The organism is Microbacterium sp. FW305-3-2-15-F-LB2, from assembly GCF_058787255.1.
Genome location: NZ_JBYSZO010000001.1, coordinates 3371981 through 3587840 on the forward strand (window position 1 = coordinate 3371981; position 215860 = coordinate 3587840).

209 protein-coding genes and 1 pseudogene (1 of these 210 only partly in view) are annotated in these 215860 nt (G+C 69.2%); 72 read left to right on the forward strand and 138 right to left on the reverse strand.

From position 1 onward, the window contains the following. Nucleotides 1–434 carry the 3' portion of a TetR/AcrR family transcriptional regulator gene (locus tag AC3WLZ_RS16235; protein ID WP_412925957.1) on the forward strand. 190 nt of this gene lie to the left of the window's left edge, so the window shows 434 of its 624 coding nt (coding positions 191–624); its start codon lies beyond the left edge, outside the window; it ends in the stop codon at nt 432–434. Between the two features lie 36 nt (nt 435–470). Here AC3WLZ_RS16235 and AC3WLZ_RS16240 read toward each other — a convergent pair whose 3' ends face one another. The 8 genes from AC3WLZ_RS16240 to pcaH form a co-directional block, all read right to left on the reverse strand. Beyond that, nucleotides 471–1523, reverse strand: a complete 1053-nt coding sequence (locus AC3WLZ_RS16240; RefSeq protein WP_492470770.1) for a Fic family protein — start codon at nt 1521–1523, stop codon at nt 471–473. Between the two features lie 114 nt (nt 1524–1637). Next, on the reverse strand, nt 1638–3113 hold the full coding sequence (locus tag AC3WLZ_RS16245) for a C-glycoside deglycosidase beta subunit domain-containing protein (protein WP_492470771.1): 1476 nt from the start codon (nt 3111–3113) through the stop codon (nt 1638–1640). 8 nt (nt 3114–3121) lie between these two features. Further along, nucleotides 3122–4423, reverse strand: a complete 1302-nt coding sequence (locus AC3WLZ_RS16250; protein ID WP_492470772.1) for a C-glycoside deglycosidase beta subunit domain-containing protein — start codon at nt 4421–4423, stop codon at nt 3122–3124. An 82-nt stretch (nt 4424–4505) separates the two neighbouring features. Further along, nucleotides 4506–4910 (reverse strand): 4-carboxymuconolactone decarboxylase, encoded by a 405-nt coding sequence (pcaC, locus tag AC3WLZ_RS16255; RefSeq protein WP_492470773.1) that lies wholly within the window; start codon nt 4908–4910, stop codon nt 4506–4508. Continuing rightward, entirely contained in the window at nt 4907–5671 is a 765-nt protein-coding gene (locus AC3WLZ_RS16260; protein WP_492470774.1) for an alpha/beta fold hydrolase, read from the reverse strand. The genes pcaC and AC3WLZ_RS16260 overlap by 4 nt, the downstream gene beginning before the upstream one ends. Further along, nucleotides 5668–6993, reverse strand: coding sequence for a lyase family protein (locus AC3WLZ_RS16265; protein ID WP_492470775.1), 1326 nt, complete (start codon nt 6991–6993; stop codon nt 5668–5670). The genes AC3WLZ_RS16260 and AC3WLZ_RS16265 overlap by 4 nt, the downstream gene beginning before the upstream one ends. Beyond that, on the reverse strand, nt 6983–7540 hold the full coding sequence (gene pcaG / locus AC3WLZ_RS16270; RefSeq protein ID WP_412925964.1) for a protocatechuate 3,4-dioxygenase subunit alpha: 558 nt from the start codon (nt 7538–7540) through the stop codon (nt 6983–6985). The genes AC3WLZ_RS16265 and pcaG overlap by 11 nt, the downstream gene beginning before the upstream one ends. After that, entirely contained in the window at nt 7537–8349 is an 813-nt protein-coding gene (gene pcaH, locus AC3WLZ_RS16275; protein WP_492470776.1) for a protocatechuate 3,4-dioxygenase subunit beta, read from the reverse strand. The genes pcaG and pcaH overlap by 4 nt, the downstream gene beginning before the upstream one ends. A gap of 91 nt (nt 8350–8440) precedes the next feature. Between pcaH and AC3WLZ_RS16280 the strand changes: the two genes are divergently transcribed. Then, a complete protein-coding gene (locus AC3WLZ_RS16280; protein WP_492470777.1) occupies nt 8441–9193 on the forward strand; it encodes an IclR family transcriptional regulator in 753 nt (250 codons plus the stop codon). A 117-nt stretch (nt 9194–9310) separates the two neighbouring features. Continuing rightward, nucleotides 9311–10489, forward strand: a complete 1179-nt coding sequence (locus AC3WLZ_RS16285; RefSeq protein ID WP_492470778.1) for a 4-hydroxybenzoate 3-monooxygenase — start codon at nt 9311–9313, stop codon at nt 10487–10489. Nucleotides 10490–10492: 3 nt separating this feature from the next. Here AC3WLZ_RS16285 and AC3WLZ_RS16290 read toward each other — a convergent pair whose 3' ends face one another. From AC3WLZ_RS16290 to AC3WLZ_RS16305, 4 genes are all read right to left on the reverse strand, one after another. Further along, nucleotides 10493–11962, reverse strand: coding sequence for an amino acid permease (locus AC3WLZ_RS16290; RefSeq protein ID WP_412926185.1), 1470 nt, complete (start codon nt 11960–11962; stop codon nt 10493–10495). Nucleotides 11963–12047: 85 nt separating this feature from the next. Further along, nucleotides 12048–13046, reverse strand: a complete 999-nt coding sequence (locus AC3WLZ_RS16295; RefSeq protein WP_492470779.1) for a magnesium and cobalt transport protein CorA — start codon at nt 13044–13046, stop codon at nt 12048–12050. Nucleotides 13047–13116: 70 nt separating this feature from the next. Further along, entirely contained in the window at nt 13117–13983 is an 867-nt protein-coding gene (locus AC3WLZ_RS16300) for an EamA family transporter (protein ID WP_492470780.1), read from the reverse strand. A gap of 4 nt (nt 13984–13987) precedes the next feature. After that, on the reverse strand, nt 13988–15256 hold the full coding sequence (locus AC3WLZ_RS16305; RefSeq protein WP_412925970.1) for a serine hydrolase domain-containing protein: 1269 nt from the start codon (nt 15254–15256) through the stop codon (nt 13988–13990). Nucleotides 15257–15440: 184 nt separating this feature from the next. On the opposite strand from AC3WLZ_RS16305, the gene AC3WLZ_RS16310 reads away from it, so the two are divergent. After that, nucleotides 15441–16094, forward strand: a complete 654-nt coding sequence (locus AC3WLZ_RS16310) for a biliverdin-producing heme oxygenase (RefSeq protein ID WP_412925971.1) — start codon at nt 15441–15443, stop codon at nt 16092–16094. 8 nt (nt 16095–16102) lie between these two features. Here AC3WLZ_RS16310 and AC3WLZ_RS16315 read toward each other — a convergent pair whose 3' ends face one another. The 4 genes from AC3WLZ_RS16315 to AC3WLZ_RS16330 form a co-directional block, all read right to left on the reverse strand. Continuing rightward, nucleotides 16103–17476, reverse strand: a complete 1374-nt coding sequence (locus AC3WLZ_RS16315) for an ATP-dependent DNA helicase (RefSeq protein ID WP_412925972.1) — start codon at nt 17474–17476, stop codon at nt 16103–16105. A 78-nt stretch (nt 17477–17554) separates the two neighbouring features. Further along, on the reverse strand, nt 17555–18673 hold the full coding sequence (locus tag AC3WLZ_RS16320) for a serine hydrolase domain-containing protein (protein ID WP_492470781.1): 1119 nt from the start codon (nt 18671–18673) through the stop codon (nt 17555–17557). Nucleotides 18674–18782: 109 nt separating this feature from the next. Further along, nucleotides 18783–20363 carry a chitinase gene (locus tag AC3WLZ_RS16325; protein ID WP_492470782.1) on the reverse strand — a complete coding sequence of 527 codons (1581 nt, stop codon included), beginning with the start codon at nt 20361–20363 and terminating at the stop codon, nt 18783–18785. Continuing rightward, nucleotides 20360–22705: a glycosyltransferase family 2 protein gene (locus AC3WLZ_RS16330; protein WP_492470783.1), complete on the reverse strand. Its 2346-nt coding sequence runs from the start codon at nt 22703–22705 to the stop codon at nt 20360–20362. The genes AC3WLZ_RS16325 and AC3WLZ_RS16330 overlap by 4 nt, the downstream gene beginning before the upstream one ends. Nucleotides 22706–22966: 261 nt before the next feature. Here AC3WLZ_RS16330 and AC3WLZ_RS16335 point away from each other — a divergent pair, with 261 nt between their 5' ends. After that, a complete protein-coding gene (locus tag AC3WLZ_RS16335; protein ID WP_492470784.1) occupies nt 22967–23554 on the forward strand; it encodes a TetR/AcrR family transcriptional regulator in 588 nt (195 codons plus the stop codon). A 38-nt stretch (nt 23555–23592) separates the two neighbouring features. Here AC3WLZ_RS16335 and AC3WLZ_RS16340 read toward each other — a convergent pair whose 3' ends face one another. Continuing rightward, nucleotides 23593–24063: a helix-turn-helix domain-containing protein gene (locus AC3WLZ_RS16340; protein WP_492470785.1), complete on the reverse strand. Its 471-nt coding sequence runs from the start codon at nt 24061–24063 to the stop codon at nt 23593–23595. A 50-nt stretch (nt 24064–24113) separates the two neighbouring features. On the opposite strand from AC3WLZ_RS16340, the gene AC3WLZ_RS16345 reads away from it, so the two are divergent. Continuing rightward, a complete protein-coding gene (locus AC3WLZ_RS16345; protein WP_492470786.1) occupies nt 24114–24950 on the forward strand; it encodes an NAD(P)/FAD-dependent oxidoreductase in 837 nt (278 codons plus the stop codon). 36 nt (nt 24951–24986) lie between these two features. On the opposite strand, the gene AC3WLZ_RS16350 is transcribed toward AC3WLZ_RS16345, so the two are convergent. Continuing rightward, on the reverse strand, nt 24987–25841 hold the full coding sequence (locus AC3WLZ_RS16350) for a helix-turn-helix domain-containing protein (RefSeq protein ID WP_492470787.1): 855 nt from the start codon (nt 25839–25841) through the stop codon (nt 24987–24989). 101 nt (nt 25842–25942) lie between these two features. Between AC3WLZ_RS16350 and AC3WLZ_RS16355 the strand changes: the two genes are divergently transcribed. Next, on the forward strand, nt 25943–26623 hold the full coding sequence (locus tag AC3WLZ_RS16355; protein WP_492470788.1) for an SDR family NAD(P)-dependent oxidoreductase: 681 nt from the start codon (nt 25943–25945) through the stop codon (nt 26621–26623). A gap of 70 nt (nt 26624–26693) precedes the next feature. Further along, nucleotides 26694–27776, forward strand: a complete 1083-nt coding sequence (locus tag AC3WLZ_RS16360) for a hypothetical protein (RefSeq protein ID WP_492470789.1) — start codon at nt 26694–26696, stop codon at nt 27774–27776. A 12-nt stretch (nt 27777–27788) separates the two neighbouring features. On the opposite strand, the gene AC3WLZ_RS16365 is transcribed toward AC3WLZ_RS16360, so the two are convergent. The 3 genes from AC3WLZ_RS16365 to AC3WLZ_RS16375 all read right to left on the reverse strand — a co-directional run bounded on the left by AC3WLZ_RS16365 (nt 27789) and on the right by AC3WLZ_RS16375 (nt 31290). Continuing rightward, on the reverse strand, nt 27789–29786 hold the full coding sequence (locus AC3WLZ_RS16365) for a bifunctional copper resistance protein CopD/cytochrome c oxidase assembly protein (RefSeq protein ID WP_492470790.1): 1998 nt from the start codon (nt 29784–29786) through the stop codon (nt 27789–27791). A 78-nt stretch (nt 29787–29864) separates the two neighbouring features. Next, entirely contained in the window at nt 29865–30152 is a 288-nt protein-coding gene (locus AC3WLZ_RS16370; protein ID WP_022878194.1) for an HU family DNA-binding protein, read from the reverse strand. Between the two features lie 208 nt (nt 30153–30360). Continuing rightward, a complete protein-coding gene (locus tag AC3WLZ_RS16375) occupies nt 30361–31290 on the reverse strand; it encodes a hypothetical protein (protein WP_492470791.1) in 930 nt (309 codons plus the stop codon). A gap of 460 nt (nt 31291–31750) precedes the next feature. Here AC3WLZ_RS16375 and AC3WLZ_RS16380 point away from each other — a divergent pair, with 460 nt between their 5' ends. Next, on the forward strand, nt 31751–33628 hold the full coding sequence (locus tag AC3WLZ_RS16380; protein WP_492470792.1) for an ETX/MTX2 family pore-forming toxin: 1878 nt from the start codon (nt 31751–31753) through the stop codon (nt 33626–33628). 67 nt (nt 33629–33695) lie between these two features. Here the strand turns inward: AC3WLZ_RS16380 and rpsN are convergent, their stop codons facing one another. The 17 genes from rpsN to AC3WLZ_RS16465 all read right to left on the reverse strand — a co-directional run bounded on the left by rpsN (nt 33696) and on the right by AC3WLZ_RS16465 (nt 49612). Next, nucleotides 33696–34001, reverse strand: coding sequence for a 30S ribosomal protein S14 (gene rpsN / locus AC3WLZ_RS16385; protein WP_412925984.1), 306 nt, complete (start codon nt 33999–34001; stop codon nt 33696–33698). Between the two features lie 2 nt (nt 34002–34003). Further along, nucleotides 34004–34174: a 50S ribosomal protein L33 gene (rpmG, locus tag AC3WLZ_RS16390; protein WP_013584775.1), complete on the reverse strand. Its 171-nt coding sequence runs from the start codon at nt 34172–34174 to the stop codon at nt 34004–34006. Next, a complete protein-coding gene (gene rpmB, locus AC3WLZ_RS16395) occupies nt 34174–34410 on the reverse strand; it encodes a 50S ribosomal protein L28 (protein ID WP_013584774.1) in 237 nt (78 codons plus the stop codon). Before rpmB ends, rpmG begins: the two co-directional genes overlap by 1 nt. A 139-nt stretch (nt 34411–34549) precedes the next feature. Then, a complete protein-coding gene (locus AC3WLZ_RS16400; protein WP_492470793.1) occupies nt 34550–35251 on the reverse strand; it encodes a DNA-3-methyladenine glycosylase in 702 nt (233 codons plus the stop codon). Beyond that, complete coding sequence (locus AC3WLZ_RS16405) at nt 35248–36654, reverse strand: hypothetical protein (RefSeq protein ID WP_492470794.1); 1407 nt, start codon at nt 36652–36654, stop codon at nt 35248–35250. Before AC3WLZ_RS16405 ends, AC3WLZ_RS16400 begins: the two co-directional genes overlap by 4 nt. Beyond that, complete coding sequence (locus AC3WLZ_RS16410; protein ID WP_492470795.1) at nt 36644–37501, reverse strand: TIGR03943 family putative permease subunit; 858 nt, start codon at nt 37499–37501, stop codon at nt 36644–36646. The genes AC3WLZ_RS16405 and AC3WLZ_RS16410 overlap by 11 nt, the downstream gene beginning before the upstream one ends. Then, nucleotides 37494–38528, reverse strand: a complete 1035-nt coding sequence (locus tag AC3WLZ_RS16415; RefSeq protein WP_412925988.1) for a permease — start codon at nt 38526–38528, stop codon at nt 37494–37496. Before AC3WLZ_RS16415 ends, AC3WLZ_RS16410 begins: the two co-directional genes overlap by 8 nt. After that, on the reverse strand, nt 38509–38922 hold the full coding sequence (locus AC3WLZ_RS16420; RefSeq protein WP_412925989.1) for a Fur family transcriptional regulator: 414 nt from the start codon (nt 38920–38922) through the stop codon (nt 38509–38511). Before AC3WLZ_RS16420 ends, AC3WLZ_RS16415 begins: the two co-directional genes overlap by 20 nt. A gap of 49 nt (nt 38923–38971) precedes the next feature. After that, nucleotides 38972–39832 (reverse strand): metal ABC transporter permease, encoded by an 861-nt coding sequence (locus tag AC3WLZ_RS16425; RefSeq protein ID WP_492470796.1) that lies wholly within the window; start codon nt 39830–39832, stop codon nt 38972–38974. Further along, on the reverse strand, nt 39829–40641 hold the full coding sequence (locus AC3WLZ_RS16430) for a metal ABC transporter ATP-binding protein (protein WP_492470797.1): 813 nt from the start codon (nt 40639–40641) through the stop codon (nt 39829–39831). The genes AC3WLZ_RS16425 and AC3WLZ_RS16430 overlap by 4 nt, the downstream gene beginning before the upstream one ends. Then, nucleotides 40638–41636 (reverse strand): metal ABC transporter solute-binding protein, Zn/Mn family, encoded by a 999-nt coding sequence (locus tag AC3WLZ_RS16435; protein ID WP_492470798.1) that lies wholly within the window; start codon nt 41634–41636, stop codon nt 40638–40640. Before AC3WLZ_RS16435 ends, AC3WLZ_RS16430 begins: the two co-directional genes overlap by 4 nt. Nucleotides 41637–41711: 75 nt before the next feature. Beyond that, the gene (locus AC3WLZ_RS16440) at nt 41712–44291 is read right to left on the reverse strand and encodes a family 78 glycoside hydrolase catalytic domain (protein ID WP_492470799.1); all 2580 of its coding nucleotides are present in this window, start codon (nt 44289–44291) and stop codon (nt 41712–41714) included. Further along, nucleotides 44288–45328, reverse strand: coding sequence for an NAD(P)-dependent alcohol dehydrogenase (locus tag AC3WLZ_RS16445; protein ID WP_492470800.1), 1041 nt, complete (start codon nt 45326–45328; stop codon nt 44288–44290). Before AC3WLZ_RS16445 ends, AC3WLZ_RS16440 begins: the two co-directional genes overlap by 4 nt. Continuing rightward, nucleotides 45325–46218: a carbohydrate ABC transporter permease gene (locus AC3WLZ_RS16450; protein WP_492470801.1), complete on the reverse strand. Its 894-nt coding sequence runs from the start codon at nt 46216–46218 to the stop codon at nt 45325–45327. The genes AC3WLZ_RS16445 and AC3WLZ_RS16450 overlap by 4 nt, the downstream gene beginning before the upstream one ends. Nucleotides 46219–46224: 6 nt before the next feature. Beyond that, entirely contained in the window at nt 46225–47109 is an 885-nt protein-coding gene (locus AC3WLZ_RS16455; protein WP_412925996.1) for a carbohydrate ABC transporter permease, read from the reverse strand. 64 nt (nt 47110–47173) lie between these two features. Then, the gene (locus tag AC3WLZ_RS16460) at nt 47174–48469 is read right to left on the reverse strand and encodes an ABC transporter substrate-binding protein (RefSeq protein WP_492470802.1); all 1296 of its coding nucleotides are present in this window, start codon (nt 48467–48469) and stop codon (nt 47174–47176) included. A 93-nt stretch (nt 48470–48562) separates the two neighbouring features. Continuing rightward, nucleotides 48563–49612: a LacI family DNA-binding transcriptional regulator gene (locus AC3WLZ_RS16465; RefSeq protein ID WP_492470803.1), complete on the reverse strand. Its 1050-nt coding sequence runs from the start codon at nt 49610–49612 to the stop codon at nt 48563–48565. A 136-nt stretch (nt 49613–49748) separates the two neighbouring features. On the opposite strand from AC3WLZ_RS16465, the gene AC3WLZ_RS16470 reads away from it, so the two are divergent. Next, nucleotides 49749–51191: an MFS transporter gene (locus tag AC3WLZ_RS16470; RefSeq protein WP_492470804.1), complete on the forward strand. Its 1443-nt coding sequence runs from the start codon at nt 49749–49751 to the stop codon at nt 51189–51191. 116 nt (nt 51192–51307) lie between these two features. Here AC3WLZ_RS16470 and AC3WLZ_RS16475 read toward each other — a convergent pair whose 3' ends face one another. Both AC3WLZ_RS16475 and AC3WLZ_RS16480 read right to left on the reverse strand, forming a co-directional pair. Further along, nucleotides 51308–51967, reverse strand: coding sequence for a hypothetical protein (locus AC3WLZ_RS16475; protein ID WP_492470805.1), 660 nt, complete (start codon nt 51965–51967; stop codon nt 51308–51310). A 320-nt stretch (nt 51968–52287) separates the two neighbouring features. Further along, nucleotides 52288–53775: a CE1 family esterase gene (locus AC3WLZ_RS16480; RefSeq protein ID WP_492470806.1), complete on the reverse strand. Its 1488-nt coding sequence runs from the start codon at nt 53773–53775 to the stop codon at nt 52288–52290. 355 nt (nt 53776–54130) lie between these two features. Here AC3WLZ_RS16480 and AC3WLZ_RS16485 point away from each other — a divergent pair, with 355 nt between their 5' ends. Beyond that, nucleotides 54131–55354, forward strand: coding sequence for an MFS transporter (locus tag AC3WLZ_RS16485; protein ID WP_412926002.1), 1224 nt, complete (start codon nt 54131–54133; stop codon nt 55352–55354). A 26-nt stretch (nt 55355–55380) separates the two neighbouring features. After that, complete coding sequence (gene gtfA / locus AC3WLZ_RS16490; RefSeq protein ID WP_492470807.1) at nt 55381–56847, forward strand: sucrose phosphorylase; 1467 nt, start codon at nt 55381–55383, stop codon at nt 56845–56847. 17 nt (nt 56848–56864) lie between these two features. Here gtfA and AC3WLZ_RS16495 read toward each other — a convergent pair whose 3' ends face one another. From AC3WLZ_RS16495 to AC3WLZ_RS16535, 9 genes are all read right to left on the reverse strand, one after another. Beyond that, nucleotides 56865–57953 (reverse strand): helix-turn-helix domain-containing protein, encoded by a 1089-nt coding sequence (locus AC3WLZ_RS16495; RefSeq protein WP_412926004.1) that lies wholly within the window; start codon nt 57951–57953, stop codon nt 56865–56867. A gap of 152 nt (nt 57954–58105) precedes the next feature. After that, the gene (locus AC3WLZ_RS16500) at nt 58106–58939 is read right to left on the reverse strand and encodes an alpha/beta hydrolase (RefSeq protein ID WP_412926005.1); all 834 of its coding nucleotides are present in this window, start codon (nt 58937–58939) and stop codon (nt 58106–58108) included. A gap of 43 nt (nt 58940–58982) precedes the next feature. Next, nucleotides 58983–59999 carry an alpha/beta hydrolase gene (locus tag AC3WLZ_RS16505; RefSeq protein ID WP_492470808.1) on the reverse strand — a complete coding sequence of 339 codons (1017 nt, stop codon included), beginning with the start codon at nt 59997–59999 and terminating at the stop codon, nt 58983–58985. 5 nt (nt 60000–60004) lie between these two features. After that, a complete protein-coding gene (locus AC3WLZ_RS16510; protein WP_492470809.1) occupies nt 60005–60829 on the reverse strand; it encodes a carbohydrate ABC transporter permease in 825 nt (274 codons plus the stop codon). Between the two features lie 3 nt (nt 60830–60832). Further along, entirely contained in the window at nt 60833–61672 is an 840-nt protein-coding gene (locus AC3WLZ_RS16515; RefSeq protein ID WP_492470810.1) for a carbohydrate ABC transporter permease, read from the reverse strand. 59 nt (nt 61673–61731) lie between these two features. Then, nucleotides 61732–63105 carry an ABC transporter substrate-binding protein gene (locus tag AC3WLZ_RS16520; protein ID WP_492470811.1) on the reverse strand — a complete coding sequence of 458 codons (1374 nt, stop codon included), beginning with the start codon at nt 63103–63105 and terminating at the stop codon, nt 61732–61734. Between the two features lie 222 nt (nt 63106–63327). Then, entirely contained in the window at nt 63328–64641 is a 1314-nt protein-coding gene (locus tag AC3WLZ_RS16525) for a dihydrolipoamide acetyltransferase family protein (protein ID WP_492470812.1), read from the reverse strand. A 112-nt stretch (nt 64642–64753) separates the two neighbouring features. After that, nucleotides 64754–65731, reverse strand: a complete 978-nt coding sequence (locus tag AC3WLZ_RS16530; protein WP_492470813.1) for an alpha-ketoacid dehydrogenase subunit beta — start codon at nt 65729–65731, stop codon at nt 64754–64756. After that, the gene (locus AC3WLZ_RS16535) at nt 65728–66858 is read right to left on the reverse strand and encodes a thiamine pyrophosphate-dependent dehydrogenase E1 component subunit alpha (RefSeq protein ID WP_492470814.1); all 1131 of its coding nucleotides are present in this window, start codon (nt 66856–66858) and stop codon (nt 65728–65730) included. The genes AC3WLZ_RS16530 and AC3WLZ_RS16535 overlap by 4 nt, the downstream gene beginning before the upstream one ends. 204 nt (nt 66859–67062) lie before the next feature. Between AC3WLZ_RS16535 and AC3WLZ_RS16540 the strand changes: the two genes are divergently transcribed. Next, nucleotides 67063–67989 carry an NHL repeat-containing protein gene (locus tag AC3WLZ_RS16540; RefSeq protein ID WP_492470815.1) on the forward strand — a complete coding sequence of 309 codons (927 nt, stop codon included), beginning with the start codon at nt 67063–67065 and terminating at the stop codon, nt 67987–67989. Here the strand turns inward: AC3WLZ_RS16540 and AC3WLZ_RS16545 are convergent. Then, a complete protein-coding gene (locus AC3WLZ_RS16545; RefSeq protein ID WP_492470816.1) occupies nt 67965–69440 on the reverse strand; it encodes a glycoside hydrolase family 43 protein in 1476 nt (491 codons plus the stop codon). The genes AC3WLZ_RS16540 and AC3WLZ_RS16545 overlap by 25 nt on opposite strands. Nucleotides 69441–69448: 8 nt before the next feature. Next, nucleotides 69449–70525 carry a histidinol-phosphate transaminase gene (locus AC3WLZ_RS16550; protein WP_492470817.1) on the reverse strand — a complete coding sequence of 359 codons (1077 nt, stop codon included), beginning with the start codon at nt 70523–70525 and terminating at the stop codon, nt 69449–69451. A 59-nt stretch (nt 70526–70584) separates the two neighbouring features. Between AC3WLZ_RS16550 and AC3WLZ_RS16555 the strand changes: the two genes are divergently transcribed. From AC3WLZ_RS16555 to AC3WLZ_RS16570, 4 genes are all read left to right on the forward strand, one after another. Beyond that, entirely contained in the window at nt 70585–70989 is a 405-nt protein-coding gene (locus AC3WLZ_RS16555; RefSeq protein ID WP_412926016.1) for a phage holin family protein, read from the forward strand. A 34-nt stretch (nt 70990–71023) separates the two neighbouring features. Further along, on the forward strand, nt 71024–71530 hold the full coding sequence (locus AC3WLZ_RS16560; protein ID WP_492470818.1) for a low molecular weight protein-tyrosine-phosphatase: 507 nt from the start codon (nt 71024–71026) through the stop codon (nt 71528–71530). A 27-nt stretch (nt 71531–71557) separates the two neighbouring features. After that, nucleotides 71558–72937, forward strand: coding sequence for an adenylosuccinate lyase (gene purB, locus AC3WLZ_RS16565; RefSeq protein WP_492470819.1), 1380 nt, complete (start codon nt 71558–71560; stop codon nt 72935–72937). Between the two features lie 113 nt (nt 72938–73050). Then, nucleotides 73051–74091, forward strand: coding sequence for a zinc-dependent alcohol dehydrogenase family protein (locus AC3WLZ_RS16570; RefSeq protein WP_492470820.1), 1041 nt, complete (start codon nt 73051–73053; stop codon nt 74089–74091). 12 nt (nt 74092–74103) lie between these two features. Here the strand turns inward: AC3WLZ_RS16570 and AC3WLZ_RS16575 are convergent, their stop codons facing one another. The 5 genes from AC3WLZ_RS16575 to AC3WLZ_RS16595 form a co-directional block, all read right to left on the reverse strand. Further along, nucleotides 74104–74445, reverse strand: a complete 342-nt coding sequence (locus AC3WLZ_RS16575; protein ID WP_492470821.1) for an amino acid transporter — start codon at nt 74443–74445, stop codon at nt 74104–74106. Next, complete coding sequence (locus AC3WLZ_RS16580) at nt 74442–75071, reverse strand: acyl-CoA synthetase (protein ID WP_492470822.1); 630 nt, start codon at nt 75069–75071, stop codon at nt 74442–74444. The genes AC3WLZ_RS16575 and AC3WLZ_RS16580 overlap by 4 nt, the downstream gene beginning before the upstream one ends. Nucleotides 75072–75258: 187 nt before the next feature. Continuing rightward, on the reverse strand, nt 75259–76323 hold the full coding sequence (locus tag AC3WLZ_RS16585) for a WxL protein peptidoglycan domain-containing protein (protein ID WP_492470823.1): 1065 nt from the start codon (nt 76321–76323) through the stop codon (nt 75259–75261). 59 nt (nt 76324–76382) lie between these two features. Beyond that, complete coding sequence (locus AC3WLZ_RS16590; protein WP_492470824.1) at nt 76383–78371, reverse strand: purple acid phosphatase family protein; 1989 nt, start codon at nt 78369–78371, stop codon at nt 76383–76385. 116 nt (nt 78372–78487) lie between these two features. Next, nucleotides 78488–79702 (reverse strand): HupE/UreJ family protein, encoded by a 1215-nt coding sequence (locus AC3WLZ_RS16595; protein WP_492470825.1) that lies wholly within the window; start codon nt 79700–79702, stop codon nt 78488–78490. Nucleotides 79703–79828: 126 nt separating this feature from the next. Between AC3WLZ_RS16595 and AC3WLZ_RS16600 the strand changes: the two genes are divergently transcribed. Continuing rightward, nucleotides 79829–80479 (forward strand): type 1 periplasmic-binding domain-containing protein, encoded by a 651-nt coding sequence (locus AC3WLZ_RS16600; protein WP_412926186.1) that lies wholly within the window; start codon nt 79829–79831, stop codon nt 80477–80479. A 234-nt stretch (nt 80480–80713) separates the two neighbouring features. Next, nucleotides 80714–81733 carry a serine/threonine-protein kinase gene (locus AC3WLZ_RS16605; RefSeq protein WP_492470826.1) on the forward strand — a complete coding sequence of 340 codons (1020 nt, stop codon included), beginning with the start codon at nt 80714–80716 and terminating at the stop codon, nt 81731–81733. Between the two features lie 33 nt (nt 81734–81766). On the opposite strand, the gene AC3WLZ_RS16610 is transcribed toward AC3WLZ_RS16605, so the two are convergent. Further along, a complete protein-coding gene (locus AC3WLZ_RS16610) occupies nt 81767–82093 on the reverse strand; it encodes an LPXTG cell wall anchor domain-containing protein (protein WP_492470827.1) in 327 nt (108 codons plus the stop codon). A 192-nt stretch (nt 82094–82285) separates the two neighbouring features. Here AC3WLZ_RS16610 and AC3WLZ_RS16615 point away from each other — a divergent pair, with 192 nt between their 5' ends. Both AC3WLZ_RS16615 and ppsA read left to right on the forward strand, forming a co-directional pair. Then, on the forward strand, nt 82286–83155 hold the full coding sequence (locus AC3WLZ_RS16615) for a pyruvate, water dikinase regulatory protein (RefSeq protein ID WP_492470828.1): 870 nt from the start codon (nt 82286–82288) through the stop codon (nt 83153–83155). Next, the gene (ppsA, locus tag AC3WLZ_RS16620) at nt 83152–85569 is read left to right on the forward strand and encodes a phosphoenolpyruvate synthase (RefSeq protein ID WP_492470829.1); all 2418 of its coding nucleotides are present in this window, start codon (nt 83152–83154) and stop codon (nt 85567–85569) included. Before AC3WLZ_RS16615 ends, ppsA begins: the two co-directional genes overlap by 4 nt. A gap of 51 nt (nt 85570–85620) precedes the next feature. Here the strand turns inward: ppsA and AC3WLZ_RS16625 are convergent, their stop codons facing one another. Next, nucleotides 85621–87744 (reverse strand): MMPL family transporter, encoded by a 2124-nt coding sequence (locus AC3WLZ_RS16625; RefSeq protein WP_492470830.1) that lies wholly within the window; start codon nt 87742–87744, stop codon nt 85621–85623. Nucleotides 87745–87826: 82 nt separating this feature from the next. Here AC3WLZ_RS16625 and AC3WLZ_RS16630 point away from each other — a divergent pair, with 82 nt between their 5' ends. The 5 genes from AC3WLZ_RS16630 (at nt 87827) to AC3WLZ_RS16650 (ending at nt 91480) form a co-directional block, all read left to right on the forward strand. Beyond that, nucleotides 87827–88321, forward strand: coding sequence for a MarR family winged helix-turn-helix transcriptional regulator (locus AC3WLZ_RS16630; protein ID WP_412926029.1), 495 nt, complete (start codon nt 87827–87829; stop codon nt 88319–88321). A 114-nt stretch (nt 88322–88435) separates the two neighbouring features. Then, a complete protein-coding gene (locus AC3WLZ_RS16635) occupies nt 88436–89191 on the forward strand; it encodes an ABC transporter ATP-binding protein (RefSeq protein ID WP_492470831.1) in 756 nt (251 codons plus the stop codon). Then, nucleotides 89188–90513 carry an FtsX-like permease family protein gene (locus AC3WLZ_RS16640; protein WP_492470832.1) on the forward strand — a complete coding sequence of 442 codons (1326 nt, stop codon included), beginning with the start codon at nt 89188–89190 and terminating at the stop codon, nt 90511–90513. Before AC3WLZ_RS16635 ends, AC3WLZ_RS16640 begins: the two co-directional genes overlap by 4 nt. Nucleotides 90514–90602: 89 nt before the next feature. Further along, complete coding sequence (locus AC3WLZ_RS16645; RefSeq protein ID WP_412926032.1) at nt 90603–91010, forward strand: NUDIX hydrolase; 408 nt, start codon at nt 90603–90605, stop codon at nt 91008–91010. 119 nt (nt 91011–91129) lie between these two features. Next, nucleotides 91130–91480 (forward strand): hypothetical protein, encoded by a 351-nt coding sequence (locus AC3WLZ_RS16650; protein WP_412926033.1) that lies wholly within the window; start codon nt 91130–91132, stop codon nt 91478–91480. Between the two features lie 32 nt (nt 91481–91512). On the opposite strand, the gene AC3WLZ_RS16655 is transcribed toward AC3WLZ_RS16650, so the two are convergent. The 6 genes from AC3WLZ_RS16655 to AC3WLZ_RS16680 all read right to left on the reverse strand — a co-directional run bounded on the left by AC3WLZ_RS16655 (nt 91513) and on the right by AC3WLZ_RS16680 (nt 96698). Continuing rightward, nucleotides 91513–93000, reverse strand: coding sequence for an SDR family NAD(P)-dependent oxidoreductase (locus AC3WLZ_RS16655; protein ID WP_412926034.1), 1488 nt, complete (start codon nt 92998–93000; stop codon nt 91513–91515). Nucleotides 93001–93050: 50 nt separating this feature from the next. Continuing rightward, a complete protein-coding gene (locus AC3WLZ_RS16660; RefSeq protein ID WP_412926035.1) occupies nt 93051–93401 on the reverse strand; it encodes a hypothetical protein in 351 nt (116 codons plus the stop codon). Nucleotides 93402–93457: 56 nt separating this feature from the next. Then, a complete protein-coding gene (locus tag AC3WLZ_RS16665; protein ID WP_492470833.1) occupies nt 93458–94087 on the reverse strand; it encodes a nucleotidyltransferase domain-containing protein in 630 nt (209 codons plus the stop codon). A gap of 198 nt (nt 94088–94285) precedes the next feature. Further along, on the reverse strand, nt 94286–94438 hold the full coding sequence (locus AC3WLZ_RS16670; RefSeq protein ID WP_412926037.1) for a hypothetical protein: 153 nt from the start codon (nt 94436–94438) through the stop codon (nt 94286–94288). Between the two features lie 229 nt (nt 94439–94667). Next, nucleotides 94668–95813, reverse strand: coding sequence for an acyltransferase family protein (locus AC3WLZ_RS16675; protein ID WP_492470834.1), 1146 nt, complete (start codon nt 95811–95813; stop codon nt 94668–94670). Between the two features lie 276 nt (nt 95814–96089). Next, nucleotides 96090–96698, reverse strand: a complete 609-nt coding sequence (locus AC3WLZ_RS16680) for a TetR/AcrR family transcriptional regulator (RefSeq protein ID WP_492470835.1) — start codon at nt 96696–96698, stop codon at nt 96090–96092. Between the two features lie 106 nt (nt 96699–96804). Here AC3WLZ_RS16680 and AC3WLZ_RS16685 point away from each other — a divergent pair, with 106 nt between their 5' ends. The 3 genes from AC3WLZ_RS16685 (at nt 96805) to AC3WLZ_RS16695 (ending at nt 100550) form a co-directional block, all read left to right on the forward strand. After that, nucleotides 96805–97641 carry a sugar phosphate isomerase/epimerase family protein gene (locus AC3WLZ_RS16685; protein WP_492470836.1) on the forward strand — a complete coding sequence of 279 codons (837 nt, stop codon included), beginning with the start codon at nt 96805–96807 and terminating at the stop codon, nt 97639–97641. Then, the gene (locus AC3WLZ_RS16690; RefSeq protein WP_492470837.1) at nt 97638–98765 is read left to right on the forward strand and encodes a Gfo/Idh/MocA family protein; all 1128 of its coding nucleotides are present in this window, start codon (nt 97638–97640) and stop codon (nt 98763–98765) included. Before AC3WLZ_RS16685 ends, AC3WLZ_RS16690 begins: the two co-directional genes overlap by 4 nt. A 354-nt stretch (nt 98766–99119) precedes the next feature. Beyond that, a complete protein-coding gene (locus AC3WLZ_RS16695; protein ID WP_492470838.1) occupies nt 99120–100550 on the forward strand; it encodes an HNH endonuclease signature motif containing protein in 1431 nt (476 codons plus the stop codon). A 540-nt stretch (nt 100551–101090) separates the two neighbouring features. Here the strand turns inward: AC3WLZ_RS16695 and AC3WLZ_RS16700 are convergent. The 12 genes from AC3WLZ_RS16700 to AC3WLZ_RS16755 all read right to left on the reverse strand — a co-directional run bounded on the left by AC3WLZ_RS16700 (nt 101091) and on the right by AC3WLZ_RS16755 (nt 113151). Beyond that, the gene (locus AC3WLZ_RS16700; RefSeq protein WP_492470839.1) at nt 101091–101840 is read right to left on the reverse strand and encodes an MBL fold metallo-hydrolase; all 750 of its coding nucleotides are present in this window, start codon (nt 101838–101840) and stop codon (nt 101091–101093) included. A 4-nt stretch (nt 101841–101844) separates the two neighbouring features. Continuing rightward, nucleotides 101845–102264: a VOC family protein gene (locus tag AC3WLZ_RS16705; RefSeq protein WP_492470840.1), complete on the reverse strand. Its 420-nt coding sequence runs from the start codon at nt 102262–102264 to the stop codon at nt 101845–101847. Between the two features lie 25 nt (nt 102265–102289). After that, a complete protein-coding gene (gene yicI / locus AC3WLZ_RS16710; RefSeq protein ID WP_492470841.1) occupies nt 102290–104521 on the reverse strand; it encodes an alpha-xylosidase in 2232 nt (743 codons plus the stop codon). Between the two features lie 58 nt (nt 104522–104579). After that, nucleotides 104580–105467, reverse strand: a complete 888-nt coding sequence (locus AC3WLZ_RS16715; RefSeq protein ID WP_412926046.1) for a carbohydrate ABC transporter permease — start codon at nt 105465–105467, stop codon at nt 104580–104582. Next, nucleotides 105464–106429, reverse strand: a complete 966-nt coding sequence (locus AC3WLZ_RS16720) for a carbohydrate ABC transporter permease (protein WP_492470842.1) — start codon at nt 106427–106429, stop codon at nt 105464–105466. The genes AC3WLZ_RS16715 and AC3WLZ_RS16720 overlap by 4 nt, the downstream gene beginning before the upstream one ends. Beyond that, the gene (locus tag AC3WLZ_RS16725) at nt 106429–107751 is read right to left on the reverse strand and encodes an ABC transporter substrate-binding protein (protein WP_492470843.1); all 1323 of its coding nucleotides are present in this window, start codon (nt 107749–107751) and stop codon (nt 106429–106431) included. Before AC3WLZ_RS16725 ends, AC3WLZ_RS16720 begins: the two co-directional genes overlap by 1 nt. A 160-nt stretch (nt 107752–107911) precedes the next feature. Beyond that, nucleotides 107912–108928 carry a LacI family DNA-binding transcriptional regulator gene (locus AC3WLZ_RS16730; RefSeq protein WP_412926049.1) on the reverse strand — a complete coding sequence of 339 codons (1017 nt, stop codon included), beginning with the start codon at nt 108926–108928 and terminating at the stop codon, nt 107912–107914. A gap of 108 nt (nt 108929–109036) precedes the next feature. Next, nucleotides 109037–110311, reverse strand: coding sequence for an FAD-binding oxidoreductase (locus AC3WLZ_RS16735; RefSeq protein ID WP_492470844.1), 1275 nt, complete (start codon nt 110309–110311; stop codon nt 109037–109039). Further along, a complete protein-coding gene (locus tag AC3WLZ_RS16740) occupies nt 110311–111045 on the reverse strand; it encodes an SDR family NAD(P)-dependent oxidoreductase (RefSeq protein WP_492470845.1) in 735 nt (244 codons plus the stop codon). The genes AC3WLZ_RS16735 and AC3WLZ_RS16740 overlap by 1 nt, the downstream gene beginning before the upstream one ends. Further along, a complete protein-coding gene (locus tag AC3WLZ_RS16745) occupies nt 111042–111509 on the reverse strand; it encodes a MarR family winged helix-turn-helix transcriptional regulator (protein ID WP_412926052.1) in 468 nt (155 codons plus the stop codon). Before AC3WLZ_RS16745 ends, AC3WLZ_RS16740 begins: the two co-directional genes overlap by 4 nt. Nucleotides 111510–111565: 56 nt before the next feature. Then, nucleotides 111566–112711 (reverse strand): epoxide hydrolase family protein, encoded by a 1146-nt coding sequence (locus AC3WLZ_RS16750; RefSeq protein ID WP_492470846.1) that lies wholly within the window; start codon nt 112709–112711, stop codon nt 111566–111568. Beyond that, on the reverse strand, nt 112708–113151 hold the full coding sequence (locus AC3WLZ_RS16755; RefSeq protein WP_492470847.1) for a nuclear transport factor 2 family protein: 444 nt from the start codon (nt 113149–113151) through the stop codon (nt 112708–112710). Before AC3WLZ_RS16755 ends, AC3WLZ_RS16750 begins: the two co-directional genes overlap by 4 nt. A 48-nt stretch (nt 113152–113199) precedes the next feature. On the opposite strand from AC3WLZ_RS16755, the gene AC3WLZ_RS16760 reads away from it, so the two are divergent. Both AC3WLZ_RS16760 and AC3WLZ_RS16765 read left to right on the forward strand, forming a co-directional pair. Further along, nucleotides 113200–113703, forward strand: coding sequence for a MarR family winged helix-turn-helix transcriptional regulator (locus tag AC3WLZ_RS16760; protein ID WP_492470848.1), 504 nt, complete (start codon nt 113200–113202; stop codon nt 113701–113703). 219 nt (nt 113704–113922) lie between these two features. Then, a complete protein-coding gene (locus AC3WLZ_RS16765; RefSeq protein WP_492470849.1) occupies nt 113923–114309 on the forward strand; it encodes a hypothetical protein in 387 nt (128 codons plus the stop codon). 4 nt (nt 114310–114313) lie between these two features. Here AC3WLZ_RS16765 and pdxH read toward each other — a convergent pair whose 3' ends face one another. After that, a complete protein-coding gene (gene pdxH, locus AC3WLZ_RS16770; RefSeq protein ID WP_492470850.1) occupies nt 114314–114955 on the reverse strand; it encodes a pyridoxamine 5'-phosphate oxidase in 642 nt (213 codons plus the stop codon). 107 nt (nt 114956–115062) lie between these two features. Between pdxH and AC3WLZ_RS16775 the strand changes: the two genes are divergently transcribed. Further along, nucleotides 115063–115671, forward strand: a complete 609-nt coding sequence (locus AC3WLZ_RS16775) for a hypothetical protein (protein WP_492470851.1) — start codon at nt 115063–115065, stop codon at nt 115669–115671. An 84-nt stretch (nt 115672–115755) separates the two neighbouring features. Beyond that, complete coding sequence (locus AC3WLZ_RS16780) at nt 115756–116832, forward strand: alkene reductase (protein WP_492470852.1); 1077 nt, start codon at nt 115756–115758, stop codon at nt 116830–116832. A gap of 489 nt (nt 116833–117321) precedes the next feature. Here the strand turns inward: AC3WLZ_RS16780 and AC3WLZ_RS16785 are convergent, their stop codons facing one another. After that, nucleotides 117322–117981 carry an MBL fold metallo-hydrolase gene (locus tag AC3WLZ_RS16785; RefSeq protein ID WP_412926060.1) on the reverse strand — a complete coding sequence of 220 codons (660 nt, stop codon included), beginning with the start codon at nt 117979–117981 and terminating at the stop codon, nt 117322–117324. 324 nt (nt 117982–118305) lie between these two features. Between AC3WLZ_RS16785 and AC3WLZ_RS16790 the strand changes: the two genes are divergently transcribed. Next, nucleotides 118306–118587: a winged helix-turn-helix transcriptional regulator gene (locus AC3WLZ_RS16790; RefSeq protein WP_412926061.1), complete on the forward strand. Its 282-nt coding sequence runs from the start codon at nt 118306–118308 to the stop codon at nt 118585–118587. Between the two features lie 23 nt (nt 118588–118610). Here the strand turns inward: AC3WLZ_RS16790 and AC3WLZ_RS16795 are convergent, their stop codons facing one another. The 4 genes from AC3WLZ_RS16795 to AC3WLZ_RS16810 form a co-directional block, all read right to left on the reverse strand. Then, nucleotides 118611–119315 carry an SDR family oxidoreductase gene (locus AC3WLZ_RS16795; RefSeq protein WP_412926062.1) on the reverse strand — a complete coding sequence of 235 codons (705 nt, stop codon included), beginning with the start codon at nt 119313–119315 and terminating at the stop codon, nt 118611–118613. Continuing rightward, the gene (locus tag AC3WLZ_RS16800; protein ID WP_412926063.1) at nt 119312–119830 is read right to left on the reverse strand and encodes a YbhB/YbcL family Raf kinase inhibitor-like protein; all 519 of its coding nucleotides are present in this window, start codon (nt 119828–119830) and stop codon (nt 119312–119314) included. Before AC3WLZ_RS16800 ends, AC3WLZ_RS16795 begins: the two co-directional genes overlap by 4 nt. Nucleotides 119831–119904: 74 nt before the next feature. Further along, nucleotides 119905–120951 (reverse strand): zinc-binding alcohol dehydrogenase family protein, encoded by a 1047-nt coding sequence (locus AC3WLZ_RS16805; RefSeq protein ID WP_492470853.1) that lies wholly within the window; start codon nt 120949–120951, stop codon nt 119905–119907. A gap of 167 nt (nt 120952–121118) precedes the next feature. After that, complete coding sequence (locus AC3WLZ_RS16810; RefSeq protein ID WP_412926065.1) at nt 121119–121940, reverse strand: helix-turn-helix transcriptional regulator; 822 nt, start codon at nt 121938–121940, stop codon at nt 121119–121121. Between the two features lie 130 nt (nt 121941–122070). Here AC3WLZ_RS16810 and AC3WLZ_RS16815 point away from each other — a divergent pair, with 130 nt between their 5' ends. Continuing rightward, nucleotides 122071–122913 (forward strand): SDR family oxidoreductase, encoded by an 843-nt coding sequence (locus tag AC3WLZ_RS16815; RefSeq protein WP_412926066.1) that lies wholly within the window; start codon nt 122071–122073, stop codon nt 122911–122913. Continuing rightward, nucleotides 122910–123680 carry an SDR family NAD(P)-dependent oxidoreductase gene (locus tag AC3WLZ_RS16820; RefSeq protein ID WP_412926067.1) on the forward strand — a complete coding sequence of 257 codons (771 nt, stop codon included), beginning with the start codon at nt 122910–122912 and terminating at the stop codon, nt 123678–123680. Before AC3WLZ_RS16815 ends, AC3WLZ_RS16820 begins: the two co-directional genes overlap by 4 nt. Before the next feature lie 366 nt (nt 123681–124046). Here the strand turns inward: AC3WLZ_RS16820 and AC3WLZ_RS16825 are convergent, their stop codons facing one another. Next, the gene (locus AC3WLZ_RS16825; RefSeq protein ID WP_492470854.1) at nt 124047–125423 is read right to left on the reverse strand and encodes an FAD-binding oxidoreductase; all 1377 of its coding nucleotides are present in this window, start codon (nt 125421–125423) and stop codon (nt 124047–124049) included. A gap of 143 nt (nt 125424–125566) precedes the next feature. On the opposite strand from AC3WLZ_RS16825, the gene AC3WLZ_RS16830 reads away from it, so the two are divergent. Further along, a complete protein-coding gene (locus AC3WLZ_RS16830; protein WP_492470855.1) occupies nt 125567–126694 on the forward strand; it encodes a helix-turn-helix transcriptional regulator in 1128 nt (375 codons plus the stop codon). A 63-nt stretch (nt 126695–126757) separates the two neighbouring features. Here the strand turns inward: AC3WLZ_RS16830 and AC3WLZ_RS16835 are convergent, their stop codons facing one another. After that, nucleotides 126758–127321, reverse strand: coding sequence for a dihydrofolate reductase family protein (locus tag AC3WLZ_RS16835; RefSeq protein WP_492470856.1), 564 nt, complete (start codon nt 127319–127321; stop codon nt 126758–126760). Between the two features lie 409 nt (nt 127322–127730). Here AC3WLZ_RS16835 and AC3WLZ_RS16840 point away from each other — a divergent pair, with 409 nt between their 5' ends. Continuing rightward, nucleotides 127731–128933, forward strand: a complete 1203-nt coding sequence (locus tag AC3WLZ_RS16840; protein ID WP_492470857.1) for a PP2C family protein-serine/threonine phosphatase — start codon at nt 127731–127733, stop codon at nt 128931–128933. A 96-nt stretch (nt 128934–129029) separates the two neighbouring features. On the opposite strand, the gene AC3WLZ_RS16845 is transcribed toward AC3WLZ_RS16840, so the two are convergent. Next, nucleotides 129030–129938, reverse strand: a complete 909-nt coding sequence (locus AC3WLZ_RS16845; RefSeq protein ID WP_492470858.1) for an NmrA family NAD(P)-binding protein — start codon at nt 129936–129938, stop codon at nt 129030–129032. Then, the gene (locus tag AC3WLZ_RS16850) at nt 129935–130543 is read right to left on the reverse strand and encodes a MarR family winged helix-turn-helix transcriptional regulator (protein ID WP_492470859.1); all 609 of its coding nucleotides are present in this window, start codon (nt 130541–130543) and stop codon (nt 129935–129937) included. Before AC3WLZ_RS16850 ends, AC3WLZ_RS16845 begins: the two co-directional genes overlap by 4 nt. Before the next feature lie 587 nt (nt 130544–131130). On the opposite strand from AC3WLZ_RS16850, the gene AC3WLZ_RS16855 reads away from it, so the two are divergent. The 3 genes from AC3WLZ_RS16855 (at nt 131131) to AC3WLZ_RS16865 (ending at nt 133616) form a co-directional block, all read left to right on the forward strand. Then, the gene (locus tag AC3WLZ_RS16855; RefSeq protein ID WP_492470860.1) at nt 131131–131487 is read left to right on the forward strand and encodes a class I SAM-dependent methyltransferase; all 357 of its coding nucleotides are present in this window, start codon (nt 131131–131133) and stop codon (nt 131485–131487) included. An 80-nt stretch (nt 131488–131567) separates the two neighbouring features. Continuing rightward, the gene (locus tag AC3WLZ_RS16860) at nt 131568–131888 is read left to right on the forward strand and encodes a nucleotide pyrophosphohydrolase (protein WP_492470861.1); all 321 of its coding nucleotides are present in this window, start codon (nt 131568–131570) and stop codon (nt 131886–131888) included. A gap of 39 nt (nt 131889–131927) precedes the next feature. Further along, nucleotides 131928–133616, forward strand: coding sequence for a DNA/RNA helicase domain-containing protein (locus AC3WLZ_RS16865; RefSeq protein ID WP_492470862.1), 1689 nt, complete (start codon nt 131928–131930; stop codon nt 133614–133616). Here the strand turns inward: AC3WLZ_RS16865 and AC3WLZ_RS16870 are convergent, their stop codons facing one another. The 8 genes from AC3WLZ_RS16870 to AC3WLZ_RS16905 form a co-directional block, all read right to left on the reverse strand. Next, nucleotides 133617–133985: a hypothetical protein gene (locus AC3WLZ_RS16870; protein WP_492470863.1), complete on the reverse strand. Its 369-nt coding sequence runs from the start codon at nt 133983–133985 to the stop codon at nt 133617–133619. Between the two features lie 88 nt (nt 133986–134073). Further along, entirely contained in the window at nt 134074–135321 is a 1248-nt protein-coding gene (locus AC3WLZ_RS16875; protein WP_492470864.1) for an MFS transporter, read from the reverse strand. Further along, a complete protein-coding gene (locus AC3WLZ_RS16880; RefSeq protein ID WP_492470865.1) occupies nt 135318–136214 on the reverse strand; it encodes a nitrilase-related carbon-nitrogen hydrolase in 897 nt (298 codons plus the stop codon). The genes AC3WLZ_RS16875 and AC3WLZ_RS16880 overlap by 4 nt, the downstream gene beginning before the upstream one ends. Further along, nucleotides 136211–137065, reverse strand: a complete 855-nt coding sequence (locus AC3WLZ_RS16885; RefSeq protein WP_492470866.1) for an ATP-binding cassette domain-containing protein — start codon at nt 137063–137065, stop codon at nt 136211–136213. Before AC3WLZ_RS16885 ends, AC3WLZ_RS16880 begins: the two co-directional genes overlap by 4 nt. Next, nucleotides 137062–138798: an ATP-binding cassette domain-containing protein gene (locus tag AC3WLZ_RS16890; RefSeq protein WP_492470867.1), complete on the reverse strand. Its 1737-nt coding sequence runs from the start codon at nt 138796–138798 to the stop codon at nt 137062–137064. Before AC3WLZ_RS16890 ends, AC3WLZ_RS16885 begins: the two co-directional genes overlap by 4 nt. Nucleotides 138799–138802: 4 nt before the next feature. Continuing rightward, nucleotides 138803–139738, reverse strand: a complete 936-nt coding sequence (locus AC3WLZ_RS16895; protein ID WP_492470868.1) for an ABC transporter permease — start codon at nt 139736–139738, stop codon at nt 138803–138805. Nucleotides 139739–139797: 59 nt separating this feature from the next. Beyond that, a complete protein-coding gene (locus AC3WLZ_RS16900; protein ID WP_492470869.1) occupies nt 139798–141315 on the reverse strand; it encodes an ABC transporter substrate-binding protein in 1518 nt (505 codons plus the stop codon). Nucleotides 141316–141364: 49 nt separating this feature from the next. Continuing rightward, the gene (locus tag AC3WLZ_RS16905; protein WP_492470870.1) at nt 141365–142579 is read right to left on the reverse strand and encodes an amidase family protein; all 1215 of its coding nucleotides are present in this window, start codon (nt 142577–142579) and stop codon (nt 141365–141367) included. A gap of 282 nt (nt 142580–142861) precedes the next feature. On the opposite strand from AC3WLZ_RS16905, the gene AC3WLZ_RS16910 reads away from it, so the two are divergent. After that, nucleotides 142862–144091 (forward strand): ROK family transcriptional regulator, encoded by a 1230-nt coding sequence (locus AC3WLZ_RS16910; RefSeq protein ID WP_492470871.1) that lies wholly within the window; start codon nt 142862–142864, stop codon nt 144089–144091. Nucleotides 144092–144165: 74 nt separating this feature from the next. After that, entirely contained in the window at nt 144166–144669 is a 504-nt protein-coding gene (locus AC3WLZ_RS16915; protein ID WP_492470872.1) for an AAA family ATPase, read from the forward strand. Nucleotides 144670–144718: 49 nt separating this feature from the next. Here the strand turns inward: AC3WLZ_RS16915 and AC3WLZ_RS16920 are convergent, their stop codons facing one another. After that, nucleotides 144719–145594, reverse strand: coding sequence for an NAD(P)H-binding protein (locus AC3WLZ_RS16920; protein WP_492470873.1), 876 nt, complete (start codon nt 145592–145594; stop codon nt 144719–144721). 72 nt (nt 145595–145666) lie between these two features. Here AC3WLZ_RS16920 and AC3WLZ_RS16925 point away from each other — a divergent pair, with 72 nt between their 5' ends. Then, nucleotides 145667–146290: a TetR/AcrR family transcriptional regulator gene (locus tag AC3WLZ_RS16925; RefSeq protein ID WP_492470874.1), complete on the forward strand. Its 624-nt coding sequence runs from the start codon at nt 145667–145669 to the stop codon at nt 146288–146290. A gap of 4 nt (nt 146291–146294) precedes the next feature. Here AC3WLZ_RS16925 and AC3WLZ_RS16930 read toward each other — a convergent pair whose 3' ends face one another. Further along, nucleotides 146295–147041, reverse strand: a complete 747-nt coding sequence (locus AC3WLZ_RS16930) for a dienelactone hydrolase family protein (protein ID WP_492470875.1) — start codon at nt 147039–147041, stop codon at nt 146295–146297. A gap of 187 nt (nt 147042–147228) precedes the next feature. On the opposite strand from AC3WLZ_RS16930, the gene AC3WLZ_RS16935 reads away from it, so the two are divergent. Then, complete coding sequence (locus tag AC3WLZ_RS16935) at nt 147229–147807, forward strand: hypothetical protein (protein ID WP_492470876.1); 579 nt, start codon at nt 147229–147231, stop codon at nt 147805–147807. 76 nt (nt 147808–147883) lie between these two features. Next, nucleotides 147884–148726, forward strand: coding sequence for a formate/nitrite transporter family protein (locus AC3WLZ_RS16940; RefSeq protein WP_492470877.1), 843 nt, complete (start codon nt 147884–147886; stop codon nt 148724–148726). Here the strand turns inward: AC3WLZ_RS16940 and AC3WLZ_RS16945 are convergent. Continuing rightward, complete coding sequence (locus AC3WLZ_RS16945) at nt 148723–149304, reverse strand: helix-turn-helix domain-containing protein (protein WP_492470878.1); 582 nt, start codon at nt 149302–149304, stop codon at nt 148723–148725. The genes AC3WLZ_RS16940 and AC3WLZ_RS16945 overlap by 4 nt on opposite strands. A gap of 88 nt (nt 149305–149392) precedes the next feature. On the opposite strand from AC3WLZ_RS16945, the gene AC3WLZ_RS16950 reads away from it, so the two are divergent. Then, nucleotides 149393–150760, forward strand: coding sequence for an MFS transporter (locus tag AC3WLZ_RS16950; protein WP_492470879.1), 1368 nt, complete (start codon nt 149393–149395; stop codon nt 150758–150760). A gap of 291 nt (nt 150761–151051) precedes the next feature. On the opposite strand, the gene AC3WLZ_RS16955 is transcribed toward AC3WLZ_RS16950, so the two are convergent. The 5 genes from AC3WLZ_RS16955 to dnaB all read right to left on the reverse strand — a co-directional run bounded on the left by AC3WLZ_RS16955 (nt 151052) and on the right by dnaB (nt 154335). Then, nucleotides 151052–151741 carry a cation efflux transmembrane domain-containing protein gene (locus tag AC3WLZ_RS16955; RefSeq protein WP_492470880.1) on the reverse strand — a complete coding sequence of 230 codons (690 nt, stop codon included), beginning with the start codon at nt 151739–151741 and terminating at the stop codon, nt 151052–151054. After that, complete coding sequence (locus tag AC3WLZ_RS16960) at nt 151738–152076, reverse strand: ArsR/SmtB family transcription factor (protein ID WP_412926073.1); 339 nt, start codon at nt 152074–152076, stop codon at nt 151738–151740. Before AC3WLZ_RS16960 ends, AC3WLZ_RS16955 begins: the two co-directional genes overlap by 4 nt. 140 nt (nt 152077–152216) lie before the next feature. Next, the gene (locus AC3WLZ_RS16965; RefSeq protein ID WP_492470881.1) at nt 152217–152513 is read right to left on the reverse strand and encodes a hypothetical protein; all 297 of its coding nucleotides are present in this window, start codon (nt 152511–152513) and stop codon (nt 152217–152219) included. Continuing rightward, entirely contained in the window at nt 152513–152824 is a 312-nt protein-coding gene (locus AC3WLZ_RS16970) for an ArsR/SmtB family transcription factor (RefSeq protein WP_492470882.1), read from the reverse strand. The genes AC3WLZ_RS16965 and AC3WLZ_RS16970 overlap by 1 nt, the downstream gene beginning before the upstream one ends. 140 nt (nt 152825–152964) lie before the next feature. Continuing rightward, nucleotides 152965–154335: a replicative DNA helicase gene (gene dnaB / locus AC3WLZ_RS16975; protein ID WP_492470883.1), complete on the reverse strand. Its 1371-nt coding sequence runs from the start codon at nt 154333–154335 to the stop codon at nt 152965–152967. 592 nt (nt 154336–154927) lie between these two features. On the opposite strand from dnaB, the gene AC3WLZ_RS16980 reads away from it, so the two are divergent. After that, the gene (locus tag AC3WLZ_RS16980) at nt 154928–155989 is read left to right on the forward strand and encodes a hypothetical protein (RefSeq protein ID WP_492470884.1); all 1062 of its coding nucleotides are present in this window, start codon (nt 154928–154930) and stop codon (nt 155987–155989) included. Between the two features lie 83 nt (nt 155990–156072). Continuing rightward, entirely contained in the window at nt 156073–157587 is a 1515-nt protein-coding gene (locus AC3WLZ_RS16985) for a chaplin family protein (RefSeq protein ID WP_492470885.1), read from the forward strand. 279 nt (nt 157588–157866) lie between these two features. Here AC3WLZ_RS16985 and AC3WLZ_RS16990 read toward each other — a convergent pair whose 3' ends face one another. From AC3WLZ_RS16990 to rpsF, 6 genes are all read right to left on the reverse strand, one after another. After that, nucleotides 157867–158298, reverse strand: coding sequence for a cupin domain-containing protein (locus tag AC3WLZ_RS16990; protein WP_492470886.1), 432 nt, complete (start codon nt 158296–158298; stop codon nt 157867–157869). Continuing rightward, a complete protein-coding gene (locus AC3WLZ_RS16995; protein ID WP_492470887.1) occupies nt 158291–159616 on the reverse strand; it encodes an amidohydrolase family protein in 1326 nt (441 codons plus the stop codon). Before AC3WLZ_RS16995 ends, AC3WLZ_RS16990 begins: the two co-directional genes overlap by 8 nt. A gap of 273 nt (nt 159617–159889) precedes the next feature. After that, nucleotides 159890–160342, reverse strand: coding sequence for a 50S ribosomal protein L9 (gene rplI / locus AC3WLZ_RS17000; protein ID WP_138177627.1), 453 nt, complete (start codon nt 160340–160342; stop codon nt 159890–159892). Nucleotides 160343–160352: 10 nt separating this feature from the next. Then, the gene (gene rpsR, locus AC3WLZ_RS17005; protein ID WP_013584646.1) at nt 160353–160607 is read right to left on the reverse strand and encodes a 30S ribosomal protein S18; all 255 of its coding nucleotides are present in this window, start codon (nt 160605–160607) and stop codon (nt 160353–160355) included. A gap of 101 nt (nt 160608–160708) precedes the next feature. Then, on the reverse strand, nt 160709–161218 hold the full coding sequence (locus tag AC3WLZ_RS17010; protein ID WP_492470888.1) for a single-stranded DNA-binding protein: 510 nt from the start codon (nt 161216–161218) through the stop codon (nt 160709–160711). Nucleotides 161219–161223: 5 nt separating this feature from the next. After that, on the reverse strand, nt 161224–161616 hold the full coding sequence (gene rpsF, locus AC3WLZ_RS17015; protein WP_134125563.1) for a 30S ribosomal protein S6: 393 nt from the start codon (nt 161614–161616) through the stop codon (nt 161224–161226). Nucleotides 161617–161817: 201 nt separating this feature from the next. Here rpsF and AC3WLZ_RS17020 point away from each other — a divergent pair, with 201 nt between their 5' ends. Beyond that, on the forward strand, nt 161818–162912 hold the full coding sequence (locus AC3WLZ_RS17020) for a hypothetical protein (protein WP_492470889.1): 1095 nt from the start codon (nt 161818–161820) through the stop codon (nt 162910–162912). A gap of 120 nt (nt 162913–163032) precedes the next feature. Here AC3WLZ_RS17020 and AC3WLZ_RS17025 read toward each other — a convergent pair whose 3' ends face one another. The 6 genes from AC3WLZ_RS17025 to AC3WLZ_RS17050 all read right to left on the reverse strand — a co-directional run bounded on the left by AC3WLZ_RS17025 (nt 163033) and on the right by AC3WLZ_RS17050 (nt 171159). Next, nucleotides 163033–164724, reverse strand: a complete 1692-nt coding sequence (locus tag AC3WLZ_RS17025) for a dipeptide ABC transporter ATP-binding protein (protein WP_492470890.1) — start codon at nt 164722–164724, stop codon at nt 163033–163035. Continuing rightward, a complete protein-coding gene (locus AC3WLZ_RS17030) occupies nt 164721–165785 on the reverse strand; it encodes an ABC transporter permease (protein WP_492470891.1) in 1065 nt (354 codons plus the stop codon). Before AC3WLZ_RS17030 ends, AC3WLZ_RS17025 begins: the two co-directional genes overlap by 4 nt. 1 nt (nt 165786) lies before the next feature. Continuing rightward, nucleotides 165787–166860: an ABC transporter permease gene (locus AC3WLZ_RS17035; RefSeq protein ID WP_412923064.1), complete on the reverse strand. Its 1074-nt coding sequence runs from the start codon at nt 166858–166860 to the stop codon at nt 165787–165789. A gap of 66 nt (nt 166861–166926) precedes the next feature. Continuing rightward, complete coding sequence (locus AC3WLZ_RS17040; protein ID WP_412923065.1) at nt 166927–168558, reverse strand: ABC transporter substrate-binding protein; 1632 nt, start codon at nt 168556–168558, stop codon at nt 166927–166929. 490 nt (nt 168559–169048) lie between these two features. Continuing rightward, the gene (locus AC3WLZ_RS17045) at nt 169049–169798 is read right to left on the reverse strand and encodes a 3-hydroxybutyrate dehydrogenase (protein WP_492470892.1); all 750 of its coding nucleotides are present in this window, start codon (nt 169796–169798) and stop codon (nt 169049–169051) included. Nucleotides 169799–169803: 5 nt separating this feature from the next. Continuing rightward, nucleotides 169804–171159 (reverse strand): MFS transporter, encoded by a 1356-nt coding sequence (locus AC3WLZ_RS17050; protein WP_492470893.1) that lies wholly within the window; start codon nt 171157–171159, stop codon nt 169804–169806. Nucleotides 171160–171263: 104 nt separating this feature from the next. On the opposite strand from AC3WLZ_RS17050, the gene AC3WLZ_RS17055 reads away from it, so the two are divergent. The 3 genes and pseudogenes from AC3WLZ_RS17055 (at nt 171264) to AC3WLZ_RS17065 (ending at nt 173336) form a co-directional block, all read left to right on the forward strand. After that, nucleotides 171264–172166 carry a LysR family transcriptional regulator gene (locus AC3WLZ_RS17055; protein WP_492470894.1) on the forward strand — a complete coding sequence of 301 codons (903 nt, stop codon included), beginning with the start codon at nt 171264–171266 and terminating at the stop codon, nt 172164–172166. Nucleotides 172167–172273: 107 nt separating this feature from the next. Further along, nucleotides 172274–172489, forward strand: a pseudogene (locus tag AC3WLZ_RS17060) (LLM class flavin-dependent oxidoreductase); the annotation flags it as partial. Nucleotides 172490–172601: 112 nt separating this feature from the next. Beyond that, complete coding sequence (locus tag AC3WLZ_RS17065) at nt 172602–173336, forward strand: LLM class flavin-dependent oxidoreductase (RefSeq protein ID WP_492471002.1); 735 nt, start codon at nt 172602–172604, stop codon at nt 173334–173336. A gap of 185 nt (nt 173337–173521) precedes the next feature. Here AC3WLZ_RS17065 and AC3WLZ_RS17070 read toward each other — a convergent pair whose 3' ends face one another. Next, nucleotides 173522–174463 carry an ATP-grasp domain-containing protein gene (locus tag AC3WLZ_RS17070; RefSeq protein ID WP_492470895.1) on the reverse strand — a complete coding sequence of 314 codons (942 nt, stop codon included), beginning with the start codon at nt 174461–174463 and terminating at the stop codon, nt 173522–173524. Between the two features lie 129 nt (nt 174464–174592). Between AC3WLZ_RS17070 and AC3WLZ_RS17075 the strand changes: the two genes are divergently transcribed. The 6 genes from AC3WLZ_RS17075 to AC3WLZ_RS17100 all read left to right on the forward strand — a co-directional run bounded on the left by AC3WLZ_RS17075 (nt 174593) and on the right by AC3WLZ_RS17100 (nt 179680). Next, entirely contained in the window at nt 174593–175423 is an 831-nt protein-coding gene (locus AC3WLZ_RS17075; protein WP_492470896.1) for a class I SAM-dependent methyltransferase, read from the forward strand. 111 nt (nt 175424–175534) lie between these two features. Further along, the gene (locus tag AC3WLZ_RS17080) at nt 175535–176074 is read left to right on the forward strand and encodes a hypothetical protein (RefSeq protein WP_492470897.1); all 540 of its coding nucleotides are present in this window, start codon (nt 175535–175537) and stop codon (nt 176072–176074) included. 86 nt (nt 176075–176160) lie between these two features. Beyond that, the gene (locus tag AC3WLZ_RS17085; RefSeq protein WP_492470898.1) at nt 176161–177096 is read left to right on the forward strand and encodes an ABC transporter ATP-binding protein; all 936 of its coding nucleotides are present in this window, start codon (nt 176161–176163) and stop codon (nt 177094–177096) included. Beyond that, entirely contained in the window at nt 177093–177890 is a 798-nt protein-coding gene (locus tag AC3WLZ_RS17090) for an ABC transporter permease (protein ID WP_492470899.1), read from the forward strand. The genes AC3WLZ_RS17085 and AC3WLZ_RS17090 overlap by 4 nt, the downstream gene beginning before the upstream one ends. A gap of 20 nt (nt 177891–177910) precedes the next feature. Then, nucleotides 177911–179020, forward strand: coding sequence for a sensor histidine kinase (locus AC3WLZ_RS17095; RefSeq protein ID WP_492470900.1), 1110 nt, complete (start codon nt 177911–177913; stop codon nt 179018–179020). A 54-nt stretch (nt 179021–179074) separates the two neighbouring features. Next, nucleotides 179075–179680 (forward strand): response regulator, encoded by a 606-nt coding sequence (locus AC3WLZ_RS17100; RefSeq protein WP_492471003.1) that lies wholly within the window; start codon nt 179075–179077, stop codon nt 179678–179680. 110 nt (nt 179681–179790) lie between these two features. On the opposite strand, the gene AC3WLZ_RS17105 is transcribed toward AC3WLZ_RS17100, so the two are convergent. Beyond that, nucleotides 179791–179994: a ribbon-helix-helix protein, CopG family gene (locus AC3WLZ_RS17105; RefSeq protein WP_146752053.1), complete on the reverse strand. Its 204-nt coding sequence runs from the start codon at nt 179992–179994 to the stop codon at nt 179791–179793. A gap of 113 nt (nt 179995–180107) precedes the next feature. On the opposite strand from AC3WLZ_RS17105, the gene AC3WLZ_RS17110 reads away from it, so the two are divergent. Genes AC3WLZ_RS17110 through AC3WLZ_RS17130 form a run of 5 tightly spaced genes read left to right on the forward strand, consistent with a single transcriptional unit; the run spans nt 180108 to nt 183586 of the window. Further along, nucleotides 180108–180572, forward strand: coding sequence for a multiubiquitin domain-containing protein (locus AC3WLZ_RS17110; RefSeq protein ID WP_492470901.1), 465 nt, complete (start codon nt 180108–180110; stop codon nt 180570–180572). Continuing rightward, complete coding sequence (locus tag AC3WLZ_RS17115) at nt 180569–180949, forward strand: E2/UBC family protein (RefSeq protein WP_492470902.1); 381 nt, start codon at nt 180569–180571, stop codon at nt 180947–180949. Before AC3WLZ_RS17110 ends, AC3WLZ_RS17115 begins: the two co-directional genes overlap by 4 nt. Beyond that, a complete protein-coding gene (locus tag AC3WLZ_RS17120) occupies nt 180946–182322 on the forward strand; it encodes a ThiF family adenylyltransferase (protein ID WP_492470903.1) in 1377 nt (458 codons plus the stop codon). The genes AC3WLZ_RS17115 and AC3WLZ_RS17120 overlap by 4 nt, the downstream gene beginning before the upstream one ends. Continuing rightward, on the forward strand, nt 182310–182642 hold the full coding sequence (locus tag AC3WLZ_RS17125) for a ubiquitination-like system serine protease family protein (RefSeq protein WP_492470904.1): 333 nt from the start codon (nt 182310–182312) through the stop codon (nt 182640–182642). Before AC3WLZ_RS17120 ends, AC3WLZ_RS17125 begins: the two co-directional genes overlap by 13 nt. Next, nucleotides 182639–183586 carry an SDH family Clp fold serine proteinase gene (locus AC3WLZ_RS17130; protein ID WP_492470905.1) on the forward strand — a complete coding sequence of 316 codons (948 nt, stop codon included), beginning with the start codon at nt 182639–182641 and terminating at the stop codon, nt 183584–183586. Before AC3WLZ_RS17125 ends, AC3WLZ_RS17130 begins: the two co-directional genes overlap by 4 nt. Before the next feature lie 581 nt (nt 183587–184167). Here AC3WLZ_RS17130 and AC3WLZ_RS17135 read toward each other — a convergent pair. The 6 genes from AC3WLZ_RS17135 to AC3WLZ_RS17160 form a co-directional block, all read right to left on the reverse strand. Continuing rightward, the gene (locus tag AC3WLZ_RS17135) at nt 184168–184749 is read right to left on the reverse strand and encodes a hypothetical protein (protein WP_492470906.1); all 582 of its coding nucleotides are present in this window, start codon (nt 184747–184749) and stop codon (nt 184168–184170) included. Nucleotides 184750–185005: 256 nt separating this feature from the next. Next, nucleotides 185006–185392: a DUF779 domain-containing protein gene (locus AC3WLZ_RS17140; RefSeq protein ID WP_492470907.1), complete on the reverse strand. Its 387-nt coding sequence runs from the start codon at nt 185390–185392 to the stop codon at nt 185006–185008. Nucleotides 185393–185582: 190 nt separating this feature from the next. After that, nucleotides 185583–187133: an acetaldehyde dehydrogenase ExaC gene (gene exaC, locus AC3WLZ_RS17145; protein WP_492470908.1), complete on the reverse strand. Its 1551-nt coding sequence runs from the start codon at nt 187131–187133 to the stop codon at nt 185583–185585. Between the two features lie 336 nt (nt 187134–187469). After that, nucleotides 187470–187994 carry a hypothetical protein gene (locus tag AC3WLZ_RS17150; RefSeq protein WP_492470909.1) on the reverse strand — a complete coding sequence of 175 codons (525 nt, stop codon included), beginning with the start codon at nt 187992–187994 and terminating at the stop codon, nt 187470–187472. A 42-nt stretch (nt 187995–188036) separates the two neighbouring features. Next, entirely contained in the window at nt 188037–188423 is a 387-nt protein-coding gene (locus tag AC3WLZ_RS17155; RefSeq protein WP_492470910.1) for a carboxymuconolactone decarboxylase family protein, read from the reverse strand. Further along, nucleotides 188420–189202 (reverse strand): MBL fold metallo-hydrolase, encoded by a 783-nt coding sequence (locus AC3WLZ_RS17160; RefSeq protein ID WP_492470911.1) that lies wholly within the window; start codon nt 189200–189202, stop codon nt 188420–188422. The genes AC3WLZ_RS17155 and AC3WLZ_RS17160 overlap by 4 nt, the downstream gene beginning before the upstream one ends. An 84-nt stretch (nt 189203–189286) precedes the next feature. On the opposite strand from AC3WLZ_RS17160, the gene AC3WLZ_RS17165 reads away from it, so the two are divergent. Next, nucleotides 189287–189862, forward strand: a complete 576-nt coding sequence (locus tag AC3WLZ_RS17165; protein ID WP_492470912.1) for a TetR/AcrR family transcriptional regulator — start codon at nt 189287–189289, stop codon at nt 189860–189862. A gap of 21 nt (nt 189863–189883) precedes the next feature. Here AC3WLZ_RS17165 and AC3WLZ_RS17170 read toward each other — a convergent pair whose 3' ends face one another. Continuing rightward, on the reverse strand, nt 189884–191191 hold the full coding sequence (locus AC3WLZ_RS17170) for a GAF domain-containing protein (RefSeq protein ID WP_492470913.1): 1308 nt from the start codon (nt 191189–191191) through the stop codon (nt 189884–189886). A gap of 345 nt (nt 191192–191536) precedes the next feature. Here AC3WLZ_RS17170 and AC3WLZ_RS17175 point away from each other — a divergent pair, with 345 nt between their 5' ends. The 3 genes from AC3WLZ_RS17175 (at nt 191537) to AC3WLZ_RS17185 (ending at nt 194325) form a co-directional block, all read left to right on the forward strand. After that, nucleotides 191537–192571: an NAD(P)-dependent alcohol dehydrogenase gene (locus AC3WLZ_RS17175; RefSeq protein ID WP_492470914.1), complete on the forward strand. Its 1035-nt coding sequence runs from the start codon at nt 191537–191539 to the stop codon at nt 192569–192571. Nucleotides 192572–192856: 285 nt separating this feature from the next. Beyond that, on the forward strand, nt 192857–193216 hold the full coding sequence (locus tag AC3WLZ_RS17180) for a PadR family transcriptional regulator (protein WP_412923084.1): 360 nt from the start codon (nt 192857–192859) through the stop codon (nt 193214–193216). Next, the gene (locus AC3WLZ_RS17185) at nt 193213–194325 is read left to right on the forward strand and encodes a hypothetical protein (protein WP_492470915.1); all 1113 of its coding nucleotides are present in this window, start codon (nt 193213–193215) and stop codon (nt 194323–194325) included. Before AC3WLZ_RS17180 ends, AC3WLZ_RS17185 begins: the two co-directional genes overlap by 4 nt. A gap of 176 nt (nt 194326–194501) precedes the next feature. Here the strand turns inward: AC3WLZ_RS17185 and AC3WLZ_RS17190 are convergent, their stop codons facing one another. The 3 genes from AC3WLZ_RS17190 to AC3WLZ_RS17200 form a co-directional block, all read right to left on the reverse strand. Next, entirely contained in the window at nt 194502–196424 is a 1923-nt protein-coding gene (locus AC3WLZ_RS17190) for a M1 family aminopeptidase (protein WP_492470916.1), read from the reverse strand. Nucleotides 196425–196570: 146 nt separating this feature from the next. Continuing rightward, entirely contained in the window at nt 196571–197998 is a 1428-nt protein-coding gene (locus tag AC3WLZ_RS17195) for a CCA tRNA nucleotidyltransferase (protein WP_492470917.1), read from the reverse strand. 222 nt (nt 197999–198220) lie between these two features. After that, entirely contained in the window at nt 198221–199735 is a 1515-nt protein-coding gene (locus AC3WLZ_RS17200; protein WP_492470918.1) for a DUF7059 domain-containing protein, read from the reverse strand. A gap of 106 nt (nt 199736–199841) precedes the next feature. On the opposite strand from AC3WLZ_RS17200, the gene AC3WLZ_RS17205 reads away from it, so the two are divergent. The 3 genes from AC3WLZ_RS17205 to trxA all read left to right on the forward strand — a co-directional run bounded on the left by AC3WLZ_RS17205 (nt 199842) and on the right by trxA (nt 203483). Then, on the forward strand, nt 199842–201977 hold the full coding sequence (locus AC3WLZ_RS17205; protein ID WP_492470919.1) for a DUF6049 family protein: 2136 nt from the start codon (nt 199842–199844) through the stop codon (nt 201975–201977). Between the two features lie 133 nt (nt 201978–202110). Continuing rightward, on the forward strand, nt 202111–203097 hold the full coding sequence (gene trxB / locus AC3WLZ_RS17210) for a thioredoxin-disulfide reductase (protein ID WP_412923090.1): 987 nt from the start codon (nt 202111–202113) through the stop codon (nt 203095–203097). Nucleotides 203098–203159: 62 nt separating this feature from the next. Continuing rightward, nucleotides 203160–203483, forward strand: coding sequence for a thioredoxin (gene trxA, locus AC3WLZ_RS17215; RefSeq protein WP_412923091.1), 324 nt, complete (start codon nt 203160–203162; stop codon nt 203481–203483). Between the two features lie 158 nt (nt 203484–203641). On the opposite strand, the gene AC3WLZ_RS17220 is transcribed toward trxA, so the two are convergent. From AC3WLZ_RS17220 to AC3WLZ_RS17245, 6 genes are all read right to left on the reverse strand, one after another. Further along, nucleotides 203642–203989, reverse strand: coding sequence for a tryptophan synthase subunit alpha (locus tag AC3WLZ_RS17220; protein WP_412923092.1), 348 nt, complete (start codon nt 203987–203989; stop codon nt 203642–203644). Nucleotides 203990–204073: 84 nt separating this feature from the next. Beyond that, nucleotides 204074–205063: a ParB/RepB/Spo0J family partition protein gene (locus AC3WLZ_RS17225; RefSeq protein ID WP_492470920.1), complete on the reverse strand. Its 990-nt coding sequence runs from the start codon at nt 205061–205063 to the stop codon at nt 204074–204076. Beyond that, nucleotides 205063–205980, reverse strand: coding sequence for a ParA family protein (locus AC3WLZ_RS17230; protein ID WP_492470921.1), 918 nt, complete (start codon nt 205978–205980; stop codon nt 205063–205065). Before AC3WLZ_RS17230 ends, AC3WLZ_RS17225 begins: the two co-directional genes overlap by 1 nt. A gap of 3087 nt (nt 205981–209067) precedes the next feature. Further along, entirely contained in the window at nt 209068–209430 is a 363-nt protein-coding gene (locus tag AC3WLZ_RS17235) for a hypothetical protein (protein WP_492470922.1), read from the reverse strand. A gap of 22 nt (nt 209431–209452) precedes the next feature. Further along, on the reverse strand, nt 209453–210886 hold the full coding sequence (locus AC3WLZ_RS17240) for an MFS transporter (RefSeq protein ID WP_492470923.1): 1434 nt from the start codon (nt 210884–210886) through the stop codon (nt 209453–209455). Nucleotides 210887–210976: 90 nt separating this feature from the next. Then, nucleotides 210977–211489, reverse strand: coding sequence for a TetR/AcrR family transcriptional regulator (locus tag AC3WLZ_RS17245; protein WP_492470924.1), 513 nt, complete (start codon nt 211487–211489; stop codon nt 210977–210979). A 596-nt stretch (nt 211490–212085) separates the two neighbouring features. Here AC3WLZ_RS17245 and AC3WLZ_RS17250 point away from each other — a divergent pair. Further along, on the forward strand, nt 212086–212466 hold the full coding sequence (locus AC3WLZ_RS17250) for a hypothetical protein (protein WP_492470925.1): 381 nt from the start codon (nt 212086–212088) through the stop codon (nt 212464–212466). Nucleotides 212467–212488: 22 nt separating this feature from the next. Here AC3WLZ_RS17250 and rsmG read toward each other — a convergent pair whose 3' ends face one another. The 6 genes from rsmG to rpmH are packed head-to-tail and all read right to left on the reverse strand — an operon-like array spanning nt 212489 to nt 215563. Continuing rightward, nucleotides 212489–213118, reverse strand: a complete 630-nt coding sequence (gene rsmG, locus AC3WLZ_RS17255; RefSeq protein WP_492471004.1) for a 16S rRNA (guanine(527)-N(7))-methyltransferase RsmG — start codon at nt 213116–213118, stop codon at nt 212489–212491. 10 nt (nt 213119–213128) lie between these two features. Beyond that, nucleotides 213129–213635, reverse strand: a complete 507-nt coding sequence (locus AC3WLZ_RS17260) for a Jag family protein (protein ID WP_492470926.1) — start codon at nt 213633–213635, stop codon at nt 213129–213131. A gap of 13 nt (nt 213636–213648) precedes the next feature. Continuing rightward, complete coding sequence (gene yidC / locus AC3WLZ_RS17265) at nt 213649–214722, reverse strand: membrane protein insertase YidC (RefSeq protein WP_412923100.1); 1074 nt, start codon at nt 214720–214722, stop codon at nt 213649–213651. A gap of 3 nt (nt 214723–214725) precedes the next feature. Beyond that, the gene (yidD, locus tag AC3WLZ_RS17270) at nt 214726–215082 is read right to left on the reverse strand and encodes a membrane protein insertion efficiency factor YidD (protein ID WP_412923101.1); all 357 of its coding nucleotides are present in this window, start codon (nt 215080–215082) and stop codon (nt 214726–214728) included. Then, complete coding sequence (rnpA, locus tag AC3WLZ_RS17275; protein ID WP_492470927.1) at nt 215079–215417, reverse strand: ribonuclease P protein component; 339 nt, start codon at nt 215415–215417, stop codon at nt 215079–215081. The genes yidD and rnpA overlap by 4 nt, the downstream gene beginning before the upstream one ends. An 8-nt stretch (nt 215418–215425) precedes the next feature. Next, the gene (rpmH, locus tag AC3WLZ_RS17280) at nt 215426–215563 is read right to left on the reverse strand and encodes a 50S ribosomal protein L34 (protein WP_022879826.1); all 138 of its coding nucleotides are present in this window, start codon (nt 215561–215563) and stop codon (nt 215426–215428) included. Nucleotides 215564–215860: the final 297 nt, after the last annotated feature.

Genomic DNA, 215860 nt, shown 5'->3' on the forward strand with positions numbered 1-215860 from the left:
GTCAGGAGTTCGATCGCCTCGACGTCGAGACCGAGGAGCGCGTGGGCGCCGCCGGAGTCGGAGCCGCGAGCTTCGCGCGCGCGACGGCCGAGATCGTCACGGTGTACGCCGAGATCCTGCGGGAGAACCGCGACCTTCTCTCCCCGTTCTTCCTCCTGGGAGTGGAGGATGCCGAGATCCTCGACCGCGGTCGGCACTCCGGCGATGCCGGGCAGGCGGTCTTCCTCCGGGCGCTGCTCGCGGCCGCCGAGGAACACGGCGTCGACCTCACGCGGGAGCGGGCCGACTGGGCGTTCGAGATCTTCTACAGCCTGTGCGTGCGCTACCTCGGCCTCGGCGTCACGGCGACCGCGAGCCCGCACGACGCCTACGCCTGGCCCGACCTGCTCGAGCGCCTCTCGCGAACGGTGTACCTCACGGTGTCGTCGGACTGACCCGGCGAGCAGTCCTTCATCGGGCTTGTCGCCCTGTCACTCGCCGATACGAGTCCAGGTGGCGGAGCGGCCCGCGCCGTCCGATTGCACACTCCCGGCGACGCGGAGCTGGTCCAAAACGAGACGGATCGTCTGGTCGCTGACGCCCGGCAAGGCCGCGCGGATGTCCGCGATACGGAACGTCGCGGGGGCATGATTCGTGACGTAGTCGCGGACGCGATCCTGCTTGCTACCGGTCGACCGGTTCGCGGCAGTGATGGCAGCGAATCGGTCGTAGGAGTCGTGCAAGACGGTGACGAAGTAACGCAGCCATGGCCACGGGTCGTGGTCACCCGTGTGCCAACCATGGGTCGAGGCCAACAGACCGGCGTAATAGGCATCGGCCGTCTGGGCGATTCGGTCCTCGAGTGAGATATATCGCGTGACGTCGTAGTCCGCGTGTTGGAGCAGGGCATTCGTGATGGCTCTCGTGATGCGCCCGTTGCCGTCGTCGAACGGATGGATGGTGAGCAGGTCGAGAACGAACAGACCGGTGAGCAGGATCGGGTGATGCCGATCGGCGTCCATCGCCCCGTTGTAGCGGGCGATGAGCTCGTCGAGGTGGGACAGTGTCTCGGTCGGCGCCACGGGAGTGAAACGTGTGGTTGTGCTGCCGTCCGCGTTGCGGTCGACGACGAGGTTCGCGGTGGTCTTGAACGCACCGCCTGGTATGTCCGTATACCGGAAGAGCAGGCGGTGCAAGTGCAGGAGGAGGCCGACGTTCAGCGGACGCCACGACTCCTGGTACAGATAATCCAGCGCCTCTCGGTAGCCTGCGAGTTCTTGCTCGCTGCGGTCGCGCAAGCCGGTGACCTCGCCGCCGAGGATGGCAGCAGCTCTCACTTTGTCCGCGACCACCACACCTTCTATCGCGGAGGATGCCTCGATGCTGGCGACGCGTGCCCGCTCAGCGAGTGAAGTGAGGAGCGCGGGGAGCTTGTCCCGAAACAGCGCTTCACTCCCCCGCCCGGTATCGACCGCGCGGAGTGAGGCGACAACATCGAAGGGCACGGATCCGATGAAGTGGTCGAGGTCTACGAACGATCTCATCGCGCCCTCAATCCACTAAAAGTACTATTTCTACCTTCATATTAGTAGGTTTAGGAGCTTCTTGAGAGATGCGTCGGTCGCGCGCCTCACGCATGCGTCCGGGAGCGGGCGAGGTTACCCCGCCGGCACCGCCCGCATCGACGCGCGGATCAGGTCGTGCTGGCGCCGGACGAGCAGCAGCGGGTCGACTTCGCCGAGCTCGGCGAAGGCGTGGCCCTCCCATTCGCTCGACCAGAAGCCGCGGTAGCCGCCCTCGACGAACACGCGCACGAGCTCCGGGTAGTCGATTGCCGGCTCCTGACCCTGCGCGTCGATGTCGTAGAACTTCGCGTGCACGTGCAAGATCTGCGGCATGATGTCGGCCCACTCGCGCGGGTCCACGTGGCCGTGCATATTGAAGGCCAGGTGCGCGAACGATCCCAGGCGGCCCGGATCGAAGTCCCGGCCGCGCAGGTAGCCGAGGAACTCCTGCTGTCGCGCTTGCATGGTGGCATCCGTCGCCCAGATCTCCTGCAACCTCGTCACCGCCGCGTCGTCGAGACCGGCACGCCGCACGGCACGCAGCAGTGTCGGCGACATCGCGTGCATCGTCGACGAGAAGTCGGCGACGAAGCCCAGCAGCGGCGAGTCGAGCTCGGCGTACGTCTCGCGCACGCGCAGGATCGGTTCGGCGTTCGGGCCCATCGGCGCGTGGATCTCATACGCGAGTTTCAGCTTGAGCTCTTCGGCGATCGGCAGGAGCCGGCGCAGCAACTCGGGCTTGGCCGACTGGATGCGCACGAGCGGGAAGCCGAGCTTCTTCGCCCCCTCGAGCATCAGCTTCGAGAACGCGAACTCCTCGTCGGGGGTCATATCGCGGTCGCGCCGGCGACCCATGTCGAGGTTCGCGCCGAACGAACTCTCCACGAACCCGTGCCGGTCGAACGCCGCGCGCCACGTGCGCACGAAGTCGTCCCCGACCACCGGATAGGTCGGCACCATCTGGGATGCCACGATCTCGATGCCGGGACCGATCCCGAGCTCCGCGACGCGGTCGAGCAGGCCGTCGAAGTCGTACCACCCGGCGCGGAACTCCGCGCTCGCCGAGTAGAGCGTCAGACCGAGGCGGAACGGGTCGTCGTCGGTCGCGGGCGGCGGCGGCGCCACCTCGTGCACGAGCGACGGGGGCGCGGCATCCGTGTCGACGACCGCGAGGGTCTTCACATCGTGCACGACGTTCGGCACGTACATGCCGGGCCCGCCGTCCTGGCCGGGCGCGATCTGCATGTACGGCAGGCGCAGCTCGCCGTGCAGCACGACGTCGTGGGTCTCGCCGACCGCGACGGGCTCGGCTCGTCGGGCCACGAGCAGCGGGTGCTGCTGCAGGAACCACAGCGTCTCGCTCTGCTCCGGGAGTTCATCGAGGCGGTACGACGCGTCGCCGAAGTCGACGCGGAGGTCATCGGCATCCACCCGTTCCCCGTCGACGGAGAGCTCGAGCGTCGTCACGGACGAGAGCCAGAGGCTGCGATACCAGGGGATCGTGAGCCGCAGCGCGAGTCCGTCGGGGTGGGGGCGGAGGCTGTCGTCGTGGAGGAGTCCGTTGGGCATGGCGCGCCTCACAGCCGGTCCGCGATCTGGCGGATCAGCGAGTGCTGTCGCCGCACCTGCTCGATCGAGCGCCACGGTTCGCGCTCGCCCTCGTACTCGCTGGAGAGATACCCGGTGTACCCGGCGTCCTTCAGCGCGCGGAGCACCGGCTCCCACGGGATCTGCTTGTCGTCGAGCTCTTCGTCGATGTCGTGGAACTTCGCCTGGATGAACACGACGTTCTCGATGACGTCGAACACGTCGTTGGGGTCGACGTGGATGCCGTCGAGGAACGCCGGCCGCTGCCCCGGCAGCTCGCCGGGCTTGAGCGGGATGGGGCGGTCCTGGAAGATCCCCGTGTCCAGCAGCAGCCCGAAGTGCTTCGTGCCGGTGCGGCGGATGAGAGCGATGTAGTCGTCGACGACCTCGTGCTTGATGGGAGTGGGCGAGTGGATCTCGGGGCAGATGATGACGTCGAGCTCTTCCGCGAGCGGGAGGGATGCCTCGACGGCCTCGGTCCAGATCGGGTGCGGGATGAGGTCGCTCGACACCACGCCGATCTTGGGCCGGACGAACCGGAACCCGAGGCGCTTCGCCAGCCGCAGGTCGCGTTGGAGAGCTGCCGCGCCCTCCTCGACCGTCATGTCGCGGGCGTGCGGGCCGCTGGAGTGCAGGCGCGTGTCGATCCACGAGCCGTAGTTCGTCGGCTCGAGGCCATACTTCTGCAGCAGCGCGAACCACTGGTCGACCCACTCGTCCGAGGGGTTCGGGTAGTTCGGGATGTGTGCTTCGCCGAGGATCTCGAGTCCCGTCGCGCCGATGTCGGCGATAGACGCCATCGCGGTCTCGAGGTCCATGACCGTGCCGAAGTCGGTCATGTAGCTGTAGAGCGAGACGCCGTACTGGAAGGGGGCTCCGGATGCCTCGGGCGCGAGCGTAACGTCCTTGGTGACGCGGTAGGTGCTCGGCTGGTGCTCCTGGGGGATGTACGACATGCGCAGCCGCAGCTCGATCGACAGCGGGTGCACGCCGTCGGGCAGGCCGCCCGGCAGTGGCACGGTGATGATCGCGGCGTCTTCGAGCGGCCAACGCACCCCGTCGCCGTCCCACAGCTCGGCGAGCGTGTACTGCCTCCCCTGGAGGGTCCACAGCGGCACGTCGGGCGCGACATCGACCAGCCCGGGGATGCTCACGCCGATGCCGTCGATGAGGGATGCCGCCATGCCGCGATAGGACGGCATCCGGACACGGAACTGGAAGCCGGTGATCTCGTCGCCGTCGCGGACGTTACGGAATCCGACGGACTGGATGAGGTCTCGCTCGAGAAGCATCGTCGCTCCCTCTCTCTGGGGTTCGCTTCGACGCTACCGCCCTTATGCCTCTTTCAGACATAAGGGCTTCTGATCCTCGGTATCAGCTCCGCGGTTCCGCAAACACTTCGGTCGCGATGCGAAACGCCGTGTTCGCGGCGGGGACGCCCGAATAGATCGCGGACTGCAGGATCACCTCGCGGATCTCGTCGACGGTCAGGCCGTTGCGCAGAGCCGCGCGCAGGTGCATCGCGAGCTCCTCGTGGTGTCCGTGCGCGATCAGCGAGCTCAGCACCGCCACCGACCGCGACCGGCGGTCGAGACCCGGCCGCGACCACACATCGCCCCACGCCACGCGCGTGATGAAGTCCTGCCAGTCCGCCGTGAGGTCCGTCGTCGCCGCGGTCGCGCGGTCGACGTGCGCGTCCGACAGCACCTCGCGGCGCACCGCCATGCCCTGGTCGTAGCGTTCGCCGTCGGTCAGTCCGGTTCCGTCGGGGCGGGTCATCGGGTCTCCTCGGGGGATGCGAAGAACGAGCGGAGGAGGGATGCCACGGCCTCCGGCTGTTCCGCGGGCGGCAGGTGTCCGGCGTCGTCGACGCGCGCCGTGCGCCCACGGACCACGCCTCCGGCGATCTCGATCGCCTTCTCTTCGGGTGCGACGGCATCGAAAGCGCCCCACGCGGCGAGCACGGGGACCTCGACCCTGCCCAGGGACGAGCGCACGTCGTAGGCCCCGAGCGCCTCGCAGCAGCGGGCGTAGCTCTCGTCGTCGGCATCCTGCAGCACGTGCAGGAGGCGCCCACTGAGCTCGGGGCGACGAGCCATCGACTCGGGGGCGAACCAGCGCTGCGCAGAGCCGATGATCAGGCTCGAGGTGCTCTGTGCCCGCGCCTGCGCGGCCCGATCGGCCCACGACGCCGGGTCGCCGAGCACGGCCCCGGATGCCACGATCGCCGCCGCCCGCAGCCGAGTCCCGTGCCGGAGCGCGAGCTCCAGGCCCGTCGCGCCACCGAGCGACACCCCGGCGTAGAAGAACGTCTCGTCGGGGACGGCCGCGGCCACGGCATCCGCGAGGTCGGCGACGGTGAACGGCCCGGTCGCCACCGGCCCCGCGCCGTGCCCGGGGAGGTCCCAGGCCGAGACGCGGTAGTCGTCGGCGAGCAGCGGCACGACGTCGTCCCACAGGATCGTCGAGGTGCCGAGCGAGGGACCGAGCACGACGAGGGGTGCGTCCGCGGGTCCGACGGGGGCGGTCAGCGCGATCATCGGGGGTCCTCCGTTCGTGCCAGGCGCGGCGCGAGCCCGACGTATCCCGCCGGGTCGAGCAGCGCATCGAGATCGAGGTCGCGGGTCTCGGGCAGCGCCCGCAGCGCTTCGGCGAGATCGCCCTCCCCGCCGACGAGCGCCGCGAAGCGGTCCGCCCCGATCAGCGGGACGAGCACGCCCCGCAAGCGCTCGCTGACGATCCGGCCGCCCGTGAGCGCGACGTTGCGCGCCGCGGCATCCGCGTCGATCCGGAGGTGGGCCGCGAGCGACGACGCGTGCCACGACGCCCCCAGGGCGAGGCGCAGGAGTTCGCGCAGCGTCGGCCATTCGGCGTGCCAAGCGCCGTCGGGGCGCTCGTCGACGGCCAGAGCGGATGCCAGGTGCAACGTCGCGGCGAGCTGCGGCGCGCGCAGCGCCGCCGACCGGATGAGCACGGCCTCGGCGGGGTTCTGCTTCTGCGGCATGGCCGACGAACCGCCGCCCGTGCCCTCGGCGACCTCCCCGATCTCGGTGCGGCTGAGGGTCGCGACGTCGGCCGCGACCTTCCCGACCGTATCGATCGCCTGTGTGAGGGCGTCGCCTAGCTCGGTCACCGGCCAGCGCATGACGTGCCACGGGGCGTCGGGCACATCGAGTCCCGCGGCCCGCGCGTAGGCGGCGGGCAGCGCGGCGGCGGCATCCACCGATCCCGTGATCTCGACGAACGACGCGAGCGTTCCGCCGGCACCGGCGAGCTGCGCGGGGAAGACGAGGGCGTCGAGCCGGTCGACGGCGCGACGGATGCCACGCTCCCACGCCGCCACCCGGGCACCGACCGTGGTGGGGACCGCGTGCTGCGTGAGGGTGCGAGCCGCAGCGACGGTGCCGGCGTGCGCCTCGGCTTGCGCGCGCAGCCACTGTGCGGCGTGCGTGAGCGAGGCACGCACCTGCTCCACCGCGGTACGGGCGACGATCATCGTCGCGGTGTCGAGGATGTCCTGACTCGTCGCTCCGCGGTGGATCCACGGGGCGGACTCCGCCGGGACGCGAGCCTTCAGCTCGCCGACGAGCGGGATCACCGGGTTGCCGCCGGACACCGCCGCAGCCGCGAGGGCGTCGAGGTCGATGCCGAGCGACGGCGAGCCGTACTTCTCATCGATGCCGAACGCGTGGTCGACGGCGACCGCGACCTCTCGAGGTGCGATGCCCCCATCGGCGTAGGCGGCGACGAGCGCGCACTCCGCGCGCACGAGCGCGTCGAGGTACGCGCGATCCGAGACGAGGATGTCGTGACCGACGGTCGCGGGCGAGAGCAGGCCCGCGTCGAGGGGGTCAGAAGGCAAGGAAGACCGTCTCCTTCTCGCCCTGCAGTCGGATGTCGTGGTGGAGGTGTCCGTCGGGCGTACGCGTCGCCACGAGGCTAGCGCGCTCGTCCGCATCGAGCGAGGACAGCAGCGGGTCGGCGGCGAGCGCCGCGTCGTCGCCGGGGACGTAGATGCGGGTGTGCAGCTTGTTCGGCAGCCCGCGGGCGAAGACGATCGCGGCGAAGAACCCGGGCCGGCCGTCCGACCCGCCGGGCGTGCGCGTCCAGAACTCGTAGTGCCCTTCGTCGTTCGTGAAGGCGCGCCCGAAGCCGGTGAACGTGTGGTCGTCTCGCCGGAACGCGCCGCGCGCGCGAGACACCGAACCGTCGGCATCCGCCCCGAAGATCTCGACGAGCGCGTCGGGGATGGGGGCTCCCGCGCCGTCGAACACGGTGCCCGAGAGCACGATCGCCCCGGGCGAGTGGGGGAAGGCGACCTCGTGCTGCTTCGGGAATTCCAGCCCGTAGGCGAAGAACGGGCCGACGGTCTGGCCGGGGGTGGGGCGGTGGGTCTTCGGGGGGATCATGCGTCGCCCTCCTGCTCGAAGTAGGTCTGGTCGGGGCCGTCGACGACGATGTCGAAGCGGTAGCCGGTGGCCCATTCCGGTGAGGTGAGGTCGTGGTCGTAGACGCCGACGAGGGCGTCGCGGTCCTTCTGCCGGTGGATGCTGTTGTAGATCGGGTCGAGCGCGAACAGCGGGTCGCCGGGGAAGTACATCTGCGTCACAAGACGCTGCGTGAAGGACGTGCCGAACACCGAGAAGTGGATGTGGGCCGGCCGCCAGGCGTTGCGGTGGTTCTTCCACGGGTAGGGGCCGGGCTTGATCGTCGTGAAGGCGTACTCCCCCGCGTCGTTCGTGATCGCGCGTCCCGCGCCCGTGAAGTTCGGGTCGAGCGGGGCGGGGTGCTGGTCGCGCTGGTGGATGTAGCGTCCGGCGGAGTTGGCCTGCCAGATCTCGATGAGCTGGTTCGCCAACGGACGGCCCCACGAGTCGAGCAGCCGGCCGCGCACCGTCATGCGCTCGCCGAGCGGCTCGCCGGCGTGCTGCAGCGTGAGGTCGGATTCGATCGCGGCGACATCGCGCTGCCCGAACGCGGGCGAGAACAGCTCGATGGTCTCGGGGTCGACGAGCTTCGGGTTCTTCGTGGGGTGGCGGAGCACGCTCGACCGGTACGCGGGGAAGTCGTACGAGGTGGCCGGGAGCTTCTCGCCGGCGGCCTCGCGGGCATCGAGCGCGGCGTGCGCGGCCTGGATCTCTCGGGTGATCTCGTCCTGCGTCGCCTGGTCGGGGGCGGCCAGCAGCGACTCGGGAGCGGCGGCGGGGGTGCGGGTCATCGGGTCTCCTTCGACCGATCCATGTTCCGGCACGCGCCCGCTCGCACGCCAGCGTGTTCTCGCTGAATGGGAATCGTGGCATCCTGAGCCCATGGCCAACTCCCCCTCGGGCGATTCGGTGACCGATCGCCTGGTGCGCATCCTCGAGACCTTCACCCCCACGCGCACCGCCCAGACCACGGCGGAGATCGGCCGTCGCGCACAGCTGCCGAGCTCGTCGGCGCACCGGATCGTGAACGAGCTCGTGGATGCCGGGCTCCTCGAGCGCGACGACGAGCGGAGGGTCCGCGTCGGCATGCGGCTGTGGGAGCTGGCGACCCGCTCGTCGCACGCGCTCCGCCTGCGGCAGGCGGCTCTGCCGTTCATGGAGCGGGTGCAGGTGCGCGTACGCGAGCACACCCAGCTCGCGATCCTCGAACAGGACGAAGCGCTGTTCCTCGAGCGTCTGAGCGCACCGGACTCCGGCGCGAACATCACCCGCGTCGCCGGCCGACTGCCCCTGCACGCGTCGTCCTCGGGCCTCGTCCTGCTCGCGTTCGCTCCGCACGACCTGCGGGAGCGGGTTCTCGGCCACCCGCTCGTCGCCGTGACGCCGTCGACGATCGTCGACCCCGGGGTGCTCCGGCGGACGCTCGCCGAGATCCGCACGCTCGGCCACGTGATCGCGCCGGGGTACGTCGACGAGGTGTCGACGGGCGTCGCGGTTCCCGTGCGCGACGAGACCGGGGCCGTGATCGCCGCCCTTTCGGTGGTGCTGCCCCGCGACGCCGAGACGCAGTTCGCCCTCGGCGAGCTCCACCGCGCCGCCCGCGACACCGAGCGCGCGCTGGGCTACCGCCGCTGAGTCCCCCTTCCACCCCCGGAAGACGCGGAGGCGGAAGAACTCCGTTCAATGGGAATACGGGCGCAGGGCGACGGCATCCGCGCCAGCATCGGGCGGGTACCCGTCGAAGGAGACGCCATGACCACCACCGTCCGCACCCGTGTCGCGATCGTCGGCGCCGGACCCGCGGGACTCCTTCTGTCCCACCTGCTCGACGCCGCCGGCATCCCCTCGGTCGTCATCGACCAGCGCTCGCGCGATGAGATCGAGAGCACGATCCGCGCCGGCATCCTGGAGCAGGGCACCGTCGAACTGCTCGACACCCTCGGCGACGCCTCGCGTGTGCGCACCGTCGGTCACCGCCACGACGGCATCGAACTGCGATTCGCGGGCGAGGGGCACCGCATCGACTTCCCGGCGCTCGTCGGCCGGTCGGTCTGGCTCTACCCGCAGCACGAGGTGCTGAAGGATCTCATCGTCGCGCGGCTCGCGGCGGGCCAGGACCTGCGCTTCGGCGTCACGGCGGAGAGCGTCCAGGATGCCGAGACCGACCTGCCCCGTGTCATCGCCCGCGACGCCGAGGGTCAGCCGTTCGAGATCGAGGCCGAGTTCGTCGTCGGCTCCGACGGGTCGCGCAGCGTCGCCCGCGCCGCGGTGACCGGATCGAGCACGGGCGGCTACTTCCGCGAGTACCCGTTCGCGTGGTTCGGCATCCTATGCGAAGCGCCGCCGAGCTCCGACGAGCTCATCTACAGCAACTCTCCCGACGGCTTCGCGCTCGTCAGCCAGCGGTCGGCGACCGTGCAGCGGATGTACTTCCAGTGCGACCCCGAGACCGATACGGCGGCGTTCTCCGAGGCGCAGCTGTGGGACGAGCTGCAGAAGCGCGTCCCCGGCACGACCCTGAAAGAGGGGCCGATCTTCCAGCGCGACGTGCTGCGCTTCCGCAGCTTCGTCGCGCACGACCTGCGGCGCGGCCGCGTCGCGCTCGTCGGCGACGCCGCGCACACCGTCCCGCCCACGGGGGCGAAGGGCATGAACCTCGCGATCGCCGACGTGCGGCTGCTCGCCGACGCGCTGCGCGCTCTCCTGCTCGAGGACGACGCGCGCCCGCTCGAGACCTATCCCGAGCGGGCGCTGCACCGCATCTGGAAGGCGCAGCACTTCTCGTGGTGGATGACGAGCCTGCTGCATGTGGCCCCGGATGCCACCGACTTCGACCGCCGCCGCCAGCTCGGCGAGCTGCGGGCGGTCACCGAGTCCGAGCACGGCAAGGCGTACCTCGCCGAGGCGTACTGCGGCTGGCCGCTGGACTGAGCCCTACTTCCGGTCGGGGCGGAACGGACTCGGCACCACGGGGTGCGCGCCGGTATAGCCCTCGCGCTCGGCGGCGAGCTCGGCGATGAGCTTGCGTCGAGCGAACCAGCCGATCGTGATGAGCACGCTCGCGACGAGCGCGACGAGCGCCGTCGCGGGCGAGTCGACGAACACGAGCACGAGCACCACGACCAGGAACGCCAGCGTCAGGTAGCTGGTGTACGGCGCCCAGAACAGCCGGAAGGACGGGCGCACCAGCTCACCGCGGTCCGCCAGCTGCTTCAGGCGCATCTGGCACAGGATGATCGTGGCCCAGGTGACCAGGATGCCGACGGCCGCCACGTTCAGCACCGTCTCGAACGCGTCGCTCGGGGCCACGAAGTTGATGACCACGCCGAACAGCGCGACGAACGCCGTGATCGCGATACCGCCGTACGGTACGCCGGCCTTGTTCATCCGCGCGGCGAACTTCGGCGCCGACCCCGCGACCGCCATCGCGCGCAGGATGCGGCCGGTGGAGTACAGGCCCGCGTTGAGCGACGACAACGCCGCCGTCAGCACGACGAGGTTCATGATGACGTCGACGCCGGGGACGCCGATCGACGCGAAGAACGTCACGAACGGGCTCTCGTCCTTCGAGTACGCGGTGAAGGGCAGCAGCAGCGAGAGCAGCAGCACCGAGCCGACGTAGAACACCGCGACGCGGATGATGACCGAGTTGATCGCGCGGGGCATGACCTTCTCGGGGTTCTTCGTCTCGCCCGCGGCCGTCCCGATCAGTTCGATCGAGGCGTACGCGAACACCACGCCCTGCATCAGGATGATCGCGGGCAGGATGCCATTGGGGAAGAAACCGCCGTTGTCGGCGATGAGCGAGAACCCGACCGGGGCCCCCGTGGGGGTGCCGAAGACGACGAAGTAGATGCCCACCAGGAGGAACGCGACCAGGGCCGTGACCTTGATCAGCGCGAACCAGAACTCCAGTTCGCCGAAGACCTTGACCGACACGAGGTTCACCGCGAGGACGGTCACCAGCGCGGCCAGCGCCCACACCCACTGCGGGACGGCTCCGATCCACGGCACGTACTTGCCGAAGAAGTTCATGTACAACGCGGCCGCCGTGATGTCGACCATGGTCGTCGTCGCCCAGTTGATCCAGTAGAACCAGCCCGAGACGAAGGCCGCCTTCTCGCCGAAGAACTCGCGCGCATAGGACACGAACGACCCCGAGGTCGGGCGGTGGAGCACCAGCTCCCCGAGCGCGCGGAGGATGAAGAACGCGAAGAGGCCGCACACCGCGTAGGAGAGCACGATGGCGGGCCCCGCTTGGGCGAGGCGGCCGCCGGCTCCGAGGAACAGTCCCGTGCCGATGGCGCCGCCGATGGCGATCATCTGCACCTGACGCGAACTCAAGCGTTTGTGGTAGCCCTCGTCCTCCAGGTGGACGGTCGAGGTCGTGAGGGGCTCGGCCACGTTGCCGGAGCCCGAGGGAGTGGTGTCTGTCACCCCTCCATCATTGGCATCCGGCCGTCCGCGCCCGTGAAGCGCGCCGGATCGGTCACAGCCAGTGCTTGACCTTGAACGTCACCCAGAGCCCGAACGATGTCGCGGCCATGAGACCCAACGCCATCGGGTAGCCCAGCGTCCAGTCGAGCTCGGGCATGTTCTTGAAGTTCATGCCGTAGATCGCCCCGATTAGCGACGGCCCGAACAGGATCGCCGCCCACCCGGAGATCTTCTTCACCTGCTCGTTCTGCTCGAGCGAGGTCTCCGTCTGCCGGTGCGTGACGAGCGTCGCGTTCACGGTGAGCGCGTTGTCGAGGATGGCGCGGAGCGAGACGAGCTTGTCGCACTGGCGCAGCACGTGGTCGAGCACGTCGCGGAGCGACCGTTGCAGTTCGATGTCGACCCCGTACTTGTCCGCTCCGCGCAGCAGCGCCTGCAGCATGTCGCGCAGGGGCTCCGTCGCGCGCTGGAAGTGGATGACCTCGCGCGCCAGTTCGTAGATGCGCTGCGTGAGCTCGGTGTCGCCGACCCCGAACAGCGCGTCCTCGATCTCGTCGACGTCGTTCTGCAGACCCGCCGCCACCGGGTCGTACTGGTCGACGACCTCGTCGAAGATCGCGTAAAGCACGGCCTCGGGACCGCGGGCGAGGAGCTCGGGCTGTCCTTCGAGGCGGTGGCGCACGCGGGAGAGGTCGGGCACTTCGGCGTGGCGGACCGTGACGACGTAATCGGGCCCGACGAACACGTGCAGTTCGCCGAACTCGACCGTCTCGGTCTCGTCGATGTAGCGCGCCGGACGCAGCACCGCGAAGAGGTTGCCTCCGTACCGCTCGAGCTTCGAGCGCTGATGCCCGGCGAGCGCGTCCTCGACGGCGAGGGGGTGCAGGGAGAACTCGGCGGCCACCCGCGCGAGCTCTTCGGGCGAGGGGCGCAGGAGGCCGATCCAGGCCATGCCGCCGTGGGCCTCCATGTACTCGAAGGTCTGGTCGAGGCTCGACGGGTTCTCGATGCGGTGACCGTCCACGTACACGGCGCTGTCGATGATGGGCATGGTTTCGTTCTACCCCCGGAAAGGAAACGGCGGATGCCACTGGCGCGGGGCGGGTGGACGTGGCATCCGTTCAGCCGACCGGCTCGACCGCGGCGCGACGGGAGGCCGCCCTGACCGCTCCGATGCTCGCGGCGATGACGAGACCGATGCCGGCGATCTCGAGCCACGACAGGTGCTGACCGAGGAGGAGGAAGCCCGCGAGCGAGGCCGTCGCCGGGCCGAGGCTCATCATGATCGCGAACGCCGACGCGGGCAGGCGTCGGAGGGCCATGAGCTCGAGCGCGTACGGGATCGTCGACGACAGCACCGCGACGGCGGCACCGAGTGCGAGGATCTCCCACCGCAGCAGCCCGGCCCCCGCCTGGGCGATCCCGAAGGGCAGCGAGATCACCGCCCCGACGGTCATCGCGAGCGCCAGTCCGTCGAGGCGCGGGAACTCCCGGCCCGCGCGGGCCGAGGCGAGGATGTACAGCGCCCAGCTCGCCGCGGCGCCGAGCGCGAAGACCACGCCGAGGGCGTCGAGGCGGTCCCATCCGCCCGCGCCGAGGGCGACGACCCCCGTGAGCGCCAGACCGACCCACAGCCATCGGGCGACGCCCGTGGCCGTGAGGATCGACAGCGTCAGGGGCCCGAGCACCTCGATGGTGACCGTGACGCCCAGCGGAAGCCGCTCGAGCGCGAGGTAGAACAGCCCGTTCATGGATGCCAGCACCACACCGAACCACACGACCGACCGCCACGCGGCGGCGCTGTGCCCGCGGAGTCGGGGCCGCGCGATCGCGAGCAGCAGGAGGGCGGAGAACACCAGGCGCAGCATGACGATGCCGAGCGGCCCCGCGTGAGGGAAGAGCAGGACGGCGAACGACGCCCCGACCTCTTGGCAGGCGAGCCCGACCAGCACGAGGGCCGCGGCCGGCCCCTGACCGGACCGCCTCATCGCATCACTGGGCGGGAGGGCAGATCGCGATCGTGCCGAGGTTGTCGCGCATCTGCTGCGCGGTCCACGGCAGACCCGCTTCGGGCACCGTTCGGCCGTCGGCAGCGGGAGCCTTCGATGCGATCGCCGCGAGCTCCCACGCGAGCCAGGCGCCCGCCATGTCGCTGGCGCCCGAGTTGTTCAGCACCACGGCGACGGACATGCCCGTGGAGGGGTCGGCGAACGCTCCCACGATGTACCCCGGCGCCGATCCGTACTGGCCGATGAGGGAGCCCGCCTGGAACGCGCCGCCGGCGGCGGTGAACCACGTCGGCGCGTCGGCGCTGACCGGCACGGGGGCCGAGAATCGGTCGTTGCCGTCGGGCAGGAGCGCACCGGTCGCGAGCGCCTGCGCGTAGCGACCGAGATCGGTGATGTCGGTCACGACGCCGGAGTCACCGGCGCCGAAGCTCGCCGACGTGACGGTGAAGTCGGCGGGGTCGGTGCAGTTCCACGCGCCGTCACCCCCGCGCAGCGACCAGTAACCGTTGAGCGCGTTGGCCGATGGTGCCGCCGCGGCCGGCCCGGGAAGGGAGGTTGCGTCGAGCCCGAGTGGGCCGGCGACGCGTTCGGCGATCAGGTCGTCGAGCTTCTCGCCGGTCGCGCGTTCGACGGCCATGCCCGCCAGGAGGTAGTTAGTGTCGGAGCCGGCGAACGCCGCCCCCGGCGCGTTGAGACGAGGGCTGGCGATGCCGTAGGCCATCAGTTCCCGGTCGCTCCAGGCGCGATCGGGGTTGGTCAGCACCTGGTTCGCGAGGGTCGCCTGGTAGGCACCGAGACCCGACGTCCCATCGCACAGCTCGCGCAGCGTGATGTCGTCGTACCCGGGGAGACCGCTCACCCAGGTGGACACCGCGTCGTCGAGGGAGAACGTGCCGCCCGCGGCGAGCTCGTAGACGATGTCGCACGTCATGGCACGCGTCACATCGGCCGCGCGGAAACCCATGTCGGCGGTCACCTCGGCGCCGCCCGGGCCCTGGGTTCCGAGGCCCGACACCCACGTGCCGCTCCACGGCGCCCACACGCCGACGATGGCACCGGTGGAACCGGTGATCGCCATCGCCGAGGTGACGGCATCCCGCAACTGCGTGACGGTGTCATCCGGAAGGGAGGACTGCACCTGCTCGGGCACGTCGATGGATGCCGACGCCTGCGGCGTGCATCCGGACAGGGCGACCGCGATGATGCTGGCTCCCGCGACCACGATGGCCGCTGATCGGCGCCAACCCCGCATCTCTACCCCCACGATTCCGCGCGCGACGAAGCGTGCACTCGAAGAATTCAAACACACGCTGAACAATCGGAGCGTCCGCTTGCGCCCCGCCGGAGTCACGTCTGCATCACGGTTGCCGCCCTTTCTCGGCACCACGTGTCCACGGGGAGTTAGGTTCCCCTAACCCTTTGCGTATGATGTCCGCATGGCCGCCGTCGCTTCGTTCTCCGCCGCCCTGCGCGAGCGGTCGAGCGCGGCGAACACGTCATCCCCTCTCACGGACTTCCTGGTCGGCCTCGTCACCGGCGCGTGCACGCGGGAGGACTACATCTCCCACGTCATCCAGCAGTGGTTCATCTACGAGGCGCTCGAGGCCGGCGCCGACTCGCTGCGCGATCACCCGGTCGTCGCGGTGTTCTTGAGCGAGAAGCTCACCCGCCTCCCCGCGATCGCCGCCGACCTCGAATTCCTCGTCGGCCCCGACTGGCGCGAGCGGGTCGCCCCGCTGCCCACCACCCAGGCCTACGTGTCGCGCATCCGCCACCATGCCGCGCGGTGGCCGGGCGGTTTCGTGGCGCACCATTACACGCGTTACCTCGGCGACCTCTCCGGCGGGCCGTCGATCGGGCGACTCCTGCAGCGCCGGTTCGGCTTCGAGACGAACGGGATCGGCCTGTACCTGTTCGCCGACATCGCCGACCCGACGGCGTTCAAGCGCGTCTACCGGGAACAGCTGGATGCCGCCCCCTGGGACGACGACGAGAAGACGCGTGTCATCGATGAGGTGCTCGTCGCCTACCGTTTCACCACCGAGCTGTGCGCGGACCTCGTCCGCGCGAAAGCATCCCAGGTCGCCTGAGGGCGGTGTCAGGCCTCAGCCGCTTGCTGGCGGCCGAGCCATGCCTGCTTCATGAAGCGCCGCACGTCCTCGTCGACGCGGATGTCGCTCGGACGCAGGGGGCGGGACAGATACAGCCCGTCCAGCGAGGTCAGCCGGCTCAGCGCCACGTACGTCTGCCCGGGCGCGAACGCCCCGGCGCCGAGATCGACGACGGCGCGGTCGTAGGTCTTCCCCTGTGACTTGTGGATGGTCACGGCCCACGCGAGCCGCAGCGGGAACTGCGTGAACTCGGCCACGATCTCGCGCGAGAGGTTCTTGGTGCCGGGGTCGTAGGCGTAGCGATAGCGTTCCCAGACCGCCGGTTCGACATCGTGCTCGATCCCGTCGACATCGACGCGCACGCTGTCACCGGCGATGCGGGTGACGGTGCCGATCGTGCCGTTGACCCACCGCGGCGCCTCACCGAACTGCGCCGAGTCGTTGCGCAGGAACATCACCTGCGCGCCGATCTTGAGCGTGAGCGCGAGCTCCGCCGGGTAGTTGGCCTCGCCCCGCCCGAAGTCGCCCGAGATCTCGGCGTTCGCCGTCTGGGTGCGGCCGACCAGCTCCTCGAGATGGCGGCGATTGATCTCGTTCACGCGATCGTTGCGGGTCGCGAGCGTGATGATCGGGTGCTCTCCGTCGTCCGGATGAGGGGGCGTGCGGGCACCCGCGGAATTGAGGATGCCCGCCATCTCGGCCGTCACACGCCCGTAGCGCACCGCGTTGAGCAACGTCTTGAAGCCCGGGTCGGACTGCCGGTGGATCTCGACGAGTTCGTTGACGTGCAGGTCGGCGCCGTGCCGACCGATGTCGATGAGCCCGTCGCCGGACGCTTCCCCCGACCACACCTTCGCATCGAAGAACCAGAACGACCGGTAGTGGTCGCGGATGTACCGCGCCTCGTCCCCCCGCGGCGGGACCGGCGCGAGCTGATACGGGTCGCCGAACATGACGATCTGCGTCCCGCCGAACGGCTCGGCGCGACGACCCCGTGCCTGACGGAGCGAGCGGTCGATGGCATCCATCAGGTCGGCGTTGACCATCGAGATCTCGTCGATGACGAGCGTGTCGATGGCGTTGAGGAGCTTGCGCGTCGCGTCGTTCTGTTCGATGTCGCCGTTCGCGATGAGCCCGATCGGCAGCCGGAACAGCGAGTGGATCGTCTGCCCCTCGACGTTGAGCGCCGCCACCCCCGTGGGTGCGCACACGGCGATCTGCTTCTGCGTGTTCCACGCCAGGTGTTGCAGCAGCGTCGACTTGCCAGTGCCCGCGCGGCCCGTGACGAACACGTGCTCCCGTGTGTCCTCGATCAGCCGGAACAGCGCCTGCTGCTCGGGCGAGAGGGGAGGCGTGGTCACCGGTTCATGGTAGTTCGCGACGGGTGCCGGGGGCGGGAGCGATGTGGATGACCCCGGGTATCCGGCGTCAGGGCCCGGCTACGCCCGACCCGCCGCCACCCGCGCCAACCGGGAGAGCTCGATCGCCCGGGCGTCCACTCCCCCGGGGTTCGTCATCCGGGTGGGGATGTAGCCGAAGGCCATGTCGTACATCGGGTCGGCGAAGGCGATCGCGCCACCCGCGCCGTCATGACCGAACGCACGGAAACTCGCGAACGGCATGTCCGCGTGGGGCTTCATGAAGACGATTCCGAAGCTCATGGGGATGTGGAGGACGACGTCACGACCGCGCACCTGCACCTGCGCCATCTCCGCGAACGTGTCCGACGGGGCGATCGGAGCGCCGATGTGACCGAGCGTCGCCGCGTACAGCCGGGCGAGGCCGCGCGCGGATCCCACGCCACCGGCCGCGGCGGTCCCTCGGCGCCGCACCGCGACGGAATGCGGACCGAACCCCGCCAGGATCGGATCACCCGGGCGACCCAGGCTGCCCATCGCGGCGGCGAACAGGTTGTCGTACGGGCCCGGACCGGGAACGACGTCGTTCGCGGCCGGGCGCGGGTCGACGTATCGAGCGGACTGATCGTCCGGCAGACCGAGGAAGAAGTCGATGTCGCGCGGGGCGCGGATCCGGGATTCGTAGACGTCCTGCAGCTCCTCACCCGTGATGCGGCGGACCAGTTCCTCCATCAGGATGCCGATCGTGATCGAGTGATAACCGAAGGTGCTGCCGGGTCGCCACAGCGGCCGCTGACGGGCGAGCCGCCCTGCTCCCGCGCGGGAGTCGATCGCGTCCTCGGGACGGATGCCGTCATCCGTGGCCGGGAGCCCGGCCTGGTGCGACAGGAGCTGACGGACGGTGATCTCGCCCTTTCCCGCCGCCGCGAACTCCGGCCAGTAGTGCGAGACCGTGCGGTCGAGATCGAGGGCACCCTCGCCGAGGAGCAGTGCCATCACGGTCGCCGCCACCCCCTTCGACACGGAGTAGACCCCGGTGATCGCTTCCGCCCCCGGCCCGCAGGACAGGTCGACGACGTCGTCGTCACCGATGACGACGCACAGCTGTGCCCCGTAGTCCGGGTCGGCGGCGGAGAACTCCGCGAGACGCTCGCGGACGGATTCGTAGTCGGGGTGGATCCGACCCTCGACAGAGTTCACGGCATCCTCCTTGTGACAGTGCCCCCGATGGCACACCGCCGCCCCCGATGACGGCAGGTCGAGGATACTGCCAGCCGCGCTCTCCCGAGCACGGCAGCGGACCGCCCGCTCAGCAGACCGCCTGATCCCCACCGACGCGGCCGGCGGGTACCGGCATCCACGGGGATACGCCCGGGTCCGTGGACGCGGCGGCGGGACTGTCGCCCTGCGTCCACCATTTGGCCTGGAACGCCGCCCCCTCGAGTTCGACGCACTGCCCGGCCGTGTACACGGCGGCACCATCCCACGCGGGCAGGAGTCCCGCGGGCAGCGTCGGTTGGGGTTGAGGGTTCTCCCCGACGAGCACCGGCCCGATGATCGTCCACGGCGAGTCGCTCGCCGCCACCGTAGGGTCGTCGGGCTGGGCGCCCCTGGTCCACCACCGCGCTTCGTACACGGTGCCGTGCCAGACGACCTTCGTTCCGGCGAGGTAGGTACTGGCCGAAGCCCACACGGGGTAAGGACTGCGGGCGGGGTCGTCCGTCGGCGCAGGTGAGACGGGCGTGGGCATCGCGACGTCGGTGGCGGGCGCCGACGCGGTGAAGCCCGCCCCCAGCAGGGCGGCGAAGGTGGCGTCGCCCTGCTCCACGCCGCTGCACGCGTCCGAGACGACACGGACGTCCGCGTAGTTCTCGCCGCACGTCCGGTCACGGTTCAGCGACCACATCGACAGTCGGCCCAACCCCTGGGCGACGGCGAAGGTGTTCAGCTGTCGCGCATCGTCGAGACCGAACACCTCCTGCTCGACGTCGTTCTGCCCGATCATCGGCGTCGCGCCGACCTTCGCCCACGCGGTCGCGTCGCTGAGCGAGAGGCCGGCGTGGGCGTACGTGTCGCGGAGCTGATCGTGCACGGCGGTGAGCGCATGCTCGGAGACGTCCGCCATGCTCCGGCCACCGAGGTCGGTCCCGTAGTCCATCGTCATGGCATTCACGCCGGCGAGGTCGACCCCGGCGTCGAGCATCTGGTCCACGGCGGCGCGGCCGTCGTCCGTCAGCCCCCGCTCGGAGACGGGCAGAGTGAGCCACACCGCCAGCGGATGCCCGCTCGCCTGGCGCTCGCGCTGCAGGTCGGCCACGGCGAGCGCACGCCGGAGCCCGGCCACACGATCCGCGAGGTCGTCGTTCTCGATGTCGAGGTCGATGCTCGCGACGACGTACCGGTCGACGACATCCGCGTACGCCTCACGAAGGGTGTCGACGTCGGCGCAGACGGTCGCCAGCTCGCTGTTGGCCGCACCGCCGAAGGAGATGACGACATCGCCTCCGTGCTGGCGCAGCCGGGCGATACGACGGTCGAGGTCGAGGTCGTCACCGGCGCCGTCCAGCGAGTACGCGGTTCCCCAGGACGGAGTGCACTCGTCCGCACCGGCGGCGACCACGAACGACAGCACGACATCGCGCTTCTCGTCGTGACGCGGGGTCTCGAAGTCGTACGCGGGGGTCGCGGTGACGTCGACGTACCCGGCGAACCAGGGCGCCGGGACGTCCGCGCGCGCCTGGTCGGCCACCAGGAATCGGTATCCCGTGACCGCACCGGCGGCGACGACCACGACGACGGCCAGTCCCGCGATCACACGCCACGGCGACAGACGCTTGCCGTGGTGGGGTCCCGGGGCGGGCGGGGAGACATAACTGACGCGGGAGTTCATCGGATGCCGAGATCGCTCGTCGATGGCACGACGGGGCGTGCCTCCGTTTCGAACTCCGGGGGTGTCGTCTGCACGGTGGCGCGGTCGCCGACCGCGGGATACCCGTGGTACAGAGCGGCCTCCCAGTCGAATTCGACGCCGGCCGACGGGTGCGCGGCCGGGCCGGACGCGACCGGAACCCACATCCAGTCCGTCAGGCCGAGCCACACGTCGACCAGGGAGTTGCGTACGCCGATGTTCTCGACGATCGCCCAGGCGGCGCAGAGGGAGTTGAACCCGGCGAAGGCGGCGGTGCCCCAGTTCTGCGCCGACGCGTTCCACCACGCGGTGACGACCGAGAAGACGAGGATCGCCCAGGGGCTGACCACGTAGAGCAGCTGCGTCGCCGTTCGGTCACGGACCTTCGGCGTCCGCGCGAACGGGATCTTGCGCCCGGTGAGGGCCTGCTCGACGGACTTGAGGACGCCCGCGAGGTTCACGGGGAGCAGGATGAGGTTGAAGCCGTAGATCCGGAAGATGTCCCGCCGACGGTAGCCGGTGTTGCGGAGATCACTGGCCTGCGACAGGAAGTACGGCAGGGCGGCGAGGACCACGAGCGGACTGAGAAGCGCGCTGTCGAACGGGAACGCGAGGAGGAAGACCAGTCCGACGCTCGCCCACGCGAGCGAAGCCATGTAGTTCACACGGAGGAGCCATTCGGTGAGCCGCACGGGGTTGTCGGTGCGGCGTCGCGCTCGGGCCTGGGCGAGGAACTTGGGGAGGATGAGCAGCCCGCCGTTCGCCCAGCGGCGGCGCTGGACGACGAGCGAGCCGAAGTCCGGGGGCGTCGCGCTGTAGCTCAAGCGCTCGGGGTAGTTCACGAGCGTCCATCCGCGCTGAGTGAGGTCGATGCTGGACTCGGTGTCTTCGATGACCGTGCGGTCCTGCACGTAGCGGCGCACCTCGAAACCGGGAGTGGACTCGATCTCGAGGATGTCGTCGAGCGCCTCCATCCGGATGACGGCGTTCGCCCCCACCCAGAACGTGGCACTGTGGGCGGTCATGCCCTGGTGGAGGATGTGCTGGATGTCGGTCGTCGCGCCCGCGAGGCGTTCGATGCGGGTCGGCGCACCGCGGAACGAGGAGTACGGCGTCTGCGTGACGGCGACGCGTTCGTTGCCGGGTTGCTCGAGGAAGTAGACCAGGCGCAGGCAGTAGTCGCGGAGCAGCAGGGAGTCGGCGTCGAGGGTGAGCAGGTACTCGGCGTTGGGCACGACGAGGTCCGCCTCGGCGGCCCCCGAGACGAGCCGGAGGTGCGTGCCCTGCGGGTTGCGTTCCGCGCGGTAGCGGCCGCCCATGAGGCCGATGTACGCGTTCAGGTTCATCGCCTTGTTGGGCTCGTGCGACAGAGAGGCGTATGCCTTGCGCTCGAAGACCGCCATGTCCGCGGTGAAGATGCGGGTGAGCCGTCGATGAAGACCGAGGAGGCGGTCCGACTCCGGCGCTCGCCCGGCGGACAGGGCGGCGCCGAGGGCCTGTGCGGTCAGCTCGAGATCGTCCGCGAGGCCGCGGAGCACCTGATCGATGAAGAACGTGTCGACATGATCCTCGTGAGACTCGGTGTCGGCCATGTGGCGCAGCCACCGCACGGCTTCGGCGTAGGCGAGGTGAACGCGTCGGACGGCGTCCTGTCCCGCCCGCCCCGTCGTCAGCAACTCGTGCTCGAGCGTGAGGAGCGACTCGGAGAACAGCGATCGCGGGCCCTCGAGATCCGCTTGGATGCCGGCGGCGAGCGCGCGCGTCGCGGCGAGCCGTGCCCGGTCGGTGGGATCGGTGGGCGAGGGCGGGTCGTCCAGGAGCAGGACGACCCTCAGGTCGGGGTACTCCTGCAGCGCTGCGGACCAGAGCGTCTTGCGGATGACCGACGGCTCTTCCGCATACGAGGGGACGAGCACGGTGAGGCCGTCACCGTGCCCGGTGAGGAAGTGCTGGTCGAGTTCTGCGCGCGCCGCGCGGGTGTGACGACGGAACCGGCCGAGCGCACCTTCTCGGGCGACCAGGTACATCAGCGCCGACAGGGTGAGGAAGGTCACGACCGCGGCATACAGCCACGCCTCGACGGACAGGAGGTACTCGTCGGGGCCGTAGGACGTGAGCTGCCGCACGACGGTCGTCAGGATGTAGGCCGCCCAGGCGACCACGGTGACGATGATCGCCGCGCGAGCCCACACCAGGGTCGCGGCAGACGGCTTCGTGTGCACGGTGGGCAGGGGGACGCGCGTGCGCTCGGATCCCCACTGCCGCCGACGGGTGTGTGGGAGCGCTCCCACGCGCTGTCGCAGACGTCGGTTCGATCGAGACATGGTTTCCCCTGAGCGTCGCGGGTCGAATCCGACGCTGAGCGCTCGTTCGGGTCGAGCGCGATGGCCCGCTCGCCGCCGCGGTCGTGCTCGGGGCGGGCCGCTGATCAGACTGCACCCGATCGACGGTTTCCCGCCTCCGTTCGCCCCTGCTCGGGGACAGAAATGCGGATTCCTTGCGCCGATCTTGCGCCGACCTTGCGCTTCGCCGGATCTGGTCAGGTGACCAAAGGCTTCGGGGCCCACCGAGAATATGCTGTGTCGATGCCCGACGCGCACGAGAGAGGCACCCGGCAGGCGCTCATCGAGGCGGCTGTGGAGGTGATCGCCGCTGAGGGCATCGTCGGGGCGACGACGCGCCGGATCACCGACGCGGCGGGTCTCCCCCTCGGCGCTCTGCATTACTGGTTCGCCACCAAGGGTCACCTCCTCGAGGCGGTGGCCGAGCACATCCTCGCGAGGATCGCCGAGCGGATGGGGCAGGCGGGTCGGGCGCCCGATCTCGCCGACCAGCTGCTGTGGCTCTTCGAGGATTCGGGCAGGTACGCGCCGGAGGAGCAGCTCGCGTTCTTCGAGATCACGATGCAGTCTCTCCGCTCACCGACATCCGTCACCTCCCGGACGGGTCAGGGCGACGTGGCCGGGTTCGGCGAGAAGATGCTCGAGCCGTGGCGCGCCGGCGCCGATGCGACCCTTCCGGGCGGATTCCCCGCCCTCGTCGCACTGGTCAAGAGCGCCACCATCGGCATGTGGTTCGAGCGACTGAGCCTCGACGAGCACGACATCCGACCCGGGATGGAGTTGCTCGCCGAACTCCTCCGTCATGTCCCGCGCGCGGACCCGACGGACTGATCTGACCGCTGCCCCCCCCCCCCCCCCGATGCGCGGCCCTAGGGGCCGGGGTGCGGCCGAGACGGGTCGCCCGCCGCGGGCAGCGGCGGCTCGGTGCGGACGACGAGCCATGCCGCCTGACCCGCGAGCACGTCGGCGACGTGGCTGCGGAACCGGTGGCACTCCGTGATGTCGTGCGAACGGCACCGCAGGGCGTGCTCGGTCATCGCCCGGGCCTGCGCGATGTCGGCGGCCCGACGGTCGAGTTCCGCGACGTGCTCCTCGAGGACGCGGTGTCGGTCCGGTGCTCCCTCGTCGAGGAGCACGCGGATCTGGTCGAGCGACATCCCCGCGGCCTTGTTGCGCAGAATCACCGCGATGCGGACGAGGTCGGGGTCGCCGAACCGTCGGCGGCCTCCGGCGTCGCGCGTCGGGTGCAGCAGCCCCGCGTCCTCCCAGTGCCGCAACACATGGGTCTCGAGCCCGAACCGGGCCGCCGCGTCGCCGATCGCTTGATCATTTGACTTCATGTCGACATGAAGTCACACGATGGTCGCGAACGCAAACGAAAGGAGCCCCCGTGTACGAGGCCATCATCATCGGCGGCGGTCCCGCCGGACTCCAGGCCGCCCTCACGCTCGGCCGCATGCACCGCCGCACCCTCCTGCTGGACTCGGGCGAGTACCGGAACGCGACGGTCGATCACGCCCACAATCTGCTCGGCAACGACGGCACCGCACCGGCGGACCTGCGCGGCCGAGGCCGTGATGAGCTCTCCGCCTATCCGACGGTGGAGATCCGGGATGCCGCGGTCTCCGTGGTCGCAGCCGAGACCGACGGCGTGCGCGTCGAGGTCGCGGGCGAAACACTCCGCGCAGAGTTCGTCGTGCTGGCCACGGGCCTCGCCGACGAGCTCCCGCCCATCCCCGGGCTGGCGGAGAACTGGGGCAATCGCGTCGCCAACTGCCCGTTCTGCCACGGCCATGAATTCGCCGGTCGCCCGGTGGCCGTCCTCAACGCGTCGCCGCACGCGGCAATGCTGCGCGGAATGCTCCTGCCGGTGGCATCCGAGGTCATCGTCCTCGACCCGGCGCGCGTCGTGCGGGCGGAGAGCCTCGACGACGGCCTGCGGATCGTGCTCGACGACGAATCGACCATCGACGCCGCCGGCGCCTTCGTCGCTCCCGTCTCGCGGCAGCGGGCCCCCTTCGCGGCGCAACTCGGCCTCGACGTGCAGGAGTCCGGGGCGGTGCGGATCGATCCGTTCGGACGCACGAGCGTGGAACGCGTCTTCGCGGCGGGCGACATGGCCCACCCCGATCACTTCCCGGGGCCGATGGCGACGCTCGCGGCGGCGATCGCGGCGGGGCAGCTGGCGGCCGTCGCCATCGTGCAGGGCCTCTCCGCGCCGCGGTGAGTCACGAGGCGGACGCCGACCTCACGCTCTCGCCCTTCACCGCTCTCGCGATTCCGCGCCGCCCGGTGCGAGATCCTGCAAGCCCATGACGCGGAGCAGGTCGAGGCGGTCGGCATCGGGGGTCCCCGGCGCCGTCGTGTACACCACGACCCGGAGATCGCCGCCGGGAACGCTGAGCACGTCGCAGTCCACCTCGATCGCGCCGACCGGGGTCTGAACGCGTTTGCGGCTGCTGCGGTGCTCGGCGACGTGGGCGGAATCCCAGCGCCGCTCGAATTCCGGTGAATCGCGGCGCAGGAGGGACACGAGGTCGGCGAGATCGCGGTCGGCGGGATAGCGTCCGACGGCCGAGCGGAGGTCGGCGACCAGGTCGCGCGCGAATTCCTCGTCGTGCACGGCATCCCATTCGATTCCGTCGTGTCCACGCAGGAAGTGTCGCCATACGACGTTCCGCTCCAGGGCGGTGCGCTGAAGCGGGTCGCCGTCGATGGTCGCCCAGAGCGTGTTCCACAGAAGCAGGTCGTGAGCGGCGGTGAACACGGCGAGAGGCACGTCACCGAGGCGGTCGACGAGACGCTGGACTCCGGGAGTGATGTGGCGCGGGACGAGCCCATGAGCGGGAGGCGCGGACCCGGCGGCACGATAGAGATGGTCTCGCTCCGCTGTCGTGAGGCGCAGAGCCGTGGCCAGTGCGCCGAGAAGCTGCGCGGAAGGGTGGGTGGCGCGACCCTGCTCGAGGCGCACGACGTAGTCGACACTCACACCCGCGAGAGCAGCAAGCTCTTCGCGCCGAAGCCCCCGTGTGCGGCGTCCCGGCCCTCCCGGCAGCCCGACCGCCTCGGGACGAACGCGCTCGCGCCACGATCGAAGCACGCTCGCGAATTCACTCATCGCTCCATCATGCGTCGCTTTCTCTCGGGGAGCCTGGTACCGGCAGTCCCCCGTCCGGTCCATGCCTGGGAGCTTCTCCCCGACCGACGAAGGATGGAGCCATGACAACGACACTCATCACCGGGGCCAACCGCAGCCTCGGTCTGGAAACCGCGCGCCGCCTCATCGACGCGGGGCACACCGTCTACGCCGGTATGCGCGATCTCGCACAGGCGGGCGAGGTGCAGACACTCGGCGCACATCCCGTCCGCCTCGACGTCACCGACCAGTCGTCCGTGGATGCCGCGTTCGCGGCACTTCCCGAACTCGACGTGCTCGTCAACAGTGCGGGCGTCCTCGGAACCTCGCACGGCGTCGACGACCTCGATGTCGACGCCATGACCGACGTCTTCGACACCAACGTCATGGGCGTCGTGCGCGTCATACAGGCGGCGCTGCCGCTCCTGCGACGCTCCTCGACCCCGGTCATCGTCAACGTCGCTTCGGGCGTGGGATTCGCGCGCTGGCTGACGACGCCCGGACGCGATGAGTTCGGGGTGCCGTCCGTGCCCTACGCCGCGTCCAAGGCCGCGGTGATCGCGCTCACCGTGCAGTACGCCAAGAACCTGCCCGACATGCGCGTGAACGCCGCGGACCCGGGGTACACCGCCACCGCCTTCAACGGATTCAGCGGTCACCAGACCATCACCCAGGGCACGGACGCCACGGTCGCGCTCGCAACGATCGATCGCGACGGTCCGACCGGCGAATTCCACGATCGTACGGGCGTCATCGCGTATTGAGACGGCTCACCGCGACCTGCGCGGCCGACGTATTCCGCGTCCGCGCAGGTCGCTTTCCTAGACTGGGTCCGTGCACGCAACGGACGGGGGCCCGGTAGCGCCTACGGGTGCTGCCTCGCCGCGCCCGCGCCGACTGGCGCGCGACTTGACGATCCTCGGCGTCGTGGGCCTTCTCCTCGTCGCCGCGCTCGGCGCCGGAGCGGCTGCCGCGTACCGCGAGCTGTACAGCCCCCGCGCATTCGTCCTGCACTACCTCGACCTGCTCCACGACCGACGGGCGACGGATGCCCTGGCCGTCCCGGGCGTCGCGGTGGACTCGGTGGACCTCGAGAGGGCGGGCCTTCCCGCGACGGCATCCGAGGCGCTGCTGCGCACCGACGCACTGCAGACGATCAGCGACGCACTCGTGACGAACGAGGTCGCCGACGGCGACGTGACCCGGGTCACCGTCGACTACCGAGCCGGCTCGTACACCGGTCGCACCACCTTCGCGGTCCGCCAGGACGGCTGGATCGGCGTCGTTCCGCGCTGGCGTTTCGACGTCAGCCCCCTCGCCGTCGTCGATCTCACCGTGCGCGGGTCGATGCAGTTCTCGGTCAACGACTTCGAGATCGACAAGCGGCAGGTGTCGATGGACGGGGCGGATGCCGACCCCTCCGCGGCCGTCCCCCTGCTGGTGTTCTCGCCGGGCCTGTACTCCGTGGCGGTGGACACGGCGATCTCGGCGACGCCCGGCGTGGCCATCCTCGCGGACTCGCCGCTCACCGACGTGCCGGTCGAGATCCAAGCGGAGCCCACCGAACAGTTCGTCTCGGTCGTCCAGCAGCGTGTCGAAGGCTTCCTGACCACGTGCGCGGAGCAACGAGTGCTGCAACCCACCGGCTGCCCGTTCGGGTTCACCGTGCGCAATCGGATCGACGACGCCCCCACCTGGTCGATCTCGCAGCAGCCGACCGTGTCGGTGGTGCCCGACGGCGCCGGGTGGCGCATCCCCTCCGCGCGGGCCGTGGCCCACATCGAGGTCGACGTGCGCTCGATCTTCGACGGGTCGGTGCGCACCGTCGAGGAGGATGTGCCGTTCACCGTCGACGGCCAGATCTCGGTGCAGCCCGACGGCTCGGCATCCATCACCATCGGGGGAAGCCTGGACTGAGCGCCGGACGGGTCAGCGGCCCTGCGCGGCCTGGCGTTCGGCGATGCGCGCATCGCGTTCGGCGATCCGCTGCAGTTCCGCGTTGTACTCGTCGAGCTCGATGTCGCCGACCCGATCGACGTGGCGGTCGCGGCGGCGCTGCTGCCGCTCGTCGCTGCGACTCCACTGGATCGCGACGGTGATGGCGAGGATCAGCGTCGGGATCTCGCCCACGCTCCACGCGACGCCGCCGCCGGTGTACTGGTCTTGCAGCGGGGTGGCGCCCCACGTCCGCCCCATCGACCCGAACCATTCGGCCGCGATGAGGCCGGAGTTCATCATGATCGCGATGCCGAAGAACGCGTGCATCGCCATGACGGCGATCAGGATGAGGAGCCGCCCCGGGTACGGCAGGCGGTAGGGCACCGGGTCGATGCCGATGAGGCTCAGGACGAACAGGTACCCGGTGATGAGGAAGTGCGCGACCATCCAGATGTGGCCGACGTGGTCGTACAGCGACCACCGGAACAGGTCGGTGTAGTAGAACGCCCACAGCGACACGATGAACAGCCCCGCGGCCACGAACGGATTCGTGAGCACCTTCGCGACGGGGTTGTGCACGGCCCACAGGATCCACTCGCGGCCACCGCGCGAACCGTCCTCGCGCTTTCGGATGGCGCGAGCGGCGAGCGTGACGGGGGCTCCCGCGACCAGCAGCAGCGGAATCGCCATCGACAGCAGCATGTGCTCGATCATGTGCACGCTGAACAGGTAGTCCTGATAGACGTTCAGCGGTCCGGAGGTGACCCAGAAGACGGCCAGCATGCCGAGCGACCACAGCACCGTGCGGTGGATGGGCCAGGCGTCGCCGCGCCGGTGCAGACGCCATACGCCCGCCAGATAGAAGAAGAGCCCGAAGCCGGCGACGAACGTCCACAGCAAGTCGATGTCCCACGCCGTGAACCAGCGATCGATCGTGAACTCCGCCGGGAGGGGCGAGCCGGTGAGCACCTCGGCGGGCGTCTGCCCGATCGGGGGAAGGTCGGCGGCAGGAGGAGGCGTGCGGGCGAGGGCGACGGCGATGCCGCTCGCGACACCCATGAAGACGAGCTCGAGCAGGACCACCCCCCAGAATCGGCGCGATCCGTTCTCGCTGCCCATCCCGGCGATGAGACGTCGGCGGTACCAGGCGCCGAGGATGCCCATCGCGACGAGCGCGGTGACCTTGACCAGGACGAGGAGGCCGTACGGCGACAGGAGATTCTGCCAGCCGACGAGGCCGATGGACGCGCGCACGGTGCCCGAGATCGCGACGACGATGAAGGCCACGAGCGCGATCGAGGAGTACCGCAGCAGCGCAGCCTGGACCTGCGCGCGAGTCATCGCGGGGCGGACGACGACCAGCAGGATCAGGCCCCCGAGCCACACGGCCGCGGCGAGGATGTGCAGCACGAGCGAGGTGACGGCCGCCGTGTGGCTCGCCTCGGTTCCCGCGTGGCCCTGCGTGCCCATCGGGATGAGGGACGCGAGCGCGAGGATCGCGACGAGGAGCGTCGGCACCCAGCTCCGCACCGCGAACGTGAGCACCGTGAGCACGGCGCCCGCGATCGTGGTGATGAGCCACGCCGGACCGATCTCGGTCTCGACGAGGAAGCGCCCCAGCTGCTGACCGAAGACGGCGTCGAGCGTGGGGGTGGCGTTGATGACGTTGAGGAAAGTCAGGAACCCGGTCGTGGCGGACGCCACCGTGAAAACGGCGGCACCGATGGATGCCGTGTCGAGAGCGATCTCGAACGGCCGCTCCCCCGCGGGAAGCGCGAACAACGCGAGGACCAGCGAACCCACCATCGTCGCCGCCGACAGGTTGACCACGAGCGTCGCGGCGGGGAGACCCCACCGGACGAAGGGACCAGGGTCAGCCAGCAGCGACGGCGCGGCACCGCCGCCGTAAGCGAGACCCGCGACGACACAGATCACCGAGACCACGACCAGGATGACGGGTCCGGCCACGCGCAGGGCTCGGGGATTCACCCCCCAAGCCTACGTCGCGCGGGAACGCAAGAGGGGGGATGCCAGCCGGCATCCCCCCTCTCACAGTGTGCTGTCGTCTTACTTGACGGCGGCCTTCAGCTTGGAGCCGGCGGTGACCTTGACGCGCTTGCCCGCGGGGATCGAGATCTCCTCGCCCGTCTGAGGGTTGCGGCCGGTGCGGGCCGACGTGGCGACCTGCTCGAAGGCGATCCAGCCGGGGATCGAGACCTTGCTGCCCTTGGCGACCGCCTCGGAGACGGTGGAGAAGAGGGAGTCGAGCACGCTCGACACGGCGGACTGGCTCTGCCCGGTCGCGCTCGCGATGCTCGCGACGAGCTCGGTCTTGGTGATGGACTTGTCGGCCATGTGGTTGTCCTCCAGGCGACGCTCGTGTCGCCTCTCGTTACATCGGACGAGGAGGAATCCTCCTCGGTGGTCGGGAGACCGCCTCGACAGTATCAACCGAACCGCGGAATTACGCGGATTTTGATGGATTTCGCCCGTGAACGGGCGGCGTGTCGCGAGTCCCGTGTGCCCAGAGGGGCTCGTGGGACACGAGAGTGGCCCGACAGCCTCACTCCTTCGAGCGCAAACGGACCCCAGCGGCGGCAAGCACGATGGCCCCCACGACCGCAGCGATTCCCCACGGCACGAGGGCGCCGACGTCGGGTATACCGCTCGCGGCGAGCCGGGGCACGGGGGTCGGTGCGAACGAGGGCGTTGACGCCGGGGTGAGCATGGAGGACACGGGGAGAGGAGACTCGCTGGGCGAGGGGGTCGGCGAGGGGGCGCCCGCCGCCACGATCGTGAGCTCCGTGCTGTCCCAGACCTGCCCCGCGACGAAGAGCACCTGATGTGTGCCCGGCCGAATGTCCGGAACCTGCCACGACGTGAACAGGTCGCCGTTCGCGCCGGTCTCCCCCAGGCAGGCCTGCACGACGGGGTCGGCCTTCACCAGAAGACAGAGTTCTTGGAAGGGAGTGAACCCCGCGGCGAAGATCGTGATGCTCTCGCCGACGGAGGCCGTATCCGGAGACAGGTGGACGCCCGCCCCGTCGTTCCCCGGGAGGGGCTCACCGGCCGGGAGCACCAGCAGATTCAGCTCCCCGATCTGACCACCCACCCGCACGTCGACCTGATGCTGGCCGGGGCTCAGGTCGGGGATCGTGAAGGGCAGCGTGAAGGTCCCATCGCTCGCACTCTTGCCGACGAGGGTCGGTTCCGGACTCGCCGTCGTCGTCACGAGCACGTCGGTGTCGGCGGGAAAGTCGAGACCGATCAGCTGGAGCTGTTGACCGACCGTCCCCGCGGGCGGCTCGAACCACACCGCGCCATCCGATGCCCCGGGGTCGGGCGTCGGACCAGAATCGGATGCCACGACCTCGGCCGGGAGGAAGAACGCGTTCGGCTCATCAACGGCACCCGCCGCGCCCCCGGCACCGAACACGGCCGCAAGGCCGAACCCGACTCCCCACGTGACGACACGCTGCACCGCTCTGATCACGTCCGCTCCCTCGAATCAGACGAAGGTCGGTGCCCCGCCGCCTTCGCGCGAAGCCTAGCGAACGAAGGGGATGCCCGGGAAACGCAGGCGAAGTCAGGGCGCGGAGCGCGCGGCTCCTCGGCGTCGTTGCCCCCGCTCGACCCACGTGACTTCCTGAAACGGGTGAATCCCGGGGGAAGAGGAATTGAGTCCACCCCGAGCAGCAACGGGATCTCTTGCGACGACGGTGCCGACTCGTGACGGCCGTCACGCGCGCTGACGCCCGCCAAGCGCCTCTCGCCACGCGGCGAAGGGCATTTCACCCTGCCCGACCACACAGAGCAGCGCATTGATTTGCGAGCGAGGGGACGCGACGATCACCGCACGGGTCGCACCGCGGCCCGAGCGAACGGTCCCCCCGCCTGCAGCGTCGCACTCGTGCGTGGACCGTGACGAACACCCTTCGAAAGGTCGACGAACGATGACGTTCATCCAACGAAGAGGGCTGCGCGCCCTCGGTATTGTCTGTGCCGCCTCCGCGGTCCTTGCGGCGGTACCCGCCGGGTCCGCGCTCGCCGCGGATCCGTATCCGACTCCCTCGCCGACGCCCAAGGGCGACCCGAAGATCATCGAGGCATTGCAGAAGGCCCCAGAACTCGCCGGCGTGACTTTCGACGTCTCCGGAGTGACCCTCCAGACCGGCGACGCCGTGGCGACGAACGAGAAGTGGATCTCGGACGACCACGAATTCCTGGACGATGACGTGAAGAATCCTGTCTGGCCCGACGCATGGCTGGTGGGCGGCAAGGTCCAACCGAACAAGGTGCTCAGTTCCTTGAGTTTGACGTGGGCTCACACGAATACGTTCACCACCACCAGAACCCACGACTTCAGCTTCGGGGTCACCACGGGATTCACTTACACGCAAGGGATGGAGGTGGGAGTCGACGGGACCAAGGTCTCGGCCAGCATCGCCTACAAAGCCGAATTTAACTTCACCTACAAGTACGGCATGCAAGAGACGGTGTCGACGTCGGACACGAAGACGATCACATCCCCGCCGCAGAACGAGCAAGTCCTGCCGGGGTTTGGCCTGCGTGTTCGGAAGTGGGTCGATGTGGGGACCTATGAGGCCGATATCGTGATCCCCGCCACCCTGAGCGGCGACGTCATTTTGAAGAAATGTGGAACGAGCGTGAAGGTGCCCATCGGACGTCTCGCCGCGATGAAGCGAGACGAGGATCAGGGCCCGCTCTTCCCGGACACCACTGTCGACGGAAATATTCTCCGTCAGTACGCCACCGCGCACTGGGTCGCGAATGTCGCCGCCCGAGCACACACGGAGATGACCGACACATACCTGGCCACCGGTGCTTCGATATCCAGCATCACCGACGATTCCTGGGGTGCCATCCCCGGTAAGGCGTCGAGTCCCTCCGCCAAGACGCGCTCGCTCCCCTCGGTCACGACCCAGGCGGAAGCCGACGACTCCCTCCGCAGCATCGTCCCGTGCGCGACCCCGTCCGACCTCAACACCAGCGGGGGCTCCCCGGGCACGTGGACACCCACGGGACTGGGCACGGTCGCTGTCGGCAATCACGCGTACCTCAAGGGCGACAAGACGCTCGTCTACGTCGACTCGGTCCTCGATCGCAACGTGACGAGCGTTGCGGGCGGATGGTCGCCGGGGAATGGAAAAGACTGGACGACGTATGTCCGAGCCGACGGCCGAGGGTACACCCGCGTCCTCGACGGCAGTGTGGGCCAGTTCGAGCGTACATTCGCCGCGGGAACCCGTGCGGTGGGCTTTCACACATATCTCACGCCTACTGGTGACCTCTATTACGGCAGCCGGCGAATCGCGCAGAATGTCACATCAGCCACGGGCGGCTGGGCCTCGGTCGATTGGGTCACTTATGTCAGTGGCGGCAAGGGGTACACCTGGGGGAGCCATTACACGACCGGTCCCGTCGAGGACAGCGCCCTGCCGAGTGGAACCGCAGCAGTCGGGATTCGCACCTACCTCGCTCCGGACGGGACCCTGAGTTACGGGGACACCGTCGTCGCGACCGGTGTGACCTCCGCGACCGGCGGCATCGGGAGCGGTTCCGGCATCAGTGCCTACTGGATCACCTTCGTCGCAGACGGCCGCGGCCATTCCTGGAACGCCGGCAACCGCTCGATCCGAGATGAGGTCTGGCTGCCCGACGACGCGAAGGCGGTGGGGAACCACCTCTACCTCGACGCCGACGGGTACCTGTATTTCGTCGACAACGAGGTCGCCCAGAACGTTACCAGCGCCGTGGGCGGCTGGGGCTCCGGGGCCGACTGGGCCAGCTACGTTCGCGTGGGGTCGTAGCAGTCGGCGAACGCCGAAGGGCGGGGGCTCCTCTCGGAACCCCCGCCCTTTGCGGTGCAATCGGTGCTTACCAGCTCGACTTGGTCACGCCGGGCAGCTCGCCACGGTGGGCCATGTCGCGGAAGCGGACACGCGAGACGCCGAACTTCGTCAGCACACCACGGGGGCGGCCGTCGATGACGTCGCGGCTGCGGACGCGAGCGGGCGACGCGTTGCGGGGCAGCTTCTGCAGGCCCACGCGGGCGGCCTCGCGGGCCTCGTCGGTCGCGGTCGGGTCGACCAGGGTCTTCTTCAGCTCGGCGCGCTTCGCGGCGTAGCGCTCGACGATGACCTTGCGCTGCTCGTTGCGCGCGATCTTGCTCTTCTTAGCCATGCTTAGCGCTCCTCTCGGAAGTCGACGTGCTTGCGGACCACGGGGTCGTACTTCTTCAGCACGATGCGGTCGGGGTTGTTACGGCGGTTCTTGCGCGTCACGTAGGTGTACCCCGTGCCGGCGGTCGAACGCAGCTTGATGATCGGACGGACGTCCTGAGCCTTCTTCGCCATTACAGCTTCACGCCCTTCGCCTGCAGGTCACGGACGACGGCTTCGATACCGCGCGCGTCGATGACCTTGATGCCCTTCGCCGAGACGTTGAGCTTGATGTTGCGACCCAGCGACGGAACGAAGTAGGTCTTCTTCTGCACGTTCGGGTCGAAGCGGCGCTTCGTCCGGCGGTGCGAGTGCGAGATGTTGTGACCGAAGCCGGGAACCGCTCCAGTCACCTGGCACACTGCTGCCATGGTGATGTCTCCTTCTGTACCGTGACACCGGACGGTGTCACCCAAGATCCCTTGTCTGCACCCCGTTCCGGGCGCAGCACGAGGCCAGGATCGGAAGAAGGGGTACGTACTGCGTGCTGGAGTGCGCGCAGACAAGCGATCAGTCTAGCACGCCCGGCGTGTCGCCTTGACGAGCGGCGGCCTCGGCGGCGCCGCGCCCCCAGCGGAACGCCGACACCGTCGGGTCGCCGTCGATCCAGAACCGCCACGGGAAGGCATCCGTCCCCGCGATTCCCGCCACGCCCACCCGCGGACCGGAGACGACCCGCGACGAGAGCCGCCCGGGCAGGAGCAACCGCGCCCGCGCCCCGGCGCGCTCGACCCCGGTGACGGCGTCGGTCCCGTCGTGGACCGGATGCCGAAGGCCCACGGCATCCCCCAGTCGTCCGGGTCCGCGGGCCAGGTCGCGCGGCACGCGCACGACGCCCCGGCGTTCGCGTCGACGCCGCTCGGCCACGTCAGCCCCCTCGATCACCTCGCCGCCGCGCAGCAGGACACCGCCGGCGACCCCCTCGGGACCGCACACGACGTTGACGCACGAATGGATGCCGTGGCTCAGATACACGTAGAGGTGTCCGGGCTCGCCCCACATCGTCGCGTTCCGCGCGGTCGGACCACCGCGGGCGTGCGACCCGGGGTCGGGACGATCGCCCGTGCCGAGCCCGTGATACGCCTCCACCTCCGTGATACGCAGGACCACGCGCTCCCCCGCCACGACGGTTTCGAGGTGGGCGCCGAGGAGGAGCGGCGCGACCTCGACCGGCAGGGCGGCCAGGTCGTCGCGCGTCGCGGGGCGTGTCATCCCGGGGGCACCTGGCACCACGAGAGGTCGAAGCCCTGCAGGGCCGCGAGCTCCTGGCCCGTGTCGATCTCGACGAGGTGCGTCTGCAGCCGACCCGGCAGCGGGAGCTGGTAGCGGTCGAAGGGGTTGTCGATGGCCTTGGGCGCCACGAGCACGGCGGCGTATCGCCCACTCGGCGACACGCACGTCTGCAGCACCGTGTCGCTGCCGGGCACTTCGAGGAGCGGCCGCACCGTGCCGTCGGTGTCGACATGGCCGATGGTCGTGGCGCGGAACGCCCCGTCCGACCCGATGTCGGCGAACGATCGGATCGTGCCCGCTCCCGTCCCGGGCACGGGGGTGGCGCGCCCCGGCATGCCGGGGGGATCGACCGGGTCTTCGAGCGCCTGTTCCGATCCGTCGGTGAGGTTGATCTCGCGGATGCCCTCGAGGCGTTCGACGATCGCCACCGAGGAGCCGCGCGCGATGCCGTCGATCGACAGCGCGCTGCCCAGGGACGCGGCGTTGCCGCCCTGTGCGTCGGTCAAGAGCAGACGCGAGTCGAACGTCAGCACGAGCATGCTGTCGGTGTCGGGCACGAACCGCCAGTCGGCGACACGCACGTCCCCGCCGTTCAAGCCGATCTCGACCGGCGGCACGTCATCGGCGGCCGACGCCGTGAAGAGTTTGCTCTCGCGTCCTCCGGCGGTGCCGAGGGTGGCATCCGAGAAGGTGAATCCGACGCGCTCACCCCGGTCGGCCGACTGCAGGTTCGAGACGAACCCGGGCCCGGGCAGGGGGATGTCGTGGGCGTTCTGCCCGTCGAGATCGGTCACGATCACCCGCGCGCGGTCGCCCTCGCGAACGGACACGACGAGGTGGTTGGCCGTGGCACGGAAGTCTTCGATGTGCTCGTGGGTGAAGACCGGCAGACCCGCCTCACCCTTCAAGTCCGTGCGGAAGATCGTGTCGCCGTCGGCGGTCCCGCGCTGCATCAGGAACGCCGTCAGGGGCGGGGTGCGGAAAGACTCGCTGAGTGTCGACGCGGGTCCGGCGCCGAGGCCCTTCACGGCGTTGACGGTGACGGTGTAGTCGGAGTCGTCCCGCAGCGGGAGCGTGAACCGGATGCCGACGCTGCGCCCCGATGTGTCGACGGTGAAGGGCGTAGCGGGTTCGACCTGCACCTGCGAGGGATCGACCTTCTCGAGCGACTGGGTCGTCGTGAGGATGACACGGGCACCGGATGCCGCGACGGCGGCCGCCGGGTCGACCTGCACGTCCGTCACCCGGGGGCCTTGCGCGACGGAGACCACACCGCCGACGCCGCCCACCAGGACGAGCCCGCCGAGCACCGCCGCGAAGGCGAGGAGGAACCCGCGACCGCGACGCTTGCGCGCGCGGGCGCGGCGGGAGTCAGTACTCATACGGATCCGCCGGCTCGTCGATCGCCGCGACCTGGTCGGCGCGCACCTCCAGCGCCCCATCGCCGCTCGATCGCACCGTCCCGGTCACCGTCACCCATTGCCCCGTCGACGGAGCGGACACCGACGCGGTGATCGGCAGTCGCGCGGTCTGCGCGTCGATGACGCAGTGCGTGATCACCAGGCGCGTGAGGTCGAAGGTCGCGCCGTCCTGTCCGGGCGTGATGAACCCGGTGAGGGTCACGGGCTTGCCGTCGAAGGTCTCGGGGTTGGTCGCGTGCGCGAAGATCGCCGACCAGTCGCCGATGCCGAACGTCGACGTGTCGCCCGAGGCGGCGAGGGTCACGACGTCGGAACCGACGAACAGCGGCGGAGCGCCGACGTCGCGCGACACGGCGAGCTCGGCCGAGAGCGAGGCGGGCGGGGTCAGGAGGACCGCGACGACCGCCCCCGACGCGATCAGTCCGCCGCTGAACGCGGCGACACCGGCGACCGTCCATCGCGGGCGGGCAGCGAGGTGATCGTTCGCGGCGTGGTCGTGCTCGTCGGGCGCGTCGGCGTGGTCGTGGTCGGCGTGCGCGAAGGCCTCGCGGCGCGCGGGCGCCAACCCGACGGCGTGCCCGTGCGCGTGATCATGGCCGTGGTCGGCCTCGGCGCCGAGGGGCAGGGCGAACGTCGCGATCGCGCCGATCACGGCGACGACCGCCATCCCGATGGCGAACCACGCCGAATCCGGGTTCACGTACAGCGCGAGGCGTCCGGTGAGCCACAGCGCGATGGTCGTGACGGCGAGACACGTTGTCAGCCCGACACCGAGCCACCGCGTGGCGAGAGCACCCGTTCTAGACAAGGAGGTTCACCACCGTTCCGAGCGCGAAGGCCGAGAGCACGACCACCGCGGTCAGGCCGACGAGCACGCGCGTGGTGAACGTCGTGCGCAGCAGCGCGTACATCTTGAGATCGACGACCGGACCCACGACGAGGAACGCCACGATCGAGCCGGGCGTGAAGGTCGACGCGAACGACAGCGCGAAGAACGCGTCGACGTTCGAACACAGCGACACCACGACGGCCAGCACCATCATCGCCGCGATCGAGAGGGCCGGGTCGGAGCCGATCGCCAGCAGCGCGCTCCGCGGGATCAGCACTTGCACGGCGCCCGCGATCATCGAGCCGATGATGAGGGCCGGCATGACCGACCGGAGCTCCACGACGAACTGCGCGAGCGACCGGCGGCCCCGGCCACCGCGTTCCTGGACGACGATCTCGCACGTCTCGAGGAAGCGCTCGGTGAGGAGCTTGTCGGGATCGGGATGCCGGCTGTACAGCCAACCGATGAGGTTCGCGACGAGGAAGCCGCCGATGAGACGCGCGACCAGGATGCCGTCGCTGAAGCCGAACGCGGCGTGGGTGCTGATGATCACGATCGGATTCACGATCGGTGCCGCCACGAGGAAGGTCAGCGTGTCGGAGACCCGGAACCCGCGCATGAGCAGGCCACGCGCGAACGGGACGTTGCCGCATTCGCACACCGGGATGAACATGCCGAGCAGCGACAGCACCGCGCGGCGCGCCCAGGGGGTGCGTGGCATCCATCGCTCGATCGCACCCGGCGGCACCCACACCTGCACGATGATCGAGAGCAGGACGCCGAGCACGACGAACGGCAGCGACTCGATGAGGACGCTGAGGGCGAGGGTGAGGCCGTCCTGCGCACGAGTGGGGAGCGGCGCGGAGAAGAAGGTCGGGGCGAAAGCGTCGATGAGGAACAACGCCGCGACGACGACGACGCCCACGCCGAGGCCGACGAGGGTGCGGGTGACGCCGGAACGCGGGGGCGCCGACGCGACCGTGCGACTACTCGTCGCCACGCTCACGGGCGCGCGCCTGCGCGCAGTCGGCGCAGATACCGAAGATGTCGACGACATGCTCGGCCTGCGAGAAACCGTGCTGGGCGGCGGTGCGCTGCGCCCACTCCTCGACGGCGTCCGCCTCGATCTCGACCGCGACGCCGCACGAGCGGCAGATCAGGTGGTGATGGTGTCCGCGGGTCTCGCACGCGCGGAAGAGGTTCTCACCCTCGGGGCTCTGCAGCGAATCGGCATCGCCCTGGGCGGCCAGCCCCGCGAGAGCCCGGTAGACCGTGGCCAGTCCGATACCCGTGTTCTCGTCGCGCAGGGTCGCGTGCAGCGACTGCGCGCTGACGAAGCCGCCGGCACCGGCGAGAGCTTCGCGCACGCGCTCGCGCTGCCACGTATTGCGCTGGACCATGCGGGAAGTCTACCGAGGCGATCGGTGAAACGGCTGGGGACGCCGGGCGCTACAGCGCCCGCGTGGTGCGGTCGCGGCGGGCGCCGATGAGGCGGCAGACGAGGTAGATCGCGAACGAGATCGTCGTGATGTAGGGGCTCACCGGCAGCGTTCCCGCGACGGCCAGCAGCACACCGCCCACCGCCGAGACGAAGCCGAACAGCGCCGCGAGGACCGGAACCGAAAGCGGCCCGGATGCCACCCGCATCGCGGCCGCGGCCGGGGTGACCAGCAGCGCCATCACGAGCAGCGCGCCGATGATGTGCACGGCGACGGCGACGATGAGGCCGAGCAGCAGCATGAAGCCGAGCGACACCGCGGTCGTGGGAACGCCTCGGGCGGCGGCCGACTGCGGGTCGAGCGAGTCGAAGCGCAGGGGACGCCAGATCATCAGCAGCGCCAGCAGCACCACGAGACCGATCACGACGAGCCAGCCGAGCTGCGCGCTCTGCACCGACACGATCTGTCCGGTGAGCAGGCTGAAGCGCGTGGCACTGCGGCCGTTGTAGAGGGAGAGACACAGGATGCCGATGCCCAGACCGAACGGCATGAGCACGCCGATGATCGAGTTGCGGTCGCGGGCGCGCGCGCCGAGGAGACCGATGATCGCCGCCGCGATGAGCGACCCGACGATCGAGCCGGAGACCACGTCGACTCCGATGAGGAGGGCGACCGCGGCACCCGCGAACGACAGCTCGCTGATGCCGTGGACGGCGAACGCCATGTCGCGCTGCATGACGAAGACGCCGATGAGTCCTCCCACGAGCCCGAGCACGGCACCCGCGTACACGGAGTTCTGCACCAGCTCGAGGATCGCCCCGTACTGGCTCACGCCGCCGAACAGCGCGTCGCCCACGTCGGCCCAGTTCATGCGTCGTCCTCGTCGTGGTGGTGGTGGGCCTCGTCGGCGTCGGGTGCCCCGACGACGACGAGTCGCCCGCCGGCGCGGGTCACGAAGACGGGCGCGCCGTAGAGGGCGCTCAACGTCTCGGACGTGAGCACCTCGTCCGGAGTGCCGAGCGTGAAACGGCCGTTCGCGATGTACAGGATGCGGTCCACGTGCGCGAGCACGGGATTGATGTCGTGGGTGACCAGCAGCACAGCGGCGTCGCGCTCGCGGCGGTGACGGTCGATCAACCGCACCACGGCCTGCTGGTGGGCCAGGTCGAGGCTCGTCAGCGGCTCGTCGCACAGCAGCAGCCGTGGGTCGTCGGCGAGCGCCTGGCCCACACGAAGCCGCTGCTGCTCGCCGCCGGAGAGCAACCCCACCGGGCGGTCGGCGAACGCGTCGGCACCGACGGCGGTGAGCAGTTCGGCGATGCGGGCGCGGTCTTTCCGTCGCGAGAACGGCAGCCCGAACCGGTGCCCGTCGACCCCGAGACCGACGATGTCGCGACCGCGCAACGGCGTTTCGCGCGGGAGGGGCCGCTGCTGCGGCACGTAGCCGATGCGCCGGTTGCCCGCCCGGCGGACGGGCGTGCCGAGCGCCTCGATGGTGCCGTCGCTCAGCCGCTCGAGGCCCAGGATGGCCCGGAGCAGTGTCGTCTTGCCCGAGCCGCTCGGGCCGAGGACCGCAACGAGCTCGCCGGGCCCGACCTCGAGGTCGAGCCCGGACCACAGCTCGCGGCCGCCGCGTTCGAGCGCGGCTCCGCGGATGCGCAGGGGTGTGACGTCGCTCACGCCGCCAGGGCGTCCGACAGCGCGCTGATGTTGCTCTGCATCCACGAGAGGTAAGTCTGGCCCTCGGGAAGGGTCTCGGTGAACTCGAGCACCGGAATGTTCTTGGCCTTCGCCTCGTCCATGACCTGCGTCGTCTCGGCGCCACCGGTCTGCGGGTTGACGATCATGACCCGGATCTCGCCCGAATCGATGAGCTGCAGCGACTCCAGCAGGGTCGCGGGCGGCACGTCCTGGCCCTCTTCCACAGATTCGCTGAACTCGTTCGGGGTCGCGTTCACCAGGCCCGCGGCTTCGATGAGGTAGACGGGCACGGGCTCGGTGACGAACACCTTCGCGCCGGCATCCTTCGCCTCGATCTGGCCCAGCGAGTCCTCGAGGCCGGCGATCTGCTGCACGAACGCGTCGGCATTGGCGGTGAAGTCGGCCGCGTGGTCGGGCGCCAGCTCGCCGAGGTGCTCGGCGACGGCCTTCGCGAGGTCTTCGACCGTGTGCGGGTCGTACCAGACGTGCTCGTTGAAGCCCTCGATGTGGTCATGACCGTCGCCCTCGGCGTGGTCGTGGTCGTCGGCGCTCTCGCTGGGCGAGGCGCTGGCGTCGTCGTGCGACTCCGCGCCGGGGTAGTCGTGGTTGTACTCGACGGCGGTGAGGACCTCGGCATCCGATCCGCTGGCGTCGATGAGCGACTCCATGAACGCGTCGTAGCCCGCGCCGTTCTCGATGACGAGCTGCGCACCCTTGAGGGTGAGCTGGTCCTGCGCGCTGGCCTCGTACTCGTGCGGGTCCTGCGTGGGCGACGTGATGATCGAGGTGACGTCGACGAAGTCGCCCCCGATGGACTCGGCGATCGAGCCGTAGACGTCGGTGGATGCCACGACCGAGACCTTACCGGATGCGTCGGTCGTACCGCCGGCCGAGGGAGCGGTGCCGGCACAACCGGCGAGGGCGAGCACGGAGGCCGCGCCGAGGACGAGGGGGGCGAGGAGGCGTCGGGTCATGTCCCCCACTGTAACGGTAGTGATAACCGTTCTCAAACTCAGCAGGGCCGGCCGCCCGCCCGCCCAGAACGCCCGTCAGGCGCCGACCGCGACCGCCATCGGCGTCCCGAATGCGTGCACGCCGGAACCGACCTCGAACGTCCGACCGTCCGGCAGGTCCACCACTCCCGTCGCCCCCGTCGGCACCCGCACCTCCACGTGGAGCTCACCCGCCTCGATGCGCCAGGCGATCGCGGCGCGCCCGTACGGCGTCTCGTGTTCCGTGGCCGCGTGCGTGAGCCCGCCGCCGGGGCGCGGCGCGAAGGAGATGCGCCGGTACCCGGGGTCGAGCGGTGCGAGGCCGCCGACGGTGCGGTGAATCCAGTCGGCGACCGCACCGAGGGCGAAGTGGTTGAACGAGGTCATCCCCCCGGGGTTGACCGTGCCGTCGGGGAGCAGGCTGTCCCACCGCTCCCACGTCGTGGTCCCGCCGGAGAGCACCGTGTACATCCACGAGGGGCATTCCTTCTCCAGCAGCAGGTCGTACGCGACGTCCACATGCCCCGACCGCGTGAGCGCGTCGGTGATCAACGGCGTCCCGGCGAAGCCGGTCGCAATGCGGTTGCCACCGGCGCGCACGAGCTCGGCCAGTCGGGCGCCCCAGACGTCGCGCTCGGCGACGTCGGTGTAGAGCTCGAACTCGATCGCGAGGGCGTACGCGGTCTGTGCATCGCTGCTCAGCAGACCCGCGTCGGTGACGTACTCGCCGCGGAACGCATCGCGGACCTCGGCCGCCAGGCGTGAATACGTCTCGACGTCATCGAGGCGCCCGAGAACCTCGGCCATCTTCGCGAGGTGAAGGCTCGACCACGCGAAGTACGCCGTCGCGACGAGGTATCGGTCGGTCGTGGCATCCGCCGGATCGTGCGGCGGAGCCGCCGGGTCGAGCCAGTCGCCCAGCTGGAACCCCGAGTTCCACAGGCGCGAGGGACCGGCCAGCCGCGCGACGAGATCGACCCACTTCCGGGCCGAGTCGTACTGGTCGCGGAGGATGCGCGCGTCTCCGAACTGGCGGTACAGGGTCCACGGTGTCAGCACGGCGACATCGCCCCAGGCAGCCCCGGGACGGATGGGGGTCCACTCCTCGCCGCCCGGGATCACCGGCACGTACCAGGGCACGGTCCCGTCGGGAAGCTGCTCGGCCGCGACATCGCGCAGCCACGAGCGGAGCATGCCGGAGCAGTCGTAGAGGAAGGATGCCGCGGGCGCGAAGACCTGCAGGTCGCCGGTCCAGCCGAGGCGTTCGTCGCGCTGCGGGCAGTCGGTGGGGATGTCGACGAAGTTGTCTCGCATCGACCACCGCACGTTCTCGTGCAGGCGGTTCAGCAGCGGGTCCGACGAGGCGAACCAGCCGGTCCGCTCCATGTCGGTGTGGTAGACCCGCGCCGTGATCGCTCCGGGGGCGATCTCCCCCGGCCACCCGGCCACCTCGGCATAGCGGAATCCGTGGATCGTGAAGCGCGGTTCCCACTCGAGCGTTCCGCCGGCGTACTCGAGGACGTCGGTGGCCGCCGCCCCCCGCAACGGGCGGGTGTAGAGCTCGCCGTCCTGCAGGACCTCGGCGTGGCGCAGGGTGACGACCCCGCTGTCCTCTGCCGTGAGCGAGAGACGCAGGCGACCGGAGATGTTCTGGCCGAAGTCGAGGATCCACGCTCCCGTCGACGATCTGGTCACCTCGACCGGCTCGAGCTCCTCGGTGCAGCGCACCGGCGGACCCTCGGGGGCGACGAGCGTTGCGTGGTCGACGGGAAGCAGGCGCGCGGGCGTCCAGTCTCCGGCGGCGGCGGCCCAGTCGTCCTGCTGCAGTCGCGCGTCGAAGTGCTCGCCCTCGTAGATGCCGGTGGTCAGGATGGGGCTCGGCGCCGCCTCCCACTCGGCATCCGTCGCCACGACCGACCGCGAGCCGTCGGCGTGCTCGATCTCGAGCTGGGCGATGAGGCCGATGTCACTGCCGTAGAGATTGGGGTACCCGCCGTGGAAGCCGAGACGCCCGCGGTACCAGCCGTCGGCGAGCCACGAGCCGATCGTGTTCTCACCCGCGCGGAGGTGCTCGGTGACGTCGTAGGTGTAGTACCGCAGCCGCTCGCCGTAAACCGTCCAGCCGGGCGACAGCGCGTCGTCGCCGACCCGACGGCCGTTGATCTCGACCTCGTACAGGCCGTGCGCCGAGACGTACAACCGGGCGCGGGAGACCTCGGACGCCACCTCGAACGCCCGCCGGACGCGCGGCGGACGGCGCAGCGATTCGGGCTCCTCGTCCCACGCGGGCCCGACGACACCGGCGACCCAGTCGTCGGCATCCAGGAGTCCGGCCTCCACACGCGACGCGGGCGACCAGTCGGATGCCGCGTCATCGTCGCTGAAGACCCGAACGCGCAGCGTGGCGCTCTGACGGGACACGAGGGGGGCGAAGGGCCACTCCACGAGCACGGACTCGGCACTGCGCACGATGCCGGAGGTCTCGGCACCGCTCTCGGTCACGATCTCGAGCTCGTAGCCACCCTGCCGCCATCCGGCGGGGGCCTCGGTCTTCCACGACACCCGAGGGGTGGCGACGCCGATGCCGAGGGCATCGGGGAGGTGTTCGAACGTGAGGGGGGATACGTCAACGGTCATGCGGTCGTCATCTCATCCTGCTGCGGGTGGACCATGGGCTTGAGGGCGGAGCGGTCGCGCCCGGGGAGAAGGAGGGCGTCGTGGACCCCGCCGAGGGGATGCACGCTCGTCACGAGTCGACGCAGATCCACTCGTCCGCTCGCCGCGAGCGCGATGGCATCCGGGTACTGGTTCGCATACCGGAACGTGCCGGTCAGCACGATCTCGCGCGACTGGATCACATCGAGCGGCAGCGTCACGTCGCCGTCGGCCGACATCCCCACCAGAACGGCGCGGCCGGCGGAGGCCAGCGCGGCGATCCCGGCGCGGATCGCGGAGGGCACACCGGAACACTCGATGAGCACCGTGCGATCGGTCGGCAGCGGGTCGGTGCGCGGGTCGACGATGCGCGACGCACCGAGGTCGGCCGCCACGGCCAGGCGCTCGGCGGAGACGTCGCTCACGCACACGTCCGCCCCCTCGACGAGCGCGACCTGCAGTACGAGCAGTCCGACGGGGCCCGCACCGCTGACCAGCACGCGATCGCCGATGCCGACACCGGCTTTGCGCACCGCCCACAGCGCCACGGCGAGCGGCTCGATGAGCGCGGCCTCGTCGTCGTCGAGGGCGTCGGGTACGTCATGGGCGAAGTCGGACGCGATGACGACGTGCGTGGCGAAGGCTCCGTCGATCGGCGGGGTGGCGAAGAAGCGCACGCGGGGGCACAGGTTGTACCGGCCGGCGCGGCACTGTTCGCAGCGCCCGCACGGCACGCCGGGTTCGAGGGCGACGCGAGCGCCGAGGCGGTCGGGCGAGACATCCGCGCCGAGCGCGACGACCACACCGGATGCCTCGTGCCCGAGGACGAGCGGTTCCTCGACGCGCGTCGAACCGATGCGCCCGTCGCGATACCAGTGCACGTCCGAGCCGCACACACCCACCGCACGGACCTCGACGAGCACCTCGTGCGCGGCGAGCGCGGGGACGGGACGCTCCTCCACGACCGTGGTGTCGATCGCCGTCATGACGGCCGCGCGGAGGGACTCCGGGGGCGTCATCCCTTCACCGCGCCGCTGGCCAGGCCCGCCATGATGCGCTGGTTCAGCACGAGGTAGATGGCCAGGATGCCGAACATGTTGATGCAGATCGCGGCGAAGAGGGGTCCGTACTGCGTCGCGCCGAACTGCCCGGTGAAGTTGAGCAATCCGACCTGCACCGTGCGCAGTTGCGACGAGTTGGTGAAGGTCAGGGCGATGAGCAGGTCGTTCCAGAAGAAGAAGAACTGCACGAGCGCGACGGTCACGATCGAGTTGCGGGCCATCGGGAGCGCGACGGAGAAGAAGGAGCGGAAGATCGACGCACCGTCCAGGGTCGAGGCCTCGAACACCTCGCGCGGGATCGCACGGAAGTACGTCGCCATCATGAACACGGTCAGCGGCAGACCGGTCGCGGTATACGTGATGATGAGCGGCCAGAGCGACCCGGTGATCCCGGCCTGGAAGTACACCGAGAACAGCGGCAGCAGGATCATCTGACCGGGCACCATGATGCCCGCGAGGAAGAGCAGCAGGATGCCGCCCCGGCCGCGGAAGACCATGACCTCGAGCACGAAGCCCGCGGCGACGCCGAACAGGAGCATGAGCGCGAGCGCAGGGAAGACTGCGACGACGCTGTTGCCGAGGTACTGGCCGATGTTGCCGGTGACCCAGGCGTCGACGTAGTTCTGCAGATTCAGCTCGCGGGGCAGCGCCCACGTGGGGGCGTTGAGGAACTCGTCCTGGCTCTTGAAGGAGTTCATCAGCAGCCACAGCAGAGGAAGGACCTCGATGGCGACCAGCAAGACGATCAGGACGGTGCCGGGGGTGCGGCGCAGGGCTCCGGCCCGTACGGCGGGCTTCCGGCGCGGGCGCAGCGGCTCGGGGGTCTGGGGCAGGGTGGCGGTGGACATGGGGGATCAGCCCTTCGTGGCGTCGCGGCGAGACGACCGGAAGATGAAGACGGTCACGATCAGGCACAGGATCGTCAGCAGCAGCGCGATCGAGGCGCCGTAGCCGTATTCGCCGTAGCTGAACGAGGTCTGGAACATGTAGAGCGTCAAGGGCGTCGTCGCCGTCCCCGGTCCGCCGTTGGTCAGGGCGACGATCGAGTCGAAGACCTTGAGCGTGCCGTTGATCGAGAAGATCACCGACGACAGCAGCACGGGCAGCGACAGCGGCAGGACGATGCTGCGGACGAGACGCCAGCCGTTGGCTCCGTCGAGTCGCGCCGATTCCATGATGTCGTCGGGGATGTCGAGCAGCCCCGTGTACAACAGCACGGCGTAGAAGCCCATGGAGCGCCAGAGGTCCATGATCACCAGGACGACGATCGCGCTCACGGGGCTGCCGAACCAGTCGACGGATGCCACCCCGAACACGTTCAACAGGGCGTTCACGGGGCCGGTCTGCGGCGCCACCTCGAACAGCTTCTGGAACATCAGGGCGACGGCCACCGTGGGGATGATGACGGGGAAGAAGACCAGGGTGCGCACGACGCTTCCGCGATTGCGGAGCACGAAGACGTAGAACAGCGCGAGCAGGTAGCCCAACAGCACCTGCCCCACGGTGATGATGACGGCGTAGAGCAGGGTGAACCGCAGCGCCTCACCGACGCGGGGGTCCGTGAAGAGGCGGGCCAGGTTGTCGACCCCGACGAATTCGAACCCGGAGATCGCGTTGCCCTCGAAGAGCGTGTAGCCGAGTGACCACACCACCGGGATGAGCATGACGAGGGTGTAGACGATGAGTGCCGGGCCGAGCAGCAGCGCGATGGCGCGCGGATCGCCGAGGACTTTGTTCATGGGGTTTCCTTCACGGGGGACGAAGGGTGGGGGCGACGGACGTCGCCCCCACCCGGGAGGTCACTCAGCCCAGGTCGGCCTGCACGAGGCTCATGAAGTCCTGCGGCGAGGTCGCACCGGTGATCAGCTGCGCGGCGTTCTTCTGGCTCGTCTCGGTGGCCTTGGCGCTGAAGAGCGCTTCGAACCACAGCACCGACTCCTTGGTCGACGAGATCTGGTCCTGGACCAGCGACGTCAGTTCGTCGACCTGGACGTCACCGTCGACCGTGAAGCCCGAGATCGTGTCCGCCTTCGACAGCGACTCGGCGCCGTAGTTGTTCGCGATGCACGTGAGCCACTTGCCGGTGTTGTCGTTGTACGCCTTCGCCGACAGCGCCATCGGCAGACCGACGTTGGCCGGGGTCTGGCTCGCGTCGCCGGCGCCGCCGGTGACGTTCGGGAACGGCAGGAAGCCGATGTTCTCCGAACCGATCTGGTTCGCCGTCTCGTCGGCGAAGTTCGCCAGCGCCCAGCTGCCCATGTAGAAGAAGGCGGCCTTACCGGTGAGGAAGGTGTTGAACGCGGTGTCGTAGTCGATCGAGCCCACGCCCTGGCCGAAGTACCCCGCGGTACCCAGGTCGGCGACCGCCTGAGCGGCAGCGACGTACTCGGGGTCGGTCAGCTTCGCCTCGCCGTCGGCGACCTTCTGAAGGGCGTCGGGGCCGAGGTCGCGGAAGATGTATCCGCTGATCAGGCGGGTAATGGGCCAGCCCTGCTCGCCCGAGGCGGAGAACGGCTGGACACCGGCGCCCTGGAGCTTCGCCGCGGCGGCGGTGAGCTCGTCCCAGGTCTCGGGGACCTGGATGCCGTTGTCGCTGAGGAGCTTCTTGTTGTACCAGATGCCCTCGATGTTGTACTGGTACGGCAGCACGTTGAAGCCGCCGTAGAGCTGCTCGATCGTGGAGATCGCGGCGGGCTGGATCTTGTCGATGACACCGAGGTCGGTGAGGGTCTTCTTCAGATCGAGGACCTGGCCGCCCTCGGCGAGTTCCTTGGTGAGGGCCGGAGCGTTGCCGGCCGCGTACTGCGTCGGCAACGCGTTCTGCCCGGCGAGCAGTTGGAGCTTCTGGTCGAGCTGCGTCTGCGGGACCGTCTCGACCTCGAGCGGCTGCGCGTCGTTCTCTGCCTTGCACTGGTCGGAACTCAGGCTCGTCAGAAGATCCGGGATCGTTGTGTTCTCCTGGTTGACCAGGAATGAGAACTTCGACCCGGCGGCCGCGTTCCCGCCACCGCCGGCGCAAGCGGTGAGAGCCAGGAGCGCGGCGGCACCTGTCGCGACGATGGCGACCGTCCGACGCGACCGCGTGAATGCTGTGGACACTTTTCCTCCTCGAAAATGCACCTCGGTCATTGAAGCGCTTCAAGAGGATTATGCAAGGCGGGATGGACGGAGTCAAGAATTTTTTGAAACGCTTCAGACCTCAGCGGAGATGGCGCGTTCGCGCCCGACCGTGCTCTCGCGCACCACGAGCTCCGGCTTCAAGAGGGTCGTGACATGGGTGTGCTCCGCCCCGTCCTCGATCTCGGCCATGAGCAGCCGCACGCCTTCCCGCCCCATGTCGAGCCCCTGCATCTGCACGGACGTGAGCGGGATCATCCCGCCCCACGCCGCGGAGTTGTGGTCGCAGCCCATCACGGCGACATCGCCCGGCACCTCGATGCTGTGCGCGTTGAAGACCTGGATGATCGCCATCCCGAGGAGGTCGGTGACAGCGATGACACCGTCGAGACGCCCGGCCCGGACCTCGCCGGCCAGTTCTTCGCCGGCCCGGAGCCCCCCGGGCGGATCCAGGTTCTCGGTCGGGACCTCCTGCAGCGACACCCGCCCGCCCTCTTCGTCGACCGCACGGCGGACGCCGCGGCGGCGCAGGGCGACGGGCTGCAGGTAGTCGCGGCCGCCGACGAACGCCAAGCGGGTTCGCCCCAGATCGATGAGGTGCCGGGCGGCGAGGTAGCCGACCTCCTCGTTGTCGACGAGCACCTGACAGCAATCGCTTTTGCCGGAGTCGTAGTTCAGGACGACGGTGGGACGACCATGGCTACGGATCCGGGCGACGTCGTCGCTGGCATCCTGCATGGGCGCCAACAGGATGCCACTGACCCGGGCTTCGTCGAAGAAGTCGAGGTCGGCGCGCTGCTGGTCGACACGATTGTCGCTGTTGGCCACGAGAACGTTCATGGCCAGCTCGGCCGCGAATCGCTGGGCACCGCGGGCGATGTCGACGAACAGCGAGTTGCTGATGTCGATGACGACCAGACCGATGCTGCGCGAGCGCCCGGCCGCCAGTTGCTGGGCGTTGGAGTTGCGGACGAAACCGAGCTCGGCGATCGCCCCCTGCACCTTCGCGAGGGTGGCAGGCGACACCTTGTCCGGGTGGTTGAGGACGTTCGAGACCGTGCCGAGAGCGACTCCGGCGACACGCGCGACGTCGGCCATGCTCGGCGTCCGTTGCCCGTTCGACACCCGCGCCCCCTCCGTCCGCCTCGACCGTCTGCTTCGGATGCTAGCCGATCCGCGGACGCGTTTGATGCGTTTCAATACCCGGCCGGTGGATCCGTGGACGAGCCCTCGGCCGCGAAGGACGGATAGCCTGGGAGCGATGTCACGGGACGAGAACGCGCGCAGAAGATTGTCCCGCAGCACCCCGAACGGCGCGGTCGTCGCGGTTCTCGCCATCGCCGGCCTCTGCTCGTCGTTCATGTTCACCCTCGTGGTGCCCATTCAGGCGAAGCTCCCGGAACTGCTGAACGCCTCGCGGGATGACACCGCCTGGGTGGTCACCTCCACGCTCCTCGCGGCGGCCGTCATCACGCCGATCGCCGGGCGCCTCGGCGACATGTACGGAAAGCGGCGCATCGTGCTCGCGCTGTTGGCCGTGATGATCGCCGGGTCGGTGATCGCCGCGCTGTCGCCCGGCATCGTCGGGTTGATCGTCGGTCGCGCGCTGCAGGGCGCCGTGGTCGGCGTCGTTCCGTTGGGCATCTCCATCCTGCGCGACGTCCTTCACGAGAACCGGGTCGACAGCGCGGTGGCGCTCATGAGCGCCACCCTCGGCGTCGGCGGGGCGGTCGGCCTCCCCATCAGCGCCCTTGTCGCGGAGAGCACCGACTGGCACTGGCTGTTCTGGATCGCCGCGGCCCTGGGCGCCGTCGTCTTCGTCCTCGTCATCGTGATCGTCCCGGTCAGCGTGCTGCGGACCGCCGGCCGGTTCGACTTCGTCGGCGCGGCGGGGCTCGCCGTCGGCCTCATCGGCATCCTTCTGGCCGTCTCACGGGGGAACTCGTGGGGGTGGACGTCGCCGCTCACGCTGGGTCTGGCCGTCGGCGGCATCCTGATCCTCGTCGTCTGGGGATGGTACGAACTGCGCATCGACGATCCGCTGCTGGATCTGCGCGTCGCCGCCCGGCGGCCGGTGCTGCTGACCAACCTCGCGTCGATCGCGATGGGCTTCGCTCTCTTCACCTCGAACGTGTCGCACCCGCAGATCCTCGAGCTCCCCACCTCCACCGGCGTCGGTCTCGGCCTGTCGCTGCTGGCCGCGAGCCTGGTAGTCATGCCCTCGGGCCTGGTGATGATGGTGCTGTCGCCCCTCTCGGGAGCCCTTGCCCGGACGATCGGTCCCCGCGTGCTGCTGGTCGCCGGATCGGTGTCGCTGATCCTGGCCTACGGCTTCAGCCTCGTGCTCGCCACCGAGGTATGGCACTTCGTCGTGGCGAACATCCTCATCGGCTTCGGCATCGGTTTCGGCTACGCCGCGATGCCGATGCTCATCATGCGTTCCGTGCCGCCGAGCGAGACCGGCGCGTCGAACGGCCTGAACGCCCTCGCGCGGTCACTGGGAACCAGCACGTCCGCCGCCGTGGTCGGTGTCGTGCTCGCGACTCTCTCCACGGGCGAGGGCGAGACGCGCGTGCCGACGGCGCAGGCCTTCAGCGTCTCGTTCGCCCTGGGCCTGGGCGCGGCGATCGTCGCGCTCGTCCTCGCGCTCCTGATTCCCACGCGTCAGGCGCCGAGCGAGAGGCATCCCGCGCTGCCGGAGTGACGCCCGCGTGAGGGGTCAGTTTCCGTCGCTTCCCAGCGTGGCCAGGCGACGAAGATTGACCCCTCACGCGACCGCGGCGCCACCCCGAAGGGTGACGCCGCTGGAGAAGCTGCGGATCAGCGCAGGATGCCGCCGAGGTCGAGCGCGCCGTCGACCACATCATCGACACCGGACGTGACGTCACCCACGACGTCGTCGACCGAGCCCGAGATCTCGTCCACCGAGCCGGAGACGTCGCCGACCGAGGCGCCGTTGTCGCCCGTCGAAACACCGGCGTCGCCGGTGGAGACGCCCGTGTCGTTGCCGGAGCCGACGGGGGCGTCGATCGGGGCGGTCACGTCGTTGCCGGAGCCGACGTCGTTCCCGGAGCCGAGGTCGTTGCCCGAGCCGATCGGCGCGGTGGTGTCGTTGCCCGACCCGATCGGCGCCGTGGTGTCGTTACCGGAGACGACCGGGGTCTGGTTGCCCGAAGCCACGTCGCCGTTCAGCGAGTCGCTGACGATCGGTCCCTGCACGAGCGGCCCGATGTTCGCGATGTCGCCGACCGAGGTCTGGGGGCTGGCGGTGAAGTCGCCGCTCTCGATGAGGCCGCCGACCCAGGTGTAGAACGGGTCGGACGCGTCGACGAACTGCGTCGCGGTCGTCGAGGCATCCGTCGCTGTGACGTTGTCGTCGGCCGATGCCGGCAGCGCCAGTCCAGCGACGGCGAGAGCCGCAGCTCCGGTGCCGGCCGCAGCGATCATGCCGATTCGGGTCTTCGTGTTGTACGTACGCATCAGGTTTCCCTTTCCGTTTCCGTCTACGGCGCTTCCGCCGCATGTGGGGTCATCCGAAGACGACCGGAAATCGGATGGGTGGGAAGCCCGTGGGATGCCGGAATGCGTCGCAGCGCGAGCGACGAGATCCGCGTCACGACGGCGATCGCGGGACACCCTGGCAGAACCCTGGCAATGCGCGACGGGCGGGGCATCTGGGCCCCGGTGGCCGCCGCAGCCCGTCCGCGCCCGCCGGGATCGACCGGGTTCAGGTGGGCGGCGTCGAGGCCGCGCCGCGTCCACGAGCGCGCGTCCGTGCGGCCGGTAGCGGCGAAGCCCGCCTAAGGGACCTCGGCGGAGAGCAGCTCCCGGATCAGCACGGCCATGTTCCCACCGAGCTGGGCGTGGTGATCCGTCACGTAGACGACGTTCGAGTGCGTCGTCACGTGGAGATCGAACAGCGTGGCCGCGAACCATTCCAGCGAGACCCACAGCTCGCCGTCGCGCCGCACGGCCTCGGTGCGCATCGCCCGGACGCGACCGTCGACGAGGATGCCGACGTTACCCCGGGCGAAGTCGACGACACGTCCGTCGGCCAGGCGGAGCGTCGCCTCGTCGCCACCCTCGCGGAGATCGAGTTCGGCGCCGAAGACCGTCGCGAGGAGACTCGACGGCACGTACAGCGAGGAGACGCGCACGAGCGGCTCGCCGGCACGCCCGTGGTACTGCGTCCCCTGCCACCGGAAGACCGGCCCCGGCAGCCGCACGCGCTCCCCCGAGACCCAGGCGACCCCGCAGCCCTCGGCGACGGCGACGGCGAAGGCATCCCCCGGCAGTTCGAGTTCGGGCCGCGTCCTCCGGACGGACCCGTCCGGCGCGCGCCGTACTCCCGAGAACAGGTGATCCCAGACGAGTTGCGCGTCGTCGAAGGTCTGGCCGTGATCGCGCCCGTGGACGTCGCGGAACACGACGTCGGCGAACTCCCCGCGGTAGAAGGCGAAGTTGTCGACGCCGCGCACGGCGATGGTGGGCGGCGTGCGCACGCCGTTCACCCGGAGCCAGTAGTCGAGGTTCTGCCGCACCAGCTCGGTGCCGTTCGTGGCGTAGTGCTGCGGGCCGGCATCCAGGTCGAGGCGCGACTGCCACATCGGGATCGGGCCGCCCTCGTTGATGACGTCACCGTTCTCCGTGAACAGCAGCGAAGGATCGATCGGGGCGCCGGACCCGGCGGCACCCGCGAGCACGGATCCCGCGGCACGGACGAAGGTCGACGTCATCGACTCCCCCATCGACATGCCCTGCAGGAACACCCGCTCGCGATCGATCGAATACTCGTCGGCCGCCCAGTCGATGAGTGCGCGGATGAGTCGGATGTCGTGGTTCTCCTCGGCCGTGCGGGCGGGCGGGTTGAGGTAGAGGCCCTCGGGGTTGGGCGCCGTGAGCGCGTCGACGTGCTCGGGCGCCATGTCGATACTCCAGAAGCGCCGAGACCCGGCATCCGGGAAGATCACGACGAAACCCTCGCGGTCAGCGACGTTCGTCCACGACGAATAGACGGCCTGTCCCCACCCGGTCATCAATCCGCCGTGGAGGGAGATGACCAACGGACACGGCGCGACGGGGTCGTACGACTCGGGCACGTAGGTGTACCAGCGGTCAGTCGCACCCGCCACGATCGTGCCCGTCATCTCCTGCAGACGCGGCGGGTAGGGCTGCGAGTTGTTGCCGTTCTCGTTGACGACGACATCGCTCCCCTTGAGGTACTCCGGCAGGTAGTGCCGGTTGTCGTCGTCGGGAACGCCGGGCCGGATGCGGGCGTCACCGGTCACCCTCGACCACCTCGCTCATCGGCACGCAGGTCACTCGTGATCATCACCGATCTCCGATCCTCTCGTGGGCGTGGCCTGCCGCGGTCGAGCACGTCCGCGGCCTCTCTCACTATCGCGTGGCCGCGCGTCCCCGACAGCCGCCAGGTGGCGGATCGCCACGTCGCGATTGCGTCTGGCGGGCGGATCAGCCGCGCCGTCTCGCTCAGCGAACATGGCTGTGCCGCCGGAGGAGGCGGGGCGATCTCCCTTGAAGGGACGCCACGGATGCCAAGGGAGTGCCAGTGCCAGAGCGTCGACACCCGTGCGCGACGGCACCCGTCCCGAGCGCGCCGAGCGAACAGATCGGCGCGCGCGCATGAGGGCGCGCCGCGCCGATCGTCCCCCCATCTGGACGCCCCGGTTCTCGAGTCTGTTCGCGATCAACTTCGTGATCACCTTCGCGCAGTTCATGACCCTCGTTCTGGTGCCGAAGCTCGCGGCGTCGCTCGGCGCGAGTTCCCTGGTCGTCGGGTTGGTGGCCGGTGTCTTCGCGGTCACGGCGCTGGCGGTCCGCCCCGCCGTGGGCTGGGCGACACTGGTCGTCCGCCACAACTACCTGCTCGCCGGCACGGTCGCGCTGATCCTGGTCGCCTTCGTGCTCTACGCGGTATCGGACAGCATCCCGCTTCTGATCGGAGCGCGTCTCCTGCACGGTGCAGCCATGGGCTTCCTCGCCCCCGTGACGCTCGCGATGGCGAGCGACGCCCTGCCGCCGAGCCGGATGGCCGAGGGCGTGGGCACCTTCTCCCTGGGGCAGGCGGTGAGCACCGCGGTGGGCCCGTCCGTCGGACTGTGGATGGAGACGTCCTTCGGGTACCGCACCAGCTTCTTCGTGGGGGCCGCCATCATGGCCGTCGCGGCGATCCTGGCGCTCCGGGTGCGGTCACCTCGGGCACCCGGGGGCCCGAGCACACCGTGGCGCTTCTCCTCCTTCCTCGCGCGCGAGGCGCTCGTCCCGGCCGCCATCATGTTCTTCCTCGCGGGCGCGTTCTCCTCGGTCAACGCGTTCATCGTGCTCTACGGCGAGGCGCGGGGGGTCGACCAGATCGGCCTGTTCTTCGCCGCCTACGCGGTTTTCATCCTGCTCACGCGACCCTTCGCCGGTGCTCTCGGGGACGCGCGGGGACTGACGGTCGTCATCGTTCCCGGGATGGTGCTGTTCGCGGTCTCGTTCATCGTCATCGCCAACGTCGACACGCTGCTCGGGTTCCTCATCGCCGGCGCTGTCGCGGCCCTCGGGTACGGGATCTGCCAACCCGCCGTCCAGACGCTCGCGCTCACTTCCGTGCCCCCGCACCGGCGCGGTCTCGCGAGCAACACCAGCTACATCGGTGTCGATCTGGGGTACTTGATCATGCCCATCATCGGAGGATGGATCGTCTCGGCCGACATGAACGCCGGCGCCTCCGCCGAGGGCGCGTACTCATCGATGTACCTGCTGTCCATCGTTCCGATCGCGATCGGGCTGTGCCTCTACCTGGTGAGCCGCCGCCCGCACCCTCCCCGGAGCACCGCTGCTCCGGCCCCCACCGAGACCTGAGTCCGACCTCCCCCGAAAGGACCGCCATGAGACCCGTCGCCAACGAGGCCATGCTCATCACCTATGCCGACAGCATGGGCGGAAACCTGTCCGAACTCCACCGCGTGCTGCGCACGCATTTCGCTGGGGCCTTCGGCGGCATCCACGTCCTCCCGTTCTTTCCGTCCTCCGGCGACCGGGGCTTCGCCGTCATCGAGTACGACATCGTCGACCCGGCCTTCGGCACGTGGGATGACATCGACGCGCTCGGCGAGGATTACTACCTCATGGCCGATTTCATGATCAATCACGCCTCGATCCGCTCGGCGGAGTTCATCGACTACATGCAGCGGGGCGACGAGTCCCCGTACAAGAGCATGTTCATCGACTGGAACGAGTTCTGGGGCGGCGGCGAGCCCACCGAAGAGGAGATGGCGGCCCTCTACCGACGCAAGCAGCACGGTCCGTACCTCGACATGACCCGTGCGGACGGCAAGGTCGTCCGCCTGTGGAACACCTTCTTCGCCGAGCAGGTCGACATCGATCCGTGGCAGCCGGTGACGCAGGAGTACTTCGCACGGAACCTGGGGCGCCTCGCCGATCATGTCGCCCTCATCCGCTTCGACGCCTTCGCCTACGCGGCCAAACGTCCGGGAACGAGCTGCTTCTTCGTCGAGCCCGAGGTGTGGGACGTCCTGGAGATCGGGATGGCTCCGATCAAGGACCGCGGCACGCAGATGCTGCCCGAGATCCACGAGAACTACGAGATCCAGCTCAAGATGTCGGCGAAGGGGCACTGGGTCTACGACTTCGCGCTCCCGATGCTGACGCTGCACACGCTGTTCACGGGCCGGACCGACCGGGTGCGCCACTGGCTCGAGATCTGCCCCCGCAAGCAGTTCACCACTCTGGACACGCACGACGGAATCGGCGTGGTGGACGTGGTCGGCCTCCTCGAAGACGACGAGATCGACTCCATCGTCGACCTCGTGAACGCCCGCACCGAGCACCTCCGCGAGATCCTCCCCCTGCCGGCATCCGTCATCCGGCGGGGCGAGAAGGGAGCTCAGCGCTATCAGCTGATGTCGTCGTTCTACTCGGCCCTCGGCGAGGACGACGCGGCCTACCTGCTCGCCCGCGTCTTCCAGCTGTTCGTGCCCGGAATCCCGCAGATCTACTACGTCGGCGCGCTGTTCGGCGCCAACGATCCGGAGGCCCTCGCCGCCGCCGGCGACGCCCGCGCCGCCAACCGACACGACTACACCGCCGCGGAGATCGCTGAACGTGTCGAGAAGCGTGAGATCCAGCAGTTCCTGGACATCCTCCGCTGGCGCAACACCTTCCCCGCCTTCGACGGCGACTTCGACGTCACAGACGAGGCGCCCGGCATCCTGGTCCTGACCTGGACGGATGCCGACAGTGAGGCACGGCTGCGCGCGGACTTCGTCGGGCACCGCTTCACGATCACCGCCGCACGCGGTGCGGACCAGCCGACGCTCGTCTTCGAGTCGTGAGCGGGCTCACGCCTCGCTCAGGACGACGGATCGTCGAACGGGCGAGGCGTGAGCCGGACGTCGAGCTCCATGTTCTCGGGGGTGCCGAACGACGCGTAGCGGTGCGCGGCGCACGCCAGCCACAGATGGTAGGCGTGCCGGGCATTGCCGAGGTTGAGGTCGAACTGCTGCTGAAGCTTGTCGATGCGCTTCTGAACCGTCGAGTGATGCAGGCCGAGGAGATCCGCCGCGCCGCGGATCGATCCGGTCTGCGTCACCGCCGTGACGGTCTCGTCCAGCCACGGCAGATTCCCGTCCTCGATGGCACTGATGATGGGGGATGCCAGGAGATCGCTCGTCTGGGCGTGAAGGAACAGCGGGGCCAGGACACCGAGCCGATCCCAGGTGAGCGCCTCGCCGGGGCGAGCCATCCGGAGCACGATCACCGCGCGCTTCCACGAACTGCGCAGTTCCTCGACCGGAACGGCGGGGCCGATACCGAAGCGCGCCTTCCCGCCGACCTGCGGCCCCATGGCGAACGGCGCGGGCTGGATGGTCGCGCCCACGGTGGCGCCACGGACCACCGCTGACGCTCTCAGGCCCTCGCCCCACTCGACCGGGAGATGCGCGACCACGTGATAGCGCCGGGTCGAATCGAGTCGGAGAGCGGCGAACAGCTGACGACTGCGCTCCTCCGGGATGGGGTCGTTCAGGAGCGTCGCCCACGCCTGCTCGGGTTCGGGGGCCAGGGCGTCCAGGCGGTCCGCCCAGCGCTGCACGCCCTGCGCGATGCGCTCGAGGACGAGTCCGTGCGAGGTGTCCGCGTCGGTCGATTCGATCCACACGAGATCGGCAGTAGCGGGACCGATCGAACGGGACGGCCACTCCTCGTTCTTCTCCTCCGCCCCATCCCCGCGAAGGCGATCTCCGCCCGGGCCGACACGCAAAGAAAGCCGTCGACCCGCCAGCGCCACACCGACCACGCGAGATGTCAACGCCGCCGCACCGCGGACATACGCTTCGGGACCGACACCCCGGGCATCGAGGGCGTCGAAATAGTCCAGGACGCGGAGGGCGGCCGCGACGGACTCGTCCTGCAGCGCCAATCGGGCGAGGAAGTCTCTCATGTCACGGCACCTCCAGGGGTCGACCTACGCACCCGGGGGAACGTGATCGCGTCAGGGGAGACCGCGGCACGCGCGGCCGACGAAGGAACGCTAGCAGGCGCGGCCGCGAGAGCGCGGGGATTCGAAGGTCATGACCGGCCTCGCGCCCGGCCTCACGCCATGTCGACGTCGATGTCCGGCAGCCCGAAGAACTCGAAGGCCTCCTGGATGGCGAGATCCCAGAAGTCCCATTCGTGGGTGAACCCCTCACGGATGGAAAACGTCGCGTCCAGGCCGATCTCCTCGGCGTGTGCGCGGAACGGTCGCAACGTCGTCATGACGTAGTCGTCGTCCGCTCCGCTGGCGAACAGGAGCCGCGGCAGCCGACCGGTGCCGGCCTGTTCGTCGAGCACGCGCCACGAGTTCTCCTCCGACGCGAGGAACGCCTCGAGGCCGCCCGCGTTCTCGACCATGCCCTCCAAGCGCGCGGCGAACACGTCGCCCGAACGGAAGAACTCGGGTGTCAGATCCGAGAAGTCCCTCGGGCTGGCCGAGAGCACGGCCGCCGCTGCGAACCGCTCCGGATTGCTCGCGGCGATCTTGATCGTGCCGCGACCCCCCATCGAGAGACCGGCGAGGAAGTTGTCCTCACGCCGAGAGGAGATCGGCAGCCAGTTGTAGACCAACGGCATGAGCTCGTGCAGGAGGTAGTCGTACATGTCGTAGCCCAGCATGAATCGACTCCAGTTGGAGTAGTTGCTGTTCAGACCGGACGGCATCACGACGGCCACGCCCTTGCGGGCCGCGTACCGCTCGACGTTCGTCTTGCGCACCCAATCGGTGTGGTCGCCGAACGTTCCGTGCAGGAGCCAGACCACCGGCAGCGCGCGCCGCTGCGAATAGAACTCCTGCGGATCCTCCTCGCGCGGCATGTCCGGGAGGATCACGGTGAACGCCTGGTTCGAGCGGAGGAACTTGCTCTCGGTGTTCATCGTCAACAGGGCCATGGTGCGACTCCTCGGGGTGTGGCGCGTCGTGCAGGAACAGGGATCATGATGCGGGGCGAACCGGCGCGGTCTCGTCGAGGGAGGAGGCTTCGGCGAGGACGCGACCGAAGCGGCGCGCGAGCCAGTTGGTGCGAGCGGCGAGCGCACCCTGGGTCACAGCAGCGTGCGGGTAGGCGGTGAACCCGTGGAATCCGCCGCTCCACACGTGCAGCTCGGCGTCGCCGCCGGCGGCCCAGAGGCGGCCCGCGTAGTCAATGATTTCGGAGCGGAAGATCTCGGCCGACCCGACCTCCAGCAGTGCCGGAGGGAGGTTCGCGAGGGAGGTGGCCCGCCCTGGCGCGTTGGCGCCCGCGTCCACCACATCGCCGTCTCCCAGCACGAGCCGCCATGCGGCCGTGTTCTCGTCACGGTTCCAAGGCCCGTGGGGCAGCTGCCGTGCCGAGTCCCCGTCGGCGAGGGGATCGAGCATCGGCGCGAGAAGGAGCTGTCCGCACAGAGCCGGGCCGCCCCGCTCGCGCGCCAGCTGGGCGACACCGGCCGCGAGACCTCCGCCGGCGCTCATCCCCGCGATGATGAGGGATTCGGGGTCGATGCCCCAGTCCGTCGCGCGCGCGAAGACCTCGCAGAGCGCGGCGTAGCAGTCCTCGACGAGCGATGGAGCCGTCACCTCGGGAGCGAGGCGGTAGTCGATCGTGACGACGCTGGCTCCGAAGTCCGAGATCCACCGCCGGAAGTCGGGGGACGCATCCCACGGTGTTCCGAGCACCATTCCCCCGCCGTGGATGTACACGATGCAGGGACAAGGCTCGCGAGTGTCCACTCGGGAGATGTGGTGAAGGGGGATGGCCGTGCCGTCGGGTGCCGTCGCGGTCGCATCCTGGATGCGGAACCCGTCGTCTGCGAGCTGCGCGCGCGCCGAGCCGGCCCACGCCCGCAGGTCCCTCTGCACCGCAGCGAGGTTCTCGGGAGCGAAATCCAAGACGTACACGCCGGATACCCGAAGGGATGCCTCGAGCTCCGGGTCATAGGCCGGGCGTACCGGAACGTCGGGTTCCGCCACGTCGCTCACTCCTTCACCGACCCTTGCAGGAGGGCCGCACTGAACTGCCGCTGGAAGATGAGGAACACCAGCAGGGTGGGGACCATCATGAGCAGCGCGGCGGCGCACAACATGACCACGTCGGTCGCGTGCGCTCCCTGGAATCCCGCCAGGGCGCCTCCCACCGTCCGGTGGGACGGGTCGTCGATCATCACGAGGGTCAGGATGAAGTGGTTCCACGTCCAGAGGAAGCTCAGGATGAGCATCGTCGAGATGGCCGGCCGCGCCAACGGAAGCTGGACCTGCCAGAAGGTGCGGAACGGCCCGGAGCCGTCCAGCTGAGCCGCTTCCTCCAGCTCTCCGGGCATGCCCAGGAAGTGCGAGCGCATCCAGAACACGCCGAAGGGGATCTGGAGAGCGGCCAGCGGAAGCGCGACGCTCCACACGGTGTTCACCAGCCCGAGGCCGTGCATGGTGAGGTACAGCGGCGTGATCAGGCTTTCGGTGGGGATGGTCAGGCCGAGCAGGAAGATCAGGAAGATCAGGCCCGCGAGCGGCACGCGCAGCCACGTGAGACCGTAGGCCGCCATCGTCGCGGTGAGCACGACGACCGGGACGACGATGAACACCAGCGTCGCACTGGAGAGCATCAGGGTCGGGAAATTCGCCAGCTGAAACGCCGTGACGAAGTTCTCCCAGTGCAGCTCTCGGAAGAAGGAGATGCCGCTGGGGAGCGTGTTCGCCGGCGAAAGAGCCACCGACAGCAGTGCCACGAAAGGCAGGAGCGTGAACAGAACGAGGAGGATCAGGACGACTCGGCTGCTGATCTTCTCCGAGAGGGAAACGCGCATTCGTCAGTCCTTCGCCGCAAGTCGCTGGAGGGGGATGATCACGAGGAGGACGACGCCCATGAGGACGATGCCCATCGCGGCCGCACCACCGACCTGCTGCTGGCCGAACGCCAGGTTGTAGATGTCGATACCGGGCACGATCGTCGCGCGGTTCGGGCCGCCCTGCGTGGTGATGTAGACGATGTCGAAGCTCGCCAGAGCGGCGATGATCGTGAGGGTGGCGCTCACCACCAGTTCACGGCGCAGACCCGGGAGCGTGACGGCGAAGAACTCCTGGACGGCGTTCGCGCCGTCCAATCTCGCCGCCTCGTACAGCGAGGAGTCGATCTTGCTGATGCCCGCGGTGAGCATCATGGTCACCAGACCGAGCAGCGCCCAGGTCCCGATGAAGCCGACCGCCGGCAAGGCGGTGTTCGGGTCGCCGAGCCAGGCTCGCGTGACGCCGCCCAGGCCGACGGCATCCAGGATCTGGTTGAGGGCTCCCTCGCGGGAGTAGATCCAGCTCCAGCCGACGGCGGCGGCGACGATGGGGATCACCTGAGGCATGAAGAGAATCGTGCGCACCGCGGCGGCGGACCGCCGGCCTACCGCCGCCCGGGTCAGGACGGCGGCGGCCAGCGCCAGCACGAGCGTGACACCGCAGAAGAACACCATCAGCTCGAAGGCGTGCAGCAGCGAGACGAGTCGGGCCGGGGAGGTGAAGACGTCGAGGTAGTTGGAGAACCCGACGAAGGTCGCCTTCCCCACCCCGTTCCAGTCGTAGAGCGAGTACTGGATCGCGTTCCCGAACGATCCGAGAATCAGCCATCCGTAGAGGGCGAGCGCCGGTGCGACGAAGGCCACGCCGACGAGCGCACGTCGACGCTTCGCTGGTGTCTTCAGGATTCCTCCCCGGCCGGCCCTCATCGGGACAGGTCCTTCTCGTACCCGTTCTGAACGGTGTCGATGAAGTCCTGCGGCGTGCGCGAACCGAGCACGAGAGCCTGCATCTCCGGGTTGAGGACGTCGAGCGTGAACGCCGCCGAACCGTTCGCGATGAAATCGACCGCGCCGTCATCGGCGAGGACGTTCTGGAAGGCGGCGAGCGTGGAGTCCACCAGTGGGCTGCTGCTGGCCGGAACCGACATGTCCGCGGGACCGCCGGGCGAGCTGCCGAGCACATCCACGACGATCTTCCGAGCCTGGTCGTTGCTCTGCACCCAGTTGAGGAAGTACGCGGCCACGTCCTTGTTCTTCGACCCCTGCGGGATCGTGTAGTTGGCCGGGGCCGCCATCGTGTACTGCTTGGCGCCCGCGTCCGCCGGCGGGATGAGGAAGAAGCCGACGTTGTCGCCCATGGCGGCGGTCAGACGCGCGTTCTCCCAGTCACCGACCGGCACGTACAGTGCCTTGCCCGCCTGGAAGTCCGCCATCATCGTCGGGTAGTCGACCGAGGTGGCGTCAGGCGAGATCACGCCGTTCTCCGTCCATTCCTGGAGCTTCTGGGCGGCCGCGAGCATGCCGGGCTGATCGAACGTGGCGTCGGGGCGCTGGTAGATCCAGTCGTTGATCTCCGGCGCGTTGCCGTACGCGTTCTGCAGTTCCTGGAGCAGGAACGGCGTGCCCGCGTCCTTCGCTGCGAGCGAGACGCCGAGGTAACCAGCGGCCACGGCGTCCGTCGCGGCCTTCTCGAACTGGTCGAAGGTCGTGGGCGGGGCGGTGAGGCCGACCTTGGCGGCGATCTCCTTGTTGTAGTAGATGCCGGTGACGTTGTAGCCGATGCCGACCGCGTAGAGCGAGCCGGTCCCCCGGTCTCCCTCGGGACTGAGCCGCGCGATGCGGAGAAGCTCCTGCGACCAGCTGTTCCACCCGTAGGCGTCGTAGTAGGGGTCGAGGTTGGTGAGCAGGCCATCACGCGCGGGCTGAGCCAGCGCGGGCGTGAACAGGATGTCCGGCGGGGTGTCGCGCGTGAGGATGCGCGAGAGGTTGGTGTTGATGTTGGAGTTGGCCTCGGCGACGACGTCGAACGTGACCGTCGGGTTCTGGCGGGTGAACTCCTGCCCCAGCTGAGTGACGACGTCCGCAGCCTCCTGGCTGGTGAGGATCTGCAGCTTCACCGGATCGCTGGGCAGAGTCGTCGAGACACTCGAGGCGGCCGTCGCCGGGCCCTCCGTGCCGGACGATCCGGGGGGCGCGCAGGCGGCCAGTACTGCTGCCGTGGACGCGAGAAGCGCGACGGCCGCGAGCCGGCGATGTGATCGTCCCGCCTGGGAGGGGGCTGCTGTGATCGGGCTCATGAGTTCTCCTTCGGGTGATCGACACTGACCCTTTCCCAAATTCTCTTCACCCCTCTTGCGCGCCGTAGCCGCAACTCGTGCGCACTCGACCGCACGGTGTCCGCCGCGTGGCGGGGGCCTGCGGGATCGCGGGGAAAGGCGCACCGAGGCTCGGACGCACAGGCATCCGTCTGCGTTGACGGACCGCAGCGGCCGGCGCCCGCCGATCGCCCCCGACCGGCGTCAGTCGAGCAGCAGCGCCGGCTCTTCCAGCACGGATGCCACGTCCGCGATGAATCGCGAGATGCCGTCGCCGTCGACCACGCGGTGGTCGAACGAACCCGACACCGTGGTCACCCAGCGCGGGCGCACCTCACCGTCGACGACCCACGGCTTCTGCCGGATCGCGCCGAGGGCGATGATGCCGGCCTCGCCGGGGTTGATGATCGGGGTGCCGGCATCCACTCCGAACACTCCGATGTTCGTGATGGTGAACGTGCCGCCGGTCTGATCGGCGGGGCTCGTCTTGCCCTCGCGGGCGGTCAGGGTGAGGTTCTCGAGCGCCTTGGCGAGCTCGCGCGTGTTCATCGCCTGCGCGTCCTTGATGTTCGGCACCAGCAGGCCGCGCGGGGTCGCCGCGGCGATGCCGAGGTTGACGTAGTGGCGCACGCGGATCTGCGCGCCGTCCTCGGTGTCGACCCACGCCGCGTTGATCATCGGCGTCCGGCGCAGCGCCCACATCACCGCGCGCGCCATGATCAGCAGCGGCGAGATCTTCACGTCCGCGAAGTCGGGCGAGGCTTTGAGACGCTTGACGAGTTCCATCGTGCGCGACGCGTCGACGTCGACCCACACCGACACGTGCGGGGCCGAGTACGCGCTCGAGGTCATCGCGTTGGCGGTGGCCTTGCGGACGCCGCGGACGGGGATCGACTCCTCGCGGGCGTCGTCGACGGGCGCCGGTGCGGCCGGAGCCGGGACGGGGATCGTCTCCTCGCGCACGGCGCCCCACTCGGGCGTCTCGATGTTGCGGAAGACGCTGGCCTGCTCGGCGTGCTTCACGACGTCCTGGCGCGTCACTTCGCCTGCGGGGCCGCTCGGGGTGACCGCCGACAGGTCGACGCCGAGGTCGCGGGCCAGCTTGCGGATCGGGGGCTTCGCGACGACCCCGACGGATGCCTGGACGGGGCGCTCCGCGGGCTTGCGGCGCCGCGACGACACGGCGCCGCCGGTGCCGTAGCCGACGAGCACCGCTCCGCCGGGATCGCTGGGCTCGGGGACCGTGGTCGGCTCCGCGGGCGCCGGGGGCGCGGCATCCGCCGACCCGATCGTGATGATCGGGGCGCCGACCTCGACCGTGGTCCCCTCGGTCGCGAGCAGTTCGCCCACGGTGCCGGAGAACGGCGAGGGGAGCTCGACCAGCGATTTGGCGGTTTCGATCTCGACGAGGACGTCGTTGACGGCCACCTCGTCGCCGGGCGCGACGCGCCACTGGACGATCTCGGCCTCGGTGAGTCCTTCACCGACGTCGGGGAGGACGAAGGTCTGCTCGGTCACGGTGTGTCCTTTGCTCGCGAGACTGCATCGCGCCGACGAGACAGCGGTCGAGGGTCGCGGTTTCGTCGGTGAAATGAAGTCTCGCGGTTCATGGCGGGGAGAGGAAGAGCGGTCAGTAGGCGAGGGAGCGGTCGACGGCCCCGAGGATGCGGTCGGCATCGGGCAGGTACGTGCCCTCGAGCTTCGCGGGCGGGAACGGAACGTCGAAACCCGACACGCGCAGCACCGGCGCCTCGAGGGCGAAGAACGCCTTCTCGGTGACGGTCGCGGCGACCTCGGAGCCGAGCGACGTGAAGCCCGGGGCCTCCTGCGCGTAGACCATGCGGCCCGTGCGGCGCACGGAATCGAGGATCGGGCCGTAGTCGATGGGCGACAGCGAACGCAGGTCGATGACCTCGCAGCTCGTGCCCTCGCTCTCGGCGAGCGCCGCGGCCTGCAGGAGCGTCGTCACCATCGCACCGTGGCCGACGAGAGTGACGTCGGTGCCGCGGCGGACGACCCGGCTGGCGTGCAGCGGCAGCGCGGGGGCCTCGGTGTCGACCTCGCCCTTCTGCCAGTACTTCGCCTTGGGCTCGAGGAAGACGACCGGGTCGGGCGAGTCGATCGCCTGCTGGATCATCCAATACGCGTCGTTGGCCGTAGAGGGGCTCACGACCCGCAGACCCGGGGTGTGCGTGAAGTACGCCTCGGGGCTCTCCTGGTGGTGCTCGATCGCGCCGATGTGCCCGCCGTAGGGGATGCGGATGACGACGGGCATCTGCAGGGCGCCCTCGTGACGGTTCGTCAGCTTGGCGAGCTGCGACGTGATCTGGTCGAACGCGGGGAAGACGAACCCGTCGAATTGGATCTCGAGGACGGGACGGAACCCGCCCATCGCGAGGCCGATCGCGGTGCCGACGATGCCCGACTCCGCGAGCGGTGAGTCGATCACCCGACGCGGTCCGAAGTCGTTCTGCAGCCCCTCGGTGACGCGGAAGACGCCCCCGAGGGGGCCGATGTCCTCGCCCATGAGGAGGACGCGGTCGCTGGTCTCGAGCGCACGGCGGAGGCCGGCGTTGATGGCGCGGCTGATCGGGAGGTTCTCGGTCATTCCGCTCCCCCTTCCATCGACGCCTCGTAGTCGTCGAGCCAGCGCTGCTCCTCCTGGATGAGCGCGTGCGCCTCCGAGTAGACGCTCTCGAACATGTGCGATCGCGGGAGCGTTCCGAGCTCGTTGGTGCGCACGCGGACGTCGTCGGCGAGCGCGCGGCCCTCGGCATCCGCGTCGTCGAAGAACTCCTGCGATGCGCCGCGCGCCTCGAGGTAGGCGCGCATGCGCGCGATCGGGTCACGGCCCGCCCACGCCTCTTCTTCGGCGGAGGTTCGGTACTTCGTGGGGTCGTCGCTCGTGGTGTGCGCGCCGCGGCGGTAGGTCATCGCCTCGATCGCGCGGGGGCCACCGCCGGCGCGGGCCTCGTCGAGCGCGAGCTTGGACACGGCGTAGCTGGCGAGCACGTCGTTGCCGTCGACCTGGACGCTCGGGATGCCATAACCCGCGGCGCGCTGGAACAGAGGCGTGCGCGACTGGGTGGCGACCGGGACCGAGATGGCCCACTGGTTGTTCTGCAGGAAGAACACCTCGGGCGTCTGGAAGCTCGCCGCGAACACCATCGACTCGTGCACGTCGCCCTGGCTGGACGCGCCGTCGCCGTAGTAGACGATGACGGCCTCGTCGCGCTCGGGGTCGCCGGTGGCGCACTTGCCGTCGAACACGAGCCCCATGCCGAGGCCGGTGGCGTGCAGCGTCTGCGCGCCGAGCACGAGCGTGTAGATGTGGGTGTTGCCGTTCTTCGGGTCGAACGGGTCCCACCCGCCGTGGGTGAGCCCACGCATGAGCCGGATGATGTCGATCGGGTCGACACCGCGGATCCGCGTGACCACGTGCTCGCGGTACGAGGGGAAGATGTGGTCCTGGGGTCGCGCCGCGCGGGCCGAGCCCACCTGCGCGGCCTCCTGCCCGAAGGAGGGCGGCCACAGGGCGAGCTGCCCCTGGCGCTGCAGGTTGGTCGCTTGCACGTCGAAGGCGCGGATCGAGACCATGTCGCGGTAGAACGTCTCGAGCTCCGCGTCGGTGAGGGCCTCGATCAGGGGCAGATAGCGCTCGGCCTCAGGGGTGGGCGCGAGGGTGCCGTCGGCCGCCAGGACGCGCACGAGAGCCGGGTCGTCGAGCGGGGTCATGTCCCTACGCTAACGGTCACGCCATGCCCTGCACCGCATGAGGTGCACAACGGATGCCGCGTTCCGGCGTGGATTTCCGACAAGGCGTCTCGACTCCCCGGAGAGGCGAGTGCGGGCTGACGGACCGGTTCCGTAGGGGTGAACGGATGCCGAGAGAGTGCCCTACGCCCGGATGAGGCTCGCGGGAAGCGACACACTGAGGGCGTGGCATCCACCGGGGGGACGATGTTCGACGGGTTCGACAGCCGAGGGGCGATCGCGCTGGCGCGCCGCGCCTCCGTCGCGGCGATCGCCTCGCTCGCGGCCGCGGTGATCCTCGCCGGCTGCGGCGGCACGACGCAGGCAGGCGGAGACGCGCCCACGGGCGGCCCCGGGTTCCCGGTCGCGCTGGACCGCGGCCCCGACGGCGACATCTGGGGGTTAGGCGGGTCGACGGCGGTCGAGATCGACGACACCGGTCGCGTCGAACGGCGGATCGACCTCGATTTCCTCCCCTCGCCGTGGACGATCACCGCGGTCTCGGTGGGCACCGACGACCGACTCTTCCTCAGTGCCGTGTGGAGCGACGGCGACGCTTTCGGCGACATCGTCGCGTACGACGTCGCGACGGAAGAGCACACGGTGCGTGCGCATCAGGAGGGCCCGGTCGGAGACCTCACCGAGGTCGGCGACGACATCGTCTTCATCTCGTTCGCAGCCGACGACGAAAGCTCCTTCACCGTGCGCCGGGCGAACCCGACCGGCGAGATCGCCGACCTCGCCGTGCTCCCGGGCGACGGCCGCCGCGCCGCGATCGACGCGGACCCTGCCGGAACGGTCGTTGTGACGACGGCGGCCGGCCTCACCCGACTGAGCACGACGGGAGCGACACTCGAGGAGTGGCCGCTCCCGGCGGACGCGGCGGATCTCGCGGTGAGTCGCGAGGGGCGGATGCTGGCCACGACGCGAGACGGTGCGTCCTGCGTCGACTGGTTCCGGGTGGATGCCACCGGGCCGGTGCCCCTCGACGGACCGTGCGACGCGGCCGGTTTCGTGTGGCTCGACGAGCAGACGGTGCTCGTCTCCACGGGCGATGAGAACGGCGCGGAACTGGTGCAGATGGCGGCTTACTCGTCGCCGAGCGGCAGGTAACGCGCGCTCACGACCCGGGCCGGGGTCGCCCCGAGCGCGCGGAGGGAGAGCACGCGGCCGGTGAAGCCGCCCGCAACCTCCGTCGAAAGGTAGCGGCCGTCGAGCGCGGCGAGCCACCGCTCACCGTCGGCGTCGACCAGGCCGAACCGGAGGTCGTCGGGCCCGTCGTGGGTGGCATCCACCGCCTCAACCACGAGAGTCACGACATCGCCGGTCGCGCTGGCGGAACGCATGGATGCCGCGAGCGGACCGATACGCGCCCGCACCTCGGCCGCGTCGCCGTCGAGCGTGATCTCGTACCAGTGCTGATCGTCGAGCCGGACCCGCAGGGCCACGGGGGCCGAGGCGTCGACGTGTGCCTCGAACCGCCAGCGCAGGTCGCGCACGCGGACGGCGAGGTCGTGGGATCCCAGGGCGAGGCCACCGGCGGGATGCGGGCCGGGGAGCGTCCCATCGGCCGACACCCACCGCGGGTGCAGGTCGATGCCGGAGAAGTCGTCGGTGAACGCCGTGTCGGGGCGAGCGGGCAGCACGTCGTCGGTGTGCACCACGGGCCAGTCATCGACCCAGCCGATGCGAGCGAGGAACGTCTCGCGTCCGACGACGTGGAACCCGGGCGTGAAGCCGCGCGGTCGGACGCCGAGGTAGACCATCGCCCAGGAGCCGTCGGGGCGTTCGACGAGGTCGGCGTGCCCGGTGTTCTGGACGGGGAAGCCGGTGCTGCGCCGACTGAAGATCGGGTTCGCCGGCGCCGCCTCGAACGGACCGTGGATGGCCCGCGACCGCGCGACGCACACCGCGTGTCCGCGCTCCGTGCCACCCTCGGCGGTGAGCAGATACCACCAGTCGCCGCGCCGGTACAGGTGCGGCCCCTCGGGATGCGCGAGGCCCGAGCCCCGCCAGATCACGCGCGGCTCCTCGAGCCGGATGCCGCGATCGAGGTCCACGCGCACCTGCGCGATCACCGGCAGTGACCCGTCCTCGGGCCGCAGCGCCTCATCGAGCGCGCAGTACGTCAGGACGCACGAGCCGTCGTCGTCCCATGCGAGGTCGGGGTCGATGCCGCCGAGCCCCTCGAACACGATCGGGTCGGACCACGGCCCCGCCGGATCCGTCGCCGTCACGACGAACTGCTCACCCCCGCGCTCGACGTTGGTGCCGACGACGAAGAACGTGCCGTCGCGGTGCCGGATCGTGGGCGCATAGATCCCGCGGCTCGCCGCCGACCCCCCGGCCGGGAACTGCGTCTCGCGCGTCAGGACGTTGCCGAGCTGCGTCCACGTCCGGAGATCGCGGCTGTGCCATAGAGGGATGCCGGGCGCGTACTCGAACGACGAGTTCACGAGGTAGTAGTCCTCGCCCACGCGGCACACCGAAGGGTCGGGGAAGAACCCGGGGATGACGGGGGTCGTCGCGGCATCCCGGATGCCGGCTCCCGAGAGCTCCGTCACGACGCGGCTCAGCGCGGGGCGACGGAGGCGGCGACCTCGACGAGGCGGTCGATCGACTCCTCCTCGCCGATCGAGATGCGGACGCCGTCGCCGGCGAACGGGCGCACGATGAGCCCGGCATCCTCGAACGCGGAAGCGACCTCGAGCGCGCGGTCACCCGCCGGGAGCCACACGAAGTTGCCCTGGGCGTCGGGGACGTCCCATCCGGCCTCACGCAAGCGCGCCACGAGCGCGTCGCGTCGCTCGGCGAGGACGGCGACACGATGCAGGAGCTCGCTCTCGGCATCCAGGCTCGCCAGGGCCGCCTCCTCGGCGGCGGCGGTCACCGACAGCGGGATGGCGGTGCTGCGGGCCGCATCGAGGACGCGCGTGTGTCCGATCGCGTAGCCGACGCGCAGGCCCGCCAGGCCGTACGCCTTCGAGAACGTGCGAAGCATCACGACATTGGGGCGCGCGAGCAGAGCGCGGACGCGGTGGCCCTCGACGGCATCCGGATCGGTCACGAACTCGGCGTAAGCCTCATCGAGCACGATGAGGATGTCTGCGGGCACCGCCTCGACGAACGCGGTGAACTCGTCGAAGCCGACGGTCGGCCCCGTGGGGTTGTTGGGGCTGCACACGATGATCAGGCGCGTGCGGTCGGTGACCGCCGCCGCCATCGCGGGCAGATCGTGACGCGCGTCGGCGGTCAACGGGACCTGGACGCTCGTCGCGCCGGACACGGCGACGAGCGACGGGTACGCCTCGAACGACCGCCACGCGTAGACGACCTCGTCTCCCGGTCCGGCAGTGGCGAGCAGCAGCTGCGCGAGCAGCGACACGCTCCCGGCGCCGATGTGGATGTCGTCGGCCGGCACTCCATAACGGGCACCGAGCCTCTCGCGCAGGCGTGCGGCCGTGGCATCCGGGTAGCGGTTGATCGCCGTGGACGCGCGCACGGCCTCGACCACACCCGGCAGCGGGTCGAACGGGTTCTCGTTGCTCGACAGCTTGAAGGCATCCGGGCTCGCCTGCCGCCCCTGCCGGTAGGCCGGCAGCGCGGCGATCTCGGGACGGATACGGGGCAGGACGGGCTCTTCGCTCACGGGTCGAGCCTAACCAGGACGCCGGTGCGCGCGTCAGACCCCCGTGCCACGATGGGGGCATGCGCTTCGTCATTCGCGTGGCCGTCAACGCCTTCGCCATCTGGATCGTGACCCTGCTGCCGGCCCTGCAGGTGACGCTCATCCCCTTCGCCCCCGGCGAAGGACTGCAGGTGGCCCTCACGCTGCTGTTGGTCGGGCTGATCTTCGCCCTGGTCAACACCATCGTCGGGACGGTCGTGAAGATCGTCGCCTTCCCGCTCTACATCCTCACGCTCGGGCTCATCTCGCTCGTCATCAACGGCTTCCTGCTGTGGCTGACCGGGGTCATCACGTCGAACTGGGACTGGGGCCTGCGCACCGGGGAGTTCTGGCTCACCGTCGTCGCGGCGCTGCTGATCGGCATCATCAACGCCGTGCTCGGCGGCATCCTCCGCCCCCGGCGTGACGAACGCTCACGCCGCTGATGCGCTCGCGGCGCGTCCCGGCCATGATGGAGGGATGACCGCGAGTGCCGACGCTCCTTTTCGCGTCGTCTTCGTGTGCAGTGGCAACATCTGCCGATCGCCGATGGCCGATGCGGTCTTCCGCCGCATCGCGGAACAGGCGGGCCTCGGGTCGCGCGTCGTTTCGACCTCGGCCGGCACGGGCGACTGGCACGTCGGCGAGCGCGCCGATCACCGCACTCTCGCGGCCCTCGAACGGCTGGGGTACGACGGTGCCGCGCACCGGGCGCGACAGTTCACGTTCGCGGACTTCGAGCAAAACGATCTCGTCATCGCCCTCGATCGCAGCCACGAGCGCGTGCTGCGCGGATGGGCCCGCGACGAAGACGACGCCGACAAGATCGCGCTGCTGCTCTCCTTCGTCCCGGATGCCGAGACCCTCGACGTCCCCGACCCCTACTACGCCGGGCCCCCGATGTTCGACGAGGTGCTCGGTATGATCGAACGCGCCAGCCGCGCCCTGTTCCGGCAGCTCGAGCCCGCCATCCGTTCTGCGGGCTGACCTTTTCGCGCGACCCCCGGGAGACCCGTGTCCGCTCTGCCCCCGCAGCCCCTCAGCCCGCTCGACGGACGCTACTTCGCGACCGTCTCGGATATCGGCGACTACCTGTCCGAGGCGGGCCTGAACCGCGCGCGCGTCGAGGTCGAGGTCGAGTGGCTCCTGGCCCTCACCGACCGCTCGCTGTTCGGCACCTCGCCGGTCTCGGACGCCGACCGCGCCCGCCTGCGCGCGCTGTACGAGGAGTTCGGCGCCGACGAGATCGCGTGGCTGAAAGAGAAAGAGGCCGTCACCCGCCACGACGTCAAGGCCGTCGAGTACCTCGTGCGCGACCGTCTCGACAGCCTCGGCCTCACCGCCCTCGCCGAGCTCACGCACTTCGCCTGCACGAGCGAGGACATCAACTCCACCGCGTACGCCCTCACCGTGCAGCGCGCGGTGCAGCGCGTGTGGCTGCCGAAGCTCCGCACCATCACGGCGGCGCTCGCCGCGCTGGCGGTCGAGCACCGGGATGCCGCGATGCTCTCCCGCACCCACGGCCAGCCGGCGACGCCGACCACGATGGGCAAGGAGATCGGCGTCTTCGCGTGGCGTCTGGAGCGTGTCATCCGTCAGCTGGATGCCGGCGAGTACCTCGCGAAGTTCTCCGGCGCGACCGGCACCTGGTCGGCGCACGTCGCCGCCGAGCCCGACGTCGACTGGCCCGAGCTCACGCGCACCTTCATCGAGTCGCTGGGCCTCGGCTTCAACCCGGTGACGACCCAGATCGAGTCTCACGACTGGCAGGTCGAGCTGTACGACCGCGCGCGTCACGCGGGGGGCATCCTGCACAACCTCGCCACCGACATCTGGACCTACATCTCGCTCGGGTACTTCACGCAGATCCCCGTCGCGGGAGCGACCGGGTCGTCGACGATGCCGCACAAGATCAACCCGATCCGGTTCGAGAACGCCGAGGCGAACCTCGAGATCGCCGGCGGACTGTTCGCCACCCTGGCATCCACCCTCGTCACGAGCCGTCTGCAGCGCGACCTCACCGACTCCACGACGCAGCGCAACATCGGCGTCGCCTTCGGCCACTCGCTGCTCGCGCTCGACAACCTTCAGCGCGGCCTCACCGAGATCTCGCTCGCCCAGGACATACTGCTGGCCGACCTCGACGCGAACTGGGAGGTGCTCGCCGAGGCCATCCAGACCGTGGTGCGCGCCGAGATCGCCGCGGGCCGCTCGACCATCACCGACCCCTACGCGCTACTGAAAGACCTCACGCGCGGCCGCCGGGTCGGCGCCCCCGAGCTCGCCGAGTTCGTCCGCGGCCTCGACATCGGCGATGCCGCGAAGGAACGCCTGCTCGCGCTGACGCCGGCCACGTACGCCGGGCTGGCGTCGCGGGTCGTCGACGCGCTGTAAACCAGGGCCATAAACGCGATTCGCCACCAGAAACGCCGCGACGGCGCGTTTCTCGGCGCGAATGGCGTTTATCGCGAAGAGCGGCGGCGCACGCGAACGGGAGAATGGATGCCGTGCGCGCGATGATCATGGACGCCCTGGCCGAACCCCTCGAGGTGCGGGAGGTGCCCGCGCCGACGGCGCCGGCGGGTGGAGTCGTCGTCGAGGTGCACGCGACGGGGCTGTGCAAGAGCGACTGGCACGCGTGGGTGGGCCACGACGACGTCGCGCTCCCCCACGTCCCCGGGCACGAGCTCGCGGGCCTGATCGCCGAGGTCGGCACGGGCGTGCGGGGCTGGAGCGTCGGCGACCGCGTCACGGTGCCCTTCGTCATGGGGTGCGGCGAGTGCGAGTGGTGCCGCGGCGGCAATGCGCAGGTGTGCCCGCGGCAGGAGCAGCCGGGCTTCACGCAGTGGGGCTCGTTCGCCGAACGGGTCGTCGTGCGGGCGGCCGACACCAACCTCGTCGCGATCCCCGACGGAGTGTCGTTCGAGGCGGCGGCGGCCCTCGGATGCCGCTTCGCCACCGCCTACCGGGCCCTGACCGGCCGCGCGCGCGTGCGTGCCGACGAGTGGGTCACGGTCGTCGGGGCCGGGGGCGTGGGGTTGAGCGCCGTCATGATCGGCGCCGCCCTGGGCGCGCGCGTGATCGCCGTCGACCGGACGCCCGCGGCGCTCGAGGTGGCCCGGCGTCTCGGCGCGGAGCACACGATCCTCGCCGACGGCACCGATGTCCCGGCGGCCGTCGCCGCCCTCTCCGAGGGCGGGAGCCACGTCTCGATCGACGCCGTCGGCAGCGCGCAGACCGCGCGCGACGCCGTGCTGAGCCTGCGCCGGCGCGGCCGTCACGTGCAGATCGGCCTGCTTCCCACCGACGACGGGATGACGCCGATGCCGATGGCGCGCGCCATCGCCTGGGAGCTCGATCTGCTCGGCAGCCACGGCATGGCGGCCGTCGACTATCCCGAGATGCTCGACCTCATCGCCCGCGGGGTGCTGCGCCCGCAGGACCTCGTCGAGCGGGTCGTCGGGCTCCAAGAGGCCGCCGAGATGCTGCCGCGCATGGACACCGCGGCGCCCGCGGGCATGACGATGATCGACCCGCGACGGGCCTGAATCGGCGGGATGTCAGGAGCGGGGGGACTCGGGGGCGTCGTCCGGACGAGCGGCGTCGGTCGGAGCCCCCTCGTCCTTGGGGAGGAGCAGCGGGCGATCGACCTGCTTCGCGACCTGCGCGGGGTCGACGGCGAGCAGCAGCAGCGCGACGCTGACAAGCACCACGATGAACGTGACGCCGGCGGCGATGGCTCCCACCACGAGCGCACGCTGCACCTCTTCGGCGGGGCGGGCCTGGAAGGCTCCCATCGACACGAGCGTCACGACTCCGGCGAACAGGGCCGCGATGAACGCGAGACCCAGCAGCTGGACGGGCTTCATGAGATCGCGGCGGGTGGGCTTGTCGTCGGTCATGATGCGGCCTCCTCGGCGGGTGCGGCCGGAACCGGTTGGGGGCGGCGCGGCGAGAACCCGGCGATCGCCAGGAAGACGGCCACGATCGCCGTGTAGGCCCCGAAGATGCCCACGGCGATGGTGATGCCGGTGAGCGTGAAGGTTCCGGCGCCGTCGATCGTGTAGTCGTACGAGAAGGCGGGACTCGTCAACAGGAAACCGACCGCCAGGATCAGCGTGATGATCCCCACCGTGATCCCGTCGCGGAAGTCGGCGCGCCCCGCGCGACGATCGCGCACGGCCCCGATGAGCTCGATCGCTCCGGACACCACCGCCCACACGATCACGAGGATGAAGAAGAACGTCGTGGTCCGCCAGGCGCCGATGCTCGCCGCGAGCCCGGCGATCCCCGTCACGACCGCCAGCAGAATGGGCGTCGTACGCTGACCACTCGGGTACACGAGCCAGACGGACAGGGCCAGGACAAGCGCCGTCGCGAGAGCGAACCCGCTGAACACGCTCGCGCCGACGACCGCGGAGTGATCCGACGAGAACGTGACCATGACCGCCGCCAGGGCGGCGAAGAGCGCGCGCGCCAGTTGGACGTGGCGCACGTCGAAGGCGCGCACAGAAGAAGAAGTGGTCACGGAGGGTCCCGGAAAGACGGAGTCGATGGCATCCAGTCTATTCCCCGGCGGCTGAGCGCCCTCCGTGTGCACCGACGTCGAGATATCGCGGTCGGTCCAACCTCAGCGATCCGCGCACGCTCAGCCCGAGACGCTCGATACCGACCGAGGGTGCGCAGACCACTGAGCGAACGCAGCGACACCGGCCTCAGCCCGCGGGAGTCGCGACGTCTTCCTTCTCGGCGAGTGTGCGCGCCACCGCCTCGGCCACGCGGGCGTCCTCGGCCTCCTGCCGACGGCGACGGCGGGCGCGCAGCCAGCGCGGGCCGAGAATCACCGCGGCGACGATCAGCAGCAGAACGACGAGGATCGGCCACGGCACCGCCCAGCCCATCGCGGACGCGGTCACCGGGTCGAGGTCGGTCGTCGAGCCGGAGGCATCCGTGACCGTGGGGATCGCCGTGACGGAGGCCCAGACCAGACCCATCGCGGCCACCGCGGGCACGCGGACGTCGCGCTGCCACGACTCGCCGGGCAGAAGCACGGGCGCGGCCTCGCCGGGCGTCGCGTCGACCTCGCCCCAGCCGAAGGGGCCCGCGACGGCGTCGGTGTCGTCGGCGGAGAGCGAGACGTTGCCGGCGTTGTGGAGGCTGTAGTGCACCGTCGCATCACCGAACAGGAACGGCACGAGACCGCCGTCCCAGTCGACGCTGACGCCGTCGAGGGTCAGCGCGGGCGCGAGGTCGCCCCCGACGCGGATGCCGGTGCGGATGCCGAGGCGACGGTCGACGTTGACGTTCGCGGTCTGGTCGGCCACGGTGAGCGAGGTCACCACGCCGCCGGCGTAGTCACCGGGGGTCGCGTCGGCGGGGATGTCGATGGCGAACGGCACCTCGGCGGTCTGCCCCGCCGGCACGGAGACGTGGCCCTGCGGGACGGAGATCCACTTGCCGACGCCGACGGGCGGCTCACCCGCGAGGCGCAGATCGAGCGCGCCCGTGGAGGTCGTGTAGCCGTCGGCGGCGTAGACGTCGAGCTCCACCGTCTCGGTGCCACGGTTGGCGATGACGATGCCGTCGTCGAGGTGCGCACCCGGGTTCAACGTGTAGGAGAAGTTCGTGCGCTCGGCGCCGAGAGAGTTCGACGCGGTGCGCACCGTCCAGGTGACGTCGTCGGTGGCCGCCGACGCGGCGGCGGGAATGCCGATCAGCGCAGCGGCGGCGGCGAGGAGGGGCGCGAGAGTCAGCGCGACCAGGCGGGGGAAGTTGTTCATGGGGGTCCTTCGGGAAGGACCGGCGGGGAGGGTCGCTCCCCGCCGGTCCGGTTCGCTGGTCAGCCGGCCAGCGCGGTGAGGGTCAGGGTCGCGCGGTAGCTACCCTTGTCGATCGAGTTAGGGATCTTCAGGTCGAGGTCGGCACCGACGACGCCGGCACCACGGTCGTGGCCCATGGCGGCCGAGCTCAGCGAGCGCGAGGTCGACAGACCCTCGCCCCCGTCGTAGCCCGAGGCCACGGACTCGCCCGCGATCGCACCGGCACCCGGCGTGACGACCTTCGGCGTCCAGCCGAGGTAGGTGCCGTCGAACGTCTTCTGTCCGTCGACGAAGTCGCTCACCGAAGCCGAGACCGACCAGGCCGCCTTGCTGGCGCGGGTGTCGGTCACCGTGATCGGGTTGATCTGGCCGGTGGCCTCGAAGTACTGGAGGTTCTTCTCCTCCGCCGTGCCGAGGTCGACGAGACCGTTGTGGCCGTTGATCGTCCAGCCGAACTCACCCGGCGCCGTCGTGGGGACGTCGACCTGGATGTCCTGACCGTCACCGTGGTTCGGGTGGATGGTGACCTCGTCCTGGATCGAGCCGACAGGCTCGGCCGGCTTGGTGCCGTTCTCGGGACCGCACCACAGGACCTTGTTGAGCTCGACGGCCGCGTTGGGCGCCGCGCAGTCGCCGGAGCGGATGTTCTGCACGACGAGCTGGTCCTTCTTCACCTGGACCTTGACGTACGTGCGGACGTGCTCCTGGTTCTGCACCGAGTTGTACCAGTAGCTGCTCGGGTTCAGCGGGTCGGCGCCGTTCCCCGCACCGCTCGTGCCGCTGTTGTCGGGCGCGGTGATGTCGTAGTACTTCGAGCCGGATGCCGAGTTCGCCGTGACGTAGACGACACCGCCGGGTCCTTCGAACACCTCGTCCTGGCCGGGCTGCTCGTCGGCGTTGGCCTTCGCGCCGTTCTTGATCTCGTACGAGCGCGAGTAGCTGTGGTCGTGGCCCTGGAGCACCAGGTCGACGCCGAGCTTCGAGAACGTCGTCGGGAAGTCGACGCGACGCACCTTGTTGTCGCCGTCCTTCGCGTGGTCGGCCGGGGAGTAGATGGCGTGGTGGTAGACGAGCACCGTGTACTTGGCCTCGGCACCGTGCTTGTTCACGACGTCGGTGACGTACGCCACGTGCGCGTCGTCGCCGCCGCCGCCCTGCGAGGTGGCGTAGCTGTTGCTGTTCAGGTCGATGAACAGCGTGTCCTTGTAGATGAACCAGTAGTCGCCACCGGACTCGACGCCGATGCTCGAGGCGCCCTTGCGGTAGTACGCGGCAGAGCGGTCGGTGTTCGGCGTGTAGAAGTGCTGCTCGTACGCCGTGCCGCCCACGTCGTGGTTACCGATCGTCGCCACCCAGGGGTACTGGCGCAGCTCGTCGGGGGCGAGGAACGCACTCCACTGGTCCTCCCGGTTCGCGGAATCCACCTGGTCACCACCTGAGACGAGCAGCTCCGCGTTCGGGTTGGCGTTGACGGCCACCGTGGCGGTGTCCTGCCATCCAGCCTGGTCCTTGGGGATGTCACCCGACGAACCGATCTGCGGGTCACCGAAGAACAGGAAGTCGTAGTCGCCCTCGAACGACTGCGTCTTGAAGGCGTACGTCGACGACCAGTTGCCGTCCGAGCCCACGCGGTACGAGTACGCCGTGTTCTCGGCGAGACCCGTGATCGTGGTGTGGCGGTTGAAGCCGGTGGTGGAGGTGTTGGCGGTCCCGGATGCCGAGAACGTCGTGGCCGTGGCGGGGAACTCGCCGTTCACCAGCGTCGAGGTCGGGGCGACCTGAACCGTCTGAGCGGTGTCGGCCGAGGAGTACCAGCTGACGTTGCGCTGCGATTCGTCGGCTCCGACGCCGAGGATGATGCCGGAGAGGGTGGCCGTGGTGTCGGCCAGGGCTGCCGGAGCGGTCGCAGCGCCCGAAAGCACGAGCGACGCGCCGACGGCGGCCGTTGCGATCCACGAGACACGGCGACGCGTACGCGCCCCGTGCGACGTCGATGCTGTGAGGAGCATGGTTGTCCATTTCTCTAGGTGAGGGGCCCGCGGTCGGGCGGGCCGTTCCACGCTCTGCCCGCCGGGTGACCATCGCGTGAATGGTTGACCGAGCACATCTATCGATCAGGGCAACGTCACTCGATGCCGAGGACGCGCTGCACGAACCAGACGAGACCGGCGACCGTGACGATGACCGCCAGGAGGCCGCTCGCCCACATCCCGATGCGGGGAGCGCGACGGCGCAACAGCACCAGCAGCGGGAAGACGATCACGATGATGGCGATCTGCACCGCCTCGATGCCGACGTTGAACACGAGCAGCGACCACAGCAGCGTCCACGACCACGGTTCGTCGATGCCGAGAGCAGAGGCGAAGCCGAGCCCGTGCACGAGGCCGAAGAGGAACACGACGCCGACGCGCAACCAGCCGGCGCGGTCGAGACGCAGGAATCCGTGGGCGTGCGAGAGGTCCTGATCGACCTTGCCTCCGCGCCAGAGCCGCCAGAGGTACCAGGCGCCGACCACGGCGATCGAGAGCGCGATCGTCGGTTCGACGATCTCGGCGGGGGCGGCGACGACCCCCGTCGCCGCGAGGATGAACGTCACCGAGTGCGCGAGGGTGAACGTCGTCGCCGCGATCACGACCTCGCGCAGCCGACGCGAACCGACGATCAGGGCGAGCAGGAACAGGATGTGGTCGATACCGGTGAGCAGGTGCTCCGCGCCGAGCCGGAAGAACTCCCAGAAACGCTCGAGCGTCGACTGCGCCGTGGTGAACGACGGGTGCTCGGCATCCAGGACCGTGCTCCCCTCGTGGATGTCGAGCGAGTAGGTGAGGATCGTCTTCGTGTCGGTGACGAAGCCCTCGTCGTCCGGGAACAGGGTGGAGACGACCTCGTGCCCGTTCTCGGACGGCGGGCACGCGTAGTCGAAGGCGAGCACGGCGTAGGGGACGCCGTCCTGGCGCGTCATCGTGATGTTCTCGGCGAGCGCGGGTGTGCACTCCTCGCCGCCCGCGTCGACACGGAAGCGCTGCGCGACGTAGCTCGACACGTCGTCGCGGTACTGCTCCAGCGCGGCGGCCTGCTGGGCCGCGTCGTCCGCCTCGAACGCGGCCGTCCCCGCCTGGTAGAGCGGGTCGTCGTGCGCCGCATCGGCGGCCGACACCACCAGCAGGTCGTACTCGAGCTGGAGCTCTGCGCGCACGACGCCCGTCCCGCCGCTGGAGAGGTCGGCGTACGCCACCGACGACATGCCGTGCGCCGACGCGGGGGTCGCCGAGAAGAGAAGCGCGAGGATCCCCGCGCCGAAGAGGAGGACGCGCGCGGCGCGCCGAATCACTGCAGACATGAAGGCCTTTCCGCGACGACAGTGCCCCGCGGGTATGAACGGCTGTGCCCGGTGGGGAGAACGGAAACGGAACGTGTGCCTCGCGTTTTCCCCCGCGCCACCCGCGTCCCGCAGGGTGGAGCGGTGATGCGCAGATGGACGACGGTGGCGACGCTCGTGGCGGTGATGATGCTGACGGGGTGCTCGTCGGCATCCGGGTGGAGCGAGATGCGTGCGGCACCGGCTCCGCTCGGGACGCCGGCGGCGGGATTCGCCCCCACGGCGCCGCTCGCGCCCGAGGCGACCTACGCGCCCGAACCCGGATCCTGGGAGGGGGTGCGCCCGCCGGCCGGTTACCGGGTGGTGCTCCTGACGGTGGGCGACGATGCTCCGACGGCGGTCCTGGTCGACGCGGTCGAGGACTGGGCGGCCGAGACGCACGCCGATCTGCGCGTCGTGCACGCCGACGCCGACATGATCGACGGGGCGGTCGAGGCGATGCGGATGAACCCCGACCTCATCATCAGCGCGGGTGACGCGCTGGTCGACCCGCTCGCGACGGTGACGGCGAACCACCTCGACCGGCAGTTCCTCATCATCGGGGCCGAACTCGCCGAGCCGACCGAGAACGTCACCGCGGCCGACTGGACCGGTGCCGCCTACCGCGGCGAAGGCCTGGGCACGGCATCCGCCTACGACCCCTCATCGTTCACCCCCGAGCGCGCGGGCGCGGCCATCCGGGCGGGCGTGACCTCGGTGCTGACGGGTCAGCGCGGCATCGTCCTCTGGATCGATTGAGGCGCGAGTCGCCAGAACTCGTCGACTCCGGAGGCCGTGAGGCGACAGATCTCGGCGACGCGTGAAATGCGCGGCCAACATTATGGACCGGCGGATTGCTCCGTGTCATCCGCGAGCGCCAGGAAAATCCGCTCAGTAGCGTGAGAAGTCCCCGGCGCGCGGAGTCCTCCGGCACTCGCGCGTCGGGGCACCGGGACGACAGGCCACCGCGGCGCCCCGGGAGGAGGACCCGACATGCGCGAACGCGGAACGACACCCGCTCCCTTTCTCGGCGATGTCTTCGCGCGGCGATACCGACTCATCGAGCGACTCGGCGCCGACCGCGACGGAGACGTGTTCCGCGCGCGCGACGACATCCTCGCGCGGGACGTCGCCGTGAAGGCCTTCCACGTCGGCCCCGCGGGTGCCGCGGATCCGCGCCAGCTGCTCGCGCGGGCGCGGGTGCTCACCGCGCTCGACGACCCTGCCCTCGTGACGCTGTACGACGCGCACCTCGCAGGAGACGGCCAGGGGTACCTCGTGATGGAGTACATCAACGGCCCCACCCTGCGACAGCACCTCGACGACCGCGGTCCTCTGCCCGCGCGGTTCGCCGCCGCGATCCTGCGGGATGCCGCCCAGGGTCTCGCCTCCATCCACGAGCTCGGCATCATCCACCCGCACCTCACGTCGTCGAAAGTGCTGCTCCGCCCGCTGCGGAACGCGGGGCGACCCTTCCGGGCGATCCTCACCGATTTCGGTGTCACCGGCCTGCTCGGCGCCCACCCGGACCCCGCGATGAGCCCGAGCGCATCGACCTACCTCCCTCCGGAGAGGCTTCGCGGCGACGCGCCCGACGCCGCGTCCGACATCTACGCCCTCGGCCTGCTCGCGGTGGAGGCACTCACGGGGGAACGCCCCCTCAGCGGAGGCCCCGTGCAGGAGTTCCTCCTCGCCCCGCTGGCGTACGACCCCGAGATCCCCGGCCGCTTCGGATACGGGTGGGAGGTCCTCCTCACCGCCATGACCGACCCGGACCCTCGCGCCCGTCCCACCGCGGCCGAGGCCGCCGCGCTCGCGGCCGAGCTGCACGAGGATGACATCGCGGCGCCCTCGGTGGCGGGGGCGGCGGCGTCGGATGGGGTGGATGCGTCAGCGGAACCCTCCCACGACGCGGAGCCGGTCGCCGCCCTCAGGGCCGTGCACCAGTCGCAGGAGACCGCCGCACGGCGTCGTCGCCCCGCCGTCTGGGCGTGGGTCACGCACTACCGCTGACCGACCTCACGCCCCGGGGACCGGCGCCGCGCCTCACGCTCGGCGACGGCGCGAGCGGCGGACGAGGACGCCCACGCCGAGCGCCGCAACAGCCAGTGCGGAGGCGATCGCCAGGGCGGAGGCATCCACCCCGGTCGCGGGCAGGTGGCCTCCGGTGCCGGGATCGGCCACCGCGGGCGTGGCGGCCGGAGTCCGCGTCGTCGACGGCGAGGGCGTGGGGGATGCCGTGGGGGTGGAGAGCGAACTCTCCGGCACCTCGACCACGATGATCTGGCTGTCGGCCCACCCCGGGGAGGACTCCGCGGGTGCCGGGGAGGCGGTCGCCGCGAGAGCCCACACGACCATCAACACCAGTGACATCTCTCACCACCTCTCGGCGGACCACTGTGCCGGTCGGACGTGTCCGGCATGACGGCGGCGAGTGAACGAGAGGCGAAGAACGCCCGTCGCACGTCGGGCCCGCGGCCACGGCATTACCGGAGAAGCAAGATTGCGTGTTCTTTCGGTCATATTGGTCAGCAAACCCGGGCGAATGGTCCCTAGCGTCTTCGCATGGGGCTTCCTTTCGACTCGTCCGCCGTGCTCGCGACCGCCGCGCGACCGGTGTTCTTCGTGTCGGACAGCACGGGCATCACGGCCGAGACCCTCGGCAACGCCCTTCTCGCGAACTTCCCCGGCGCGCAGTTCGAGCGCCGGACCATCCCCTTCGTCGCGAGCGCGAACGCCGTCGACGCCCTCGAACGCGACCTGCGGCGCGCCGCCGCGAACGGCGAGGCACCGATCGTCTTCGCCACGATCAAGGATGCCGGCATCCGATCCCGTCTCGTCGGGACGGGCGCCGTGGTCATCGATCTCCTCGCCGGTCACCTGACCGAACTGGAGGCCGAGCTCGGTGCAACCGCCGAGACGCGTGCCGGCCAGTACCACGGTCTCGGCGACCTCGAACAGTACTTCCGTCGCATGCGGGCCGTCGAGTTCGCCATCGAGCACGACGACGGTCAGAGCGGACGCGACCTGGCGAACGCCGACGTGATCATCGTCGCGCCCTCGCGCTGCGGGAAGACCCCCACCACGATGTACCTCGCGCTGCACTACGGACTGCTCGTGGCGAACTACCCGCTGACCGACGATGACTTCCCCACCGACGGCCTGCCGCGCATCGTCGCGCCGCACGCCGACCGCTGCTTCGGCCTCACCACCACCGCGCTGCGCCTGAGCCAGGTGCGCCACGAACGTCGGCCGCACTCGACCTACGCGAGCCTCGCGCAGTGCACCCTCGAGATCCGCCGGGCCGAAGACCTGTACCGCCGCACCCACATCCCGTTCCTCAGCTCCGCGACCCGGAGCGTCGAGGAGATGTCCGCCGTGATCCTGCAGTCCATGAACCTGCGGGACCGACCCCACGAAAGGCCCACCCCATGACCACCATCCTGCGTTTCGACGAGATCGGCATGAGCGACCTCGCCCACGTCGGCGGCAAGAACGCCTCGCTCGGCGAGATGGTCTCGCACCTGGCATCCGCCGGCATCCGTGTCCCCCCGGGATTCGCGACGACCTCGGATGCCTTCCGCCGCTTCCTCGCCGAGGGCGGCCTCGACGCGCGCATCCGTGAGGCGGTCCAGGCCGTCGACGTGGAGGACGTGGCCGCGTTGAGCGGGCTCGGCGCGCGTGTCCGCGCGTGGATCGAGGAGCAGCCGTTCCCGGCCGACCTCGAGGCCGACATCCGCACCGCGTACGGAGCGCTCGTGGACGGCGAGGCCGACCCGGACGCGGTCACCTGGGCGGTGCGCTCCAGCGCCACCGCGGAAGACCTCCCGGATGCCTCGTTCGCGGGCCAGCAGGAGACGTTCCTGAACATCGGCGGGATCGAGAACATCCTGCAGGCGATCCGTCGCGTGTTCGCCTCGCTCTACAACGACCGGGCGATCGCGTACCGCGCCCACCACGGCTTCGACCATCACGAGGTCGCCCTGTCGGCCGGCGTGCAGCGGATGGTGCGCTCGGACATCGGCGCCTCGGGCGTCATGTTCACGCTCGACACCGAGTCGGGCTTCGACGACGCGGTGTTCCTCACGAGCTCGTACGGGCTCGGCGAAGCCGTCGTCCAGGGCGCCGTGAACCCCGACGAGTTCTACACCTACAAGCCTGCCCTCCGCGCCGGTCGTCCCGCGATCCTCAAGCGCTCGGTCGGCGAGAAGGCGATCGCGATGCGCTACGCCGACGGCCAGCACGTCGACGGCAGCACCGCCTTCGTCGAGGTGGATGCCGAGGCCCGCGGCCGCTTCTCGATCACCGACGCGGAGGTCGAGGAGCTCGGCCGCATCGCGCTGGTGATCGAGGCGCACTACGGCCGCCCGATGGACATCGAGTGGGGCAAGGACGGGGTCGATGGGCACCTCTACGTGCTCCAAGCGAGGCCCGAGACGGTCGTGTCCCGCCGATCGGCGAACGTCCTCCGCCGCTTCGTGCTCGCCGCGCGCAGCGCGGTGCTCGTCGAGGGCCGGGCGATCGGGCAGCGCATCGGCGCCGGACGCGTACGGGTGTTGAGCTCGATCGAGCAGATGGCCGACTTCGCTCCCGGCGACGTGCTCGTCGCCGACATGACCGACCCCGACTGGGAGCCGATCATGAAGCGCGCCTCGGCCATCGTCACCGACCGCGGCGGCCGCACGTGCCACGCCGCGATCATCGCCCGCGAGCTCGGCATCCCCGCCGTCGTCGGAACCGGTGTCGCCACCCGCTCGCTGGAGGACGGCCAGGAGGTGACGGTCTCGTGCGCCGAGGGCGACGACGGCGTCGTGTACGACGGCATCCTGGCCTTCGCCGAGGAGGTCACCGAGCTCGACCGGATGCCGGACGCCCCCGTCAAGATGATGATGAACGTCGGCACGCCCGACCAGGCGTTCGCGTTCTCGCGCCTGCCGCACGCGGGGGTGGGGCTCGCGCGCCTGGAGTTCATCATCAACCGGCAGATCGGCATCCACCCGCGAGCGCTGCTCGAACTCGACCGGCTCGAGGGCGACCTCGCCGACGACATCCGCGCCCGTATCGCCGCTTACCCCTCACCGGAGGAGTTCTTCATCCAGAGGGTCGCCGAGGGCGTGTCGATGATCGCCGCGGCCTTCGCACCGGAGCCCGTGATCGTGCGCCTGTCGGACTTCAAGTCGAACGAGTACGCCAACCTCCTCGGCGGTCCGCTCTACGAACCGCACGAGGAGAACCCGATGCTCGGCTACCGCGGCGCCGCCCGGTACGTCTCCCCGGAGTTCCGCGCGTGCTTCGACATGGAGTGCGAGGCACTGCGGCGCGTGCGCGACGACATGGGCCTGACGAACGTGCAGATCATGGTCCCCTTCGTGCGGACCGTGGCCGAGGCGGCCGCCGTCATCGAGCTTCTCGCCGCGAACGGCCTGCGACGGGGGCAGAACGGCCTGCGCGTCGTGATGATGTGCGAGCTGCCGGCCAACGCGATCCTCGCCGAGCGGTTCCTGGAGCACTTCGACGGCTTCTCGATCGGCTCGAACGACATGACGCAGCTGACCCTCGGCCTCGACCGCGACTCGGCGCTCATGGCCTCCGCCTTCGACGAACGTGATCCGGCGGTCTTGCACCTGCTCGGGATGGCAATCGACGCGTGCCAGCGTCACGGGAAGTACGTCGGCATCTGCGGGCAGGGACCCAGCGACCACCCCGACTTCGCGCAGTGGCTCGTGGCCCGTGGCATCCAGTCGCTGTCACTGAACCCGGACACCGTCGTGGAGACCTGGCTCGCGCTCGCGGCGAACGAGCGGCCGAAGGCCGAGATCCTGGCGCAGGCGCACCTGTCGCGGTTGTGAGGGAGGCTCCGGGCCGGGGCGGTTTGGGGGCCACGCCCCGACCCGGAGTTCTCAGGAGACGGGGGTCCGTTTGCGCTCGGCGCGAGTGCGCGGGACCTGGGTCTCGGTCGAGGGGGCGGCTTCGGCATCCGCGACGGGCGGACGTCGCGGCCACCAGAACTTATCCCCGGCGATGAAGGCCATCGCGGGGACGATGACGGTGCGCACGAGAAGAGTATCGATAAGCACACCGATGCACACGATGACGCCGATCTGCGTGAGCGTGATGAGGGGCAGCACCCCGAGCACGGCGAACACCGCCGCCAACAGGATGCCGGCACTGGTGATGACCGCACCGGTGGCGGCGAGCGCGCGGACCATGCCGTTCGTGGTGCCGAGGGTGCGCGTCTCCTCCTGCGCGCGGGTGACGAGGAAGATGCTGTAGTCCACGCCCAGGGCGACGAGGAACAGGAAGCTGAACAGCAGCACGTTCGTGTCGATCGCGGGGAAGCCGAACAGCGGCGTCTGGAACAGCCACCACGCCGCACCGACCGCCGAGAAGAAGCTCGCCACGACGGCGATCAGCAGCAGCACGGGCGCGAGGAGCGCGCGCAGCAGGATCACCAGCACGATGAACACCAGCACGAGGATGAGCGGGATGATCAGCGCCTGGTCGCGCTCCTGGGCACCCGCGACGTCGAGGGCCTGCGCGTCGAGACCGCCGACGAGCGTCTGACCCGAACCGATCGAGTCGACGTCGGCGCGCAGACGCTCGATCGTCGCGAAGGCCTCCGGTGTCTCGGCCGAGGCATTGAGGGTGACGTCGATGCGGGTCCAGTCGGTGGTCTCCTCGACGATGCGCGCGGAGTCCACGCCCTCGACCTTCCCCACCACGTCCGCGACCGCTGCGGCGTCGGCCACCGGGGCCATCACGGTAGCCGGTGACGTCGCCCCCGCGGAGAACGCCGCGGCGAGCACCTCCTGCCCCTTCACGGCGTCGGGCTTCTGCAGGAACCGGTCGTTCTGCGACAGCCCCGTCTGGACGAAGAACATCCCGCTCGCGAGCGCACCGAGCACGACGGCGCCCGTGAGAGCCACCGCGACCGGACGCTTCGAGACGGCGCGGCCGAGCTTGCCCCACGGGCTGCGCGAGATCGCGTCGGGCGAACCGAACCGCGGCACATAGGGCCAGAACAACCAGCGACCGAAGAGCACGAGCGCGGCGGGCAGCACGAGCAGGGCGAAGGCCATCGCGACGACGACCCCCACGGCGCACGCCAGCCCGAGCGCGCGGTTGCCGGACAGCTCGCCCAGCAGGAGGGTCGCGAGGGCCAGGGCCACGGTGGAACCGCTGGCGATGATCGCCGGTCCCGCCCCGCGGACCGCGCGGCGCATGGCCTCGCGTCGGTCCTCGGCGAGACGCAGCTCGTCGCGGTAGCGGGCGATCAGCAGCAGGGCGTAGTTCGTTCCCGCACCGAACACGAGCACGGACAGGATGCCGGTGACCGAGGCATCCAATTCCACTCCGGCGAGCGCGGCGACGCGGCGGGCCACGATGCCGGCCGAGGCGTCGGCCGTTCCGATCACGATGAGCGGAACCAGCCACAGCCACGGGCTGCGGTAGGTGATGAGCAGCAGGATCGCGACGACGATCACGGTGGTCAGCAGCAGCGTGAAGTCCGCGCCGTCGAACACCGCGGCGATGTCGACCTCGAAACCCTCGGGGCCGGTGAGGTAGGTGCGCACCCCGTCGAGGCCGTCGCCGGCGAGGGTGCGGATCTCGGCGGCGCGGTCGGCCTGGGCGGCGACGTCGGTCTCGGGCGTGAGCGGCACGACGAGCAGCGCGACGGTTCCGTCCTCCGACACCTGCGCCGGCGGGATGAAGCCGTCGGGCGTGAGGTCGACGAGGTCGCCGAACGCCTTCTGCTGGATCGCGGCGACGGTGTCGGCGGGGAGCGCCGCGCCGTCGTCGGACTCGAAGACGAGCAGGGCCGAGGTCGTGTCGGCATCCGGGAAGGTGTCGAGGATCTTCTGCACCTGCACGGACTCGGCGGAGTCGGGGAGACCCGAGCCCGGAGCCGTCTCCGAATCGGCGCCCGAGCCGAGGACGAAGAGCGCCGCAACCCCCGCGAAGGCGACGACGAGCACGATCCACGACGTGCGGGCCGAGGTGAGGAAGCGGAGGAAGCTGTTCATCGTCATCTTTCGCTAGGTTTTGAAGTATCTAGAAAATCGAGATACGAGAAAGGTAGCGTAATCCGGACGTAGGATGCCAGTCATGGAAGCGACGGAATCTTCCACTCCCCCTGTCGCGGCGGGCGTTCCCCCGGTGAGACCCGCGACGGCGCTCGTGCGCGCGCTGTTCGCGGCCGGCGCAGAGTTCGAGAAGTCTCTGCAGCGCGAATTGTCGGTGAATCCGACGGGCCTCGACGCGATGGGGCACCTCGTGATGTCGGGCCCGCTATCGCCCGGAGAGCTCTCGCGCCGCCTCGATCTGACGACCGCCGCGACGACCGCCGCGATCGACCGGCTCGTCGCGCTGGGCCACGTCACCCGCGCACCGCACCCCACCGACCGCCGCAGCCTGCTCGTGGTGCCGACCGAGGCGTCGGTGCAGCGCGCGATGAGCCGACTCGCGCCGATGATCGCCGGGGTGGACGCCGTGCTCGACGACTTCAACGACGACGAGCAGGCCGTCATCACGCGGTACCTCGAGCGGGTGGTGACCTCGTACGGGGAGCCGGCCGACGACGGCACCGCGCGGCCCCGGTAGGCCGGGCCGAACGGGGGCGGATCGGCCTCGCCGCGGCCGAGATCGTCCTTCCGACGTACTCGGATACACCCGGGGACGGACGACCGGGATGCCGAGCCTCGGTGGGATGGAGTCATGCCCACTTCCACCCCTGCCGTCCTCGCCGCGTCCGGCCTGATCAAGCGCTACGGCGACGTCCGGGCGCTCGACGACGTTTCACTGACCATCCACGCCGGAGAATCGGTCGCCGTCATGGGCGCCTCCGGTTCCGGCAAGACGACGCTGCTGCACTGCCTCGCCGCGATCCTCGCGCCCGACGCGGGCTCCGTGGTCCTGAGCGCGCCGGGCGCCGAACCGCGCGAGCTCGTGGGCCTCGACGAGAGCGAGCGGGCGAGGGTCCGCCGCACCGCCCTGGGGTTCGTCTTCCAGGAGCACCTGCTGCTGCCCGAGCTCACCGCGGTCGAGAACGCCGCCCTTCCGCTGCTGCTCCAGGGCCAGCGGAGACAGGATGCCGAGCGGCACGCGGCCGCGTGGCTCGCGACGCTCGGACTCGCCGGGCTCGAGCAGCGCCGCATAGGTCAGCTCTCCGGCGGGCAGGCGCAGCGCGTCGCCATCGCCCGCGCGCAGGTCACCGACGCACCGGTGGTGTTCGCCGACGAGCCGACCGGGGCACTCGATTCCGCGACATCGTCCGAGGTGCTGCGGGCCCTCCTCGGCGCGACGACGGGTCAGGGGCGCACGCTCGTGATGGTCACGCACGACGCCGAGGTCGCCCGGCGCTGCTCCCGCATCGTGCGGCTGCGCGACGGACGGATCGTGGATGACTCCGCGGCCGCGCCGGGCACCGCCGCCGCTGCCGCGCCCCACGCCGCCGACGAGGCCCTGCGATGAGCGCCGTCCTCCCCCTCACCCGCATGCTGTCGCGGCCGAGCCGACAGGGCCGAGCGGCGATCGTGCTGCCGATCGTCGCGTTCGCCGTGACGACGGCTCTGCTCCTCGTCGTCGCCGGCGGTGCGCGGATGTTCCTCGTCGACGCCCGCGCGACGGAGAACGGCATGTACGGAACGCTCGCCGTGCTGGCCCTCCTTCTCCTCGCCGTGCCGCTCGCCACACTCGGCGCCGCCGCCGCGCGATTGTCGAGTCGGCGCCGTAACGACCGCCTCGCGACGCTCCGCCTCCTCGGCGCCAGCACGCGCGAGATCTGGGCGCTCACGGTGATCGAGGCGACCGCGACCGCCGCCGCGGGAGCCCTCGCGGGCATCGTGCTCTACGCCGCCGCGCTCCCGGCCGTCGGCATGCTGCCGTTCTTCGGCGGCCCCGTCGGCGTCGGAGCCGTCGCCGCCGACCCGCTCCTGACCGCGGCGGTGGTCGCCGGTGTCGTGGTCGTCGCGGCCGTCAGCGCCGCCGCGGGGCTCCGCCGGGTCACGATCACTCCGCTCGGAGTCCGCACGCGCAGCGCGACGCCGCCGAAGCGCCGGTGGCTCCTCGTGACGGGCGGCATCCTGATCGCGGTCGTCGCGATCGCCGTGGCGAACGTCGGCCTGGTGGGCGACGTGTTCGGCCCCGCCATGGTGACCACCGCGCTACTCGTCCTGTTGGCGGGCGGTCTGGCACTGCTCAACGTCGTGGGTGCGCCGATCATGGCCGCACGAGGGCGCGCGATGGCACGGAGTGCACGGACGGCCGCGCGTCTCATCGCCGGCCGCGAGCTCGCCGCGCACGCCGGACCCGCGTGGCGGCGGGTGTCGGGCATGGCGCTGGTGTCGTTCATCGCCGTGGTGGCCGGGTGCGGCCTGGCGATCGCCGGCGTGTCCGGCGACGGCCCCACGCTGCTCCTCGACATCCGCACCGGCGTGCTCGTCACCCTCGCGATCGCGTTCGTGCTCCTCGCCTGCGCGGTGGGAGTCACGCAGGCCTCCGCAGCCCTCGAGGACCGCGAGCTTATCGTGGGGCTCGACCGGCTCGGTATCCCGGATGCCGAACTGCGACGCGCCCGTCGACTGACGGTCATGGTCCCGCTGCGATGGGCCGCGGTGGGCGGGGCGGCCGTCGGCGCCGTGCTGTCGTTCCCCATCGTGGGCCTGAGCCTGGTCGTCGCGCCCCTGTCGGTCGCGACCGTCGCCGCGACCTTCGTCGCCGGATTCGTCCTGGTCGCCGGGGCCCTGGCGTCGACGCGGCCGATCGTGACCGGCATCCGTCGCGGCACGCTCTGACATCCGCGCTCGGGTCCAGGCGTGAGCGCCCAGGACGCGGTTGGACGCCACGACACGGGCGAGAAACGCGCCGGTGCTACCGTGCGGGGGTGACTCCGGATGCCACGACCCCGCGCCTCATCCACGTCTCGGCGGCGGTCATCACCGACGCGGGCGGTCGTCTGCTGCTGGTCCGCAAGGCGGGCACGACCGCGTTCATGCAGCCCGGCGGCAAGCCGGAACCGGGCGAGACGCCGGCCGAGACCCTCGCGCGCGAGCTCGCCGAGGAGGTGGGGCTTCGGGTCGACCCCGACGCCTTCGAGCCGCTCGGGTCCTTCACGGCCACGGCGGCGAACGAGCCCGGCTTCGCGGTGGTCGCCGATGTGTTCCGGGTCGACATCGGCGACCAGCAGCCCGCACCGGATGCCGAGATCGCCGAGCTCCGCTGGGTCACGGGCGCGACGGCATCCGGGATCGAGATCGCCCCGCTCGCGCGGGAGTACTTCCTGCCGGCCTGACGCCGCCATGTTCGGTGCCCAAGACACGCGGATGTCACGGCGGCGACCACGTCCGCGCGTCTTGGACACTCCACGCACCGGGTGCGCGCCGGCACCCGGTGTCCGCGTACGCTGACCTGGTGCGCGAGGACTGGATAGAACACCGCCGCGCGGGCGATGGCGAACTGCTCGGCTGGATCGAGCCCGAGGGCGAGGACTTCGTCGCGATCGACCTGCTCGGGCATCGCCGGACCGACCCGGTCGACTGGTTGACTGCCGAGGAGACCCTCGACGCGCTCGGCATCTCGTACCTCGCGGACCTCTTCGACCTCCGCCTCGACGAGGGTTCCTGGCTGCGGGTGCGGATCGCGGAGGTGTCGGTCGGTGGCATCCGGGTCAAGAAGGACGACTTCGGCGCCGTCGGCGCCCCCCAGCTGTACTACGACGTCGAGTTTCCGGTCGACCCCGAGCGATTGCGCCCCGCGCGCTGAACCCGCCCCGACGTCACACCCGGGGCGCCGCGTCACCACGAGCCCTTGCGGTAGTCCTTCAGGAAGATGCCGAAGAGGTCTTCGCCGCCCTCGCCGCGCACGATCGGGTCGTAGACGCGCGCGGCACCGTCGACGAGGTCGAGCGGAGCGTGGAAGCCCTCCTCCGCCAGGCGCACCTTCGTGTAGTGCGGGCGTTCGTCGGTGATCCAGCCGGTGTCCACTGCGGTCATCAGGATGCCGTCGCTCTCGAACATCTCGCGGGCGCTCGTGCGCGTCAGCATGTTCAGCGCGGCCTTGGCCATGTTCGTGTGCGGGTGGCCGGGGCCCTTGTACCCGCGGCCGAACACGCCCTCCATCGCCGAGACGTTGACGATGTACTTGCGCCGCGCCGTCGAGGCCGCCATCGCGGGACGCAGTCGACTGACGAGCAGGAACGGCGCCGTCATGTTGGCCAGCTGCACCTCGAGCATCTCGAGGGGCTCGACCTGGTCAACGTGCTGCGTCCAGCTGTTGATGCGGTCCTCGTCGGGGACGAGGCCGCCCGCGTCGATCGCGGTCCCGGCGGCGAGTCGCTCGAGCGACGACGATCCGGCGGCCATCGCCTCGGCCGTGAGTTCCTCGGCCGTCCGCGCGGCCGAAGCGAGGATCGGATGCGCTGACACCGACTGCGCGAGCGCGAGCGGGTGGGCGTCGTTGGTGTGGCCGAACGTGAGCAGTTCGGGCAGCGGTCCGTCCGGGAGCGGTGCGAGCTCGGCATCCACCAGGGGTTTGTACGCGCCCGGCGAGCGCCGCACGGTCTGCGCGGCGTTGTTGATGAGGATGTCGAGCGGACCCGCGGATGCCACCGACTCGGCGAGTCCGATCACCTGGGCGGGGTCGCGCAGGTCGATGCCGACGATCTTCAGCCGGTGCAGCCAGTCGGCACTGTCGGGCAGCGACGAGAACCGCCGCACGGCGTCGCGCGGGAAGCGCGTCGTGATGGTGGTGTGCGCGCCGTCGCGGAGCAGACGCAGCGCGATGTACATGCCGATCTTCGCGCGACCGCCGGTGAGCAGCGCGCGCTTGCCGGTGAGGTCGGTGCGGGCGTCGCGCTTGGCGTGGCTCATCGCCGCGCAGTCGGGGCACAGCTGGTGGTAGAACGCGTCGACGAGCGTGTACAGCTCTTTGCAGATGTAGCAATTGCGGGCCTTGAGGAGCTCGCCCGCGTACGGGGTCTCGACGCGGGTCGCGAGGGGGATGCCGCGCGTCTCGTCGTCGATCCGGTCGGGCGCGCCGGTCGCGGTCGCGGCGACGACGGCCTTGTCGGCGTCGGCGACGCGCTGCCGCTTCTCCTTGCGGGACTGCCGCTTGACGTCCTTGTAGAGCTTTCCGGTCTGGCGACGCAGCGCGATGTAAGCCGGATCTTCGGGGTCGAGACCGGCGGCGGCGTCGAGCACGCGCAGCGCGATCTCGAGCTCGTGAGGATCGATGGATGCCACGCGGCCGGCCTCGCGATCGGGTGTCGGGAGTGTTTCGGGCACGGGAGAGTGTACCGAGGTGCGGCTGGGAGGCCGCACGGCCCGTGCGCTCGTCAGGAACGCAGGATGGTCGTCGCCGCCTCGACCAGGCGCCGCGCGTGCAGAACCAACCGTTCCGCATCAGAACGGGTCGGGAGCCGATCTCCGTAGGACTGCGTGGATTTCGCCGCGACGAGGACTTCGAGGTGCTTGGCGACCGCTGACGACGAGGCCTCCCGCAGCGCCGTCACCGCGTCACGGTGGGAGTCTGCCGCGATCTTGTAGCCGAGGACGTGCCCGCAAATGGCGTCACTCGCAGAAATCCCCGCGCTGACCGCGACCTCTGCCGCGTGTTTCCACTCGTGCGGGCTGTTTCCGGCGAGTTGCAGCTCCGCCGAATCCAGACGAGTGCGGGCATCGTTCATGCGGACAAGGACCGCAGCTGCGTCCATTGAGTGTCGACGTGGACTCATCCGCGGGCTCATGCTGCTGACCACGTGTCGAGGTGCGGGCCGAAGAGGTGGATGCCGTCACGGAGAACGTTCGCCAGGAAGGGGTCGCCCTCAGCCGCACGACCGACGAGCTCGCGCCGGTCCATGGCGTTGACCTGAGCAGCGTTCCCCGTGAGCTCCTCGATCCGCTCGGCGAGTGCGAGGAGCAGCTCCGCGCGCGCGTCGATGTCGAACCGGTCGGGGAAGACCACGAGTACGTCAACGTCCGACTCGGAGGTCGACGTTCGGCGCGCGACCGAGCCGTAGAGGGTGGCGGTGACGCGCGAGTCGGCCGGGACCTCCTCGGGTATCTCGTCGACGAAGAACAGACGAATCTTGTCGATCGCGTCATCGCGAGCGTTCAGCCCACGCTCGACCGCCGTCCAGAGGACGTGCGCGCGGTTCGGTCGATAGATGAGCGCCGGGGGTCGCGATTCGACACGCACGAGGCCCGTCCGCGCCAGACGCGTGAGCGCCCGGTGAACGCCGGACGTCGACCCGACTCCCGCGACCGCGTGCACCTGCCGGCCGGACATCCCGGCATCCGTCCGACTGAGAACCCGGAGCACTGCCGCCTCCACCGGGGGCACGAGGCCCTCGAGAGGTTCGGAGAGGTTCATGTGTCCATATTGACACATTTGTCCGCATTTGGGGACGATCGTGCGCGGTGGGGGACGATTGCGCGTGAATCGGGTCGATCTTCCGTGTATGGGGGCGATCTTCCCCTCCCGGGTCCCCGTGGGTGGAAACCGGGCCCGTGGATCACTCCAGCGGGGCCGAGCTCGGGATACGAGGTCAGGCGCCTGCGGCGGACGTCCTCACCGGGCAGGTTTGCCGTTGTCGACCCAGCGCGTGTGCGACTTCAGCGCGTGCGTCACGGCCAGCCGCACCGCGAGGTAGATCGCCCCGATCGCGACCGCGAGGCCCACCGCCCAGACCAGAAGAAGGATGATCGCGTGCAGTCCCATCATCCGGCGACTCTAGCTGCGGCCCCGCACACCCACCACCCCCGGCCCGCGACGGGGATCGCTCCGGGACAGGGCGATCCGGGCGGATCGGCCTGTCCCCGCGGCATCCCCTGTGATCGCGACAGCCCGGCATCCCTGTCGCCGCGACGACCCGGCATCCATTGATGTCGCGACGACCCGGCACCCATCGATGTCGCGACGGCCTCCGCGCCGCGAAGGAGGCGCGCCGTTCTCAGCGCGCCAGCACGCCACGCCGATCGGGGTCGAAACGCAGCAGCACGCGCTGCATCCGGACCTCGACGCCGCGATGCAGCAGCCACGCGAGCCCGAGCGAGATCGCGAAGGCGAGCGCGGCGAGCGCGAGACCGCGGGGCCAGTGCAGCTCGGGATGACCGTCCGGCCAGGCCGACGACACCGACGCGATGACGAGCAGGTGCACGAGGTAGAACGCGAATGACAGGCGGCCGAGCTCCTGCCACAGGGGCTGGGCGAGGAACGTCGACGAACGGTGCGCGTCCGCCGACGCGAGCGACGCGACGAGCAGCGCGAAGCCCCCGACCGTGATCGCGAGGCCGGGGTGGATGTCCGTGCCGGGCAGGGGCGGCGCTTCCGACAGCGCGTACCCGAGCACCGCGAGGGGCACGGCGAACCGCAACGGCGCGGGACGCCACGCGGTCTGCTTCATCAGCAGCGCGAGCACGACGCCGAGCACGAACTCGGGCAGGCGCAGGAGAGGGGTGGATGCCGCCGACATCGGCACCGGAGAAACGGCGGCGATCTGTGGCGCCGCGGCGACGAGCACGAGCGCGGCCGCGGCGACCGCCCAGAGTACGCGCGCCGAGCGACCGGCGACGAGGCGGATCACGAGCGGGAAGGTCAGGTAGAAGAACGCCTCGCACACGAGCGACCAGCTCGCGGGGTTTCCGGCCTGCCACCAGTCGGGGATCCAGCCGCTCAGGAGCAGCAGGTTCGCCCCGACCGGCGCGGCGCCGTCGGAGCGGATCTCGGGCACGAGCGTGGCCGCCGCGACGAGCGCGAGGCCGACACCGGCGACGTGCAGAGGGTAGATGCGCGCGGCGCGATGCAGCCAGAACGACCGCGCGCTCTGCGCGGGCTTGTATCCCCACGCCAGCACGAACCCCGAGAGGATGAAGAACAGTGTCACGCCGGTCTTCCCGGCCTCGAACAGGAAGCCCCACACGGTGCCGGCCTGCCCGCCGATGTACTGCACGGCCATGATGTGGTGGCCGAAGATGAGCATCGCCGTCGCCCAGCGGAGCCCCGTGAGCGAGGGCAGGTGGCGGGCCGCGAGCGGGCCGGCGGATGCCACGGGCCGTGCGGCGACGCGAGGGGCGGTGGTGGTCGTGCTGATGGTCATCGCCTCCCGGAACGCTCGCGTCGGCGGCACGCGGGCGCGCAGACGCGGGAACGTTACCCGTTCGTGATGTAGAGGAGCCTGGGAGCAGCCGGGGCTTGACGTGTGCCCGAGGGACGTGGCACCCCCGCAACCTCGTCCCACTTCTGGCGACGCATGTCCCACTTCTTGCCACCCTGACCGCCCCACGCCCACAAAAAGTGGGACATGGATGCCAGCACCTGCCGCAGCGCCGGCGGGGCCGTCAGCTCTCGCGCGGAAGCGCCTGTCGGCGCGGCCTCAGCTCTCGCGCGGAGGCTGCAGCAGCATCCCGAACGTGCGGAGGGTGTCGCTGAGGCCGACCGACTCGTCGAGGAGCCACTGGATCTGCAGGCCATCGGATGCGGCGATGAGCAGCGCCGCGAGATGATCGGCGGGCACGTCGTCGCGGATGCGCCCTTCGGCCTGCTGCCCTCGGAAAGTCTCGCCCAACTCGGCGCGCAGCCGCTCGAACCGCGACGTGAAGTAGTCCTTGCCCACCCCGCTGTCGACCTCCAGCGCGGCCGCGACGAGCGTGGAGTAGAGCTGCACGAACCCGGGCACCTCGACGTTCCGGGTCGCCGCCGCCATCATCCCCTCCACGCCGGGTTCCGTCGGGTGGGCGGCCTCCTCCTCGCCCTGCTTCGCCGCGGCGTGATCGTACACGGCGACGAGAAGTTGCTCGCGCGAATCGAAGTAGTGCAGCAGGGCCGCGTGCGAGACGCCGATCGATTCCGCGATGCGGCGGAGCGAGGTGCCATCGGCGCCGCGGCGACGGAACACCTCGATGGCGCGGTCGAGGATCTCCTGCCGGCGCTCGACGCCGCGGCGCCGCTGGCCCGGGCGGCCGATCGTGGCATCCTCGCTCATCCGCCCACCCTCTCGCATCCGTCAGGGCTAGCGTAACCTCCATGTGGAGGTTAGAGTAGCGGCACGGCCACCCGGCCCCTTGGACGACGACGTGCAGAAGGACCCCATGACCACTCCCGCCTCCCTTCCCGAAGCCTCGGTGCAGCTGTACACGCTGGCATCCGAGTTCTCGGCCGACATGCCCGGCTCGCTCGAGAAGCTCGCCGCCCTCGGCCTGCGCAACGTCGAGGCGTTCGCGTTCGTCGACCGCCCCGACGAGATCCGGGCGGCCCTGGATGCCAGCGGCCTCGCCTCTCCCACCGGCCACGCCCCGCTGCTCAGTGACGAGCTGTGGACGCCCGACGGCTCGATCCCGACGCCCGCGCCCGAGGTGGTGTTCGAGGCGGCCGCGACGATCGGCATCCAGACGGTCATCGATCCGTTCGTCTCGCCCGACCGCTGGCTCACCGAAGAGGGCGTCGCCGACATCGCCGAGCGACTGAACCGCGCCGCCGACGTCGCCGCAACCTTCGGCCTGAGCGTCGGCTACCACAACCACGCGCAGGAGTTCGTGGCCGACTTCGACGGGCAGAGCGCCTACGAGCGTTTCGTGTCGCTGACCGACGAACGCGTGCAGCTCGAGCTCGACCTGTTCTGGGCGCTCACGGGCGGCCAGGACGTTCCGGCTCTCGTGGCGAAGCTCGGCGACCGGCTGACCGCGGTGCACGTCAAGGACGGCGTGGTGCCGACGTCGAACCCGTGGGCGCCCGGCGCCGGCGAGATGTCGTCGGCCACGCTCGACCAGCGCCACGCGGGTACCGCCGACGTGCCGCTCGCCGAGGCGCTGCGTGCGGGCAGCGGCATCCGCTATGCCGTGATCGAGTACGACCGCGCCCCCGGCGACGTGTTCGCCGACGTCGCCGCGAGCCTGGCGTTCCTGCGCGACGGCGGGTTCGTCGCATGACCGGGCCGCTCGGAGTCGGCGTCATCGGCGCCGGCGTCATCAGCCAGACGTACCTCGAGAACCTCACGTCGTTTCCCGACGTGAACGTCGTCGCGGTCGGCGATCTGGTGCCCGACCGCGCTCGCGCGAAGGCCGACGAGCACGGCGTCGCCTCCGCCGGAACGCCCGACGACGTGCTCGCGAACCCCGACGTCGACCTGGTCGTGAACCTCACCATCCCGCAGGTGCACGTCGCGGTGTCGTCGGCCGCGATCGCCGCCGGCAAGCACGTCTGGACCGAGAAGCCGATCGGCCTCGACCGCGACGCGACGCGTGCGCTCCTCGCGCAGGCGGATGCCGCGGGCCTGCGCATCGGCTCGGCTCCGGACACGCTGCTCGGACCCGCCTTCCAGTCGGCCAAGCGTGCGATCCAGAAGGGTGTGATCGGCGAGCCGCTGTTCGTGCAGTCGTCGTTCCAGACGCAGGGCCCCGACCTGTGGCATCCGGACCCCGCCTTCCTCTTCGCCCGCGGCGCGGGACCGCTGCTCGACATGGGTCCGTACTACTTCTCGGCGCTCGTCAGCCTGCTCGGGCCGATCGCGGCCGTGACCGCGCGCGGTTCGCGCCCCCGTCTCGAGCGGACGATCCACACCGGACCGCGTGTCGGCGAGACGTTCCCGGTGGAGGTGCCCTCGACGGTCCAGGTGCTCACGTCGTTCGCCGCGGGTCAGCACGGGACGCACCTGCTGAGCTTCGACTCGGCGCTCGAGCGTCACGGCGTCGTCGAGATCCACGGCTCCGAGGGCACCATCGTGCTGGCGGACCCGAACCGCTTCGAGGGGCGCGTCGCCTACGTGAAGCCGCTCGGCGTGTTCCGCGATGGCATGAAGACCGATCAGGAATGGATCGAGATCCCGAACGAGGGTGTCGTGACCGGCCGCGGACTCGGCGTGCTCGACATGGCCCGCGCGATCGCCGCCGACCGCCCGCACATCGCCACGGGCGAGCTCGGCTTCCACGTGCTCGACGTCATGCTGTCGGCCGAAGAGTCTTCGGCATCGGGCCAGACGCTCGAGATCGGCAGCACCGTGGCCCCCGTGCCGCTGCTCGACGAAGGCTTCGACCCCTTCGCGCGAACGCTGTAACCCTCGCGCGCTCTCCCGCCCCGTGGTGTCGTGTGGATGCCACGGGGCGGGGGCGTTTGTGGGCGGGGTGCTTATGGGGCCGGGGGTGTGTGGGGCGGGGTGTGTGGGGCGGGGTGTGTGGGGCGGGGTGTGTGGGGCGGGGTGTGTGGGGCGGGGTGTGTGGGGCGGGGTGTGTGGGGCGGGGGTGTGTGGGGCGGGGTGTGTGGGGCGAGGGTGCGGGGCGAGGGTGTTCGCGGTCGGTCGCGGCGACGCCGTTTGCGCACCCGTCCTCCACAGCCGACGGATTCCCCGAGCTGTCCCCATCTGGCCCCTCGGAGGGCTCCCGATGTCGGAGGCCCTCGCTAGCATGCATACATGACTTTCGAGACACCTCCGCCGACTGAGGACGGGGCCGACGCCCTGTCGTCGGTGCTGGCCGAGGTACGCGGAGTGGATGCCGAGGTCGCGTCCGCCGAAGCCCGGCGCACTCGTGCGCTCGCCCGGGCGGGGCACCTCGCTCTCGACGCGACGGCCGGGATGCGGGCGTCGTCGAAAGCGGCGGAGATGGCGCTACGGGAGGTCGCGTCCGAGATCGCCGCAGCATCTTGCCTGTCGGATCGCAGCGTGCAGTCGCAGATCGGCCGAGCGATGACCGTCGCCGATGACTTCCCGGCCACCCTCGACGCGTGGGAGGCCGGGGCGTTGTCCCGCGCGCACGTCCAGGTGATCGTGGATGCCGGGATGCCACTGCCGCTCGAACGCCGACACGAGTTCGACGTGCTCGCCGTCGTGACCGCCGACGGCCTGAGCCCGGGGCGATTGAAGCCCCGCCTGGCTGCGTTGGCCGAGTCGTTGCAGCCCACCACGATTACGGAGCGGCATCGTCAGGGTCGCGAGACGCGGTGCGTCCGAGTCGTCGCGGGTGAGAACGGCATGTCCGACCTCGTCGCGACGCTGCCGACCGTGCTCGCGGTGGGAATCTACGATCGACTCGTGCAGCAGAGCGCGGCGTTGATCGACGCCCGCACCGAGGGGCACCACGCCAACGAGGGCGAGGTGCGCGGCGCCAGCGCGAGAGGACGGGTCCGCGACGTGAGCGGCACTGTCGGCAACGCCGGCGGCAGCAGCGCGACGACACCCGATGCGCGAAGCGCCGACCAGGTGCGGGCCGACATCCTGGCCGACCTGCTCCTCACCGCCGCTCCCGAGGCCGATCCCACACGGGTCGACGACGGCCCGGGCACTCTGGGCGCGATCCGCGCGAGAGTGCAGGTGGTCGTGCCGGCGTTGACGATGCTCGCACCCACGGCTGAAAACCTCGACCCCGCTGAGCTGGTTGGGCATGGGCCCATCGACGCCACGACGGCCCGCGCCCTCGCCGAGGCCACCGCCCTGCCTTGGGACCGAGTCGTCACCCACCCCGTCAGCGGGTCGGTGCTGCGCACCGACACCTACCAGCGCACCGCGGCGATCGACAGACATCTCCGCGCTCGCGATCGGCACTGCCGCTGGCCCGGGTGCATCTCCCCCGCCGTGCGATGCGAGGTGGATCACACCCACGACTACGCGCTCGGCGGCGCCACCGACGTGGGAAATCTGAGCCACCTCTGCCAGCGGCACCACACACAGAAGCAATTCACGCGCTGGAAGGTCAGGCAGCTCGCCGGCGGAGTGCTCGAATGGACCTCTCCGACGGGCCGCGTGTACATCGACGAGCCCCTGCCCTACGCGTCGGCGGTGAGGTTTCTGCCCGACGAACAGCCTCCGCCACCTTCGCCCGGCGACCGCGAGCCCGCACCGTTGTGAACCCGCAGCGTTCAGAATTCGCAGCGTTCAGAATTCGCAGCGTGGGAATTCGCGCTGTTCAGAACGCCCACCGTTCTCACACCGCGCCGTTCTCACACCGCGCCGTTCTCAAACCGCGTCGCTCTCAAACCGCGTCGCTCTCAAACCGCGTCGCTCTCAAACCGCGCCGTTCTGACACCGCGCAGCTCGAAGAATTGCCCCCCCCCCAAAAAAAAACTGGCACCGCGCCCACAACCGGCACCCACCCTCAACCGGCACCGCCCCCACAACCGGCACCCACCCTCAACCGGCACCGCCCCCACAACCGGCACCCACCCTCAACCGGCACCGCCCCCACAACCGGCACCGCCCCCATAACCGGTACCGTCCTCACCGGCGCGCGTTTATCGGGCCCCCTCGGGCACCGGCGCCACGACGCCAGCTCGCGCGCGACCACATCAGAGCCACCGGATCACGGCCCCCAGGTCACGGCCCCAAGATCAGAGCCACCACATCAGCCTGACCCTCGGAAAGTTCAGCGGCGGATGCCCGGCGAACGCGTCAGTGGTACCCGAGCACCGCGCGCAGGTGCCCGTACTCCTCCTCCATGCCCGCGTTCGCGCGCCGCGGGTCGTCCGACTTCCCGGTCCGTCGCATGTCGGCGAGGTACCGACGGTCGGCCTCCCACCGCGCGAACGCATCCGACCCCACCGACCCGTGCCCCGGAATCACGACTCGTGCGGCCCGCGCGTACGGTTCCAGGATCTCGAGCGCCCGCTCGTACGACGGCACATCGTCGGGCCAGAACGGCAGCGGAAGCTCGACGTCGCTGAGCATGTCTCCGGCGACCAGCACACGCGATTCCGGCAGCCAGACGGCCGTGTGTCCGGGAGCGTGCCCGTCGTGCACGACGAGCTCGACGCCGAAGCCCGGGGAGCCGGCATCCACCCGCCCCATCAACTCCACCAGCTCGGCGGGGAAGTCCGCACCGAGCGCCGCAACCAGCGCCTCCCGTTCGTCCCGGGCGAGCTCGGCGGTCCGCGCCGACGCCCACCGCGGCACATCACCGAACCCCGGATGCCACAGCAGATGGTCGTGATGCGCGTGGGTCGAGAAGCCCTCTACCACCGTGAGACCACGCTCGCGCAGCGCGTCGGCGAGCGCATCGAGCTCGTCGGGCGTCCACGCCGGATCGATCAGCAGAGCCCGACCGGATGCCACGACCACCGTCGTGTTCGTCTGCATGACACGGCTCGTGGCGACGAGCACCCCGGGCGCGACCTCGCGGAGCGGAGAGCGGAGCGAAAACATGTCGTCAGCGTAGGTTCGGAGCAGCCTCAGCACCCGAGCTGGCTCGCGCGCGCCGCCGCCACCCCGGCCACGACGACGCGTCGATCACGCAGAACCGGTTGCCCTCGGGGTCCTGCATGATCACGTAGTCCGCGTCGTCGGGCATCCCGGACCACTCCACCTCGGTCGCACCGAGTCCCGTGAGCCGCCGTACCTCCGCCGCCTGGTCGTCGGCATACAGATCGAGGTGGATCCGCGGCGGCAGGACCCGGGCCGAACGCTGGGCGTCGAGCGACACGTTCGGCCCGGTGCCGTCAGCGGGATGCAGCAACACGAAGTCGTCGTCGATCGGCTCCCGAACGACGTACCCGAGGGCGGCGGACCAGAAGCGGATCTGTGCGTGCAGATCATCGACACGGATGACGATCGAACCGACGACGAGCATGGCCCCACGATAGGTCGCCGCGCCGCTACTCCGTCACCTCCGCACGATCGACGCGGAACGTCTCCGACCGCCCGTCCGGCGCCGTCACCGTCACCTCGGCCACACCTTCGCCGCCCGGGAACACCCGCAGCGTCAGCCCGTCGAGGTAGTCGTAATCGGGCCGATCGTCGCGCGCACCCCACGGCAGCACGGCACCGGGACGCACGTACAGCGGCAGCGAGTCGAAGCCGTGCGTCTCGCGCCGCCACCCGCCGCCGATGACCCGCTCTCCGGTCAACAAGTGGGTCCACTCCCCCGTGGGCAGATAGAACGTCACGTCACCGGATGCCGAGAACACCGGCGCCACGAGAACGTCGGGCCCGAGCATGTACTGCCGGTCGAGGTGCAGGGTCGTGGGATCGTCGGGGAACTCCAGCGCCATAGGCCGCATCACGGGAACACCCGTCGCCGCCGCCGAACGCGCCGCCGCATACAAGTACGGCATCAGCCGAAGCTTCAGGCGAGAGAACCGACGCGTCACATCGACCGCCTCGTCGTCGAACGCCCACGGCACCCGGTACGAGTCCGAGCCGTGGAAGCGGCTGTGCGACGACAGCATCCCGTATGCCACCCAGCGCTTGAACACGGCCGGATCGGGCGTGCCCTCGAAGCCGCCGATGTCGTGACTCCAGAACGAGAACCCGCTCCACGCGAGCGACAGGCCGCCGCGCAATGTTTCGGCCATCGACGCGAACGTCGAGGAGTTGTCACCGCCCCAGTGCACGGGCATCGTCTGCCCCCCGGCCGTCGCCGAGCGGGCGAAGAGCACGGCTTCCCCGAGACCACGCTCCTCGACGAGCACGTCGTGCACGGCCTGGTTGTACAGCTGCGCGTACAGGTTGTGCATGCGCTCCGGATCCGTGCCGTCGTGCCACACGACGTCGGTGGGGATCCGCTCGCCGAAGTCGGTCTTGAAGCAGTCCACGCCCTGCGCGATGAGACGCCGCAGGTACGACTGGTACCAGCGCACGGCATCCGGGTTGGTGAAGTCGACGAGCGCCATGCCCGGCACCCACAGGTCCCACTGCCACGGCGTGCCGTCCGGACGCCGCACGAAGTACCCGTTCGCGACCCCCTCGGCGAACAGCGACGAACGCTGCGCGATGTACGGGTTGATCCACACCGACACGCGAAGGTCCCGATCGTGAAGGCGGCGGAGCATGGCATCCGGATCCGGGAACACCCGCTCGTCCCACGTGAAGTCGGTCCAGTTGAACTCGCGCATCCAGAAGCAGTCGAAGTGGAACACCGACAGGGGCAGGTCGCGCTCGGCCATGCCGTCGATGAACGAGGTCACCGTCTGCTCGTCGTAGTCGGTCGTGAACGACGTCGTCAGCCACGTGCCGAACGACCATGCCGGCACGACCGGCGGACGACCCGTGAGGGCGGTGTAGCGCTCGAGCACGTCCTTGGGCGTGGGTCCGGCGATGACGAAGTACTCCAGCGCTTCGCCCGAGACGGAGAACTGCACGCGCTCGACGTTCTCGGAACCGACCTCGAATGAGACATGCCCGGGGTCGTTGACGAACACGCCGTACCCGCCGGACGAGACGTAGAACGGCACGCTCTTGTACGCCTGCTCGCTCGACGTTCCGCCGTCGGCGTTCCAGATGTCGACGGTCTGACCGTTCTTCACGACGGGTCCGAAGCGCTCACCGAGACCGTAGACCGTCTCGCCGACGCCGAGGTCGAGCTGTTCGTGCACGTAGTGCCGCGCGTACGGCACACCCGTTTCGGCCCCGGCGTTGCCGATCACGCCCGTCTCCACGTCCGCGCCGTCGGCGAGGCTCACGCGCCCGACCGAGCGGTGACCGCTCCCCGTCACCCGCACCCCGTCGACCTCGAACGACAGATCCCAGGGCGCTCCCGGCGCCACGCGCGCGGTCAGCCGCCCGGCTGAAAGGATGCCACCCGCCTCGGTCACCTCGACCGATCCGCCGCCCGCGACCGCCCCCGGCAGAGCGAACCCCGCACCCCGCGCCGCTCCGTCGTGGTGCACGATCCGCACCCGCACGACGCCGTCGAGCGGCGACGACAGGGTCACGGTCAGCAGCGTCCGGTTCAGAACGTCGCCGCGCTTGGCGATGACCTTGGTCGGAGCGTGCACGATCAGGCCGGGCCCATCGGCGGTTTCCGTGGGGCTGATGTCGTACGCCTCGGCGGCGTAGTCCACCGCGACGCCGGGGCGCATGAGCCAGAAACCATCGGTGAACTTCATTGCGTGACTGCTCCTGCCGTGATGCCGCGTGTCGGCGTGGGTGGGGAAAGTAGGACCTTCACTTCACGGCTCCCGCCGTGATGCCGCGCGTCAACGTGCGCTGGAAGATGAGGAAGAAGATCAGCGTCGGGATGATGCCGAGCAGGGCCGAGGCGCTGATCGTCGTGACATCCATGAGTCGGTCGCCCTGCAGGACGCTGATCGCGACGGGGACGGTCTGGTTGTCGTTGGATGCCAGGAACGTCAGCGGGATGAGGAACTCGTTCCACGTCCAGATGAAGAAGAAGATGACGAGCACCGACAAGGTGGGACGGCTGATCGGGAAGATCACGCGCCACAGGATCTGCCAGCGGCTCGCCCCGTCGATCGCGGCGGCCTCGAGGATCTCGCGCGGGAACGTGCCGTAGACCGACGACAGCAGGTACGTCCCGAAGGCGGCCTGGATGACGGTGAAGACGATGATGACCGACCACACGTTGTCGTACAGGCCGACGGATTTGAACATGTAGTACAGCGGGTACAGCAGCGCTTCCTGCGGCAGCAGGTTCGCCATGAGGAACAGGAGCACGATCCCCGTGCGGCCCCGCACGCGTCCGATGCCGATCGCGAAGGCGTTGAGCACCGAGATGAGCACGGCCAGCACCGCGACGACGCCCGAGATGAGGATCGAGTTACCGACCTTGCGGGGGAAGTCGACGCGGTTCCAGAAGTCGATGATCCCGCCGAAGTCCAACTGCTGCGGCAACGCGAGCGGCCCGGACGTGGCGTAGTCCACCGGCGACTTGAACGAGTTGACGAGCACGAGGTAGAAGGGCGCGAGCACGAGGAGCGCGCCCACGACGACGAGCGCGAGCAGCAGCCAGTCCACGGGGCGTCGGCGGGTCATGCCGCCGCGGCCGGCGCGGCGCTGCGGACGCCCGGTGGTGATGACGGCGGTGGAGGTCACAGTCCCGCCCTTTCCTTGCGTTCGAGCGAGGTCTGCACCCGGATGAACACGATCGATACGACGACCACGAGGATCGTCAGCACCGTCGCGATGGTCGCGCCGTAGCCGACGTTCCGCTTGGTGAAGAACTCGAGGTAGGCGTAGTACGCCGGGACGATGGTGGACCCGGCGGGGCCGCCCTGCGTGATGACGTAGACCGGGCCGAAGACCTTCAGCGCGGCGATCGTGCAGGTCAGGGTGACGACGAAGATCTCGGGCCGGATGATGCTCACCGTGATCGCGGTGAACCGCTGGAACCAGTTCGCCCCGTCGAGCTCCGCGGCCTCGTAGAGCTCGGGGTCAACGCGCTGCAGGGCGGCCATGAACACCACCACGGGGTAGCCGATCTGCACCCACACGAGCACGACCATGAGCACGATGAGCGCCGAGGGCATCTGCCCGAGCCAGTCGTACGACGGGATGCCGAGCCCGCCGAGGATCTGGTTCAGCGCACCGGTCTCGCCGGGGCGGACGATCCAGCCGATCACGATGCCCGCCACGGCGACCGGGAGGATCTGCGGCAGGTAGTAGGTGGCACGGAGGAAGCTGCCGACCTTGCCGCCGAACTTGCGCCCGACGACGTCGAACAGGAGGGCCGCGACGGCGAGGCCGACGAGCGTCGGGACGACGACCATGGCGAGGACCATCCACACCGAGTTGGTGAAGGAGGTCCAGAAGTCCTCGTCGCCGAGGAGCTTCGTCCAGTTGTCGAGGCCGATGAACTCGGGGTCGCCGACGCCGCGCCACTTCGTGAAGGTGAGGAACACGTTCCACACGAGCGGCACGATCACGATGACCAGCAGCAGCACGAAGCCGGGCAGGAGGTAGAGCCAGTAGCCGGCGGTGCCGCCACGGCGTTGGGGGATGGCCGGCTGCTCGGGCGGGAGTGCCACCCGAGCAGCCGGTCGCGTGAGAACTGACATCAGCGGAAGTCCGCCGTGCCCTCGTCGTACTTCTCGCCGAGGTTGGCGTTCGTGGTCGCGGCATCCTGGCTGCCAGTCACCAGACCCTGCAGCTCCTGCACGAGCACGTCGTAGAAGCCGGGGGCGGGCCAGTCGGGGTAGAACGACAGACCGTCGTCCTCGAGGATGCCGTTGAAGGTGTCGATGAGCTCCTTGCTCTTGGCATCCGTGATGTCGGCGGTGTCCGCCGCGACGGGCACGCCGCCGTTGTTGCCGATGATCGCCTGGATCTCGGGGCTCATCGTGATGTCGATGAACTCGTACGCGAGGTCCTTGTTCTTCGAACGCTCCGGGACGACCCACAGGTTGCCCGACGAACCGAGCGAGAGCTCCGAGCCGGGGAAGGCCGCCAGCGACCAGTCGAACGTGGCGTCGGAAGCGAAGCGGCCGTACCACCACGAGCCCGACACGAAGATCGGCGAGGTGCCGTTGATGAACGAGACGCCGGCGTCCTCGGCCTTGACCGACGAGACATCCTTGGCGATGTAGCCCTTGTCGACGTAGTCCTTGAGGGTGTCGGAGGCGTAGGTCACCTCGGAGCCCTTCCAGTCGACCGGGTTCTTGTAGAGCTGGTAGTCGTCGACCCACGAGCGGTCGGCCTTCGTCAGCGCGAGCTGGTACCAGAGCTGACCGAGCGGGTACTCGGCGCCGGCTTCGGCGAGGGGCGTGATGCCCTTCGCGGCGAACGCGTCGAGCACCTTCACGAACTCGTCGTAGGTCTTCGGCACCTCGAGACCCGCCGCCGTGAAGGCGTCGAGGTTGTAGTAGACGCCGACGAACTCGCCGTAGTTCGGCACGCCGTACCAGGTGTCGCCACCCATGACGCCGTCGGAGCTGTACTTCGCCGTGGTCTGCAGCGACGGGGCGAGCTTGGCATCCCACCCGTACTGGGTGACCGCGTCGCTGATGTCGGCGATGAGGCCCGTGCTGGCGAGGAAGCCCGCGGTGGCGTTGCCCTTGTTGAACTCGAGGAGGTCGGGCGCGGCGTCGGTGTCGAGCACCTGGCTGGCGGTCTTCTGGATCTGCTCGAAGGATTTCTCTTCGACCTTGACCGTCGCGCCGGTCTTCTCTTCGAAGATCGGGATGGCGGCGTTCCAGGCCTTGGCCATCGCGCTGTCGGCACCTTCGTAGTGCCAGAGCGTGAGGGTCTTGCCGGCGCCATCGCTCGAGCCGGTGTCACCGCCACCGCCGCTGCAGGCGGAGAGGGCGAGGGCGGCGACGGCGATCGAGCCGACAGCCGCGAGGGCTCGGGTCGCGCGTCGTTGTGCGTTCGTGCGTGCCATCGTTGGCACTCCTTTCACTGTGATCCGCTGGTTGATGGGTGTCCGCTAGCGGGGGCGGATGCGTCGGGCCCGTCATCGAATCGGGTGTCGAAACGGCGTCGAAATTGTGTCGAAGCGCTTCGATAATGGGCGAACAACGCAGGTTGTGGAGTTGGGAGGGTCAGGCGGAGCCGGGCGCGGCGACGGAGCCGCGCTCGAGGTACGTCGGTGGGATGAGATGGAGGCCGGATGCCACGGGGCGTCCGGCGACGAGCTCGATCGCCAGGTCGACCGCGAGCTCGCACGAGCTCTGCGGCACCAGTGGGATCGAGTCGACCGGGGTGGGCAACGTGTCGGTGTCGAAGCTGCTGCCGACCGACACGATCGAGACGTCGCCCGGCACGCTCTTGCCGAGCGCGGTGAGCTCGACGAGCACGACCTGCAGCACCTCCTCGGGGGCGTGCAGCAGGATGCCCGTAACGCCCGCGGCGACGAACTCGCGCACCGAGGCCCGCACGTGCGAGCGGTCGGTGACGACCTCACCGGATGCCACGGCGCGCGCGTTCATGCCGCGCTCGGTGGCCCGCGATGCCACGGCACCGCGGACGCGCGGCGGGAAGTTCGACTTCTCGTATGCGCGTCGCGAACCGCCGATGAGACCGATCTCGCGATGCCCCGCGTCGGCAAGACGATCGACGGCCTCGACGGCCGCTCGCTCGAAGTCGAGGTCGACGCAGACGAGGTCGTCATGGTCGTTCGGGATGCCGACGAACAACGTCGGCGTCGCACTGGCGCGCGCGATCTCGACGCGCGGATCGTCGGGGGCGACGTCCAGCACGAGGATGGCATCCACGAGTCCGCTCGCCGCGACCCGCTTCATGCCGGCCGAGGCGTCTTCGTCGGTGAGCAGGAGCATGTCGTACTCCTTGCGACGGGCCGCGACGGTCATCGCGTGCATGAACGCCATGTGGCTCGGCGCGTGAGAATCGGCACGCAGCGGCTCGGACAGGGCGAAGATGTTCGTCTGGCTGCCGGCGAGCATCCGCGCTCCCGCATTCGGGCTGTACCCGAGCTCGAGCACTGCGTCCTGGATACGACGCCGCGTGTCGGCCGAGACCGGACGCTTGCCGCTCAGCGCGTAGGAGACCGTGCTGATCGACACGCCCGCAGCGCGGGCGACCTCGTCGATCTTGGCCATAGCGACTCCTTCGTAGCGTGTCTAAGCGCTTCCGGGAAGCGCTTCGACCGCCAAGCTAGACCAGGTCCGGCACGGAGCGCAAGAGGTAAGTTGCGGAGGGCAACAAACTCACGCCGTCGGCACGCCCACGTCGAAGTTCTGCGAGAACACGTCGTCCGGGTCCCACTCCCCCTTGATCCGCCGCAGCCGCTCGAGGGTCGCCGGGGGGAACGCCCGGTGCACGTCGTCGGGCCGATGCGTCGACTCGAAGCTCAAATACAGACCGTCGAGCACCTCGCGCACCGGCCCCCATGCCGCATCGAACGCCGCACCCGCACTGCCGGCGACGGCGGTCACCGAGAAGTTCTGGTGCCGGTGGGCGTAGGCCGTGGCATCCGGAGCCGTGTCGTTAATGGCTCCGCCGGCGCTCCGGATCTGCAGCATGTCGACCCCCGGCGCACGCAGCAGCGCGGCGAGCCGTCCCGCGAGGTCGGTGTCGAGGTGGATCGCGAGGCCCCCGTGCATGACCGCGGCCTGCTGTCCCGTGTGCGGAGCGCCCGAGGCGAGCGGCACCTCGGGGTACGGCACGAGCTCGGCACGCTGACCCGTCACGCCGGGGAGGGCGACGAACGGTTGCAGCGCGCGGGTCGCGGCATCCGTCCCGTCGCCGGCGTAGACGATCGTCGCCTGGGCGAACGGCCGCGGACCCCCGCCGACGTAGAGGAACGCCGAGACCTCGCGCGGAGCCGCCTCGACCGTCGCTCCCCACCGCTCCAGGAACCCGACCGGATCGGCGAGGTCGAACATGACGTATGCGCGAGCGACCACCGGCGTCGTCCCGGCCTCGAACTCGAACGACGTCACGATGCCCACGTTCGCCCCCGCGCCCCGGACGGCCCAGAACAGGTCGGGATGCTCGTCGGCGGAAAGCCGCAGCACGCGCCCGTCGGCCGTCACCACCTCCGCCGCGCGCAGCCGGTCGATGGTGAGACCCTGCGCCCGCCCGAGCAGCCCGATGCCGCCCGTCGTCGCAAGGCCGCCGACACCGACGTCACCGGAGTCGCCCGAGGTGAGCGCGAGTCCCCAGCCGTACGCCGCGCGGGCGACGGCTCCCCATCGCGCGCCGGGCCCGACCCGCAACCGGGAGCCGCCGAGGTGGTGGACGGCATCCATCCGGCGCAGATCGATCACCGTACCGCCGTCGTTGGTCGAGATGCTGCTGATGCCGTGACCGCCGCTGCGGATCGCGAGGGGTCCCGGCTGCGCACGCGCGAACTCCAGCGCCCGCGCGACCTCGACGCTGGAACGGGGAAGCGCGACCGCCGCCGGCGAACCGGTCGCGGAGTACACGTGCCGAACCGATCCGTACGCGCGATCTCCGGGCCGGATGATCTCGAGTGTCATCAGAACCGTCCCAGCTCGGCCTGCGGCCCGGCGGCCTTGTCGATGAAGTACTGCACTGTCGCACCCGACAGCGGGCTGCTCCCGTCGACCAGGGCGCCCAGGTGCGCGCCGATCTCCTCACCGTCGAGCCAGCGGAGGTCGTCGATCCCCGCCTCCTGCCGCGCGCGCGTCCGCACGACGCCGAGAATCAGTTCGTACAGGCGGGGCCCGCGGGCGCCGAGCTCGGCGGCCACCGTACGCATGAGCGACTTCGTCGCGGCACCGCTGAGAGCCACGACGGCCGCGCCGGGGAAAGGCAGCTCGGCGCTCATGCCGTCGAGCCGCGCGATCATGCCGGTGCGTTTCGTCACGGGAACGAACGCCCGCAGCAGCCGGAACCCGCTCGTGAGATTCGCGTCGACGAGGTGGTCCCACTCGTCGTCGGTGATCGCGAGCGCGGGCTTGCGCCCCTGGTCGCCCCACGATGCGACGCTGAACACCACGCCGTCGAAAGGTCCGTGCCGCTCCGCGAGCGCGCGCACCCGCGCGTCGAGCTCGACGTCGGTGTCGAGCACCTCGGTGACGAGCCGCCCCGGGCCGGCGATGCGCTCACGCAGGGCGGCGAGCCGCCGCTCGTCCCGCCCGGTCGCGATGACCGTGGCACCGGCCGCGACGAGCGCGCGCACGACACCCTCACCGACACCGCCGGATCCACCGACGACGACGACCACCGCGCCGGTCAGGTCGCCGCTCACGCGTCACGCTCCTCGGCCGTCGCGGCGATTCGCGCCGCGTGGGTCTCCAGGGCCGACAGGATGCCACGGAGCTCCTCGACCTGCTCGGCATCCAGCGCGTCCGCGAACCAGCGTTTGGCCGCGCGAAGGTGGGGCCCAACCGCGCGCCGGTGCGCGTCGCGCCCCGCCGTCGTGAGGGTGATGCGCTGCGCGCGCCCATCGTCCCCGCCACCCGCGGCCCGCTCCAGCAACCCACGGCGCTCAAGCCGCCCGAGCTGATGCGCGACGCGGCTGGACTCCCAGCCGATCGACCGCGATACCTCCGACGGCCGAGCCTCTCCCCCGGCCTCGACCAAGTGGGCGAGCACGGTGAACTCGGCGTCGGAGAGGTCGGCATCCGACCGCAGTCCGCGCCCTACCTCCCGCCGCAGCATCTCGGTGACGGATTGCAGACGCTGCCACGCGTCGAGTTCTGAGGCGTTCAATCTTGCTGACACGTCAGGTATAACGCAGAGCTGCCCGAGGTATTCCCGCTGGTCGGTCAGCGGTACGCCCGGAAGAAATCTCTCAACTCCGCGGCGTACTCGTCGGGCACCTCGCGCGGCGCGAAGTGCCCGCCCCGCTCGGCGACACGGAAGCTCTCGACCGCGGCGATGCGCTCCGCCCACGCTCGCGGCGGGGCGAGCAGGTCGCCCGGGTAGAGCGTGAAGCCCGACGGCCGCTCGACCTTCCGCAGTAGATCCTCCGAGGGAATCGCCCCGTTCGCTCGGTACATCCGCATCGAAGGGCCGATGTTGTTCGTCACCCAGGTCGTCGTGAGCAAGGTCAGCACGGCATCCCGCGAGATTCCGCCCAGAACTCCTCCGCGTGCGTCGGTCCACGACTGCAGCTTCTCGACGATCCAGGCCGCGAGTCCGGCCGGCGAATCCGACAGTGCGGCGGCGATCGTGGCGGGTTTGGTGCGGTGCATGGCGGCGTACGCCCCCTCGGCCGCCGACCACGACTGCACCGCGGCGAGGAACGCGCGCTCATCGGGTGCGAGGGACGCCGGGTCCCCGGTGAAGACCGGGATGCCGACGTCCATCCGGTGCACGGCGATCACACGGTCGGAGTGGTTCAGCGCCACGAAGCGGGCGACGGCGCTGCCGATGTCGCCACCGGCGATGACGTACCGGTCATGACCGAGGGTCTGCATCAGCGAGGCGAACGCGTCGGCGACCTCCCGAGCGTCCAGGGCGGGATCGGCGGCGGGCGAGAAGCCGTACCCCGGCATCTCGGGCACGATGACTTCGAACGCGTCGCCGGGGTCGCCGCCCGACGCCGCCGGGTCGGCCAGCGTGTCGATCACGTCGGCGTATCGCCACGCCGAATCGGGCCAGCCGTGGCAGAGCAGCAGCGGGAAACGCGCACCGACGCCCTCGCGATGGATGAACCGCAGCCGTACCGAAGACGACACCTCCGCCTCGAACCACGGGAAGCGCTGGATGCCGGCGAGCGCGGCCTCGAAATCGAAGCCGTCGCACCAGTACGCGAGCAGATCCGCGAGGTACTCGGCATCCACCCCCTCCGACCATCCCGTGTCGGGCGGGGTCACGGGCGGGCGGGTGCGGGCGAGCCGCGCGCGGAGGTCGTCGATGGCGGCCGCGTCCCAGGTGGGGACCCAGGGCGAGGGGACGGGCTCGGTCATGCGGCCACCGTATCGAAGGGCTCGTAGCAGTCGAAGGTCTCGTGCTCGACGACGAGTCCGTCGCGCACGACCAGCGTCGCGGCAACGTGCGCGATGAGCGCCTGACCCGCCCGGAACGGGCCGACGTCGTGCGCGATGACTCCCGTCCACGTCGCGCGAACGGCGGCACGGTCTCCCTGCACGAGGACGTCGTGCACGTCGAAGGTCTGCGCGCGGAGGATCGCCTTGCCGCGATGGAATCCCTCGAGAGTCTGCGCGAGGTCGCGCCGCGCGCCCGAGCGGACGAGGGCGTTGGGGTGCTCGACGACGGAGACGTCGGGTGCGAGCACCTGGCGCAGATCATCCTTGGCGGATGACAGGTCGGACACGAGGGCGTAGTAGCGCCGGACGACGTCCTCGACGCAGGTGGAGAGGGCGGGATTTGAGTTCGCTCCGTTCATGGCGACATAATTGCACAACCGTGGTTGTGAATTCCAGAAGGGATGCCGATGGCTTATGGAACCGACCCGACGTCGCCCGCCGATCTCGACACGGCGACGCTGCTCTCGCTCGCCGGAACCGTCGCGAACGACGCCGTCCTGTCGGCCCTGCGCGAGAAGGGCATCGAACTCCGCCCCGCGCACGGCTACGTCTTTCAGCGCCTCCTGACGGGCGAACAGTCGATCACCGACCTGGCCGCCGACCTCGGCATGACGCAGCAGGGCGCGTCGAAGCACGTCCTCGAGCTCGAGCGACTGGGACTGGTCACGCGCATCGTCTCCCCCGACGACAGACGCGCCCGCCACGTGCGCCTCACCGACGCCGGCCGTGAGGCGATCGCCGTGGCACGCGCGGCGCGGGCGGCGTTCGAGGAACGTCTACGGCACCTGCTCGGCGGCGACGTGCTCCGCGCCACGCGCGACGCCCTCGCGACCCTCCTCGACGATGAGGGCGTCTCGGCGCAGATCGCCGGCCGCGAGATTCCGTGGAGCCGACGCGTTGGCGGGGAGTAGACGCCCTCGGCCGCGACGAGCGGAGGAGATTCGAACAGCGGAGGCGGCTCGGTCTGGCATCCATCCTCCGGTCCCCGATCTCATCCGGCCCAAGGGTCACCGGCGCGGCGGCACCAACGGCAAGGATTCTGTGCGGCCGAAGGTCGAAGTCCCTTCCGATACGTCACACCCCCGGCTAACCTGGCGGGTCCGTGCCTGTCGACACCCCGGAGAACGCACATGAACACGACCGCTCCGCTGCCTGAAAAGCTCGCCCGACGAGCACGCATCCTCGGCATCGTGACGGCACCGATCTTCGCGGCGATCGGGATCGGATTCGTGTGGCTCGGACTTGGGTTCTGGCCCATCCTCGCCGGCGGGGTGACTGTGATCGTGCTGGCTGGGCTTTTGCTCGTGTCGGCCGTGTCCGGAGCACCGGTGGTCCGTTGGATCGCAGTGGTCGTCGGCATCCTCGGGGCCGGCGCTGCGGCGAGCCTGGCCTTCACGACGCTTGCCCATGACCTCGGGCTGGCGATGACCTATGTGCTCGGCATCCTGCCGATCATCGTTCTGGCCGTGTTCGTCGTTCTCTCGGTCTCGCGTGCGCGGCAGCGCGTCCCGGCCTGAACGCTCACGGCTGCCGCCGCATCCCCGCCCACCCCTCGCCGTCGCGCGTGAACACGATCCGGTCGTGGAGCCGCGAGGGGCGGCCCTGCCAGAACTCGATCTCGCGCGGCTCGATGCGGTAGCCGCCCCAGTGCGGCGGTCGCGGTACGGGCTGGTCGTCCGCGAACCGGGCCTCCACCTCGGCCATCTGCTCCTCGAGGGCGGCTCGGGATGCCACGGCCTCCGACTGGTGACTCGCCCAGGCCGACAGCTGCGAACCGCGCGGACGCGACGCGAAGTACGCGTCGTCCCGCTCGGCCGGCAGCGGCGTCGCCGTGCCCAGGACGATCACCTGCCGCTGCAGCGCGTACCAGGGGAACAGCACCGACACCGCCGGATTCTCGGCGAGCGCGCGCCCCTTCCGCGACTGCCGGTTCGTGAAGAACCAGAGCGCACCGTCGTCGTCGATCCCGCGCAACAGAACGGTGCGCGAGGTCGGCGAGCCCGTGGCATCCACCGTCGAAAGCACCATCGCGTTCGGCTCGGGCAGATCGGCGGCATCGGCCAGCCACCGCTGGAACAGCGCGATCGGAGAGGCAGTGAGCGCGCTGTCGTCGAGCTCGGCGAGGGTGTAGTCGAGCCGGTGGGCGAGGGGGTTCTCGGTCATCGCGCGGTCCTCCGGTGGGGCTCGGGAGGCACCATCGTACGGCCGGGGGTCGTGCGGCGTCACGGACGCGTGTCACGACGGAAACGGCGCCGTGGCACCCTGAATGCATGAAACGTGCCGGCGTGATCACGCTCGTCGCCTCCGCCCTCGTCGTGGCGGGCCTGGTCGCCCTGGCGGCACCGGTCGTGTCGATGTTCGGTTCCGACGTGACACCCGCTCCGGTTGCGGCGGCCGGCCCCGCGGCGTCGGCGTCGCCCGTGCAGCAGAAGACGCCCACGGTCACCGAGCTGCCCGACTGGGCCAAAGCATCCAGCCCGTGGGTCATCTACCCCGAGGGCTTTCGGTGCCAGGGCACGGAAGGCTGCCCCAATGACTTCCGCGCGCTGATCGGCGAGCCCGGCGACATCCTGCCGCCGAACGTCCACTACTACGACCCGGCCGTGGACGACTACGACCCCGCGAATCCGGGGAAGTTCTCGGTGTTCCCCTCCCCCGCACCGGGCGCCGATCGGGGTCGGCGACCCGGGGCGAATGGCTTCGTGGTCGTTTCGGGAGCCAGCGGCAAGGTGACGTCGTACGTCGTGGGCACGGACGACACGCTCACCGAGATCGGCACCCGTTTCTCGGTCGACCCGGCCACGCTGACACTCGACGGCGAGCCCGTCTCACCCGACGAGACGCGCATCGTTCCCGGCGATGTGCTCGTCTTCCCCTGACCCCGCGGGGTCCGGATAGGGGAATACCCGCCGCCCGCCCCCGGTTGGGGAGAGCCTGCCCCGCTTCCCCCCGAAAGGACACCCGTGAGCCTGTTCAGCCCCACCACCGTCGGCGCCGTCGACGTCCGCAACCGTGTCGCCCTCGCCCCGATGACCCGCCTGCGCGCGAGCGCCGACGGCGTCCCCGGACACCTCATCGCGACCTACTACGCGCAGCGCGCGGGCATCGGGCTGCTGGTGACCGAGGGCGTGTTCCCGAGCACGGAGTCGCGCTCGTACGCGGGCCAGCCGGGCATCGTCACCGACGAGCAGGCGGCGGGTTGGGCGAAGGTGGCGGATGCCGTGCACGCCGAGGGCGGCACGGTCTTCCTGCAGCTCATGAACGGCGGGCGCGTCTCGCACACCGACATCACCGGCACCGACCGCATCGTGGCCCCTTCGGCGATCGCGATCGAGGGCGAGACCCGCCTCGCCGACGGTTCGAAGGTCGCCTACCCCGTGCCGCACGCACTCGAGACCGACGAGCTCGCGACCGTCCGCGACGAGTTCGTCGCCGCGGCTCGCAGAGCAGTGGATGCCGGCCTCGACGGTGTCGAGCTGCACTCGGCCAACGGCTACCTGCTGCACGAGTTCCTCTCCCCCGCCTCGAACCAGCGCACCGACGCCTACGGCGGCTCCCCCGAGGCCCGCGCCCGCTTCGTCATCGAGGTCGCGCAGGCCGTGGCCGCCGAGATCGGCGCCGGTCGCGTCGGCATCCGAATCTCTCCCGCCCACAACATCCAGGACGTGTGGGAGAAGGACGACGCCGAGACCCGCGCCACCTACGAGGCGCTCATCGCCGGCCTCGCGCCCCTCGGCCTGGCCTACCTCAGCGTGCTGCACCACGACCCGGCGAGCGACCTGATCCAGGACCTTCGCCGCGCCTTCGGCGGCACGTTCATCGTGAACACCGGCTTCTCGCGCGTCACCACCCGCGACGAAGCCACCCAGGCCATCGACGACGGTATCGCCGACCTCATCGCCGTCGGCCGCCCCGCGATCGCGAACCCCGACCTCGTCACGCGCTGGGAGCGCGGCGCCGACGAGAACGCCGTGGATCAGGCGTCGGTCTACGGCCCCGACGAGCGCGGATACACGGACTACCCCTTCCTCGAGGGCTGAGCGGACCGGCGGCCGCGGCGCGAGCGAGGGCGTCTGTCGGCATGGGTCGTCGTCAGTGCGTGTCGAAGATCTGCTGGTAGCGCGCGACGGCAGCGGCTGTCGCTACGCGCTCCTCCGCGCTCGGGTGGGAGGGATCGTTCGCGATCGGCAGTGCGCCGAACTTCATGAGAGCCGCCATCAGGCAGCGTCAGGTCGATGAGGAGGTTCAGCCAATACGCCGTCTCTTCGATCTGCGGGCTCCCCTGGGTCCAGATCATGCCGTCGTACTCGCCCGACGAGGCGATGCGCTGGACGTCGTTCGTGATCTTGGCGACAGCGGGGCGAGCGGGAGCGGTGGCGAGGGGGTTCAGCAGGGCCCCGATAACCATGGGCACGGCGAGTCGCCGTGGGAACGAAGGTGTCTGCGGCTGATCGGGTTGTCATGGGTGTCCCTTCGGTGGCGCGGTGCCCCTCTCCGTGCCTGGTCAGGGGCACCGCGCTGGCGCACAATCAGCTGAGCGTGGCGTCGGTCCAAGTGTTCTGGGCGCTGATACGCCGGAACACCGGGTTATCGAGATGCGCGGCGGCGATCACGATCGCCTCCCCCTTCGCCTGAGCGAAAAGGCGGGCGCGCTCGCTCGCAGGAAGGTCGCGGTCCACATCCGTCATGAAGTGGATGCCCGCGTCGATGAGCTGCCCAGGGTGCTCGATGAGGTCTCCAACGAACCAGATCTTCTCGCCCTTCGACTCGAGCTGGATCATCACGTGCCCTGGGGTGTGCCCGGGGACATGGATGGCCGTCACCCCGGCAAGTACCTCGACGTCTTCCGGCTCGTAGGTGCGAAGGATTCCCGCGCTTTCCGCCTGGTGCATGAGCACCCGTGCCGGATCATCGTCCGGGACGTCTTCGACGAGCTCGGCCCAGTCTTCGCGCCCGAAGTACGCGGTCGCGCGAGGGAAGAACGGCTGACCGTCCTTCATCAACCCGCCGACGCGGTCAAGGTGAAGGTGAGTAATGAAGACGTTCTCAATGTCCTCGGGAGCGACACCCGCTGAGCCGGCGCTCGGCGCCGGCACCTTCAGCAGCAGGATGAATGGATCTCGCGCCTGCAGTCCGCCCTCACCGAGCGAAACTCTGACCGCGATGATCACTCCGCCGCGCGGATGCATTGCGCGATTGTGCTGCAGGCCTGGGAGAAGGCCCTGCTCGCTTGCCTTGAGAAAGACGACTTCACCATCGTCGGTACGGAGCTTGCCTGGCACTCGAGCAGATGCGATCCTTCCTCGCCGAGTAGCTCAGGAGCGCAGCTGCGCTCGATCACGGTCACAAGGCCCACGCATCCGCCGCCCCGCCGCTGGTATACATTTGCTACCTGAGATCGTTGAGATATCGGGAGGCGCACGTTGTCACTGATCGCCGGCCATGGTGATTCGAATCACGAAGAGGACTGCAGTCGCAATGATGTCTACGCCGCAGCCTGCCCGTGCCGCGACATGCTGGACCTTCTGGCGAACAAGTGGACCGCCCTGGCAATCGGCGCACTCGAAGACGGCCCACTGCGGTTCGGCGAGCTGAAGCGCACGCTTGAAGGGGTGACCCCGAAGGTGCTGTCGGCGACGCTGAAGCGCCTTGAGGCTGCCTCCCTGGTCGACCGAGTGGTGTTCGCCGAGGTGCCGCTGCGGGTCGAGTACTCGCTCACCCCTCTGGGCTTGAGCGCGGCGTCCCCGCTCGCTCATCTCCGCAACTGGGTGAACGAGACCGTCACCCAGCACTGACGAGCCGGGACGCCGCGGCAATCTCAGGCGAGTCGGCCGCCGCCGTCGATGTGAAGCGTCGTCGCGGTGAGGAACGGGTTGGTCAGTGCGAGGATGACCACATCCGCGACATCCTCCGGCGAGCCGATCCGTCGCGCCGGATTCGCTGCGGCCCTGGAAGAGAAGAACTGCCTCTTTTGATCCACGCCCATCGCGTCCCATGCCCCCGAGTCAATGATGCCAGGGGACACCGCCACGACACGGACAGGTGCCAGTTCGACGGCAAGGGCATCGGCGAGACCCTCAGCAGCGCGGTTTCCGGTCGCCATCACAACCAGATCTGGGCTGGGCCGACTTGCGGCGACGCCGGAGAACAACACGATCACACCATCCGCCGGCATCATTGGCGCGAAGTGCTTCGCCAACAGGATCGGCCCGATTACCTTCGCGTCGAAGGCGCGCCGCACTCGATCGGCGTCGAGCGTCGCGAGCGGTCCATTAGCGTGATCGGCAGCTAGCGCGACAATCGCATCGACGGCTCCGAGCTCCGCTGAGGCGCGCCTGATCGACGACTCATCCGCCAGGTCGAGCGAGATGGCATGGATACCGTCGGTCACGTCGAGGTCCTCCACGTGCCTGCCCGCGACGAAGACGTCAGCACCGTCGGCGGAGGCCCGGGAGGCTATCGTGCGACCGATTCCCGACCCTCCGCCGACGATGAGGACGCGACGTCCTCGGAGCGACGTCATCGGCGGCCGATCGCGGTGATCACACCGCGGGCGACGACGTGGGGAAGGATGTTGAACGACACGAAAGCCGGCGTCGCCTCGGAGTCGAGCCCGAGCTCCGTGACACTGGCGATGTCAAGAGCCTGAACCGCGATAGCATAGTGGTCGGTCGCCCCTACGGGAGGCGCCGATCCGATGAACTGCGCTGCACGGGCGTCGTTCTGGACCGTCCATGCCTGCCCGGGCAACTCGGTAACGCCGGAAGGCAGCTCGGTCGTTTCTGCGGGGATGTCGACGACCATCCAGTGCCAGAAGCCGGACGGGGTGGGAGCCTCAGGGTCGTACACCGAGACCACGAAGCTCTTCGCGGTCTCAGGTGCCCCGCTCCAGCTGAGCTGCGGAGAACGGTCCTGCCCGCCGGGGACGCCGAACACGGCCGAGTACTGGGCGGTCGCGAACTCGCCGCCATCCTCGACGTCGGCGCTGGTCAGAGTCAGCGCGGGGACGGTGGGCAGGTGGTCATAGGGGGTGGTCATGATGTCTTCCTTCTTGTAGGTGGACCGGCACACGCGAGTGCACCGGAGTTCGGTGATAAGCGGCAGCAGGCGCGTCACTCGTCGGAGATGACGACCTTGCCGATCGCGCGCCCCGACTCGACGGCCCTATGGGCGGCGACCAAGTTCGGAGTATTGATCGGCGAGAGACGCTCGGTAGCCGTCGTCCGGACGCGTCCCTCGTCCACCAACTCGGCAACTCGGTTGAGGATGCGGTGTTGCTCGATCATGTCGGCGGTCTGGTGGAGCGATCGGGCGAACATGAACTCCCAGTGCCAGGACAGCGCCTTGCTCTTCAGGCTGACGACGTCGAGGCGGTGAGGGTCGTCGATTGCGACGATGTGCCCGAAGGGCTTGGCGATACGCACGTAGGAGGAGATAGCGCCGGGCTTGGCCGACGCGGCCGTGAAGATCCAGTCGACGCCATCCGGGGCTGCGGCAAGGACGCTCTCCGCCAGGTCTCCGGCGTGATCCACGACCTCGTCGGCTCCCAGCGATAGCACCCACTCCCGCGTCTCGGGGCGAGACGCGGTCCCGATGACTCGAACGCGAGGAGCGAGGACTTTAGCGAGCTGGATCATGATCGAGCCGACCCCGCCAGCAGCTCCGACGATCAGGAGTGTGCCGACGCTCGCATCTGTCAGTCGGAGCTTGTCGAACAGCGCCTCGTAGGCCGTGAGGGTGGTCAGCGGCAGCGCGGCAGCATCCGCCCAGGACAGAGACGCGGGCTTGCGTCCTGTGATGCGCTCGTCCACGGCCTGGTACCGCGCGTTCGAGCCCGGTCGGTCGATGGCACCGGCGTAGTAGACGTGGTCTCCTTCTTCGAACAGAGCGACCGACTCGCCCTTGGCGACCACGACACCCGCGCCGTCGTAACCCAGGACTCGAAATCCGTCGGGGTTCGCGTGCGCGCGCTGCTTCACGTCGACGGGGTTGACGCTGACGGCACGCACTTCGACGAGCAATTCGTGTGGGCCGACCTGCGGGACCGGGATCGTCTGAGAGACGAGCGCGTCAGGGGCATCGACAGGCCGGTTAGCGGTGTAGCCGATGGCCGTCATCGAGGTGGGCAGCGGTTCTTCCGTCTTTTGTTCTGAGGTCATGGCGAAATGCTCCTCCCGGGATAGTGGTTACCCGCAAGGGCATCAAGTATCTTTGAGATACCAGAAAAGCAGGGGCGAGATCAGCTTTCCCGCGTGCTCGACCAGCGGCGTGCCCCCGACAAGGCCACCCAGCAGTGACTGAGACGCTGCAGCGAACGAGCGCCGGGTCAGCGCGCCGTACCGGAGAAGAGGCGTTGGAGCGAGTTCGCCGACGCAGACCCGGGCGCGGCGTGATAGATGACCAGGACGAGACCATCGGCGCCCACGGAGAGTTTTTCCCTCATGAGGTGCAGCCTCCCGAGCTCGGGGTGGTCGATGAGAGCCGCGGCTGATCCCCCGACATGCACCTCGTGACGCGACCACAGCATGAGGAAGCGGTCGCTTCTGAGCGACAGCTCACCCACGAGCGCCTGAAAGCGTGGATCGCCATAGTCCGTTCCGATGTCCGCTCGAAGCTGCCCGACCACGGAGGCGGTGCTCGATTCCCAGTCGGGATGGTAGGAGCGGGCTGTCTCGTCCGTGAACAACGAGATAAGCCGGTTGCGCCCTACTTTCAACGACGGCTCCAAGGCTGACGCCGTGCGGTTCACCGCCAGTACGTCGCGGTAACGATTCATAACGAAGGCGGGGACATTCAAGGTCTCGAGCAGCATCGCGATTCCCTGCGGAACCAGGTCCGACGGCTGCAGGGGACGGTCCAGCTGTCGACGTCCCCTATCGCGTGCGAGCTCGTTCGCGTGAGCGCGACTCTCCCGATCCAGGAGCAAAGCGTCGCCGAGGGCGTCCAGCACTTGCTGTGAAGGATGCCTGTCTCTCCCCTGCTCGAGCCGCAGGTAGTACTCGGCGCTGATCCCAGCAAGGGTGGCGACTTCCTCACGCCGAAGCCCAGGGACGCGACGGCGCGATCCGGAGGGCAGGCCCACCTCCTCCGGTCGGACCAGCTCGCGACGAGCCCTCAAGAACTCGCCGAGCGGGTTGTCCTTCTTCATGCAATGACGATACGGCCGGAGGCCCCTCATGTACCCCGGAGCCTGACCCCGCTTCTACCAGTAATCGAAGGGCCTGGGTTGCCTCCCGCATCGGCCGCACGATGAGGTCGTGAACGACAACGAGAGGAACATGACAGTGGAACGTCGTACCTGGCTGATCACCGGCGCCAGCAGTGGCTTCGGCCGACTCATGACCGAGCAGCTCCTTCGCCGCGGGGACCGCGTAGCCGCGACCGCTCGACGCACGCAGGCCCTGGACGATCTCGCCGCCACCTACGGCGGTGCACTCTGGACCGCACACCTGGACGTCACCGACACCGATGAGCTCCGGGCCGTCGTCGAGCGTGCATTCGCGGAGCTCGGGCGCATCGACGTGATCGTCAGCAATGCCGGCTATGGCCTCTTCGGCGCGGCGGAGGAGCTTTCCGACGAGCAGATCCAGGCTCAGCTTGCGACCAACCTCGTCGCTCCGATCCAGCTGCTGCGCGCCGCGGTGCCGCACCTGCGCGAGCAGAAGGGCGGGCGCATCATCCAGGTGTCGACCTACGGTGGCCAGGCGACCAACCCCGGGGCTTCCCTGTACCACGCCAGCAAGTGGGGCGTGGAAGGCTTCATGGAGGGCAACGCGCGCGACCTCGCTCCGTTCGGCATCGGCGTGACGATCGTCGAGCCCGGGAGCGCCGCGACCGGCTTCCGTGTCGATAGCTCGCAGCTTCCGACGCCCCTGGCGGCGTATGACGGCACACCCGCCGCCATGAGCCGCGGGATCCAGAACCCCGCGCTGCCCTCGATCAGCGATCCCGAAAAGGTCGCAGCCGCGATCATCGCCTCGGTCGACGTAACTCCGGCGCCGCTCCGCCTGGTGACCGGAAGCGACTCGCAGAAGTACATCCGAGATGCTCTCGCCGAGCGCCTGGCAGACATCGACTCCCAGAAGACGAGCGCCGCGTCGACCGACCTGGCCAGCGCATGACTTCCCTCGAATCCGACTCACCCCGCGTCGCCGTCGTCACCGGCGGCACGCAGGGCATCGGATTCGCCATCGCGGCCTCACTCGCGCGACGCGGACACACCGTGGCCATGCTCGGACGCTCTGTGGATACCGGGCATGCTGCTGCCGAGCGGCTGGGTCCCGGACACCGATTCTTCCCGTGCGATGTCGGCGACGAACAACAAATCATCGACGCGTTCGAAGCCATCGAGCGAGAACTTGGTCGCGCGCACGTCCTGGTGAACAACGCGGGCGTGGGACGAGCTGCCTCAATCGACGATCTCACGAGCGAGGATTGGGACTGGCTCATGTCCGTCGATCTCAAGGCGGCCTGGCTGTGTACCCGGGCCGCTCTTCCCGCCCTGCGCGCCGGCGGTGGCTCAGTGGTCAATATCGCGTCCATTCATGCCCATCTGACAAGGAAGGGATTGTTTCCCTACGCCGCTGCCAAATCGGGGATGCTGGGTCTCACGCGATCAATGGCACTAGAACTGGCGAGCGACGGCATCCGAGTCAATGCCGTCTGCCCGGGCTACGTGCGCACCCCTCCCATGGTCGCGCAGTACCAGGAACGCCCCGACCCTCAAGCGGCCTGGGAGCATCTGCAGGACGTGCAGCCACTCGGGCGCGTCGGCGAGCCGGAGGAGATCGCCGCCGTGGTCGCCTTCCTGGCATCCCCAGAGGCAAGCTTCGTGACCGGCGCCTCGTGGGACGTCGATGGCGGGTTGGGGGCACGCTTTGCCACCTGAGAGGCGGGAGCTTCGCCTCGTGGAATACAGCTGGACGAGAGATCGTGAGCCAGCCATCCGTGCGGCGTACCCGAGACATCGAGCCCATGTGGATACCCTCCAGGGCCTCTGGATGATCGGACTGGTCAACACCGGGGTCGAGACCGACGATTCACACGTCACGCGCGCCATGGCCGTTTTCGTCGATGATCGATCAGCATCGGAGTTCGTGACGAACGACCCCCTCTTTCGAGAAGGGCTGGTCTCCGCGCCGATAGTGAGCGAGTGGCATCCCCTTGACTACGGTTCGGTGGGGAGCGCTCACTCCGTGGGCTCCAGCGCGATGGGGAGATTGGATCGGAACCCCGTGTAGTACCGATCTCGGCATCACGTCACGGGGTTCCCCGCGGCGAACACGCCCCGCGGGTCCCAGTGCTCCTTCAGGGCGCGCAACCGCTCGAGAGCCGAGTCGAAACCGGCCGCGCGATCCATGCCGCCGTCGAGGAACGTGAGCGCCAGCGCCTCGCCGGTCCACGGCTCGAACGCGTCGACGAAGGCGCTCACGGCCCCGTGAGCGGGCACCGCCGCCTCGGGCACCGGAACCACCGCGATCCCGTGCACGATGTACTCGCCCGCGACCGCCGAGACCGCCCCGCCGCCCGGCACGGGCCGCGCGATCGCGCCGCCGATGTGCCGCAGTTCGGCGACGAACAGCCCCGGATCGGTGGATGCCGAGACGAAGGCCGCGACCGCTTCGGCGGGCAGCGCGTCGAGGACGCGGTGGCGGGTCGCCGCGGGCGTCGGCTGCGGCGGGTCCATGTGCATGTGCACCACCGCGGCCGATGGGATGCGGGTGAACGTATCGATCTCGGGGCCGAGCTCGCGCAAGGGCCGCAGCAGTTCTGCCGCCCGCTCGTCCGACTCCAGCACCGCCCCGTCGACCACGACGATCGAGCGTCCCGACAGGAACGGCGGCAGCTCGGGCAGCGGCGGCAGGTGCAGCACTCGCAGCGAGGAGGTGACGGATTCCGGCACGGATGCCGTCCACTCCGCCCACGCCTGACTGACGGCCGCGGTGTGCGTGGCATCCCACAACAGCATCCCGGCGAACACGTCGGCGTAGGGCAGCAGCTCGATCTCGAGCGAGACGACGATGCCGAAGGCACCCGAGCCGCCACGGACCGCCCAGAACAGGTCGGGGTTCTGGTGTGCGCTCGCGCGGACCAGCGAGCCATCGGCGGTCACGATCTGCACGGATCGCACCGCGTTGACGGCGAGGCCGTGCGTGCGGGCGTAGAACGAGATGCCGCCGTTGAGCGAGTAGCCCGCGACCGAGACGTCGCCGGCGCTGCCGTGCAGGGCGGTCAGGCCGTGCGGCGCGGCGGCCTCGATGACGTCGTTCCAGTGCGAACCGCCGAGCACGATGGCTGCCTGAGCCTCGGGGTGGACGGTAACGCCGCGAAGGCGGGTGAGGCGCACGAGCACGGCATCCGAGAGGTCGGTGTCGGCGAGCGCGGCGGCTCCGTGTCCGGTCGACTGGGGCGCGACGCGCAGGCCTGCGGCGGTGGCGGCGCGAACGGCCGTGACGACCTCTTCGGCGGATTCGGGGATGACGACCGCGAACGGGCGCTGGTCGATGGCGACGTTCCACGGCGTACGGACGACGTCGTAGTCGGGGTCGCCGGCGAGGATGACGCGTGAGCCGAGCGCGTCGCGGAGTTTCGCGGCACGTTCGTCGAGGGTGGCTTCGGTGAGGGATGACATGGTGGTTACCGTTCTTCTCGGGTGGGTGACGCCATGACTCTGCTCCTCTTGTTCGGCGGCATCCATCCCAGACGAGAGGGGATTTTCGGCCCCCCAGAATCCTGGGATGGTGGCGACACGCCCGGGAGGAGCACACTGGTGCCATGGTCACCGCCTTGGCCGCCGGACGCGCGCGCAGCGACATCGATGTGCTGTCGCGCGCCGGCCTTCCGCTGGCGGAGTTCATGGCGGAATCCGCCGGCGCATTGATGGCCGTCGTGCCCTTCATCGCGGGCTGTTTCTCGAGCACGGATCCGGCGACCTCGATGATCTCCAGCACCCAGAAGCTCGGCGATCTGTACGGCAAGAACGACGCCGATGTCGACTGGGCGCGCATCGAGTACGGCGGTGAACCCGACCCCACCCATTACGACGCGATCGCGTCAGCGGGGCGCGTCGCCGTCGGCATCCACGCGACCACCGGAGGCCAGGTCGAGCGCATCGAGCGCATGGCCGACCTGGTGCTCCCCCGGTTCGGCTACGTCGACGAGGCGCGGGTGGTGTTCGCCGATCGCTCCGGCGTCTGGGCGACCCTGTCGGTCCTCCGCGGCAGCGACGACGCCGTGTTCGACGCGCAAGAACTGGCGTTCCTGGCGAGTGTTGCGCCGGCCCTGACGCGTGGCGTCCGCACCGGTCTGCTCTCGCAGCTGGCCCGCCGTGAGACTATGCAGCCGTCGGGCCCGGCCGTACTGATCATCGACTCGGCCGATCGCGTCGTGCAGTCGAGCCCCGGCGCGCAAGAACGCCTGGCGCAACTCTCGGCACCGGGAGCCGACCCCCTCACCTACATCCAGGCGCTCGTGAGCGGCGCGCGCCGCTTCGCCGCGGGAGACCTGCCCCGGATGCCACGCACCCGCACCCGTACGGCCGACGGCGTCTGGCTGGTTCTGCATGCCGCACCCCTCGGCGGCCTCGGCGATCGGGCCGGCGACGTGGTCGTGACGATCGAAGAGGCCCGGCCGCAGGAGGTGATCGACATCGTCGCCGCCGCGTTCGCGTTGACGCTCCGCGAGCGCGAGGTGGTCGGGGCAGTCCTGCGCGGCGCCGACACGAAAGAGATCGCAGCATCCATGCACGTGTCGCCGTACACGGTGCAGGACCACCTCAAGTCGATCTTCGACAAGGCCGGCGTCACCAGCCGCCGCGAACTCGTGGCGCGCGTGTACTTCGACCAGTACATCCCCCGAGTCGGGTCGGACCTCGCGGCGGACGGGTGGTACGCGGGGGCATGAGGTCTGGCCCCGTGCACACCTCGAGGGGGTCGGGGCGAGAATCGTACCCTCGACGGACGAGGCCTAACCGTCACTCGCCCGCCGGTAGCGCTGCACGGTGACCCCGGAGCGGAACTCCCGCCGCTCGACGAGCTCGAGGTTCAGCTCTACGCCGTCGAGCAACCTCGGCCCGCGCCCCGCGATCACCGGATGCACGACGAACGTGTACTCGTCGATGAGCCCCGCCGCGGCGAGCGCCACCGGCAGCCGAACCCCGCCGAGCGAGATTCCCCGCCCCGACTGCGCCTTGAGCCTCTCCACCGCGGCCACGAGCTCGCCGTCGAGGAGTTCGGCGTTCCAATCCACGGCGTCGAGTGAACTGGATGCCACCATTTTCGGCATCCGGTCGATGACCTCGGCGAACGGCACGTCGTCGTCGCCCATCCAGTCGGGCCACGCGCCCGATTCCGGCCGTCGCCACGCGGCGCGCATCATCTCGAATGTGACGCGCCCGTAGAGCAGCGTGTCGGAGCGGCGCAGCTCGTCGGTCCAGAACGCCATCGACTCGGCATCCGGCGGGAGGCCCGCCTCGTGGTGGACGCACCCGTCGAGGGTGACATTGATGCCGTAGCGCAGGGGTTGGGTCACGGTGGTCTCCTTCGGCCCGAGCGGTGATGGGCTCAGGGTAGCCCCGGATGCCGTCGCCCCCGCGAGTTCACGGAACGGGGAGCAGCCCCCGCCCGGCGAAGATCTTCTTCTGCTCGGCGGTGAGCCCGACCTTCAGCGAAGCTGCCACACGAGCGGGGTAGGAGTTGGGGCGCGCGCCCAGTCAACGTCGGTGCGCGCCCACGACGCGCTCCTCTTCGGCGGCGCGTCCTTCGCTTCGCGTACGAGTGTCCTTCGATTCGGGGCCACTGAAACCATCCCGCGGGTCATCGAGTTGACTTGTCTCATGAGCCAGGTCCTCCGACGAACGCGCACCTCCGTGGGAGCAGTCGCTAGCCGGGTCGTCCCGGCCGCTCAGCCGTCATGGGAACCGCTCGCAAAGCAAGCGATCGTGGCGACGCTCATCGTCATCGCCGCGGTCGGAAGCGCCGCACTGCCGTGGCTGCTCGTCACGGACCCTGTCCGGATGTGGCAGGGTGCGGGGGTCGCCGTCGCGCTCCTCCTGGTTTCCGCGCTCATGACGCGCTGGCCGCTGCTGCGCCGGGCGGAAATCGTCCTTCCGATCGGCGACTTTTTCGCTATCGGGCTGTTGCGGTTCGGAACGGGCGATACCCAGTCGGTTTTCTTGGCCATCATTGTGCTTCCCGTCATCTGGATCGCCGCCGGACGTGAGCGATGGCGCATCGCCCTCCCCCTGGTCGGCGTCTGCGTGACCCTGCTGCTACCGCTGGCGTTCTCCCCTGAGCGCGACATGACGGCGAGCGAGCTCGTCCGTCTTCTGATCGCCGTCATGGTGTATGCCGCTGCTGGCGCGGTGGTCAATGAATTGTCGCGACGCTCCCTTGACCGGCTATCCCTCTCTCAACGCCACCGCCGCCTCGCCGAGGCCGAAGTGTCGGAAGCCGCCGTCGTGCAACGGTCGCTCCAACCCGGAGACGCCTCCGACCTGCCGGATGTGTTTCGTATCGCGGGCGCCTGCGTGCCGGCGCGCACTGTGGGCGGGGACTTCTTCGACTGGTACATGACGCCTGACGGCGGAGCAGCCATCACCCTCGGCGACGTCATGGGCAAGGGAGTCGGCGCCGGCATGATCGCCGCCGCCGTGCGCACGGTCATCCGCAGCTGCGTCGACGACCCCGACCCCGCAGCTGCCCTTCGGCGCACCTCGCAGGGCCTCGACACCGACTCCGGCACCGCGCTCGGCGCCCAGTTCACGACGTGTTTCCACGCGCGGATCACCGACGAGGGAATCGTCCGATGGACGGATGCCGGTCACGGACTGACCGTTATCCGCTCCGCAACCGGACGCATCGAGTTCCTCCAATCCGGCCACCTGCCGATCGGCATCGGAACCGAGTGGACGAGTAAGCAGGCCGTCCTTCAGCCCGGCGACAGTCTCGTCAGCGTCAGCGACGGCGTGCTCGACCTCTTCGGCGGCTCAGTTGACTCCATCGAGCGGTACACGAGCTTTCTCGAGCAGCAGGACGATATCGAAGCCATCGTCGACACGCTCGTGCGCCGAGCCCTCGAGAGCGAGCACGAAGACGACGTGACGGTGCTCGCCGTCACGTTCTCCCCCACCTGGCTCGCCTGATCTGCCACTCGGTGAGCCGTTCGGCGATGACGGACCAGCCGCCGCACGCGTGGACCTGGGTCTGCGCAGATGTCCGGGGCCCCGGCGGGCGAGGAGTTACCGCCGGGGCGCCGTCGCGAGGTGTGCCGCGAGCACGTCACGCACGGTGGTCCACTCGTGGCCGCCGAAGCGGTCGTTGTCGATGTGCCGCAGTTGCGCCTGGCCACTGAACATATTGACGAAGTACTGCATGCCCTGCCAGGCGGGGAACGCTTCGTCGGGGTTCTTCGAGAAGCGCCGACCGACCTTGCTCATCGCCGACAGGGTCGCCGTCGTGCCGGCCCACTGCAGGCCGAAGGGCACGCCTGTCAGCTCGCTCATGGTGGTGGCGATCTCCCGGGCCGTCATGCTCGACCCCGCGACCTCGACCACCCGCGGGGCGTCGGGGTCGAGGGCCACGAGGGCGGCGACGCGGGCGACGTCGTCCTTGGTGGTGAAGTCGAGCACCTGGTCGGGGCTCGACCAGTACAGGACCTTGTGACGGCCGAACAGGATGAGCGGCGCGTCACCGGCGAGCAGTTCGGTGAACATGCCGTTCAGCACCGACGTCGCCCGGACGGGCGCCGCGTCGACGTCGGCGGCGAACTCGCGGCGAAGCTCGAAGTTGCGGTTGCTGCCCACGTCGATCGAGCGGTAGTCGGCCGACCAGTCCGACGGGATGAAGCGGGGCACGCCTGCCTCCACCGTCGCGGCGAGCAGGGCACGCTGCGCGTCGACGATCACCGATCGGGTGCCACTGACCGCCGAGACGACGACGTCGACGCCACGGGCCGCCTCGGTGAGGGCGGCGTGGTCGCTGTACGCCGCGACGACGACCTCGACCCGGTCGTCCGTGCCGAAGGGAGCAGCGCCCCTGCGGCCGGGACGGGTCAGCACGCGCACGCGGACGTCGTGCGTCAGGAGCTCGCGCAGGATGCGCTGGCCGAGATCGCCGGTGGCGCCGGCAAGAAGAACAGTGGTGGTCATGGTGTCTGGTCTCGATCTGTTGTGGCGTGATCGCGCACGCGGCGCGAGCGGTCGGGGGCGGCAACGGGGTGGGCCGACGCCGGAGGTTGGTCGGGGAGGCCCGACAGGACGTCAGCGACGCCCAGGGCCACGCGCGCGAGGAGGCGCCGGAGCGTGACCTGCTCGGCGGCGGAGAGGGGGCGCATGAGAGCCTCCTCGGTCGCGCGCAGCTTGCCGCGGGCCCGGTCGAGGAGGGCGAGTCCCGCCGCCGTCGGTCTCACTTGGCGCACGCGCCGGTCACGCGGATCGGGTTGCCGGTCGACGTACCCGCCCTGCTCGAGCGCGTCGATGACGTAGGTCATCTGCGTCTTATCGATGCCGAGGCGCTGGGCGAGCGCGAGCTGAGAGGTTGGCTCCTCCGTCGCGATGGCGACGAGCACCTGATAGCCGCGCGGTCCGCCGGGCACATCGGCAACGGCGCCGGTCGCCAAACGGGTGAAGCCGTCGAGCACGGCGGGCAGCGCCCAGCCGAGCTCGGTCTCGATCCCCTGCGCGCCCCAGTCGATCTCGGGCACATCGACGTCAGCGGGCGGCTCCAGGTGCGTCATGAGGAGATCGTACGTCATCGAGATCATCATGAGAGCCGATCATCTCTTATAGAGACGAATTACAAGGCCGACAACCGCCCCGCCCATCCCCCGCGAGACCCGGTGACGTCAACGCCCGCTCAGGCGTAGCAGCGTGGCATCCTGCCGCTCGCCCGCGCGAACCACTCGGCCACTACCGCGAACGCCTCCGCCAACTCCGGCGGCCCCACGACCTCCGGGCCCGCGTGTGGCGCGAGTGTGTCGGTGGTCGAATAAGTCCGCGGCCTCCCATCGCCAGAGGATCCCTACGCTCGGATCGTGCTCGACATGAGCGGTGGAGGTGGCGTCAGGCTACGGGCGATGTCGCCCGCTAGGTAGCCTCGGATCGTGCCCGATGTGACTGCCGCCTACTCGAGCCGCGCCGAAGAGTGCGCACTGAGGCTCGGGACGATGGATGCCGTTCATCCCGAGGATTGGAACTTCGTGGTCTCATGGGCGCTCTCGGTAGTCGGACGCACCGTTGATGCGGGATGCGGACCGGGTCAGTGGACGCACCACCTGTCGGGCCTAGGCGTGGACATAGCGGAATCGACCGCGTTCCCGAGTTCATCCAGCACGCCCGCTCGATGTATCCCTCGGCCCGATTCGGCCTCGGCAGCATCGAGGCGATCCACGAGTCGGACGGAGCACTCGGCGGCATCCTGTCGTGGTTCTCGATCATCCACTACAGCCCCTCCGACATCGGCACCCCGCTCGCCGAGTTCCACCGGACACTCCGCCGGGGCGGCACGTTGATGCTGGGCTACTTCGATTCGTCCAGGGGAGTCGAGCCGTTCGATCACGCGGTGGTTCGCGCATATCGGTGGCCCCTAGAGGGAATGTTGCGTGCGCTGGAGAACGCGGGATTCGTCGCAATTGACATCGCACGGCGCGCCGAAGTGGGGGAGCGGCCAGTGGGTGCGGTGTGGTGCGAAGCCCGCTGAGATGGCTCGGGCCCTCGCGATCGCGGCCGGTCTGACAACAGAAGCGCGCCGAAGCCGCGCCCGTGGGTTACGGTCGCACCGTGACCAGTCAACGTGTGCGAGAAGCCTTGGCGGAGTTCGTCGGACAACGCGATTGGGCACAGTTCCATACACCCGCCAACCTCGCGAAAAGCATCTCGATCGAGGCTGGCGAACTACTGGAATGTTTCCAATGGAGCGACGACGGGGATGTGGCGCGCGTCCGAGAGGAACTCGCCGACGTGGTGACTTATTGCACGCTGCTCGCCGAGCAATTGCACGTTGATTTGGACGAGATCGTCCTGGAAAAGCTGATCGCAACGCGCGCCAAGTACCCCGTCGACAAGTCTCGAGGTCGGAGCACGAAGTATGACGCCCTTTGAGATAGAGCACGTCGACTTCACGGGCTCGGCGGTATCTACGTGGGCGGCGAAAGACGAACGAACTGGCCGGTCGTCTATATTCTCGACAGCGCGGGGTCCTCGCGGTCGCCGTCCGTCTACGTCGGAGAGACGGTCAGCGCGGCGTCTCGGATGCGACAACATCTGCAGGCCCCCTCGAAGAGCGGATTTCGTCGCGCCCATGTTGTCATCGATGAGACGTTCAACAAGTCAGCCTGCCTCGACCTCGAGTCGCACCTGATCCGCTGGCTCGCCGGCGACGGACGTTTCACCGTCCTGAACGGTAACGAGGGCATCATCGATGCGCAGTACTACGAGCGAGAGCACTACCGCGAGACTTTTCGCGATGTCTTCGAGCAACTGCGTTCGAAGGGCATCTTCCAGCGCACGATCCCGGAAATCGAGAACAGCGACCTCTTCAAGCTCTCTCCGTTCAAAGTTCTGACTCGCGAACAAGCGATCGCCGTGGAGCAGATCGTCGAAGCATTTCTCGCCGATCTGGCGAGTGGCGCGCAGTCCACGAGCGTGATCCACGGCAACCCGGGCACCGGGAAGACGATCGTCGCCATCTACCTTGTGAAGCTCCTAGCCGACATTCGCGACTATGACGATGCTGACGAGATCGAGCAAGACTCGATCTTCTCCGAGTTCTTCGTGCCCGAGAACCGCGAGCTTCTCCAGGATGTCCGTATCGGCCTCGTCGTTCCTCAACAGTCGCTTCGGGAGTCCATCAGGAAGGTTTTCAAGAAGACTCCCCGGATGGACTCACGCCAAGTACTGAGCCCGTTCGACGTAGGAGCGTCATCCACTCCCTTCGACCTCTTGATCGTCGATGAAACACATCGCTTGAACCAACGAGCGAACCAGTCCTCGGGTGTGCGCAATCGACAGTTCATCCAGATCAACGAGACGCTCTTCGGCTCTGATGATCTCAACAAGACGCAGCTCGACTGGATCCAGACTCAAAGTAGTCACCGAATCCTCCTGATCGACGAACACCAGGCGGTCCGCCCCGCGGACCTCCCCCGAAACGTTCTTCACTCAGAGATCACCCGTGCGCAGAACACCCACAGGCGTTTCCCCCTCGCGCAGCAGATGCGTGTGCGGGCGGAGGCTGATTACGTGGGGTTCATGCGCGCCATGCTTCGAGGCGCGAGCACCGCAGGGAGCCGCCCGGATTTCGGCGACTACGATCTGCGTTTCTTCGCGAGCGTCGCCGAGATGCAGGGCGCCATCCGTGAACGCGAGAGCGAGGTGGGGCTGTCCCGCCTGGTCGCGGGGTTCGCCTGGGATTGGAAGACGCGAAACAAACGACCCGGCTTCGACTTCGCGATCGAAGAGATTGAATTCACCTGGAACCGAACGGACAAAGATTGGATCAACTCTCCGAGTTCGATCGACGAAGTCGGATCCATACACACTGTTCAGGGGTACGACCTGAACTACACGGGCGTGATCATCGGCTCAGATCTTCGGTACGACCCCGAAACCCGTGAAGTCATCGTCGACCGCGACGCGTACCGCGACAAGAAGGGCAAAGAACATCTACGGAAGCTGAAGCGGGAAACGACCGACAGCGACCTCCTGAACTTGATCCAAAACATCTACGCGGTGCTACTCACGCGGGGCGTGCTGGGAACCTACGTCTACGTCTGCGACCCTGCTCTTCGCGAGTACATCCGCGCAGCGCTCGCCTCCCCGGCGTCCTAGTCAGCTTCCTGTGCACGGATCGGACCGGCCAACGTGCCGCACGAAGAATCGCGCGCCATCCTCCCCCGCGAACGCTGGGACGCCCGTGTGCCCGCCCATGTTGGCGACGAGCCTCTTCTCGGTCGAGGCGAACGCGTCGAACAGGTCGAAAGCGGCCTGGCGGTCTTTGCCTTCGTCATCCCACTGCAGACGAACATGGATCGCGACGCCGACCCTCCGCGCCTCGTCCATCGTCGAGCGCGGCACGTAGCTTCCAGCGTAGAGACCCGCGGCCGCAATGCGAGGCTTGATCGCGGCGAGGCGGAAGCCGACGGCGATGACTCCGCCGGAGAAGCCGACACTTGTGCCGATCTCGGGCTGCGCGAGCACGGCATTCAGCGTGGTCTGCCAGTCGGGCTCCGCGGCGTCCGCGCGCCGCGGAGCGTGACGCGAGCGCCGCGCCGCCGGGCGACGCCGCTCACGACCGACGTGCCCTTCCCAGCGTCAGCCAGGCGATGAGCACGCAGACGAGAACCGTGGCCCCGAGGACGGCCGAGGCCAAGCGGGGATCGAGCGAGTCCGCGAGCACGCCGAAGACCGGGGCTCCGACGGGAATGCCGACGAGGAGGAAGACCGAGAACACCGCCGACACCCGTCCGCGGAGCTCCGCGGTCGCGCGAGCCTGGACCGTGCTGCCGGATTGCGTGACCAGCATCATCGCGGCGAATCCGGCCGCGACGAGGGTGATCATGTAGACGGTGATGTTCGGGCTGGCCAGTGCGAGGATCGCGAGCACTCCGACCCCGACGGCTCCCCATCGCACCAGGACGACCGACGTGCTGTTGCGCCAAGCGGCGACGAGGGCGCCCGCGATCGTGCCGACCGCGAGAGCCGTCGCGGCCAACCCCACCTGCTCGGGACCGGCATCGAAATCCTCGGTGAGGATCAGCGTCGCGAAAGTGACGAAGTTCGGTCCGACGAGTCCCCCCACGGCGGCGATGACGAGCACCTCGGGGAGAACCGGGTCGCGTCTGATGAACGCGAGCGCGGGTCCGAGCCCCTTCGACACGGATGCCACGGCCGCATGGCGCGACCCTCCCAGCGTCGCGAGGACGAGAGCGAATCCCCCGAACAGCGCGGCCCCCACGGCGAACGGCAGAACGAACCCCGTCGACGCCACCAGCACGCCCCCGACGGCGGGGCCGACGAAGCGCCCCAGCTGGAGGAAGAGGGCGTTGAGGCTGACGGCGTTGGCGATCCGACCCGTGGAGACGAGGTCGACGACGACGGCCGATCGCATCGTCTGCTCCATGAGGGAGCCGAGACCGAAGAGAGCGGCGAGGACGAGCACCGACGTGATCGAGGCGAGGCCGAGGGCGATGAAGACCGCTTGCGTCGTGGCGACGGTCATCATCATCAGTTCGCCGGCCATCAGCACCCGTCGGGGGCCGATGCGGTCGGCGAGCACCCCCGTCCACGGCCCGAACAGCAGCAGCGGGAGCGACTGGATCGCGAGCGTGATCCCCAGGAGCGCGCCGCTCCCGCCGGAAAGCTCGAGGATGAGCAGCGACTGCGAGAGCTGGATCATCCAGCTCCCCGTGTAGGCGAACTGCGCGCCGATCGCGTACCGGCGGAATCTCAGATCGGCGAACGACGAGAACATGCGCGCCAGAGCGGCGAGGAGCCCGCGACCGGCGGACTCCTCGCCGTAGGTGCCCTGGGTCACGGAAGGGGCACGGCCGCGAGCGGATCCGCGTCGAAGATCCGGCGCACCTGCGAGAGGTCGATCTCGGCGACGAGGATGCCGTCGTGGTCGTGCGCGAGAGGCTCCACGACATCCTGACCGTCGGGGCCGAAGATGTGCGTCGCACCACCGCCCACGCTGATCTTGCCGGCGCGTTCCGGCGTGTCCGAGTACCGCTGTGCGAACTCCTCGCCGATCACCTGCGTCGGCGCGACGACGAACATGCCGCCTTCGGCTGCGTAGAAGCTCGTCGCCCCCATGTTCACCTTGGCGCCCATCGACACGACCTCGGGAACCAGCCCGAACGCGGGCCACGCGGCCACGTGGATCTCCTCGCCGAGCCCGTACATCACGTGACGGAGCATCGGTCGCTTGTGCTCCGAGCAGTTCAGCGCGCCGATCGTTCCGATGCTCGTGTCCGTCACGACGAGGTTGGTCTCGGGGTCGCCCGGAGAGAAGAACGAACCCTCCACCGACGACGGCTTGAGCTTGCGGCGCGCGAGGACCGTCGCGCCGGTCTCGTCGATGATCCACTGCGCCATGTAGATGCGGCCGGCGTCATCGCGTTCGCTCAGACCGAGGACCACCTGGATGCCGTGCTCCGCCGCGGCATCCGCGATACGGACGTGCTCGGGCCCGCCGTACACCGCCGAGTTGGCGATGTAGTGCTCCCGCTGGTCGGCCTGCCATTCGTCCGTCCCCAGCCAGAGGAACACCGGGTAGCCCGGGAGCCACACCTCGGGGAACGCGATCAGGTCGGCGCCCGCGGCGGCGGCCTCCGCGATCAGTGTCAGTGTCTTCTGCGTCGTCGCCTCGAGATCGAACCACGCGGGCTCGCTCTGGACGGCCGCGACGGTGAATCGACGTTCGCTCATGGGGTGTTTCCTTTCGAAGCCGCGTCGAGGAGGCGGAATTCCGTCCTGCGTTCGCGTTGGCGGATGGGGTCGGGGACAGGGGATGCCATGATCAGGCGCTTGGTGTACTCCTCCGTCGGCCGGGTGGTCACGGCATCCGCCGGCCCGGATTCGACGATGCGGCCGGCTTCGAGCACGGCGACGTCGTGAGCCATGTGCCGCACCACGGCGAGATCGTGGGAGATGAAGAGGTACGTGAGCCCGAGTTCGCGCTGGAGGTCGAGGAGCAGGTTCAGCACGGTCGCCTGGGTTGAGAGGTCCAGCGCGCTCGTGGGCTCGTCGCAGACGATCAGCTCGGGGTCGACCGCCAGGGCCCGCGCGATCGCGATCCTCTGCCGCTGACCGCCCGAGAAGTCCCGCGGGAGACGCCGGGCGGCATCCGTGGGAAGGCCGACGTGATCGAGAAGACCCCGCACCTTCGCACCCGCGTCGACGGACGACAGGCGCTGGTGGAACTCCAGCGGCTCGCGAAGCGACTCCTCGATCGTCTTCGTCGGGTTGAGGGAGCTGTACGGGTCCTGGAAGATCATCTGGATGCGCGAGCTCATCTCCCGACGGGCCCGCGTCGCGATTCCGGCGAGATCGTTCCCCTCGAAGAGGATGCGCCCCCGTGCCGGGCGAACGAGCCCGACGACCGCGCGGCCGATGGTGGATTTCCCCGATCCGGACTCGCCCACCAGCCCCAGGGTCCTGCCGCGGGCGATCGAGAGGTTCACGCCGCTGACCGCGCGGTGCAGTCGGGTGCGCAGTCCCCGCCGCCGGTAGGTCACGTCGAGGTCCTGGATGTCGAGAAGGGCCGTCTTGTCGTTCATCGCGACTCCATCAGGGCGTTCAGGGTGGGCAGCGGGGTGAGCGGGGCACGTCCGTACGGGTTCGCCGCGAGAAGAGCACGCGTGTACGGATGCACCGGTGAGGCGAAGAGCTCCTCGACCGGCGCTTCCTCCACGACGGACCCGTTGCGCATCACGACGGCGCGATCGGCGATGTCGGCCACGACTCCGAAGTCGTGCGTGACGAGGACCAGCGCCATCCCGGTGCTCTCAGTGAGCGAGCGCAGAAGCAGCAGGATCTCCGCCTGCACCGTGACATCGAGCGCGGTGGTCGGCTCGTCGGCGATCAGCAGCGTGGGTTCGCCGGCGAGGGCCATGGCGATGCAGACGCGCTGGGCCATGCCACCGGACAGCTGATGCGGGTACGACGCGGCGACGCCCGCGGCATCCCGCAGGTTGACCTTCGTCAGGAGCTCCAGCACCCGCGCACGAACCTGTGGGCGCGGCACGATGCGGTGCGTCTCGAGGACCTCGCTGATCTGGCTGTAGACGGTGCGGACGGGATCCAGCGCGACCATGGGCTCTTGGCCGATGTAGGCCAGACGAGTCCCGCGGATCCGGTTGAGCTGCGCATCGGTTCGCCCGAGCAGTTGCTGCCCCTCGAATCGGATGCTTCCGCCGTCCACCTCGACGCCGCGAGGGATGAGCCCGAGGATCGCCATCGCGGTCATGGTCTTGCCGCTGCCGGATTCGCCGACCAGAGCCACGCGTTCGCCGGCTCGGACGGAGAGGTCGACCCCGTGGAGGATCGTGGCCCCGCCGTCGGTCGCGACGCGAACGGTCAGGTCTCGCACGTCCAGGACGCCGTCGGTCTCGCCCGACTCCCTGATGCGGAGCGGTCGCTTCCGCAGGGTCGGCCGCCACGGTGCTCCGGAGACCTGCGCTCCGCGGAGCCGCGAACGCAGGTGGTCGCCGATGACGGCGAACGAGAGCACCGTGAAGACGATGACGAGTCCCGAGGGGACCATGAGCCACGGCTGGCGGTTGATCGCGGCGCTCGCGTCGCTGACGAGTCCGCCCCAGCTGGGCGCGGGCGGCGGTGTTCCGAGTCCGAGGAAGTTCAGCCCCGACTCCGTGAGCATGGCGATGCCCAGGATCACGCTGGCCTGCACGAGAACCGGGGTGACGATGTTGGGTGCCACGTGCCGCAGGAGGATGCGATGTTCCGGCAGGCCCGAGACGCGGGCGGCGTCGACGTAGGCCTCGGCGCTGGCCGACCTCGCGGCATCCCGTGACAGTCGGTAGAAGACCGGGCTGGTGATGAGTCCGAACACGGCCATCGCGCTGTAGATGTTGCGACCGGTCATCGCCAGGATCGCGAGAAGCAGCACGATCACCGGCACGCTCTGCACCACGTCGAAGACGCGGGAGATCACCGTGTCGACCGCGCGGCTGGAGTACCCGGCGATCAGCCCCAGCGAGACGCCGATCACCGCGGCCACCAGGACCGCCTCCGCGGCGCTCAAGAGGCTCACCCGGCCGCCGTAGAGCAGACGGGAGAGGACGTCGCGGCCGAGCGCGTCCGTGCCGAGCGGATGCACCAGCGAGGGAAGCTGCATGGCGCTGGACAGGTCCTGCTGGACGGGGTCGTACCCCGTGAAGAGCGGCGCACCGAAGCACCCGACGACGATCACGACCAGCCAAAGGACCGCCAGCGTGAGACCGAACGTCGGACGCGGAAGGCGGAGGCGACGGGAAGCGGACGAGGATGCCATGAGGTCACCGCACTTTCGGGTTGAGCCAGGCGACGATGACGTCGCTGATGAGGTTCACGACGATCACGAGAAGAGCCATGACGAGCACGAGCGCCTGCATGAGCGGGAGGTCGAGACGGTTGACGGCCTCGAAGATGAGGCTGCCGAGCCCGGGGAGTCCGAAGACCTGCTCGATCACGACGACGTTGCCCAGCATCGTGATGAACTGCAGGCCGACGACGGCGATGATCGGTCCGGCCGCGTTGCGGAGGAGATGACCCCACACGATCGAGCGGGGGCTGATCCCCTTCGCTCTCAGCGTGCGCACGAACTCCTGGTTCATGAGGCCGAGCATCGCCGCGCGGGTCTGCAGCGCGACCGCGGCGGTGGCTCCGGCCGCCAGCGCGACGGCGGGAAGGATGATGTAGCGCGCCCACTTGCCCGGGTCGTCGAACAGGTCGGTGTAGCCCGACGGGGGAAGGACCCGCAACCAGATGGCGAACACGATCACGATGACGAGACCGAGCCAGAAGCCCGGCACCGACATGCCCAGGGTCACCACGACCTGCGCGATCCGATCGAGCGCCCCGCCCCGCACCGCGGCCGCCGCCCCCAGGGAGACGCCGACGAGGACGGTCAGGACGGTGGCGGCGCACGCGAGCGACAGCGTCACGCCGATGCGGCCCGCGACGACGTCTGCGACGGGCTGCGACGAGAAGTAGCTCTGCCCGAGGTCGCCGGTGAGGGCGGACCCGAGCCACTGCGCGTACCGTTCCCCGATCGGCAGGTCCAGGCCCAGTTGCGAGCGCAGGGCGGCGATCTGCTCCGCGGACGCGGACTCGCCCAGGATCGCCGTGGCGGGGTCACCGGGGAGGAACGGCACCAGGAGGAACGTGAGGAGCGAAACGACGAAGAGGATGGGGAGGGCGAGGGCGATCCGTCGCCCGATCACAGCGAGCATCGTGCCTCCTTTCGAGGAAGGGGTGGTGAGCGGAGGTCGGTCCGCTCACCACCCGGTCGTCAGGACGTGGGGGCGAACGAGTAGATCCAGGGGGTGCTCATCCCCGGCCAGATCTGGACGTTCACACCGGGGTCGGCGTAGGCGATCGTGTAGCCGTTGTAGATCGGCACGAACCAGGCTTCCTCGGTCAGGATGCCGTTGATCTCCTGCCACTTCTCGGCGGCATCCTCGGGCGTCGCCGTCGCGATCTGCGCGTAGAGGTCGCTGATCTCGGTGTTCTCCGACTTGAAGGGGTTCTGGAGCCCACCGGGGAAGAGGATGTTCGGCGCGAGCGAGAAGAGGTCGAGCTGGGCGTTCTGCAACGTGTACGCCGGGGTCACGCCCTTCTGGACGTCGGGGAAGAAGTTCGCCTGGGAGTCGTTGATCGTGACGGTCACTCCGATCTCGGCGAAGTACCCCTGGATCGCCTGGATGAGAGCCGTGTGGATCGGCGGGATCGTGATCGCCATCTCGAACCCGTCGGGGTACCCCGCCTCGGCGAGGAGCTTCCGCGCCCGGTCGGGGTCATACGTGTACGTGCCCTCGAGGGATTCGTCGTAACCGGCGGTCTGGGGTCCGAACCACTGGTCGGTCACCGTCCCGTAGCCGAGTGCGACGGTGTTGAGGATCGCCTCGCGGTCGATCGCGAAGTTCAGCGCCTGCCGCACGCGGACGTCACCGAGCGCGGGGAGCATCGTGCCGTCGCGGTCGGAGAGGACGATGCCGACGGTGTTCGTCTCCGCCGTGATGACGTTCAGACCCGCCGACTTCGCCGCGTCGGCCGTGTCGGCGGCACCGTAGGCGACCTGGACTTCGCCCGCTCGCACGGCGTTGAGCACCGCGTTGGCATCCGCGTACTTCTTGAATCGCAGCTCGTCGTACGGGAACGCGTCGGCACCGCCCCAGTAGTCCGGGTTGCGGACGAAGGTCCAGTGATCGCCGGTGAGCGATTCGGCGGCATCCAGGGTGTACGGCCCGGTGCCGACCGGCGCGGTCGCCAGGGTCCCGCCCTCGATCGCGGCGGGGCTGGCCATCATGCCCAGGTTCTTCGAGAGCGTCAGCTCGAGGGAGGGGTCGGGCGAGGAAAGGGCGAGCGACACGGTGGAGTCGTCCACGACCGTGACGGACGCGACCTTCGAGAAGAGGCTGGCGTCGGGGCCCGCGGCGCCGGCGACACGGTCGAGATTCTCCTTGACGGCTTCCGCGTTGAACGGGGTGCCGTCGCTGAAGGTGACGCCCTCACGCAGGGTCATCACGAACTCGAGGTCGGACGGACGCTCCCACGACGTGGCGAGGTTGGGTTCGAAACCGCCGTCGACCGTGTAGCGGATCAGCTGGTCGTAGACCGGCTGCAGCATCCACGGCGCGACGCCGGAGTCGGAGAGGATCGGGTCGTACGTCGTCAGCGGTCCGATGACGGCGATGCCCAGTTCGTCGGTTGCGCCGTCGGCGGAGCCGGTGGCGGAGGAGCCGGAGCAGCCGGCCAACAATGCGCCGGTCATGACGACGGCGAGGGCGGAGAGGAGAGTTCTTCGCACGCGATTTCCTATCGAGTCGGGTATTGCAAAGAGAACGGGAGTGGGCGGGTCATTCCTCGGGCAAGGGGGCGGATGCCGGTGCGCCGAGGTTCTTCTCGAGTCCGTAGGCGAGATCGAGAAGCATCTGCTCCGCATCCGGCTCCGTCGCCAGTGCGGTAGTGAAGTGCATGAGTCCGTCGGTGCCGACGCCGCCCGGGATCGCGAGCGCGGGGTACCCCGATTTCGAACTGAAGTAGGCCGCACCGCCGCCGGGGAACAGCACGACATCGACGGAGAACCGCTCGTGGATCCGCTCGAGGGTGCGACGCGTGCCGGATCGCTCGAGCTGCCAGACGTCGTCGCGGTGAGGTCGATCCCGCTCCAGGTCGACTTCGGCCGACCGGAGCAGATTGTCCGCGCCGTACGGCATCCGGGTGGATGGGTCGGCGAGGTAGTGGGCGACGAGCGAATCGAAGTCGTCGACTCCGGTCGGCGCCTGCACGCCGGCGAGGTAGGCGCCGATGTTCTCGCGAAAGTCGTAGGTGGGCACGGTGAGGTCTCCGTGGCCCCGCCAGGGGAGATCCTCGAGCAGGGGGACCAGGGTGGCGCCGGCAGCCCGAAGGTGTGCGAGCCGCTCGCGCCAGTGGGCCAGGTCCTCGCCGGAGACTCCCGCGAGCATCGGGATCCCGACCCTCAATGACTCCATGCGGCGGTCGTCGAGGCGCGAATGGAACTCGTCCGCGGGCTCGCGCACGATCGCCGACATCGTGGCCGCCAGGTGCCGCGACGAGAGCGACATGGGTCCCGGGGTGTCCTGACGCGGTGAGATCGGGACGACGCCGCGGACGCTGACCCGGCCCGCCGTGGGGCGGAGGCCGAAGACACCGTTCAGGCCCGCCGGATTCAGGATCGATCCGCCGGTGTCGGTGCCGATGGCGACATCGACGTACCCGGCCGCGACCGCGACGGCGGCACCCGAGCTCGAGCCGCCCGTCGACAGTCGCGGGTTGTGGGGGTTGAGCGGGCGGCCACCGAGTGCGCTGTAGCCCGCCGGTGCGGCGAACGTCACCCAGCCGGACAGTTCGAGCTGGGTGGTCTTGGCGACGAGCAGGGCGCCCGCGTCACGGAGCGCGTCGACGACGTCGGCGTTCCGCAGAGGCGCAGCGCCCTCGAGAGCGAGGGATCCCGTCGTGGTCGGAAGGCCCACGACGTCGATGTTGTCCTTGACGGCGACGGTCACCGCGCTCAGCGGCCCCTCGGGAAGGGCGGCCGGTCGAGGCGCCAAGGAACTGATCGCGTTCAGCCCGTTGTGGCCGCCGTCGAACGCGCGGATGCGACTCCGGGCCGCGTTCCATTTTTGCTCGCCGAAGGACGAAACCGGCGGTGCAATAGGCGTTAGGTTGATCACAAAAGCAGTAGACCACGCCGAATACGCGGGGATTTACTGCGGAAGCAAGACTTAATAGACGCGCAACGTCACGGAAACATGGCGAGTTTCCGGGCGAGGGGCCAGCGTATTTTGTGTCCAAACGTACCAATCTGGAGAGATTCGAGTATCGTGGCGTCCATGACCGACCCCTTCCATCGCAGCGTCTCGTTCGCGTCGTACAACCGCGCTGCCGCCATCGATCTGATCCGGCGGAGCGGGCCGCTCACCCGACGCGAACTGGCGGATGCTCTGGGGCTGTCACGCGCCGGGATCGCCACGGTCGTCGATCAGCTCGTGATGAGCGGCGCAGCCGTGGAGGAGCAGGGGGAACGAACGAAAGGGGGCCCCGGACGACCTCCGCGGCTGATCACCCTGGTCGAGGAGGGAGGCGCCAGCGTCCTCACCCTCATCGTGCGGCCTCGACGCGTCGAAGCGGCGCTCGTGTCGTCTGGTGGCGAGGTCACGGCGTCGAGGTCCGCCGAGATGCCCTTGAGTTCGGATGCCTCGGCCTCGGTGCGAGAGCTCATCGCCCTCGCGAAGACCGTGACGGCGGATGTCGAGCCGGGGCCGTCGGCGGCGGCACTCGTTCTGCCGACCCTCGTGCACGACGGTGGGCGCATCGACCATCACGGTGCGCGGGAACTGATGCCGACGTGGCTCGATGAGGACGTGGTCGGCTCCCTGGAACGCGAGCTCGGCCTGTCGGTGGACGTGGTGAACGAGACGGTCGCGGCTGCCGTGGGCGAGGCGGCGCTCGCGGGCACGGGGGTGGAGCGCTGCGCGATCTACGTCAAGGTCGGCGCCTCGGGCACCGGGATGTGCACCCTCGTCGGCGGTGTTCCGTTCGGCGGGGCCTCGGGCATCGCCGGCCAGCTGGGTCACATCAGCATCCGCGGACAGGGAGTGCGCTGCCCGTGCGGTCAGCGAGGGTGCATCGCCGCCGAGATCGACTACCAGGTGCGCGAGGAGATCGAACGGCGTCGCGGGCACCTCACGCGGTTCTCCGTCGAAGACCTCGTCCGCGAGGCGAAGGACGGCGAGCCCGCCACACGACGGTTCTTCTATGACATCGGCATCCAGCTCGCCCCCGCGCTGGGCGCGGCGATCAACCTTCTGCAGCCGTCCACCGTCGTCATCGGCGGGGATCTCGCGGACGGCGACACCGGCTTGCTCGCCGGTCTGGAGGGCGAGCTCTCCCTCTCCGTGCACCCCGGCATCGCGGAGGGACTGCAGGTGTCGGTCTCGCGCTTCGGCTCGATCTCGACCGCAGTCGGAGCCGCGTCGTTGATCGGTGGCCGTGCGCGGAGCCAGGGCCAGCGGAAGCCGGTCCTGCCGACGCCGGTTCCCGCGGGTGCGCCTTCGGAGTGAGCGACTCCACCCCGTAGAGTCGCGGCGTGCGCATCGTCGTCTGCGGGACCCATGCGAGCGGAAAGAGCACGCTGGTGGCAGATTTCGCCGCCCGGCATCCTCGTTTCGCCGTGCTGTCCGATCCGTTCGGACTCCTCGACGAGGCGTGGGACGCCCCTGGCCCCGCCCTGTTCACGGCCCAGCTGAAAGTCTCCGCGGCACGGCTGCATCCGGATGAGACCGCGAGCCCCTTCATCGCCGAGCGCGGCCCGATCGACTTCCTCGCGTACCTCCTGGCATGGGAAGAGCTGACCGGAGCCGAGGTTCCTCGCGACCTCCTCGAGCGTCTGATCGAGGAGACTCGGGATGCCATGGCCCGCGTCGACGTCCTCGTGGTGCTTCCCCTCACCCCCGCCGACGAGATCTTCGTCCACGCCGAGGAAGACCTTGCGCTGCGCGAAGCGATGAACGACATCCTTCTCGACCTCGTCGCCGACGACGGCGTGACCGGAGGACATTCGGATGTCGTCGAGATCACCGGCGACCGCGACCGTCGTCTCGCCGCGTTGGAGGCCGTGGTGGCGAATTCCGCACGCTGACGCGGAGTGCTTCCTATCCGGCGGGCCGCGCAACGGTCAGCGCGGCTCTTCAGCCCGCGAACGCCGGCTTTAGGACCTCTTCCGCAAACTGACGGAACGTCGTTGGGGTCGTGTTCTCGGGCGTGCGGGGCACGACGAGGTCGAGACCGTTCTCTTTCGCGGCATCCATGTCGATCATCGCCTGCGCGACGGCGTCCGAGAATCCGTAGCCGAGCAGGGTGTTCTTGGTCTCGTCGCGCGAGCCGCGCTCGTACCGGATCGGCGTGCCCAGCACCTCGCTGAGCGTCGTGGCCATTTCGGCGAGCGAGATGTCTGCGGCGCCCAGGACGGCCTCGGTGTCCTGCCCGATCCAGTCGTAATCGCGCAGCAGACGGTCGGCCACCTCGGCGATGTCTCGGGTCGCCACCGCGGGAAGCTCCAGGTCGGCGGGATGCGTGCCCGTCAGGACGCCCGCGCGCAGCGACGGGAGCTGACGCAACACGTTGTCCATGAACGACGGGTTCGCCAGCGCCCGCACGTGCACCCCGGTCGAACGGAAGAGGTCCTCCATCGCGAGCGACGCCGACACGTGACCCGCGTACAGCCCCGACCCGCGCCCGAGCGCCGACACGATCACGACGCGCTCCACCCCGTGTCGGTGCACCGCCTCCGCTCCCGGAATGCTCGCGGTCACATACGTGTCGAAGATGTCGGGCGCGGAGTGATCGGCCGGCATGAGCCAGAAGAGCGCGTCGGCGCCCGGGAGCGCGGCATCCAGGACTTCCCGATCGCGGTGCGAGCCCACCACGACCTCGACGCGCTCCCGGACATCATCCGGCAGCTTCGACGGGTCCCGGACGATCACGCGCACAAGCTCATCGTTCTCGAGCAGACGCGTCACGAGTTGGCGTCCGATGGTGCTGGTGGGGGCGGTCACGACGATCATGGTGGGGAGCTCCTCTTGTTCGGCGAGTTCGTAAGTAAACTACACCGTACCGTTTACTTCGGGAAGGACCCCATGGCACGTCGCGGCGACGTCCTGCGCGCGCACATCCTCGATTCCGCGAAAGCCCTCTTCCTCGAGAACGGCTTCGAGCGGACGTCGATGGATGCCGTCGCCGCCCGCGCCGAGACCTCGAAGCGGTCGCTGTACGCCCACTTCCCCACCAAGGACGTCCTATTCCTCGCCGTCATCGACCGTGTCGACGACCTCTTCCAGGGCCGCATGCGCACCCCCGCCGACTACGCCGACGACCCCGCCGAGGCCGTCACTCTCTTCAGCGCACGGTTCCTGCAGATGCTCGCGTGGGCGCCGATCCTCCAGACCTTCCGCCTCGCGGTCACCGTCGCCGATCAGTTCCCCGAAGCCGCCCGCCGCATCCACGCCGTCTTCTTCGAGAGCACGACCTCGACGCTGAGCGCCTACCTCACCGGCATCCGGGATCTGGACTCGTCCACCGCGACGACCCACGCGACTGCGATTCTCGGAGCCACCATCTCGCCTGCATTCGAGGAGATGCTGCTCGGCGTCCGCCCGACGACGGCGGAAGTCCCGGATGCCAAGACCCTGAGCTCCGACGTCGACCTCGACGCGATCCGGCAGGTGGTCGAGGCGCGGCTCGCGACCGTGTCCGCGCGCTGACGCGTCAGCTCGTCAGGTGCCGGACGAAGAACCGCCCGGCATCCTCCCCCGCGAACGCCGGAACGCCCGTGTGCCCACCCATGTTGGCGACGAGCGTCTTCTCGCTCGAGCCGAACGCGTCGAACAGATCCAGCGCCGCCTGACGGTCGTTGCCCTCGTCATCCCACTGCAGAAGAACATGAATCGGGATGCCGATCCCCCGCGCCTCGTCCATGGTCGAGCGCGGAACGTAACTTCCGGCGAAAAGCCCCGCGGCCGCGATGCGCGGATCAGTCATGGCGAGGCGGACGCCGACGGCGATGACTCCGCCGGAGAAGCCGACCCTCGTGCCGATCTCGGGCAGCGCGAGCACGGCATCCAGCGTGGCCTGCCAGTCGGGCACCGCGGCATCCACGAGCGGGAGGATGAACCGGTCGATCACGTCAGCGCTCGGCTTCTCGCCCGCGGCGAGCGCGGCGCGCAGGTCGGTTCGCGCCAGCTCGGCTCCGGGAAGTGGGGGGCGATCGCCGGTACCGGGGAGTTCGATGGTCACCGACGCGAACCCGTCGGCAGCGGCGGCCTCGGCGCGGGCTTTGAGCCGCGGATACATCCGGCGCGTACCGAATCCGCCGGGCTGGTTCAGCAGAAGGAGTGGCGCAGGGGATGCGGGGGTGGCGGTCGGTGGCATCCAGAGGATGCCGGTGAAGCCGTTGAGGCTGAACTCGCGCTCGAGAACGCCGTCGCCGAGCGGGATGTGTGAGGTGACCTGCATGGTCGCGCCTTTCGGAAGCACAGAAGAAGTGGTGCTCCCGGGCGACCTACCGCCCGACCGTGACTCCGCGAAGGAGCACCCACGTCGATTCGTTCACGGGGACCACCTCCTCAGGTTTCGGCACGGATGAGTGAACACTACTCCCGGGGCCTGGTCCGTGTCGGTGGTCGGGAGTACGGTCGGCGCCATGAAACCGGACGAGCTCTTCCTTCACTCCGATGCCGCGCTGCGCGAGGTCATCGACCAGATCGATCCCGCCGACTTCTCGGCCCCGGTGCCGGAAGGGTGGAGCGAGCTCGAGTCGCCGACACTGCTCGGTATCCTCGGCCGGCACGCCTACGACGAGGCCTGGATCCCCGACGTGATCGCCGGCCGCGCGGCCGCCGACGGCGACCCGTACGCCGACGCCGACCTCCTGGGCGACGACCCGATCGCCTCCTACGACGCTCTGAACGACGCTGCGACGGCCGCGGTGCGCTCGGGCGACTTCGCCGAAACCTTCCGATTCATCTACGGCGACTATCCCGCCGACGACGGGTTCGCGCACCTGTCGATGTATCGCGCGTTCCAGGCGTGGTCGATCGCGAAGCACTTCGGCATCCCGTTCCACCTCTCCCCCGAGCTGATCGCCGGGCTCAACGAGCACGTCGCCCCGCACGCCGACGAATGGCGACAGTGGGGCGTGTTCCCTCCGGCGATCGAGCCGCCCGCGGCTGCCGATGACGAGACGCGGCTGCTGTGCGCGGTGGGGTTCTGGGTGGAGTAGTCGGGGTTGTCGCGATCGGGGCGCTCCGCGTCCCACGGCGGCCCTACCGCAACGGGCGACTGCGAGGATTGGCCCCATGAGCGATTCGCGCGAAGCACGTGCAGAGCAGCGGCGCCAAGACGGCTCCAACGACGCGGCGGTCGAGGAAGAGATCGAGGTCGAATTCGAGGAGGTCGTCGGCGAGGGCGCGGAGCGGCTGCACCGGACCTTCCGCGCGACCCTCGTCACCGGATTCCTGGGCGGGGTCGAGGTCGGCGTCGGTGTGCTCGTCTACCTCGGCATCCTCCACGAGACGGGCGATCATCTCCTGGCAGGACTCGGCTTCAGCGTCGGCCTGATCGCCCTGCTCCTCGCACACAGCGAGCTCTTCACCGAGAACTTCCTCATGCCGGTCGCCGCGCTCGTCGCCCGCGAGGGCACCGCGATGCAGATGCTGAAGCTCTGGGGCGGCACGTTGGTGTCCAACCTGATCGGCGGATGGCTGATCATGGCGATCACCGTCGCGGCCTTTCCCGACTGGCATCCGGTGCTCGCCGAAACCGCCCAGCACTTCGTCGACGCGCCCCTCAGCCTCGAGTTCGCGGCTCTGGCGATTCTCGGAGGTGCCGTCATCACGCTCATGATGAGGATGCAAGCCGGCACCGAATCCGAGCCCGCGAAGATCGTGGCGGCCGTCGTCGGCGGATTCATCCTCGCCGGCTTCCAGCTCTTCCACTCGATCCTGGATTCGCTGTTCGCCTTCGGCGCGATCATCAGCGGCGCACCGATCACCTACCTCGACTGGCTGCTGTGGTTCCTGCCCGTTCTGGGCCTGAACCTCGCAGGCGGGCTCCTGCTCGTCACCCTGCTGCGCATCGTACGGACGGGCGAGCTGTTCAAGCTCCGACGCCGCAAGAACGAGGAACGCAATAACGGCTAGGGCGCGCCGGATCCGTGTCCGGCGTGCACGCGCTCTCCTTGCGGCCCGAAGATGCTGAGGACCTCGGCGTCGCCCTCTCCGTCGCTGCCGAACCAGTGCGGAACGCGGGTGTCGAACTCCGCCACCTCCCCGGCATCCAATGTCATGTCCTTCTCCCCCACGATGAGACGCATCCGCCCGGTCAGCACGTACAGCCACTCCGTGCCCTCGTGCGTCTTCAGCCGAGGAACGGCATGGGAGCGCGGGATGACGATCTTCCAGGCCTGCGGCATCCCCGGTTGGTGAGCGAGCGGCACGACGGTGCGGCCATTCACACGGCGAGGACGAAGACGGATGCGAGGGTCGCCGCTCTCGGGGGCACCCACCAGGTCGTCCAAGGGCACGTGGTACACCCGGGCGAGAGGCAGGAGGAGTTCCAGGCTGGCGCGGCGCTGCCCGTTCTCGAGACGGGAGAGCGTGCTGGTCGACACGCCCGTTCGATCCGACAGATCGGCGAGCGTCATGCCCCGCGCCTCCCGCAACGCCTGCAACCGAGGTCCGACGCCATTCAGGACGACACGGACGTCCGCGCTCTTCATCCGATCCACGCTCCCATCTAACGCCGCCCATCCCGGTTTCGGCAATGAAATTTGCGGGTTGTAAGGTCGGCGATCGAAGCTGGCGTCCATGAAGATACGCGCGCTTGCAACCCTCGGTCTGGCTCTCGCTGTCCTCAGCGCCTCGGTGGGCACGAGCGTGGCGAACGTCGCGCTCCCCGACCTGGTCAGCGCGTTCACCGCGACCCCGGCACAGGTGCAGTGGGTGGTCGTCGGCTACTTGCTGGCCATGACGGGGGTCAGTATCACCGTCGGCGCCCTCGGCGACCGGTGGGGACGACGACGGATCCTCCTGGTCGGGATCGCCGTGTTCACCCTCGGGGCCGTGGTGGGAGCCCTCGCGCCCACACTGCCTGTGCTCATCACGGCGCGCGTCGCCCAAGGAGTGGGAGCAGCCGCCATGACAGCGCTGCCCCTCGCACTCGCTCGCGACGTCACCGCAGACGGTCAGACCGGGCGCATCATGGGGGTGCTCGGCACCACGTCCGCCATCGGCACGGCACTGGGTCCCGCTCTCGGCGGCACCCTCATCGGGTGGGGCGGCTGGGCGGCCGCCTTCTGGATGATGGTTCCTCTGGGAGCGGCATCCCTGCTGCTCGCCACCGCCCTTCCCTCGTCCGACACCACGCCTCGTCCGCGCGGCCGCTTCGACATCAGCGGAAGCGTTCTGCTCACAGCCGGCGTCGCCACCTACGCGTTCGCGCTGACCTCCCCCGGATCGAACTGGCCCACCGCGCCGTTGCTCCTCGGCGCGGTCGCGCTGCTCGGCGGCTTCGCCGCCGTCGAAAGACGCGCGGCGCACCCCGTTCTGCCGCTCGCGACTCTGCGCCACCGCTCGATCACCACCGGCATGATCACGAACGTCCTCGTTGCGACGGTCATGATGTCGACGCTCGTCGTCGGCCCCTATGCCCTTCACAACGGACTCGAGCTCTCCCTCCCCCTCGTCGGTCTCGTCATGTCGGTCGGTCCCGTGACCTCCGCGGTCAGCGGCATCCTCGCCGGGCGGCTCGTCGACCGCACCACGCCCGCCGTCATGATCACCGCGGGTCTCGCGCTCGTGACCCTGGGCGCCGCATGCCTCGCCCTCCTGCCCTCGTGGTGGGGGGTCGTCGGCTACATCGTCGCGCTCATCGTCCTCACGCCCGGCTACCAGCTCTTCCTCGCCGCGAACAACACTCACGTCCTCAGCGACACCGACCCGGCCCACCGCGGCAGGATCGCTGGCGCGCTGGGGCTCTCCCGCAACCTCGGACTCATCACCGGCGCCTCCGCGATGGGTGTCCTCTACGCTGCCATCGACGCGGGGATGGATGCCGCATCGACCGGGTCACTCAGCGCGATGCGCGCGACGTTTCTCGTCGCCGCGCTGCTGGCCGCGATCGCCACCGCCGTCTCGCTCGTTCCTTTCGCGAACAGAAGAACGTTGACACGATGACCCCGGAAACAGTTAAGTGATTAACGAAATGGACAGCTTGCCCCCGCGAGCCTGCTGCTCTGGCGCTCGGGAGCCTGGGGCGCTCCGCCCGACTTCGCCGTCATCGCCACCTGGGTGGCGTTCGGCTATTTCGTGCTCGGCATCGCGCTGAACGCGATCTCCCGCAGCCGGCCGGAACGCCTCGTGATGACACCCACCTGCGTCGCACTCGCGGTGTGCAGCCTTCTCGAGGCGTTGTCCTGACGACGCCGCGCTGAGCCGCGCAATCAGATCGGGGCGAGACCTCAGAGATCACTGCTCATGCTCACCGAGTGAGGAGGCGAGCCGCGACGCGTCGGGGTCGTCGCGGATCATTCCGACCGAGGTTGCGCAGGCATCGCCGCGCCAGGCCTCCAGCCCCTCGCGAACCGCGAAGGTAGCGATCACGATGCCGGCGATCGGGTCGGCCCACCACCAGCCGAAAAGGCTGTTCAGCAGAAGGCCGATCAGAACAGCAGCCGAGAGATATGTGCAGATGAGGGTCTGCGCGGAGTCCGCGACGGCCGTGGCAGACCCGAGCTCCCGTCCCGCGCGGCGTTCGGCGAGCGAGAGGAACGGCATGACGACCACGCTGAGCGCGGTGATCGCGATCCCCACCGGAGAGTGCTCGACTTCAACCCGAGCGAGAAGCGCGAGGACGGAGCTCGCCGTGACGTAGGCCGCGAGAGCGAAAAATGCGATCGCGATGACGCGCAGCGTGCCCTTCTCCCAGCGTTCGGGGTCGCGGCGGGTGAACTGCCAGGCGACGGCGGCGGCAGAAAGCACTTCGATCGTCGAGTCGAGCCCGAAGCCCACGAGCGCGGCCGAGGAAGCGACGGTGCCGGCCGTGATCGCGACGACCGCCTCGACGAGGTTGTAGCCGATCGTCGCGAAGACGATCCACCGAATCCGGCGCTGAAGGACGAGCCGGCGGTGATCGATGGGCGCGTGCGTGGCGCTCATGCGCAGCGGCAGTTCTCGCCGGCGCAGCATCCGGGCTCGACGTACAGCACGACGCGCAGGAGCTCGTCCAGCGCCGGCGCCAGGTGCTTGTCGGCCAATCGATACCAGGTGCGTCGCCCCTCGGGAATCGACTCGACGAGCCCGCAGCCGCGAAGGCACGCGAGCTGATTCGACATCACCTGCCGTGAAACTCCCAATGCGTCAGCCAGATCGGAGGGGTATGCCGGCGCTTCCCTCAGCGCGAGCAGGACACCGGCCCGTGTCGGGTCCGAGAGCGCATGGCCGAGTCTGGCTAGCGCGGCGGTGTGCGTGACGGTCGCGGTCATGGTCGGCATAGCCGTTACAGTACACGGAACGCTGAACCCACTTCGTCCCACCCGCGCCACAGGGCGGCACCGGCGGCCCGAGCACGAAGAAGGGGCCAACGGTTGCCCGTCAGCCCCTCGTCGATGTGCGCGCTCGGCGTCACCGAGGCTCAGTGCTCGTCGTAGTGCTCACCGTGGGAGGCGTGCTTGTGCCCGTCGTGCACGTAGTCGACGTGATCGTCGTGCGGAACGGTCTCGTGTCCGCAGTCCGCACCATGGGCGTGGTCTGCGACCGTGTGCTCGGCGACACTCTCGTGCTCGTCGTAGTGGTCGCCGTGGGCCGCGTGGTGGTGCGTACCGTGCACGTAGTCGACGTGGTCGTCGTGCTGGACCGCCTCGTGGCCACAGTCGGTTCCGTGCTCGTGCTCGGACACCGTGTGCTCGGCGTGAACCTCAGTCGTGCTCATCAGATCTCTCCTTTGTCAGAGGCGTCCTCTTCGAGGACGTGAGTGATCGCGTCGTCGACGACGTGCGCGATGTGGTGATCCGCGAGCTGGTAGATCGCTTCACGCCCGGCGCGTGACACGGTTACGATTCCCGCCTGCCGCAGCGTCCGAAGGTGCTGCGACACCAGCGGTTGCGACATCTCACTGCGCTGCACCAGCGCGCTCACTCCCGAGGGCTCCGAGGCGAGCAGCCGGACGAGATAAAGGCGCGACGGCGATCCGAGAACCTTGAACAAGGCCGCCGTTGCTTCTAACCCCGCTTCGCGTTCCACCTGATCAGCACATCACAACACATAAACAAATCGCAATACGTGCATGCACTTGATAACGATGATCGGAAGCGGCACGCGGGACCTACGTCAACGCGCCGGGTGCCGTGCGAGCGCGCGACGGGGGTGAACTCAGAGCGACGTCACATCCCCGGCGCCATATCCGCGAACCGCGAATAGTGCCCCTGGAACGCCACCGTGATGGTGTCGGTGGGCCCGTTACGGTGCTTCGCCACGATCAGGTCCGCCTCGCCGGCGCGGGGGCTGTCCTTCTCGTACGCGGCCTCGCGGTGCAGGAGCACCACCATGTCGGCATCCTGCTCGATCGAGCCCGACTCACGCAGGTCGGACAGGGCCGGCTTCTTATCGGCACGCTGCTCGGCACCACGGTTCAGCTGCGACAGCGCGATGACCGGAACCTGCAGCTCCTTCGCCATCAGCTTCAGCGCACGCGAGAACTCACTGACCTCCTGCTGACGCGACTCGACGCGCTTACCGCTCGTGAGCAGCTGCAGGTAGTCGATGACCACCATCTTCAGACCCTCGCGCTGCTTCAGACGACGGCACTTCGCACGAATCTCGACGAGCGTCATGTTGGGGCTGTCGTCGATGAAGAGGGGAGCGTCGTTGATACGACCGCGCGTGGCGGCCACCGTCGTCCAGTCGCGCGAGTCGAGGGTTCCCTTGCGCATGCTCTGCAGCGGAATCGCGCCCTCGGCGCTGAGCAGACGCATCGCGATTTCGCTGCGCCCCATTTCGAGCGAGAAGAAGATGGTCGGCATGTTCGCCTTGACCGCGGCGGCACGGGCGAAGTCGAGCGCGAGCGTCGACTTACCCATGGCGGGGCGCGCGGCGATCACGATCATCTGACCCGGGTGCAGACCGTTCGTCAGCTGGTCCAGCCCGGCGAAGCCGGTCGGGATGCCGGTCATCGACCCGTCGCGACCACGGGCGGCCTCGATCTCGTCGACCGCGGCATCCACCGCCACCGTCAGGGGCACGTAGTCTTCGGCGCTGTCGTCGCCCGAGACGTTGTAGATCTCGGCCTGCGCGCTGTTGACGAGCTCGGTCGGGTCGCCCTCGCCCGCGTAGCCCATCTGCACGATGCGGGTGCCCGCCTCGACGAGACGCCGCAGCAGCGCACGCTCGGCGACGATCGACGCGTAGTAGCCGGCGTTCGCGGCCGTGGGCACGATCGAGGTGAGCGTGTGCAGGTAATCGGCACCACCGGCGCGCTGCAGCTCGCCGGTCTTGATGAGCTCGTCGGTGACGGCGACGACGTCGGTCGGCTCACCGTGCGAGTAGAGGGTGAGGATGGCCTCGAAGATCAGCTCGTGCTTCGGCACGTAGAAGTCGGGCCCTCGGAGCGTCTCGATGACGTCGGCGACCGCGTCCTTCGAGAGCAGCATGCCGCCCAGCGCGCTCTGCTCGGCGAGCATGTCGTGCGGCGGGGTGCGCTCCGACCGGGGCTTGGACCCCCCGAGACGCTCGTCGGCGATGTCGGCAATCGACACAGGCACTCCCTCTCCGTTTCGGACGCACGCCCCCGTGGGCCGATTCGCGCACAGAAAGCGCACGGAACAACTCGGCATCACGATCTCGGGACAGCATCGAATCACCGACCTCCGACATCGGCGACCCTGCGCTGACGCGCTGCTCCGATGGGATGCACCCACGCTAAGGACGACCCCTCCTCCACGCAAATGACCCTGTGGATAACTCTGTGGACAGCTTGCGAGAAACGCCGCGATTGCTGTGCACAACTCCTGTGGACAACTCCGTGGATGATGTGGAATCTCTTTCGTGAATCACCCCACGACCGGGCATTTATCTGTCCACAGGAAACCTGTGCGAATCCTGTTTGAAGCCCTGGTTGAAGGTTCCGGACTTGACAAAAAGGTGTGTACAACCCGGTGGAGAACGGGGACCAGGAGCTACTGGCAACCCCGCCTCGTGTCAAGTCACATTCACCCGCGGCGTGTCGCTGCGTTACGCAGTGTCCATCTCCCGATAGCTGCACGTTTGCTGTGACTCTGTCCTCCTCCGGCTCCGAGGCGTAGAGTCGCGCGTCATAGATCAACGTCGATCGACTTTGGGGAGTCAGACATGGATGCCGCGGCCCGGCGGAGCGCGATACCGGCGCTTCGTGCGCTCGGCCTGGCGTTCCTCGCGGCCCTCGCGGGGGTCCTCCTCTCGCTCACGTTCTCCACCTCGTCAGCATCGGCGAACGACGAGCCCGGCTCAGGCCTCCTCGGCGCCGTCTCGCACACCGTGAACGAGACCACCGGCGCGGTCGGCGGAGTCGTCGACACCGTGGCATCCGTCGTCCAGGCCGTCGAGCCGGTGACGGCTCCCGTCGTCGAGGTCATCCCGGAGCCCGTGAGCGAACCCGTCCGAACGATCACCGAGAGCACCGTGGATGCCGTGAACGCGGTCGTCGAGCGCGTCGATGAGACCGCGACGAGCGCGGTCGACACCGTTGCCGACACGGTCTCGGACGTCGCAGCCTCACACCTCGTCGGAACGGTCGTGGACCCTGTTGTCGACACCGTGGTCTCGGTTCCCGTGGTCGGCGACGTCGTGTCGGGGATCGGCCTCGACGACGTCCTGACCGGGGTGGTCGACACCGTCGACGAAACCGTCCCGACGGTCGTCGGAACCGCGCCCTCCACCAACCCCCTGCTGCCGCCCCTTCCCGGCGGCGGCCACCCGGCGCTGCCCACTCCCCCGGGCAACGGCGTCGAGCCGGCCACGCCCGCCGAGCCCGGACCCGGCGCCACGCCGACCGAGCAGGCGGTCCCTGTCGCGCCCGAGCCGGGAGCACCCGCGTCGGCGCCCCTCCTCGCGGCGAGCGCCGCGAAGCCCGCCACGACCGATGCCGTCCGCGCGGCCGACGCGGCCTTCGCCGCGGCCACCACCACCGTCCCGGTCGAGAGCTCCGTTCACAGCACGCCACTCCCCGCCGAGGCGCCCGCCACGTACGGCCTGGGCGATGGCATCCCGGGCTCGGCTTCGGCATCCCTCTCGTCCGGCGGCACCGGCCCGACGGCCGCACGCCTTGACGACCGCACAGGGTCGCCGACCTTCGTTCTTCTCTTCCGCAGCGCACCCGTCGACGACGATCTCCCCGGCGCTCCCACCTTCGCCACCGACGTCTCCCCTGACTGAGGCGGGCCGCGTCGTGCCCCGGCACGACAGACGGTCCCCCGCGCGTTCCGCGCACCTCATTCACACCTCAGGAGAGAACTCTCATGCGAAAGATCTACTCGCGCGCCATCCTCGGCGCGCTGATCGGCGGCGGCTTGGCCGTCGTCGGAGCCGGCATGGCCAATGCCGCGGAGACGTCGGGCACCGACGGCCTCCTCTCGGGAGACCAGGCGATCATCTCGGTCGACCTGCCCATCACCGTCGGCGGCAACGCCGTCTCGGTCATCGGCGACAGCCACAGCGAGGATGCCGACACCTCGGCACCCGCGTCGCAGCCGTCGCCCGATGCGACCACCGAGGGAAGCGACAGCATCCTCGGCGGCAACCAGGGCCTCGTCTCGGTGGACGTGCCCGTGACCGTCGGCGGGAACGCCGTGTCGGTCATCGGCGACAGTCACAGCGAGGATGCCAACACGTCGGCACCCGCCGAAGAGGCGGCGCCGACGCCGGTCGGTGACGTCTCGACGGACGGGACCGACAGCATCGGTGGCGGCAACCAGGTCGAGGCTCCGGTCTCGGTGCCCGTGACCGTCGGCGGGAACGCCGTCTCGGTCATCGGCGACAGCCACACCGAGGATGCCACCACCACCGGCGGCGGGACGTCCGGCGACGCCGTGGGCGACGTCGAGACCGACGGGTCGGACAGCATCCTTGGCGGCAACCAGGCGGCCCTGCCCGTCTCGGTGCCCGTGACCATCGGCGGCAACGCCGTCTCGGCCATCGGCGACAGCCACACCGAGGATGCCACCACCACCGGCGGGACCACCGGCGGCACGGCCGGCGACGTCTCGACCGACGGAACCGACAGCATCGGCGGCGGCAACCAGGCCGTTCTGCCCATCGCGATCCCGGTCACCGTCGGCGGCAACGCCGTCTCCGTAATCGGCGACAGCCACACCGAAGACGCCACCACCACGGGTGGCACCACCGGCGGCACCGTGGGTGACATCGAGACCGATGGCACCGACAGCATCCTCGGCGGCAACCAGGCGATCCTCCCGATCAGCCTCCCCGTCACCATCGGCGGCAACGCGGTTTCCGGCATCGGTGACAGCACCTCCGAGGACGCCACCACCAACGGTGGCGGCTCGGGCGGCCTGATCGGCGACGTCACCACCGACGGCGGCGACAGCATCCTGGGCGGCAACCAGCTGATCATCCCGATCAGCCTCCCCGTCACCATCGGCGGCAACGCGGTCTCGGTCATCGGCGACAGCACCACCGGCGGCTCGGAGACCGGCACCCCGGGCACCCCCGGAACCCCCGGCACCCCCGGAACCCCCGGCACCCCCGGAACCCCCGGCACCCCCGGAACCCCGGGCACCCCCGGAACCCCCGGCACCCCCGGCACCCCCGGCACCTCGGGCACCTCGGGCGTGACCGGCTCGGTCGCCTCGGTGTCGTCCGTCTCGGCGATGTCATCCATGGCCTCGGGCAACAACGGCGCGCTGGCCGTCACGGGAATCGACGATGGCATCATGTGGGGCCTGCTCAACGCGGCGCTGATCATGCTCGGCCTCGGAGGGGTGCTGATCGCCCGCCGTCGCCTCACCGCCTGACACCCGTTCGGGAGGGGCTACGGCCTCTCCCGATGGGGCACCGGATGCCGCGGCTCATTGGGGGCGTGGCATCCGGTGTCCGGCGTGTCAGGACTCGGCCCGCCGCCGCACCCCACCCGCGATCCGCACGCGGTGGCGCCGCTCGACGGGAGGACTTCCGCGCGGCAGAGGACCGTTCGCCTCCGCGAGGTCCTCCCCTCGCCGAATCTCCTCCCCCACCCCAGGATCACGGGCCTGGATGCCACCCGTCCCGCGCCGAAGGAGGGCCTGGCGTGAAGCTCAGTCGGCCAGGCGCCAGTCGTCGAAGCTGAACCCGGGCGAGACCAGGCAGCTCACGACCGCCTCGGCGTCGTCGACGAGCCGCGCGGACTGCCACACACCCGCGGGGACGGTGGCCTGCAGTCGCTCCCCCGCGGCGAGGTCGGCGCCGAGCACCACGGCGCCACTGAGTTCCGGAGAGAGTCCGTCACCGCCGAACGACAGCTCGAGCCGACCGGGGCCGTGCCACAGCCACACCTCGTCGCTCGTCACGACGTGCCACGCGCTGTGCTCCCCCGGGGTCAGCAGATAGTGGATCAGCGTCGCCGCGGGACGCTGGCCTGCGGCGGTGTCGACCGCATACGTCCCGGTCCACATGCGGCGGAACCATCCGCCCTCGGGGTGCTGCTCGAGGTCGAGCAGTCGGGCGGTGGCGGGACGGTCGTCAGTCACGGGACACTCCGGTCTCTCGGGTGAAGGCGGACGAGGCGAAACGCGCCTCGCCGTCGATGAAGGTCGCGGCCGCGCGGCCGGCCCCGTCGACGACGAGGTGCTCGAGCATGTCGTCAGCCGCGGCGGCGGGGATGTCGAAGAACGCGAGGTCGGCGACGGCCCCGACGGCGAGATACCCGGAGCGCTGAGGTCCGGTGTCGAGCCCCATCGCGTGGGCTCCCCCGAGCGTCGCGGCGCGCAGCAACAGCGCGGCCAGGTCGCGGTTCGCGTACCCCTGGTGGCGGGCGAGACGGTGCAGCTCCGCGACGTCGGCGAGGAGGTCAAGTGACGGAGACGATGACAGCGAGTCGGTCCCCACCGCGATCGCATTGCCCTCGACGAGGTACGCGGCGACCGGCGGCTCGTCGAGACCGATCACGGCGTTCGACCGCGGGCACAGCGCCACCGTCGTGCCGCGCAGACGCAGCGTCGCGCGGTCGCGGGCGGTCATGTAGACGCCGTGGGCGATGTGGCAGTCGGGTCCGAGGACGCCGAGCTCGTCGACGAACTCCGTCGCCCCGGTGCCGAAGCCCTCATCGCGCAGCGCCTGGAAGCTCGCGGGCCGCCGCTCGCGCCACGGCAGCGCCTCGCCGTGCTCGCGCTCGAACGCGGCCTCACCCAGGTGGATGTGCAGGCGACTCCCCCGCTCTCGCACGATGTCGGGGATCTCGAGCAGCGGCTCGACGTCGAGCGAGTACGGCGCGTGCGGCGACAGCCCCGTGCCCGGAGGTGACGGCAGGGCATCCAGCCGCGCCTCGATCTCGGCCCTCCCCCGCTCCGCCCACGCCTCGTTGGTCCAGCTCATCACCTCCCAGTAGGTGATGCCGTGCAGCCCGGCGTCGTGCAGCGCCGAGGCCGCTTCGACATCGGTGACGATGTCGGCCACGGCGGTCGTGCCGGCGGCGATCATCTGTGCGGCGCCGGCTTTGGCATCCGCCGCCCAGTCCAACCCCGACTCGTAGACCGGCTGGAAGGCCGCGGCCCACTCTTCGAATCCGCGATACGACCCGCGGCCGACCTCGGCCATGCCGGTGTACTGCAGGTGCGAGTGGGCGTTGACGAGACCCGGGGTCAGCAACCCGGGCCACCGCACCTCGTCGAACTCGACGCCGCGCTGGCGCAGCTCGTGTCGCACCCATTCGCGGTCGCCGACGTGGCGGATACGGCCGCCCGCGACGGCGATCGCCCCGTCCACGATCGGCGGAGCGGTGATCGGAACGACGAGGGATGCCGAGTACAGCACGACCCGCGGGCGCCCGGGTGCGCGATCGACGGTCATGCCGCTCAGCCTAGGGACGCGGTGTGACGGCCGCGTGTCGCGAGGGTCCCGCGAGGGCGCGGTGACCCTCTCGGTTTGGGGCGGATTCCGCGCTCTCGGGCGCGCAGCACCGCCCGTTTGGGGCGGATTCCGTGCACTGGGGCGCGCAATTCACGCCCCAACGCACGAATCACGCCCCAAACCCGAAACCGCAGCAACCGCAGCGACCGCAGCCCTCCAACGCAGAACGGCCCCGGTCCGCCGAAGCGGGACCGGGGCCGTATCTGGAGCGAATTACTTCGCGGCGACCACCTGGAGGGTGATCACGGCGGTGACGTCGTCACGCAGGCGAACGGTCGCCTCGTGCTCGCCGACCGACTTGATCGAGGAGGTGATCTGGATCTTGCGCTTGTCGAGCTCGCCCAGGCCAGCAGCCTTGACGGCGTCAGCGACGTCGCCGGTCTTGACCGAACCGAACAGGCGACCCTCGGCACCGGCCTTGACGGCCAGCTTGACGGTGGTCGACTCGAGCGAGTTCTTCAGGGCCACGGCGTCTTCGTGGTCGTGGATCGCGCGGGCTTCGCGAGCGGCGCGAATCGACGCCACCTGCTTCTCGCCACCGCGGGACCAGGACACGGCGAAGCCCTGGGGGATGAGGTAGTTACGGGCGTACCCGTTCTTGACCTCGACAACGTCACCGGCGCTACCGAGCCCGGTGACCTCATTCGTGAGAATCAGCTTTGCCATCGGGTGCTCCTTAGCGGCCGGCGCCGGCGTAGGGCAGGAGAGCCATCTCGCGCGCGTTCTTGATGGCGCGGGCGATCAGGCGCTGCTCCTGCACGGAGACACCGGTGATACGACGGGCGCGGATCTTGCCGCGCTCCGAGATGAACTTGCGGAGGGTGGCGACGTCCTTGTAGTCGATGACGCCGACGCGGATCGCCTTCGCGGGGGCTGCGTTCTTCGCGCCCTTCCGCGGCTTGCGGCGGTCGCCAGTGGCCTTTCCAGCCATGCTTCCTTCTTTCGTGTGGGTTCGGATGCCGGGGGCTCTTGCGGGGCCCGGGCTCGGCATCCGGAATTTCGGGGGTCGTCACGCCGTGAGGCGTAGCGAGATCAGAACGGGGTGTCGTCTCCGTAAGAACCGGGAGTGCTCCACGCATCGGCGCCGCCCTGGCTCGACCCGGGGGTCGACCACGGCTCGTCGGCGCCCTGCTGCACCTGCTGGCGCGGCGCGCCGCCGCCACCGCCGCCGCCCGAAGAGGCGGCACGGGTGACCTGCGCGGTCGCGTAGCGGAGCGAGGGGCCGATCTCGTCGACCTCCAGCTCGATCGAGGTGCGGTTGTTGCCCTCGCGGTCCTGGTACGAGCGCTGCTTCAGGCGACCGGTCGCGATGACACGGGAACCCTTCGTCAGCGATCCGGCGACGTGCTCGGCGAAGTCGCGCCACACCGAGGCGCGCAGGAAGAGCGCCTCGCCGTCCTTCCACTCGTTCGCCTGACGGTCGAACGTGCGAGGGGTCGACGCGATGGTGAAGTTCGCCACCGGCAGCCCGCCCTGCGTGTACCGCAGTTCAGGGTCGGCCGTGAGGTTCCCCACGACGGTGATGACGGTTTCGCCGGCCATCGTCGTTACTTCGCAGCCTTCTCGGCGGACTCGACCTTGCGGGGAGCGGCAGCCTTGCGGGCGGCCTTCTCCTCGGAGCGCTTCGCCTCGGCGGCAACCTGGGCGATGGCTTCCTCGGCACGGAGGACCTTGGTGCGCATGATCTGCTCGCTCAGCTTCAGCTGGCGGTCGAGCTCCTGCGTGGCCTCGCTCGTGGCGGTGAAGTCGACGACGGCGTAGATGCCTTCGTTCTTCTTCTTGATCTCGTAGGCCAGACGGCGGCGTCCCCAGACATCCACCTTCTCGATGGTTCCCCCATCGTTGGTGATGACCTTGAGGAACCCGTCGAGCTTCGGAGCGACCTGGCGCTCGTCGACCTCGGGGTCGAAGATGACCATGAGTTCGTACTGGTGCGTCACTAACCCACCTCCTTCGGACTAGAACGGCTGACGGGCATTTCCCGGCAGCAGGAGGGTGTGGTGCACGTCGTCTCGGGCTTACACGCGCATGGGCGTCGCCAGACAACCTTCGTAGTCTAGCGGATGCCACGCTCCCCCGCGGAACCCGACCTCACCGGCATCCCTCCGCGTTCACGGCATCCCGCTCGGTAGCGTGGGGACATGAGCCGCATGCCCCTGGACACTTCGGCCCTGACCGCCCCCGTGGACCGTGCCGCCGTCCGCGCGTTCACCGCGCAGCTGCGCCGGGAGGGGAAGCTGACGAGCGCCGTCGTCACCACGATCGGGTTCGTGCTGGTCGGGGGCATCATCCTCGTGGCCGCCACCCTGATGGCATCCGTCGTGAGCTTCGGGCTTCTCGCCGACAACGGGCGGCCCAACCCCGTGGGCATCGGCTTCCTGCTCTTCTTCGTCGCGGTGATCGCGCTGGTCAGCTATGCGCTCATCGTGCTGTTCCGCGGCCGCGCCACGCGTCGTTACCGGCTCGCGCACTTCGCCGAGGCGAATGGGATGACGTGGTTCCCGGCCGTCCCCAATCCCGCGCTCCCCGGCATGATCTTCGGCGAGGGCCACGACCGCGAGGCCACCGACGTCGTGCACGGGCCGCGCCCCCGATGGGTCGAGGTCGGCAACTACACCTACAAGACCGGCTCGGGAAAAAGCGAGCAGACGCACAAGTGGGCGTACGTCCAGCTGCGGCTCGACACCCCGCTCCCCCATATCGTCCTGGATGCCGTGGGCAACAACGGCCTGTTCGGGGCGTCGAACCTGCCGACGACGTTCTCGCGCGACCAACGACTCAGCCTCGAGGGCGACTTCGACCAGCATTTCGCCCTGTATTGCCCGAAGGGATACGAGCGCGACGCGCTGTACCTGTTCACGCCCGACGTCATGGCGCGGTTCATCGACAACGCCGCGGCCCTCGACGTCGAGATCATCGACGACCGGCTGTTCCTCTATGCGCGGCGCGAGCTGTCGACGCTGGACCCCGCGACGTGGGAGTGGATCTTCGGCACGGTGGATGCCATCGACGACAAGCTCGGCCAGTGGGCGCGGTGGCGCGACGAACGGCTCGCCGCGACGCCGGCGTCGGCGCCGGTGGCATCCGAGATTCCGTTGCTGACTCCCCCGCCGGTCGGTGTCGCGCGCGAGGGCCGCCGGCTCCGCCGAGGGTTCTCGTGGATCACCGCGGTGTTCATCGTGCTCGGCGTCGGTTGGTGGCTGTTCACCGTGCTCTACGACACGTTCCTCCGCTGAGCGCCGAACTTCAAAGTTCTCGTGCCGAACTCCTGAGTTCTCGGGCCCAACCGGCGTTCTGGGCACGACGCGGCCCGCCGAGCCACGAGAACTCAGGAGTTCAGCCCGGCCGACGAGGCGTCAAGCGCCGCGCGTCGACCGCCACAGCTCGCGACGGGCTTCCTGCGCGATCGGGTCGGGCACAGGCAGGGATGCCAACAGCCGCTTCGTGTAGTCGTCGCGGGGCTCCGTGAGCACCTGCACGGTCGTGCCCTGCTCGCGGATCACGCCCTGGCGCAGCACCACGACGCGGTCTGCCACCTCGTCCACGACCGCGAGGTCGTGGCTGATGAAGAGGCAGGCGAACCCGAACTCCCGCTGCAGCTGCGCGAACAGCTGCAGCACACGGGCCTGCACGGACACGTCGAGGGCCGAGGTCGGCTCGTCGGCGATGAGCAGCTTCGGGTCGAGCGCGAGCGCTCGTGCCAGCGACGCGCGCTGGCGCTGACCGCCGGACAGCTCGTGCGGGTAGCGGTCGCCGAACGCGGTCGGCAGCTGCACGGCATCCAGGAGCTCGTCCACCCGCGCCCGCGCGGCCCGCGCCCCGGACGCGCGCCGGTGCACGAGCAACGGCTCGGCAATGCACTCCGCGATCGTGAGGAGCGGGTTGAAGCTCGTTGCCGGGTCCTGGAACACGAAGCCGATGTCGGGCCGGGTCTTGGCGAGCGTGCGGGGCTTGGCGCCGCGCATCTCGGTGCCGAGCACCTTCAGCGAACCGCCGACGACCGAGGTGAGCCCGACCATCGCGCGGCCGATCGTGGTCTTTCCCGAACCGGACTCCCCCACCAGACCGAGCACCTCGCCGGGTCCGATCCAGAAGTCCACGCCCTTCACGGCGATGACGCCCGTCGCGCCGAAGCGGCCGGGGTAGCCGATCTCGACCTTGTCGGCGACGACCAGGCTGCCCTCGGGCGGAGCCGTGGGCGCCGGGGTGTCGAGCGACTGCTGCGCGCTCTTGCCGCGGCCGACGTGCGGCACGGCAGCCAGGAGCTCGCGCGTGTACTGCTGCTGCGGCGCCGCGAACAGCTCGCGCACCGGCGCCTGCTCGACGATGTCGCCGCGGTACATCACCACGACACGGTCGGCGAGGTCGGCGACCACGCCCATGTTGTGGGTGATGAGCACGATGGTCGCGCCGAACTCGTCGCGGCACGTGCGGAGCAGTTCGAGGATCTCGGCCTGCACCGTGACGTCGAGGGCCGTGGTCGGCTCGTCGGCGATGATGAGGCCGGCGTTCAGCACGAGCGCCATGGCGATCACCACGCGCTGCTTCTGCCCGCCCGAGAACTGGTGGGGGTAGTCGTTGACGCGCTTCTCGGGATCGGGGATGCCGACCCGGCGCAGGATGTCGACGGCCTTGGTCTTCGCTTCGGCTTTCGAGAGCTTGCCGTGCGCGCGCAGACCCTCGGCGATCTGCCATCCCACGGTGAAGACGGGGTTCAGTGCCGTGGACGGCTCCTGGAACACCATCGCCGCGTCGCGTCCGCGCATCGCGCGCAGCTGCGCGTGCGTGGCGTGCACGATGTCGGTCTCTTCGCCCTCACGGCCGCGCACGATCACTGCGCCCGAGAGCGTCGCCGTCTCCGGCAGGAGCCCGAGCAACGTGTTGGCGGTCACGGTCTTGCCCGAGCCGGACTCGCCGACGATCGCGAGCACCTCTCCGGAGTGTGCCTCGAGCGAGATGCCGTTGATCGCGGCGACGGGCGCGCCGTCGGTCGCGAAGGCCACCCGCAGATCGTCGATGCGGGCGACGGATGCGGCGGTGCCGGTCATGAGGGGCTCCCGTCGGAAGGGGCGGATGCCGGGGGTCCGGCGGGGGCGACGGTCGCCGACGTCGTCACGGGGGCGGGGTCGACGGCCGCGATCGGCGCCGGAGCGCGTCCGGCGCGGCGACGCGTGCGCAGGCGCGGGTCGCTCAGGTCGTTGAGGCTCTCACCGACGAGGGTGATGCCGAGCACCGCGAGCACGATGGCGACGCCCGGCGGGATGGCGGTCCACCAGATTCCGCTCGTGACGTCGCTCACCGAGCGGTTGAGGTCGTAGCCCCACTCCGCCGCGGCGGTCGCCTCGATGCCGAAGCCGAGGAAGCCCAGGCCCGCGAGGGTCAGGAGCGCCTCTGACGCGTTCAGCGTCACGACGACGGGGAGCGAGCGGGTCGAGTTGCGCAGCACGTGGCGCAGCAGGATGCGCGCCGTCGGCACGCCGATCACGCGGGCCGACTCGACGAACGGCTCGGCCTTCACGCGCACCACCTCGGCGCGGATCACGCGGAAGTACTGCGGCACGAACACCACGGTGATCGAGATCGCGGTGGCGAGGATGCCGCCCCACAGCGTCGACTGCCCCTTCGTGATCGCGATCGACATGACGATGGCCAGCAGCAGCGACGGGAACGCGTAGATCGCGTCGCACAGCACCACGAGGACGCGGTCGATCCAGCCGCCGAAATAACCGCTGACCAGGCCCAGGAAGATGCCGAGGAAGATCGAGAAGGCGATCGCGCACAGGATCACCAGGAGCGCCGTCTGCGCACCCCAGATCACGCGGGACAGCACGTCGTATCCGCCGACCGTGGTGCCCAGCAGGTTGGTCGCATTGGGAGCCTGCTGCGTGCCGAACTTCACGCCGTCGGCTTCCTGCTGCGCGAAACCATAGGGCGCGAGAAGGGGCGCGAGGAGCGCCGTGAGCACGAACACGGTCGTGATCACGAGACCGATCACGAGCATCGTGCGCTGCAGACCGACACTGCGGCGCAGGTGCGAGATGACCGGCAGGCGGTCGCGCAGCGGGACCTTGCGCGCGGTCAGGGCCGCGGGCGTCGTGGCATCCGTCATGTCAGTACCTCACTCGCGGGTCGATGATCGCCGCGATGACGTCGACGAGGAAGTTGGTGAAGGCCACCAGCACGGCGATCATGACGACGATGCCCTGCACGGCGACGAAGTCGCGCGCCTTCAGGTATTCGCTGAGCATGAAGCCGAGGCCCTTCCACTCGAACGTGGTCTCGGTGAGCACCGCTCCCGACAACAGGAGCGCGATCTGCAGTCCGATCACCGTGATGATCGGGATGAGCGCGGGGCGGTAGGCGTGCTTGGTGACCAGGCGGTACTCCCCCACGCCGCGCGAGCGCGCCGAGGTGACGTACTGCGCGCCGAGCGTGCCGATGACGTTGGTGCGCACGAGGCGCAGGAAGATGCCCGCGGTCAGGATGCCGAGCGCCAGACCGGGCAGGATCGCGTGGATCAGCACGTCACCCACCGCGGCGCCGTCGCCGAGGCGCAGGGCGTCGAGCAGGTAGATGCCGCTCGGGTTGTCGAGGCTCGCGAGCTTCAGCTCGGTGCGCGTGTTCGCGCGGCCGGCGACCGGCAGCACGCTCAGCCACACCGAGAACACGAGCTTGAGCAAGAGTCCGACGAAGAAGATGGGGGTCGCATAGCCGAGGATCGCCCCGATGCGCAGCACCGCGTCGGGCCAGCGGTCGCGTCGGTAGGCGGCGAGCAGACCGAACGGGATTCCGATCAGCAAGGCCACGATCAGCGCGTAGATCGCGAGCTCGAGCGTGGCCGAGCCGTACTGCAGCAGGATGCCGATGACCGGACGGTTGTCGGTGATCGTGGTGCCGAAGTCCCCGCGCAGGATGCCGCCGATGTACTCGAAGTACTGCACGTAGAGCGGACGGTCGTACCCGGCTGCGGCGATGCGTTCGGCCAACTGCTCCGGTGGGAGGCGCCCGCCGAGGGCCGCGGTGATCGGATCGCCGGTGACCCGCATGAGCAGGAACACCACGGTCACGAGGATGAAGACCGTCGGGATGATCAGCAGGAGTCGGACGAGGATGTAGCGCCAGAGGCCGCCGCCTTTCGGGGCGACGGGCGCGGCGATGACGGGGGCGTCGACGGCGGTAGCCATGGGAACCTAACGGGAAGAACGCGGCGGGTGCCCGGCCCCGCGAGGGACCGGACACCCGCCTCGTGATTACTTGTGCAGCGGGGCGTAGCGGAACTTGAAGGACCCGTCGAGGACGGCACCCTCCACGCTCGAGCCGACGATCGCGACCTGCTTGCCCTGGAGCAGCGGCAGCGTCGACAGGTCGGCCGCCACGGCGTCCTGGATCTCGCCGATCTCCTGCTCACGCGTGGCCTTGTCGGTCTGCGTGGCCTGGTCGATGAGCATCTTCTGGACGTCGGCGTTGTCGTAGTGGTTGCCGAGGAAGTTGTCCAGCGAGAAGAACGGGGTCAGGTAGTTGTCGGCATCCGAGTAGTCCGGGAACCAGCCGAGCTGGTACGCGGGGTACACGTCGGCCGTGCGGTCCTTGCTGTACTGCACCCACTCTGTCTGCGCGAGGTTGACGGTGAACAGGCCGTCCTTCTCGAGCTGCGCCTTAATGGCGGCGTACTCGTCACCCGACGAGGGGCCGTAGTGGTCGCCGTTGTACTGCAGGTTGAGGGTGACGGGCGTCGGAACGCCGGCGGCCTCGAGCGTCGCCTTGGCCTTGGCGGCGTCGGGCATGCCGCTGCCGTCGCCGTAGAGACCCTTCAGCGCCTCGTTGGCACCGGCGAGACCCTGCGGAACGTAGGAGTAGAGCGGCGAGTAGGTGTCCTTGTAGACGTCGGTCGCGATGGCCTGACGGTCGATCAGGTCGGCCGCCGCCTGACGCACGGCGAGCGACTTGGCCGCGTCGGCCTCGGGCGTCGTGGCGCCGAAGGGCATCGTGTCGAAGTTGAAGACGATGTAGCGGATCTCGCCACCGGGGCCGTCCACGACCTTCACCGCGTCGTTCGACGACAGGTCGGCGATGTCGGTCGCGCTGAGGCTGCGGAACGCGACGTCGATCGCGCCCGACTGCACGTCGAGCTTGAGGTTGGACGCGTCGGCGTAGTACTTCGCCGAGATGCCGCCGTTCTCGGGCTTGGGCAGCGAGCCCTGGTAGTCGGCGTAGGGCACGTACGAGATGAGCTCGTTCTGCTTGTACGAGTCGATCGTGTACTGGCCGGCGAACGCCTTGCCCTCGACGATGGTGTCGTCGGGCGTCACCGAATCGGCGGAGAACACCTCTTCGTCCACGATCGGCGCGGCGGGGCTCGACAGGATCTGCGGCCAGACCTGGTCGTTGCCGTTCTTGAGCGTGAAGACGACGGTGGTGTCGTCGGGCGTCGCGATGCTGTCCAGGTTTCCGAGGAGCGACGACGGGCCGTTCGGGTCGGCGATCGTGACCTGACGATCGAACGAGAACTTCACGTCCGACGACGTGAGGTCGTGACCGTTGGCGAACTTCAGGCCCGACTTGAGCTTGACGGTGTACTCGGTCGGCGAGGTGAACTCGCCCGACTCGGCGATGTCAGGCGTGACGTCCGACGTGCCGTACTGGCTGTTGAGCAGGAAGGGGTAGACCTGGTTCATCACGGCGAACGAGCCGTTGTCGTACGAGCCGGCCGGGTCGATCGAGCTGATCTTGTCGGTCGTGCCGACGACGAGCGGCTCGGTGGAGCCGCTGTCGGATCCCGTGTCCCCGCCGCCGGCGGAGCAGCCCGCGAGAACGAGTGCCGAGGCGCCGAAAGCGCCGAGAGCGAGGCCGAGACGGCCTCGACCACTGTGGTGCAGTGTCATTGAGTTACCTCTGCTGTGAAGTGTCGATAGCGACAAGTGCCGCCGTCCTTCGGACATCTTTGTCGTCGGCAGGCCACACACCAACTCTTGGCCTGTGTTTTTACGATAACGAAACCTCGGAAATCTTCCGGTCCCCCGGATGACGGTTCGGACTTGTTCCGGGCGGGAGCGCTCCCTACTGCGTTTTGGGGCCAGGCCCGAGGGACCGTGGACGGCGGTGGGCGGCGCGGCGGCGTCCGGTGGGGTGGCATCCGGCTTCGTCCGGTGAGGCGGCATCCGGCGGGGCGGCGTCCGGCGGCGCCCGGCGGGCCGAACTCCTGACTTTCGTGGACCGGCGCGTCGCCGGTGTCGGCGCGAACCCCGGCTGCAGGGGCCGCTCGCCCCCCGAGCGGCGGCATCCTGCGGTCTCGGCCCCGAAAACTCAGGAGTTGAGACCAGCGAGGGCGCGTCCTCCGCGCCGGATTCCAGAACCGGCCGCACCCCATGCCACTCAGTGCGCCGACCAGCCGCCGTCCATCACGTAGCTCGTCCCGGTGACCATTCCGGCATCCGGTCCTGCCAGCCACAGCGCGAGCGACGCAACCTCGGACGGCTCGACGAGCCGCTTGATCGCGGCATCCTTCAAGAGCACCGTCTCGAGCACCTCGGACTCCGGGATGCCATGCGCCCGCGCCTGATCCGCGAGCTGCTTCTCGACGAGCGGCGAGCGCACGTACCCGGGGTCGATGCACACGCTCGTGACGCCGTGACGGGCGCCCTCGAGCGCCGTGGTCTTCGACAGCCCCTCGAGTCCGTGCTTCGCCGTGACGTACGCGGACTTGTATTCCGATGCGCGTATACCGTGCACGCTGGACACGTTCAGCACCCGACCGAACCCGCGCTCGTACATCCCGGGCAGCGCGGCCCGGATCAACAAAAACGGTGCCTCGAGCATCAGCCGCAGCATGAACGAGAAGCGTTCGGGCGCGAAGTCCTCGATCGGACTCACGTGCTGGATGCCGGCATTGTTGACGAGGATGTCGACGTCGAGGCTCAGGTCCCCCAGCGCCGCCGTGTCGGCGAGGTCGACCGCCCATGCGCGGCCGCCGATCTCGGCGGCGAGGGCGTCGGCACCCTCGGCGTTGAGATCGGCGACCGTGACGGTGGCCCCGGCCTCGGCGAACGCCCGGGCGATCGCCGCCCCGATACCGCTGGCGCCACCCGTGACGAGGGCGCGGCGTCCGCTGAGGTCGATGCTCATGGTTCCTACTTCCCCCGCGCGGCGTCGGCGGCGTCGATGGCACGCAGCGAGATGCCGCGCGTCTCCTTCAGTGACAGTACGGCGACCGACGTCAGCACGCAGGCGATCACGATGTAGATCGCGATGGGCAGCCACGAGCCGAAGTCACGCAGCCACTGCGTCGCGAGGATCGGCGCGAGCGAACCGGCGAGGATCGCGGTGACCTGGGCCCCGAGCGAGACGCCCGAGTAGCGCATGCGCGTCGGGAAGAGCTCCGCCATGACCGCCGGCTGCGGCGCGTACATGCCCGCGTGGAACACCAGACCGATCGACACGGCCGCGACGATCACGACGGGGTTGAGCGTGTCGAACATCGGGAAGGCGAAGAACGCCCAGGTCGCGCTGAGGATCGCGCCGGCGAGGTACACGGGCTTGCGGCCGATGCGGTCGGCCAGACGGCCGAGTGGGGGGATCACGGCGAAATGGATGACGTGGGCGATCAGGAGCGCGAGGAGCAGCTGACTCGTGTCGTACGAGTACACGAACTTCAGGTACACGATCGAGAAGCTGACGACGATGTAGTAGACGATGTTCTCCGCGAAGCGCACGCCCATCGCCTGGATGACACCCTTCGGGTAGCGGCGCAGCACCTCGACGACGCCGAACGAGGTCGCCTTCTCCTGCTCGACCTGCTTCTTGGCCTCGAGGAAGATCGGCGCCTCCTCGACGTGCGTGCGGATGTAGAAGCCGACGAGCACGATCACGGCCGATAGCCAGAACGCGACGCGCCAGCCCCAGTCGAGGAAGGCGGCGGGCGTGAGGATGAACGACATCACGAGCAGCACGGTGGTGGCCAGCAGGTTTCCGACCGGAACCGCGGCCTGCGGCCAGCTCGCCCAGAACGCGCGCGAGCGGTCCGGGCTCTGTTCGGCGACGAGCAGGACAGCACCGCCCCACTCACCGCCGACGGCGAAGCCCTGGATGAAGCGGAGCGCCACGAGCATCGCGGGCGCCCAGTATCCGACGGAGGCGAAGCCGGGGAGGCATCCCATCAGGAAGGTGGCCGCGCCGACGATGATGATCGTCGCCTGCAGCGTGGGCTTGCGGCCGAAGCGGTCACCGATCTGCCCGAAGACGATGCCGCCCAGCGGGCGGGCGACGAAGCCGACGGCGTACGTGACGAACGCGGCGATGATGCCGTCGAGCGGCGAGCCCGACGACGGGAAGAAGAACGTGCCGAACACCAGGCTCGCGGCCGTGGCGTAGAGGAAGAACTCGTACCACTCCACGACGGTGCCGGCCATCGAGGCGGCGACGACGCGGCGGATCTTGCTGGTCGAGATTTCGGGGGAGGCGCTGCGTTGCGCGGTGGGGGATTCCATGCTGCTCCTTCGGTGTCGACGGTGACATCCGGGGATGAGTCTGCGCGGCGGCGCGGATCGCGGCAATGCCCAGAGCTGCCGACCAGGTGTGCAGAATTGCACACATGGATGCCACGAACGTCCGCGCCGACGACCTCCTCATGCTCCTCGCGGTGGCGCGCACCGGTCGCTACACCGCCGCCGCGCAGGTCCGCGGCGTCGACCACACCACCGTTGCCCGGCGCATCGCGGCGCTCGAGGACGCCCTCGGCGGACGCGTCGTCGCCGCGTCGGCCCGCGGCTGGGAGCTGACAGCGCTCGGTCAGCACGCCGTCGAGACGGCTGGGCGCATCGAGGCCGCGATGTCGCGGTTGTCGGGTGGGGGAGAGGAGCCGGACCCCGTGTCGGGCGTCGTGCGGATGTCCGCGACCGACGGATTCAGCGCGTACGTGGCTGCTCCCGCGATCGCGGCGTTGCGGCAGCGGCATCCCGAGCTGTCCGTCGAGATCGTGGCCACCCAGCGCCGCGCCGCCTTGCACCGGCCGGGCCTCGACCTGGAGGTGGTCGTGGGGGAGCCGCAGACGTCGCGCGGCACGGCGACCCGCCTCGGCACCTACACGCTCGGCATGTACGCCTCGCGCGCCTACCTCGAGCGTGAGGGGACGCCCCGCGACCTCGCCGAGCTCGAGCGGCACCGCCTGGTGTACTTCGTCGACTCGATGCTCCAGGTCGAGGCGCTGGACCTTCCGCGACGGCTCGTTCCGCGCATGCGCGACGGCGTCACGTCGACGAACGTGTTCGTTCACGTCGAAGCGACACGGGTAGGTGCCGGAATCGGCATGCTTCCGTGTTTCGCCGCCGACCGGCATCCGGATCTTGTCCGCCTGCTGCCCGATCTCGTCGCCGAACGGCTGGCGTACTGGATGATCGTCCGCGCGGACTCGCTGCGCATTCCCGCCGTTGCGGCCCTGTCGGAGGCGCTGCGCGCGCAGACCGTCGCCGCCCAGCCCATGCTCGACGGGGCATAGACGGTTGTCGGGGTAGGTGCCGGGGTTAGCCGGGCTCACGCGTCGTCGTGACGCAGCGTTGCGAACGGGGGAGCCACGCATCCGCCACGCGGGTGAGGATGGATGCCATGACCTCCCCCCAGCGCGTGCGATTCGGCTACTGGACCCCGATCTTCGGCGGCTGGCTCCGCAATGTCGATGACGAGCAGACGCCGGTGTCGTTCGCGCACATCGCCGAGATCGCGCGGGCGGCGGAGGAGGGCGGATTCGATCTGACGCTCATCCCCGAGCTGAACCTCAACGACATCAAGGGCGTCGAGGCGCCGTCACTCGACGCGTGGGCCGTGACCGCGGGGCTCGCGGCGGTGACGTCGACGCTCGAACTGCTCGCGGCAGTGCGGCCCCGGGTTCCACAACCCCTTCCACACGGCGAAGCAGGCCGCGACCATCGACGAGATCAGTGGCGGCCGCTTCACGCTGAACGTCGTCTCGGCGTGGTGGGCCGAGGAGGCGAAGCAGTACGACGGGCTGTTCAGCGCGCACGACGACCGCTACGCCCGCACGATCGAGTGGGTCGAGGTGCTGCGCGGCCTGTGGACGCAGACGCCGTTCGCCTACGCGGGGGAGTACTACCGCACCGAGGGCACGTACCTCGAGCCGAAGCCGCGCGTGATCCCTCGGCTGTACGCGGGCGGCGAGAGCGAGGCTGGTCGCACCGCGATCACGCGCTTCGCCGACGCGTACCTCACCCACGGCGGCACGCTCGACGAGCTCGAGACGAAGGTCGCCGACATGCGGCGCCGTCGCGCGGAGGCCGGGGCTGCGCCGTTCGAGGCGTTCGGCATGGCGGCGTACGCCATCGTCCGCGACACCGAAGAAGAGGCCCAGGCCGAGATCGACCGAATCACCGACGTGCGCGGGGGAGCGGCCTACGGCTCGTACCAGGAGTTCGTGGGCAAGTCGAAGCTCGATACCCCCGTCGATCTCAAGGAATATTCGGTCTCGAACCGCGGTCTGCGCCCGAACCTCGTCGGCACGCCCGACCAGGTGGCCGAGCGCATCGTCGCGTTCGCGAATGTCGGCGTCTCGACGCTGCTGCTGCAGTTCTCGCCGCACCTGCCCGAGCTGCAGCGCTTCGCCGCCGAGGTGATCCCGCGCGTCCGCCGGCTGGAGGCGGTGCGCGACGCCTGACGCCCGGCGCGACCTGCGTCCGGCGCGACCCGGCCTTCGGCGCGCTCCGACGTTCGGTGTCCACGACACGCGGGTCGGGTGCCGCGGCATCCGCGTGTCGTGGACATCAGCGGGGATGCTGAGGCGCCTGCTTCCGCGGGGACGCTCTCAGCGGCCACGCCGGGCCCCGGCTCGCCCTGTGCGGCTCAGCCGAGCGCCCCCACCGCCTCGTGCGGGAGTAGCGCGCCGAGCCAGCGCGCGATCTCGCGCGGTCCGGAGCGCGGAGCGGATGCCTCGACATCGGGGTTGTAGTTGGTGTTGGTGTTCACGTCGTAGGTGACGACACGGCCGTCGCGGGTCTCGATGAACTCGATGCCGGCGACGCCGATACCCTCGGCCGCGAGGAACGCGAGGTAACGGTCGATGATCGCGGGGTCGACGTCGTCGCGGAGACGGAACAGCGGCTCGGGCTCGACGCCGTCGGCACCGGGGACGGCGCACGCTTCGGCCGGGCACAGCTCGAAGCTGCCCGCGCTCGTGTCGACCCGGACGGCGTAGACGAACTCGCCCCCGACGAACTCGGCGCGCGTGATGAACGGCGCGCGGGCGACGAGAAGTTCTTGCAGCAGGGTGATGCCGTCGGGGGAGGGCTCGAAGTCGGGGCCGTCGACCCAGGCCGCGAACTCGTCGTGCGTCTCCCACCGGCGGACGCCCAGGCCCTTGCCGCCCTGGTTGTGCTTGCTGATGAACGGCGCCTCGAACTCCCGGGCCTTCGCGACCAACCCTGCCGTCCCGAACACCGCAGACGTGCGCGGAACCTCGACGCCAGCATGCCTCAGCGCCGCATGCTGCGCGACCTTGCTGACCTCGAGCTCGAGCACGTCGGCACCGTTCACGACCGTGCGTCCCCACGAGGCGAGCCACCGCAGCACCGCACGGCCGTACTCCTTGCTCGCCGCGTGGTCGCGCGTGTGGGCCGACGCACTGAGCCGCGACCAGAACACGCCCTCCGGAGGCTCGACGGAGAGATCGATGGACCCGTCGGTCAGCAGCCACTCCTCCAGCGGAACGCCCTCCGCCTCGAAGGCCGCCTGGAACGGCGGAAGCCACTGGGGGTTCTCATGGATCACGTACACACTGCCCGACATTCCGTCAGGCTAACCCGGGCCTCCGACAGCGGGACAGGTCGTCGTCACGCGCGGTCACGACGGACGCCGACTGGGGAATTGGCATCCGGATCTGTATCGTGACAAGGCTGTACGGCCGGAAGGGATGCCATGACCACCGAGTACATCGACGCGAACCGCGCCAACTGGAATGAGCGTGCCACGCTGCACGCCGCCCGCGACGGGTCGGGCTACGGCGTGCTGCGGTACGTCGAGGATCCGGCCGCCCTCAGCGACGTCGTGCGGTTCGATCAGCCGCTCCTCGGCGACCTCAGCGGGGTGCGCGCGGTGCACCTGCAGTGCCACATCGGCACCGACACGCTGTCGCTCGCGCGCCTCGGTGCCCGCGTGACGGGCCTGGACTTCTCCGAGAACGCCGTCACCGAAGCCCGGCGCCTCGTCGCCGAAACCGGCGATGACGTGGACTTCGTGCAGTCCGACGTGCGGAAGGCGGCGGAGGTGCTGCCGAAGGGAGCTTTCGACCTCGTCTACACCGGCATCGGCGCGCTGTGTTGGCTGCCGTCGATCACGGAGTGGGCCGGGGTCGTCGCCGACCTGCTCGCCCCCGGGGGCACGCTCCACATCCGCGAGGGGCACCCCGTGCTGTGGTCGATGAACGAGACGCTCCCCGGTCTCACGCTCGCCTTCCCCTACTTCGAGCAGCCCGTCCCTCTGGAGTGGGATGACGACAGCACCTACGTCGAGGTGTCGGCGCCGCTGCAGTCGACCCGCACGTACGAATGGAACCGGGGCCTCGGCGAGATCGTCACGGCGCTGCTCGACCGCGGGCTGCGGATCGACGCTCTGGTCGAGCACGACAGCGTGCCGTGGGAGGCGCTCCCGGGCCGCATGACCCTGCGGCCCGAGGGCGAATACGCCCTCACCGAGCAGCCGTCGGTCATGCCGCTGAGCTACACGATTCGGGCCTCGAAACCGGCCTGAGCGGGCGTAGGGTCCCCGGCGGGCGGAGGAGTGTCAAGACCCGCGGGGCCCCGGACGGGCCCGTGGGAGGGTGCCGGAATGGAACGGAGAGCCCACCAACGAACAGCTCCGATGACGTTCCGGAGCACCGCTGCGGCGGTCACCGCACTCGCCCTGGCCGCGGTCGGGGTCGCCGGCTGCACGGCACAGACGACGGATGCCGCGTCGTCACCGCCGCCTGTGGCATCCCAGGCTCCCTCTCTCTCACCGACGCCGGCGCCGACGGACGACGCGAGCAGCGACGAGGCCCTTCTGCCGATCCCCGTCGACGAGATCGGCGACTGGGCGGAGACGGCGGTTCCACCCTCCGAGAGTGGCGCGCTGACCGGCAGGCTGACCGGCTGGATGAGCCAGAACACGTCCCCGCATCAGCGGAACTCCTTCGGGTTCCTCGAACCGGGCGACTATCAGGGCCAGCTCGCCTGCCGCGGCGGCGGCACCATCGTCCTCTCGGCCGGCGAACTCGACAGCGAGTCCCTGGCGGACACGGTCTCCTGCGACAACTCCACGATCGCCTTCGACGTGTCGATCGCGCAGACCGGGATGACGATCGATCTCGACCTCGAGGGGGATCCGTCGATCTACGCGGTGTCACTCAAACGAATGGGGTGAGGGGCGCGGCACCCGTGACGAACGTCACCCCCACGAGGTGACCCCCGCCCCGGGTGCCGAGGCCGCTGGGGGGCCACGATGAGGACATGACCTCCTCCACCCCCGGCCCCGCGGCGATCGATGCGCGGGGCGTCGTCAAGAGCTTCGGCTCCGTCCACGCCGTCCGCGGCGTCGATCTGCGCGTGCAGCCCGGCGAGATCGTGGCGTTCCTCGGCCCGAACGGCGCCGGGAAGACCACCACGATCGACATGATCCTCGGGCTGACGAACCCCGACGCGGGCTCGATCGAGGTGTTCGGACACACGCCCCGCGGCGCCGTGTCGCGCGGCCTCGTCTCCGCCGTCCTCCAGACCGGCGGGCTGCTAAAAGACCTCACGGTGCGCGAGACCGTCGAGCTGACGGCGAGCCTGTTCGCCGAGAAGCGTCCCGTGGACGAAGCGCTGGAGCGGGCCGGCATCCGGGATCTCGCCCACCGCCGCGTCGGACTGTGCTCGGGCGGCGAGCAGCAACGGCTGCGGTTTGCGATGGCGCTCGTGAGCGACCCGGCGCTGCTGATCCTCGATGAGCCGACCACGGGCATGGACGTCGAGGCGCGCCGCTCGTTCTGGGCCGCGATCCGGGCGGATGCCGCCCGCGGACGCACCGTGATGTTCGCGACGCACTATCTCGACGAGGCCGACGAGTACGCCGACCGCATCGTGCTGATGAGCCGTGGGCAGATCGTCGCCGACGGGTCGACCGCCGAGATCAAGAACCTCGTGTCGGGTCGGGTCGTGCAGGCGACGCTTCCGGATGCCGACCTCGCGGCGCTGGCGGCTCTCCCGGGCGTCGATTCGGTCGAGGCCAGCGGCGAGCGCGTCACGATCCACACGCGCGATTCAGACGCGCTCGCACGACACCTGCTCACCGCCACCCCCGCGCGGGACCTCGAGATCACCGCGCAGAACCTCGAGAGCGTGTTCGTCGCTCTGACCATCGACTCCCCGGCATCCGCCGACGCCTCGAACGGAGCATCCCGATGACCGCCATCAGCCTCGACCGTCCCGCACCCGTCCTCGGGGGCTTCACGCTCACCTACCTGCGGATCGAGTTGCTCCGCAAGATCCGCAACCCGCGGGCGCTGATCTTCACCGTCGCGTTCCCGGTGCTGATGTTCTTCATCATCGGGTACCAGATGCTCGATCTGCCCCTGACCGATGTGCCGGTGGCATCCGGGGGAGTGTCGGTGGCCGCCTACATCATGGTCTCGATGGCGATGTACGGCGCGATGATGTCGGCGACCCAGACGGGGGCCGCGGTCGCTGTCGAGCGCGCGCAGGGCTGGACGCGTCAGCTGCGACTCACGCCGCTGAATCCCCTGGTCAACGTGATCATCAAGCTCTTGGCGGGCATGGTGTTCGGTCTCATCGCCGTGATCGCGACGTACCTCGTGGCATCCTTCTCGGGGGTTCAGCTGTCTGCTGTGCAGTGGATCGTCACGGGTGTCGCCGCGTGGCTGCTGGCCGGAGCGGTGTTCACGACGCTCGGACTCATGGTCGGGTACATGGTGCCGGGCGAGAACGTCGCGCAGATCACCAGCCTCGCGGTGGTGCTGTTGTCGTTCCTCGGCGGGCTGTTCTACCCGCTGTCGACGATGCCCGACTTCCTGCAGACGATCGGCAAGCTGACGCCGGTGTACGGCATCGGAGTGCTCGCGCGTGCGCCGCTGACGGGGGATGCCTTCGACCTCGGTGCCCTCATCAACGCAGTGGTGTGGCTCACGGTCTTCATCGTGGGCACGGTTTACTTCTTCCGCCGGGACACGCGGCGTTCGTGAGCCGCTCTATCGTGAACGACATGAGCGAGACGACCGGCCCGGGGCGCGTGCGCGCTCCGGGCAGGCGCTCGTTCACGCGGGGCTGGTTCATCGGCGGCGGCCTCTCCCTGATCTGGACCTTCCCGACGCTGGTGTCGATCTGGGAGTCGCCCGATGCTGTCGCTCACGCGGTGGGAACGCTCATCGTGGTGGTCTTCGCGGCGGTGTTCCTCGCGAGCGTCCCGTTCGCGCGCCGCACGCCCTCCGGGTGGCGCCGGCTGATCCCCGCCGCCGTGATGTTCGCCCTGAGCCTGAGCCTGGCGCCGTGGATCGGCGGCGACGTGCGGTGGATGTGGACGTTCGTCGGCGTCGCCGTCGCGGTGTCGAGCGTGGCCCGGCGCCCCACGTGGATCCTCGTGCTGCTGCTGAGCGCGTCGTCGTTCATCGTCGGAGCGTGGAGCGGCGCCGACACCTTCACGAACGTCCTGAGCTCGGCGATCATCCTGTCCATCTCGATCATGATGCTGAGCTTCGTGCAGAACATCACGACCCTTGAGCGCCTGCGGGCCACGCAAGAGCAGGTCGCCGAACTCGCCGCCGAGCGCGAACGCAGCCGCGTCGCACGCGACGTGCACGACATCCTCGGCCACTCGCTGACCGTGATCACGGTGAAGGCCGAACTGGCGGGAAGACTCATGGATGCCGGCTCCCCGGCCGCCCGCGACGAGATCGGGCAGATCGAGCAGCTGTCGCGCGGCGCGCTGGCCGACGTCCGCGCGACGGTGCACGGATATAGAGGTGTGAGCATCAGCGGAGAGTTGGCGGCCGCGCGGGCGGCGCTGGAGAGCGCCGGGGTCACGGCGGAGTTGCCCGGGTCGACGGACTCGGTGCCGTCCGACCGCCGGGAGCTCGCGGGGTGGGTTGTGCGCGAAGCGGTGACCAATGTGGTGCGGCACGCGGGGGCTTCGCTGTGTCGGGTTTCGCTCGACGGCCGATCGGTGGAGGTCGCGGACGACGGGTGCGGGCCTTCTGGTGCTTCTTCGTCGGGTTCGGGGCTGCCGGGGCTGCGCGAACGCGTCGAGACCGCCGGTGCCCGTATGACCGTGGGCCGCAGCGACCTCGGCGGATTCCGTGTGAGGGTGACGTGGTGATCGGTATGACCTTGGGCCGCAGCGACCTCGGCGGATTCGGGGCGGGGTGACGTGGTGATCCGACTCCTCATCGCCGATGATCAGGCCCTTGTCCGCGGCGCCCTCGCCGCCCTGCTCGGCCTGGAGCCCGACATCGAGGTCGTCGCCCAGGTCGGCCGCGGCGATGAAGTGGTCGAGGCCGCCCGCGCGTCCGAGGCGACCGTGGCGCTGCTCGACATCGAGATGCCCGGCATCGACGGCATCGCCGCCGCGGCGCAGCTGCGTGCGGAAGTTCCCGGATGCCGCGCCCTCATGGTCACGACCTTCGGCCGGCCGGGATACCTGGCGCGCGCCATGCAGGCTGGGGCGTCGGGATTCGTGGTGAAGGACACGCCCGCGGCGGAGTTGGCGGATGCCGTGCGGCGGGTGTCGGCGGGGTTCCGCGTGGTGGATCCATCGCTGGCCGCAGAGTCACTGGCGCAGGGGGACTCACCGCTGACCGAGAGGGAGACCGACGTGCTGGCCGCGGCCCGGTCCGGCGGTTCGATCGCCGACATCGCGCGGATGGTCCACCTGTCGGAAGGCACGGTGAAGAATCATCTGTCCAGCGCGATCGGGAAGACCGGAGGCCGGAATCGCGCGGATGCGGTGCGGGTGGCGGTGGAGCGGGGGTGGCTGTGAGCGCGCGGTCCACACCAGCACGGGATTGGTCCCGCAACTCCTACTCCGAGGCGCAAGAGACGTAGAGGGGGCCCGGCGTGTTCGCCGGGCCCCCTCTACGTCTTTTGCACTCAGCGCAGGAGACCCTGCGCACGCTCGATTCGCTCCCGAAGTCCCTCCTGGAACTGGTCACTTTGGCTGACGGTTTCGATGTGGGTGGCGATAGCCGCTCGGATCACGTCCGAGATGGGTCGGTTCTCGATGCTGGCAACCGTCTCTAGTTGCTCGGCTTGCTCGACCGGCAGGCGAATGGTCATTGCTTTCTGTTCCGGCATGCCCCAATCTTGCCACCAAACCAAGTGTATTGCAAGCTATCATGGCTGCAAGGTGCATAGCACCATAAACCTCTGGTATCGTGGTATCACTTACTAGTCCTGAGGAGGACAACATGAGCGACAGCTCCGCATCCCGTGCAGGGAAGATCACCATCCACATCGACGGCGAGCCCTACAAGATCCACGCCGGCCCGACCCCCGTCGCCGCGCTGCGCGCATTGCGCCAGCCGCCCGTCCCGGACGACAAGGATCTCTGGCTGGACATCGAGGACGAGCAGGACCAGGAGCTCGACCCCGCCGGCAGCGTCAACGTCACCGACGGCATGCGGTTCTTCACCGAGATCGACGCCATCACCATCCGCATCGACCGCGTCGAGTACGAGGTCTTCGAGCGCAAGATGACCGGCGCCAAGCTCCGCACTCTGCCGAGCCCGGACGTCGCCGCCGACCGCGATCTCTGGCGCGACATCCCCGACAAGCGCGACGTCAAGGTGCAGGACGAGGACATCGTCCACCTCAAGGACGGCATGCGGTTCTTCACCGCCCCCGGCCGCATCAACCCCGGACAGGAGTCGTGAAGCTCCCCGAGCCGGACCGCGAGTTCCTTGACCGGTCCGGAATCGCCTACCGCGTCTTCGACGACGGCGGCATGCTCAACGTCGAACTGATCGACTTCCCCCTGCCGCCCGGGCTGAACGCGACCACCGCCAGCGTGCTGTTCCGTCTCTCGGCCAGCTACCCTGACACCCCCCCGGACATGTGGTGGATCATCCCCCACCTGACTCCGGTCGGTGGTGGGGTGATCCCCGCCACGGAAATCATCGAGACGTACGACAGTCGCAGCTGGCAGCGCTGGTCGCGGCACCTGGACCCGGCCGCCTGGCGGTCCGGAATCGACGGCCTGGAGAGCTACGTGCGACTGCTGCGCACCGAGCTGGGGAGCGCCGCCGCATGAGCGCCACGCTCCGCCTCACCGGCCCTTTGCACGACGGGCTGGTGGCCATGGCCACCAGCCCGATCGAGGCAGGCGCCGTGCTTCTCGCATACCAGGTCGTCACCGACACCGGCGACGTCATCCTTCTTGGCAACGAGCTCATCGCGGTCCCCGAGGAGGCCTACGAGGTCCGCACCAATCGCGCACTGCAGATCACATCCGACGGGTACATCCACGCCCTCAAGACCGCACGTGATCGTGGCGCGATGGCGCTGTGGGTCCACAGCCACCCGGGGAACCGTGCAATCCCCCGCCCCAGCATCCACGACCGCGGCGTCAACGATCAGCTCGAACCGCTCTTCGGCGACCGCACCGAGACCGATCAGTACGGGTACCTCGTGGTCAGCCACGACGGCGATGCTCTGACCTTCGCTGGCGAGCTCAGCGGGCTCGTTACCACCCCGATCACGCGGCTGTCCGCGATCGGGGACCGGTGGATCTTCCGCCCTGCCTATGACTCTCCCGCAGGTGCAGACCGCGCCCTGTTTGACCGGAACATCCGCGCGTTCGGTGACGGCATTCAGAGCACCATCAGCAGTCTCACTGTCGCGATCGTCGGTGCCGGCGGCACCGGCTCGGCCACCGCCGAGCAGCTCGCCCGCCTCGGGGTCCGCTCGTTCATCCTGATCGACCCCGACACCCTCTCCGACTCCAACACGACCCGCGTCTACGGCTCCACCCCCGACGACGTCGGCCGGGCCAAGGTCGATGTTCTCGGCGATCACCTCGAACGCATCGCTGACGGCGTGCACACCACTCGCATCCAGGGCACCATCCTCACCGAACGCATCGCCCGCACTCTCATGGGTGCCGACGTCGTGTTCGGCTGCACCGACGACAACGCGGGGCGTCTACGGCTGTCTCGCCTGCCCTACTACTACCTGGTCCCCGTGATCGACTGCGGCGTCCAGATCCCTGCCGACGCGCACGGCATCATTGCCGGCGTGTTCGGGCGAGTTACTACCCTGCACCCCGGGGCTGCATGCCTCATCTGCCGGGACCGGATCGACTTCGGCCTCGCCGAAGCCGAGACTCGCTCCGCAGAAGAGCAGCGGCGTCTCGAGAAGGAAGGCTACGCCCCGGCCCTGCCCGGGGTGGAACCGGCCGTGGTGACCTTCACCACCCTTGTTGCAGCCACCGCCGTCAGTGAGCTATTGGAGCGTCTCGTGGGCTACGGCGACACCCCCACCCCGTCGGAGCTGATCCTCTACATCCACGACCGCACCCTCCGCGGGAACATCGAGGACCCACACTCGGACCACTATTGCGACCCGGCAAATCCGCGTATCGGCACGGGCCATGACATGTTCCTGGGGCTGAATTGGACCTCCTGAACCGGTTTCGATACTGGTGGCGGTGGAGGGTCCTTCTGCACGTCGATTCCGTTGATGACGTTCCGGCCCGCCTCCGCCGCCGACAGGCCGCCATCGTCGGCACCAGCTACCAGAAGTGGCTTGCCTTCGACTGCCCCTGCGGAAACGGGCATCGAGTGCTCCTCAACTTGGACGACAACCACTACCCTCGGTGGCGCGTCACCAGTGAGCGTCCGCTCACACTCGCACCCAGCGTCGATGAAGAAAGCGCCGCTGGTCACTGCCATTACATCGTGCGCGACGGGCGCATCCGATGGGTTGAACGAAAGGGCCGCCGATGACGATCGAGCCGAATCCGGGCGATAGCGACGAAGAGAACCCCGAGCCTTTCGTCCCAACGCCGGTTCCGACCCCTGAACCAACCCCGGGCCCTCGCATCCCCTCAAAGACGCCCCTGTACGAGGCGCTGAACGCGCCCCGCTACGCACGCCAGGCGCTAATCAAGGAGATTGAGCAGATGACCAAGACCAGCTTGATCTGCTATGTCTCCCCGAACTCTCAGATCGAGCGAGACGACGTCATCGCAATGGTTGACCTTCTGCACAACACGGTCCCAGGCACTCCCCTCGATCTGATGCTGCACTCGCCCGGCGGGAGCATCGACGCCGCTGAGAAGCTGATCACCCTTGTTCGCAAACGGGCTGGCACAGCACCCGTCAGAGTGATCGTGCCGGACTACGCAAAAAGCGCCGCCACTCTCATCGCCCTGGGCGCCGACGCTATCCTCATGTCCGACTCCTCAGAGCTGGGCGTTATCGACCCTCAGGTGGAGCTGCCTAACGGCAAAGGTCACCTCCAGGCCATCTCTGCGCAGAGCTACCTCGACGCGTTCAACGACTGGGCGAACATGCTCCGCGAGAACCCCGCCGATCCCGTCGCCCGCTTGATGCTCGACAAGATGGAGCCCAGCACCATCCGTAGATTGGAGCAAGCAACGACCCGGTCGCGATCGATTGCGGCCGCGCTCCTGGCGACAGGCATGATCAAGGACGAGGCTGAAGCAAGCGCAATTGTGGATGACCTCAGCGATACCCAAAAATGGCGCTCTCACGGGCAGATGATCCCCCAGGAAGCGCTGCTCAAGTTGGGGCTCAGCGTCAAATACCTTTCCCCGCACGACCGTCAGTGGCAGCTCTACTGGCGCCTTTTTTGCCTCCAGATCACGGCCGCCAATGGCTCGGTAAAGCTCTTTGAGGGGTCCTACGCTTCGCTCGCGTTGCCGTAGCGGTGGCGATGTGACGCCCCGAGCCATGATCCCTGTACCGCCACCGAATGGGAACCGCTCGCCTCCACGTACCTGTGGAACGTCGTGTGAATGGCACCTCGACCGTTGCGGCCTGACTGAAAGACCAGGCCGAAAGGCCCATCGCTGCTACGCAAGCAAGGCCCACAGCGATCACCAACGAGCTGGCGACGACGAAGAGTGGGTCCAGGTTGCCTGCGATTGTCATCGCGCGCACCGCGCAGTAAATCCGTTCTGCGCGGAGAGCTCAGGTTGTATGTTCCAAGACCTTCGGTCGTTCCACTAGTTGAGCACAATGCACGACGTGACGCACGGTCGTAACGATGCGCCCGGCTTGTTCATCGAGGCATAGATGAGGACCACGGGACTCGGCGGCACCGGCAGGCTGGCCGGATCTCAGTCGGAGCGCTGATGCGGGCCAACGGTTGCAGCGCCCAATCTTAACAAGGCCGGTATCCACGAGCTAGCCCTGGTCTCCGGGCCGCTAGCCACGAGAGCTGGTCGCGTTCCTCGCAGGCTGTTAGCGACGCGAGCGGCCCCCGCCGAAGCTCGTCGGATTCAGCCTAGAAGGCCCGTGGTGCTGCGCCAAGCTTTTCGATTCCCCCAGCAGTTCGGCGGAAACGATACCCGAAAGCAGTGAAATCGACCTTCACGCGTTGTCGAACATGGGATCTGATGTATCTGTTGGCTTCGATTTCATCCCGAGTTCTGGGCATATTTTCTAGCGGCTGCGGGCATTTCCAAACATAAGGGCTATCGCGTGTGAGCCAGAACACATCCTGCGAGTGAACCACCTTATCATCGACAAGAAGTTGAAGGTCCGAGACGGGTTGGCCCTTCTTGACATACAGATGCACGGCCCACCTATTCAGATACTCATTCTCTCCCCTTAGCACTCGAACTCGTAGCTGAAACTCCAAGGCAATGGTCAGGGCTTTCTCCTGATCGACGCGAATTTGATGCTTTGACACTCGCGAGCCAACGAACAACCCGATGCCTGCAATCGCCCCGCTTGTTACGACACCCAGCCACGCCGCTATGGTGTCGAAAGTAATCTCCGCCTTCGCGCTCCACGTCACTAATTCGGAAAGCCGAAAGAAGAGCTGCGTTGCGAGCGTCGCTGCGACGCCGATGGCAATGCCCACGACTACGTATTTGACTCGGCGAGCGATTGTGGAATTCCTCCCCATGACGCAAGCGTGCCACATACGCGTAGCAAAACCAGCATTTTCTATAGTCGCGCCGGGCGGACGGAACTTCCGTGGCGAGCATCGACGCGCTTACCCCAGAGACCACGAGCGGTCTTCCGGTGCTGGCTCTCTCCCCAGTTAACTGGTCCGACTCAATCGAGCTAGTGCCAGCCCCATATTGTCAGCTGCGGTGAGACCTTCAGCTCTACGCCTACGCTCCCACCCCAAACGCCACAGCCTCCTCCTCGGTAAGCATCCGCGACCGGATCAGAAACCGCATGCCCGTCGGCCCCTCCACCGAGAACCCCGCACCACGCCCCGGCACCACGTCGATCGTGAGGTGCGTGAACTTCCAGTACTCGAACTGCGACTCCGACATGTACACCTCGATCGGGTCGTCGAGGCCGACGTCGATGTGGCCGAGGTGCACGTCGCTGGGGCCGGTGAGGAACATCCCCACCGGGTAACACATGGGGGAGCTGCCGTCGCAGCAGCCGCCCGACTGGTGGAACATCAGCGGGCCGTGCTTCGCGGTCAGGTCGCGCAGCAGCGCGGCCGCGGCATCCGTCACGTCCACGCGGGAGAGCTGGGTCGTCATGTCCCACTCCTTTCAGTTCATGTCCCAAAATGTGTTGGCTGAGCAGCCGCTAACCGGCCATAAGTGGGACGAGGGTCCGCCCAACCCATGAGCAGTCGCCGCGGCATCACGCTCGAAATGGGTGTGACCCCCGGGCGCGAACCCGGGGGTCACTGAGCGTCGGCGACCCGCCGCCCCGACGCTCCGTCGATCAGAAGAAGCCCATCGCGCCTTCGGCGTACGACACGAGCAGGTTCTTCGTCTGCTGGTAGTGGTCGAGCATCTTCAGGTGGTTCTCGCGGCCGATGCCCGACTGCTTGTACCCGCCGAAGGCGGCGTGCGCCGGGTACTGGTGGTACGTGTTGGTCCAGACGCGTCCGGCCTCGATGGCACGGCCGGCGCGGTACGCGGTGTCGCCGCTGCGGCTCCACACGCCGGCGCCGAGGCCGTAGAGGGTGTCGTTCGCGATCGAGATCGCGTCGTCGAAGTCGTCGAACGACGTGACCGAGAGAACGGGGCCGAAGATCTCCTCCTGGAAGATCCGCATGTCGTTCGTGCCCTCGAACACCGTCGGCTGCACGTAGTAGCCGCCCGACAACTCGCCGCCGAGGTCGACCCGCTCGCCACCGGTGAGCAGCTTCGCGCCGCCGGCCTTGCCGATGTCGATGTACGACAGGATCTTCTCGAGCTGGTCGTTCGAGGCCTGCGCACCGATCATCGTCTCGGGGTCGAGCGGGTTGCCCTGCTTCACCTTGCCGACGCGCGCGAGGCCGTCGCCGAGGAACTGGTCGTAGATCGACCGCTGGATCAGCGCCCGCGACGGGCACGTGCACACCTCGCCCTGGTTGAGCGCGAAGAGCGTGAAGCCCTCGAGCGCCTTGTCGTAGTACGCGTCGTCGGTGGCACGCGCGACATCTTCGAAGAAGAGGTTCGGGCTCTTGCCTCCGAGCTCAAGCGTCACCGGGATGAGGTTCTGCGACGCGTACTGCATGATCAGGCGACCCGTGGTGGTCTCACCCGTGAAGGCGACCTTGCGGACGCGCTTGTGCTGCGCGAGCGGCGCCCCCGCCTCGATACCGAAGCCGTTGACGATGTTCACGACACCGGCCGGCAGCAAGTCGCCGATGATGTCGAACAGGAACAGCAGCGACGCCGGCGTCTGCTCGGCCGGCTTGATCACGACGCAGTTGCCCGCGGCGAGCGCGGGAGCGAGCTTCCACGCGGCCATGAGGATCGGGAAGTTCCACGGGATGATCTGCGCCACCACACCGAGCGGCTCATTGAAGTGGTACGCGACGGTGTTCTCGTCGAGCTGGCTGAGCGAGCCCTCCTGCGCCCGCAGCACACCCGCGAAGTAGCGGAAGTGGTCGACGGTCAGGGGGATGTCGGCGGCGAGCGTCTCGCGCACCGGCTTGCCGTTCTCCCACGTCTCGGCGACCGCGATCATCTCGAGATTCTGCTCGATGCGGTCGGCGATCTTGTTCAGGATGACGCTGCGCTCGGCGGGCGTGGTCTTCTTCCAGGATGCGAACGCCTTCCAGGCGGCATCCACGGCCCGGTCGATGTCGGCGGCGTCACCGCGCGCGATCTCGCAGAACGGCTTGCCCGTGACGGGGGTGATGTCTTCGAAGTACTCGCCGCTGTGCGGCTCGACCCACTCTCCGCCGATGTAGTGCCCGTACCGCTCGCGATACTGGGCGACGGCCCCGCGCTGTCCGGGGGCGGCGTAGACGCTGGAAACGCCTTCTTCGACGATGGTCATGCGTGTCTCCTTCGACGGTCATGAACGCCGCGACGGCTCCGGGCGGCGATGCGCCGACGGTACGCCGGGGCACGTTGCATCCGGTTGCACGGGCTTGGGCCGCGAGATCACACGTTCCGTTCGAGATCACACGTTGGGGTCGCCCAGACCGGGTGCTCTCGCGCGGATCGTGTGCTCTCGGCGCCGCCCACGGCCGCCCGCCCGCGCCCGCCACCGCCCGGCCGCGACGCAAGCCCGCCCGCGCGGCGCGGCGACGCCGACCGGGCAGCGGCCGCCTGCCACGCAGAACGACGGATGCCGCGACCCCAAGGCCGCGGCATCTGTCACGTCGTGCGCCTACGCGTCGGCGTCGACCAGCACCGACCGCAGCGGCGGGACGTTGACCTCATGCAGGTCGACGTCGTCGAGGCGCTCGATGCTCACCACGCGGGGCGCGATCGCGCGGTCGTCGGCCACGATCCAGCTGCCGACGAGCAGGAAGCGGTCGTTGCCGGCGGTGATCGGACCGGTCACGGCGAAGGTGTTGTGGGTCGGCGTGATGAACGTGACGCGCACGGGCGTGCCGTGGGGAAGCGTCGAGGGGTCGACGACGTCGGCCGACAGTGCCGGCTCGGGGGCGGGGATGCCAAGGTCGATGCGCTGGATCTCGGCACTCGTGGCGAGGATGACGTCGCCCACGAGCGGCTGACCGCCGACGCCGATGCGCACGGTGCCCTCCAGGGCGTACAGCCCGTAGCGCGGCGAACGGACGAGGACGCGGGCGATGTCGCCGGCCTTCACCTCGGCCACAGCGTCACGGATGCGCCCCACATCGCGACGGGCGCGAGCTGCCGAGAAGATGTCGAGCGTCTGTTCGTCCATGGATTCAGCGTAACCAGGGCCTCCGACATCCTCGACGGTTCGTCACTCGTCGGGTGCTTCCCCATCCGCTCCTCGCACAGTCTGCATCGCGAGCGAGGTCGACGGCTGGCCGACGTACGCGGTGAGCAGGATCATGAGCTCGGTCAGACCGTCGTCGTCGATACCGTTCCGGCGCGCTACTCCCAGGTACACCGCGAGCCGATCGTCGGTGACGCCCTGGGCGACGAGGGCCGCGATCGTGGAGAGAGCTCGGTCTCGGTCGGTCAGATGCGATCCCGACCATCCGGGGCCGCCAGCCGCAAGGAAGGCCTCTTCGACGAAGGCTGGGCCCGCCCTACCCTCCATGAGCCGCTGGGCGGTCGCCTCGTCGACTCCGAAGTTGCGCGCATACACGCGCCGCCCCGCGGCCATCCGCGCCGAGTCGCTCATCGGAACGCCTGCTCGCTCAGCATCGGGATGCCGGCGAACGCTCGCGCGTCGTGTGCGGGGATCACGCGATAGCGGTCGGCCAGCGCAGAGACACGAGCCAGATCCTCCCGCACGCGCGCCGGATCACTGTCGGCGAGACGCCGCATCAGCCAGGGCCGATCAACGTTGCGCTGCACTCCCTCGAGCTGCCAGGCCAGGTCGCCGATGAAGGCGTACTTCTCTCCGGGGGTGCGCACGAAGACGATGACCGAACCGGACGTGTGCCCCGCCGCAGGGACGATCACGATGGATCCGTCGCCGTAGTGGTCGTGGCTGACGGGGAACCCCTCGAACGGCCCGTCGTCGAAGGCGTAAGTCACGAGCCGGCGGTCGCGCGAGACCTCGGCGAAGACCCTGTCGTCTTTCGCGTGGCCGGCGTAGCCGATCTCGGCATCTGTGAGGAGGACGGGAACGTCCAGGTCGGCGATCCCGCTGACGTGATCCCAGTGCGAGTGCGTGAGCAGGATCCCCGCCAACCGGGCGAGGTCGTACCCCGCGGCGCTGAGCTGATCGATGACGGGCATCTCCACCGTGTGCGCTGACCGGCGGAACGCCGGCAGCATCCGAAGGTGGCGCTCGAAGTCGCGACCGAAACCGGAGTCGATGAGCAGGTCACCGGCCGGGTGCCGCACGAGGGCAGCCGTGGCGGCGAACTGGCGCTTATCGAAGAGAGAACCTCCGCGGAACGCCAACGCGGCACGTGACGCGTAGCTGCCCGTCGGCAGTGCGAGAACGCTCACGTCAGGAATCTGTACGTTGTGGTCAGTATTGATCATGTTGTTCATTAAATGTCTGGCAGCCCAGTTTTGTCTAGACTGCTCGACATGCTGGCAAGTTCTGAGCCGACCGACCCTCGCATCGCCCGCACGCGGCGCGATGTCGTGGATGCCGCAGCCGAGGTGCTGCTCGACCAGGGCTGGGAGCACGTCACGCATGCCGAGGTGGCGCGACGCGCGGGCTACGCAAAGGCGACGATCTATGCCCACTGGCCCCAGCGCATCGACCTCGTCCGCGATGCGGTCGACCGCATCTGTGACGCCGCCCACCACCCCGAGCCGACAGGTGACCTCCGCGGCGACCTCATCTCCGCGCTCACCGACTTTGCCGCAGACCTGTCGACCGGCCAGCTCGCGCGCGTACTCGGCGGCGTCATCGAACGAAGCGGTACCGACCCCCTCGTCGACAAACTGCGCGGACGTCTGTACGACACCGGCACGGCCGGACTGCGTCAGGTGCTCGAGACTCACCTCCCGGCGGAGGACGTCGACGTCTCGCTGTCGCTCTTGACCGGGGCCGTCCTCGTGCGAGTGACCTTCGAGGGCCGCCCGGCGGGCCGTTCCTTCGTCGCCAGCGTGGTGGACCGCACGGTCTCGCAGCTCGGGCGCAACGAAACCTCCTGAGCCCCGCGGGGACTTCCCGCGTCAGTCCTGTTCGAGGCGCTCGATCCGGGCGACGAGGCCCGCGCGTTTCGGCGACCGTGCGGGCAGCATCCCGAGGCACAGGCGCAGCAGCTCGGCGTCGTCGCGCGCATCGGCGGTGTCGGCGTAGGCGAGCAGCACGTCGACCCCCGCTTCCTCCAGCAGCGCTTCGCGCAGCGCCTGGCGCACCGACTCGCGCACGTCGGCCACCCCGGGGGCCACCGAGTCGGGCAGCACCGGCCCGCGATACGCGGCAAGCGCCACGCGATGCGCCCCTCGGTCGAGCAGCGACAGCACGTGCTGGGCGTCGGTCTCGAGGCCATCGGGCAGCCGATACGGCCGGGATGCCGGCACCAGAGCGGGCGCGAGGGGCGCGAGCACCTTTCGCAGCCGCACCATCTCGGGGCGCAGCGTCTCGGTCGCCGGGTGCCCGTAGACCGCCTCGCTCAGCGCCTCGGCCGACATCCCCTCGCGGTGCACGGCGAGGAGCAGCAGAATCTCGGCGTGCCGCGCACCGAGCTCGACCACCGTCTCGCCGGTCTGGCCCGACACCTCCAGCAGCGCACGGTCGCGGCCCAGGATCCGCAGCACGGCACGCGTACCGGGGGAGCGCCGCGGACGACGCGGCGGCGGGTCCTGCTGCGCACGGAGCCGCCCGACGAGGATCTCGCTCTCGATCGCCCGAGCCGTGGCATCCACGAGCAACTGGGCCTGCGGGGTCACGGCCTCGGGGCCTCCCGTGACGTCGATGACGCCGAGCAGCCGACGCGTCTCGGGATCGTGCACCGGTGCCGCGGTGCACGACCACGGCTGCACGAGCCGGTTGAAATGCTCGGCACCGCGGATCTGCACCGACCGGTCGAGCGTCAGCGCCGTCCCCGGGGCGGAGGTGCCCACGGCATCCTCGGCCCAGTTCGCCCCCGCGACGAAGCCCATGTCGCCGGTCAGGGTGCGGATGTGCCGGTCGCCCTCGACCCACAGCAGGCGCCCGGCGGCGTCTCCCACGGCCACCACGACACCCGAGTCCTCGGCCGTGCCCGGCAGCAGCAGACCCCGCACCATGTCCATGACCCCGGCCAGCGGATGCGCGCGACGGTAGGCCTCGAGCTCCTCGGACGCGAGGTCGAGCGAGGGCAGGCCCTCCGGACCGACGAGGGATGCCAGCGACCGCCGCCACGACTCCTGCACCAGCGGGCGCACGTCGGCGAGTCGTCGATCCTCGTTGCCGGCGAGCAATTCGTCGTGGGCGCGCGCGATCAGCAGCCCCGACGTTTCGGGGGAGATCGCGGGACGCGACCACGGTGAAGGCACGGAACTCCCATCGACGGTGACGGAGGTGCGTCCAGTGTAGGTCGGTGGGGGCCGGGGCGGGAGGGTTCACGGGGGATGCCAGGCGCCCTGCGCCGCGCGACGGGTTCGGGTGCGCGATCCGTGGCCCCGGGGCCACGCGCAACACCCCGCGACCGCGCGCAACGCCCCGCGACGACCGGCGCCCGAGCACCCTCCGGCGTGTCGATCCCGGCATCCCGGAATCCATTCACACGCATTAATGAGAGCGATTCCCAACGCCGGAAAACGCCGTCGACCCCCTCGACACCGGTCACCCTCGGGCGCACGGTGGAGGTATCCCCAACAGCCCCCGAAGAAAGGGATGCCATGAAAGCAGTGCAGTACCGCGAGATCGGTAAAGGACCCGAAGTGGTCGAGATCGACGAGCCCCACCCCGGTCCCGGCCAGGTTCGACTCAAGGTCACCGCGGCCGGTCTGTGCCACTCGGACTGGTTCGTCATGGACCTGCCGGAGGACCAGTACACCTATGGCCTGCCCCTGACCCTCGGGCACGAGGGCGCCGGTGTGGTCGACGAGCTCGGCGAGGGCGTCGAGGGCGTGAACATCGGCGAGGCGTACGCGATCTACGGACCCTGGGGCTGCGGCCGTTGCCACGCGTGCGCGCAGGGCGCCGAGAACTACTGCCCGTACGCCGCGGAGCTGGGCATCACGCCTCCCGGGCTCGGCAGCCCCGGCGCCATGGCCGAGTACGTCATCGTGGATGACCCGCGTCACCTCGTGCCGCTCGGCGACCTCGACCCCGTCGAAACGGTGTCGCTGACCGACGCCGGCCTGACCCCGTACCACGCGATCGTCTCGGCGAAGGAGAAGCTGTACCCCGGGGCCGCTGCCGTGGTGATCGGTGTCGGCGGACTCGGACACGTGGGCGTGCAGATCCTCCGCGCCATCTCGCAGGCCACCGTCATCGCCGTCGACCTCGGCGAGGACAAGCTCGCCCTCGCCCGCGAGGTCGGCGCGCACCACACGGTGAACTCCGACGAGCACGCCGCCGAACGCATCCGCGAGCTGACGAACGGCCTCGGTGCAACGGCCGTGTTCGACTTCGTGGGCGTGCAGCCCACGGTCGACCTCGCCCGCCAGGTGGCCGGCATCGACAGCTTCATCCACATCGTCGGCATCGGCGGCGGAATCATGCCCGCCGGCTTCTTCTCCACCCCGATGGGCGCCGCGGTGCGCGCTCCGTACTGGGGCACGCGCGGTGAGCTGATCGAGGTGCTCGACCTCGCGCGCAGCGGCGCCGTGGGCGTCCACGTCGAGCGTTACAGCTTCGACTCGGCGGTCGAGGCCTACCAGCGCCTGCACCACGGTGAGGTGCGGGGCCGCGCGGTCATCGTTCCGTAAGCACGGCGTCGAGGGGGTGGCATCCGGAATCTCGGATGCCACCCCCTTTCGCGCTCCGCCCCTGTTTCGCTCCCGCTTCGGGCCCGCCCGCCCCGGGCCCCGCTCCGCCCCGTTTAGGGCGTGATTCTGCTGTTTGGGGCGCGAATTTCCCGCCCCGAACGGAGTCGCGCGCCCCAAACCCGGTCACCCGACCGGCACCCCATATCCGCGGCATCCGGAATCCGCACTGCGCACTACCGCGCATCGCGTGGTACTGTCCGAGGCAGACGAGCGAGAGGGGGCGGCGTGGATACGACGCAGCTGTTGAAGGGGGTGCTGGATGCCGCGGTGCTCGCGGTCGTGCAGCACGACGACGGATACGGGTACGACATCGTGCGGAGATTGCGCGACGCGGGACTCGGAGAGGTGGGGGATGCCTCGGTGTACGGCACCCTGCGCCGGCTCTACTCCGCGGGCGCGCTGTCGAGCTACGTCGTCCCGTCCGACGGCGGACCGCACCGCAAGTACTACGCGATCAATCCGCAGGGCCGCGAGTTGCTCGACGCGCAGCGCGCGAGCTGGGCGCACTTCTCCACCGCCATGACCACCCTGCTCGACGACACCACGCGACCGAAAACCCTGCGCACGATCGGAGACGCCCGATGATCACCACGCCCGTCCGCGACGACATCCGCACGTTCGCCACCGCGGTGCGCGCGCAACTCGACGACCTTCCCTCCGACGAGGTCGACGATCTGCTCGATGGCCTCGAGGCCGACCTCTCCGATCAAGCCATCGAGGCCGGCGACGCCTTCGAACTCCCGGATGCCACGACCTACGCCGCCGAGCTGCGCGCGGCCGCGGGGCTCCCGGAGCGCAGCGACACCGCCCCGACGGAGCGCACGCCGGTGCTCCAGCGCGTCACCGGGCTCGTCCGGTCCATCGACGCGCAGATCCGGCGCAACCCGGCGGCCGCGTGGACCCTCGACTTCTTGGCATCCCTCCGTCCGCTGTGGTGGATCCTCCGTGCGGTGGTGCTCTACCTGTTCATCGGCCCCTTCTTCTGGTCGGGGTACGGCTGGATGTCGGGACCGATCGCTTACCTCATCGGCGCGGTGCAGTTCCCGGGCATCGTGCTCATGGCGGCGCTGCTCCTCATCAGCGTGCAATGGGGACGCGGGCGCTGGGCCCCGAACCGGATCGCGCGGGGGATCCGCACCACCGTCACCGTCGTGGCGATACTGCTGACCCCGTTCACCTTGGTGGCGCTCGGATCGAGCCTGCAGTCGATGGTGTGGGACTCGTCGAGCAGCGCCTCCAGCGGGCCGTCGTACACGCCCGGCCTCTCGGTCGACGGACAGCGCGTGCGGAACATCTTCGCGTTCGACGCCGACGGCAATGCGATCCCGGCGGTGCAACTGTTCGACCAGGACGGCAACCCGCTCACGACCGTCGGCCGCGAGAACGGTCCGGCGTCCTTCGACAACTACTTCTACGGAGGCGGCGGACCCGTACCGGTGCCCTACACCGCCCCCGGTGCGAGCGACACCTGGAACATCTATCCCCTGCGCGAGATCCCGCCGGGCGTGATGTCGTGGGACCCCGCGACGGATGTCGCGAAGGCGCAGGCGACGACGTTCCCCTTCCTGCGGGTGCAGCCCGTTCCCACGGACGTGGCACCGACTCCCGGTTCGAACCCGCTGCCCAGCCCGACCACCGGGGCGGAAGCGGCTCCGGATGCCACCCCCACCCCGAGCGCATCGGCGACGCCGTGAGCGACGAGCCGCGCATCGTGAGCATCGACCTCACGCACCTCGTGATCGCTGCGCTGGAACAGGCGCACGACGAGGAGGACTAGGCATCCGCACACTCGGGGCGTGATTCGGCGAATTGGGGCGCACGAATCACGCCCCGTTCGCGTTCCCCCGCCCCGAGCCGGTCGGCATCCGAGTCAATTCGCGCGTCGACGACGGCGCGCGATCACCAGCACAGCCGCACCGATCGCGAGCAGCATGCCTCCGGCGAAGAGCGCGCCGTACGCGGGTGTCGACCCCGTCGCGCTCAACGCGGTGCCCGGCGGTTGCGCCACCCCGGGGGTGCTCGCCGAGGGCGAGACCGTCGGCGACGGGGAAGCCGTCGGCGACGCGGTCGGAGTCGGCGATCCCGTAGGGGTCGGGGTCGGTCCGGGCACGACGGTCACGACGATGGATGCCGTGGTGAACGGCGCACCGAAGAAGTCGGTGCCCGACCCGGTCAGCGTCACCGTGCCCGGCGTCGACCAGTCGGCACCAGCGGTGTCCCACGTGACCGGCACCGGCACACCCGACGCCGGCACACCGGACTTTGTCGCGTAGAGCGGGGTGACCTCCGCGGGGAGCTCCGGCGACGTGCCCGCGGTCGTCTTCGCCGTGAGCGGCTCGAATGACTGGATGACCGCCGGCACGGCGGGAGGGGCGTCGCTCGAGATCCACTGCACAAGCGTGCGGCTGAGATCGCGGCCCGACACCTCATTCGCGAGCGTCAGGAAGTCCTGCGTGACAACCGATGATGTGGCGTGCTTCGCGGTCCAGGCACGGAGCACGGCGTCGAATCCGTCGGGTCCGATGGCGTTCATCAGGGCGCTGTAGACGTAGGAGCCGCGCGTGTAGCTCTGGCTACCGAAGACCTGGGCGGGGTCGGTCCAACCGACCGTGGGGATCTGCCAGATGTCGGGGTCGCCATCGGGCCCGATGGCCTCTGTGGCCAGCTCACGGGGATCGGTCTGGGTGTGCACCTCCCACGCGTAGTACGACTCGAAGAACGAGGCCCCTCCCTCGCTGAGCCAGATCTCCGACCACGTGCGCGGACTCACCGAGTTGCCGAGCCACATGTGCGTCAGCTCGTGAAGCAGCGTCGTGTCGTCGATCCACCCGTCGAAGAACGGCCGGTCCTGGGTCTCGAGGGCATAACCGACGTCTGCGTAGTCGTAGATGAGGCCGGTGCTCTCGCCGGGGTAGGGTCCGAGCTTCGTCTCGAGCCAGTTGAGCATCGAGGTGATCCGGCCGCGCATGTCCGCGACCAGTGCCTTGTCCTCGTCAGAAGCATCGACCGTGACGAACGACAGCTCGGGCAGTACTCGTCCGCTCGCGAGCGTGATCGTCGATCCGAAGACGTCGTAAGGCCCGACCGCGAGCACGAGCATGGAGGTCGACAGCGGCGTGCCGACACTCCACGACCAGCGCGTGCGGTCGGCGCCCACACCCTCCCGACCGACGAGGTTGCCACTGCTCGCGACCGCCAGGTCTCGCGCATTCGTCTGCGTCGGTGCGGTGACCTCGATGTCGTAGGTCGCCTTGTCGCTCGGAGTGTTGTTGCTCGGCAGCCATGTCATCGTGCCCACCGGCTGGCCGAGCGCGACGACGCCGCCACTCGTCGGCATCCATCCCTCGAACGAGCCGTCCGGGTCTTGGTGCGTCCCGGGAGCACCGTGGTAGCTCACCTCGACGGTGAAGTCGCCGCTGACCGGCGCCGCGGGCGCGACGACCAGCTTGTGCAGGGTCGCGGCGGCATCGTCCTCACGGGTGAAGGCGGCCGCGGTTCCGTTGACGGACACGGCGTCGACGATGAGGCCCTCGAAGTCCAGGCGGATCGTGTCGAGCGTCGCCGCCGCGGAGGCCGTGATCGTCGTGACGACGGAGACGTCGTCGCTCGCGCGGTAGTCCATTTGCACGTCGTAGTGCTCGACGTCATAGTCGGCGGTTCCCACCTGGGGGAAGACGTCAGCGGCCGGTGCAACGGTGTCGGCCAGGGCGACACCGGGAAGTCCGGCGGCCAGGAATCCTGCCGTCAGCACCGTGACGGCGAGCGCACTCAGGGCGCGGGGTGTGGGGGTCATGGGAGGACACTAGACACACAGCGTTTCCTCAGGATTTCCGTGGGGAGAAAGCTGACGCTCGCAGCCACGGCCAGATTTCGGGCCCACCGACGGCGCCCCCGACGCAGCACGCCCGGCAGAAACCCACGCCGCCACCGCGGCGAAGCTCAGCCGCGCGCGGCCCACCACTCTCGAAGCCGCTTCTCGGCCTCGTCCTCGCCGAGCACGCCCTCGTCGAGTCGGAGGTCGAGCAGGAAGCGGTACGCCTCGCCCACTTCGCGCCCCGGCTTCAGCCCGAGCACCTCCTGAATGCGGTTTCCGTCGAGCTCGGGGCGGATCGAGTCGATCTCCTCCTGCTCGCGCAGCGCGACGATGCGGGCCTCGATGTCGTCGTACGCGGATGCCAGGCGCTGGGCCTTCCGCTTGTTCCGCGTCGTCACATCGGCTCGCGTGAGGATGTGGAGGCGCTCGAGTTCGTCACCGGCGTCGCGGACGTAGCGGCGGACCGCGGCATCCGTCCACGCCCCCTCGGCGTAGCCGAAGAACCTCAGGTGCAGCTCCACGAGACGCGAGACGACGGTCGTCGTGGCGGCGTCGAGCCGAAGGGCCTGCAGCCGCTTGCGGGCCATACGCGCGCCCTTGATGTCGTGATGGTGGAACGTCACGCCGCCACCGGGTTCGAGGCGACGCGTCGCGGGCTTGCCGATGTCGTGCAGAAGCGCGGCCAGACGCAGCGGCACATCGGGAGCAGAGCCGGGGTGCCGCTGCTGCTCGAGCGCGATCGCTTGTCGCAGCACGGTGAGCGAGTGCTCGTACACGTCTTTGTGGTGGTGGTGCTCGTCGACCTCGAGCCGCAGCGCGGGGATCTCGGGCAGGAACTCTTCGATGAGCCCCGTCTCGACGAGCACCCGGATGCCACGCACCGGGTCGTCCGTCTGCAGCAGCCGCACGAGCTCGGCCTGCACGCGCTCGGGACTCACGATCTCGAGCGTGCCGCGGAGCTCGGCGATGGCATCCAGGGTGTCGGGGTCGACCGCGAACTCGAGCTGCGACGCGAACCGGGCCGCACGCAGCATGCGCAGCGGGTCGTCGCCGAAGCTGACCGCCGGGTCGATGGGGGTGCGGAGGCGCTGCGCGAGGAGATCTTCGACACCGCCGGTCGGGTCGACCAGCGTGCGCGCGGGCACCCGCAGCGCCATGGCGTTGACGGTGAAGTCGCGGCGGCTCAGGTCGGCCTCGAGCGTGTCGCCGAACTCGACCGTGGGCTTGCGGGTCACACCGTCATAGCTGTCGGCCCGGTACGTCGTGATCTCGACCTGCTCGCCGCGGACCTTGGCCCCGATCGTGCCGAAGGCGCGGCCGACGTCCCACTGCACCGACGACACCGGCTTCACCAGCGCAAGGATCTCGTCGGGGCGCGCGTCCGTCGTGAAGTCGAAATCGTGAGTCGTGCGGCCGAGCAGTGCATCGCGCACGGGGCCGCCGACAATCGCCAGATCGCGCCCCGCCTCGGCGAAGACGCGAGCCAACGTCGCCACGACGGGATGCTCGGCGAGCTCGCCGAGGCGCGCGACACCGTCGGCCATGTTCAGCATGCCTTCGAGCCTAACCGGGGCCACCGACGCGCCGGAGTCCCGGCACCGCCCTTCCGGCCCGCGCGAACCCCGGGTTCCGCCCCCGGTTCCGCGAGGTCGCGCCCGCGCCCCACCGGGGTCCTCTCCCCGGTTCCGCGAGACTTCATCGGGCCGACATGTGGCCCGCGGTCTGCGTGAGGGTTGTCGGCGCGATGAAGTCTCGCGGAACAGGCCGCCCCACCCTCACGCGTCGGCGAACGTGAGGAACCCGGTGACGATGAGCTCGCGCACCCGCGGCAGGATGTCGGCGCGGAGCTCCTCGGCATCCACGTCCAAGAGCTGCGCGATCGCGTCGACGAGCGCGCCGACCGAGAGGTCGCCGTCGGAGGCTCCGACGAGCGCGGCGAGCGCCGAATCCACCTCGATCGTCCGGGCGAACCCGCCGCCCTGCCGCAGCTCGATGACCGACGGCGACTCCTCGCCCGGGCGGTGATGGCGGGCTTCGGTCACATCGGGGGAGAAGCGCAGAGTCGCGGATGCCAGTCCCTCGTCGTCGAGCAGAGCCGCACGGTCGTGATTCTCGAGGCATGCCGCGAGGTGCGGCCCGAATGCCGTATCGCCGCCCCCGGCGACGCGCTCGTACCGGGCGAGGGTGGGTGCGCCCGCGAGCGGACGCCGGAGCAGCACGTACCCGAACCCGACGCCCGTGACGCCGCGCCGCGCGAAGTCGTCGAGCCACGCGTCGATGAGCCGCGCGTAGTCGGGTGTCCCGGGCACGGTGCCGCCGTCGCGCACCCACAGCTCGGCGTAGGCGAGCGGGTCGAGCACCTCCCGCTCGACGACCCACGCGTCCAGGGAGGGATCCACCCACGCGCGAAGGCGATCGAGCCCCGACTCGCCGTCGCGGTACTCCCAGTTGCCCAGCGACTGCGCGACGCCACCGGGTTCGAGGTGCGCACCCACGCCCGCGATGACGGAGGCGACCAGCGCGTCGCCCTCGAGCCCACCGTCCCGGTACTCGTACGCCGGAACCCCGGCGACGCGCGGCGTGATCACGAACGGCGGATTGGATGCCACCCGGTCGAACGTCTCGCCCTCGACGGGCTCGAACAGCGACCCGAGCCGCGTCTCGATACCGTCGACGTCGTTGAGGAGAGCGTTCAGGCGGGTGAAGCGCAACGCGCGTTCGGAGATGTCGGTCGCGATCACGCGCGAGACCAGTCGCCGCAGGCGCAATGCCTGGATGCCGCATCCCGTGCCGAGGTCGAGCGCCGAGCCTCCGCGCCACGTGAGCTGCAGCTTCGCCAGCGTCTGCGAGGCGCCGCCGACCCCGAGGACGTGGTCCTCGGGCAGCGGCCCCCCGAGTGCCGCCTCGTCGAGGTCGCTCGCGATCCACCACTCGACGTCGCCCTCGGCGTCGGCGAACGGTTGCGGCCGGATGAGCGCCGCCGACACGACCCGATCGCCGTCGAGCGCGACGAGGCCGAGCCGGACGGCACCGGCGAGGCCGAGGCGCGGCAGGGCCGCCTCGGCATCTTCCCTCGAGACCTCGGCACCCAGACCCCACAGACGACCGAGCACGGCGAGAGCGTCGCGACGGTCGCCGAGGGCACGTTCGGCCGGTCCGCGCAGGCCACGGGCCACGGCGTCGTCGGCCTGGGCGCCCCACGCGCCACGGAGGGACGCCCCCGAGAACTCCGCGGAACGGAGGTCGTCGGCGAGCGCCCGGCAGAGGGTCGGGTCGGGTTCGGGGAGCACCGGTCCATTCAACCGTCTGCGCGAGGCTATCGGGGGGCTCCGAGGTACGCGGGCCTAGACTCGTCGCGGTGCGAGGCCCCCTCGCCCGACCAACGATCGTATGACCGTGACCTCCCTGCCTTCGGGCTCTCCCGCACCGCGGCGCTCTCTCACGCGCCGGTTGCTGGCGACCCTCGCGGTCGCAGCGATCGCGGTCGGGTTGGCCGTCCCGGCCGCGGCGACGGCCGCCACTCCGTCTCCCACCGTCTCCGCGAGCACAGCGCCACCGGTTCTTTCCGCGGCCCCGGCCGGCAACGGCATCCTGCGCCCGGGCGAGACCCTGGCCGTGCTGAGCACGTTGGCGAACCCCGGCGACGCGACCGTTTCCTCGAGTTCGGCGACCCTGTCGATCGGCACGGCGCCCCTCGCTGATGACGCGACCCTGACGAGGTGGCTGAGCGGTGACACGTCGGGCGTCGCGGTTCAGCAGATCGCGACGGGAACCCTGGATGCCACCAGCGCGGCGGCGCAGAACACGGTGTCGTTCACGGTGCCGGGTACGGATCCCTCGCTCGCCGGGCGCGCTGCCGGCGTCTATCCCCTGCTCGTGCAGACCACCGGGGGGACCTCGCTGCAGGCGCCGACCGTGGTCGTCATCCCGGCCGACGGTGCGACCACCCCGCTGGCCGTCGTCGTGCCGATCACGGCGGCTCCCCGCACGAGCGGGCTCCTGACGGCGAGCGAACTGGCCGACCTCACGGCGGTCGACGGCCCGCTGTCGGCGCAGCTCGACGCGGTCGATGGGACACTCGCCACCCTCGCCGTCGATCCGGCGATTCCTGCGGCGATCCGGGTGCTCGGGTCGGCCGCCCCTCCCACGGCGGTCGCGTGGCTCCAACGTCTTCTTTCTCTTCCCAACGACCGCTTCGCCCTGCAGTTCGGCGACGCCGACCTCTCCGCGCAGATTCGCGCGGGCCTGGCTACGCCCCTCGCGCCGACGTCGCTGCGGTCCTACATGACCGCGGCCGACTTCACGCAACCCGTCGCGTCCGTGACGACACCGAGTCCCACCGAGTCGGCCGCGCCGGGGCAGCCGTCGTTTCCCGACCTCGCGGCCCTGCTCGATATCGGCTCCACCGACCAGAACGTGTTCTGGCCCGCGACGGCGTCGGTCGACGCCGGAGTCATCAACGCGCTCGGCGCTCTCGGAACGGAGTCCGCGGCCGCTCGCGTGCTCGTCGCCTCTCGCAATCTCGCCGAAACTCCGACCACCGCGAGCGCAACGATCGGCGGAGTCTCGACCCTCGTCTACGACGCCGAAGTGTCGAGCGCGCTGACCACCGCCGCGGCCGAGAACGACACGGCGCGTCGCGGTGCGGCTCTGGCGGCCGCGTCGGGTCACCTCGCCTTCGCGCGCACGGGTACCGGCGACAGACCGGTCCTCGCCGTCCTCGACCGTGGAACCGATCGCTCGCGCGTGAGCTTGCGCGCAACGCTGGGCGCCCTGGCATCCGCGCCCGGCTACACCACCTCGACGCTCGCGGCGATCGAAGCCGCACCGGCGACGGAAGTCACCCTCGCTGACGCCGCGCCCGACGCCGTGCGGGCCGCCGACGTCTCGGCGCTCACCGCGGACGAGGGCACGATCGACCGCTTCGCGACGATCCTCGACGAACCCGAGCTCCTCACGGGGCGCGAACGCGCCGAAGTGCTGCAGGTTCTGAATGTCGCTTGGACCGGGGATGCCGCCCGCAAAGCCGTCGCCGACCACCGCGCCGCAACGCAGACCACCCTCGACTCGGTCGGCATCCTGTCCTCCGACTTCCGTCTCGTCAGCTCCAGTGCCCCCCTCCGTCCGTGGGTGCGCAACGACCTCCCGTGGCCCATCACGGTGGTGCTGCGGGCTCAGCCCGACGATGTGCGGCTGCGTGTGCAGGCGAGCACCCCGATCGACGCTCAGGCCGCCGCCAACACCCGCGTCGAGGTACCGGTCGAGGCCCGTATCGCCAACGGCGAGGTCGACGTCGCGATGCAGCTGTACAGCCCGACGGGCGAGCCGGTCGGTGCACGCCAGAGCGTGCAGGTCGAGGTGCGCGCCGAGTGGGAGAGCATCGGCCTCATCGTCATCATCGCGCTCGTGGTGATCTTCCTCGGCATCGGTGTCCTGCGGACCATCACCGGGCGGCGACGGGCACGGGCCGCTGAGACGGCAGCGGGTGACGATGCCACCGAGAGCGGCGGGGAGCAGAAGACGGACGCGTGAGCCGAAGCGGATCGCGTCGCCTCCCCGCACTCTGAATGGGGGTTCGTCCCCCGGCGCCAGCCCCCGACCGGCGGAATACTGCGGGGCTACCATGGGTTTCATCCGACGGAATCAACGAAGGGAACGCGCTACCGTGCGTCACGTCATCATCATCGGATCGGGCCCGGCCGGCTACACGGCCGCCATCTACGCTGCCCGAGCCAACCTCGAACCCCTCGTCGTCGCGAGTTCCGTCGAGGCGGGTGGAGACCTCATGACCACCACCGACGTCGAGAACTTCCCCGGCTTCCCCGATGGCATCCTCGGGCCCGACCTCATGGCGAAGATGCAGGCCCAGGCCGAGCGTTTCGGCGCCGAGGTCCTTTACGACGACGTCGTCTCCCTTGAGCTGGACGGCCCGGTCAAGAAGGTCACGCTCGGCAGTGGCAAGGTCCACGAGGCCGCGTCGATCATTTACGCCACCGGATCCGCCTACCGCAAGCTCGGCCTCGAGGGCGAAGAGCGCCTCTCCGGGCGCGGCGTCTCGTGGTGCGCCACGTGTGACGGGTTCTTCTTCCGCGAGCGCACGATCGCTGTCGTCGGCGGCGGTGACTCGGCGATGGAAGAGGCGAACTTCCTCACGAAGTTCGCGTCGAAGGTCTACATCATCCACCGCAAGGACACGCTCCGCGCTTCGAAGATCATGCAGGAGCGCGCCTTCGCCAACCCGAAGATCGAGTTCGTGTGGAACAGCGAGGTCGCCGAGATCCTCGGTGACGACGCCGTGAACGGTCTGCGTCTGCGCTCCACCGTCGACGGGAGCGAGCAGGACTTCGCCATCGACGGCCTGTTCGTCGCGATCGGCAACGACCCGCGCACGCACCTCGTGCACGACAAGCTCCGTCTCACCGACCAGGGCACGATCTGGGTCGAGGGTCGCTCCTCGCACACGTCGGTCGAGGGTGTCTTCGCCGCCGGTGACGTCATCGATCCGACCTACCGTCAGGCCATCACGGCCGCCGGCAGCGGCACGGTGGCCGCGCTCGACGTGGAGCACTTCCTCGCCGCGCGCGGTGAGGCGGGCGAGCCCGCCGTCGCCGAGAGCCCCCTCGACGGCCTCCCCGACCCCGCTGTCGTCTGAGGAATAAATCCGCGCTCACCGGGGTTTCAGCCGGTAACGCTTCCATCTAAGGAGAAATGCACATGACCGCCAAGGCGACGACCAGCGCGACCTTCGAGCAGGACGTCCTGCAGGCCGAAGGCCCCGTTCTCGTGGACTTCTGGGCCGAGTGGTGCGGACCGTGTCGTATGGTCAGCCCCGTTCTCGACGAGATCCAGTCCGAGAACGCCGATAAGATCACCATCGTGAAGCTCAACGTCGATGAGAACCCCGACCTCGCGATGAAGTACCAGATCACCTCCATCCCCGCGATGAAGGTCTTCGAGGGTGGCGAGGTCAAGACCACCATCATCGGCGCCAAGCCCAAGTTCGCCCTCGAGAAGGACCTCCAGGCGTACATCGGCTGATCCCCTTCGCAGCGAAAGCCCCGACATCCTCGCGATGTCGGGGCTTTTTCGTGCCCGGATGCCATCTGCCCGCCGTCGTGTCCTGACCGCGGAACAAGCGGCCTGGCGGCATCCTGGGGTCGGTTTCCCGCCTCGCCGGCGCTGGTCCGTCGTGCAGGCTACGACGCGTCCAGACGCACGGATGCGTCCCAGCGCCGGTGTGGCTCTTCATCGCCGAGAATGCGCCACACCGCGCGCGTCAGCGGAGGGTACTCGAGGGCGATCTGTCGCAGAACGCGATAGTTGCGGGATCGGTTCGGACGCATCCCCCCGTTCTCCGCGATGTTCTCGGCGCGCAGCGTGAGAACCACTAGCTCGTCGACGCTGGGAAGGTCTTCCATGAACTCCCACGGATCTTCACCGCCGCGGAGACGCTCGTGGATGAGGACGGCGAGCTCATCCGAGGCTTCGGCCCGCAGCAGCTCGAGGCTGGCGCGGCGGCGAGGGCTGTGGTCGTTCGCGGTCACCATTCCAGACTACGTCGGACACCGGACATCGGGCTCGGGAGACCGTCGGTCACAGCGTATGCCGAGAGAGGAATAGACCGAAGCTCAGCCGGTGTACCCTTCTTCGCCCAGAACGGAGAGGATGCGGTTGAGATCTTGGATGGTCGCGAAATCGATGCTGATCTGGCCTTTTCTCGCGGTGAGCGACACCTTGACCTTGGTGTCGAACTTGTCGCCGAGCCGCTCCGCGATAGTGTCCAGACCGGAACGGCGCGACCCTGCCTTCGACTTCTGGCGAACAGGTGCCACACCCGGCATCTTTGCGGCAGCTTCCGCCGCGCGCACCGACAGGTCTTCATTCACGATCTTGTCCGCGAGCTTCTGCATCTCCCGCGCGTCGTCGAGCGACAGGATGGCGCGGGCGTGGCCGGCGCTGAGCACTCCGGCGGCGACACGCTGCTGCACCGGCACCGGCAACTTCAGAAGGCGGATCGTGTTGCTGATCTGCGGACGTGACCGCCCGATCCTCGTCGCGAGCTCCTCCTGAGTGATGCCGAAGTCTTCGAGGAGCTGCTGATACGCGGAGGCTTCTTCGAGCGGGTTGAGTTGCGATCGGTGCAGGTTCTCGAGCAACGCGTCACGGAGGAGGTACTCATCCTCGGTCTCCCTTACGACAGCGGGGATCGATGTCAGACCCGCCTCGCGGGATGCGCGCGTTCGACGTTCACCCATGATGAGCTCATAGGTCCCGTCGCCCTTGTCGCGCACGACGACAGGCTGCAGGACGCCGAACTCACGTACGGAGTGGACGAGCTCGGCGAGGTCCTCGGGGTCGAAGTGCGTTCGGGGCTGCCGCGGGTTGGGAACGATCGTCGTCGGATCGATGTGGACGAGTCGTGCTCCCGGCACGGTCACGAGTTCGGCGTCCGCGGCACCGCTTGCCTCGCCGGTCGTCGACGTTGCGTCGGAGGCTTCCTTGGCTGTCTCGGATGCCGATGCCCCGGGGAAGAACACGTCGACCGGGCGCGCCTCCGACGACTCCGCCGTGGGGATGAGGGCACCGATACCGCGGCCCAGTCCGGTTCTCTTGGCCATCAGTCTTCCTTCGTGGTGGTGTCGCGCGCGACGATCTCGACCGCTGCTTCGCGGTAGGCGATCGCGCCCGCTGAGTGGCCATCGTACGCGATGACGGTCTGGCCGAAGCTCGGCGCCTCCGACACACGAACGGACCGGGGAATGACGGTATCGAGCACCTCGTTCGCGAAGTGCTCGCGTACTTCGTCGGCAACCTGCTGAGCGAGACGGGTTCGACCGTCGTACATCGTGAGCAGAATCGTCGACACGTGCAGCGCAGGGTTCAGGTGTTTCTGGATCATCTGCACGCTGCCGAGCAGCTGGCTCAGCCCCTCCAGCGCGTAGTACTCGCACTGGATCGGGATGAGCACCTCATCCGCCGCCGTGAAGGCGTTGATGGTAAGCAGGCCCAGCGAGGGTGGGCAGTCGATGATGACGAAGTCGAGGTGGTTGTCTTCGATGGCGAGGTAGTCGCGGAGCGCACCACGCAGGCGATGCTCGCGAGCAACCTGGGACACGAGCTCGATCTCGGCGCCGGCGAGATGAATAGTGCTGGGCGCGCACAGGAGGTTGGGGGACTCTGGACTCGTCTGGACGATGTCAGCGAGGGGGAACTCGTCGATCAGAACGTCGTAGATGCTCGCCGTATCCGCGTTGTGCGGCACCCCGAGTGCGGTCGACGCGTTTCCCTGGGGGTCGAGATCGATCACGAGCACTCGCGCTCCGAGCGACGCCAGAGCGGCGGAGATGTTCACTGCGGTGGTCGTCTTGCCGACGCCACCCTTCTGGTTGGACACAGTGAAGACTCGGGTGCGCCCGGACAGCCTCACCTCGGCTGCCTCCAGCGCCCGGCGCCGGGCCGAGAGATCGGCGATTTCACGCGCAATGGGGGAGTCCTCGAAGGAGGTGGAGCCTGACGACTCACCGGACTGTTTCACGTGAAACGCGCTCCTTCGTCTCGGGGACAACGTCCCAAGTCTACCGGCGTAGCGCGCCGCGCATGGGTCGTATGCATCTTGATCGGGCGCGCTTGGGGACGACTGGTGGGGCCCGTTTGCCCTGGCGCGCCCGAAAGCGCACGCGCACCGAGCGCACGCGGACGTGGCCACGCCCGTTCACGATGCCGTCCCGCTCGCCGCACCCATCCCGAGAGCGCCGGACCTACTCGGCCACATGGTGCACCCACACGGCAATGTGTGCGGCGATGACGCCGTCCGCATGGTGTGTACCGAGGCTGAGCCCGCTGCGAGAGCGTGCACGGGGGCGTTCTTGAGGATGTTTCACGTGAAACGTCTCTCTTCAAACGTCCCGCCACCATGTCAGGTTCCTGTCCCAGTCGCCTCCGGTGCCAACCCGTTGGTCGCCGACGACACCGCGATCGCCTTGCATCGGTTCACCCCACCCATCGCGCGCTGGACCTGCAGTGTGGTCTCCGGTGGATGAGCGCGGCCCGCGCGCAGCCCGCCGCACACTTCGTGCCGCTCGCGAAGCCGTAGGCACGGCCGAGCGTCCGTCAGTGTGTCGGTCAGGCCGTACATCCGGCGCCATTCCCCGGTCCGATATGTCAGCAGTGCTAGTGCGCTCAACCGACGAGTCCGGGAGGATGACCGTCCGCCCCACCGCATCGGGGGAGTGCGTCCGCTCGGTTCGCCGTTGGCGCGCGGGCACGCTTCCGACCGGACTCACTCCTGATTGCGCCTCTCTGCTCGGTCACTCCTCGGCGTTCCTCACTCACGCGCCGCGCACAGCGCAGACCGCCACTGTGGTGCGGTGCCCGCCCTTGACCCTTCGCTCCTCGGTGCGCCCAGCTCTGGCAGTCGCGGTCGCTCCCCGACACCTGCGCCAGCCTCTCGGCACCGACACCCGCCTCGCGACGCTGGCGCCCGCCCGCCGACACCCGACCCCGCCCCCGCGACTCCCACGCGCAGCCCTTTATCCCACTCACCCCCGGCACTCGCGCCCGCCCCCCCCCGGGCCGTCCCGGCCGCAGTCGATTGACTCCCGGTCCCTCCGGAACTGTCGCGCACTTCCCCACACTCCCGCACCGCAGCCCCATACCTCCCGCTGACCTGCGGGCACCACCGCACGACTCCGTGCACTGTCGTCCATCTGCCCACACTCTCGCGCCGCAGCCCCATGCGTCCCGCTGACCTCCGGGCACCGCCGCGCGCGTCCCTGCACTGTCGCCCACCTGCCGGCACTCCCGCGCCGCAGCGCCATGCGTCCCGCTCATCCCGTCGCGCACCGCACCCATCGAGCGACCCTGTCGGTTCTCAAGACTTCACACCGTGGCGCTCACACCGCTGCGCTGCAGACCCCAGGATCCGCATGGTCGCGCGTGCTTCGCGATCACCGTCCACGCTCGCCAGTGCGGCGAGGCCGATGGTGCCCCGCAGTGAACTCACTGAGCTCGGTCCGCTCGCCAGCCCCGAGTCGGTTCGCGGCACCCTTGCCAAACCGCCGGGGTGTAGCGACGAACGGCTCCGGCTCCGAGAGACCTGTCGTCGACCGTCGGGGGCCTGCGACTGTTCCCCGCCTGGGGGAGCGCCTAGGTGCCGTCGCCTCGCGCAACGCGGTGTCGATGCGGAAGTCTCCGCCGACTGCGGTCAGGGGGATCGTTCCTTACCTGGGCCCGGCGTGGCGGGAACGGTTCGAGCCCGACTGCCGTCGCCTGGCCCCGCCAGATATCTCGCACCATCCACAGCCCCGCGCCAGTGTTCCCTCCCGGGTGCCGGATCGCCCTGCGACTACCGACATCGCTGGCACCAGCTAATCCATGACGGTGTCCCGCACACACGCGCCGGACGGCGATCTCCGCTGCGGTCAGGTTTGAAGACGATCTCCGCTGGTCGAACCGGCGAACCTCGGAGCGGCGCGGGCCGGGCATGCGTGATTGACCCGCACCAGGCACGACGCCGACGATAAGCGGAGCGCCGACTCAATGGGACCGCGGAACGCGGGCGGCGATGTTTCACGTGAAACAGTCCGAACGAAGCACTCCAACAGACCCCCACCGCCGCGTTTTGGTTCGCTCCTGGACCGCCACCCGACATGCATGACGTGAACGGACGACGGTGGAGGGGCGTAGTTGCTGCGATGGAGGTCGCATCCCTCTCCTCTACGAGCCCCTCTACTCCCTGTGAGCACGCCCCTAGGCGAGACATGCGTCGTGCGAATGCACTCTGCGCGGTCGATTGAACTCGACATGCACTCTGATCCCACCGCGGCACCGCGCACGGGTCGATAGCGGCGCTGCATCTCCCCATTGCCCAACGAGGTGAACGCACCCGGGATCGTGCACCGTGAACGACACCCGGCACTGCCACGCAAGGCTCGCAGACCTCGTGCCTTCGCGAACCGCGGGGCGTGGCCAAACCATTGTGGTGTCGACACGACGCGACACAGGTTGTGCGCATGCCCATCGACAGATCTCGAGACAGTGAGAGAGAGATCCGTCCGTTCGAGGGAATGCCTCAATCCCGCGGACCACATTGGGGGCGTGGCGTTACCCCACCCCATAGCGACCGGACCGGTGATGCACGAACCGCTGCCACCGGAGCAGAGCCACCCAGGCCGACCGGCCTCACTTTGAGGTCACCGCCCGTCCAATCCTGTGCATCGCAGGTGATCTGGATGAGAGGTCCACCCCGCGCGCAGGTTCGTTCCCGTGCTGTGGTGTTCGTTTCACGTGAAACACTCGCTCGCCCATGACAAGTTGCGAGAGTCAGCTGCCATGCAATCAAGGAAGGCCATGGCTGGAAGAGGTGGCCGCGAAGGCCCATCCTCGGCATCCGTAGACACCAGCGGCTCAGCTGCCTATCGACGCTCGAACCCCCGCCAGTCCCAGGTGCTCACTGCCATGTGACTTCGCGCGCGCGAATTGCACTGTTTCACGTGGAACATTGAGCCCCGCCAACCGACCGAGATCGTGACCTCGCTCTCGTGAGCAGGGCCCGCGAACCCAGAGGGGCCACGGCCGGAGGCGGAATCTGCACCCGGCCGTGGCCCCCGCCGGCCTCCATCGCCTATCGCTTGGCACTGGCGAGCATTCTTGCGATCAGGGCCACCGCCGCGGCCACGATGATCGACGCGAGCGCGGGATTCATGTCCTTACCGAGACTCTGGGCCCGTTCGGGTCGCAGGATCCACAACACGAGCGCCGCGACGTAGGAGATGGCCACGGCCATCACCCACCAACGGAGCGCCCGACTGCGGGTGTCCCGCATCACGGCCACCACCGCCACCACCACGGGAACGGCGGCCAACAGCGCGAACTGGCCCAGGATGAGGATCGGAATCGACCACGCCGAGATGACGATCGCCGGGTGAGCCCGCCGCACTCGAGGCCGAGGACGAGGGGGAGTGGGGGCGAAGCTGAGTTTATCCATGATGCGACTGGTCCGTCGCTGGTCAGTGGCCAGTGCGCGAGAACATGGCCGCGATCATACCAACGAGAGCGAGTCCCGCCGCGCCGAGGAAGACCCAAGAGAACCCGGACGTCAATGCATCAGCCGAGACCACACCCTCGGCCAGCAAGGCGCCGGTGCGGGCAGTCGCCACTGACGCCAGGATGGCAAGGCCCAGAGCTCCACCGATCTGTTGACTCGTATTGACGAGCCCGCCCGCAAGACCGGCCTCTCCTCCTTCGACACCGTCCACCGCGAGCTGGGTCGCCGTCACGAACGCGCCGCCGAGACCGACACCGATGAGGATGCTCGGACCCAGGATGTGGAGGACGAAAACCGCGTCACTCGGCGAGTTTGCCAGCCACACCAGGCCGCCCGCGAGGATCACCAGGGAACCCATCAGCGTTCGCTTCAGGCCGACGGAACCGACGATGCCGGGCGCAAGACCGGCCACGATGACCAGAGCGCCGGCGAGGGGCAGCTGAGTGAGACCGGCCGTGAGGGCGTCGTAGTGGAGGACCGCCTGCATGTAGACGGAGAGCGCGAAGAACAGCGCCACCATCGCGCCACCGACAAGGAGCATCGTGAGGTTTCCCGACGTCAGGTTTCGGTTCCGAAAGACGGTCAGGGGAACCAGGGGATCGGCAACCCGGCGCTCGATGAGGACGAAGGCCACCGCGAAAAGCAGGGCCACAACGGCGAGCCCGATCGTCACGGGATGCCCGAAGCCCAGCTGTTCAACGGCACTCAGCGCACCGACGGATGAGAACAACGCGCCGGTGATCGTCGTCGCGCCGGGATAGTCGAGGCGAGTGGACGCGCCGGCTTGATCCCGACTCACGAGACTCGGGATGAGGACGATGACGAGAACTCCTACCGGGATGTTCACGAAGAACACGGCCTGCCATCCGAGCGCCGCGGTGAGGACACCGCCGAGAAGCACACCAGCTGCGGACCCCACTCCGGCGACGGCACCCCAGATTCCGAGAGCCTTGGTTCTATCTGCCGCGCCGGGAAAGAGCTGTGTCACCAAGGCAAGCGCTGCGGGCGCCAGAAGCGCCGCCGACCCGCCCTGCAGTGCCCGCGCACCGAGCAGCATCGAGCTGCTGAAAGAGAAACCCGCCAGCGCGGACCCACCGACGAAGCCGAGGATTCCGAGCAGGAACACCCGGCGATGTCCGTACCGATCAGCCAGCCTGCCCCCGAGGAGAAGAAGGCCGCCGAAGGGGAGGACGTAGGCCGTAATGACCCAGGCCAGCGCCACGGTGTCCACCCGAAGGTGCTCCCCGATGGCGGGAAGGGCGATGTTGACGATAGACGCATCCAACACCACCAGGAACTGCGCCAAAGCCAGCACACTCAGTGCCAACCATCGGTGCGTGCTTCGCGGGACCGTCTGGTGCTGGGGACCAGTTTCGAGAGCTTCTCGAGTGCTCATTTCCATCTCCATTCGTTGATGACGTGAGGGAGTGACTACTCACTCACTCTTGAGGGCAAAAGAAGGGAACATCGCCGAACGGGCGAGCTGCTAAGAACGGTGACGAATACCGTGCGACAGAATCGTGGCCCAGGTCTCGGGGATACTCTCGATGCCGGCGGTCACGATCAAGTGGCACAGCTGGCCGTAGGCAATGAAGCGCTGGACGGAATCGTCGCTGCCACCCGAACGCGTCTTCACGAAGGTCGTGACCTTCGCCAATCCCGCTCGGAGCGCGTCACCGATCTCAGCAATCTCTGCAACCGACTGCGCGTGGACCTGCAACCTGAGCAGAGCCCGGTCAGCGATCAGATCCGCGTACGCGCCGCCCATCGCGAACAGCACGGAATCGGCATCCTGTGCCTCTGCTGCATCCGCGCCTTTCTCGAGTGCATCGACGACCTGATCGAAGCAACTCTGCAGAGCTGCCACGAACAGACGCTCCTTGCTCGGATACAGCTTGAAGACGTACGCCGGGGAGATCTTCGCTTCACGTGCGACGTCGGCGATGGTCGTGGCGTGAAAGCCGCCGCGAGCGAACTCGCGAACCGCGACACCGGCCACGAGTGGCCTCCGCGCATCCGCGGTCGAAAGAACAGAAGAACGAGTGGGCACGGCAGTGACTGTACACTCACTTACCGCCGTGGACAAGGATCAGAGCTGCGAGCTCACGGCCGACAACCACTGCCCGCACGACGCACTCAGGATGATCCACCGCCGATCCTCCCGAAATCCGACGCCTTTCGAGACACTGGAGCATGGCTTCCGCATCGGGCGCTCCGCTCTCCCTCCCCCCGAGGAGATCCCCGGATATCGACGACGACTTCCGGACGGGTGTACTCGGGGACACCTGGGTGCCGCATTACCTGCCGCACTGGACGACGCCGGAGCGCTCGCGGGCGCGCACCTCCTTCAGTGAGCGCGGGCTCGAACTCCGGATCGACGCGGATCAGCCCGAATGGCGCCCCGAAGACGCGCCCTTACGGGTATCGAACGTGCAGACCGGGACGTTCTCCGGTCCGCAGGGGTCGACTCGGGGCACTCATCGGCACCGATCTGATGGATTGGTTGTCCGCACGGCTGTGCCCACCCGCCTACCGTTCGCGCCTGAAAGCGGTCGCGTGGACGTGACGCTTCACGCCAGTACAGACCCCGACTGCATGACCGCCATCTGGCTCGTGGGGACCGAGCATCGTGATCCCCGTGACTCGGGCGAGATCTGCGTCGTTGAGATCGACGCACACGCGGTCGGAGCACAGACCACGGTGAGGTGCGGTATCAAAGCCCACGACGACGATCGACTGGCCACCGAGATGGTCACGACATCCGTTCCTCATGACGCGAGCGGTGCCCTCACATGGACGGTCATCTGGGCGGAGGGGAGGACAGTGATCGGATGCGAAGGAGCTACCGTGCACATCACCGATCAGGCTCCGACGTACCCTCTGATCCTGATGATCGACATCTTCGAGTCGAGGGCCGGTCACGGGGTGTACCCGAAGTCTGCCGCGGTTCAGCGAGTGACAGCCTGGTCGAGTTGACGCCCGCAACGAGCTCGCGAGGTCAGCGTGTGACGGTCGCCGTCAAAACGCGCGTGGGCTCGTCGACGACACCCTCACCGACAACGTGGATCTCAACGTCGGTCACGCCGAACCGACGGATCTGCTTCTCCGCGGCATCCACCTCTGCCGCGACGTTCGCGCCCTTCAGATAAGCCAGTCTGCCCCCGACGCGTGCCAGCGGCGCCGTCCAGGGGATCAGCGTGCGCAGCGCACTCACCGCGCGGGCGGTCACCACGTCGAACACCCGCCCCTTGGCCCACTCCTCCGCACGCAGACGCTCAACGGTGACATTCTGGAGGCCGAGCGCGTCGACCTGTTCGGACAACCAGATCGTCCGCCGCTCCATCGGCTCGATGAGGGTGAAATCGACGTCCGGGCGGGCGATCGCGAGGACGAGGCCGGGGAGTCCCGCACCTGAGCCCACGTCGGCGACTCTCCCCGTGAAGAAGGGCGCCGCCACCGCGCTGTTGAGAATGTGGCGTGACCACAGCCGAGGGACCTCGAGCGGACCGATCAGCCCGCGCTCTTCACCGTGCGCCGCCAACGCCGCGGTGAAACGGCGCGCGAGATCGATGCGATCACCGAACAGCGTGACCGCGGCATCCGGTTCTTCTTCGAGTTCGTGCTCCACGTCGTCCGGATCAGCCGCGGCGCAGAACGGTGTGCCGGTCGGCTCCTTCACCGAAGGACTCGGATGCGTACCCGCGGTCCGCCGCAATGTCGTGCACGAGCTTGCGCTCGTAGCTCGACATGGCGGGGAGCGACGCCTGCGACGCACCCTCTTCGAGACGCTGGATCGCGCGGTCGACGAGGGTCTCGAGCTGACGCTGCCGGGCGTCGCGCGACCCGCCGATGTCGAGGATGAGACGTGAGAAGCGGCCGGTTGCGTTCTGCACCGCGAGTCGCGTCAGCTCCTGGAGCGCCTGAACCGTGTCGGGGTGAGACAGCGTCGACAGGGTCGAGGCGTCATCGGATTCCACCGACACATACGCCCGACCGGCACGCACGTCGAGGGCGAGGTCGCCGTCGATGTCGGCGATGTCGAGCAGGCCCTCGAGGAAGTCGGCGGCCACGTCGCCTTCCTGTTCAAGCTGCTCTTCGGTGGCGACCGTGTGGTCGGGGGCGATCTGTTCGGACGTCGTCATCATGGTCTCCGGGTGCTCAGGAGGGGGTGTCGGTGCCGGGCTTCGCCGTCGTCCGCGGTGCGGTTCCCGGCGCCTTGGTGGACTGCTGCTGCTTCTTGGCACGCTGCTTGCCCACCGGCTGCTGGCGCTTGGGCTGCGCAGCGCGGGCACGCTCTGCCTCTTCGAAGAGTCGCTGCTGCTCGGCCTCGTACTTCTCGATCGGGACGACCTTGCCGCTCGAATCGATCGCCTTGCCCTTGCGTGCCAGGCGCTCTTCGCGAGCCTTCGCCGCATCCGATCCGGGGGTGGGCATCTCACGGATGACGACGAACTGCTGGACCATCGTCCACAGGTTGCTGACGAACCAGTAGATGACGACGCCGAGCGGGAAGAAGACACCCGAGAAGATGAAGGCCAGCGGCAGGATGTACAGCATGATCTTCTGCATCTGGTACGCCTGACCGGTCTTGGCCTCGGGCGACAGGTTCTTCGAGATGATCTGCAGCTGCGTGAAGAACTGCGAAGCGATCATCAGGACCACGAGGGTCAGGAGGATCGCGACCGTGAACTGACCGTCGGGCTGACCCCACGCGGTGACCAGGTTCACGTGCATGGATGCCACGTCGAACAGGCGCGCATCGTAGAACTCGGTCGTCAGTTCGGGCGTGAGGAGTCCCACACCGCCCTGGCCGGCGGCGGCGTGCTTGGACACGTCGTTCAGCACGCTGAAGAGAGCGAAGAAGATCGGCATCTGCACCAGCAGCGGAAGGCAGCTGGAGACGGGCGTCGTGCCGTGCTTCTTGTACAGCGCCATGGTCTCGCGGCTCATGGCCTCGCGGGAGAGCTGATCGCGCTTGCCCTTGTACTTCTCCTGCACCTTGCGGAGCTCGGGGGCGATCTCCATCATCTTGCGCTGGCTCTTGATCTGCCGAACGAAGAGGGGGATCAGAGCGGCGCGAACGATGAGCACGAGGCCGATGATCGACAGCACCCAGGTGAGACCTGCCGCCGGCGCCAGACCAATGGCCGTGAACAGCGTGTGCCAACCGACCAGGACGAGTTCGACGAGCCACTTCAAGGGCCAGAGGACGATTCCAATGAGATCCGGCACGGATCAGTCCTTTCGGGAGGGCACGACGAAGCCGTGCGGAGTGAGTTCGTGACGGAAGGCGCGGTGAGGACGGACGTCGTCGATGCCTCCCTGAGCCCAGGGGTGGCAGCGGGCGAGGCGGGCCGCAGTCAGAGCGGCTCCTTTGACGAGTCCGTGCTGCTGCACGGCGCCCACCGAATAGGCGGAGCAGGACGGGTAGTACTTGCACACGTCGCCGTAGACGTGCGAGATGGTCGCGCGATACGCGTGCAGAAGAGCGAGACCGGCGTTACGGGGGAGAAGCGGAATGGATGCCGCAACCGACGACCATTCCAGGTGACCGACACCGGTGGACGAAGTGGGGAGCGTCGACGTACTCACACTGCGGCCTTGCGCTGGAGGCACCGGACGACGTCGGCGCGGAGATCGGCGTAATCCACGGAGGCCGCTGAGGGGAGCGCTCGGATGACGACGGAGGCGCCCCCGCGAACGAACGGGAGCGCCTCGGCGCATACCGCCTTCAGACGGCGGCGAACGGTGTTGCGTGTGACGGCGGAGCCGACCTGGCGACTCACGATGAAGCCGAACCGCGCGGGACCCTCGTCCGGCACAGTGCCGACGTAGGTCACCGTGTGCGTTCCGGCACAACGAGAACCCCGACGGACGGTGGCTTTGTAATCCGATCCGCGGGTGAGTCGGTTCGGCTTCGCGAGCACTAGGTGGGTCAGGCCGAGAGCTCGGTGCGGCCCTTGGCGCGGCGCGCCGAAAGGATCGCGCGGCCGGCGCGGGTACGCATGCGGGCGCGGAAGCCGTGCTTCTTGGCGCGGCGGCGGTTGTTGGGCTGGAAGGTGCGCTTGCTCATGGGGTCACTCCGGAGGTGATGTCACCCGATGCTCTTCTGCCGGGGGACGTGGTCGGGACTGCCGTGTAGGCATAAGTCAACCGACTAAGGCTACGTCGCGCGGGACGTTAACTCAAACCGAGGAGCCCGACCGCTCATTATCCCCAAGCGTCGTCCACACCCGTGGCAAAGACACGCGACCGCGTTCTACAGTTGATTTTGCTCCGTGCGGACCGCGAACTAGCGTGGCCCCGGAAGTTATCCACAGGTTCGGCGCGCTGCACGTCGACAGTATCGCGCCGAGGTCCCGGAGGGGAT

Excerpts from the sequence above, each read along its gene's own strand:
- AC3WLZ_RS16240 (WP_492470770.1), bottom strand. The coding sequence starts at position 1,523 with ATGAGATCGTTCGTAGACCTCGACCACTTCATCGGATCCGTGCCCTTC.
- AC3WLZ_RS16245 (WP_492470771.1), bottom strand. The coding sequence starts at position 3,113 with ATGCCCAACGGACTCCTCCACGACGACAGCCTCCGCCCCCACCCCGAC.
- AC3WLZ_RS16250 (WP_492470772.1), bottom strand. The coding sequence starts at position 4,423 with ATGCTTCTCGAGCGAGACCTCATCCAGTCCGTCGGATTCCGTAACGTC.
- pcaC (WP_492470773.1), bottom strand. The coding sequence starts at position 4,910 with ATGACCCGCCCCGACGGAACCGGACTGACCGACGGCGAACGCTACGAC.
- AC3WLZ_RS16260 (WP_492470774.1), bottom strand. The coding sequence starts at position 5,671 with ATGATCGCGCTGACCGCCCCCGTCGGACCCGCGGACGCACCCCTCGTC.
- pcaG (WP_412925964.1), bottom strand. The coding sequence starts at position 7,540 with ATGATCCCCCCGAAGACCCACCGCCCCACCCCCGGCCAGACCGTCGGC.
- pcaH (WP_492470776.1), bottom strand. The coding sequence starts at position 8,349 with ATGACCCGCACCCCCGCCGCCGCTCCCGAGTCGCTGCTGGCCGCCCCC.
- AC3WLZ_RS16280 (WP_492470777.1), top strand. The coding sequence starts at position 8,441 with ATGGCCAACTCCCCCTCGGGCGATTCGGTGACCGATCGCCTGGTGCGC.
- AC3WLZ_RS16285 (WP_492470778.1), top strand. The coding sequence starts at position 9,311 with ATGACCACCACCGTCCGCACCCGTGTCGCGATCGTCGGCGCCGGACCC.
- AC3WLZ_RS16295 (WP_492470779.1), bottom strand. The coding sequence starts at position 13,046 with ATGCCCATCATCGACAGCGCCGTGTACGTGGACGGTCACCGCATCGAG.
- AC3WLZ_RS16300 (WP_492470780.1), bottom strand. The coding sequence starts at position 13,983 with ATGAGGCGGTCCGGTCAGGGGCCGGCCGCGGCCCTCGTGCTGGTCGGG.
- AC3WLZ_RS16305 (WP_412925970.1), bottom strand. The coding sequence starts at position 15,256 with ATGCGGGGTTGGCGCCGATCAGCGGCCATCGTGGTCGCGGGAGCCAGC.
- AC3WLZ_RS16310 (WP_412925971.1), top strand. The coding sequence starts at position 15,441 with ATGGCCGCCGTCGCTTCGTTCTCCGCCGCCCTGCGCGAGCGGTCGAGC.
- AC3WLZ_RS16325 (WP_492470782.1), bottom strand. The coding sequence starts at position 20,363 with ATGAACTCCCGCGTCAGTTATGTCTCCCCGCCCGCCCCGGGACCCCAC.
- AC3WLZ_RS16330 (WP_492470783.1), bottom strand. The coding sequence starts at position 22,705 with ATGTCTCGATCGAACCGACGTCTGCGACAGCGCGTGGGAGCGCTCCCA.
- AC3WLZ_RS16335 (WP_492470784.1), top strand. The coding sequence starts at position 22,967 with ATGCCCGACGCGCACGAGAGAGGCACCCGGCAGGCGCTCATCGAGGCG.
- AC3WLZ_RS16340 (WP_492470785.1), bottom strand. The coding sequence starts at position 24,063 with ATGAAGTCAAATGATCAAGCGATCGGCGACGCGGCGGCCCGGTTCGGG.
- AC3WLZ_RS16350 (WP_492470787.1), bottom strand. The coding sequence starts at position 25,841 with ATGAGTGAATTCGCGAGCGTGCTTCGATCGTGGCGCGAGCGCGTTCGT.
- AC3WLZ_RS16355 (WP_492470788.1), top strand. The coding sequence starts at position 25,943 with ATGACAACGACACTCATCACCGGGGCCAACCGCAGCCTCGGTCTGGAA.
- AC3WLZ_RS16370 (WP_022878194.1), bottom strand. The coding sequence starts at position 30,152 with ATGGCCGACAAGTCCATCACCAAGACCGAGCTCGTCGCGAGCATCGCG.
- AC3WLZ_RS16380 (WP_492470792.1), top strand. The coding sequence starts at position 31,751 with ATGACGTTCATCCAACGAAGAGGGCTGCGCGCCCTCGGTATTGTCTGT.
- rpsN (WP_412925984.1), bottom strand. The coding sequence starts at position 34,001 with ATGGCTAAGAAGAGCAAGATCGCGCGCAACGAGCAGCGCAAGGTCATC.
- rpmG (WP_013584775.1), bottom strand. The coding sequence starts at position 34,174 with ATGGCGAAGAAGGCTCAGGACGTCCGTCCGATCATCAAGCTGCGTTCG.
- rpmB (WP_013584774.1), bottom strand. The coding sequence starts at position 34,410 with ATGGCAGCAGTGTGCCAGGTGACTGGAGCGGTTCCCGGCTTCGGTCAC.
- AC3WLZ_RS16400 (WP_492470793.1), bottom strand. The coding sequence starts at position 35,251 with ATGACACGCCCCGCGACGCGCGACGACCTGGCCGCCCTGCCGGTCGAG.
- AC3WLZ_RS16405 (WP_492470794.1), bottom strand. The coding sequence starts at position 36,654 with ATGAGTACTGACTCCCGCCGCGCCCGCGCGCGCAAGCGTCGCGGTCGC.
- AC3WLZ_RS16420 (WP_412925989.1), bottom strand. The coding sequence starts at position 38,922 with ATGGTCCAGCGCAATACGTGGCAGCGCGAGCGCGTGCGCGAAGCTCTC.
- AC3WLZ_RS16425 (WP_492470796.1), bottom strand. The coding sequence starts at position 39,832 with ATGAACTGGGCCGACGTGGGCGACGCGCTGTTCGGCGGCGTGAGCCAG.
- AC3WLZ_RS16435 (WP_492470798.1), bottom strand. The coding sequence starts at position 41,636 with ATGACCCGACGCCTCCTCGCCCCCCTCGTCCTCGGCGCGGCCTCCGTG.
- AC3WLZ_RS16440 (WP_492470799.1), bottom strand. The coding sequence starts at position 44,291 with ATGACCGTTGACGTATCCCCCCTCACGTTCGAACACCTCCCCGATGCC.
- AC3WLZ_RS16445 (WP_492470800.1), bottom strand. The coding sequence starts at position 45,328 with ATGACGCCCCCGGAGTCCCTCCGCGCGGCCGTCATGACGGCGATCGAC.
- AC3WLZ_RS16450 (WP_492470801.1), bottom strand. The coding sequence starts at position 46,218 with ATGTCCACCGCCACCCTGCCCCAGACCCCCGAGCCGCTGCGCCCGCGC.
- AC3WLZ_RS16455 (WP_412925996.1), bottom strand. The coding sequence starts at position 47,109 with ATGAACAAAGTCCTCGGCGATCCGCGCGCCATCGCGCTGCTGCTCGGC.
- AC3WLZ_RS16470 (WP_492470804.1), top strand. The coding sequence starts at position 49,749 with ATGTCACGGGACGAGAACGCGCGCAGAAGATTGTCCCGCAGCACCCCG.
- AC3WLZ_RS16475 (WP_492470805.1), bottom strand. The coding sequence starts at position 51,967 with ATGCGTACGTACAACACGAAGACCCGAATCGGCATGATCGCTGCGGCC.
- AC3WLZ_RS16485 (WP_412926002.1), top strand. The coding sequence starts at position 54,131 with ATGAGGGCGCGCCGCGCCGATCGTCCCCCCATCTGGACGCCCCGGTTC.
- gtfA (WP_492470807.1), top strand. The coding sequence starts at position 55,381 with ATGAGACCCGTCGCCAACGAGGCCATGCTCATCACCTATGCCGACAGC.
- AC3WLZ_RS16495 (WP_412926004.1), bottom strand. The coding sequence starts at position 57,953 with ATGAGAGACTTCCTCGCCCGATTGGCGCTGCAGGACGAGTCCGTCGCG.
- AC3WLZ_RS16500 (WP_412926005.1), bottom strand. The coding sequence starts at position 58,939 with ATGGCCCTGTTGACGATGAACACCGAGAGCAAGTTCCTCCGCTCGAAC.
- AC3WLZ_RS16510 (WP_492470809.1), bottom strand. The coding sequence starts at position 60,829 with ATGCGCGTTTCCCTCTCGGAGAAGATCAGCAGCCGAGTCGTCCTGATC.
- AC3WLZ_RS16520 (WP_492470811.1), bottom strand. The coding sequence starts at position 63,105 with ATGAGCCCGATCACAGCAGCCCCCTCCCAGGCGGGACGATCACATCGC.
- AC3WLZ_RS16530 (WP_492470813.1), bottom strand. The coding sequence starts at position 65,731 with ATGACCGAGAACCTCCCGATCAGCCGCGCCATCAACGCCGGCCTCCGC.
- AC3WLZ_RS16535 (WP_492470814.1), bottom strand. The coding sequence starts at position 66,858 with ATGACCCCGCTCGACGACCCGGCTCTCGTGCGCGTCCTGGCGGCCGAC.
- AC3WLZ_RS16555 (WP_412926016.1), top strand. The coding sequence starts at position 70,585 with ATGCGCTTCGTCATTCGCGTGGCCGTCAACGCCTTCGCCATCTGGATC.
- AC3WLZ_RS16560 (WP_492470818.1), top strand. The coding sequence starts at position 71,024 with ATGACCGCGAGTGCCGACGCTCCTTTTCGCGTCGTCTTCGTGTGCAGT.
- AC3WLZ_RS16575 (WP_492470821.1), bottom strand. The coding sequence starts at position 74,445 with ATGACCGACGACAAGCCCACCCGCCGCGATCTCATGAAGCCCGTCCAG.
- AC3WLZ_RS16585 (WP_492470823.1), bottom strand. The coding sequence starts at position 76,323 with ATGAACAACTTCCCCCGCCTGGTCGCGCTGACTCTCGCGCCCCTCCTC.
- AC3WLZ_RS16590 (WP_492470824.1), bottom strand. The coding sequence starts at position 78,371 with ATGCTCCTCACAGCATCGACGTCGCACGGGGCGCGTACGCGTCGCCGT.
- AC3WLZ_RS16595 (WP_492470825.1), bottom strand. The coding sequence starts at position 79,702 with ATGTCTGCAGTGATTCGGCGCGCCGCGCGCGTCCTCCTCTTCGGCGCG.
- AC3WLZ_RS16600 (WP_412926186.1), top strand. The coding sequence starts at position 79,829 with ATGCGCAGATGGACGACGGTGGCGACGCTCGTGGCGGTGATGATGCTG.
- AC3WLZ_RS16605 (WP_492470826.1), top strand. The coding sequence starts at position 80,714 with ATGCGCGAACGCGGAACGACACCCGCTCCCTTTCTCGGCGATGTCTTC.
- AC3WLZ_RS16610 (WP_492470827.1), bottom strand. The coding sequence starts at position 82,093 with ATGTCACTGGTGTTGATGGTCGTGTGGGCTCTCGCGGCGACCGCCTCC.
- AC3WLZ_RS16615 (WP_492470828.1), top strand. The coding sequence starts at position 82,286 with ATGGGGCTTCCTTTCGACTCGTCCGCCGTGCTCGCGACCGCCGCGCGA.
- ppsA (WP_492470829.1), top strand. The coding sequence starts at position 83,152 with ATGACCACCATCCTGCGTTTCGACGAGATCGGCATGAGCGACCTCGCC.
- AC3WLZ_RS16625 (WP_492470830.1), bottom strand. The coding sequence starts at position 87,744 with ATGAACAGCTTCCTCCGCTTCCTCACCTCGGCCCGCACGTCGTGGATC.
- AC3WLZ_RS16630 (WP_412926029.1), top strand. The coding sequence starts at position 87,827 with ATGGAAGCGACGGAATCTTCCACTCCCCCTGTCGCGGCGGGCGTTCCC.
- AC3WLZ_RS16635 (WP_492470831.1), top strand. The coding sequence starts at position 88,436 with ATGCCCACTTCCACCCCTGCCGTCCTCGCCGCGTCCGGCCTGATCAAG.
- AC3WLZ_RS16640 (WP_492470832.1), top strand. The coding sequence starts at position 89,188 with ATGAGCGCCGTCCTCCCCCTCACCCGCATGCTGTCGCGGCCGAGCCGA.
- AC3WLZ_RS16660 (WP_412926035.1), bottom strand. The coding sequence starts at position 93,401 with ATGAACGATGCCCGCACTCGTCTGGATTCGGCGGAGCTGCAACTCGCC.
- AC3WLZ_RS16665 (WP_492470833.1), bottom strand. The coding sequence starts at position 94,087 with ATGAACCTCTCCGAACCTCTCGAGGGCCTCGTGCCCCCGGTGGAGGCG.
- AC3WLZ_RS16670 (WP_412926037.1), bottom strand. The coding sequence starts at position 94,438 with ATGATGGGACTGCACGCGATCATCCTTCTTCTGGTCTGGGCGGTGGGC.
- AC3WLZ_RS16675 (WP_492470834.1), bottom strand. The coding sequence starts at position 95,813 with ATGACCATCAGCACGACCACCACCGCCCCTCGCGTCGCCGCACGGCCC.
- AC3WLZ_RS16680 (WP_492470835.1), bottom strand. The coding sequence starts at position 96,698 with ATGAGCGAGGATGCCACGATCGGCCGCCCGGGCCAGCGGCGCCGCGGC.
- AC3WLZ_RS16685 (WP_492470836.1), top strand. The coding sequence starts at position 96,805 with ATGACCACTCCCGCCTCCCTTCCCGAAGCCTCGGTGCAGCTGTACACG.
- AC3WLZ_RS16690 (WP_492470837.1), top strand. The coding sequence starts at position 97,638 with ATGACCGGGCCGCTCGGAGTCGGCGTCATCGGCGCCGGCGTCATCAGC.
- AC3WLZ_RS16695 (WP_492470838.1), top strand. The coding sequence starts at position 99,120 with ATGACTTTCGAGACACCTCCGCCGACTGAGGACGGGGCCGACGCCCTG.
- AC3WLZ_RS16700 (WP_492470839.1), bottom strand. The coding sequence starts at position 101,840 with ATGTTTTCGCTCCGCTCTCCGCTCCGCGAGGTCGCGCCCGGGGTGCTC.
- AC3WLZ_RS16705 (WP_492470840.1), bottom strand. The coding sequence starts at position 102,264 with ATGCTCGTCGTCGGTTCGATCGTCATCCGTGTCGATGATCTGCACGCA.
- yicI (WP_492470841.1), bottom strand. The coding sequence starts at position 104,521 with ATGAAGTTCACCGATGGTTTCTGGCTCATGCGCCCCGGCGTCGCGGTG.
- AC3WLZ_RS16720 (WP_492470842.1), bottom strand. The coding sequence starts at position 106,429 with ATGTCAGTTCTCACGCGACCGGCTGCTCGGGTGGCACTCCCGCCCGAG.
- AC3WLZ_RS16725 (WP_492470843.1), bottom strand. The coding sequence starts at position 107,751 with ATGGCACGCACGAACGCACAACGACGCGCGACCCGAGCCCTCGCGGCT.
- AC3WLZ_RS16730 (WP_412926049.1), bottom strand. The coding sequence starts at position 108,928 with ATGGCCAAGATCGACGAGGTCGCCCGCGCTGCGGGCGTGTCGATCAGC.
- AC3WLZ_RS16735 (WP_492470844.1), bottom strand. The coding sequence starts at position 110,311 with ATGACACTCGAGATCATCCGGCCCGGAGATCGCGCGTACGGATCGGTT.
- AC3WLZ_RS16750 (WP_492470846.1), bottom strand. The coding sequence starts at position 112,711 with ATGACCGAGCCCGTCCCCTCGCCCTGGGTCCCCACCTGGGACGCGGCC.
- AC3WLZ_RS16755 (WP_492470847.1), bottom strand. The coding sequence starts at position 113,151 with ATGAACGGAGCGAACTCAAATCCCGCCCTCTCCACCTGCGTCGAGGAC.
- AC3WLZ_RS16760 (WP_492470848.1), top strand. The coding sequence starts at position 113,200 with ATGGCTTATGGAACCGACCCGACGTCGCCCGCCGATCTCGACACGGCG.
- AC3WLZ_RS16765 (WP_492470849.1), top strand. The coding sequence starts at position 113,923 with ATGAACACGACCGCTCCGCTGCCTGAAAAGCTCGCCCGACGAGCACGC.
- pdxH (WP_492470850.1), bottom strand. The coding sequence starts at position 114,955 with ATGACCGAGAACCCCCTCGCCCACCGGCTCGACTACACCCTCGCCGAG.
- AC3WLZ_RS16775 (WP_492470851.1), top strand. The coding sequence starts at position 115,063 with ATGAAACGTGCCGGCGTGATCACGCTCGTCGCCTCCGCCCTCGTCGTG.
- AC3WLZ_RS16785 (WP_412926060.1), bottom strand. The coding sequence starts at position 117,981 with ATGCATCCGCGCGGCGGAGTGATCATCGCGGTCAGAGTTTCGCTCGGT.
- AC3WLZ_RS16790 (WP_412926061.1), top strand. The coding sequence starts at position 118,306 with ATGCTGGACCTTCTGGCGAACAAGTGGACCGCCCTGGCAATCGGCGCA.
- AC3WLZ_RS16795 (WP_412926062.1), bottom strand. The coding sequence starts at position 119,315 with ATGACGTCGCTCCGAGGACGTCGCGTCCTCATCGTCGGCGGAGGGTCG.
- AC3WLZ_RS16800 (WP_412926063.1), bottom strand. The coding sequence starts at position 119,830 with ATGACCACCCCCTATGACCACCTGCCCACCGTCCCCGCGCTGACTCTG.
- AC3WLZ_RS16805 (WP_492470853.1), bottom strand. The coding sequence starts at position 120,951 with ATGACCTCAGAACAAAAGACGGAAGAACCGCTGCCCACCTCGATGACG.
- AC3WLZ_RS16810 (WP_412926065.1), bottom strand. The coding sequence starts at position 121,940 with ATGAAGAAGGACAACCCGCTCGGCGAGTTCTTGAGGGCTCGTCGCGAG.
- AC3WLZ_RS16815 (WP_412926066.1), top strand. The coding sequence starts at position 122,071 with ATGACAGTGGAACGTCGTACCTGGCTGATCACCGGCGCCAGCAGTGGC.
- AC3WLZ_RS16820 (WP_412926067.1), top strand. The coding sequence starts at position 122,910 with ATGACTTCCCTCGAATCCGACTCACCCCGCGTCGCCGTCGTCACCGGC.
- AC3WLZ_RS16825 (WP_492470854.1), bottom strand. The coding sequence starts at position 125,423 with ATGTCATCCCTCACCGAAGCCACCCTCGACGAACGTGCCGCGAAACTC.
- AC3WLZ_RS16830 (WP_492470855.1), top strand. The coding sequence starts at position 125,567 with ATGGTCACCGCCTTGGCCGCCGGACGCGCGCGCAGCGACATCGATGTG.
- AC3WLZ_RS16845 (WP_492470858.1), bottom strand. The coding sequence starts at position 129,938 with ATGACCACCACTGTTCTTCTTGCCGGCGCCACCGGCGATCTCGGCCAG.
- AC3WLZ_RS16850 (WP_492470859.1), bottom strand. The coding sequence starts at position 130,543 with ATGACGTACGATCTCCTCATGACGCACCTGGAGCCGCCCGCTGACGTC.
- AC3WLZ_RS16855 (WP_492470860.1), top strand. The coding sequence starts at position 131,131 with ATGTATCCCTCGGCCCGATTCGGCCTCGGCAGCATCGAGGCGATCCAC.
- AC3WLZ_RS16880 (WP_492470865.1), bottom strand. The coding sequence starts at position 136,214 with ATGAGCGAACGTCGATTCACCGTCGCGGCCGTCCAGAGCGAGCCCGCG.
- AC3WLZ_RS16885 (WP_492470866.1), bottom strand. The coding sequence starts at position 137,065 with ATGAACGACAAGACGGCCCTTCTCGACATCCAGGACCTCGACGTGACC.
- AC3WLZ_RS16890 (WP_492470867.1), bottom strand. The coding sequence starts at position 138,798 with ATGGCATCCTCGTCCGCTTCCCGTCGCCTCCGCCTTCCGCGTCCGACG.
- AC3WLZ_RS16895 (WP_492470868.1), bottom strand. The coding sequence starts at position 139,738 with ATGCTCGCTGTGATCGGGCGACGGATCGCCCTCGCCCTCCCCATCCTC.
- AC3WLZ_RS16910 (WP_492470871.1), top strand. The coding sequence starts at position 142,862 with ATGACCGACCCCTTCCATCGCAGCGTCTCGTTCGCGTCGTACAACCGC.
- AC3WLZ_RS16920 (WP_492470873.1), bottom strand. The coding sequence starts at position 145,594 with ATGATCGTCGTGACCGCCCCCACCAGCACCATCGGACGCCAACTCGTG.
- AC3WLZ_RS16925 (WP_492470874.1), top strand. The coding sequence starts at position 145,667 with ATGGCACGTCGCGGCGACGTCCTGCGCGCGCACATCCTCGATTCCGCG.
- AC3WLZ_RS16930 (WP_492470875.1), bottom strand. The coding sequence starts at position 147,041 with ATGCAGGTCACCTCACACATCCCGCTCGGCGACGGCGTTCTCGAGCGC.
- AC3WLZ_RS16935 (WP_492470876.1), top strand. The coding sequence starts at position 147,229 with ATGAAACCGGACGAGCTCTTCCTTCACTCCGATGCCGCGCTGCGCGAG.
- AC3WLZ_RS16940 (WP_492470877.1), top strand. The coding sequence starts at position 147,884 with ATGAGCGATTCGCGCGAAGCACGTGCAGAGCAGCGGCGCCAAGACGGC.
- AC3WLZ_RS16945 (WP_492470878.1), bottom strand. The coding sequence starts at position 149,304 with ATGAAGAGCGCGGACGTCCGTGTCGTCCTGAATGGCGTCGGACCTCGG.
- AC3WLZ_RS16950 (WP_492470879.1), top strand. The coding sequence starts at position 149,393 with ATGAAGATACGCGCGCTTGCAACCCTCGGTCTGGCTCTCGCTGTCCTC.
- AC3WLZ_RS16955 (WP_492470880.1), bottom strand. The coding sequence starts at position 151,741 with ATGAGCGCCACGCACGCGCCCATCGATCACCGCCGGCTCGTCCTTCAG.
- AC3WLZ_RS16960 (WP_412926073.1), bottom strand. The coding sequence starts at position 152,076 with ATGCCGACCATGACCGCGACCGTCACGCACACCGCCGCGCTAGCCAGA.
- AC3WLZ_RS16965 (WP_492470881.1), bottom strand. The coding sequence starts at position 152,513 with ATGAGCACGACTGAGGTTCACGCCGAGCACACGGTGTCCGAGCACGAG.
- AC3WLZ_RS16980 (WP_492470884.1), top strand. The coding sequence starts at position 154,928 with ATGGATGCCGCGGCCCGGCGGAGCGCGATACCGGCGCTTCGTGCGCTC.
- AC3WLZ_RS16985 (WP_492470885.1), top strand. The coding sequence starts at position 156,073 with ATGCGAAAGATCTACTCGCGCGCCATCCTCGGCGCGCTGATCGGCGGC.
- AC3WLZ_RS16995 (WP_492470887.1), bottom strand. The coding sequence starts at position 159,616 with ATGACCGTCGATCGCGCACCCGGGCGCCCGCGGGTCGTGCTGTACTCG.
- rplI (WP_138177627.1), bottom strand. The coding sequence starts at position 160,342 with ATGGCAAAGCTGATTCTCACGAATGAGGTCACCGGGCTCGGTAGCGCC.
- rpsR (WP_013584646.1), bottom strand. The coding sequence starts at position 160,607 with ATGGCTGGAAAGGCCACTGGCGACCGCCGCAAGCCGCGGAAGGGCGCG.
- AC3WLZ_RS17010 (WP_492470888.1), bottom strand. The coding sequence starts at position 161,218 with ATGGCCGGCGAAACCGTCATCACCGTCGTGGGGAACCTCACGGCCGAC.
- AC3WLZ_RS17020 (WP_492470889.1), top strand. The coding sequence starts at position 161,818 with ATGAGCCGCATGCCCCTGGACACTTCGGCCCTGACCGCCCCCGTGGAC.
- AC3WLZ_RS17025 (WP_492470890.1), bottom strand. The coding sequence starts at position 164,724 with ATGACCGGCACCGCCGCATCCGTCGCCCGCATCGACGATCTGCGGGTG.
- AC3WLZ_RS17030 (WP_492470891.1), bottom strand. The coding sequence starts at position 165,785 with ATGACGGATGCCACGACGCCCGCGGCCCTGACCGCGCGCAAGGTCCCG.
- AC3WLZ_RS17035 (WP_412923064.1), bottom strand. The coding sequence starts at position 166,860 with ATGGCTACCGCCGTCGACGCCCCCGTCATCGCCGCGCCCGTCGCCCCG.
- AC3WLZ_RS17040 (WP_412923065.1), bottom strand. The coding sequence starts at position 168,558 with ATGACACTGCACCACAGTGGTCGAGGCCGTCTCGGCCTCGCTCTCGGC.
- AC3WLZ_RS17045 (WP_492470892.1), bottom strand. The coding sequence starts at position 169,798 with ATGAGCATCGACCTCAGCGGACGCCGCGCCCTCGTCACGGGTGGCGCC.
- AC3WLZ_RS17050 (WP_492470893.1), bottom strand. The coding sequence starts at position 171,159 with ATGGAATCCCCCACCGCGCAACGCAGCGCCTCCCCCGAAATCTCGACC.
- AC3WLZ_RS17055 (WP_492470894.1), top strand. The coding sequence starts at position 171,264 with ATGGATGCCACGAACGTCCGCGCCGACGACCTCCTCATGCTCCTCGCG.
- AC3WLZ_RS17070 (WP_492470895.1), bottom strand. The coding sequence starts at position 174,463 with ATGTCGGGCAGTGTGTACGTGATCCATGAGAACCCCCAGTGGCTTCCG.
- AC3WLZ_RS17075 (WP_492470896.1), top strand. The coding sequence starts at position 174,593 with ATGACCACCGAGTACATCGACGCGAACCGCGCCAACTGGAATGAGCGT.
- AC3WLZ_RS17080 (WP_492470897.1), top strand. The coding sequence starts at position 175,535 with ATGACGTTCCGGAGCACCGCTGCGGCGGTCACCGCACTCGCCCTGGCC.
- AC3WLZ_RS17085 (WP_492470898.1), top strand. The coding sequence starts at position 176,161 with ATGACCTCCTCCACCCCCGGCCCCGCGGCGATCGATGCGCGGGGCGTC.
- AC3WLZ_RS17090 (WP_492470899.1), top strand. The coding sequence starts at position 177,093 with ATGACCGCCATCAGCCTCGACCGTCCCGCACCCGTCCTCGGGGGCTTC.
- AC3WLZ_RS17095 (WP_492470900.1), top strand. The coding sequence starts at position 177,911 with ATGAGCGAGACGACCGGCCCGGGGCGCGTGCGCGCTCCGGGCAGGCGC.
- AC3WLZ_RS17105 (WP_146752053.1), bottom strand. The coding sequence starts at position 179,994 with ATGCCGGAACAGAAAGCAATGACCATTCGCCTGCCGGTCGAGCAAGCC.
- AC3WLZ_RS17110 (WP_492470901.1), top strand. The coding sequence starts at position 180,108 with ATGAGCGACAGCTCCGCATCCCGTGCAGGGAAGATCACCATCCACATC.
- AC3WLZ_RS17120 (WP_492470903.1), top strand. The coding sequence starts at position 180,946 with ATGAGCGCCACGCTCCGCCTCACCGGCCCTTTGCACGACGGGCTGGTG.
- AC3WLZ_RS17130 (WP_492470905.1), top strand. The coding sequence starts at position 182,639 with ATGACGATCGAGCCGAATCCGGGCGATAGCGACGAAGAGAACCCCGAG.
- AC3WLZ_RS17140 (WP_492470907.1), bottom strand. The coding sequence starts at position 185,392 with ATGACGACCCAGCTCTCCCGCGTGGACGTGACGGATGCCGCGGCCGCG.
- exaC (WP_492470908.1), bottom strand. The coding sequence starts at position 187,133 with ATGACCATCGTCGAAGAAGGCGTTTCCAGCGTCTACGCCGCCCCCGGA.
- AC3WLZ_RS17150 (WP_492470909.1), bottom strand. The coding sequence starts at position 187,994 with ATGGACGAACAGACGCTCGACATCTTCTCGGCAGCTCGCGCCCGTCGC.
- AC3WLZ_RS17155 (WP_492470910.1), bottom strand. The coding sequence starts at position 188,423 with ATGAGCGACTCGGCGCGGATGGCCGCGGGGCGGCGCGTGTATGCGCGC.
- AC3WLZ_RS17165 (WP_492470912.1), top strand. The coding sequence starts at position 189,287 with ATGCTGGCAAGTTCTGAGCCGACCGACCCTCGCATCGCCCGCACGCGG.
- AC3WLZ_RS17175 (WP_492470914.1), top strand. The coding sequence starts at position 191,537 with ATGAAAGCAGTGCAGTACCGCGAGATCGGTAAAGGACCCGAAGTGGTC.
- AC3WLZ_RS17185 (WP_492470915.1), top strand. The coding sequence starts at position 193,213 with ATGATCACCACGCCCGTCCGCGACGACATCCGCACGTTCGCCACCGCG.
- AC3WLZ_RS17190 (WP_492470916.1), bottom strand. The coding sequence starts at position 196,424 with ATGACCCCCACACCCCGCGCCCTGAGTGCGCTCGCCGTCACGGTGCTG.
- AC3WLZ_RS17195 (WP_492470917.1), bottom strand. The coding sequence starts at position 197,998 with ATGCTGAACATGGCCGACGGTGTCGCGCGCCTCGGCGAGCTCGCCGAG.
- trxA (WP_412923091.1), top strand. The coding sequence starts at position 203,160 with ATGACCGCCAAGGCGACGACCAGCGCGACCTTCGAGCAGGACGTCCTG.
- AC3WLZ_RS17225 (WP_492470920.1), bottom strand. The coding sequence starts at position 205,063 with ATGGCCAAGAGAACCGGACTGGGCCGCGGTATCGGTGCCCTCATCCCC.
- AC3WLZ_RS17235 (WP_492470922.1), bottom strand. The coding sequence starts at position 209,430 with ATGGATAAACTCAGCTTCGCCCCCACTCCCCCTCGTCCTCGGCCTCGA.
- AC3WLZ_RS17240 (WP_492470923.1), bottom strand. The coding sequence starts at position 210,886 with ATGAGCACTCGAGAAGCTCTCGAAACTGGTCCCCAGCACCAGACGGTC.
- AC3WLZ_RS17250 (WP_492470925.1), top strand. The coding sequence starts at position 212,086 with ATGACCGCCATCTGGCTCGTGGGGACCGAGCATCGTGATCCCCGTGAC.
- AC3WLZ_RS17260 (WP_492470926.1), bottom strand. The coding sequence starts at position 213,635 with ATGATGACGACGTCCGAACAGATCGCCCCCGACCACACGGTCGCCACC.
- rpmH (WP_022879826.1), bottom strand. The coding sequence starts at position 215,563 with ATGAGCAAGCGCACCTTCCAGCCCAACAACCGCCGCCGCGCCAAGAAG.